The sequence below is a fragment of the Kribbella sp. NPDC058245 genome (assembly GCF_042882005.1).
In the GTDB taxonomy this organism is placed as follows: domain Bacteria; phylum Actinomycetota; class Actinomycetes; order Propionibacteriales; family Kribbellaceae; genus Kribbella.
In genome coordinates, this window is record NZ_JBHVWY010000010.1 from 113,263 (window position 1) to 314,709 (window position 201,447).

The 201,447-nt window shown below is 67.0% G+C and carries 209 protein-coding genes, 2 tRNA genes, 1 pseudogene and 1 riboswitch (1 of these 213 only partly in view); of the genes and pseudogenes, 142 read left to right on the forward strand and 70 right to left on the reverse strand.

The features are described from left to right. The 7 genes from ACFVWG_RS23495 to manD form a co-directional block, all read left to right on the forward strand. Positions 1–589: the final stretch of a discoidin domain-containing protein gene (locus ACFVWG_RS23495; protein WP_391545514.1), read on the forward strand. The gene continues 1,154 nt to the left of window position 1, outside the view; 589 of the gene's 1,743 nt are visible here — the last part of the coding sequence; its start codon lies beyond the left edge, outside the window; it ends in the stop codon at positions 587–589. Positions 590–602: 13 nt separating this feature from the next. Continuing rightward, a complete protein-coding gene (locus ACFVWG_RS23500; RefSeq protein ID WP_391545515.1) occupies positions 603–1,835 on the forward strand; it encodes a DUF1996 domain-containing protein in 1,233 nt (410 codons plus the stop codon). Further along, positions 1,832–2,386, forward strand: coding sequence for a DUF305 domain-containing protein (locus ACFVWG_RS23505; RefSeq protein WP_391545516.1), 555 nt, complete (start codon positions 1,832–1,834; stop codon positions 2,384–2,386). Before ACFVWG_RS23500 ends, ACFVWG_RS23505 begins: the two co-directional genes overlap by 4 nt. 237 nt (positions 2,387–2,623) lie before the next feature. Further along, entirely contained in the window at positions 2,624–3,388 is a 765-nt protein-coding gene (locus ACFVWG_RS23510) for a FadR/GntR family transcriptional regulator (RefSeq protein WP_391545517.1), read from the forward strand. A gap of 395 nt (positions 3,389–3,783) precedes the next feature. Further along, on the forward strand, positions 3,784–3,954 hold the full coding sequence (locus ACFVWG_RS23515; protein WP_391545518.1) for a hypothetical protein: 171 nt from the start codon (positions 3,784–3,786) through the stop codon (positions 3,952–3,954). Then, the gene (locus tag ACFVWG_RS23520; RefSeq protein WP_391545519.1) at positions 3,951–4,115 is read left to right on the forward strand and encodes a hypothetical protein; all 165 of its coding nucleotides are present in this window, start codon (positions 3,951–3,953) and stop codon (positions 4,113–4,115) included. Before ACFVWG_RS23515 ends, ACFVWG_RS23520 begins: the two co-directional genes overlap by 4 nt. Positions 4,116–4,119: 4 nt before the next feature. After that, complete coding sequence (manD, locus tag ACFVWG_RS23525; RefSeq protein WP_391545520.1) at positions 4,120–5,325, forward strand: D-mannonate dehydratase ManD; 1,206 nt, start codon at positions 4,120–4,122, stop codon at positions 5,323–5,325. Between the two features lie 4 nt (positions 5,326–5,329). Here manD and ACFVWG_RS23530 read toward each other — a convergent pair whose 3' ends face one another. Further along, positions 5,330–5,638, reverse strand: coding sequence for a DUF6703 family protein (locus ACFVWG_RS23530; RefSeq protein WP_391545521.1), 309 nt, complete (start codon positions 5,636–5,638; stop codon positions 5,330–5,332). A gap of 59 nt (positions 5,639–5,697) precedes the next feature. On the opposite strand from ACFVWG_RS23530, the gene ACFVWG_RS23535 reads away from it, so the two are divergent. The 5 genes from ACFVWG_RS23535 (at position 5,698) to dusB (ending at position 10,137) form a co-directional block, all read left to right on the forward strand. Further along, a complete protein-coding gene (locus ACFVWG_RS23535) occupies positions 5,698–6,537 on the forward strand; it encodes a PhzF family phenazine biosynthesis protein (protein ID WP_391545522.1) in 840 nt (279 codons plus the stop codon). 5 nt (positions 6,538–6,542) lie between these two features. Beyond that, on the forward strand, positions 6,543–6,845 hold the full coding sequence (locus ACFVWG_RS23540; RefSeq protein ID WP_391545523.1) for an antibiotic biosynthesis monooxygenase family protein: 303 nt from the start codon (positions 6,543–6,545) through the stop codon (positions 6,843–6,845). Positions 6,846–6,938: 93 nt separating this feature from the next. Continuing rightward, the gene (locus ACFVWG_RS23545; protein ID WP_391545524.1) at positions 6,939–8,324 is read left to right on the forward strand and encodes a glycine--tRNA ligase; all 1,386 of its coding nucleotides are present in this window, start codon (positions 6,939–6,941) and stop codon (positions 8,322–8,324) included. A gap of 1 nt (position 8,325) precedes the next feature. Next, complete coding sequence (locus ACFVWG_RS23550) at positions 8,326–9,012, forward strand: hypothetical protein (RefSeq protein WP_391545525.1); 687 nt, start codon at positions 8,326–8,328, stop codon at positions 9,010–9,012. A 3-nt stretch (positions 9,013–9,015) separates the two neighbouring features. Beyond that, a complete protein-coding gene (gene dusB, locus ACFVWG_RS23555; protein WP_391545526.1) occupies positions 9,016–10,137 on the forward strand; it encodes a tRNA dihydrouridine synthase DusB in 1,122 nt (373 codons plus the stop codon). On the opposite strand, the gene ACFVWG_RS23560 is transcribed toward dusB, so the two are convergent. The 5 genes from ACFVWG_RS23560 to ACFVWG_RS23580 all read right to left on the reverse strand — a co-directional run bounded on the left by ACFVWG_RS23560 (position 10,134) and on the right by ACFVWG_RS23580 (position 14,579). Continuing rightward, positions 10,134–10,928 carry a phosphotransferase family protein gene (locus ACFVWG_RS23560; protein WP_391545527.1) on the reverse strand — a complete coding sequence of 265 codons (795 nt, stop codon included), beginning with the start codon at positions 10,926–10,928 and terminating at the stop codon, positions 10,134–10,136. The two genes, dusB and ACFVWG_RS23560, sit on opposite strands and share 4 nt — an antisense overlap. 172 nt (positions 10,929–11,100) lie before the next feature. Beyond that, positions 11,101–12,021 (reverse strand): NAD-dependent epimerase/dehydratase family protein, encoded by a 921-nt coding sequence (locus ACFVWG_RS23565; protein ID WP_391545528.1) that lies wholly within the window; start codon positions 12,019–12,021, stop codon positions 11,101–11,103. Then, complete coding sequence (locus tag ACFVWG_RS23570; protein WP_391545529.1) at positions 12,018–12,620, reverse strand: dihydrofolate reductase family protein; 603 nt, start codon at positions 12,618–12,620, stop codon at positions 12,018–12,020. Before ACFVWG_RS23570 ends, ACFVWG_RS23565 begins: the two co-directional genes overlap by 4 nt. A gap of 11 nt (positions 12,621–12,631) precedes the next feature. After that, positions 12,632–13,720, reverse strand: a complete 1,089-nt coding sequence (locus ACFVWG_RS23575; protein ID WP_391545530.1) for an FAD-binding oxidoreductase — start codon at positions 13,718–13,720, stop codon at positions 12,632–12,634. 28 nt (positions 13,721–13,748) lie between these two features. Continuing rightward, positions 13,749–14,579, reverse strand: coding sequence for a helix-turn-helix domain-containing protein (locus ACFVWG_RS23580; RefSeq protein WP_391545531.1), 831 nt, complete (start codon positions 14,577–14,579; stop codon positions 13,749–13,751). Between the two features lie 182 nt (positions 14,580–14,761). Between ACFVWG_RS23580 and ACFVWG_RS23585 the strand changes: the two genes are divergently transcribed. From ACFVWG_RS23585 to ligD, 9 genes are all read left to right on the forward strand, one after another. Then, positions 14,762–16,108, forward strand: a complete 1,347-nt coding sequence (locus ACFVWG_RS23585; RefSeq protein WP_391545532.1) for a hypothetical protein — start codon at positions 14,762–14,764, stop codon at positions 16,106–16,108. Next, a complete protein-coding gene (locus ACFVWG_RS23590) occupies positions 16,081–17,406 on the forward strand; it encodes an extracellular solute-binding protein (protein ID WP_391545533.1) in 1,326 nt (441 codons plus the stop codon). The genes ACFVWG_RS23585 and ACFVWG_RS23590 overlap by 28 nt, the downstream gene beginning before the upstream one ends. Before the next feature lies 1 nt (position 17,407). After that, positions 17,408–18,313 (forward strand): carbohydrate ABC transporter permease, encoded by a 906-nt coding sequence (locus ACFVWG_RS23595; protein WP_391545534.1) that lies wholly within the window; start codon positions 17,408–17,410, stop codon positions 18,311–18,313. After that, positions 18,310–19,203 carry a carbohydrate ABC transporter permease gene (locus ACFVWG_RS23600; RefSeq protein WP_391545535.1) on the forward strand — a complete coding sequence of 298 codons (894 nt, stop codon included), beginning with the start codon at positions 18,310–18,312 and terminating at the stop codon, positions 19,201–19,203. Before ACFVWG_RS23595 ends, ACFVWG_RS23600 begins: the two co-directional genes overlap by 4 nt. A gap of 4 nt (positions 19,204–19,207) precedes the next feature. Next, the gene (locus tag ACFVWG_RS23605) at positions 19,208–20,308 is read left to right on the forward strand and encodes an ABC transporter ATP-binding protein (RefSeq protein ID WP_391545536.1); all 1,101 of its coding nucleotides are present in this window, start codon (positions 19,208–19,210) and stop codon (positions 20,306–20,308) included. Next, the gene (locus ACFVWG_RS23610) at positions 20,305–21,231 is read left to right on the forward strand and encodes an acetylxylan esterase (RefSeq protein ID WP_391545537.1); all 927 of its coding nucleotides are present in this window, start codon (positions 20,305–20,307) and stop codon (positions 21,229–21,231) included. The genes ACFVWG_RS23605 and ACFVWG_RS23610 overlap by 4 nt, the downstream gene beginning before the upstream one ends. Further along, complete coding sequence (locus ACFVWG_RS23615) at positions 21,232–22,077, forward strand: acetylxylan esterase (RefSeq protein WP_391545538.1); 846 nt, start codon at positions 21,232–21,234, stop codon at positions 22,075–22,077. It abuts the gene before it with no gap. Further along, a complete protein-coding gene (locus ACFVWG_RS23620) occupies positions 22,074–23,153 on the forward strand; it encodes a hypothetical protein (protein WP_391545539.1) in 1,080 nt (359 codons plus the stop codon). The genes ACFVWG_RS23615 and ACFVWG_RS23620 overlap by 4 nt, the downstream gene beginning before the upstream one ends. 143 nt (positions 23,154–23,296) lie before the next feature. Further along, positions 23,297–24,277: a non-homologous end-joining DNA ligase gene (ligD, locus tag ACFVWG_RS23625; protein WP_391545540.1), complete on the forward strand. Its 981-nt coding sequence runs from the start codon at positions 23,297–23,299 to the stop codon at positions 24,275–24,277. A 3-nt stretch (positions 24,278–24,280) separates the two neighbouring features. Here the strand turns inward: ligD and ACFVWG_RS23630 are convergent, their stop codons facing one another. From ACFVWG_RS23630 to ACFVWG_RS23650, 5 genes are all read right to left on the reverse strand, one after another. Continuing rightward, a complete protein-coding gene (locus ACFVWG_RS23630) occupies positions 24,281–27,604 on the reverse strand; it encodes a hypothetical protein (protein ID WP_391545541.1) in 3,324 nt (1,107 codons plus the stop codon). 25 nt (positions 27,605–27,629) lie between these two features. Beyond that, the gene (gene mug, locus ACFVWG_RS23635; RefSeq protein WP_391545542.1) at positions 27,630–28,130 is read right to left on the reverse strand and encodes a G/U mismatch-specific DNA glycosylase; all 501 of its coding nucleotides are present in this window, start codon (positions 28,128–28,130) and stop codon (positions 27,630–27,632) included. A gap of 126 nt (positions 28,131–28,256) precedes the next feature. Then, complete coding sequence (locus ACFVWG_RS23640) at positions 28,257–28,931, reverse strand: hypothetical protein (RefSeq protein ID WP_391545543.1); 675 nt, start codon at positions 28,929–28,931, stop codon at positions 28,257–28,259. Beyond that, positions 28,931–29,221, reverse strand: coding sequence for a hypothetical protein (locus ACFVWG_RS23645; RefSeq protein ID WP_391545544.1), 291 nt, complete (start codon positions 29,219–29,221; stop codon positions 28,931–28,933). The genes ACFVWG_RS23640 and ACFVWG_RS23645 overlap by 1 nt, the downstream gene beginning before the upstream one ends. Then, the gene (locus ACFVWG_RS23650) at positions 29,218–29,541 is read right to left on the reverse strand and encodes a hypothetical protein (RefSeq protein ID WP_391545545.1); all 324 of its coding nucleotides are present in this window, start codon (positions 29,539–29,541) and stop codon (positions 29,218–29,220) included. The genes ACFVWG_RS23645 and ACFVWG_RS23650 overlap by 4 nt, the downstream gene beginning before the upstream one ends. An 89-nt stretch (positions 29,542–29,630) precedes the next feature. Here ACFVWG_RS23650 and ACFVWG_RS23655 point away from each other — a divergent pair, with 89 nt between their 5' ends. The 7 genes from ACFVWG_RS23655 (at position 29,631) to ppdK (ending at position 40,502) form a co-directional block, all read left to right on the forward strand. Then, positions 29,631–30,167, forward strand: a complete 537-nt coding sequence (locus ACFVWG_RS23655) for a hypothetical protein (RefSeq protein ID WP_391545546.1) — start codon at positions 29,631–29,633, stop codon at positions 30,165–30,167. A gap of 10 nt (positions 30,168–30,177) precedes the next feature. After that, on the forward strand, positions 30,178–31,338 hold the full coding sequence (locus ACFVWG_RS23660; RefSeq protein ID WP_391545547.1) for a serine/threonine protein kinase: 1,161 nt from the start codon (positions 30,178–30,180) through the stop codon (positions 31,336–31,338). A gap of 49 nt (positions 31,339–31,387) precedes the next feature. Further along, positions 31,388–32,095, forward strand: a complete 708-nt coding sequence (locus ACFVWG_RS23665; protein ID WP_391545548.1) for a Clp protease N-terminal domain-containing protein — start codon at positions 31,388–31,390, stop codon at positions 32,093–32,095. A gap of 10 nt (positions 32,096–32,105) precedes the next feature. Beyond that, positions 32,106–33,377, forward strand: a complete 1,272-nt coding sequence (locus tag ACFVWG_RS23670; RefSeq protein ID WP_391545549.1) for a serine hydrolase domain-containing protein — start codon at positions 32,106–32,108, stop codon at positions 33,375–33,377. A 44-nt stretch (positions 33,378–33,421) separates the two neighbouring features. Then, positions 33,422–34,819, forward strand: a complete 1,398-nt coding sequence (locus ACFVWG_RS23675; protein WP_391545550.1) for an ATP-binding protein — start codon at positions 33,422–33,424, stop codon at positions 34,817–34,819. Beyond that, positions 34,819–36,783 (forward strand): VWA domain-containing protein, encoded by a 1,965-nt coding sequence (locus ACFVWG_RS23680; RefSeq protein WP_391545551.1) that lies wholly within the window; start codon positions 34,819–34,821, stop codon positions 36,781–36,783. The genes ACFVWG_RS23675 and ACFVWG_RS23680 overlap by 1 nt, the downstream gene beginning before the upstream one ends. Before the next feature lie 1,064 nt (positions 36,784–37,847). Further along, positions 37,848–40,502 carry a pyruvate, phosphate dikinase gene (gene ppdK / locus ACFVWG_RS23685; RefSeq protein WP_391545552.1) on the forward strand — a complete coding sequence of 885 codons (2,655 nt, stop codon included), beginning with the start codon at positions 37,848–37,850 and terminating at the stop codon, positions 40,500–40,502. 30 nt (positions 40,503–40,532) lie between these two features. Here the strand turns inward: ppdK and ACFVWG_RS23690 are convergent, their stop codons facing one another. Further along, entirely contained in the window at positions 40,533–41,621 is a 1,089-nt protein-coding gene (locus tag ACFVWG_RS23690) for a lipocalin-like domain-containing protein (RefSeq protein ID WP_391545553.1), read from the reverse strand. 100 nt (positions 41,622–41,721) lie between these two features. Here ACFVWG_RS23690 and ACFVWG_RS23695 point away from each other — a divergent pair, with 100 nt between their 5' ends. The 4 genes from ACFVWG_RS23695 to ACFVWG_RS23710 all read left to right on the forward strand — a co-directional run bounded on the left by ACFVWG_RS23695 (position 41,722) and on the right by ACFVWG_RS23710 (position 44,800). After that, positions 41,722–42,366, forward strand: coding sequence for a TetR/AcrR family transcriptional regulator (locus tag ACFVWG_RS23695; protein WP_391545554.1), 645 nt, complete (start codon positions 41,722–41,724; stop codon positions 42,364–42,366). A gap of 41 nt (positions 42,367–42,407) precedes the next feature. Continuing rightward, positions 42,408–43,562 (forward strand): Fic family protein, encoded by a 1,155-nt coding sequence (locus tag ACFVWG_RS23700; RefSeq protein ID WP_391545555.1) that lies wholly within the window; start codon positions 42,408–42,410, stop codon positions 43,560–43,562. Between the two features lie 9 nt (positions 43,563–43,571). Beyond that, positions 43,572–44,354 (forward strand): class I SAM-dependent methyltransferase, encoded by a 783-nt coding sequence (locus ACFVWG_RS23705; protein ID WP_391545556.1) that lies wholly within the window; start codon positions 43,572–43,574, stop codon positions 44,352–44,354. A gap of 161 nt (positions 44,355–44,515) precedes the next feature. Further along, positions 44,516–44,800, forward strand: coding sequence for a YciI family protein (locus tag ACFVWG_RS23710; protein WP_391545557.1), 285 nt, complete (start codon positions 44,516–44,518; stop codon positions 44,798–44,800). Here the strand turns inward: ACFVWG_RS23710 and ACFVWG_RS23715 are convergent. Further along, entirely contained in the window at positions 44,797–46,014 is a 1,218-nt protein-coding gene (locus tag ACFVWG_RS23715; protein ID WP_391545558.1) for a hypothetical protein, read from the reverse strand. The two genes, ACFVWG_RS23710 and ACFVWG_RS23715, sit on opposite strands and share 4 nt — an antisense overlap. Before the next feature lie 160 nt (positions 46,015–46,174). Here ACFVWG_RS23715 and ACFVWG_RS23720 point away from each other — a divergent pair, with 160 nt between their 5' ends. Further along, positions 46,175–47,701, forward strand: a complete 1,527-nt coding sequence (locus tag ACFVWG_RS23720; RefSeq protein WP_391545559.1) for a helix-turn-helix domain-containing protein — start codon at positions 46,175–46,177, stop codon at positions 47,699–47,701. On the opposite strand, the gene ACFVWG_RS23725 is transcribed toward ACFVWG_RS23720, so the two are convergent. Both ACFVWG_RS23725 and ACFVWG_RS23730 read right to left on the reverse strand, forming a co-directional pair. After that, positions 47,635–48,939 (reverse strand): MFS transporter, encoded by a 1,305-nt coding sequence (locus tag ACFVWG_RS23725; protein WP_391545560.1) that lies wholly within the window; start codon positions 48,937–48,939, stop codon positions 47,635–47,637. The genes ACFVWG_RS23720 and ACFVWG_RS23725 overlap by 67 nt on opposite strands. Before the next feature lie 86 nt (positions 48,940–49,025). Further along, positions 49,026–49,577 (reverse strand): winged helix-turn-helix domain-containing protein, encoded by a 552-nt coding sequence (locus ACFVWG_RS23730; RefSeq protein ID WP_391545561.1) that lies wholly within the window; start codon positions 49,575–49,577, stop codon positions 49,026–49,028. 76 nt (positions 49,578–49,653) lie between these two features. On the opposite strand from ACFVWG_RS23730, the gene ACFVWG_RS23735 reads away from it, so the two are divergent. The 4 genes from ACFVWG_RS23735 to ACFVWG_RS23750 are packed head-to-tail and all read left to right on the forward strand — an operon-like array spanning position 49,654 to position 53,203. Then, complete coding sequence (locus tag ACFVWG_RS23735) at positions 49,654–50,259, forward strand: RibD family protein (protein ID WP_391545562.1); 606 nt, start codon at positions 49,654–49,656, stop codon at positions 50,257–50,259. A 48-nt stretch (positions 50,260–50,307) separates the two neighbouring features. Further along, positions 50,308–50,685, forward strand: coding sequence for a nuclear transport factor 2 family protein (locus ACFVWG_RS23740; RefSeq protein WP_391545563.1), 378 nt, complete (start codon positions 50,308–50,310; stop codon positions 50,683–50,685). Positions 50,686–50,718: 33 nt separating this feature from the next. Further along, positions 50,719–51,948, forward strand: coding sequence for a deoxyguanosinetriphosphate triphosphohydrolase (locus ACFVWG_RS23745; protein ID WP_391545564.1), 1,230 nt, complete (start codon positions 50,719–50,721; stop codon positions 51,946–51,948). A 10-nt stretch (positions 51,949–51,958) separates the two neighbouring features. Beyond that, positions 51,959–53,203, forward strand: coding sequence for an NAD(P)/FAD-dependent oxidoreductase (locus ACFVWG_RS23750; RefSeq protein ID WP_391545565.1), 1,245 nt, complete (start codon positions 51,959–51,961; stop codon positions 53,201–53,203). 1,000 nt (positions 53,204–54,203) lie between these two features. Here ACFVWG_RS23750 and ACFVWG_RS23755 read toward each other — a convergent pair. Continuing rightward, entirely contained in the window at positions 54,204–55,034 is an 831-nt protein-coding gene (locus ACFVWG_RS23755) for a TolB family protein (protein ID WP_391545566.1), read from the reverse strand. 9 nt (positions 55,035–55,043) lie between these two features. Next, positions 55,044–56,627, reverse strand: coding sequence for a glycoside hydrolase family 99-like domain-containing protein (locus tag ACFVWG_RS23760; RefSeq protein ID WP_391545567.1), 1,584 nt, complete (start codon positions 56,625–56,627; stop codon positions 55,044–55,046). Positions 56,628–56,690: 63 nt separating this feature from the next. Between ACFVWG_RS23760 and dnaG the strand changes: the two genes are divergently transcribed. Further along, positions 56,691–58,598, forward strand: a complete 1,908-nt coding sequence (gene dnaG / locus ACFVWG_RS23765; protein WP_391545568.1) for a DNA primase — start codon at positions 56,691–56,693, stop codon at positions 58,596–58,598. On the opposite strand, the gene ACFVWG_RS23770 is transcribed toward dnaG, so the two are convergent. Continuing rightward, complete coding sequence (locus tag ACFVWG_RS23770; RefSeq protein WP_391545569.1) at positions 58,582–59,184, reverse strand: TetR/AcrR family transcriptional regulator; 603 nt, start codon at positions 59,182–59,184, stop codon at positions 58,582–58,584. The genes dnaG and ACFVWG_RS23770 overlap by 17 nt on opposite strands. Positions 59,185–59,256: 72 nt before the next feature. Here ACFVWG_RS23770 and ACFVWG_RS23775 point away from each other — a divergent pair, with 72 nt between their 5' ends. Further along, on the forward strand, positions 59,257–60,366 hold the full coding sequence (locus tag ACFVWG_RS23775; RefSeq protein ID WP_391545570.1) for an FAD-dependent oxidoreductase: 1,110 nt from the start codon (positions 59,257–59,259) through the stop codon (positions 60,364–60,366). Here ACFVWG_RS23775 and ACFVWG_RS23780 read toward each other — a convergent pair. After that, positions 60,359–61,519 (reverse strand): N(5)-(carboxyethyl)ornithine synthase, encoded by a 1,161-nt coding sequence (locus ACFVWG_RS23780; RefSeq protein WP_391545571.1) that lies wholly within the window; start codon positions 61,517–61,519, stop codon positions 60,359–60,361. The genes ACFVWG_RS23775 and ACFVWG_RS23780 overlap by 8 nt on opposite strands. A gap of 105 nt (positions 61,520–61,624) precedes the next feature. Between ACFVWG_RS23780 and ACFVWG_RS23785 the strand changes: the two genes are divergently transcribed. From ACFVWG_RS23785 to ACFVWG_RS23815, 7 genes are all read left to right on the forward strand, one after another. Then, the gene (locus tag ACFVWG_RS23785) at positions 61,625–61,912 is read left to right on the forward strand and encodes a YiaA/YiaB family inner membrane protein (protein ID WP_391545572.1); all 288 of its coding nucleotides are present in this window, start codon (positions 61,625–61,627) and stop codon (positions 61,910–61,912) included. A gap of 34 nt (positions 61,913–61,946) precedes the next feature. Next, positions 61,947–62,330 (forward strand): hypothetical protein, encoded by a 384-nt coding sequence (locus ACFVWG_RS23790; protein WP_391545573.1) that lies wholly within the window; start codon positions 61,947–61,949, stop codon positions 62,328–62,330. Positions 62,331–62,380: 50 nt separating this feature from the next. Further along, a complete protein-coding gene (locus ACFVWG_RS23795; protein ID WP_391545574.1) occupies positions 62,381–63,172 on the forward strand; it encodes a metalloregulator ArsR/SmtB family transcription factor in 792 nt (263 codons plus the stop codon). Continuing rightward, positions 63,169–63,759, forward strand: coding sequence for a dihydrofolate reductase family protein (locus tag ACFVWG_RS23800; RefSeq protein WP_391545575.1), 591 nt, complete (start codon positions 63,169–63,171; stop codon positions 63,757–63,759). Before ACFVWG_RS23795 ends, ACFVWG_RS23800 begins: the two co-directional genes overlap by 4 nt. A 167-nt stretch (positions 63,760–63,926) precedes the next feature. Further along, the gene (locus ACFVWG_RS23805) at positions 63,927–65,663 is read left to right on the forward strand and encodes a hypothetical protein (protein ID WP_391545576.1); all 1,737 of its coding nucleotides are present in this window, start codon (positions 63,927–63,929) and stop codon (positions 65,661–65,663) included. 56 nt (positions 65,664–65,719) lie between these two features. Then, positions 65,720–66,271, forward strand: coding sequence for a dihydrofolate reductase family protein (locus tag ACFVWG_RS23810; protein WP_391545577.1), 552 nt, complete (start codon positions 65,720–65,722; stop codon positions 66,269–66,271). Positions 66,272–66,400: 129 nt separating this feature from the next. After that, positions 66,401–66,835, forward strand: a complete 435-nt coding sequence (locus ACFVWG_RS23815) for a hypothetical protein (protein WP_391545578.1) — start codon at positions 66,401–66,403, stop codon at positions 66,833–66,835. A 49-nt stretch (positions 66,836–66,884) separates the two neighbouring features. Here the strand turns inward: ACFVWG_RS23815 and ACFVWG_RS23820 are convergent, their stop codons facing one another. Both ACFVWG_RS23820 and ACFVWG_RS23825 read right to left on the reverse strand, forming a co-directional pair. Continuing rightward, the gene (locus ACFVWG_RS23820) at positions 66,885–67,016 is read right to left on the reverse strand and encodes a hypothetical protein (protein WP_391545579.1); all 132 of its coding nucleotides are present in this window, start codon (positions 67,014–67,016) and stop codon (positions 66,885–66,887) included. Continuing rightward, positions 67,013–68,017 (reverse strand): alpha/beta hydrolase, encoded by a 1,005-nt coding sequence (locus tag ACFVWG_RS23825; protein ID WP_391545580.1) that lies wholly within the window; start codon positions 68,015–68,017, stop codon positions 67,013–67,015. Before ACFVWG_RS23825 ends, ACFVWG_RS23820 begins: the two co-directional genes overlap by 4 nt. Before the next feature lie 230 nt (positions 68,018–68,247). On the opposite strand from ACFVWG_RS23825, the gene ACFVWG_RS23830 reads away from it, so the two are divergent. The 5 genes from ACFVWG_RS23830 to ACFVWG_RS23850 all read left to right on the forward strand — a co-directional run bounded on the left by ACFVWG_RS23830 (position 68,248) and on the right by ACFVWG_RS23850 (position 72,755). Beyond that, positions 68,248–69,138 carry an alpha/beta fold hydrolase gene (locus tag ACFVWG_RS23830; protein WP_391545581.1) on the forward strand — a complete coding sequence of 297 codons (891 nt, stop codon included), beginning with the start codon at positions 68,248–68,250 and terminating at the stop codon, positions 69,136–69,138. Between the two features lie 50 nt (positions 69,139–69,188). After that, positions 69,189–69,842, forward strand: a complete 654-nt coding sequence (locus tag ACFVWG_RS23835; protein WP_391545582.1) for a TetR/AcrR family transcriptional regulator — start codon at positions 69,189–69,191, stop codon at positions 69,840–69,842. Between the two features lie 3 nt (positions 69,843–69,845). Continuing rightward, a complete protein-coding gene (locus tag ACFVWG_RS23840; RefSeq protein WP_391545583.1) occupies positions 69,846–70,832 on the forward strand; it encodes a Gfo/Idh/MocA family protein in 987 nt (328 codons plus the stop codon). Positions 70,833–71,036: 204 nt separating this feature from the next. Further along, a complete protein-coding gene (locus tag ACFVWG_RS23845; RefSeq protein WP_391545584.1) occupies positions 71,037–71,183 on the forward strand; it encodes a hypothetical protein in 147 nt (48 codons plus the stop codon). Positions 71,184–71,507: 324 nt separating this feature from the next. Then, positions 71,508–72,755, forward strand: coding sequence for a tyrosine-type recombinase/integrase (locus tag ACFVWG_RS23850; RefSeq protein ID WP_391545585.1), 1,248 nt, complete (start codon positions 71,508–71,510; stop codon positions 72,753–72,755). Between the two features lie 275 nt (positions 72,756–73,030). On the opposite strand, the gene ACFVWG_RS23855 is transcribed toward ACFVWG_RS23850, so the two are convergent. From ACFVWG_RS23855 to ACFVWG_RS23875, 5 genes are all read right to left on the reverse strand, one after another. After that, positions 73,031–73,654 carry a hypothetical protein gene (locus ACFVWG_RS23855; RefSeq protein WP_391545586.1) on the reverse strand — a complete coding sequence of 208 codons (624 nt, stop codon included), beginning with the start codon at positions 73,652–73,654 and terminating at the stop codon, positions 73,031–73,033. Then, complete coding sequence (locus ACFVWG_RS23860; RefSeq protein WP_391545587.1) at positions 73,654–74,103, reverse strand: hypothetical protein; 450 nt, start codon at positions 74,101–74,103, stop codon at positions 73,654–73,656. Before ACFVWG_RS23860 ends, ACFVWG_RS23855 begins: the two co-directional genes overlap by 1 nt. 254 nt (positions 74,104–74,357) lie before the next feature. After that, positions 74,358–74,732, reverse strand: coding sequence for a hypothetical protein (locus ACFVWG_RS23865; RefSeq protein WP_391545588.1), 375 nt, complete (start codon positions 74,730–74,732; stop codon positions 74,358–74,360). After that, positions 74,729–75,049 carry a hypothetical protein gene (locus tag ACFVWG_RS23870; RefSeq protein WP_391545589.1) on the reverse strand — a complete coding sequence of 107 codons (321 nt, stop codon included), beginning with the start codon at positions 75,047–75,049 and terminating at the stop codon, positions 74,729–74,731. Before ACFVWG_RS23870 ends, ACFVWG_RS23865 begins: the two co-directional genes overlap by 4 nt. Then, on the reverse strand, positions 75,046–75,276 hold the full coding sequence (locus ACFVWG_RS23875; RefSeq protein WP_391545590.1) for a ribbon-helix-helix protein, CopG family: 231 nt from the start codon (positions 75,274–75,276) through the stop codon (positions 75,046–75,048). The genes ACFVWG_RS23870 and ACFVWG_RS23875 overlap by 4 nt, the downstream gene beginning before the upstream one ends. 378 nt (positions 75,277–75,654) lie before the next feature. Here ACFVWG_RS23875 and ACFVWG_RS23880 point away from each other — a divergent pair, with 378 nt between their 5' ends. From ACFVWG_RS23880 to ACFVWG_RS23905, 6 genes are all read left to right on the forward strand, one after another. Further along, entirely contained in the window at positions 75,655–75,885 is a 231-nt protein-coding gene (locus ACFVWG_RS23880; RefSeq protein WP_391545591.1) for a helix-turn-helix domain-containing protein, read from the forward strand. 516 nt (positions 75,886–76,401) lie between these two features. Next, on the forward strand, positions 76,402–76,749 hold the full coding sequence (locus tag ACFVWG_RS23885; protein ID WP_391545592.1) for a restriction endonuclease: 348 nt from the start codon (positions 76,402–76,404) through the stop codon (positions 76,747–76,749). Next, a complete protein-coding gene (locus ACFVWG_RS23890; RefSeq protein ID WP_391545593.1) occupies positions 76,746–77,042 on the forward strand; it encodes a hypothetical protein in 297 nt (98 codons plus the stop codon). The genes ACFVWG_RS23885 and ACFVWG_RS23890 overlap by 4 nt, the downstream gene beginning before the upstream one ends. Positions 77,043–77,098: 56 nt before the next feature. Next, positions 77,099–78,007, forward strand: a complete 909-nt coding sequence (locus ACFVWG_RS23895) for a hypothetical protein (protein ID WP_391545594.1) — start codon at positions 77,099–77,101, stop codon at positions 78,005–78,007. Then, positions 78,004–78,411, forward strand: coding sequence for a hypothetical protein (locus ACFVWG_RS23900; protein WP_391545595.1), 408 nt, complete (start codon positions 78,004–78,006; stop codon positions 78,409–78,411). Before ACFVWG_RS23895 ends, ACFVWG_RS23900 begins: the two co-directional genes overlap by 4 nt. A gap of 229 nt (positions 78,412–78,640) precedes the next feature. Beyond that, the gene (locus tag ACFVWG_RS23905; protein WP_391545596.1) at positions 78,641–79,498 is read left to right on the forward strand and encodes a hypothetical protein; all 858 of its coding nucleotides are present in this window, start codon (positions 78,641–78,643) and stop codon (positions 79,496–79,498) included. A gap of 119 nt (positions 79,499–79,617) precedes the next feature. On the opposite strand, the gene ACFVWG_RS23910 is transcribed toward ACFVWG_RS23905, so the two are convergent. Then, on the reverse strand, positions 79,618–80,163 hold the full coding sequence (locus ACFVWG_RS23910; RefSeq protein ID WP_391545597.1) for a hypothetical protein: 546 nt from the start codon (positions 80,161–80,163) through the stop codon (positions 79,618–79,620). 413 nt (positions 80,164–80,576) lie between these two features. On the opposite strand from ACFVWG_RS23910, the gene ACFVWG_RS23915 reads away from it, so the two are divergent. From ACFVWG_RS23915 to ACFVWG_RS24065, 31 genes are all read left to right on the forward strand, one after another. Beyond that, a complete protein-coding gene (locus ACFVWG_RS23915; protein ID WP_391545598.1) occupies positions 80,577–81,143 on the forward strand; it encodes a bifunctional DNA primase/polymerase in 567 nt (188 codons plus the stop codon). Then, positions 81,140–82,534: an AAA family ATPase gene (locus tag ACFVWG_RS23920; RefSeq protein WP_391545600.1), complete on the forward strand. Its 1,395-nt coding sequence runs from the start codon at positions 81,140–81,142 to the stop codon at positions 82,532–82,534. Before ACFVWG_RS23915 ends, ACFVWG_RS23920 begins: the two co-directional genes overlap by 4 nt. Positions 82,535–82,875: 341 nt before the next feature. Continuing rightward, positions 82,876–83,637 carry a hypothetical protein gene (locus ACFVWG_RS23925; RefSeq protein ID WP_391545601.1) on the forward strand — a complete coding sequence of 254 codons (762 nt, stop codon included), beginning with the start codon at positions 82,876–82,878 and terminating at the stop codon, positions 83,635–83,637. A gap of 70 nt (positions 83,638–83,707) precedes the next feature. Further along, the gene (locus ACFVWG_RS23930; RefSeq protein WP_391545602.1) at positions 83,708–83,992 is read left to right on the forward strand and encodes an HNH endonuclease; all 285 of its coding nucleotides are present in this window, start codon (positions 83,708–83,710) and stop codon (positions 83,990–83,992) included. Between the two features lie 133 nt (positions 83,993–84,125). Then, a complete protein-coding gene (locus ACFVWG_RS23935; RefSeq protein ID WP_391545603.1) occupies positions 84,126–85,004 on the forward strand; it encodes a hypothetical protein in 879 nt (292 codons plus the stop codon). 28 nt (positions 85,005–85,032) lie between these two features. Next, positions 85,033–85,323, forward strand: coding sequence for a hypothetical protein (locus ACFVWG_RS23940; protein WP_391545604.1), 291 nt, complete (start codon positions 85,033–85,035; stop codon positions 85,321–85,323). After that, on the forward strand, positions 85,320–86,012 hold the full coding sequence (locus tag ACFVWG_RS23945; protein WP_391545605.1) for a ParB/RepB/Spo0J family partition protein: 693 nt from the start codon (positions 85,320–85,322) through the stop codon (positions 86,010–86,012). The genes ACFVWG_RS23940 and ACFVWG_RS23945 overlap by 4 nt, the downstream gene beginning before the upstream one ends. Next, positions 86,009–87,058: a hypothetical protein gene (locus ACFVWG_RS23950; protein WP_391545606.1), complete on the forward strand. Its 1,050-nt coding sequence runs from the start codon at positions 86,009–86,011 to the stop codon at positions 87,056–87,058. Before ACFVWG_RS23945 ends, ACFVWG_RS23950 begins: the two co-directional genes overlap by 4 nt. Beyond that, positions 87,055–87,951 (forward strand): hypothetical protein, encoded by an 897-nt coding sequence (locus tag ACFVWG_RS23955; protein WP_391545607.1) that lies wholly within the window; start codon positions 87,055–87,057, stop codon positions 87,949–87,951. Before ACFVWG_RS23950 ends, ACFVWG_RS23955 begins: the two co-directional genes overlap by 4 nt. Then, complete coding sequence (locus ACFVWG_RS23960; RefSeq protein ID WP_391545608.1) at positions 87,951–89,072, forward strand: aspartyl/asparaginyl beta-hydroxylase domain-containing protein; 1,122 nt, start codon at positions 87,951–87,953, stop codon at positions 89,070–89,072. Before ACFVWG_RS23955 ends, ACFVWG_RS23960 begins: the two co-directional genes overlap by 1 nt. Beyond that, positions 89,060–89,620 (forward strand): P-loop-containing protein, encoded by a 561-nt coding sequence (locus tag ACFVWG_RS23965; protein WP_391545609.1) that lies wholly within the window; start codon positions 89,060–89,062, stop codon positions 89,618–89,620. Before ACFVWG_RS23960 ends, ACFVWG_RS23965 begins: the two co-directional genes overlap by 13 nt. Continuing rightward, on the forward strand, positions 89,617–90,228 hold the full coding sequence (locus tag ACFVWG_RS23970; protein ID WP_391545610.1) for a hypothetical protein: 612 nt from the start codon (positions 89,617–89,619) through the stop codon (positions 90,226–90,228). The genes ACFVWG_RS23965 and ACFVWG_RS23970 overlap by 4 nt, the downstream gene beginning before the upstream one ends. Then, complete coding sequence (locus tag ACFVWG_RS23975; RefSeq protein ID WP_391545611.1) at positions 90,228–91,772, forward strand: terminase large subunit domain-containing protein; 1,545 nt, start codon at positions 90,228–90,230, stop codon at positions 91,770–91,772. Before ACFVWG_RS23970 ends, ACFVWG_RS23975 begins: the two co-directional genes overlap by 1 nt. Beyond that, on the forward strand, positions 91,772–93,703 hold the full coding sequence (locus ACFVWG_RS23980) for a phage portal protein (protein ID WP_391545612.1): 1,932 nt from the start codon (positions 91,772–91,774) through the stop codon (positions 93,701–93,703). Before ACFVWG_RS23975 ends, ACFVWG_RS23980 begins: the two co-directional genes overlap by 1 nt. Positions 93,704–93,836: 133 nt before the next feature. Beyond that, entirely contained in the window at positions 93,837–94,586 is a 750-nt protein-coding gene (locus ACFVWG_RS23985) for an HK97 family phage prohead protease (RefSeq protein ID WP_391545613.1), read from the forward strand. After that, positions 94,586–95,812, forward strand: a complete 1,227-nt coding sequence (locus ACFVWG_RS23990; RefSeq protein WP_391545614.1) for a phage major capsid protein — start codon at positions 94,586–94,588, stop codon at positions 95,810–95,812. The genes ACFVWG_RS23985 and ACFVWG_RS23990 overlap by 1 nt, the downstream gene beginning before the upstream one ends. A gap of 68 nt (positions 95,813–95,880) precedes the next feature. Further along, positions 95,881–96,039, forward strand: coding sequence for a hypothetical protein (locus tag ACFVWG_RS23995; RefSeq protein WP_391545615.1), 159 nt, complete (start codon positions 95,881–95,883; stop codon positions 96,037–96,039). A 3-nt stretch (positions 96,040–96,042) separates the two neighbouring features. Then, positions 96,043–96,525 carry a hypothetical protein gene (locus tag ACFVWG_RS24000; protein ID WP_391545616.1) on the forward strand — a complete coding sequence of 161 codons (483 nt, stop codon included), beginning with the start codon at positions 96,043–96,045 and terminating at the stop codon, positions 96,523–96,525. Then, positions 96,525–96,854 (forward strand): hypothetical protein, encoded by a 330-nt coding sequence (locus ACFVWG_RS24005; RefSeq protein ID WP_391545617.1) that lies wholly within the window; start codon positions 96,525–96,527, stop codon positions 96,852–96,854. Before ACFVWG_RS24000 ends, ACFVWG_RS24005 begins: the two co-directional genes overlap by 1 nt. Continuing rightward, entirely contained in the window at positions 96,851–97,072 is a 222-nt protein-coding gene (locus ACFVWG_RS24010) for a hypothetical protein (protein WP_391545618.1), read from the forward strand. Before ACFVWG_RS24005 ends, ACFVWG_RS24010 begins: the two co-directional genes overlap by 4 nt. A 2-nt stretch (positions 97,073–97,074) precedes the next feature. After that, on the forward strand, positions 97,075–97,368 hold the full coding sequence (locus ACFVWG_RS24015) for a hypothetical protein (protein WP_391545619.1): 294 nt from the start codon (positions 97,075–97,077) through the stop codon (positions 97,366–97,368). Continuing rightward, on the forward strand, positions 97,368–97,760 hold the full coding sequence (locus tag ACFVWG_RS24020; protein ID WP_391545620.1) for a hypothetical protein: 393 nt from the start codon (positions 97,368–97,370) through the stop codon (positions 97,758–97,760). Before ACFVWG_RS24015 ends, ACFVWG_RS24020 begins: the two co-directional genes overlap by 1 nt. Positions 97,761–97,786: 26 nt before the next feature. Continuing rightward, a complete protein-coding gene (locus tag ACFVWG_RS24025; protein ID WP_391545621.1) occupies positions 97,787–98,347 on the forward strand; it encodes a hypothetical protein in 561 nt (186 codons plus the stop codon). Positions 98,348–98,358: 11 nt separating this feature from the next. Beyond that, positions 98,359–98,697 (forward strand): hypothetical protein, encoded by a 339-nt coding sequence (locus ACFVWG_RS24030; RefSeq protein WP_391545622.1) that lies wholly within the window; start codon positions 98,359–98,361, stop codon positions 98,695–98,697. 32 nt (positions 98,698–98,729) lie between these two features. Then, positions 98,730–99,095, forward strand: coding sequence for a hypothetical protein (locus tag ACFVWG_RS24035; RefSeq protein WP_391545623.1), 366 nt, complete (start codon positions 98,730–98,732; stop codon positions 99,093–99,095). Next, positions 99,096–101,678, forward strand: coding sequence for a phage tail tape measure protein (locus tag ACFVWG_RS24040; protein WP_391545624.1), 2,583 nt, complete (start codon positions 99,096–99,098; stop codon positions 101,676–101,678). It abuts the gene before it with no gap. Continuing rightward, positions 101,678–102,457 carry a hypothetical protein gene (locus ACFVWG_RS24045; protein ID WP_391545625.1) on the forward strand — a complete coding sequence of 260 codons (780 nt, stop codon included), beginning with the start codon at positions 101,678–101,680 and terminating at the stop codon, positions 102,455–102,457. The genes ACFVWG_RS24040 and ACFVWG_RS24045 overlap by 1 nt, the downstream gene beginning before the upstream one ends. A 1-nt stretch (position 102,458) precedes the next feature. Continuing rightward, positions 102,459–103,556, forward strand: a complete 1,098-nt coding sequence (locus ACFVWG_RS24050) for a DUF5047 domain-containing protein (RefSeq protein ID WP_391545626.1) — start codon at positions 102,459–102,461, stop codon at positions 103,554–103,556. 2 nt (positions 103,557–103,558) lie between these two features. Beyond that, the gene (locus tag ACFVWG_RS24055; protein WP_391545627.1) at positions 103,559–103,789 is read left to right on the forward strand and encodes a hypothetical protein; all 231 of its coding nucleotides are present in this window, start codon (positions 103,559–103,561) and stop codon (positions 103,787–103,789) included. 87 nt (positions 103,790–103,876) lie between these two features. Further along, positions 103,877–104,590 (forward strand): M15 family metallopeptidase, encoded by a 714-nt coding sequence (locus tag ACFVWG_RS24060; RefSeq protein WP_391545628.1) that lies wholly within the window; start codon positions 103,877–103,879, stop codon positions 104,588–104,590. Positions 104,591–104,597: 7 nt separating this feature from the next. Then, complete coding sequence (locus ACFVWG_RS24065) at positions 104,598–104,804, forward strand: hypothetical protein (protein ID WP_391545629.1); 207 nt, start codon at positions 104,598–104,600, stop codon at positions 104,802–104,804. Positions 104,805–104,876: 72 nt separating this feature from the next. On the opposite strand, the gene ACFVWG_RS24070 is transcribed toward ACFVWG_RS24065, so the two are convergent. Then, on the reverse strand, positions 104,877–105,548 hold the full coding sequence (locus ACFVWG_RS24070) for an RICIN domain-containing protein (RefSeq protein WP_391545630.1): 672 nt from the start codon (positions 105,546–105,548) through the stop codon (positions 104,877–104,879). 146 nt (positions 105,549–105,694) lie between these two features. Between ACFVWG_RS24070 and ACFVWG_RS24075 the strand changes: the two genes are divergently transcribed. The 5 genes from ACFVWG_RS24075 to ACFVWG_RS24095 all read left to right on the forward strand — a co-directional run bounded on the left by ACFVWG_RS24075 (position 105,695) and on the right by ACFVWG_RS24095 (position 108,005). Then, entirely contained in the window at positions 105,695–105,946 is a 252-nt protein-coding gene (locus ACFVWG_RS24075; RefSeq protein WP_391545631.1) for a hypothetical protein, read from the forward strand. Then, entirely contained in the window at positions 105,946–106,095 is a 150-nt protein-coding gene (locus ACFVWG_RS24080) for a hypothetical protein (RefSeq protein ID WP_391545632.1), read from the forward strand. The genes ACFVWG_RS24075 and ACFVWG_RS24080 overlap by 1 nt, the downstream gene beginning before the upstream one ends. Positions 106,096–106,318: 223 nt before the next feature. Then, positions 106,319–107,248, forward strand: a complete 930-nt coding sequence (locus ACFVWG_RS24085) for a hypothetical protein (RefSeq protein WP_391545633.1) — start codon at positions 106,319–106,321, stop codon at positions 107,246–107,248. 198 nt (positions 107,249–107,446) lie between these two features. Then, on the forward strand, positions 107,447–107,587 hold the full coding sequence (locus ACFVWG_RS24090; RefSeq protein WP_391545634.1) for a hypothetical protein: 141 nt from the start codon (positions 107,447–107,449) through the stop codon (positions 107,585–107,587). A 139-nt stretch (positions 107,588–107,726) separates the two neighbouring features. Beyond that, positions 107,727–108,005 carry a hypothetical protein gene (locus ACFVWG_RS24095; RefSeq protein ID WP_391545635.1) on the forward strand — a complete coding sequence of 93 codons (279 nt, stop codon included), beginning with the start codon at positions 107,727–107,729 and terminating at the stop codon, positions 108,003–108,005. Positions 108,006–108,048: 43 nt separating this feature from the next. Here the strand turns inward: ACFVWG_RS24095 and ACFVWG_RS24100 are convergent, their stop codons facing one another. The 5 genes from ACFVWG_RS24100 to ACFVWG_RS24120 form a co-directional block, all read right to left on the reverse strand. Then, positions 108,049–108,444: an Imm1 family immunity protein gene (locus tag ACFVWG_RS24100; protein ID WP_391545636.1), complete on the reverse strand. Its 396-nt coding sequence runs from the start codon at positions 108,442–108,444 to the stop codon at positions 108,049–108,051. Continuing rightward, positions 108,441–109,352 (reverse strand): DddA-like double-stranded DNA deaminase toxin, encoded by a 912-nt coding sequence (locus tag ACFVWG_RS24105; protein WP_391545732.1) that lies wholly within the window; start codon positions 109,350–109,352, stop codon positions 108,441–108,443. Before ACFVWG_RS24105 ends, ACFVWG_RS24100 begins: the two co-directional genes overlap by 4 nt. A 5-nt stretch (positions 109,353–109,357) precedes the next feature. Next, positions 109,358–109,618: a hypothetical protein gene (locus tag ACFVWG_RS24110; protein ID WP_391545637.1), complete on the reverse strand. Its 261-nt coding sequence runs from the start codon at positions 109,616–109,618 to the stop codon at positions 109,358–109,360. Positions 109,619–109,888: 270 nt separating this feature from the next. Next, positions 109,889–110,386 carry an Imm1 family immunity protein gene (locus tag ACFVWG_RS24115; RefSeq protein ID WP_391545638.1) on the reverse strand — a complete coding sequence of 166 codons (498 nt, stop codon included), beginning with the start codon at positions 110,384–110,386 and terminating at the stop codon, positions 109,889–109,891. Positions 110,387–110,389: 3 nt separating this feature from the next. Then, positions 110,390–110,686, reverse strand: coding sequence for a hypothetical protein (locus ACFVWG_RS24120; protein WP_391545639.1), 297 nt, complete (start codon positions 110,684–110,686; stop codon positions 110,390–110,392). A 496-nt stretch (positions 110,687–111,182) separates the two neighbouring features. Between ACFVWG_RS24120 and ACFVWG_RS24125 the strand changes: the two genes are divergently transcribed. Beyond that, positions 111,183–112,568, forward strand: a complete 1,386-nt coding sequence (locus tag ACFVWG_RS24125) for a hypothetical protein (protein WP_391545640.1) — start codon at positions 111,183–111,185, stop codon at positions 112,566–112,568. On the opposite strand, the gene ACFVWG_RS24130 is transcribed toward ACFVWG_RS24125, so the two are convergent. Beyond that, entirely contained in the window at positions 112,565–113,458 is an 894-nt protein-coding gene (locus ACFVWG_RS24130) for a phosphotransferase enzyme family protein (protein WP_391545641.1), read from the reverse strand. The two genes, ACFVWG_RS24125 and ACFVWG_RS24130, sit on opposite strands and share 4 nt — an antisense overlap. A 223-nt stretch (positions 113,459–113,681) precedes the next feature. On the opposite strand from ACFVWG_RS24130, the gene ACFVWG_RS24135 reads away from it, so the two are divergent. Beyond that, positions 113,682–114,326, forward strand: a complete 645-nt coding sequence (locus ACFVWG_RS24135) for a hypothetical protein (protein WP_391545642.1) — start codon at positions 113,682–113,684, stop codon at positions 114,324–114,326. After that, complete coding sequence (locus tag ACFVWG_RS24140) at positions 114,323–114,526, forward strand: hypothetical protein (RefSeq protein WP_391545643.1); 204 nt, start codon at positions 114,323–114,325, stop codon at positions 114,524–114,526. Before ACFVWG_RS24135 ends, ACFVWG_RS24140 begins: the two co-directional genes overlap by 4 nt. A gap of 272 nt (positions 114,527–114,798) precedes the next feature. Here ACFVWG_RS24140 and ACFVWG_RS24145 read toward each other — a convergent pair whose 3' ends face one another. Beyond that, positions 114,799–115,131, reverse strand: coding sequence for a hypothetical protein (locus tag ACFVWG_RS24145; protein ID WP_391545644.1), 333 nt, complete (start codon positions 115,129–115,131; stop codon positions 114,799–114,801). 113 nt (positions 115,132–115,244) lie between these two features. Here ACFVWG_RS24145 and ACFVWG_RS24150 point away from each other — a divergent pair, with 113 nt between their 5' ends. Next, positions 115,245–116,150, forward strand: coding sequence for a MerR family transcriptional regulator (locus ACFVWG_RS24150; RefSeq protein ID WP_391545645.1), 906 nt, complete (start codon positions 115,245–115,247; stop codon positions 116,148–116,150). A gap of 101 nt (positions 116,151–116,251) precedes the next feature. Here the strand turns inward: ACFVWG_RS24150 and ACFVWG_RS24155 are convergent, their stop codons facing one another. Continuing rightward, positions 116,252–117,388, reverse strand: a complete 1,137-nt coding sequence (locus ACFVWG_RS24155) for a hypothetical protein (protein ID WP_391545646.1) — start codon at positions 117,386–117,388, stop codon at positions 116,252–116,254. A gap of 70 nt (positions 117,389–117,458) precedes the next feature. Beyond that, positions 117,459–117,532, reverse strand: a tRNA-Ile gene (locus ACFVWG_RS24160). A gap of 324 nt (positions 117,533–117,856) precedes the next feature. Here ACFVWG_RS24160 and ACFVWG_RS24165 point away from each other — a divergent pair. Next, positions 117,857–117,994, forward strand: coding sequence for a hypothetical protein (locus ACFVWG_RS24165; RefSeq protein ID WP_391545647.1), 138 nt, complete (start codon positions 117,857–117,859; stop codon positions 117,992–117,994). 67 nt (positions 117,995–118,061) lie between these two features. On the opposite strand, the gene ACFVWG_RS24170 is transcribed toward ACFVWG_RS24165, so the two are convergent. The 4 genes from ACFVWG_RS24170 to ACFVWG_RS24185 form a co-directional block, all read right to left on the reverse strand. Continuing rightward, positions 118,062–118,376: a hypothetical protein gene (locus ACFVWG_RS24170; RefSeq protein ID WP_391545648.1), complete on the reverse strand. Its 315-nt coding sequence runs from the start codon at positions 118,374–118,376 to the stop codon at positions 118,062–118,064. A 65-nt stretch (positions 118,377–118,441) separates the two neighbouring features. After that, a tRNA-Asn gene (locus tag ACFVWG_RS24175) sits at positions 118,442–118,514 on the reverse strand. A 125-nt stretch (positions 118,515–118,639) separates the two neighbouring features. Further along, the gene (locus ACFVWG_RS24180; protein ID WP_391545649.1) at positions 118,640–119,197 is read right to left on the reverse strand and encodes a hypothetical protein; all 558 of its coding nucleotides are present in this window, start codon (positions 119,195–119,197) and stop codon (positions 118,640–118,642) included. A gap of 53 nt (positions 119,198–119,250) precedes the next feature. Next, positions 119,251–120,138, reverse strand: a complete 888-nt coding sequence (locus tag ACFVWG_RS24185; protein WP_391545650.1) for an RNA polymerase sigma factor RpoD/SigA — start codon at positions 120,136–120,138, stop codon at positions 119,251–119,253. A 159-nt stretch (positions 120,139–120,297) separates the two neighbouring features. Here ACFVWG_RS24185 and ACFVWG_RS24190 point away from each other — a divergent pair, with 159 nt between their 5' ends. Both ACFVWG_RS24190 and ACFVWG_RS24195 read left to right on the forward strand, forming a co-directional pair. Beyond that, the gene (locus ACFVWG_RS24190) at positions 120,298–121,164 is read left to right on the forward strand and encodes an exodeoxyribonuclease III (RefSeq protein ID WP_391545651.1); all 867 of its coding nucleotides are present in this window, start codon (positions 120,298–120,300) and stop codon (positions 121,162–121,164) included. Further along, positions 121,164–122,297: a hypothetical protein gene (locus ACFVWG_RS24195; RefSeq protein WP_391545652.1), complete on the forward strand. Its 1,134-nt coding sequence runs from the start codon at positions 121,164–121,166 to the stop codon at positions 122,295–122,297. The genes ACFVWG_RS24190 and ACFVWG_RS24195 overlap by 1 nt, the downstream gene beginning before the upstream one ends. On the opposite strand, the gene ACFVWG_RS24200 is transcribed toward ACFVWG_RS24195, so the two are convergent. Genes ACFVWG_RS24200 through ACFVWG_RS24215 form a run of 4 tightly spaced genes read right to left on the reverse strand, consistent with a single transcriptional unit; the run spans position 122,290 to position 124,708 of the window. Next, positions 122,290–122,790, reverse strand: coding sequence for a DinB family protein (locus ACFVWG_RS24200; RefSeq protein ID WP_391545653.1), 501 nt, complete (start codon positions 122,788–122,790; stop codon positions 122,290–122,292). The genes ACFVWG_RS24195 and ACFVWG_RS24200 overlap by 8 nt on opposite strands. 34 nt (positions 122,791–122,824) lie before the next feature. Then, on the reverse strand, positions 122,825–123,529 hold the full coding sequence (locus ACFVWG_RS24205) for a M50 family metallopeptidase (protein WP_391545654.1): 705 nt from the start codon (positions 123,527–123,529) through the stop codon (positions 122,825–122,827). Positions 123,530–123,547: 18 nt separating this feature from the next. Continuing rightward, a complete protein-coding gene (locus tag ACFVWG_RS24210; protein ID WP_391545655.1) occupies positions 123,548–124,180 on the reverse strand; it encodes a hypothetical protein in 633 nt (210 codons plus the stop codon). 12 nt (positions 124,181–124,192) lie between these two features. After that, positions 124,193–124,708, reverse strand: a complete 516-nt coding sequence (locus tag ACFVWG_RS24215; RefSeq protein WP_391545656.1) for a hypothetical protein — start codon at positions 124,706–124,708, stop codon at positions 124,193–124,195. 126 nt (positions 124,709–124,834) lie between these two features. Here ACFVWG_RS24215 and ACFVWG_RS24220 point away from each other — a divergent pair, with 126 nt between their 5' ends. After that, a complete protein-coding gene (locus ACFVWG_RS24220) occupies positions 124,835–125,689 on the forward strand; it encodes a neutral zinc metallopeptidase (protein ID WP_391545657.1) in 855 nt (284 codons plus the stop codon). Positions 125,690–125,731: 42 nt separating this feature from the next. Here ACFVWG_RS24220 and ACFVWG_RS24225 read toward each other — a convergent pair whose 3' ends face one another. After that, positions 125,732–127,918, reverse strand: a complete 2,187-nt coding sequence (locus ACFVWG_RS24225; RefSeq protein WP_391545658.1) for a bifunctional SulP family inorganic anion transporter/carbonic anhydrase — start codon at positions 127,916–127,918, stop codon at positions 125,732–125,734. A gap of 165 nt (positions 127,919–128,083) precedes the next feature. Here ACFVWG_RS24225 and ACFVWG_RS24230 point away from each other — a divergent pair, with 165 nt between their 5' ends. Then, positions 128,084–128,842, forward strand: a complete 759-nt coding sequence (locus tag ACFVWG_RS24230; protein ID WP_391545659.1) for an SDR family NAD(P)-dependent oxidoreductase — start codon at positions 128,084–128,086, stop codon at positions 128,840–128,842. Positions 128,843–128,887: 45 nt separating this feature from the next. Here ACFVWG_RS24230 and ACFVWG_RS24235 read toward each other — a convergent pair whose 3' ends face one another. Beyond that, positions 128,888–129,604 carry a DUF427 domain-containing protein gene (locus tag ACFVWG_RS24235; protein ID WP_391545660.1) on the reverse strand — a complete coding sequence of 239 codons (717 nt, stop codon included), beginning with the start codon at positions 129,602–129,604 and terminating at the stop codon, positions 128,888–128,890. An 18-nt stretch (positions 129,605–129,622) separates the two neighbouring features. After that, on the reverse strand, positions 129,623–131,683 hold the full coding sequence (locus tag ACFVWG_RS24240) for a fibronectin type III domain-containing protein (protein WP_391545661.1): 2,061 nt from the start codon (positions 131,681–131,683) through the stop codon (positions 129,623–129,625). 189 nt (positions 131,684–131,872) lie between these two features. Here ACFVWG_RS24240 and ACFVWG_RS24245 point away from each other — a divergent pair, with 189 nt between their 5' ends. Continuing rightward, a complete protein-coding gene (locus tag ACFVWG_RS24245) occupies positions 131,873–133,363 on the forward strand; it encodes a lysyl oxidase family protein (RefSeq protein ID WP_391545662.1) in 1,491 nt (496 codons plus the stop codon). 53 nt (positions 133,364–133,416) lie between these two features. On the opposite strand, the gene ACFVWG_RS24250 is transcribed toward ACFVWG_RS24245, so the two are convergent. Continuing rightward, the gene (locus ACFVWG_RS24250) at positions 133,417–134,817 is read right to left on the reverse strand and encodes an MFS transporter (RefSeq protein WP_391545663.1); all 1,401 of its coding nucleotides are present in this window, start codon (positions 134,815–134,817) and stop codon (positions 133,417–133,419) included. 242 nt (positions 134,818–135,059) lie between these two features. On the opposite strand from ACFVWG_RS24250, the gene ACFVWG_RS24255 reads away from it, so the two are divergent. Next, positions 135,060–135,932 (forward strand): LysR substrate-binding domain-containing protein, encoded by an 873-nt coding sequence (locus ACFVWG_RS24255; RefSeq protein ID WP_391545664.1) that lies wholly within the window; start codon positions 135,060–135,062, stop codon positions 135,930–135,932. On the opposite strand, the gene ACFVWG_RS24260 is transcribed toward ACFVWG_RS24255, so the two are convergent. Continuing rightward, positions 135,929–136,729: a UbiA family prenyltransferase gene (locus tag ACFVWG_RS24260; protein ID WP_391545665.1), complete on the reverse strand. Its 801-nt coding sequence runs from the start codon at positions 136,727–136,729 to the stop codon at positions 135,929–135,931. The genes ACFVWG_RS24255 and ACFVWG_RS24260 overlap by 4 nt on opposite strands. Before the next feature lie 18 nt (positions 136,730–136,747). Here ACFVWG_RS24260 and ACFVWG_RS24265 point away from each other — a divergent pair, with 18 nt between their 5' ends. The 4 genes from ACFVWG_RS24265 to ACFVWG_RS24280 all read left to right on the forward strand — a co-directional run bounded on the left by ACFVWG_RS24265 (position 136,748) and on the right by ACFVWG_RS24280 (position 140,021). After that, positions 136,748–137,797 (forward strand): type III polyketide synthase, encoded by a 1,050-nt coding sequence (locus ACFVWG_RS24265; protein ID WP_391545666.1) that lies wholly within the window; start codon positions 136,748–136,750, stop codon positions 137,795–137,797. Further along, a complete protein-coding gene (locus tag ACFVWG_RS24270) occupies positions 137,794–138,303 on the forward strand; it encodes an isoprenylcysteine carboxyl methyltransferase family protein (protein WP_391545667.1) in 510 nt (169 codons plus the stop codon). The genes ACFVWG_RS24265 and ACFVWG_RS24270 overlap by 4 nt, the downstream gene beginning before the upstream one ends. Continuing rightward, positions 138,300–139,313 carry an NAD(P)/FAD-dependent oxidoreductase gene (locus ACFVWG_RS24275; RefSeq protein ID WP_391545668.1) on the forward strand — a complete coding sequence of 338 codons (1,014 nt, stop codon included), beginning with the start codon at positions 138,300–138,302 and terminating at the stop codon, positions 139,311–139,313. Before ACFVWG_RS24270 ends, ACFVWG_RS24275 begins: the two co-directional genes overlap by 4 nt. A 93-nt stretch (positions 139,314–139,406) precedes the next feature. Next, positions 139,407–140,021, forward strand: a complete 615-nt coding sequence (locus ACFVWG_RS24280) for a DUF305 domain-containing protein (protein WP_391545669.1) — start codon at positions 139,407–139,409, stop codon at positions 140,019–140,021. A gap of 209 nt (positions 140,022–140,230) precedes the next feature. On the opposite strand, the gene ACFVWG_RS24285 is transcribed toward ACFVWG_RS24280, so the two are convergent. Then, positions 140,231–141,769, reverse strand: coding sequence for a PucR family transcriptional regulator (locus ACFVWG_RS24285; protein WP_391545670.1), 1,539 nt, complete (start codon positions 141,767–141,769; stop codon positions 140,231–140,233). A gap of 90 nt (positions 141,770–141,859) precedes the next feature. Here ACFVWG_RS24285 and ACFVWG_RS24290 point away from each other — a divergent pair, with 90 nt between their 5' ends. After that, positions 141,860–143,125 (forward strand): NAD(P)/FAD-dependent oxidoreductase, encoded by a 1,266-nt coding sequence (locus ACFVWG_RS24290; protein ID WP_391545671.1) that lies wholly within the window; start codon positions 141,860–141,862, stop codon positions 143,123–143,125. A gap of 256 nt (positions 143,126–143,381) precedes the next feature. Here ACFVWG_RS24290 and trxA read toward each other — a convergent pair whose 3' ends face one another. Then, a complete protein-coding gene (gene trxA, locus ACFVWG_RS24295; RefSeq protein WP_391545672.1) occupies positions 143,382–143,771 on the reverse strand; it encodes a thioredoxin in 390 nt (129 codons plus the stop codon). 67 nt (positions 143,772–143,838) lie between these two features. Continuing rightward, positions 143,839–144,714: an aldo/keto reductase gene (locus tag ACFVWG_RS24300; protein WP_391545673.1), complete on the reverse strand. Its 876-nt coding sequence runs from the start codon at positions 144,712–144,714 to the stop codon at positions 143,839–143,841. A 633-nt stretch (positions 144,715–145,347) separates the two neighbouring features. Between ACFVWG_RS24300 and ACFVWG_RS24305 the strand changes: the two genes are divergently transcribed. From ACFVWG_RS24305 to ACFVWG_RS24350, 10 genes are all read left to right on the forward strand, one after another. Further along, positions 145,348–146,436 carry a conjugal transfer protein gene (locus ACFVWG_RS24305; RefSeq protein WP_391545674.1) on the forward strand — a complete coding sequence of 363 codons (1,089 nt, stop codon included), beginning with the start codon at positions 145,348–145,350 and terminating at the stop codon, positions 146,434–146,436. A gap of 49 nt (positions 146,437–146,485) precedes the next feature. Further along, on the forward strand, positions 146,486–146,773 hold the full coding sequence (locus tag ACFVWG_RS24310; RefSeq protein WP_391545675.1) for a hypothetical protein: 288 nt from the start codon (positions 146,486–146,488) through the stop codon (positions 146,771–146,773). After that, a complete protein-coding gene (locus tag ACFVWG_RS24315; RefSeq protein ID WP_391545676.1) occupies positions 146,773–147,339 on the forward strand; it encodes a hypothetical protein in 567 nt (188 codons plus the stop codon). Before ACFVWG_RS24310 ends, ACFVWG_RS24315 begins: the two co-directional genes overlap by 1 nt. Continuing rightward, a complete protein-coding gene (locus ACFVWG_RS24320; protein ID WP_391545677.1) occupies positions 147,336–150,131 on the forward strand; it encodes an ATP-binding protein in 2,796 nt (931 codons plus the stop codon). The genes ACFVWG_RS24315 and ACFVWG_RS24320 overlap by 4 nt, the downstream gene beginning before the upstream one ends. Next, positions 150,128–152,095, forward strand: coding sequence for a hypothetical protein (locus tag ACFVWG_RS24325; RefSeq protein WP_391545678.1), 1,968 nt, complete (start codon positions 150,128–150,130; stop codon positions 152,093–152,095). Before ACFVWG_RS24320 ends, ACFVWG_RS24325 begins: the two co-directional genes overlap by 4 nt. Before the next feature lie 135 nt (positions 152,096–152,230). Further along, positions 152,231–152,917, forward strand: a complete 687-nt coding sequence (locus tag ACFVWG_RS24330; RefSeq protein WP_391545679.1) for a hypothetical protein — start codon at positions 152,231–152,233, stop codon at positions 152,915–152,917. A 78-nt stretch (positions 152,918–152,995) separates the two neighbouring features. Continuing rightward, the gene (locus ACFVWG_RS24335) at positions 152,996–154,084 is read left to right on the forward strand and encodes a hypothetical protein (protein ID WP_391545680.1); all 1,089 of its coding nucleotides are present in this window, start codon (positions 152,996–152,998) and stop codon (positions 154,082–154,084) included. Between the two features lie 269 nt (positions 154,085–154,353). Continuing rightward, positions 154,354–155,229, forward strand: a complete 876-nt coding sequence (locus ACFVWG_RS24340) for a M48 family metalloprotease (RefSeq protein WP_391545681.1) — start codon at positions 154,354–154,356, stop codon at positions 155,227–155,229. Between the two features lie 140 nt (positions 155,230–155,369). Next, positions 155,370–156,875 carry a type IV secretory system conjugative DNA transfer family protein gene (locus tag ACFVWG_RS24345; RefSeq protein WP_391545682.1) on the forward strand — a complete coding sequence of 502 codons (1,506 nt, stop codon included), beginning with the start codon at positions 155,370–155,372 and terminating at the stop codon, positions 156,873–156,875. A gap of 323 nt (positions 156,876–157,198) precedes the next feature. Beyond that, entirely contained in the window at positions 157,199–157,372 is a 174-nt protein-coding gene (locus ACFVWG_RS24350; RefSeq protein ID WP_391545683.1) for a hypothetical protein, read from the forward strand. 49 nt (positions 157,373–157,421) lie between these two features. Here the strand turns inward: ACFVWG_RS24350 and ACFVWG_RS24355 are convergent, their stop codons facing one another. Continuing rightward, entirely contained in the window at positions 157,422–158,513 is a 1,092-nt protein-coding gene (locus ACFVWG_RS24355; RefSeq protein ID WP_391545684.1) for a winged helix DNA-binding domain-containing protein, read from the reverse strand. Between the two features lie 238 nt (positions 158,514–158,751). Here ACFVWG_RS24355 and ACFVWG_RS24360 point away from each other — a divergent pair, with 238 nt between their 5' ends. The 7 genes from ACFVWG_RS24360 (at position 158,752) to ACFVWG_RS24390 (ending at position 167,584) form a co-directional block, all read left to right on the forward strand. Beyond that, a complete protein-coding gene (locus tag ACFVWG_RS24360) occupies positions 158,752–160,212 on the forward strand; it encodes a M36 family metallopeptidase (RefSeq protein WP_391545685.1) in 1,461 nt (486 codons plus the stop codon). Positions 160,213–160,247: 35 nt separating this feature from the next. Beyond that, complete coding sequence (locus tag ACFVWG_RS24365; protein WP_391545686.1) at positions 160,248–161,159, forward strand: oxidoreductase; 912 nt, start codon at positions 160,248–160,250, stop codon at positions 161,157–161,159. Positions 161,160–161,217: 58 nt separating this feature from the next. Next, complete coding sequence (locus ACFVWG_RS24370; RefSeq protein WP_391545687.1) at positions 161,218–162,786, forward strand: CocE/NonD family hydrolase; 1,569 nt, start codon at positions 161,218–161,220, stop codon at positions 162,784–162,786. Next, positions 162,783–163,817 carry a lactonase family protein gene (locus ACFVWG_RS24375; RefSeq protein ID WP_391545688.1) on the forward strand — a complete coding sequence of 345 codons (1,035 nt, stop codon included), beginning with the start codon at positions 162,783–162,785 and terminating at the stop codon, positions 163,815–163,817. The genes ACFVWG_RS24370 and ACFVWG_RS24375 overlap by 4 nt, the downstream gene beginning before the upstream one ends. A 98-nt stretch (positions 163,818–163,915) precedes the next feature. Continuing rightward, positions 163,916–166,372 (forward strand): LamG-like jellyroll fold domain-containing protein, encoded by a 2,457-nt coding sequence (locus tag ACFVWG_RS24380; protein ID WP_391545689.1) that lies wholly within the window; start codon positions 163,916–163,918, stop codon positions 166,370–166,372. Positions 166,373–166,450: 78 nt separating this feature from the next. After that, positions 166,451–167,236: an aldo/keto reductase gene (locus ACFVWG_RS24385; RefSeq protein ID WP_391545690.1), complete on the forward strand. Its 786-nt coding sequence runs from the start codon at positions 166,451–166,453 to the stop codon at positions 167,234–167,236. 4 nt (positions 167,237–167,240) lie between these two features. Further along, positions 167,241–167,308: riboswitch (guanidine-III (ykkC-III) riboswitch) on the forward strand. Between the two features lie 21 nt (positions 167,309–167,329). Continuing rightward, positions 167,330–167,584: a hypothetical protein gene (locus ACFVWG_RS24390; protein ID WP_391545691.1), complete on the forward strand. Its 255-nt coding sequence runs from the start codon at positions 167,330–167,332 to the stop codon at positions 167,582–167,584. On the opposite strand, the gene ACFVWG_RS24395 is transcribed toward ACFVWG_RS24390, so the two are convergent. Further along, positions 167,581–168,423, reverse strand: coding sequence for a hypothetical protein (locus ACFVWG_RS24395; RefSeq protein ID WP_391545692.1), 843 nt, complete (start codon positions 168,421–168,423; stop codon positions 167,581–167,583). The two genes, ACFVWG_RS24390 and ACFVWG_RS24395, sit on opposite strands and share 4 nt — an antisense overlap. Before the next feature lie 188 nt (positions 168,424–168,611). Here ACFVWG_RS24395 and ACFVWG_RS24400 point away from each other — a divergent pair, with 188 nt between their 5' ends. From ACFVWG_RS24400 to ACFVWG_RS24410, 3 genes are read left to right on the forward strand one after another with little or no spacing between them, the layout of a single operon-like run. Then, entirely contained in the window at positions 168,612–169,646 is a 1,035-nt protein-coding gene (locus ACFVWG_RS24400) for an AAA family ATPase (protein ID WP_391545693.1), read from the forward strand. A 29-nt stretch (positions 169,647–169,675) separates the two neighbouring features. After that, positions 169,676–170,638 (forward strand): DUF58 domain-containing protein, encoded by a 963-nt coding sequence (locus tag ACFVWG_RS24405; protein WP_391545694.1) that lies wholly within the window; start codon positions 169,676–169,678, stop codon positions 170,636–170,638. Then, the gene (locus ACFVWG_RS24410) at positions 170,638–171,591 is read left to right on the forward strand and encodes a VWA domain-containing protein (protein WP_391545695.1); all 954 of its coding nucleotides are present in this window, start codon (positions 170,638–170,640) and stop codon (positions 171,589–171,591) included. The genes ACFVWG_RS24405 and ACFVWG_RS24410 overlap by 1 nt, the downstream gene beginning before the upstream one ends. Before the next feature lie 19 nt (positions 171,592–171,610). Here the strand turns inward: ACFVWG_RS24410 and ACFVWG_RS24415 are convergent, their stop codons facing one another. Continuing rightward, positions 171,611–173,815: a glycoside hydrolase family 9 protein gene (locus ACFVWG_RS24415; RefSeq protein WP_391545696.1), complete on the reverse strand. Its 2,205-nt coding sequence runs from the start codon at positions 173,813–173,815 to the stop codon at positions 171,611–171,613. Between the two features lie 199 nt (positions 173,816–174,014). Here ACFVWG_RS24415 and ACFVWG_RS24420 point away from each other — a divergent pair, with 199 nt between their 5' ends. Genes ACFVWG_RS24420 through ACFVWG_RS24435 form a run of 4 tightly spaced genes read left to right on the forward strand, consistent with a single transcriptional unit; the run spans position 174,015 to position 178,132 of the window. Then, on the forward strand, positions 174,015–175,298 hold the full coding sequence (locus ACFVWG_RS24420; RefSeq protein ID WP_391545697.1) for an extracellular solute-binding protein: 1,284 nt from the start codon (positions 174,015–174,017) through the stop codon (positions 175,296–175,298). Then, entirely contained in the window at positions 175,295–176,254 is a 960-nt protein-coding gene (locus ACFVWG_RS24425) for a carbohydrate ABC transporter permease (RefSeq protein ID WP_391545698.1), read from the forward strand. The genes ACFVWG_RS24420 and ACFVWG_RS24425 overlap by 4 nt, the downstream gene beginning before the upstream one ends. Continuing rightward, a complete protein-coding gene (locus ACFVWG_RS24430; RefSeq protein WP_391545699.1) occupies positions 176,251–177,081 on the forward strand; it encodes a carbohydrate ABC transporter permease in 831 nt (276 codons plus the stop codon). The genes ACFVWG_RS24425 and ACFVWG_RS24430 overlap by 4 nt, the downstream gene beginning before the upstream one ends. 40 nt (positions 177,082–177,121) lie before the next feature. Beyond that, positions 177,122–178,132 (forward strand): LacI family DNA-binding transcriptional regulator, encoded by a 1,011-nt coding sequence (locus ACFVWG_RS24435; RefSeq protein WP_391545700.1) that lies wholly within the window; start codon positions 177,122–177,124, stop codon positions 178,130–178,132. A 228-nt stretch (positions 178,133–178,360) separates the two neighbouring features. Here ACFVWG_RS24435 and ACFVWG_RS24440 read toward each other — a convergent pair whose 3' ends face one another. The 6 genes from ACFVWG_RS24440 to ACFVWG_RS24465 all read right to left on the reverse strand — a co-directional run bounded on the left by ACFVWG_RS24440 (position 178,361) and on the right by ACFVWG_RS24465 (position 184,679). Then, a complete protein-coding gene (locus ACFVWG_RS24440; protein WP_391545701.1) occupies positions 178,361–178,858 on the reverse strand; it encodes a DUF3145 domain-containing protein in 498 nt (165 codons plus the stop codon). Between the two features lie 955 nt (positions 178,859–179,813). After that, positions 179,814–181,049, reverse strand: a complete 1,236-nt coding sequence (fabF, locus tag ACFVWG_RS24445; protein ID WP_391545702.1) for a beta-ketoacyl-ACP synthase II — start codon at positions 181,047–181,049, stop codon at positions 179,814–179,816. A 102-nt stretch (positions 181,050–181,151) separates the two neighbouring features. Continuing rightward, complete coding sequence (locus ACFVWG_RS24450) at positions 181,152–181,400, reverse strand: acyl carrier protein (RefSeq protein WP_171670712.1); 249 nt, start codon at positions 181,398–181,400, stop codon at positions 181,152–181,154. An 85-nt stretch (positions 181,401–181,485) separates the two neighbouring features. Beyond that, on the reverse strand, positions 181,486–182,481 hold the full coding sequence (locus tag ACFVWG_RS24455) for a beta-ketoacyl-ACP synthase III (RefSeq protein WP_391545703.1): 996 nt from the start codon (positions 182,479–182,481) through the stop codon (positions 181,486–181,488). Further along, positions 182,478–183,395: an ACP S-malonyltransferase gene (locus ACFVWG_RS24460; RefSeq protein ID WP_391545704.1), complete on the reverse strand. Its 918-nt coding sequence runs from the start codon at positions 183,393–183,395 to the stop codon at positions 182,478–182,480. The genes ACFVWG_RS24455 and ACFVWG_RS24460 overlap by 4 nt, the downstream gene beginning before the upstream one ends. 78 nt (positions 183,396–183,473) lie before the next feature. Then, entirely contained in the window at positions 183,474–184,679 is a 1,206-nt protein-coding gene (locus ACFVWG_RS24465; RefSeq protein ID WP_391545705.1) for a PucR family transcriptional regulator, read from the reverse strand. Positions 184,680–184,823: 144 nt separating this feature from the next. Here ACFVWG_RS24465 and ACFVWG_RS24470 point away from each other — a divergent pair, with 144 nt between their 5' ends. The 4 genes from ACFVWG_RS24470 (at position 184,824) to ACFVWG_RS24485 (ending at position 188,548) form a co-directional block, all read left to right on the forward strand. Further along, complete coding sequence (locus ACFVWG_RS24470; RefSeq protein WP_391545706.1) at positions 184,824–185,864, forward strand: PHP domain-containing protein; 1,041 nt, start codon at positions 184,824–184,826, stop codon at positions 185,862–185,864. Next, positions 185,864–186,871, forward strand: a complete 1,008-nt coding sequence (locus ACFVWG_RS24475; RefSeq protein WP_391545707.1) for a pirin family protein — start codon at positions 185,864–185,866, stop codon at positions 186,869–186,871. The genes ACFVWG_RS24470 and ACFVWG_RS24475 overlap by 1 nt, the downstream gene beginning before the upstream one ends. Before the next feature lie 326 nt (positions 186,872–187,197). Further along, the gene (locus ACFVWG_RS24480; protein ID WP_391545708.1) at positions 187,198–187,512 is read left to right on the forward strand and encodes a hypothetical protein; all 315 of its coding nucleotides are present in this window, start codon (positions 187,198–187,200) and stop codon (positions 187,510–187,512) included. Further along, entirely contained in the window at positions 187,505–188,548 is a 1,044-nt protein-coding gene (locus ACFVWG_RS24485) for a zeta toxin family protein (protein ID WP_391545709.1), read from the forward strand. The genes ACFVWG_RS24480 and ACFVWG_RS24485 overlap by 8 nt, the downstream gene beginning before the upstream one ends. On the opposite strand, the gene ACFVWG_RS24490 is transcribed toward ACFVWG_RS24485, so the two are convergent. Both ACFVWG_RS24490 and ACFVWG_RS24495 read right to left on the reverse strand, forming a co-directional pair. Next, entirely contained in the window at positions 188,521–189,042 is a 522-nt protein-coding gene (locus tag ACFVWG_RS24490) for a hypothetical protein (RefSeq protein ID WP_391545710.1), read from the reverse strand. The two genes, ACFVWG_RS24485 and ACFVWG_RS24490, sit on opposite strands and share 28 nt — an antisense overlap. A 34-nt stretch (positions 189,043–189,076) precedes the next feature. Continuing rightward, complete coding sequence (locus tag ACFVWG_RS24495; protein ID WP_391545711.1) at positions 189,077–189,628, reverse strand: MarR family winged helix-turn-helix transcriptional regulator; 552 nt, start codon at positions 189,626–189,628, stop codon at positions 189,077–189,079. A 62-nt stretch (positions 189,629–189,690) separates the two neighbouring features. Between ACFVWG_RS24495 and ACFVWG_RS24500 the strand changes: the two genes are divergently transcribed. After that, on the forward strand, positions 189,691–190,704 hold the full coding sequence (locus ACFVWG_RS24500; RefSeq protein WP_391545712.1) for an alpha/beta hydrolase: 1,014 nt from the start codon (positions 189,691–189,693) through the stop codon (positions 190,702–190,704). Here the strand turns inward: ACFVWG_RS24500 and ACFVWG_RS24505 are convergent. From ACFVWG_RS24505 to ACFVWG_RS24530, 6 genes are all read right to left on the reverse strand, one after another. Further along, positions 190,701–192,170 carry a peptide MFS transporter gene (locus tag ACFVWG_RS24505; protein ID WP_391545713.1) on the reverse strand — a complete coding sequence of 490 codons (1,470 nt, stop codon included), beginning with the start codon at positions 192,168–192,170 and terminating at the stop codon, positions 190,701–190,703. The genes ACFVWG_RS24500 and ACFVWG_RS24505 overlap by 4 nt on opposite strands. Before the next feature lie 188 nt (positions 192,171–192,358). Then, on the reverse strand, positions 192,359–193,204 hold the full coding sequence (locus ACFVWG_RS24510) for an ABC transporter ATP-binding protein (RefSeq protein WP_391545714.1): 846 nt from the start codon (positions 193,202–193,204) through the stop codon (positions 192,359–192,361). Then, positions 193,194–194,276 carry an ABC transporter ATP-binding protein gene (locus ACFVWG_RS24515; RefSeq protein ID WP_391545715.1) on the reverse strand — a complete coding sequence of 361 codons (1,083 nt, stop codon included), beginning with the start codon at positions 194,274–194,276 and terminating at the stop codon, positions 193,194–193,196. Before ACFVWG_RS24515 ends, ACFVWG_RS24510 begins: the two co-directional genes overlap by 11 nt. A gap of 10 nt (positions 194,277–194,286) precedes the next feature. Beyond that, on the reverse strand, positions 194,287–195,375 hold the full coding sequence (locus tag ACFVWG_RS24520) for an ABC transporter permease (RefSeq protein WP_391545716.1): 1,089 nt from the start codon (positions 195,373–195,375) through the stop codon (positions 194,287–194,289). Continuing rightward, positions 195,372–196,367, reverse strand: coding sequence for an ABC transporter permease (locus ACFVWG_RS24525; RefSeq protein WP_391545717.1), 996 nt, complete (start codon positions 196,365–196,367; stop codon positions 195,372–195,374). The genes ACFVWG_RS24520 and ACFVWG_RS24525 overlap by 4 nt, the downstream gene beginning before the upstream one ends. Positions 196,368–196,386: 19 nt before the next feature. Beyond that, positions 196,387–198,366, reverse strand: a complete 1,980-nt coding sequence (locus ACFVWG_RS24530) for an ABC transporter substrate-binding protein (protein ID WP_391545718.1) — start codon at positions 198,364–198,366, stop codon at positions 196,387–196,389. Between the two features lie 149 nt (positions 198,367–198,515). Here ACFVWG_RS24530 and ACFVWG_RS24535 point away from each other — a divergent pair, with 149 nt between their 5' ends. The 4 genes and pseudogenes from ACFVWG_RS24535 to ACFVWG_RS24550 form a co-directional block, all read left to right on the forward strand. Next, on the forward strand, positions 198,516–199,301 hold the full coding sequence (locus ACFVWG_RS24535) for an IclR family transcriptional regulator (RefSeq protein WP_391545719.1): 786 nt from the start codon (positions 198,516–198,518) through the stop codon (positions 199,299–199,301). Between the two features lie 138 nt (positions 199,302–199,439). Continuing rightward, positions 199,440–200,849, forward strand: a complete 1,410-nt coding sequence (locus ACFVWG_RS24540; RefSeq protein WP_391545720.1) for a hypothetical protein — start codon at positions 199,440–199,442, stop codon at positions 200,847–200,849. Beyond that, the gene (locus ACFVWG_RS24545; RefSeq protein ID WP_391545721.1) at positions 200,849–201,139 is read left to right on the forward strand and encodes a histidinol dehydrogenase; all 291 of its coding nucleotides are present in this window, start codon (positions 200,849–200,851) and stop codon (positions 201,137–201,139) included. Before ACFVWG_RS24540 ends, ACFVWG_RS24545 begins: the two co-directional genes overlap by 1 nt. Then, positions 201,130–201,240 (forward strand): annotated as a pseudogene (locus ACFVWG_RS24550) (hypothetical protein); the annotation flags it as partial. The gene ACFVWG_RS24545 and the pseudogene ACFVWG_RS24550, both read left to right, overlap by 10 nt. Positions 201,241–201,447: the final 207 nt, after the last annotated feature.

Here is a 201,447-nt window from a genome sequence, read left to right on the forward strand (position 1 = left end):
TCAGGAAACCCCCGGTACGGCGTGCCCGATCGACCCCGTCAGCGGTAAGGGGACGTGCCAGTACACGTCGGGCCGGATCAACACCGGCACGAAGTTCGACACGACGTACGGCAAGGTCGAGGCGCGGATCAAGGTGCCGAAGGGCAATGGTCTGTGGCCCGCGTTCTGGATGATGGGGAGCGACTTCCTCACCGGCCGGCCATGGCCGTACAACGGCGAGATCGACATCATGGAGATCCTCGGCCGCGAGACCACCAAGGGCTACTCGACGCTGCACGCCCCGGCCTACAACGGCGCCGGCGGGTACGGCGGTTCGTACGGCCTACCGGGTGGTGCGGACTTCGCCGACGACTTCCACACCTGGACGATGCTCTGGAACTCCACCGGCATCACTTACCAGGTCGACGGCACCACGGTGTTCACGGTCGACAAGGCTCAACTCGAAGCGACACGCGGGCCGTGGATCTATGACCACCCGTTCTACCTGATCCTGAACCTGGCTGTGGGCGGCGACTTCCCCGGTCCGCCGAACGCTGCCACGCCGTTCCCGTCCCGGATGCTCGTCGACTACGTCCGCGTCTACCACTGAGAGGAGTCCGCTGATGAGAAGAGCTCTACTGACTGTGCTCGCCGTACTCGGCGCCTTCCTGGTGACGTCGGGCAACGCACAAGCCGCTGAAACCCTTTTGTCCCAAGGGCGTCCAGCCCTCGCCTCGTCGGTCGAAAACGCCGGTACGCCGGCTGCCGCGGCCGTCGACGGTGACAACGGAACCCGCTGGGCGAGCACCTTCGCCGACAACCAGTGGCTGCGGGTCGACCTCGGGTCCACCCAGTCGTTCAGCCGCGTGCTGCTGCGCTGGGAGGCGGCGTACGCCCGCGGCTTCCAGATCCAGACGTCCGACACCGGCAACGAATGGACCACCGTCCAGACGACCACCAACGGCACCGGTGGTGAGCAGAGCCTCGCAGTGACCGGCTCCGGCCGCTATGTCCGAGTCCTGGTCACCGAGCGCGCAACCCAGTGGGGAGCGTCGCTCTGGGAGTTCCAGGTGTACGGCGGAACCGCTGGTGGGCCGATCGTCCGGGTCGCGGAGTTCCTCGCGGACTGCGCGTATACGCACCGGCTGCCGGACGACCCGATCGTGTTCCCGAACATGCCGGGTGCATCGCACATGCACAGCTTCTTCGGTGCCACGGTGACGAACGCGAACACAACCGTGGACGACCTCGCCACTTCACCAACCAGTTGCAACCCGTCGGTCGACAGGTCGTCGTACTGGGTGCCGACGTTCTACTCGAACAACCAGCCGGTCGAGCCCACGGGTACGACGTTCTACTACCTGGGTGAAGGCGTTCGCGATGATGTCATCGCGCGCACCCAGCCGTTGCCTTACGGGCTGCGGATCGTGGCCGGCAACGCGAAAGCCACCGGGCCGAACGACAACACCATCTCGCGGTGGTCATGTCTGCACGCCGGCGACGCGGGCGCCGGTCATGACTTCATCAACTGTCCGGCCGGGTCGATGCTGGAGTCGTACCTCGACTTCCCGCAATGCTGGAACGGCCGCGACCTCGACTCACCGGATCACAAGAGCCACATGGCTTATCCGGTGAACGGCGACTGCCCGGCGACGCATCCGATCCCGGTACCGAAACTGCGGCAGGTACTGCGCTACCCGGTGAACGGCCCGACCGCGGGCTTCCGGTTGGCGAGTGGTGGTGGGTTCACCATGCACGGCGACTTCTTCAACGCCTGGCCGGTGGACGAGATGGCTCGCCGCGTCAACGACTGCATCCGCCCGATCATCAAGTGCGGGGCGGACGGTCACCCGTGAGGCAGTTCCTTCTACTGGCGTTGGTCGCCGGAGTACTCGGAGGGTGTGGTGCTCAGCCCCAGCCACAACCCCCAGCTCCGGCGGCCTCCGTCGCCCCTGTCGCCTCCGTCGACCCGGCGTTCAACCCCACGGACGCCGCCTGGCTCGGACTGATGATCCCGATGGACGAACAGTTCCTCAAGATCCTCGCCTTCGCGCCAGCGAACTCCGCAGACCCCGCCGTACGGCGATTGGCCGCGAACCTGACCGTCAGCCACCAGGCGGAGCTCAAGCAACTGATCGCCTTACGCGACCGCGCCCACCTACCCACCGAAAACGCCCACTTCGGCCATGACATGCCCGGGATGATGACCGAGGACGAGGTGGCCGCGCTGCAGAAGCTGCGCGGCCCCGCCTTCGACAAGGTCCTCCGCCGCGAGGTCAAAGACCACCTCGACCAGTCCGCCCTCGTCACCCGCAGCGTAAAAGCCGCCGGCCAGGAAGCTGGGGTGAAGCAGCTCGCAACCACCATCGAGAAAACCCGCGCGGCGCAGGCCGCCGGCCTGGGGTAGCTGACCGCCGCACTCGATTGAACGAGCTTGGGGCGGTCCGGCGCCGCACTTGATTGAACGAGCTTGGGGCGGTCCGGCGTGGCGGTTGGTTGGCGTGCTCGGGGTGGTCCGGCGTGGCGGTTGGTTTGAGCGGTTGTTGGGTGCGGCGGAGGGGGGCGAATATCGAGGGTGTTGTTTGGCGGGTTTGGGGTGATCGCGCGCAGCAGCTTGGGAGCGCAGGTGAGGTAGCTTCGTGCTGTGCCAGCTGCCACCTTCGAACCGCCTGCCCACCGGGGTCTGCTCACCGAGAGCATCGCCCGGCGGCTGCAGAACGAGATCCGCTCCGGCGCGATCCCGGTCGGCGCGAAGTTGCCGTCGGAGCGCGAGCTCGCCGTACAGTTCGGCGCGAGTCGCAATGTCCTGCGCGAGGTACTCCGCCGCCTCGAAGCCCAGCACCTGATCGAGGTCGCGCCCGGCCGAGGCTCCTTCGTCATCGACCAGTCGACCGCCGACGCGCGCAGCTACGACGCCCTCTACCGCGCCGGCCGCCCCACCGTCCGCCAACTGATCGAGGCCCGCATCCCGATCGAGGTCGAGATCGTCGGCCTCGCCACCTCACGCGCCACCGACGTACAGATCGAAGCGATGCGAACCGCCAACGCCGCGATGATCGCCGCCACCGACCCAGTCGTGAAGGCCCGCGCCGACCTCGAGTTCCACGACACGATCGCGGCCGCCGCCGGCAACCCGGTCCTCCGCATCATGCTCTCGTCCATCGGCGGCATGATGTTCGAGATGATGCTCCGCTCCAATTCGGACCCCTCCATCGCCGAACCCGGCGTCCCGCACCACCCCGAGATCCTCGAAGCCATCACCGCCCGCGACACCGACCGCGCCCGCCACCACATGCGCGAACACCTGTCGCTGGCCCTCCGCACCTACGGCCCCGACCTAGACCTGAGCCTCGACGTCATGGCCGCCAACCACATAGAAACCCTCCTCCACCGCCGCTCCACCCCCTAACCCCCTCCCGCCCCGGCCACCACTAGTGGCAGGAGACAAGAAGTGGTGGCCCGAGACCTGTGGCCAGAGGTATCCGGCCCCCACAAGCTGTCTCCGGCCCCCGGTTCTCCGCGGTCCCACCAGCCCCCGCGCATTTCAGAGGGTATCCACTGAAGTTGCTGGTTCTCCCCTCAGATTTTGAGGGGAGAAGGGGCAAGTTCAGGGGAGATCCGGTCAAATTGCCCTGGGGTGGTGAGGGCCGGTACGGCGAGGCGGCGGTGAGGTTGACGAGATGGCTGCAGCCCGGGGTGGGAGGTGCTGTTACGGTCCGGCTGGTAGTACCAGTTGGACCGGGAGGTGGTTGGGCGTGGATCGGGTGATCAGTCGGCGGGCGGTCGGGCGGCTAGGGGCGGGGGTTGCGGGCGGGTCGCGTTGCCGCTCGCGGCACCCGGTACGGCGACTGCCGCCGCTCGCGGCACCCGCTACGGCGACTGCCGCCGCTCGCGGCACCCGGTACGGCGACTGCCGCCGTACTGGCGTTCGTCGCGAGCCGGAACAACTTCATGCTCGCGATGAGCACACGATGACCGTGCCGGTCGCGTTGTTCTCGTTCATTTCGTACGCCGGAACGGACTGGGGTGGCCTGATGGCGGCCTCGACCGTGATGACCGTTCCGGTCGTCGTGGTCGCCGTACTGGCGCAGAAACATCTCGTTGCCGGCCTCACCGCCGGCGCCACGAAAGGCTAACCAGATGAAGATCGTCGACGCGTCCGTCGTCGTCACCAGTCCGGGCCGCAACTTCGTCACGTTGCGGATCACCACCGACGACGGCGTGACCGGGCTGGGCGACGCGACGCTCAACGGTCGCGAGCTCGCCGTGGTCAGCTACCTGCGCGATCACGTTGCACCGCTGCTGATCGGCCTCGATCCGCACAAGATCGAGGACACCTGGCAGTCGCTCTACCGCGGGGCGTACTGGCGGCGCGGCCCGATCACGATGGCGGCGATCGCTGCCGTGGACGTGGCGTTGTGGGACATCAAGGCCAAGGTGGCGAACCTGCCGCTCTACCAGTTGCTCGGTGGCGCGAGCCGTGATCGCGTCCGCACGTATGGTCACGCGAACGGTCGTGATCTGCCCGAGCTGTTCGACTCGGTGCGGGAGCGGATGGCGCAGGGATACCAGTCGATCCGGATCCAGACCGGCGTACCGGGGTTGAAACGCGTGTACGGCGTTCATGGCGAACCCGAGGTGAGTCCGGACGGGCACCCGCGGCCGCTCGTCGAGGACTGGGACACGGGCGCATACCTGCGACACATGCCGTCTGTGTTCGAGGCCGTGCGGAACGAGTTCGGTCCCGACCTGCCGCTGCTGCACGACTCGCACCACCGGCTGACACCGCAGCAGGCGGCCCGGCTGGGTAAGGATCTCGAGCCGTACGACCTGTTCTGGCTGGAGGACTGCACGCCGGCCGAGAACCAGGAGGGCCTGCGGCTGGTCCGCAGTCACACCACGACCCCGCTCGCGATCGGCGAGGTCTTCAACACCGTGTTCGATTTCCGCACGCTCGTCAACGAGCAGTTGATCGACTACGTCCGTGCCGCGGTTACACACTTCGGTGGCGTTTCACCCCTGAAGAAGCTGTTCGACTTCGCGGCGCAGCAACAGATCAAGAGCGCGATTCACGGACCGGAAGACATTTCGCCGGTTGGCATGGCGGCCGCGATCCACCTCGACCTGGCGATTCATAACTTCGGTATCCAGGAGTACGCCGGATACACATCCGCGACCGAGGACGTGTTCCGGCACGCGTTCACATTCGTGGACGGGCACCTGCACCCCGGAGACGCGCCGGGCATCGGCGTGGAACTGGACGACGAACTGGCCGCCGCCCACCCCTACGCACCGGCCTACCTACCGGTCAACCGGCTCGCGGACGGCACCGTCCACGACTGGTGAGCGCTTAGGCTCCCGCGATCCGGGAGACGGCGAACAGCAGGATCACCAGGATCGAGAAGATCCGCAGGAACTTCGGGCCGGTCGTGACGGCCGGCCAGGACAGGAACGCCAGCCAGCCGAGCACCATGGCCAGCAGGATCAGGGCCGGTACGGCGACCGGGACCGGAGCGAAGACTCCGACCAGCGCCAGGACACCGGTGATGATCGGCAGGGTCAGCTTCGGCATCCCGTGCAGCCGCGCGACGTACGGGTAACTGATCTTGGTGATCCGCTGCCGGAGCGGGCTCACCGGCTGACTGCTGGGGGAACTCATAGACCCATTGTTCCAGGTCACCGGAGTACTGCGGTCGGGCGGACAGGTTTGATGAGGACATGACACGTGGTGAAGTGCGGTTGCTGCGAGTGTTTCCGGAGCGGCCGGGCGGTGGAAACCCGGCGCCGATCGTCGCCGATGCCGACGGGATGTCCGATGCCGAGATGCAAGCCGTCGCGCGGGCATACGGCCATGAGAGCGGCTTCGTCATCGGTACGCCGGAAGGCTTCGACCTCGGACTGCGGTTCTGGGTGCCGAACCACGAGATGGAGATGTGTGGTCACGCCACAGTCGGTGCCGTCTGGCTGCTCGACCGCCTGGGCCGGTTGCCGCGCGACGAGGTGAAGGTGTGGACCCGCAGCGGCCCGGTCACCGCCAGAGTGAGCGGCCCCACCGAGAGCCGCCTGGTCGAGGTCACGCAGGACGAAGGCGTGGTCGAGCCAGTCTCGGACGACGGAGTGGCCGCCGTACTGGACGTCTTAGGCCTGTCCGCAGAGCAATTGGCGGCTGCTCCGGTGCGGAATGCGCGCACGAGTCGGGTGAAGACGCTGGTACCGCTCAGAAGCATGGAGATCCTCGACGGGCTGCGGCCGGACTTCAGCCGGGTCGAGGAGGTTTGTGAACGGATCGGGTCGACCGGGCTCTACCCGTACGCCGTTGAGTCCGCCGCCGGACAGGTGTTCCGGGCGCGGCAGTTCCCGCGGTCGTCGGGCTACCCCGAAGATGCGGCCACCGGGATCGCGGCGGCAGCGTTGTGTTTCGGGCTGCGGGAGAACGGCTGGGTGGGCGACGGGCCGATCCGGGTCAAGCAGGGGCAGGCGATGGGGAGTCCTTCGGAGATCCTGTTGCGGTTCCGAGTGGGTGGGATCTGGCTGGGCGGGCGCGTGCACGTAGGGTGACGCGGGTGTTCGTCGTGATCAGGTTCCGGGTTCCGGAGACCGAGCAGGTGGAGTTCGCAGTCCGGCTGGACGCGGCCGTTGAGGTGCTGAGCCGGCAGAAGGGGTTCGTGGCGGCCCGGACCGGGCGGAACGTCGACGACCCGGAGCTGCTCGCGCTGAACCTGGAGTTCGTGAACGTCGGGAGTTACCGGCGCGCGCTCTCGCCGTACGAGGTGAAGCTGACCGCCGTACCGCTGCTGTCGCAGGCAATCGACGAGCCCACCGCCTACGAGGACCTGGCCGTGGACCGGACCGGATTGCTGCCGTAGCAGTCAGCATGCGCTGAATGCGACTTTGGCCACCCAGGACCGATAGCCTGGTCCTTTCCGTACCCGACCTGTGCCCGTTTCTGGAGTTCAAAAGTGCCCGTGGAAACCGTCGATGCCGTCGTCAGCCTCAGCAAGCGCAGAGGCTTCGTGTACCCCTGCGGCGAGATCTACGGTGGAACCAAGTCGGCCTGGGACTACGGTCCGCTCGGCGTCGAGCTGAAGAACAACGTCCGGACCCAGTGGTGGCGGTCGATGGTGACGAGCCGCGACGACATCGTCGGGCTGGACTCCTCGGTGATCCTGCCGACCAAGGTCTGGGAGGCGTCGGGTCACCTGCAGGAGTTCGTCGACCCGCTGACCGAGTGCCAGTCGTGCCACAAGCGGTTCCGTGACGACCACCTGCGCGAGGACTACGCCCGGCGCAAGAACAAGGACCCCGAGACCGTCGAGCTGGCCGAGATCGCCTGCCCGAACTGCGGGAACAAGGGCACCTTCACCGCGCCGCGGATGTTCAACGGACTGCTGAAGACCTACCTCGGCCCGGTCGAGTCCGAGGAGGGCCTGCACTACCTGCGCCCGGAGACCGCCCAGGGCATCTTCGTGAACTTCGCCAACGTGATGGGCACCGCGCGGAAGAAGCCGCCGTTCGGGATCGCCCAGATCGGCAAGAGCTTCCGCAACGAGATCACGCCGGGCAACTTCATCTTCCGGACCCGCGAGTTCGAGCAGATGGAGATGGAGTTCTTCGTCGCCCCGGGCGCCGACGAGGAGTGGCACGAGTACTGGCTGAAGGCGCGCTGGGACTGGTACACCGGCCTCGGGCTGAACCCGGACAACATGCGGTTCTACGAGCACCCGAAGGAGAAGCTGAGCCACTACTCGAAGCGCACCGTCGACATCGAGTACCGGTTCAACTTCGGCGGCAAGGAGTTCGACGAGCTCGAGGGCATCGCGAACCGCACCGACTTCGACCTGTCCACGCACTCGAAGCACTCCGGCGCCGACCTGTCGTACTTCGACCAGGAGAAGGGCGAGCGCTGGACGCCGTACGTGATCGAGCCGGCGGCCGGCCTGACCCGCAACGTGCTCGCGTTCCTGCTCGACGCCTACACCGAGGACGAGGCGCCGAACGCGAAGGGCGGCGTCGACAAGCGGACGGTCCTGCGCTTCGACCCGCGGATCGCACCGGTCAAGGCCGCTGTGCTGCCGCTGTCGCGTAACACCGATCTGTCGCCGAAGGCTCGCGATCTGGCCACCGAACTGCGGAAGAACTGGAACGTCGATTTCGACGACGCCGGTGCGATCGGTCGCCGGTACCGCCGCCAGGACGAGATCGGTACGCCGTACTGCATCACCGTCGACTTCGACACGCTCGAGGATCACGCGGTCACGATCCGCGAGCGCGACTCGATGAAGCAGGAGCGGGTCGCCCTGAGCGAGGTCACCGGGTACCTGGCCCAGGCGCTGGTGGGTTGCTGACATGAAGGTAATGGGCGAGCGCCTGCGGTTCGGGCTGGCCGTTTTCGGAGTGTCGGCGCTGGCCGTCTTCCTGCTGGCCGCCTGCTCCGACACCGATCCCAAGGCGGGCTCGAACCCGTCAACGCCGAACAGCTCCGGTCCTTCGGCGCCGTCGTCGGCGCCGATCCCGACCGCGTCGACGCCGACCCTGAAGCCGCTGCCGACGCCCTCCAAGCCGTACCCGGCCCCGGTTGTCACGGGTGCGCCGGCCGACGACGCCCCGCTGGCCAACCGGATCCGCTTCGCGATCGCCAAGCAGACCCAGGTCACCGCGGGCAAGGCGGCGAAGACCACCGTCAACTGCCCGGGCCTCGACGACGCGGACAAGCCCGGGAAGCACACGCTGAAGTGCACCGTCACGTACGCCGGTCAGTCGTTCACCGGCACGTTGACCGTCGACGCCGAGCCGTACAACGCGTCGTACAAGTTCACCTCCGAACAAGTTGCCGTGGTCAAGGAAAAGGTCGTCGACGCTGTCCTGCGCGCGGTGCCGGACGCCTCGAAGATCACCTGCACGATGAATCCGGTCGCCGTCGTACCATCGAGTGGTGACGGCATCCGCTGCGATGTCACCACGACGGCCAACGCGGTCGTACCCCACAACGCCCGAATCTCCGGCGACGGCAAGATCCTCGTCGCAAAGGCCTAACTGATGCTCAAGCTTGGCAATCTGACCATCGATACGCCCGTGGTGCTCGCGCCTATGGCCGGGATCACCAACGCGGCGTACCGGCGGTTGTGCGCTGAGCAGGGTGCCGGGCTGTACGTCTGCGAGATGATCACGTCGCGCGGAATCGTCGAGGGCGACCCGAAGTCGCTGGACATGCTCACGTTCGACGAGCGCGAGACGGTTCGGTCGGTGCAGCTGTACGGCGTCGATCCGGTCTACATCGGCAAGGCCGTCCAACTGCTCTGCGACCAGTACGGCGTCGCCCACATCGACCTGAATTTCGGCTGCCCGGTCCCGAAGGTCACTCGCAAGGGTGGGGGCGGGGCGCTGCCGTGGAAGCGCAATCTGCTCGGCGCGATCCTGAAATCGGCGGTCCAGGCGGCGACGCCGTACGGGATCCCGGTGACGATGAAGACCCGGATCGGGATCGACAGCGACCACCAGACCTATCTCGACGCCGGCCGGATCGCCGAGGAGTCGGGTGCGGCGGCCATCGGGCTGCACGGGCGGACGGTGGCACAGGCGTACTCGGGTCAGGCGGACTGGACGAAGATCGCCGAGCTGGTCGAGCACGTGAACATTCCGGTCCTCGGCAACGGCGACATCTGGGAGGCCGGTGACGCGCTCCGGATGGTCGCCGAGACCGGCTGCGCGGGCGTGATCGTCGGCCGCGGTTGCCTCGGACGGCCGTGGTTGTTCCGCGATCTCGCAGTGGCGTTCGCCGGTGGCGAGACGCTCAACCTGCCGAACCTCGGTGAGGTCGCGACCGTCATGCGCCGGCATGGCGAGCTGCTCGCCGGCCTGATGGGGGAGCAGCGCGGTCTGCGCGACTTCCGCAAGCACGTGCCCTGGTACCTCAAGGGTTTCCCGGCCGGTGGCGAGCTGCGCGCAGCCCTCGGCATGGTCGACACGCTCGCCCGCCTGGACGAGCTGCTCGGTCAGCTCGATCCGACCGTCCCGTTTCCGACCGCGGAGCTGGGTGCTCCGCGTGGCCGCCAGGGCAGCCCGCGCGAGCGCGTCATCCTCCCGCACGGCTGGCTGGACAACACCGACGGCCTCACCGACGACCTGGCCGACGCCGAGATCGGCGTATCCGGCGGCTAAATCCCGCTGAGTTCGGCGTGCAGCCGCGCTGTGAACTCCGCACGCTGGGCGTCGCCGTTGGGGAGTTGGTCGCCTAGCTCCCACCGCCAGGCGATGACGATTGCGAGCATCAGCAGTCGGCACTGCCGCACCAGTTCCCGATCGATTCCGGGGTAGTGGTCGGCGAGCTCTTCCGGCGCATGTGTGACATCGAACTCGACCGGCCCACGGCACATTGTCTCCCAGTCGATGAACAGCGGGCCGTCCGTCGTACTGAGCAGGTTCCCCGGATGCGGTTCGCCGTGCAGCAGTTGCTCCGGGGCACCCGCCGCCAGGACTGCCCGGCTGGCTTTGGTCAGCGTCGTGACCAGAAACTCACGATCGGCCTCAGACGCGTCCGGCGAGAGCGCCGGATTCGCCAGCACATACGTCGCTTCCACCACCCGATCCATGAAATGCGGCACCGGTACGTCGACCTCGCGCAGCCCCTCGTGGAGTCGGTACAACGCGACGGCGAACTCGTCCGGCGGGATCGGCGCCTGCGGTGCGTAGTACCGCCAGAAGCAGACCGAAATACCGTCCTGCTCGTAGACCTTCGGATCAGCCGGCGCGACCGCCGGATACCCAGCATCCGCGAGCCGCCGGCCAAGCTCCAGTTCCCGCTCGAACCCATGCTCATCCGCCAACGCGACCCGCGCGACGACGTCCTGGGGCAGCAATCGCAGAACCACCTTGTTCGATGCGTTGAGCACGATCGCCTCATCCGCCGACAAGATCGCCTTGGCCGCAGCTACCGCCGGTTCGACATCCACCGCCCGACCGTATCCGCCCCTCCACCAGCCGAGCGACCCGTTAAATCCCCAACCGCCGTACCAACCAACGGGTAGTGGTAGACCGATCGACGATCCGCTGAGCCTGCGCAGCGTCCCAAACTCCTGCTAAGCACCACCACTACCCGTTCGTCCGTTCACCCCGCGACCGCGGTTAGCGGGGGTTGGTGGTGCGCCAGGTGACGTAGTCGGCGACTGCGGCGGGCACGTCGTACTCGGGGGTGAAACCGGTTTCGGCGGTGAGGCGGGAGATGTCCAGGTAGGGGTCTTCACCGGGGCCGGACTGGCGGCCGGGGATGAGGTCGAGGTGGAGGGCGGGGGTGATGGCCTGCAGGGCTTCGGCGACCTGGCGGTTGGTGGATCGGCTGCCGCTGGAGACGTTGTAGATGCGGTGGTGCAGGGTCTCGGCGGTGGTCAGGAGCGCGATCGCGCGACCCGCGTCGGCGGCGTAACAGAAGTCGCCGCCATCATCGGCGTACCGGGCCTCGGGTGTCTCGCCGCGCAGGATCGCACTGACGTACGGCGCGATGGTGATGATCGGCGACTCCGGATCCATCAGAGGTCCCCAGATGCTGCCGATCCGGAGCAGGACGGGGTCGATCCCGGTGCCCTGCAGGCTCTGGGTGGTGATCGGTTCGACGGCCTTCTTGAGGGCGATGATCGCCAGCGGCAGGTCCGCGTCGGGAATGGCGAGCTCTTCGTGCCAAGGGATTTCGGGCCGGCCGATGTAGTTCCCGAGGCTGCTCGCAACCGCGAACCGGCGCACTCCCCAGGCGCGCGCCGCATCCAGGGCATTCAGCAGGCCGGCGAGATCGTTGCGGAAGAACGCAACCGGGTCATCGCCTGGAATGCTTCCGGCCAGGTGAACGATTTCGGTGATGTGATGCTGTTTGCCCAGGGCAAGGAATGCGTCCCGGTCGGTGACGTCCAGGGACTCGACCGTGACCCGGCCGGCCAGGAACGACGGGGCTTCGCTGCGACGGTGTGAGGTGACGACCACTTCGTGCCCGAGATCGACGAGAGCGCGGGCGGTCGCGGCGCCGATCATGCCCAGTCCACCGGTGACGAGGATCATCGGATCACCTCGTAGTGCAGATGCGTCACGCCCGGAGCCGGTACGGCGTCGATCAGCCGCAGCGCGATGTGTTCGGGGAGCTCCTGGAAGAACCGGCGACCGCCGCCGAGCAGAATCGGCACCTGGTGCAGCACGAGCTCGTCGACGAGTCCGGCCGCGAGCGCGGACGTCACGGTGCCGCCGCCCATGATCCCGATATCCTTGCCGTCGGCAAGCTTCCGCGCGATCTCGACCGCCTCCTCGATGCTCGAGGCGAGGGTCTGCGTCGGTCCGACCTCAAGAGGTTCGTGACTCAGCACTACCAGCGGTGCAGACGGATGCGGGCTCCCACCACCGAAGTCGCTGGAGTGCGTGTACGTCGTATGCCCGCAGATGACCGCGCCGTCTCGCCCGGCCAGTTCGTCGAAGATGCGAGCACTCGGCGCACTCAGCTTGAACCCGTCGCCGAACACCTGGCTGGGGGTATCGCCGTTGAAGTACCAGTCGAACAACATTCCGGCGTCGCCGAGACCACGCCCGAACTCGTCCGCGCCGTCCGGTGTCCGGCCACTGATGTAGCCGTCCACCGACACGGCAAGCGCAACGATGACCTTGCTCATGAAACGTCCTCTCACACTGCCTGGGGAAAATCGAAGAATCGATCCGGGTCATAGACCTGCTTGACCGCGCGCAGCCGGGCGAGATTCACACCGTGGTACGCCGTCGGCCCGTCGGCCAACGTCAGATCGGGGAAATTCGGATACACATGGCCGGAACCGTTTGCATAGGCGGCAGGCGACTCCAGCAGGAACCGTTCGTTCCGATGGGCGAATGCCGTCGCATCCGTGGCGACTCGGTTGTAGGCGCCGCCCATCGCGGTGAACGCCATCCGGCCGGCAAGCTCGCCGGTGAGCGGCTGGTCGAAGAACTCCGAATGCATCTCCGCGGTCTCGGACGGCGTCGCGTCGGCGAAGCTCGCCTTCACCTCGGACAGCGGCACATCCGCGTGCAGCACGAACGGAACCGCCGTACCGGCCAGGGATGTGAATTCGGCCAGCAGAGCGCGGGTCGGTTCGAGTGGGAGAAGGCTTGCGCCGATCAGAACGGCTTGCGCTCCGTCGACGGTGAGATTCAGCGTGAGGTCGTCGGGCGCGTCCGGTGCCCAGACCTGCCACGCCTGGGCGATCTCCATCGGATTCGGCGCTGCCCAGTCAGCCGCGATGCGCGTCATCATCGGCTCCGCAATGGTCTTGAACCGGAACTCCGTCACCACCCCGAACTGCCCACCACCCGCACCACGCAGCGCCCAGAACAGGTCCGGTTCACGGTCAGCATCGCACTCGACCACACTGCCGTCGGCGAGCACGACCTGCGCGCCGACCAGTCGATCGCACGTCAGCCCGTACTTGCGCCCGACCAGCCCGATCCCACCACCCAACGTCAGCCCCGCGATCCCGACCGTCGGCCCACACCCGGCCGGCAATGCCCGCCCGACGTTGTGCAGTTCGCCATAGACCTGTCCCAGCAAGGCACCGGCACCGATCGTCGCGACTCCGTCGTGAGCGACCGCAATCGTGTGAAGCCCGCTCAGATCCAGCACCACATCCGCGGCGGACGTCCGGTCCACGAAACAGTGCCCACCGCCTCGCGGTACGAGTCGCCGGCCGCTCTTGACCGCGGCAACCACGTCCGCGACCGAACGACAGTGCAGGAGTTCCATGGGCTCGAGGCTACGAGCGCCGTACCGGCTAGGTCTTGAACAAAACGTGCATGCGTCGGGCGAGGAACGGCGTGTACGACGCCGAGTGGTCGTGGCCGCACCCGCACCGATCGAGATCGCCGCCGAGCAGCTGCGACGGTGTGAGCCCGGTCAGCCGGTGGCACTCGCGGCTGAGGTGGGCCTGATCGGCATACCCGGCATCGATCGCGAGCCCCGCCGTACCGTCAAGTCCTCGGCGACCGGACGGCGTCTGCCCAGCCTGCGCCAACGCCAGAAACCCCTGGAACCGCAGCGTCCGCTGCAGCACCTTCGGCGTCGTCCCAACCGCCTGCAAGCACCGTCGACGGAGCTGACTCGCGGAAAGCGACAGATGGGTGGCCAGCTTGTCAATCGATGTCAGCTGCCAAGGCATCAAACCCAGTACAGCCTCCTGAACAAGTTCATCCACCTGGACGGTACGCCGGAACTCGGACAGCAGATGTGCTTGCAGATAAAGCAATGCACGTTCCGGAGTCGTTGCTTCGGCCATGGCCTCGACGAGGCGATCGGCCGTGTGTCCCCAGAGGTCGTTGAGGCTCAGGTGCTGGTCGATCAGTTCATCCAGTACGGCGGGCAGCGGTGGCGCCGTACCGGGATGGAACCGCACCCCGACGAGCGTGGTGTGCGCCGGGATCACTTCGATCGCCGGACCGGTCAACGGGCCGAGCAATTGCGGGCGTCCGCCGAGCGGGAAGTGGATCTCCACACCGCCCGTGGGGAGGTGGCGATGGACGTGTTCGATCGCGCCGGTGCGTTGGATCCAGACCGTCCGAACCACACCTGCCAGGCCGGGCACCGGCAGCTGCTCGACGTACTCCACCCGAGCACTGAAGCGGTCGGCCTAGACCGGTGTCAAGGAGTGTTTCCGGGAAATTTCATTCCGGCGATCCCTTGACCCGGACCCCGAAACCAAGGGAGCTTAGGCGGCATCGGATTTACGAGTGACTTCCGAACATGGTTCGGAAATGACGCTGTCGCACCTGCTTCGTCCAAGGGAGTTCTGTGGCCATCGTGATCGGGGTTGTGACCCACGCGACGCACGGGGTGCTGTTCCGCGAGGCGGCCAGCACGTTGCGCGGCGTCGACCTGGAATGGGTCAGCTACGACCACGAGGAGAACGTCCGCGAGAAGGTCGCGGAGTTCCTGAGCACGACGCGGCTCGACGGGTTTCTGGCCGGTCCGGTGCCGTATACGGCCAGCCGGGAGCTGCTTCCGCCCGGGCTGCCGGTCGGCGTGATCCGGCCGTCGGCGCTTGACCTGACGCTCGCGCTCTACCGGGCGCAGCAGCAAGGTTGGGGCCGGACGCCGGTCAGCATCGACACCTTCCCGGCCGAGGCGGTCGAGGCGGTGGCGAGCGCGCTCGAGCTCGATCAGAACGAGATCGCCTCCCTGCCGTATTCGCCGACGCAATCGGTCGAGCAGATCCTCGACTTCCACCGGACGGCGTTCCACCGGTTCGGCGATCGCGGCTACGTGATCAGCGTGCGCGCCGCCGTACGGGAGCAGTTGGCCGGCGACCCGATCGGGATCATGAGCGGAATGCCGGTACCGACCACGATCCGTACCGAGCTGCATGAGCTCGCGCTGCGGATCGAGTCGGACCGGGCGAGTGCACAGCGGTTCGCGGCCGGGGTCTTCCTGATCTCGCAGGCGGCCGACGAGGAGCGCGCCCGGGTCGGCCTGATGAACCTGTTGCTGAACACCCCCGAGTTCGCCGGGGCCTGGATCGAGGACCGTGGTCGCCGTGGCGTCGTCGTCTTCGCCCACAAAGCCCTGTTCGAACGCGTGACCCGCAACTGGGTCGCCGTACCGGCTCTAGCCGAAGCCGGTACGGCGCTTGGTGCGCAGGTGTCGGCCGGATTCGGGGTCGGCGTCTCCGCGCGCAACTGCGTGCTGCTCGCCGAGCAGGCCGCGGCCCGGGCGGAGCAGGAGAACGAGCCGTGCGCCTACCTGATCGAGGACAGCGGGGTGATCATCGGGCCGATGGGTCCGCTGACGACCACTGACCGCGAGGCGCTCAGCTTCTCCTACCGCGAGCACGGCGAACACGTCGAACAGCTCGCGAAGACCGTCGGTCTCAGCGCGGCCACCGTGTCGCGGCTGGCGGCACTCGACCACGAGCTGGAAGGCCGCGCGATCTCGCCTGGAGAGCTCGCCGACCGGCTCGGTATCACGGACCAGTCCGGACGCCGGCTGATCCGCACCCTCGACGCCGGCGGCCTGGTCAGCGACGAAGGAACCGCGCAGCACCACCCCAAAGGACGTCCCACACGTCTTTATCGGCTTCGCATCGCCCACGCATTAGCGAAGGGAACCACATCATGGAGTTCAATCGCCGCCAGGTCCTGAAGCTTGCGGGCCTCGGCCTGACCGCAACCGCCACGCCCGGCCTGCTCGCCGCCTGTTCGAGCGACAAGCCTGCAGCCGGAAACGGCAGTGTGAAGTTCGAGGGCTGGGACTACGAGGCGACTCTGGTCCAGCAGAACCTCGACCGCTTCACCCAGGCCAGCAACATCAAGGTGAACTACACGCCGATCACCAGCGCGCAGTACGTGCAGAAGGTCGTTGCCGAGTTCACCGGTGGCGGTGGGCCGGACGCCCTTTACGTCTATGACGACTCGCTCGCCGCTTGGGTCGAAGGCGAGTATCTGCAACCGATCGACGGGCTGCCCGGTGTCGACGAGGTGTACGCCTCGATCTTCCCCGGCAATGCGGAGGCGATGACGTACCAGGGCAAGCGCTACGGCCTGCCGTACTACACCGACTCGAACTGCCTGATCTACAACGCGGAGATCCTCTCCAAGGCCGGCTTCAGCAAGCCGCCGGCCAGCCTGGAGGAGCTCGAGGCGCAGGCGGCCAAGATCAAGAGCCAGGGTCTGCTGGAGCACCCGATCGGGTTGCCGGCTCAGCTGTCCGACACCTGGTGGGCTTGGGTGTGGGGGCTGGTCTTCGCCAGCGGCGGCAACCTGTTCGACGACCAGCAGGCGCCCATCATGAACACCACCGACGCGGTGACCAAGGACGTCCTGACCTGGCTGCAGAACGCGGCGAACAAGTCGAAGGTGCTCGACCCGGCGTCGCTGCAGTTGCTGCCGGTGCCGGTCGACAACGCGATGAAGGCGAACCGGTACGCGTTCACGATCGGTGCGCGCTACGCGCTGCGCGACTACAACGACGCCTCGAAGTCCAAGGCGGCCGGCAAGATGAAGATGGCGCTGGTGCCGAGCCTGGACGGCAAGGTGCACGGGACCATCAGCAACACCCGGATGTACGGACTGGCCAAGGACACCGAGGTCAAGGACGACGCGTTCAAACTGCTCACCTACCTCGGCGGGCTGGACGCGAACAAGCAGCCGAACACGGCCAAGTTCTGGTTCCAGGAACGTGGACTGGGGTTCGCCTACAAGGACATGGCCAAGGATGCGGAAGTCAACGCCTCCTTGAAGAAGTTCGCCGATCCGGCGATCTACGCCCACCTGGCCGAGATCGCCCGGCCGCGCAACGTTCTCGGCGTTGCCTGGTACACCGAGTTCGAGACCGAGATGCACAAGGTGGTTCAGGGCGTGCTGAGCAACCAGGTTCAGCCCGCTGCCGCGGTGGCGACCCTGGCGCAGAGCGCCGAGACCCTCAAGAAGAAGTACTCCTGACGTGAGTGTCCTGACCGAACGACGGCCGCTCGGCGACACCGGGAAGGCCTGGGCACTGAACGCCCCGGCCATCACGGTGATCGCCCTGCTGGTCGCGTACCCGATCGGCTACTCGTTCTACGTCAGCCTGCAGCGTAACAACCTCAAACGCCCGCGGGCGAAACGGTTCATCGGCCTGGACAACTACAAGGCGCTGTTCAGCGACGACGCCTTCCTGTCGGCGCTGAAGGTGTCCGCGTTGTTCGTGCTGGTCGTCCTCGGCCTGACCGTCATCCTGGCGCTCATCCTGGCCCTGGTCCTGAACGAACGGTTCCGCGGTCGTGGCCTGCTGCTCAGCCTCGCCTTGTTGCCCTGGGCAATGCCCGGCGTCGTGAACGGCCTGATGTGGCGAACGATCTTCGATGCCAAGACCGGCGCCCTCAACGGCCTCATGATGCAACTAGGCCTGATCGACAGCTATCAGGCCTGGCTCACCTCCGGCACCGGTGCCTTCCTCTTCACCGCCCTCGCGCAGGTCTGGAACACCCTGCCCTTCTCAGTGATCATCCTGCTCGCCGGCCTGTCCACGATCCCTTCGGAGCTGTACGACGCTGCCACCGTCGACCGCGCCGGCGCCTTCCGAAGGTTCACCCAGGTCACCGTTCCGTGGCTCCTGCACCCGCTCCTCATCGTGTTGATCCTCGAGACCATGAACGCCTTTCGCGCCTTCGACACGATTTACGTCCTCACCGGCGGCGGCCCGGGCGACGCGACCACCACGATCGCGCTCCTCGACGTCCAGACCGTCTTGACCTTCACCGACTTCGGCCTCGGCAGCGCCTACGCCTGGGTCATCACCGGTATCACCCTGATCATCTCGGTCGGCTATATCGGACTGCTCTACCGGAAGGGGAACTTCGAAGTATGAGTACCGTCGTTCAAGTTCCGCTGAGGTATCGCATTCCGTGGAAGAAGATCGCTCTGTATGTACTGGCGATCGCGTTCGGGTTGTATCTGGTGCTGCCGTTCTACTGGATCGTGGCGATGAGCTTCATGCACGAGGCCGACGCGATCGCCGTACCGCCGCATTGGGTGCCGGTGCATCCGACGCTGGAGAACTATCTGGGGTTCGTGAATCCGGATGCCGCGCAGCAGTTGGTGGGTGGGCGCGCGGTGTCGGAGACGCCGTACTCGTTGCGGAACAGCCTGATCGTGGCGTCGGCGACCGCCGTACTGAACCTGGTGCTGGCGACGTTTGCGGCGTACTCGTTCAGCCGGCTGAAGTTCAAGGGCAGTCAGGTGTTGCTGGTGCTGTATCTGCTGACGCGGATGGTGCCCGGCATCGCGATCATCATCCCGTTCTATCTGCTGATGCGGCAGTTCGGGCTGCTGGACACGTATCTGGCGCTGATCCTGTCGTACACGACGTTCGCGTTGCCGATCACGATCTGGATCCTGAAGGACTTCTTCCGGTCGGTACCGCGGGAGCTGGAGGAAGCGGCCCGGGTCGATCGGTGTGGCTGGTTCCGGACGATGTGGTCGGTGTTCCTGCCGGTCGCGGCGCCGGGGCTGGTGGCGGCGGCGGTGTTCGCGTTCATGACGGCGTGGAACGAGTTCATGTTCGCGCTGTTCCTGACCAGTACCAAGGCCGCGAAGACGATCCCGGTGGTGGCGGCGAACTTCGCCACCGACTTCAACACCCAGTTCACGGTGATGGCCGCAGCCGGTGTGCTGGCGGTCGTCCCACCACTCGTACTGGCCCTGCTCTTCCAGCGCAAGCTGGTTCAGGGGATGGCCGCCGGATCTGTGAAGGGCTGAGACGATGGCAGAGGTACGACTCGAAGGCATCACCAAGTCGTTCGGCAGCAAGCTGGTCGTCGACGATCTGAACCTGACCATCGAGGACCAGGAGTTCCTGACGCTCGTCGGTCCGTCCGGCTGTGGGAAGTCCACCACCCTGCGGATGATCTGCGGGCTGGAGCGTGCCACGAGTGGGAACGTGTTCTTCGATGGGAAACCGGTCAGCTGGCTGCCGGCGAACAAGCGGGACGTCGCGATGGTGTTCCAGAGCTACGCGCTCTATCCACACAAGACGGTCCGGCAGAACATCGGGTTCGCGCTGAAGATGATGCGGGTGCCCAAGGCAAGGATCGACGAGCAGGTCCTGCAGGCCGCGCGCACTCTCGACATCGAGGACCTGCTGGAACGCAAGCCGCGTGAGCTGTCCGGCGGGCAGCGGCAGCGGGTCGCGCTCGGTCGGGCGATCGTTCGCGATGCTGGCGCCTATCTACTGGATGAACCGCTTTCCAACCTGGACGCGCAACTGCGGGTGCTGATGCGTGCAGAGATCAAGCGGCTGCATGTGGATGTGGCGCGGACGTTCATCTACGTGACGCACGACCAGGTCGAGGCGATGACGATGTCGGACCGGATCGCGGTGATGCGCGACGGCATCATCCAGCAGTGCGCGACACCGGAGGAGATCTACGAGCGGCCGGCCAACCGGTTCGTCGCGTCGTTCATGGGCTCACCGCCGATGAACTTCATCAGCGGCTCACTGGCCGATGTCGACGGGGTCCGGATGTTCCGCAGCGAGGCGCTGACACAAGAGATCACTCTGTACGGCGATCAGCCGGCTGACCCCGCCGTCGTACTCGGGATCCGTCCCGAGGATGTGTCGTTGTCGCCGACTCCGGTCGCCGGGTACCGCCAGGGCCGGGTGTTCGTGTCCGAGCCGCTCGGTCCCGACGTACTGGTCACGGTGCGGATCGAGGGCGAGTTGCTGAAGGCGCGCGTTCCTACCCCGTTCCGGCTCGGCCATGACGCGCCGGTCTACGTGGGATTCAATCCACAGCGTCTGCACCTGTTCACATCCTCGGACGGATCCGCCCTGCAGGCACCGAGACAGGAGGCTGCATCTTGAGAGACCTGGAGAACACACTCGTCCCGGTCGAACGGCCGGCCGACTTCGACGAGTTCTGGGCGGCCGGGCTGGCCGAGTGCGCGTCGTACCCGCTGGATCCGGTGCTCGTCGAGATGCCGACGCTGTCCACCGAGCGTGTGGTCGTGTACGACGTTTCCTATGTGAGCTTCGGCGGGCTGCGGGTCAGCGGCTGGTACGCCGTCCCGCGGGCTGGCGCGGCCCCGTACCCGGGACTGATCACCATCCCCGGGTATATCTCCGAGCCGACGATCCCGAAGGAATGGGCCGAGCTCGGGTACGCCGCGCTCGCGGTCGCGCCGCGCGGGAAGCTGCGGTCGAACGCGGTCTTCAACCCGGGATACCCAGGGCTGCTGACGAACAACATCGTGGATCACAACACGTATGGGTATCGCGGCTTCTATCTGGACGTCGTCCGCGCGGTTGACGTCCTGCTCGGCCGGGCTGAGGTCGACGGCGAACGGATCGGGCTGGCGGGGTCGAGCCAGGGCGGCGGGCTCGGAATCAGTACGGCGGCACTGCGGCCCGACGTGATCAAGGCGGTCGCGTGTGGAGCGCCGTACCTGTGCGGGATCATGACGGCGCCGACGCTGACGCATTCGTATCCGTATGAGGAGATCAACGAGTACCTGCGGATGCATCCCAAGGATGTGAATCGCGTGCGGGAAACGGTCGCCTACTACGACGGGCTGAACTTCGCCCCAGCTGTGCAGGCGCCCACGATGATCTACCTCGGACTGGAGGACGACGTCTGTCCGCCGGAGACCGGGTTTGCGCTGCATCGCGTGCTGAGCTGTGAGAAGACGCTGCACACGTATCCGAACTGCGCGCATCACGCGGGACTACCTGGGGTGATGCGGGTTGTGGAGAACTTCTTGGCCGACCACTTGAAGCCGGTGATCTGAATGGACTTCTCCTCCTATTGGAAAGCCGTCGACGACGAGCTGGCCGCGATCCCGGCTCGGCCGGTACTCGACCTGGTTCCGCAGCGGACCAATGACGAGGCGACGACGTACGCGGTGCGGTTGACCAGCGTCGGGCCTTACCGCGTGTTCGGTTCGCTGAGCATCCCGGTGGGGGAGGGGCCGTTCCCGGCCCTGCTGCAGGTACCGCGGTACGGGAGTGTCAACAACATGGCGCATCCCAACGACCGCAGCCGGTACGTCGTACTGACGCTGATGCACCGTGGTCAGCGGTTGGCCGACGAGTTCTTCCAAGCGGCGTATCCCGGGCTGTTGACGTTGGGGATCGATGATCCGGCGACGTACATCTACCGGGGGATCGCGGCGGACTGCCTGCGGGCGGCCGAGTTCCTGCTCGGCTTGTCCGAGGTCGATCCGGCCCGGGTCGCGGTGGTCGGGAACGAGCTAGCGATCCTGACCGCGGCGCGGCGACCGGCGATCAGCGCGGTACGGGTCTCAGACATGGTTCTGTATCGGGCGATGGAGACCCGGCGGGCTTCCAGCCGCTATCCGCTGGAGGAACTGAACGATCACCTGCGGGCGGGGTCGTCGGCTGAGGTCGTGGGGCGGACGCTGTCCTACTTCGACCCGATCCTGCACGCGCCCTCGGTGACTGCGCGGACGTTGGTGGCGGTCGAGGATGCGGACTGGTATGCGCCGCTGGTCGATGCGCTCCCGTTCGGTGAGCCGTATGCGGTGACGCATCTCGACGGGACCGACGCCGACTTCTACGACGCGTGGCTCGCGGGGTTGTCGGGCGTACCAGCGATGTCGAAGTTCATCCGATGAAGATCCGTCCGGTCATCAACGCGAACGCCACGGTCACGGTGCTCGGCGGTTCGGTCATGCCGCCGCCCGTCGTACAGGCGATGGTCGAGGCGGCGGCGCACTTCGTCGACTTGCCCGAGCTCTACGAGCAGGTCGGCAACCGCCTGGCCGAGTTGACCCGCAACGAAGCCGCTTGCGTGACGGCGGGTGCTGCCGCTGCGATCACTCTCGTCGTCGCGTCCTGCATCGGTGAGCCTGCGCAGGCGTTCCCGGTCGACGCCGAGGTGGTCATGTTCGCCTCCCAACGCAACGGCTACGACTACTCGGCCCGCCTCACCGGTGCACGCGTGATCGAGGTTGGCCCGGACGCGGAGCAGTTGGAGGCCGCCTTGGCGGGTCGGCCCGTGGGAGGGCCCGGCTCCGCGCTGGTACGGCGTCCTGCGTGTGTGCTGTGGTTCGCGGGTGCGCACTACGCGGCCGGTGCGCCCCCGATCGAGGACGTAGTGCGGATCGGGCGGGCGGCCGGTGTGCCGGTGATCGTGGACGCGGCCGCGCAGATTCCGCCGGTCGCCTCGCTGTGGCACTTCACCACCGAGGTCGGTGCTGATGCGGTGATCGTGAGTGGTGGAAAGGGACTGCGCGGCCCGCAGACGACCGGCCTGGTCCTGGGGAAACGGTGGTTGGTAGATCGTTGCCGACAGCATGCATCGCCGTACCAGGAGATCGGTCGCGGGATGAAGGTGGGCAAGGAAGAACTCGCCGGCCTCCTGGCCGCCGTTGAATGGACACTGGAGCAAGATGAGGACGCGGTCATCGCCGGCTACGAACGGTCGGTGGACCTCTGGCTCAACGGGCTCCGGGGCGTGCCCGGCATCACGGCGTACCGGGGTTACCCGAGCGAGGCCGGCCAACCCCACGGCCGCTGCGTGATCCGGCTGGCCGATCGCCAGCGAGTGATCGACGCGTTGTGGGACGGCGACCCGCGGATCGCCGTCGGCACCTTCCGCCTCCGCGACGACGAGATCGCCCTCAACCCCCAAACCCTGGAACCAGAAGAGGACCAACTAGTTCTCGACGCTTTGCTGCGATTGCTCTGATCTGCGGACCGCCCCCACTCATCAACCCATCCCCGGCACCCGACCCCACGCTCAGCAGGGAGTCCGCAGGCCCGCTGCGACAGACTTGGTGAGTGGCGCAGGTCCGGCCAGTCGATACACCTCGGGCCGCGTAAGGTCGGGGGATGGCGAGCAAGCCGGACGAGACGCGTGACGGAGTACCGCTGACCAATCTGGATCAGCCGTTGTTCGATGGCGCGGAGGCGACCAAGCGGGATCTGGTCGACTACCTGGACGCGGTGCGGGAGTGGATGCTGCCCGAGTTGCGGGAGCGGCCGCTGTCGGTGATGCGGATTCGGCCGGGGCAGCCGGCCTTCATGCAGAAGAACGTGCCCAAGTACACGCCGGAGTGGGTGAAGACGACCACGGTGTGGGCGGAGGCTTCGAAGCGCGAGGTTTCGTACGCGTTGTGCGACGACCGCCGCACACTCCTGTGGTTCGCCAACCAGCGAGCGGTCGAGTACCACCCGACCCTGATGCGCATCGACCGCCCCGACCACGTCACGCACCTTGTGCTGGACCTGGATCCGCCGGAGGGCGACGACACGTTCGCCAAGGCGGTGCAGGCGGCCTTTCTGGTGCGGCAGGCGCTGGCCGATGCCGGGTTGACCGGCGCGGTGAAGACAAGCGGGGCTAAGGGTGTGCACGTGATCGTCCCGATCGACGACTCGGTGTCGATCGAGGACGCGGCCGCGGCGACTCGAGCGATCGCCGCGCGGGCTGAGCGGATCGACCCCGAGGTCGCGACGACCGCATACATCAAAGAGGACCGGCACGGGAAGGTGTTCGTGGACTCGACGCGGGCCGGCGGCGCGACCGTGGTCGCTGCCTACAGCCCGCGGATCAGACCCGGTACGACGGTGTCGTTCCTGGTCGGCTGGGACGACCTCGACCGGGTGACGCCCCGCGACTTCACCGTCAAGACCGCGGTCGACCAGCTGGCCGGAGCCGATCGATGGGCCAGCCAACTCCCTGCACCGCAGTCCCTACCCGAGGACGTACTGGAGGAAGGCCGCGCGATCCCGATCGCCCGCGTCGTCGCCATGCATGAAGGCAAGCGCCGCAAGCGCGCCGCTGAGCAGGAAGCTGCAAAGAAGGAGGACTGACCATCAGGTCTCCGTCGCGGTAACCGTCTCCAGCGCTGCCTGCCGTACGTCGGCCACCGGGTGGTTGCGCAGGGCAACCAGAAGTTCACGCCACACCGGCGCCCACCCGGTCCGCCGCCCGGCCTCCGCGATGATCGTCCAGGCAAGCAGGCCGGCCATCAGCTCCGGCAACTGCGCCAGTGAACGAGCGGTCGGCTCGAGCTGCTCCGGCGTCCACTGAGCGTCGTACCGGTTGAGCCGGGCGCCGAGTCTGGTTGCGGTGTTGTAGGCAACGATCGGCCGCTCGGCGACCGCCTCGACCAGTTCGGGGAGCTCGATCGCGAGCTGGTCCCAACCGATCCCCTGGACCAGTAAATCCAGTCGGAGGTCGAGCAGTTCCGGACTGTCCAGCTCGGCCGCGATGACCTTGAGCGTTTGCCGGACGTCGGTCGGCTTGCCATGCAAGGCTCGGATCAGCCGCGCACCGAGCGCGGTCAGACGCTGGCGCGCTGGATGATCGCGGTGCGGCAGCGCGTTCGGCAGGCCGGGATCGCTCTCCGCCCGAACCAGCAGCCGGACGGCTGCCTGCAGTTCGTCGAGCCCAAGGCTCGGGTCGGCGGCGACGACCGCGATCAGCGCGGTGGTCGCCTCACTCCAGACCTTGGAGTTCAGGTCGGAGATGAAGCCGGCGCAGACGGGTGCCACCGAAGGACTCCACGATGCCCAGCGCGGTAGCGCGAGCAAGGCACTCCGGACCACCTCAGGCTCGGGCCGGTTGGTAACCGCCACCACCAGCTCGGCGTACCGAGACCGGTACTTCGTGGCCAGCCCGTACGCCGGTCGATGCGTCAGCGCGATCGCGGTGGCGTCACTGTCGTGGACCGCGTCCTGCAGCAACGCCCAGCTCGCGGGCTCGTGCAGCAGGTAGAGCGACGCGGAACTGGTGATCGCGGCTCGGACATCCCGATGCGCACCGGCCCAAGCATCAGCCAGTACGGCGCTCGCCCCCGGCGCGCGTAGTGAGCCAAGCAGCCGCGCGGCCTCCTTGCGGGAGGTCACCTTCGCGCCCTCACTGCTCAGGATCGGATGCAAGACGCCGGGCAACACACTCGGTCGAACGAACCGAGTCGCCCGGCTGACGGTGTACATCGCCACCCGCGCGCGATCGTCACCGGCATGGGCGAGCAGGATGGGCAAGGCGTCCTGCGGCGAGTCGGTCCAGGCCAGGCCGGCCAGTGCGGCCTCCTGGAGCAGGACATTCTCGTGCTCAAGGAACGGTTCGAGCGCGGCGCGACCGGCGTCGGGGATGCGGCCGAGAGTGGACACGGCCTTCACGCGCAGCCACTCGGGCATGCGCTGATCGGCGGCCGCTTGGGCGACAAGTTCGGCGTACCGGGCGCGCTGGCGGGGGAGCCAGGCCTGGAGCGCGCGACCGGGAACTTCCCAGTCGGGGTCGTTGCGGTCGAAGCGGTGGATGCGCTGCGGGTTGGCGAGGACGACGTCGAGGAGGTCGGTGCGTAGTTCGGTGACGGCGCCCCAGACGTGCGGCCACTGGGCCATGCCGACGTCCCGGCTGATGATCTGCTCAACGCGCTCGGCGCGGGTGTCGCGGCGCCACAGCCAGAGTTCACACGCCTCGCCGACGGTGTACTCCTGGTTCGACCAGACGCCCTTCTCGAGTGCGTCCTGCAGGTGCTCGATCGTCCAGCCGCGCTTGTCGAAGGCGCGGGCGATCGCGAACGGCAGCCGGAACTCGTTGCGGGCCACGGCATCGTCGACATACTTGCGCAGTACGTCGTACACCGGGAGTTCCTGGCCGCGGGGGAGGCCGTCGATCACGCCGTAGAGCATGAACGTGCCTTGGTTCTCGGTGATCCGGGCGTGCGCCTGCAGACCCCATTCGAGCAGGCCCGTTCGGTTGCGCGCAGCCCCTTGTTTGATCGCGGTCAAGGCGATCTGGGCGAACTCGTGGCGGGTCCCGTACGACGTGTCGCGGGCTTCCATGACAGCGGTCAACAGAGTTTGGAGCGGCTCGACGGCTTGGTCGGTCAAGGTCGACGGCGGCAGTTGACCAGCTGCCCACACGACCGCCTCGCGCACCGGATCGCGGTCGTTGCGAACCCTGGTTGCCCACGACAAGGCGGAGACGACGGCGTCGGGCTGACGCGAGTAACCTGCGGCGGCGAGCACGGCGCGGTACACCTCGGCCCGGTCCTTGGCCTCGGGGCGACGGATGTCAGGTTCGAGCAGGGCGAAGGCTTCGTCGTATGGGAGAAACGCGATCATCTCCCAGCGCCTGCGGTCGTCGTCAGCGATTGGACGGAGGGTGAGCATTCGGCGAGCCTGCTCGAACCGCACCTGGTGCGGGAGGAAATGAAGAAGCCAGGAGGGGAGGATGACCTGGCTCAGGTCGACGGACTTGGTGATGCCCGTGAAGACGGTCGTGCGGCGGCTCGGTGGCAGGTCTTTGAGAAGGTGAGTGGGGTCCGGCCACATCAGCTCACCGAGAGCGATCAGGTCGTCGTCGGGGTAGCGGTTGAGCCTGCGGCGGACGGCCGGGGTCAGCGCGCGCTGGAGGATGGGCGCGCGCTCGGGCTCGAGGAGGAGTTCGAGGACGAGCGGATCGATGTCGATCAGCCGGCCGAGGACGCTGGTGATTGCCGTCGGCAACTGACCGTCGGGGAGTGCGCGGATCAGCAGGTTGGTGGCTCGCTGCGGGTCCTCGTCGAGCATGCCGGTGACACCGAAGGCGGGGCCTTGCCACCACTCGTTTCGGTCCGGGCTGGTCGGGAGGGTGGCCAGCGCGTGGTCGTAGACGGGCTTCGGGCGCCTTGTGCCCAGGCGACGCCACTCGCCGCTGCTGAGGCAGTACGCCAGGTCAGGGAGGAGGCGCGCGACCGTCTCGTCATCGGTGGCGATGAGGAGGGACGCGGCGGCCTGGTCACCCCAGCGTTCGCGGTGCTCGTCGATCAGGCGGGTGGCGAGCAGAGTGCGGCCGGTCTTGCGGACCACCTGCAGGAGCTGACCGCGGAGGGAAGCGGGAGCGTCGTCGTACAGGATGCGTAGCTCGTCGTCTGAGACCGGTACGCCGTTGCCGACCGCGGCGAGGGCGCGGGACTGGACGGACGGGATCGGGTCGTTGAGGAGCCGTGTCACATAAGCGACGTCGCGAGTCGCTTGCGCGATGGTCAGACCGAGGGTGCGTTCGAACGGCGTGCCGGTGGCGAGTTCACCGAGGAGGGACTGCAGGTCAGCGGGGCTCAGGCCGCGGGACTCGGTGACGACTCGGCGCTGGCGCTCGCCGTACGGGAGGTTGTCGATCGACCGGAGCAGGTCCTGGGCACGCATGGGTCCATCCTGCCTAATCACGGAGTCAACTGACGTGCTCGAGCTCGGCGAACGCGGCGGCGAGCTTCGGCAGGGTGTAGTGCGCGTTGAGTCCGCTCGGGTTGGGCAGGATCCAGACCCGGGTGGACCCGATGCGTCGCTCTTGAAGTCCCATCTTCGCGTCTCGCTCGGCGAAGGCATCCCGGTAGGCCGTCACTCCGACGACGGCTAGCCACTCGGGCGCGTACTCCAGCACCTTCTCGGTCAACCGCTCGCCGCCGGCCACCAACTCCGCCCGGCTCAGCTCCCCAGCCTTGGCCGAAGGCCGCTCGGCCACATTGGTGATCCCCAGCCGCCAACTGAGTAGTTCGTCCTGTTCCTCCGGCTTCAGCTGCCGAGGCGTGAATCCACTCTGATGGAGCGCCGGCCAGAACCGGTTGCCCGGCCGCGCGAAGTGATGGCCGGTCTGGGCCGACATCAAGCCCGGATTGATCCCGCAGAACAACACCCGTAGGCCGGGCGCGATCACATCTGGGAGAGGTTGCATGGGGGGAACCGTAGCCAAGCCTGCGCAAGGACAGGACGTATAGGTCTGATACGGCCGCGGGAGCTCGGGGCGGAGGCTCCCGGCGGCGGGTAGGAGACGTATACGTCCTGTCCGTCGGCAGATGGTTCAGTCGTTGTCGTTGTTGAGACCGGCGGGGAGCTGGGAGGCGATGCAGGATCGGGCCACGAAGAGCCAGATGGTTTCGCCGAGGGCGTCGACGCGGATCATCGAGGCGCCGAGGTCGTTGGTGGAGTAGCGGTAACCGCCAGTGGTGGGGAGGGCGAAGCCCACCGCATCGTGGAGACGGCCGGAGCTGTAGTTGCTGTCGATGAAGTAGTTGTAGTAGCCGGTGCAGGCCGACGGGTTGATGCGGACGATGATCGCGCCGTTGCCGGTGTGAGGTGCGGCGTCGAAGTCGCGGCCGAAAGAACGGCGGTGCGACAGGCGGTCGCTGGTGTCGGCGCTGCAGCTGGCGGCGACGGAGGTGGAGCTGGAGGTGTCCAAGGCGCCGGGGACGAGGAAGGCGCAGAAGTTCGAGCCGTCACTGGCGCGCCAGCGGCCGAAGTGGAAGTTGTTTGCCGTCGTCGTATGGACGTCGAAACGGGTACCGGCGATCGCCGTCCCCATGACGTATCCGCACGACTTGTTGGCCAGCCAGCCGCCGGCGGGCATGACCCCGCTGTTGTTGCAGGCGGCGGGCTTGGTGACGTTCCCCTTGGTGACGTACTGGTTGACGGCGTACGCCGGCGACGCCAGAACACACAAGGCGGCGACGATAAGAGCGGCAAGGAGACGCCTCATCAACAGAACCAGCCGTCCTGGACCCAACCGTCGTGGTTGATGTCGCCGTAGGCGAAGCCGAAGACCCATTCGCCGCTGATCTCCTTGACCAGGAAGGTCTGCGGCTTGTGCAGCGTGCCCATCCGGGCGCCGCCGGGCTTCACACGCAGTTCGAGGTCGACGGCGCAGACGGTTTCGCGGACGCCGACGTGACCGTTGGCCGCGTTCGCCGGTACGGCGGTCAGTACTGCACCGGCGACGAGCAGTGCACCGGCCAGCGCGGTCCCGCGGACTACCTGCCGGGCGTTCACCAGCTACCCCATCCGCCGAGGCACTCATAGCGGACGTAGCCCCAGTCGTTCGGGCCGAAGTCCTGGATCGAGGCCCAGCCGTTGTAGACCGGGTGCTTGCCACGGGTGTGGCCGACCTTGTTGCCGTACTCCAGGGTGCGCAGGACGTGCACCGGACCCGGGATCGAGAAGTCGTAGTTCTCGTACATCGTCGCGGACTGGCAGATGATCACCGCGTGGTCGGGCACGTCGACGGCGACCGCGGCCTGGGTGCCGGCGAGCAGTACGGCGCCGGTCACCGCCGCTGCGGTCACCAGGAAGGGGGCGGACTTCCTTGTCATCAGAACCTCCAGAAGGTTGTTATCTGAGATGACGGTAAAACGTGTCACCCAAGATGGCAATACCTGTCATCAGTGGATACAGTGAGCCGATGGGCGCCCGGGCGGAACGCAAGGCTTTCTACGGCATCGCCGAGATCGCGGACGCGCTCGGCCTGAACCGTCAGCTCGTCACGGCCTGGCGCCGCCGCCGCAGTCACGGCATCCCTGAACCCGACGGCGAGCTGTCGTCCGGACCGATCTGGCGCGGTACGACGATCGAGCCGTGGATCGATGTGGTCCGCTCGCAGCGGGACTCCCCGGCTGAGCCGATCAGTCCTGAGCTGGCGTTGAAGGCGGGCCGGAGGATGTTGCGCGTCGCCGCGTTGTTGCTGGAGGAGCCGATTCGGCTCAAGCTGCTCAGCCAGTCGCTGGCCGAGGCGCGCGAACTGCTGCCGGTAGTCGAGGACGCCGCCGACGATTCGCTTGGCCGCGCCGTACGGCAACTGATGTCGCCACTGCGCACAACTGGTGATGATCCGGGCAATCTGCACCGTTTCCGTCGGAAAGTCCTCGCCGAGATGGCCCAGCTGGAGCCCTTGGTGGAACTGGCAGCAGAATCCCTTCCGGAAGCAGACAGTGCGGGTTAGTGTGCGTGCCGTGATCGTCGAAGTACCTGGCTACCGCCTGGCGGAGCCGCTGGGTGCGGGTGCGACAGGGGTGGTGTACGCGGGGGTCCGGCTGGCCGATGGGGGGTCTGTCGCGGTCAAAGTCGTGCATCCGGAGCTGGTCGACCCGCAGTACCGTGACCGGCTGCGCCGTGAGGCCCGGCTGGCTGCTTCCGTTGTGCATCCTGGGGTTGTCCGGGTGCGCGAGGTGGGTGGTGAGCGCGACCAGGCCTGGCTGGTGATGGACCGGCTCAGTGGGCCGGATCTCCAGCAATTACTGGACTCTGAGGGTCCGTTAACGGTTGAGCGCGCGGTCGAACTGCTGGCTGAGGTGGCCGATGCGGTCGACGCTGTTCATCGCGCCGGGGTGATCCATCGCGATCTGAAGCCGGCGAACATCATCCTGGATGAGGGTCGGCCGATGGTTGCCGACTTCGGGGTTGCGCGGCAGTTGGCGAGTCTCGAGTCGACTACTGGACTGGACCTGAGTGGCGATGCGTGGTTGCACAGCGGTACGCCGTCCGGTCCGTCGCTCGGGTCGATGGCTGGAACCGTTGCCTACATGGCGCCTGAGCAATGGCGCGGCGAGCCGGTCTCACCTGGCACTGACGTCTACGCCCTCGGCGGCACGCTCTACGCCTTGCTCACCGGTCGCCGCCCGTACGAAGGTCGCACGCTCCCTGAACTCGCGTACGCCGTCGCGATGCTCCCGCCGCCAACCACCTCCACGCCGTACGACGAGGTGATCGCTCGAGCGATGGCCAAGTCACCTGCCGATCGCTACCCAACCGCAGCCGCCTTCGCCGCCGCCCTCCGTGCAGCAGGAGATGGGGGCGATGTGAAGGTTTCGAGTTCTCGATGGGGCCGGCGGCGGGTTGTGGGGGTGGCGGCTGCTGGTGTTGCGGTGCTGGGGGTAGCGGTTGCTGGGGTGTTGCTGCACGGGCGGCCGGGGGCTACTGAGCAGCTGACGGTTTGTGCTCAGGATGCGACGGTGCGGGATGCGCCGCGGAGCAAGACGGTGGTGGCGACTGTCTATCGCGGCGATCGGTTGACGCCGATTGCGGAGCGGGACGGGGAGCGGTGGGTGCATGTGCGGCTGCCGGACGGGCGGACCGGGTGGTCGTTGACGGACTACGTGCGGCACAACTGCTGATCGTCAACCCGGGGTTGACGCGGCGAGGTTGTCAACCTACGGTTGACGCATGACTCCTGGACCGGACCTTCAGCAACTCATCAACACCATCAAGGACGACGCCGGCAGTGATGACGAGCTCGTTCAGCTCGGTACGGCGGCGTCCACCATCAGCGAATTGACCAGCACCGGCGATGCGGCGCTCGGGTTCTTCGTGGACCGCGCTCGCGGAGCCGGCAAATCGTGGGTCGAGATCAGCTCGGTGCTCGGCGTGAGCAAGCAGGCGGCGCACAAGCGGTTCGCGGACTCGTGGAGTACGACACCGCAGTTCGACCGCTTTACCCAGCGCGCGGCGCACGTCGTACAGGCGGCGACCGAGGTTGCTCGCGGGCGTCACCACAACTTCGTCGGTACCGAGCACCTCCTGCTCGGGCTCTTCGCCGAGCCGGAGTCGATCGCGACCAAGGTCCTCATCGGACATGGCATCACCGAGGAGACCGTGCGCGCAGCCGTCGACGAACTGAGCCCGGCCGCCGAGCCAACTGACGGTTCGGGGCCGGTCGAGGCGCCGTACACGCGCCGGGCTGCCCACGTCCTGCACGGTGCTGTGGCGGAAGCGCTGACACTCGGCCACAACTACGTCGGCACCGAGCACCTGCTGCTCGCCTTCTATCGCGACGCCGGGACGGTCGCGGCGAAGGTGCTGCTCGGGCAAGGTTTGGATGAGCAGAGTGCATGGAAAGACGTGCGAGTCCTCCTGGACCAGTACTCGAAGTAAGTTGGGCCGCATGCCTGACTGGTCTGCGCGATTGAGTGAGTTGGCGGCCGCGGCCCAGGTACCGGGCGCGGTGCTCGGGATCTGGATCGACGGCGAGATGACGATCGCGCCGTACGGCGTGCTGAACGCCGCGACCGGTGTCGAGACCACCGCCGACTCGCTGTTCCACCTCGGTTCGATCAGCAAAGCGTGGACCGCGACGATGATCGTCCAGCTGGCCGAAGAGGGCCGGCTGGACCTCGACGACGCCGCCGTCAAGTTGTTGCCGGAGGCACCGATCGACCGGCGGATCACCGTCCGTCACCTGCTCACCCACACCAGCGGGATCGACGGTGACGTCTTCACCGACACCGGCCGCGGCGACGACTGCGTCGAGCGGTACGTCGCTCTCCTCGCCGATGTGGAGCTCCTCTTCGAGCCCGGTACGGCGTATTCGTACTGCAATGCTGGTTTCGTCGTACTCGGCCGCATCATCGAGGTGCTCGACAACCGCACCTGGGACGCATCGCTGCGAGCCCGCATCATCGACCCGCTCGGTCTGACCCAGACGGTCACGCTCCCCGAAGAAGCGATCCTGCATCGCGCCGCGGTCGGTCACCTCGACACCGACAGCTCTCGGGTGAAGCACTGGCAGCTCCCACGCAGCCTCGGTCCGGCCGGGCTCATCGCCGCCTCGGCTGCCGACGTACTGACGTTCGCTGTCGAGCATCTGACCAATTACCCCCAGATGCGGGAGCCGCAGCATCTCGTCGTCGGCGGATCGGGTGGGTTCGCTGACCTCGGTCTCGCCTGGCGGTTCTACGACTGGGACGGCCGCAGCCTGTTCGGTCACGATGGCTCGACCGTCTCCCAACTCGCCTACCTCCGCGTCGCCCCCGAGGCCCGGCTGGCCGTCTGCTTGTTGACCAACTCCGGCAACGGCGACTCGCTCTTCGCAACCGTCGCGACCGAGGTCTTCACCCACTACCTCGGCGTCGCGCCCCCGCCGCCGGCCGAACCCGTCGATGGTCCGATCGACGATCGCCACGTCGGGCGGTACGAACGCGCCGGCGTCCGCTTCGATGTCACGCGGGCCGACGACCACCTCGTGGTGGCGTATCAGGCCACGGGCGATCGGCTGGCCGTGGCCGAACAACCGACCGTCACCTATCGCGCCTACCCGGCGAATCCGGCCGACGGCAACCATTTCGTCACCCGCAGTACGCCGGCTCATCCGTGGACGCCGCTGGTCTTCACCGGAACGCACCTGATCGGCTCGGGGCGGGTGACACCCAAGCGGTGAGATACCGCTCTCGACTTTTGGGTGATGCGAGCTAACGTCGTGACGTGACCAGTGCACCTGCTGAACTTCCTCGTACGGCTGGTGACCTTCGGGCCGCCGGCTATCTGCCTCGGTCAGTCAAGACCGAGCTTCGTGACAACCTGCTGAAAGAGCTCCGGGCGGGACGTGATCCCTGGCCCGGCATCGTCGGATTCACCCGGACGGTGATTCCGCAATTGGAGCGTGCCCTGATCGCGGGGCACGACGTCGTACTGCTGGGTGAGCGCGGCCAGGGCAAGACCCGGCTGCTGCGCACCATGGTGGGACTGCTGGACGAGTGGAGCCCGGTGATCGAGGGGGCCGAGCTGCCCGAGCATCCGCTCGAGCCGATCACGCCTGCCTCGATCCGGCGCGCGGCCGAGCTCGGTGACGAGCTGCCGGTGGCGTGGCTGCACCGCAGCCTCCGGTACGCCGAGAAGCTGGCGACCCCCGACACTTCGGTGGGCGACCTGATCGGTGACGTGGACCCGGTGAAGGTTGCCGAGGGCCGCAGTCTCGGTGACCCGGAGACCATTCACTTCGGCCTGGTACCGCGGGCGCACCGCGGGATCGTGGCGATCAACGAGTTGCCGGACCTTGCCGAGCGCATCCAGGTCGCGTTGCTGAACGTGATGGAGGAGCGCGACATCCAGGTCCGCGGGTACACGCTGCGGCTGCCGCTGGACGTGTTGCTGGTGGCAACGGCCAACCCGGAGGACTACACCAACCGCGGCCGGATCATCACGCCGCTGAAGGACCGGTTCGGCGCGGAGGTGCGGACGCACTACCCGCTCGACATCGAGGCCGAGGTCGACGTGATCCGGCAGGAGGCCGAGCTCACGGCTGAGGTCGGGGAGCCGCTGCTCGAGGTGCTGGCGCGGTTCGTCCGGCACCTGCGCGAGTCGCCGGCGATCGACCAGCGGTCGGGTGTTTCGGCCAGGTTCGCGGTGGCGGCGGCGGAGACGATCGCCGCGGCGGCGCTGCGTCGTTCGGCGATTACGGGTGAGGAGCCGGCAGTGGCGCGTCCGGTCGACCTCGACGCGGTTCCCGCCGTACTGCGGGGCAAGCTGGAGTTCGAGCCGGGGGAGGAGGGGCGTGAGATCGAGCTGCTCGAGTACCTGATGCGTCGCTCGGTCGCCGACACGGCTCGGGAGCGGTTCGCCGGTCTCGACCTGGCCCCGCTGGCCGATGCTGTTGCCAACGGCAACCTTGTCACCACGGGTGAACGAGTGCCTGGCAAGGACGTGCTGGCTGCGTTGCCAGAGCTTCCGGTGCTGCACGATGTCGCAGCCCGGGCCGGGGTGCACGCGGACGAGTCGCCAGGGCGGATCGCGGCTGCGGTCGAGCTCGCGCTGGAGGCGCTGTACCTGTCCAAGCGGGTGGCCAAGGACGCCGACGACGACACCACCATCTACGGGGCCTGATGACTGCTTCGATCCCGGAAGGCTGGTCCTACGGGCCGTGGCACGACGGGCCGGATCCGCTGGCGGCGCCGGTGGACCTGCGTGACGCGCTCGACGAGATCGGCCGCGATGTGATGAACGGGTCCTCGCCGCGGTCCGCGCTGGAGGAGTTGCTCCGGCGCGGCACGCAGCGGACGCAGGGCCTTGATGATCTGACCCGCCGGTTGTGGGAGCGCCGGCGGGAGATCCAGCGGCGGCACAACCTGGACGGCACGCTGCGCGATGTGCAGCGATTGCTGGATGAAGCGTTGGAGGCGGAGCGGCGCGAGCTGTTCCCCAACCCTTCCGACGATGCGCGGTTCCGCGAGGCACAGTTGGACGCACTTCCTTCGGGTACGGCGGCCGCCGTACGGGAGCTGTCGTCGTATGACTGGCAGTCGTCGGAGGGGCGCGCGAAGTACGAAGAGATCCGCGAACTGCTCGGGCGGGAGTTGCTCGGGTCGCGGTTCGAGGGCCTGAAGGACGCCTTGCAGCAGACGACGCCGGAGGACGTCGAGCGGATCAACGAGATGCTCGGCGATCTGAACGCGCTGCTGGCTGCGCACGCGCAAGGTCGGCCTGATGTGCCTCAGTTGTTCGAACAGTTCATGGCCAAGCACGGGGAGTTCTTTCCGGAGAACCCGCGCACGGTCGAGGAGCTGATCGACGTACTGGCTGCCCGGGCGGCCGCGGCGCAGCGGATGATGAATTCGATGACGCCTGAGCAGCGGGCCGAGTTGGCCGAGTTGTCGCAGCAGGCATTCGGGAGTCCGCAGCTGGCTCAACAGTTGGCGCAGCTGGACTCTCAGTTGCAGTCGTTGCGGCCGGGTGAGGACTGGTCCGGGTCGGCCCAGATGAGTGGTGATGATCCGCTCGGTCTCGCGGAGGGTGCGCGGGCGATGTCGGATCTGGCTGAGCTGGATGCCTTGGCCGAGCAGTTGTCCCAGTCCTATCCGGGGGCTCGGCTGGAGGACATCGACCTGGATGCTTTGACCCGGCAGTTGGGTGATGAGGCGACGGTTGATGCTCGGCGGTTGAGTGAGCTCGAACGGCAGCTTCGGGACCAGGGGCTGCTGGAGCGGGCGCCGGATGGGTCGCTGCAGTTGTCGCCGAAGGCGCTGCGGCAGCTGGGTCAGACGGCGTTGGCCGACGTACTGCGTTCGGCGCGTGGAAACGGTGAGCGGGACGCGGCGAATGCCGGAGCTGCTGGTGAGCTGAGCGGATCGACGCGACCGTGGCAGTTCGGCGACACCCAGTCGTGGGACGTGTCGCGGACGGTGCGGAACGCCGTACTGCGGACTGCCGGTAGCTCTAGGCGCGGTTCGGTGCGGCTCGACGTGGCGGATGTGGAGATCGCCGAGACCGAACACCGGGCGCGTGCTGCTGTCGCGTTGCTGGTCGACACGTCGTGGTCGATGGTGCAGGAGAACCGCTGGCTGCCGATGAAGCGGACAGCGCTCGCGTTGCATCAGCTGATCTCGACGCGGTATCGCAATGATGCGCTGCAGCTGATCACGTTCGGCCGGTACGCCGGGGTGATCGAGTTGCCACAGCTGATCGGCATGGAGGGCACGTGGGAGCAGGGCACCAACGCTCACCACGCGCTGCTGTTGGCCGGTCGGCATCTCCGTCGGCATCCCGACGCGCAACCGGTCGTCCTGATGGTCACCGACGGCGAGCCGACCGCTCACCTGGAGCCGGACGGTACGGCGGAGTTCTCCTACCCGCCCGAACCGGCCACCCTCCGGAAGACGATCTTCGAGGTGGACCGGCTCGCGAAGCTCGGCGCCACCGTGAGCATCTTCCGCCTCGGCGACGACCCTCGGCTGAACGCCTTCGTCGACCTGCTCGCCCGCCGCAGCGGCGGCCGAGTCCTGGCACCCGACGTGGACGGCCTGGGTGCGGCCGTCGTCGGCGACTACCTCCGAACCCGCCGCAAGTTCTGATCCGGACCGCCACGTGACTGCGCCCGCCACGTGACTGCGCCCGCCACGTGACTGCGCCCGCCGCAACCCGGGCGGGCGCAGTTCGTCGTCTTGCCCAGCGATCCGGACCGCCACCACTCATCAACCCCGCCATTGCCATCCCCCAAGCCCCACCCCAAGCGTGCGCCCGCCATCACCCCTCCCCTTAGTGAGTGCCAGCGGTCCGCCCCACCCGCTAGTGAGTGCCAGCGGTCCGCCCCACCCGCCACCATCCCCGCACCCGAGCCCGACCCCACCGTCCCCCGGCGACTGACGCCCCTGTGCCCCGTGACTGAACCCACCGTGCCGCTGCGAGTGGTGCGACCGTGCTCCGTGAGTGGATCCACCGTGCCGCTGCGAGTGGTGCGACCGTGCTCCGCGAGTGGATCCACTGTGTTGTGCTCACTTGAGTGGAAGCAGTGTGTCGTTGGAATCCGATGTCCGGCGGCACGGTTCGCACACTCGGGGTTCGTAGAGCGTGCGTTGAGTGGGTTCAGTGTGCGGGGAGGGGTAAGGGGGAGGGGACGCGGCGGGCCTGCCGGTGCGGTGGGTTGCCCCTTGAGCCAGAGGGTTGCCCCCTGAGATTTTCAATGTGCAACCCCCCAACCGGAGGGATAACCACTGAGATGGAGGGTTCGCCGAGGGCCGCCAAGCGGGGATGCGGACACTCGGTGGTGGGCTTGAACAGGTACTGCCTTGTCCCGGGCCACCAGTTCTTGTTCACGCCCCCGGGTAGGCGCCCACCTTGCGGGCGGGCTCGCTGGGTCGAGGGGGACGAAACCCGGCCGGCACCCCGCGGAAACGTCATCGATACCTGTGGGCTGCGATTCATCGTTGAACAGGCCGATTGTCCTGCGTTGTCAAGCAGGTAAGGGCTTTCCGTCCGGTCGCCTGTGGGCAGCGTCACGTCAGCATTGTGAGACCAGTGTTCAACTGGACTGGTTTTCTGGCTTACTCTGAAGGAACGCCCACGCCAGTGAAGTCGAGGGGCCAGCGGGCCACCGCACCGCGTCTCAGCAGCATCACCCGCACCCCAGGGAGTGAACGTGCCGAAACTCGTCTACGACTTCGCCGAAGGCAACAAGACCATGAAGGAGCTCCTCGGCGGCAAGGGTGCGAACCTCGCCGAGATGACGAACCTCGGTCTGCCGGTGCCGCCCGGATTCACGATCAGCACCGAGGCCTGCAAGGCGTACCTGAGCACCGGCTCGGTCCCGCCGGAGCTGGCCGACGAGATCGACCACCATGTCGACGTACTGCAGCAGAAGATGGGCAAGAAGCTCGGTCAGGCCGACGACCCGTTGCTGGTCTCGGTTCGCTCCGGTGCCGCGGTCTCGATGCCCGGCATGATGGAGACGGTCCTGAATGTCGGCCTGAACGATGACTCGGTCAACGGTCTCGCGCACCAGTCGGGCAACCCCCGCTTCGCGTGGGACGCGTACCGCCGGCTGATCCAGATGTTCGGCAAGACGGTGCTCGGCATGGAGGGTGATGTCTTCGAGGACGCGATCGAGGCGGCCAAGCAGGCCAAGGGCACCCGCAACGACCTGGACCTCGACGCCGGCGACCTGAAGGCGATCGTCGAGACGTTCAAGCAGGCGGTGCTGGACCACACCGGCCGCGAGTTCCCGCAGGACCCGCGAACCCAGATGGACCTCGCGATCGAGGCCGTCTTCGGCTCCTGGAACTCGGAGCGCGCGATCCTCTACCGGCGGCAGGAGCGGATCGCCACCGACCTCGGTACGGCGGTCAACATCTGCTCGATGGTCTTCGGCAACCTCGGCATGGATTCGGGAACCGGTGTCTGCTTCACCCGCGACCCTTCCACCGGCCAGCCCGGTGTGTACGGCGACTACCTGCAGAACGCGCAGGGCGAGGATGTCGTGGCCGGCATCCGCAACACGGTCCCGCTGGCTGATCTCGAGCAGATCGACAAGACGTCGTACGACGAACTGCTGGCGATCATGGCCAAGCTCGAGGGGCACTACCGCGACCTGTGTGACATCGAGTTCACGGTCGAGCGCGGCAAGCTGTGGATGCTGCAGACGCGAGTCGGCAAGCGGACCGCGGCGGCGGCGTTCCGGATCGCGACCAGCCTGATCGACGAAGGTGTGATCGACACCGACGAGGCGCTGAAGCGGGTCAAGGGTGCGCAGCTGGCGCAGTTGATGTTCCCGCGGTTCGACGCGGACGCGGACACGGAGCTGCTCACCAAGGCGATCGGTGCGTCGCCGGGTGCGGCCTCGGGCAAGGTCGTGCTGACCTCGGCCGCCGCGGTGGCGGCAGCGGAGAAGGGCGAGAAGGTCATCCTGGTCCGCCGTGAGACCAACCCGGACGACCTGCACGGCATGATCGCGGCGCAGGGCATCCTGACCAGCCGCGGCGGCAAGACTTCACACGCGGCGGTGGTCGCGCGCGGGATGGGCAAGACCTGTGTCTGCGGTGCCGAGGAGCTCGAGGTGAACGTTGCCGAGGGCACCATTTCGGTCAACGGCAAGGTACTCGACGCCGACGCGACGATCTCGATCGACGGCACCACCGGTGAGGTCTTCGCCGGTGAGGTGCCGGTGGTCGCGTCGCCGGTCGTCCAGTACTTCGAGGGTTCGCTGGACGCCGAGGCCGGTGACGAACTGGTCGCCTCGGTACACCGGCTGATGACACATGCAGATGAGGTACGGCGTCTTGGCGTCCGCACCAACGCGGACACGGCCGACGACGCGGCCCGGGCCCGGCGGTTCGGTGCTGAGGGGATCGGGCTGTGCCGGACCGAGCACATGTTCCTCGGTGAGCGCCGCGAGGCGGTCGAGCGGCTGATCCTGGCCGACGACGACGCCGAGCGCGAAGCTGCCCTGGCTGAGCTGGAGCCGCTGCAGCGCGGCGACTTCCTCGAGCTGCTGAGCGCGATGGACGGCCTGCCGGTGACGATCCGGCTGATCGACCCGCCGCTGCACGAGTTCCTGCCGTCGATGGAGGACCTCGCGGTCAAGGTCGCCCTCGCGAACGAGCGCGGTCAGGACCCAGGCCGCGACGCGACGCTGCTCGCCGCGGTCCAGCGGTTGCATGAACAGAACCCGATGCTCGGCCTGCGCGGCGTACGGCTCGGTCTGGTCATCCCAGGCCTGTTCGCGATGCAGGTGCGAGCGATCGCAAGTGCCGCGGTCGAGCTGAAGCACCAGGGCAAGGACCCGCAGCCCGAGATCATGATCCCGCTGGTCGGCGCCGTACAGGAGCTGCACCTGGCGCGCGACGAGGTGACCAAGGTACTGGCCGACGTCGGCGTCGAGTGGAGCATCCCGATCGGCACGATGATCGAGCTGCCGCGCGCCGCGGTGATCGCGGACCAGATCGCCGAGGCGGCCGACTTCTTCTCGTTCGGTACCAACGATCTGACCCAGACCACCTGGGGCTTCAGCCGTGACGACGTCGAGGGCTCGTTCTTCTCGCGCTACCTGGAGAAGGGCATCTTCGCGGTCTCGCCGTTCGAGTCGATCGACGTCGAGGGTGTCGGCGCCCTCGTCCGGACGGGTGTCGATCGCGGACGGGCCACCAAGCCCGACCTCAAGCTCGGCATCTGCGGCGAGCACGGCGGCGACCCCGACAGCGTCCACTTCTTCCACGAGGCCGGGCTCGACTACGTCTCCTGCTCGCCCTTCCGGATCCCTATCGCCCGTCTCGAAGCAGGCCGCGCCGCCCTCGACTGAAGCTGCTCGCAAGCGCGTCCCCGACGACAGTCAGGGGCGCGCCTTGCCGAAGTACATGAGCTCCCACAGGGCGTCGTCGACGTGGCTCTCGACGAGGTTGTCGCCCTCGTAGTGCTCGATCCGGACCTCGCCGACGAAACGCAGGTAGGCGCCGTCGAAGCCGGCGAGCTTGGCGGCGAACCGCTTCGGAGGCGTCAGGTTGTCCGCGAACTTCACCGTGGACAGGTCGGAGTGGCGCGTGTAGGTGACGACGTACCGCTCGTCGCCATCGGTGTAGGTGTAGCGGGTGACGTTCGCGACCGGTTTGCCGGTCTCGGTGTCGGTGTAGCTGCCGAGCTCCTCGAAGGTCACCTTGCTCTTGTCGTCGGCGATCAGCTTCCCGTCCCGGGCGAGCATGAAGACCGGCAGGGTCGAGTAGCCGTACTGCTTCTCGGCGGTGATGTACGACGCGATCACGGAGTACGGGCCGGCCGAGCCGCGAGCCCAGTACCAGTGGTGCATGAGCTTGAGCATGAGGGTGTTGCCCCAGTTGTGGTCGTGGTAGCCCACGCCCGTCGTGGTGCTGCTGCGGCCGGCCAGGCTGTACGTCGCCTCGACCCGGCCCTCGGGCACCGAGGGCAGCCAGGCGAAGATCTGCTCGCCGTCCTCGCCGAACAACCAGTGCCCGGACTCGGGGCGCCAGGCCGGCACCGTTCCGGTCAGGGTGACGTCGACCTCCACGTCCTCGGCCTTGGCGCGGATCGTGTACGTGTGCAGGTCGCCGGCGAAGACGTTCTCGCCGATCCGGACGTCGCAGGTGTCCGTCGAGGCCGAGAAGGTGCTCGCGTCGAACTCGGCCAGCTTCTCCACGGTGGTGCCGTCGGGAAGGGTGAGGTCGATCCGGATCATCGGTGCGAGCGGTTTGCCGATCGCGGTGAACTCCTTGGTGAAGAAGACCACGACCAGCTTGGCGCCGTCGTCCAGGTGGGCGTCGAAGTACCACCACTCGTAGCTGCCCGGACCGCCGTCGGTCCGCAGGCCGTCCTCGTGCGGCTTGATCGCGCCGGGCTCGATCCCGAATCGCGCGTAGTCCTGCGGGGTGCTGCCCATCCTGGCCGGGCTGATCTGGTCGCGTGTCATGGCGCTGCTCCAAGGGTGTGTTTTAATATCCAACCGTCTATTAATCTGCCACAATCAGCATGCGCCGACCGCCCACGACTCGGCAAGTAGGAGAACTGTGATGGTGCAGACACGCGGCCGTGGCCGGCCCCGGTCAGGTGAGGGGCTCGAGGTCGGCCCGCTGCTGCAGGGTGCGCTGGAGGCCTTCGCGGAACAGGGGTACGACGGGATGTCCGTCCGCGAGTTGAGTCGGCGGCTCGGGGTGAGCCACGCCCTGCTGACCGCGCGCTTCGGCTCCAAGGAGGGGCTGTGGTTCGCGGCGATGGAGCACGCCCTGGCCGTCAGTGAGCGGTCCTGGCGGCAGCTGGCCGTCGACTCCGCGCTGGATGACCTCGAGGCGCTTCGGCAGGCGGTGGTCGCGCAGCTGATGTTCGCGGCGGCGCATCCGGAGGTGCTCAGGATCATGAGCCACGAGGGCGCCATCGACAGTCCCCGGATCCGCTATGTCGTCGACCACTTCGTCAACCCGCTGCGCCCGCTGGTCGAGCAGCGGATGCGGCGCCTGGTCGCGGCCGGCCGGATCCGCGAGGTGCCGTACGCGACTCTCCATTACCTGGTCGTCCAGGGTGGCGGCGCTCCGTACGCCAGCCCGGTCGAGACCGTACTTCTCGGTGGTCCCGTGCAACCGAGCGAGGAGGAGGTCCGCCGTCATGCCGAGACGGTCGCCGACCTCATCGTCGCCGGCCTCACTCCTCACCCCGCCTAGCCGTACTGACGTAATGATTACGTCATTCTATTATTGCCTTCATGTTGTACCCCACTCCTGCGCTCACGTCTGAGGACCAGCGCGTGCTCGATGACATCGAGCGCATGCGTGAGGCCCTTCGGCACCAGGTGCACGCGAGCCCTGCGAAGTGGACCGCCGGCCTGCGAAAGTTCCTCACCGCGGACGCTGTGGCCGCGTCGAACTCGATCGAGGGTTTCAAGGTCGCCACGGTCGACGTCGAGGACCTCATAGCGGGTGAGCGGGATGTGGAGGTCTCGGAGGAGAACCGTGCGGAGACCCTCGCCTACCAGCGAACGATGTCGTATATCCAGGCCGTCCCCGATGTCGCGGACTTCAGCTACAGCAAAGGCCTGCTCAACGCCTTGCACTGGATGCTTCAGGGGCACCGCCATGGTCCGCGCAAACCGGCCGGACAGTGGCGCCGGGGCCCGGTCTACGTGACTGATGCCCGTGACCCGAGCATCGCCGCCTACACCGCGCCCGAGGCCGAGCAGGTCCCGGGGCTGATCCAGGAATTCGTTGACTGGCTCAACGTCGAGGACGGCACCCATCCGTTGGTGCGGGCAGCGATGGCGCACCTGCACCTGGTGTCCATCCATCCTTGGGCCGACGGCAACGGCCGGATGTCTCGCTCGCTGCAGACGCTCCTGATTGCACGGGAAGGTGTCCTTGCTCCTGAGTTCTCCTCGATCGAGAGTTGGCTGGGACGGCCGGGCAATACCTGGGACTACTACCGCGAGCTGAACAGTCGAGGCAGCGAGTACCTACCGGATCAGGACGTCTCGAGCTGGCTGCGCTTCAACCTCACGGCCTATCACCAGCAAGCGCAGACGGTCCAGAACCGACTGGACCGGTCTGCTCGGGTCTGGGAGGCCCTCGCCGTCCACGCGAGAAGCAGCGGACTGGACGAGCGGATGGTGACTGCCCTGCATGACGTGGCCATGGCCGGCCGCGTCCGGCGCTCCCGCTATGAACATGCCGAGGGCCTCAATCTGCAACAGGCTCAACGTGATCTCCGCGATCTTGTCGCTGCCCAAGTCCTTCAGCCCGTTGGGCGTACGCGAGCCCGCTACTACATCCCGGGCTCCCGCTTCCCTCAGTCGGTCTTGGACGTCGCCAGCGAGCCCGCGACTCTTACCACTCCATATCTCGGTCGGCAGGGTTCGTCGGCGTAGCGTGGAACGGTGAGCCGGGAGACGCTGCGCCAGACCTTCACTGAAGATGCCGAGCTGTACGACCGTGTGCGGCCGGACTACCCGCCGAGCCTGTACGACGATCTCGGTGGACTGTTGAGGGTCGCCAAGCCGAGTGTGCTGGAGATCGGGCCTGGGACCGGTCAGGCGACTCGGCCGATGGTCGAGCGTGGGTGGTCGGTGAGTGCGGTGGAGTTGGGGGCCGAGCTCGCGGCAGTTGCTCGGCGCAATCTGCCGACGGTGGATGTCACGGTGGCCGACTTCGACACCTGGGAGTTGCCGGAGCCTACGTTCGACCTCGTCCTGTCGGCGACTGCGTTCCACTGGCTCGACCCGGAGACGCGGGTACGGCGGTGTGCTCAGGTACTGCGGCCGGGTGGCGTGCTGGCGGTTGTGTCGACGCATCACGTGGCTGGTGGGAGTGAGCGGTTCTTCGTCGATGTGCAGGAGTGCTACGACCGGTTCACCGACGATCCGGAGAAAGGCGGATTGCCGGCGGCGAGCGCCGTACCGGAGGACTCGAGTGAGATCGACGCCTCGGGCTTGTTCGGGCCGGTGACGTTCCGGCGGTACGAGTGGGAAGTGGTCTACTCGGCCGACGAGTACCTCGAACTTCTTTCGTCGTACTCGGGTCACCGGGCCTTGACAGCGGAGCGGCGTGACGGACTGTACGACTGTGTCCGCGCTCTCATCAGGGCGAACGGCGGCGCGATCACGAAGCGTTACCTCACTCAACTTTCTGCTGCAGTTTCTCTTAACCAACCCCTTGCGTAGTGGGTCTCCAGGTGGTGAAAATAGCCGGGCGGGAAGGGAGTGCACCGTCGACTTTCGGGTCTGACTCGAACCAGCCGCTGTGGCGGCTCGTGGCTCCCTCTCCCGCACCAAATCTTCTTGTGGACAAGGCCGTACCGCACCCTCGTTGTAGGGTTTGGGGTATGGCCTTTTTCGTGGTGCAGCTGCAGTTCGACCTCGCCGAGACCGATGAGCGGCTGGCGGTTCGTCCGGCCCATCGGGAGTACCTGGACGAGCTCAAACAAGCCGGCAAGTTGGTAGCCGCCGGACCCTTCACCGACCAGACCGGCGCACTCCTCGTGTACAACGTCGCCGACGAGGCAGAGCTGCGCGACATCCTCGCCAAGGACCCCTACACCCCCGCCGAGGTCTACCAGCTGGCACTCCTGACCGAGTGGCAGCCGGTGCACGGATTCGGTGACGCTTAGACCTCAGCGCCTTCCAGGTTCAGGTGGTCGACGTAGGCCCAGAGCCAGACCAGCGGGGCGAGGACGAGCTCCGGATCGCCGTCCTCGTCACCGATGAAGATCATCGAGGCGTCGCCGTTCGAGATGTCCTGGACGACCGCCTCGCAGGCCGCGATCGCGGCTTCGAAGATCAGCACCTCGGGCCCGTTCTCCCAGCGCGGCTGGGGGAGCGGGAGCACGGGCGCCTCGTCGGTGCCGTCGAGCTCGACCGAGACCTGCTGCAGCTCCTCGTACAGGTCGAAGGTGATCAGGCCGGCCAGCGGGCGTCCGTCGTACCCGATCAGGTAGGGGTCCTCGACGCCGCTGCGGAAGTTGTCGCGCAGCTCCGGTAGCGCAGCCGCCAGATCGGGTGCTTCCAGGTACGGCGCCTCGTCCAGCTCGTCGTCTTCCTCGACCTCGGCCTGGCCGCTGCGCATCTCGTCGAACTGGTGCAGCAGTCCGTTCAGCTCGTCGTACGCGTCGCTGCCGGGTGACTTCTGCGCCATCCCCTCCAGGGTGCGGAGGTGGTCGATCAGGTCGTCCTCGAAGTGCAGTTCGTACCGCGGCAGGCCGGGCTCGCGGCCGGCGTTGATCTGCGCGACGAGCTGGGTCGAGATCGGGCCGAGGCGCTCGGCCAGCACCTCGAGCGGGGTGGTCGGCTTCTCCTCGTCGTCGTGCGCGCAGGAGTCGTCCTCGACCGTGGTGCCGCCGTCCATCGCGAGCAGCACCTGGAACGCCGGGAACGCGAGCAGCGCCGCGGTCGCCATCATCCCGTCGCCGATCAGCATCAACGGGTTCCCGCCGGCCTCGGTACGGCGCAGGTGGTCCGGCATCAGGACCGCGGCCTGCTCGACGTTGACCTGGCTGGCCAGCGACGACAGGCCGTGGTCGGAGTCGACGCCGAGCAGCTCGATCAGCCGCTCCGAGCTCATGTCGAAGTTCGAGCGCAGGTAGTAGCGCAGCCAGCCCGCGTCGACCGGGTTGCCGAGCAGGTCGGCGATCCGGGAGCGGAAGTCGGCGAGGTCGGCGATCGCGAGCACGACCAGCACCGGCTGGTCGCCGTCACCGATCACCAGCGGCCGGGTGTCGCCGTCCTGAAAACCGTCGATGACCTGGTGCAGACTGTCGGCCGCTGCATCCAGCGGCCAGGCCTCCGCCTCGAATTCGTTCACCACCGCGGAGGTGTCGTCATGCATGTGCTGGTCCTCTCCAGTGGCGGCGGGAGTTGGGCAAGTGTAGGCGGCTTCCGGTCCTCGCCCGTCCGGGGGGCGGCGTCCACCCTCGAAGTGACATTGGCTACCCTGACAACGGCGGGTCGGTGAAGGGGTATCTCACATGTGAGATATGGTCCGGCGCATGACTGACGACTACCTGAGCCGGATCGGCAATCTCATCCGGGACGCCCGTAAGCACCGCGGCTGGACCCAGTCGCAGCTCGCGGAAGTACTGAACACCAGCCAGAGCGCGGTGAACAGGATCGAAAAGGGTCATCAGAACCTCACCCTCGAGATGCTCGCCCGGATCGGCGAGGCCCTCGACTCCGAAATTGTCTCTCTCGGTGGCGGTCCGGTCCACCTCCGTGTCGTCGGTGGCCGCAGATTGTCGGGATCGATCGACGTCAAGTCGTCCAAGAACGCCGGGGTCGCACTTTTGTGCGCGAGTCTGCTCAATAAGGGACGCACCACGCTGCGCAAGGTGGCCCGGATCGAGGAGGTCAACCGGCTCCTCGAGGTACTCAACTCGATCGGCGTGAAGACCACCTGGCTGAACGACGCCGGTGACCTGGAGATCGTGCCGCCGGCCCATCTCGACCTCGGTGCGATGGATGCGGAAGCGGCACGTCGTACCCGCTCGATCATCATGTTCCTCGGCCCGCTGCTGCACCGTGAGGACACCTTCCAGCTCCCGTACGCCGGTGGTTGCGACCTCGGCACGCGGACCGTCGAGCCGCACATGACCGCGCTGCGGCCGTTCGGCCTCGAGGTCAAGGCGACCGCCGGCGAGTACCACGCGATCGTGAACCGGGCGGTCACGCCGGCCAAGCCGATCGTGCTGACCGAACGCGGCGACACCGTCACCGAGAACGCGCTGATGGCGGCGTCCCGGATCGACGGCGTCACCGTGATCCGGAACGCGAGCTCGAACTACATGGTCCAGGACCTCTGCTTCTACCTCGAGCTGCTCGGCGTTCAGGTCGACGGCGTCGGCTCCACCACGCTGACCGTGCACGGCAAGGCCAACATCGACGTGGACGTCGACTACGCGCCGTCCGAGGACCCGATCGAGGCGATGAGCCTGCTCACCGCGGCGATCGTGACCGGCTCAGAGGTCACGATCCGGCGGGCGCCGATCGAGTTCCTCGAGATCGAGCTCGCGCTGCTCGAGGAGATGGGGCTGGACTACAGCCGCACCGACGAGTACCTGGCCGAGAACGGCCGGACCCGGCTGGTCGACCTGACCACCCGCCCGTCGCAGCTGCACGCGCCGATCGACAAGATCCACCCGATGCCGTTCCCGGGCCTGAACATCGACAACCTGCCGTTCTTCGCGGTGATCGCGGCGACGGCGACCGGTCAGACGCTGATCCACGACTGGGTCTACGAGAACCGCGCGATCTACCTGACCGACCTGAACAAGCTCGGTGGCCGGGTCAAGCTGCTCGACCCGCACCGCGTGATGGTCGAGGGCCCGACGCACTTCTCCGGCGCCGAGATCATGTGCCCGCCGGCGCTGCGGCCGGCGGTCGTCACGCTGATCGCGATGATGGCGGCCAAGGGTACGTCGGTGATGCGCAGCGTCTACGTGATCAACCGCGGCTACGAGGAGCTCGCGACCCGGCTCAACTCCTTGGGCGCGCAGATCGAGACGTTCCGCGACATCTGATCGGTCGGTAGGTCCCGCCGGCGCCGGATCGGTGAGAAGTAGAGCACCGATGCGGCCAGCGGGACCCCAGCCGTGGTGATCCAGAGCGCTGCCTCGATGCCGAGCCAGGAGGCGAGGCTGCCGCCGAGGAGTGCGCCGAGCGGGATCGTTCCGTAGTTCACGAATGACGCCGTCGCGCTCAGCCGGCCGCGCAGGTCGGGCGGGCAGTAGGACTGCAGGAAGGTCGACTTGACCACGTTGCCGCCGACGACGCCCGCACCGACGCCGAAGCCGCCGATCACGTAGAGCGCGGGGCTGAGCTGGGCCAGCGGGATGAGCAGGGCGAGTGTCGGTAGGCCCAGTTCGCAGAGCAGCAGTGCCCGCGCGTTGCCGAAGCGGGCGGCCAGGCGGCGGCCGACGAACGCGCCGACGACTCCGCCGCTCGCCGCGGCCGCGACCAGTACGCCAACCGTGCCCGGGGTTAGGCCGACCGTGCGGACCAGGAAGACCACGACGATCGCCTGATAGCCCATCAAGGCCAGGTTCGAGATCGCGCCGAAGAGGGTGAGGGTCCGCAGCCAGACGTCGTGCGCGACCAGCCGGATCCCCTCGCGAATCGCACCGGGCTGGCGAGCGGTCGTCGGGTGGCGCTCGCGGAATCGGATCGCGGTCAGGCAGAGAGCGGCGAGTGCGAAGGTCGCCGCATCGACGTACAGGGCGTTGGTCGCGCCAGCGAACTGGACGATCAGACCGCCGCATCCCAGGCCGACGATCTGCGCGCCGGACGCGCTGCCCTGCAGCTTGGCGTTGCCCTCCGCATGATCAGCGGGGTCGAGCAGCGTCGGGAGGTAAGCCCCGTAGGCGGTCTGGAAGACGACGCTAGAGGCGCCGGTCAGCAGTGCGACCGCGAGCAGCAACTGCACCGACAGTAGGCCGGCTGATGCAGCGACCGGTACGGCGGCCAACAGCAGCAGCGAGATGACCGACGTACCGATCATGAGCGGGCGGCGGTGGCGCCGGTCGATCCAGGCGCCGACCGGCAACCCGATCAGCAGCCACGGTGCCCAGGCCGCTGCAGTCAGTACGCCGACCTCGAACGTGCTCGCATCCAGCTCCGAGATCGCGATCAACGGAATCGCTACGCCGGAGATCGCCGTACCGAAGCGGTTGATCGTCTCGCCGGTCCAGAACAGGCGGAAGTCCCGATCTCGCCACAACAAACTCCGCCGATCGCCAGCGTCCGAAAACTCGCCGACCACGCACTTCGTTCCTTCGGACGTTCCGGGTTGGTTGTTGCCAGCGTCCGAAAACTCGCCGACGACGCTTGCGGGTTCTTCGGACGTTGTCATTTTTCCTCCGGGCGTTGGGGGAAGGACTGGAACTGGACCAGGACGCGTTCGGCGTCGGGAGCCGGCTCCAGCTCCCGGTAGCGGTTGACGACTTCGCTGAGCTCGTCGTTGAGGTTCTGGAGCTGCGCCGGCGTAAGGCGCAGGTTGCGCCAGGCGGAGAGCGACGCGGCGGTCTGCCACTCGGTGGGCCAGTCCTCGTCGAGGTACTTGCGGACGTGGCGGTGGTAGGTCTCGGCGAGGTGGCTCAAGTAGACGCGGAGCGCGCCTTTGGTCTCGGGGTCGGCGCTGAACTCGGCCGGATCGAGGGTTGTTGTGCCCTTGGGGACGCGCCACCAGCGCTCGCGCTTGTTGCCGCGCTCGGTGTCCTCCTCGAGGTAGCCGTGCTCGGCGAGCAGACGCAGATGCCAGCTGATCGTGCCGGTGTTCTCGCCCAGCCGGGCGGCGAGCGTGGTCGACGTGGCGGGGCCGTCCACCTCGATCGCGTCGAGGATGTCCATCCGCAAGGGGTGGGCGAGTCCGCGCAGGCTCTTGGCGTCGATGCGTCGCATGATTGCAGAGTAGCCTCTGCAGAGAGTTCTCTGCAATCCCCCGGAACTGTCGGTGGTGAGTTCTAGCGTTCGGGGTATGCGGCCTCATGTGGTGGCTCAGGTGGCGGTCTCGCTGGACGGGCGGACGGCCGGATTCGACGCGGACTTTGCCCGGTACTACGCGATGGCGACGCTCTGGCAGGAGGACGTGACGCTCGTCGGTGCGGACACCGTGCTGGCGCAGGAGAGCGTCGTACGGGCTGTTGAGCGTGTTGGCCCACGGGAGGCTGGGCCGCTGCTGGCGGTGGTGGACAGCCGGGCGCGCGTGCGCGAGTGGGATGCGTTGCGGGCGCTCGGCCATTGGTCTGACGTGCTTGCCCTGTACGCCGATCAGACGCCGGCTCGACCACCTGACGCGACCACCCGGGAGCTCGTCACCGGGTATGAGCAGGTGGACTTCGAGGAGGTGCTCGATGAGCTGGGGAAGCGCGGTGCGCGGGTGGTTCGGGTCGAGTCCGGTGGCGCGCTGATCGCCGTACTGCTGGAGCTTGGGCTCGTCGACGAGCTGGCGCTGCTCGTGCATCCCGTGATCGTGGGTGAGGGCGCTCCCTGGTGCGGTACGACGGGGGTCCGGCTGGAGCACGCGGGGACCGAGGTGTTCAAGGGCGGGGTGGTCTGGTCGCGGTACTGCGTTACCTCTTGACTTAACTGGGTACACTGTACGAAGTTTCTTCGAGAGGGGAGTTCCGGCTTGTCCGAGGCGAGTGTGCGGGAGTGGTTCGAGCGGTACGACGCGTTGGCGGCGGCGCGTGATTACGAGGGGATGGCGGACCTGGCGCTGTTCCCGCTGAACGAGGTGACCGACGACGGCAAGGGCAACGGGAGCGCGACCCAACTCGATCGGGCGGCGTACCTGGCGCAGATGGAACAGGTCATGGGCGGCGGTGGTGACGTCACCTTCGAGACGACGCGCACGCCGCACTTCCTGTCCGACGACCTGGTCTTCGTGATCACCGACGGCACGATGACGTACGACGGCAACACCCAACCGGTCCGGTACGGCGACCTGCTCGTGAAGGTGGCCGGGGACTGGAAGTTCCAGTCGATGGTGCAAGGCGGTTGGGGCTAAAACTGTCGGTTGCGGCCGTTACTGTGAGCGGTGATGAGGAAGCAGCACGAGTGGTATGACGAGCACGACGCCGAGCGGTGGGTCGCGGAACCGGTGAAGCGGCCGGGCCGGACGGCGTTCGCGCGCGACCGTGCCCGGGTGCTGCACAGTGCCGCGCTGCGGCGGTTGGCGGCCAAGACCCAGGTCGCCACCGCCGGCAGTGACGACTTCGTCCGCAACCGGCTGACGCACAGCCTCGAGGTCGCGCAGATCGGCCGCGAGCTGGCGTCGACGCTGGGCTGCGATCCCGACATCGTGGACGCGGCCTGCCTGGCGCACGACCTCGGTCACCCGCCGTTCGGGCACAACGGTGAGCGGGCGCTGGACACGCTGGCCGCTGACATCGGCGGCTTCGAGGGGAACGCCCAGACGCTGCGATTGCTGACCCGGCTGGAGTCGAAGACGTTCTCCGCGGGCCGCAGCGTCGGACTCAACCTGAGTCGCGCAACGCTCGACGCGTCCACCAAGTACCCGTGGCCCCGCCGCGCGGGCGTGCGCAAGTTCGGTGTGTACGACGACGATCTCGCCGTCTTCGAGTGGTTGCGGCAGGGCGTCGGCGAGCGGCAGTGTCTCGAGGCGCAGGTGATGGACTTCGCCGACGACGTCGCCTACTCGGTGCACGACGTCGAGGACGGGATCGTCGCGCACCACATCGACCTGGCCGCGGTCGACGCGGACCGAGCGCCGTACTGGGAGACCGTCCGGCAGATGTACTTGCCGGAGGCAACTGACGCCGAGCTGGACGAGGGCTGGCGGCGACTGACCGGGCTGCACTACTGGCCGGGTGGCGCGTTCGACGACAGTCGGCGCGCGCTCGGCGGGTTGAAGGATCTGACCAGCCAGCTGATCGGCCGGTTCGTGACGTCGGCCGAGCAGGCGACGCACGCGGTCTTCGGGCGGTCGCGGCTGATTCGGTACGAGGCGGATCTCGTCGTACCGGATGGGGTTCGGGTGGAGATCGGGCTGCTCAAAGGCGTCGGCATGTTCCACGTGCTGAACTCACCCGAGCGGCAGGCCCGCCGGGCCATCCAGCGCGAGCTGCTCACCGAGCTCGCCGACGCGTTGTGGAAGACCGGGCCTACCCATCTCGACGCTGCTCTGCGCGCGGATTGGCACGAAGCGCCGGACGACAACGCACGTCTGCGCGTGATCGTCGACCAGGTCGCCTCGCTCACTGACCCGTCGGCCCTGACCTGGCACGCGGAGATCGTTACGCAGGGCTAAGGTCAGTGACATGACTGCTGCAGAGCCCATCGTCATCGTTGGTGCGAGCCTCGCGGGAGCGACCGCGGCCAAGACCCTGCGAGAGGAGGGCTGGACCGGCGGGATCGTGCTGATCGGCAGCGAGACCGAGCTGCCGTACGAGCGGCCTCCGTTGTCCAAGGACGTCCTGCTCGCCAAGAAGGGGCCGGAGTCCGCGCAGTTGCACGACCAGCAGTGGTACGACGACAACACCGTCGAGCTCCGCCTCGGGACGACCGTGACCGCGATCGACAGCGCGGCGCACACGATCACACTGGACGACGGATCGACGCAGTCCTACGCGAAGCTGCTGATCGCGACCGGAAGCAGGGTCCGGCGCCTCGACGTACCGGGTGGGGACCTGCCTGGGGTCCACTACCTGCGGACCGCGGCCGAGTCGCAGGCGCTGACCGATGCGTACGCCGCCAAGCCGCGCGTCGTCGTGGTCGGCGCCGGGTGGATCGGACTGGAGGCCGCTTCGGCCGCCAAGGAACGCGGGTGCGAGGTGACTGTGGTTGAGCCGCAGTCGACCGCGCTGGCCTCGGTGATGGGTGCGCAGGTCGGTGAGCTGTACGCCGGGTTCCACCGTCAGCACGGGGTGGTGTTCCGCTTCGACACGACCGTCGAGGGCTTCGAGGGCACCGACAAGGTGACCGGCGTTCGGATCTCCGGCGACGAGGTGCTTCCGGCTGACCTCGTGGTGGTCGGCGTCGGCGTCCAGCCGAACACGGAGCTCGCTTCGGAGGCCGGGATCGAGGTCGCCACCCGCGAGGCCGGCTCGGGCATCGTCACCGGCGCCGACCTGAAGACATCCGCCGACGACGTGTACGCCGCCGGCGACGTCGTACGGTGGGATCACCCGCTCTTCGGTCGTCCGGTCCGCGTCGAGCACTGGCAGAACGCGAAGGACACCGGCGCCGACGCCGCCAAGGCGATGCTCGGCCAGGACGTTTCCCACGACGCGATCCCGTACTTCTTCACCGACCAGTTCGACCTCGGCATGGAGTACGTCGGCGACATCCCGCACGGCACGTCGTACCAGGTAGTCCTCCGCGGCGACCCGGCCTCCGGCGCCTACTTCGCGTTCTGGCTCGACGACGACCACCACATCCTGGCCGGCATGCACGTGAACATGTGGGACGACGGCGTCGGCGCCATCCGCGACCTGATCAAGTCCGGCAAACCGGTCGACCCGGCCAAGCTGGCCGACTCGTCAGTCGCGCTGACCGACGTCTAATCACCTCCAGTACGACGTCACGTGGTTGAGGGGCGCTCAAAGTGCCCCGGCCGCCCGACCTTGAGCGCGGCCCAGCCACTTCTCCGGGTGCGCTACACCTTTGTGGATGCTCAGTGCCACCCAACGCCCACCAGACTCCACAAAGGCGGCATCACGTGGTCGACGGGTGCTCAAGGTGACCCGGCCGCCCGACCTTGAGCGCGGTTCAACCACCCCGACGGGCGTCACGTGGATGCTCAAGGTGCTCAAGGTGATGCGTCCACCCGACCTTGGGCACGGCCCAACCATGCCGACGGGCGTCACGTGGTTGAGAGGTGCTCAAGGTGCCTCGCCTTGGGCGGTCGGCCGCGTTGTGGGTGAGTTTTTCGTCGCCTGGACCCGAAAACTCACCGCTAGCGCAAGGTCCGGGCATCACGTACCTCAGCCACAGCCCGTCAGCCCCAGGCAACGTGCACCTCGATCGCCGACCTGGCCATCCCCCTCAGCCATCTAGTTGGCGCGCGCGAAGCTTTCAGTCGACCGCCGGAGGCGGTCGAGGTGGCGCGGCGGGCCAGGTGAGCGGCTCGGCCGGCCACGTCGCGCTGTGGGCGAGATTGGATGCGGCCGATTAAAGACAGGGTGGCTGGGCAATGCGGTGGCTGAGGGGATGGTCCGGTCGGCGACCGCGCTCCCCGTCGCCTATGGCTGACGGGCTGTGGTTGCGGTGCGGGGAAGACGCTGGACGGGATCGTGGTTGCTTGGGGCCGACGGGCTTTGGTAGCGGCGCAAAGTGAGGGGATATCTGCTCATGTTGTCCCTTCTCCCCTGAAGTTTTGAGGGGAGAAGGGACAATTCCAAGGGATAACCCACCAGATGACGAGGGTCGGCAAAGGGTCTGATCCGGCGGGCGGCAACGGCGTCGGCGGGCGCGGGTGCATCCGGTACGGCGGCGTCGTGAGACGCGCTCGAACCCCGCTAACGTCCGAAGACACGCTGACCGTGTGGGCGGATGCTTCGGACGTCAGGGGAGGGGGTAGGCGACGTAGGCGAAGGCGGTGCTGTCGGGGGACCAACTGGGGACGTTCATGGTGCCTTGGCCGCCGAAGAGGGTGGCGAGGTCGCGGATGCCTTCGTTGGTGAGGAGGCGGATGCGGACGTCGTCGATGTCGGCTGGGTGGCCTTCGGTGCCGGGTGGGAAGCTGACGTAGGCGATCGACGAGCCGTCGGGGGCAGGGTGCGGGAACCAGTTCACGCGCTCGTCGAACGTGAGCTGCTCGATCTCGTCACCGGCGATCCGGAAGAGTTGGGCATGACCAGCTCGCTCGGAGTTGAAGTAGATCCACTGCCCGTCCGGCCCGTACTCCGAGCCGTCGTCGGCGTACTCGTCGTTCGTCACCTGTACGTCGGTTCCACCGGCTACCGGGATCGTCCACACGTTGGTGATCCCGGGCTCCAGGCCGATGTACGCCAGCGTCGTACCGTCCGGTGAAACGCCGTGCAGGTAGTGGTGGAAGGCGGGGCCGCGATCGTTCGTGACTCGACGACCAGGTCCGCCGGCGAGCGGTACGGCGTACAGGTGTCCGTCATCCGCCGACACGTAGACGATCCGACCGTCGGGGCTGACGACGTGATCGTTGTTGATGTCCGGTACGCCGCCGAGTTCGATCTCGATCAGTCCATCAGCGACGCGGAACAGCTTGCCGTTGCCGTTGACGATCAGGTCGCCGGCGGGTGTCCAGTTGGGTGCTTCGAAGAGCACTTCGTCCGAGGTGAACACCAGGCGGTGCTCACCGGTGCGGACGTCGACGACGCACAGCTCGGAACGTTGGCCGGGGCGCAGGGTTCGGGGCACGCAGCCAACTTAGCTGGTGCAGCCCGGGCCCTGGAGGGCTAGTTCAGCCTGCAGGATGTCGAGGTAGCGGCAGCCGTCGCGCTCGTTGGGTTCGATGATGCCGCCCTCGTGCCACTCGTTCCACGCGTACAGGAAGAGGTAGTTGTCGACCGTGGACGGGCGAGTGGATGCGGCCATGTCGGCGGTCGCGTTGCGGACTGCCTGGCGGAAGCCGCAGAAGGACTGGTCGGGCATCCAGCGGATCTTGCTCACGTCGGTGTTCTCGATCGGGTAGCGCGGCCGCTCGTCGAAGTCCGACAGCACGCAGCGGCCGTACGCACCGGTCGGCGCCTGGTTGTAGAACTTGCGCTGGTCACGCAGGTACGTCGCGTAGGAGCGCGCCTCGATACTCGGTCCGTCGGTTGTGCAGTACGGCGAGTTGGCGCCGGCGTTCGTGACCTGCTGGGGATCGAATCCGGCCTGGTTGATCATCACGTACAGGTCCTGACCGGACTTCGCGCGGACCGCGTCGATGAACTGCTTGACCTGTGCGTTGCTGCCGTCGCCGAGTCCGCGGGCGTCGCAGATGTTCAGGATCTTCCGGCCGTCGTTGGTGCGCAGGGTGTTGTCCTGCTGCAGGTAGTGAGCCAGGTTGGTCGCGACCGCGTCGTACTGGGCGACTGGGATGTTGAGCGGTGCGTACGGGTGGGCGCAGACGCCGACGGTGAAGTCGATGCTGTCCTTGTTGCTGGCCTGCAGGAACGCATCGAGCGCTTTGTCCGTGAGGTCCTGGCGCTGCTTGGTGTTGTCCCAGTAGTAGTAGAAGTTGAAGAAGCTCAGCCCGGCCGAGGTCGCCTGGGTGATCTGCTTCTCCAGCGTCGCCGGCTGCGAGTCGTCGTAGTACCCAATGGAAGGCTTGAGGTTCGACCAGTCCTCGCCGGGCCAGTTGTCGGTCGCGTAGTGCGTGCCGTCGTGGAAGTCGCGGACGCCGCCCCACCAGTCGTTGTCGCGACCGTAGATCTCCTTGGTGCGTTGGATGATCGTCGGGTGGCCCCCGCTGTGGAACATGCCGAAGTAGACCGCTCCGGCACGGACGTAGTTCTGGCGGACATAACCGACCGGGCCGTCGAGGGTGTAGCCCGCGTTCAGCAGTTCGGTCGTGCGTGGCTCGAGCGCGAGTCGCCACTCGGATCCGTTCGTGAAGCGGCGCAGCTGAACCAGGCCGGCGCCGGGCCGAGTCGCGACGTACCCGGCCGTGCCTTCGCTGACCCAGCCCTGCGTGATGAGGGCGTCGCGCTCCTGGGTGGACGCGGTGAAGAGCCACTTCGAGGCGGTCGCGGACGGCTTCAGGCGGAACAACGGCGTCGAGCCGGTGGTCGCCGTACGGTCGACGAAGCCCGTCGTACCGGGCTGGCGGCGGTAGCCCGCGGCCGTCGCGGCGTCGAGTTCGCGGGGGTCGGCGGTGTAGAGGCGGCCGACGCCGCTGGGGGAGACGAGCTCGACGAAGGGCACCGGTGGCACTGGCTTCTCGGCGGCCTGACTGGCGCCTGCGGTCAGCAGAGCCGCGACGGTGGCTGCGCTCAGAGCGAGCAGCCCGATGATTCTTCTTCGCACGAGTTATCCCCAGATCGTCGTCCCGCGGGCCGAAGCACTTGCCGGAGATCGTAGACTCGCGGGGTGGCAGGCAGGATCAAGGACGAGGACATCGCGCTGGTGCGCGAGCGCGCGCGGATCGACGAGATCGTCGGCTCCTACGTGACCTTGAAGAACGCCGGGGGCGGCTCGCTGAAGGGGCTGTGCCCGTTCCACGACGAGAAGTCGCCGTCGTTCAACGTCACCCCGGCCCGCGGCTTCTTCTACTGCTTCGGCTGCCAAGAGGGCGGCGACGTGATCGACTTCATCCAGAAGATCGATCAGATCAGCTTCCACGAGGCCGTCGAGACGCTGGCCTCGAAGGTCGGCATCCAGCTCCGGTACGACGAGTCCGGTGCCCCGATCCAGCGTGGTCCCGGCAATCAGCGGCCGCGGCTGGTCGAGGTGCACAAGGTCGCTGCTGAGTACTACGTCGAGCAGCTGTTCGGTGCGCCGGAGGCGGCGCCGGGCCGGCAGTTCCTGGACAAGCGAGGGTTCGACCGCGACGCCGCGGTGATGTTCGGGGTCGGATTCTCGCCGCGCGGTGGTGAGGCGCTGACCAATCACCTGCGCCAACGCGGCTTCACCAACGCCGAGCTGGTCGCGGCCGGCGTCTCCGCCGAGGGCCAGCGCGGGCTGTACGACCGCTTCCGCGGCCGCCTGATGTGGCCGATCCGGGACGCGTCCTCGGACGTCATCGGCTTCGGCGCCCGGCGGCTCTTCGACGACGACAAGATCGAAGCGAAGTACCTGAACACCCCCGAGACGCCGATCTACAAGAAGTCCAAGGTCCTGTACGGCGTGGATCTCGCTCGCCGTGAGATCGCCAAGGGCCACCAGGCGGTGGTCGTCGAGGGCTATACCGACGTGATGGCCTGTCACCTGGCCGGTGTGCAGACTGCGGTCGCGACCTGTGGGACGTCGTTCGGCGAGGACCACTCCCGGGTGCTGCGGCAGCTGCTGCTCGACCACGACCAGTTCCGCGGCGAGGTGATCTTCACCTTCGATGGTGACGAGGCCGGTCAGCGGGCGGCGCTCAAGGCCTTCGCTGGGGACCAGGCGTTCGCCGCGCAGACCTACGTCGCGGTCGAGCCGGATGGGCTGGACCCGTGTGACGTGCGGCTGCAGAAGGGCGACGCTGCGGTCCGTGAGCTGATCGGCCGCCGGGTCCCGCTGTACCGCTTCGTCCTTGGGAACGTGCTGTCGAAGTACGACCTGGATCGCGCCGACACCCGGATCGACGCGTTGCGCGACGCGGCGAAGCTGGTGGTCAGCATCCGCGACCGCTCGAAGGTGGACGCGTTCACCCGCGAGCTGGCCGGGCTGCTCGGCATGGAGGTCGACCAGGTTCGGCCCGAGGTGCACCGCGCCGCGTCCCGGCCGGCGACGCCGCCGCAAACGCCGCAGGGACGGACGCCGGTCACCACGACGACCGAGGCTCCCGCGCCACCACCGCGCCAGGACCTGCCGTCGCCGCGCGATCAGCGGTTCGTGATCGAGTGGGACGTGCTGAAGATCGCGATGCAGCACCCGAATCTCGTCGGGGCCGCCTTCGACGAGCTGGACGACCAGGACTTCACGCATCCGTGGCTTGCTGCGGTTCGCGCCGGGATGGCGAAGATCGGTGGACCGGCCGCTGCGGCACCAGGTGAGGCCTGGGTGGTCGGCGTACGCGATGCCATCGGCAACGATCCGGCCGCCGCCGTGGTCGGTGCGCTCGCGGTCGATCCGCTGCGGCTGGGCCGGGAGCCCGACGAGCCGTATGCGCTGGCCCTGGTGGCGCGGGTGCAGGAGCTGACCTGCGCGCGGCGGATCATGGACCTGAAGTCCAAGCTGCAGCGGACCAACCCGATCGACAAGGCCGACGACTACAACCGGATGTTCGGTGAGCTGATCGCGCTCGAGGCCTACCGCGCCGACCTGCGCAAGAAGGCCATCACGGGCGCGATCTGAGTTCGGACACCAGTACGGCGGCCTGATCGGCGTACTGGCTGGGGAAGTCGGGGCTGTCCGGGTCGAGGCCGAGGGCGCGGGCGATCTGCGGGAAGACGACCGGCGCCGCGGAGATGCCGAACAGGGCGAGGGCGGCGTACGCCGGGTCGACGTTATCGGGGAGTTCGCCTTCGGACTTCCGGCGGGCGAAGTCGGCGAGCATGCCCTGGAAGCGCTGGTACTGCGCCTCTTCGTCACCGCCGCCGTCGCGGTCGATACCTTCGCGCACCAGGAGGCGGAGCAGATCGGGCTGCTCCATCGTGGCGCGTGCGTAGGCGCCAACGACCTCGCCGAGTGTGCCCGCGTTCTCGGTGAGGGTGGGTTCGCCGGCTCGCCACCGGTCAGCGACGGCTTGGTAGAGGCCTTCCTTGCCGCCGAAGTAGTACGAGATCAGCTGCTTGTTGACCCCGGCCCGGTCGGCGATCGCGCTGACTCGCGCACCGCTGAACCCGTGCGCGCCGAACTCGGTCACGGCCGCGTCCAGCAGTTGCTGCTTGGTCCGCTCGGCGTCGCGCTGCCGCTCGTCAGGCCCCGGTGATCTCCGCATGGCGTCGAGTCTACCCGTGTGCTACTTTAGTCATCCAGATGGATGATTAAAGTCTACGGAAGGGTGATTGTGATGAAGGTGGCGATTGTCGGGGCCGGGGTCGGCGGGCTGGCGCTGGCCCAGGGACTACTCAAGGCTGGGGTCGAGGTGCGGGTGTACGAGCGCGATCCGTCGCCGGCGTTCCGGCGGCAGGGGTACCGGATCCACATCAGCCCGGCGGGGGAGCAGGCGCTCGCGGCGGTCCTTCCGGATCGGGTACGGCGGCGCGTGATCGAGACGGCAACCCGGCCGGGTGATCTGCTCGCGGGGTTCGACACCCAGCTGAACAAGCAGTTCGAGCAGACCTTCCCGATCAGCGGCCCGGACAGTGTCACCTCGATCGATCGGTACGCGTTCCGGCGCGCGATGATGACCGGGCTCGAGGAGGTGATTGCCTTCAGCAAGGAATTCATCGCGTACGACGTTGTCGGTGACGGCGTGGAGATCCGGTTCGCCGACGGTACGACGGAGCAGGCCGACGTACTGGTGGCTGCGGATGGGGCCGGGTCCCGCGTGCGGGCGCAGTTGCTGCCGGAGTTCGAGGTGCACGACAGTGGGATTCGGTGCATCTACGGGAAGATTCCGCTGACCGAAGGGCTCTCGGTCCCGCCGGAGTTCCTGCGTGGATTCTGCTTCCTGAACGACGGCGTCGGGGTGGGCGCGGCCTTCGCACCGGTGTTGTTCCGGACGCCGCCCGAGGAGTACGGCGACTACCTGATGGCGGTCATGACCGGGACCTCGGACCAGCTGGGGCGGACCGACGACGAGCTGTTCACCATGCCGGCCGAGGAGCTGTGGGCCCTTGTGGGCAAGCAGGTTGCCAACTGGAACCCGGTGGTCCGCTCGCTGGTGGATGCCGCGGCCGCTTCGGCCGCATTCCCGATCACCTTGCGCACGTGTACCTCGGTGATGCCGTGGCCCGAGGGTCCGGTCGTGCTGCTGGGTGACGCCATCCATCCGATGCTGCCGTCGGCCGGCGCTGGTGCGAACACCGCCCTGTGGGACGCGGCGCGGCTGACCGATGCGCTCACGGGCGGGAGCTCGCTGGCGTCGTACCAGGCTGAAATGCTCGCGCACGGCATGGCGGCGGTGACCGAGTCGCTCGAGAACGCCAAGCGGATGTTCGATCTGCGGCTTACATGAGGGGGTAGGGGTAGTCCTCCGCGCGGTTCTGGAAGGCCAGGATCGCCGGGTTCTGGATCACTCCGTCACCGATCTCGATCGCCTTCCGCAGCGTCTCGTTCTCCTGCCAGGCGTCCGGTCCGGCGAGCACCGCGGGCAGATAGGGCAGTAGGGCTTCGCTGATCTCCCAGGTCGCCGAGTCCCACAGGTACGACGGGCTGTGGTCGACGCCGTAGTACAGGATGTTGTCGCCGACGATGAACGACGGGTCGTTGAAGGTCGTCGGCTTCGCCCAGCTGAACCCCATGCCTTCGTCGCAGGAGACGTCGATGATCACGCTGCCCGGGCTGAACAGGGCGAGGTCGTCGTCGATCAGGAAGGTCAGCGGCGCGGCGGTGTCCTGGAGCACGCAGTTCACGATGATGTCGTGCTCGGCGAGGAAACCGGCGAGCGGAACCCGGCCGTTCTCGGTGGACGCGTAGCTGCGGCGGGGATCGGAGTCGTCGGACTCGTCCGGGACATCGTGGTCGAACTGCACGATCTGCGCGGAGTGGATCGGTGAGGCGACCGCGGCGACATCGCGGTTCGTGAGGATGTCCACGTCGTGTACGCCGAGCGCGCTCAGCGCGGTGACCGCACCTCGGGCGGATGCCCCGAAACCGATCACGGCGGCGGTCATCCGGCGGCCGTAGTCGCCAGTCACCCCGGCGAGCGACAGTGCGTGCAGCACCGAGGCGTATCCGGCGAGCTCGTTGTTCTTGTGGAAGACGTGCAGGCTGAACCAGCCCTCAGTGGTCCAGTGGTTCATCGCCTCGAAGGCGATCAGGGTCAGCTTCTTGTCGATCGCCAGCTGCGTGACCGCCGTGTCCTGCACGCAGTGCGGCCAGCCCCACAGCACCTGACCAGTGCGCAGCTCGGCGAGATCCTGCGCGAGCGGCTTGGTCAGCAGGATGACGTCACACTGCTCGATCAGCTCCGCGCGGGAGCGCAGTCCGCCGACCAGCGGAGCCAGCTCCGCATCCGGTACGCCGAAGTGTTCGCCGTACCCGTGTTCGAGGAAGATGCTCGGTCTGAGCTCCGGATCGATGCGCGAGAAATGCCGTGGATGAATCGGGAGACGGTGCTCGTTCTCCTTGTTCGTGTGCGCGATGATGCCGAGATTGAGCTGGTCCACAGGGCCCCTTTGGTTGACCCCTGTTTAGCACAATGTCATCTGAGCAGTCCTCGGTTGAGTAGTTCAGCGGATGCCGGAACGGTCCGGAATCGCGACGATCTCGGTATGACGAAACCGATCCAGCCCTCGCAGACCACCGCCTACTACGTCCAGGCCGTCGTGTCGTTCGGCATCGCGCTGACCGCCATGACGGTCGCGGTCATCTACCTCCCCGCCGCCGGCTGGGTCCGCGCCTTTCTCGCCCTCGGCGTGATCTACCTGGTGACCTCGACCGTCACCCTCTCGAAGGTCGTCCGCGACCGGCAGGAGATGTCCGAGGTCAGTACCCGGGTCGACCAGGCCCGCCTCGACAAGCTCCTGTCCGAACACGACCCCTTCCGCATCGACAGCTGAGCCCTGTCAAGGCATCTCGTCGGCAGTCGTCTAGGTGGACGATGTGGTGGCGCAGACCGGTGGGCGGCAGGTCGCGCTGAACCAGGTCGCATGGAAGGGGGGAGTGACGACGCTGGTCCTCCCCGGGGAGACGCGGGCCCGGCGGCTGGACCAGTCGCCGGCGCAGGTCGCGGCCTGGCCGTACGGGTGCAGCTACCTGTACTTCTGCACGTACGCCAACCGCGACTACAGCGGCGCCCAGACGTTCCTCTACGACTGCGTGAGTACGGCGGTCCTGCCGTTCCGCTCGTATGTGAACAACCAGACGAGGGGCACCATCGCGCATTGGGGCGGCCACGTCATCGGCCAGAGCAAGCCGGCGCCGTCAGGTTCGCCGTTCGACACGATCACGGACTACATCACGGTCAAGCCCTGCTGATTCGACATATTCCTTGACAAGAATATTCTCCGTGGAGAATACTTCGGGTCATGGAGCAGATCGCAGCGGTGCTGGGGGACGGGGCGCGGTGGCGGATCGTCGAGTTGCTGGCGGCGCGACCGCGCTCGGTCGGTGAACTGGCCGAGCTGACCGGAGTGCGGCAGCCGCAGGCGTCGAAGCATCTGCAGACGCTGGCCAAGGCTGGTCTGGTGACGGTGTTTCCGCTGGGACAGCGGCGGGTGTACGCACTCGAGGTTGGTCCGCTGGTCGCGTTCGAGGGTCGGCTGCGTGGACTGATCGAGACCGCCGAGGCGCATGCGGGGGAGCGGGACGTGCTTGCCCGCTACCGCGACGCTGTGGTGAGCGAGACCGCGCTTGCCGACCGAGATCGGTGGGCCGACGGGCGGACGTTCTCGTTCGAGCGGTTGCTGCCGGCAGCGACTGAGGTCGTCTGGCGGCATTGGGTCGAACCGGCCTTGCTCGCCTCGTGGTGGGTGCCGCCGTCGATGAGTATCAGTGAGGCACTGCTCGAGCCGCGGCCGGGTGGTCGGGCGGTGCTCGAATACCGCTCGCCCGATGGCCGGTACCGGTCCGAAGGGACGGTTCGCGAGGCAACGCCGTACGGGCGCTTGGTCTTTGACCTGGCGGTGGTCGGCGAGTCCTTCCGCGCGACCTATGAACTCACGCTGAAAGCCGTTGCCGAAGGCACCCAACTTCTGCTCCGGATGCGGATCGACGACACCACCGTCGCTGCCGCACCGTCCATTGCCGGCATCGAGCTCGGCTGGAACCAGGTACTCGACAATCTCACCCACGCGATCGACAAGGACTCCCCGAAATGACCAACCGTTTGGTGACCGCCAACCTTGCCCTCAGCCTCGACGGGCACTACCACGGCGCAGGTGGCCAACAGGACTTCGCGCCGTTCATTCCCTTTGTCACAACGGATGTCGCCCGCGACCAGATGACCCGCGCCTGGGAGAACGCCACCACGGCACTCCTCGGTCGCAACAGCGCCGAAGGCTTCATCGGCTTCTGGTCCACCGTCGTCGACAACGAAGAAGCCGACCCCCGCGACCGCGGCTACGCCAAGTGGCTCGTCGACGTCGAGAAGGTAGTCCTCTCCAGCACTTTGAAGGACGCGCCGTGGGACCACGCGCGGATCGTGAACGCCTCCGTGGCCTCCGTCGTCGCCGACCTCAAGGCCACCGGTGAAGGCGAGATCCTCGTCAACAGCGCCCCCACCGTCATCAAAGCCCTCCTCGCCGAAGACCTCATCGACCGCCTCTACCTCACGGTCGTCCCCGTCGTCACCGGCGGCGGCTCCCGCCTCTTCGAGACCGGAATCCCCAGCACCAACTGGACCCTCACCCACCAACAAGCAGGCCCCGCCGGCGAGATGGCCGTCACCTACACCCGAGCCCGCTGAGCCCTCATCGGTGCTCCGGCCGCCACTGCTGTCCGGAGACAGGAAATGGTGGCCAGAGATCCCGCACCACAGGTCTCCGGCCGCCACTTGTTGTCTCATGCCCGGGCGAACCGCCTTGTCCGCAAGGGGATTTGGCTTGTTATCGTTTTGTGACTACAATAGAACGCATGTTCGAAGATGTGTTGTCTGGGCTCTCGACGCCCGACTTGCTGGAGTCGGCCGCCGAGGAGCGCGTGGCCGAGTCCCGGTCGGCGGCGCGGACGCTCCTCTGCGCCGTGGTGTTTGCCGACCGCAACCATCCGGACGTCTGCGCAGACCGATCCGGCCGTCGCTCGGCCGGTGGGGGCGAGCGCGCGATCGTTCTAGGTGGCGATGGGTGCCCGCCGATCATGGAGTTCTGCATCTCGGAGTTCGGCGCGGTGTTGGGTGTCTCGCCGGGGGTGGCGCGGGACTACTTTGCGACCTCGTTGGGATTGCGGCATCGGTTCCCCCGCCTCTGGGCCCTCGTCCTCGGCGGCCAGGCGACCCCGTGGAAGGCTCGCAACCTGGCTCGCGACTGCGAGAAGCTGTCGCTAGAAGCCGCGCTGTACGTCGACGAACGGGTCGCGCACTTGATGGACGCGATCTCGCCCACTCGGCTGGCCAAGATCATCAGGGCCGCCAAGATGTATGCCGACCCTGGGCGGGCCAAGGCCGAGGCTGATGAGAAGACTGGCGAGCGTGGTGTCTGGGTGGGTCAGGCCGACGAGCACGGCACGAAGACGTGCGTGATCAAGGCGTCGTCGGCGGCGGTCCGGCGGCACAAGGCCAAGATCGACGAGATCGCCGACGCCTTGCAGGCCCAGGGGGACAAGCGCAGCATCCAGGCCCGCCGTGCCGAAGCGGTCGGCATCATGCCTGACTCCGCCTACACCGACGAACTCATCGCCCAGGCCCGCGAATACCGCGCCACCGATCCCGCGTCTGGTGCTGACCCCACCCCCGCATCCGACTCCACTCCTGCGCCGACTGCCGCGTCCGCATCTGACGGCACCCCTGCGCATGCTGCCGCTCTCGCGTTGAGTCCCAGCCCCGCGGCGGATCCCGGTAGCGCGGCTGCTGCCGCTCCCACCTCCGCGTCCGCTCCCGCTCACGCGGCCCCCGCGCCTGGCCGTGCCGCCGCCTGCGCGTCTGCCGTCACTCCCGGCCTCGGGGGTGCACCCGGTGATCCCAGTGTGGGTGGGCTCCCCGATCGCCTCGACCAATCAGACACGCCGTCGATAGAGCCGTTCGACGTCAGTAGCTCACCGGCAGCGGCAGGTGAGCCGATGAGTGCTGACGAGATGCGTGCGCTCGCGGCGCGGCTTGCCCAGGTCAAACGGGATGCTTACGCCCGCTTACGTGGTGAGCGGTCTGCCTCGCCGCGCCCGGGAAAGATCGAGGTGTATGTGCATCTCACCGATCACACCCTGGCTACCGGCTCCGGAGTCGTGCGTGCCGAAGGGATTGGGCCGCTGCTCCTTGACCAGTTCACCGAGCTCGTCGGATACGGGCCCTATGTGGTGAAGCCTGTCATCGATCTGAACAAGGCTGTCAGCTCCGATGCCTACGAGATCACCACCCAGATCCGCGAACACGTCAAGCTCATCCACCCGGTGGAACTGTTCCCCTACGGCAATCGAGAAACCACCAACAGCATCGACCTCGATCACATCGAGCCGTATGACCCGCTCGGTCCACCGGGTCAGACCAACACACAGAACCTCGCCCCGCTCGGACGCTTCAGTCACCGGGTGAAGACTCACGGTCGCGGCTGGAAGGTCCGCCGAACCGACGCAAACACGATCGAGTGGACGACACCCCATGGGTTCGTGTTCCGCGTCGACCCCACCGGCACCCATCGAGTCCCCAAGGGCGGGCCCTGATCGTCCGACGGCTGTGAGTCTTGTTCACTCCGCCTGCCTCGGTGCAACATGCCGGGATGGGTCTGACGACGTACTACATCTTCGCGAGCCTGGACGGGTTCGTCGCCGCTGAGGACAACGGGCTGGACTGGCTGTACGAGCTGGATCCGGGCGACCGCGACTTCAGTACGTACATGGAGGGCGTCGGCGCCTTCGCGATGGGATCGTCGACCTATGAGTCTGTACTACGGGACTCGGGTCTGCTCGAGCATCCGGAGCGCTGGATCGAGGGGCACCGCGGGCGGCCGGCTTGGGTCTTCAGTGGCCGCGAGTTGCCGGCCGTGCCGGGGGCGGAGATCACCTTCGTGTACGGCGATGTCCGGCCGGTGCATGCGGCAATGGTCGCGGCGGCGGGGGACAAGGGAGTGTTCATCGCCGGCGGAGGTGGCCTGGCGGCCGAGTTCTTCGCGGCCGGCCTGCTGGATCGGATCGTCGTCGGCGTGGTCCCGGCGATTCTCACGGCAGGTAAGCCGTTGTTCCCCCAACCGGTCACCTCGGCGCAGCTCAAGCTGGAACATGTCGAGCACGTCAGGCAGGTCGCGTACCTCACCTATGCCTGTCTCCGCTGAACTGAGAATCTGTTCTACCAGTAAGTAGGAAAACTTACTGTGACCTGTTGACTACCTGCGGTGAGGGCTTTAGCGTCGGTGGCGGCAGCCGCTGCGACTCTTAACCGCCCCCCTCCCATGGAGGTCGCCATGCGCTTCCGTAACTCCGTTCTGTCCGCTCTCCTGGTGGCGTCGACCGTCGGCCTGGCCGCGGGTCCGGCGTACGCCCGGCCTGATGCGACTGGCTCCGGCACGATCACGTTCCAGGGCACGTCGTGCGCGTTCGCGTTCACCTACGCCGGTGGTCCGCCGCCGGCCGCCGTACAGATCCAGTCGATCGACATCGCTGACAGTTGCTCCGCCGACGGTACGGCGTCCGGCACGCTCACCTTCGGTCCCGGCAACGCAGCAAGCCTCACGCTGAACGTCTCCGTCACCAAGCCGATCGGCTGCGGCTACTCAGGCACACTGACCGGAACGTACTCGGGTAACGCCGGCACGTTCCCCGAGCAGAGTGTGCCCAAGAAGAGCGGTAGCTTCCTCTGTCCGAACCCGGCCAAGATCGCGATCACCGCAACCCTCTGATCGCAGTTCGGGGGACACCTCATCGTGTCCCCCGAACGTCGTCGGCGGCTCAGAAGCTGGTGAGGAGAAGAAGGAGGTACACGCCGACGGCCACGACAACGACGGCCACGATGAGACCTGCGTAGCGGAGCACCCGCCACGTGGTCCAGCGCCGGCCGCCGGTTTCCTCGGGCACGCTCACGACGTCACCTCCGTACGAGAATGTTCGTCGAGAAATCCGAGCGTCGTCTGGAAGAACGCCACGGCCTGCGGGTGGGAGAAGTCGAACTGGTACTCATGGGTGAGACCGTCTCCGCTGTAGAAGGTGCTCGTCACCGGCACCCCCTTGCCCTGCAGGGCGGCGACGAACCCGCGACCCATGGCGTCGAACGGATCCTTGTCGCCCACCGTGAGCAACGTCGGCGGGTAGGCGGCCGTGGCCTGGTCGATGGTCGACAGCTGGTTGATCCGCTCGTAGTTCAGCCAGTCACGGCGACCGAGATAGGACCACATGAACGTCCGGACGAAAGGGAACCCGCTGGCTGCGAAGGCCGGCATGTCGTAGATCCCGCAGAACAGCAACGCGCCGCGCAGAGCCGATGCCGGTACGGCGGGCTGCAGCGGCATGTCGTTGGCAAGTGCGGGGTTTGTCACCAGAGCAGCGAGCTGGCTCGCGAGTTGACCGCCCGCGGAGTCGCCACCCACGAAAAGCCGGGTTGCGTCACCGCCGAATGTGTCCGCGTGGTTCGCAAGGTAGCCGAGCGCCTCGTTCGCCTGGCGGATCGGCGTCGGGTACTGAGCTTGGGGAGCGAGCGTGTAGTCGAGGCTGGCCACGACGTAGCCCCGTGCCGCGAGCATCATCGTGTAGTCCCCGACGGACTCTTTGCTCCCCGAGATGAATCCGCCGCCGTGGATCCACAGGATGACGGGCAGTCTGCCGCCCTTCGGCGCCTTGGGCGCGTAGACGTCGAGCGCCGCGGGCGGAGCATCGGCAACCGTGACCGCGATGTCGCGGGTCGCGGTGACGCTCTGCCGCACCGCGTCGAAGTCCGGCGGTGCTGTCACCGGGGGACCCGCTTCGAAGAGCGTCTTGACCAGCGCAGCCCCGGGCTGCACCGATAGCCGAGCGACGGCGAACGGTGAACCGACCGCCACGACCGCCGCAATCAGGCCGATCAGTAGGCGACGCCTGCCTTTTCCCATCTTCACTCCGTGGTTCGGGCCGGGGAGATCAGATCCCGGCCGTTGTCGATGATCTTCTCGGCGAAGGAGCCGATCGCGGCGCAGAAGTCGCTGCGGTCCATAGAGCACCTCCGACGCAATCGACCTAGAACCATGTTTCGATTATTGCCACCGGACAAGCTTGTTCACAACACCATGCACTGAACCTGACACCTGATTGCAAGAATCACGTTCTGTCGTAGGCTCGAGACATGAATAACCTGCCCGGGCTGCCGCTGCGCGATCTGGCGGGCTTCGCCCATCGTTGGGCCGACGCGGACGGCATCCAGTTGCACGCAGTGGAAGGTGGTCGGCCGGGTGGCCCCACCGTTGTCCTGCTCGCCGGATTCCCGCAGACCTGGTGGGCCTGGCACCAGGTGATGCCGCGCCTTGCCGAGCGCTTCCGCGTGATCGCGATCGACCTGCCGGGCCAGGGTCACTCCGATCGTCCCCACGGGAGCTACAACACCCACCTCCTCGCCGAGCGCGTACAGACCGCACTGACCGCGCTCGACGTGCCGAAGTACTGGCTCGTCGCCCACGACATCGGTGCCTGTGTCGCCTTCTCGCTCGCGCTGAAGTACCAGGACGACTTGTACGGCGTCGCTCTGCTCGACGCCGGCATCCCCGGAATCACCGTCCCCGACCCTTGGAAGGCCTGGCACCTGGCATTCCACCTGGTGCCCGAACTACCCGAGACGCTGATCACCGGCCGCGAACGTGACTATGTGGGCTGGTTCCTGCGGCACAAGACACTGTCCCCGAGCACGTTCCACGACGCCGACATCGACCTCTATGCGGCGTCCATCGCAGCCGAGGGCGGGCTCCGGGCGGCGCTCGCCTACTTCCGCGATGCCCCGGAATCAGGACGCCTGAACCGTGCAGCTCTCGCCGCGAACGGCCACCTGACGATCCCGGTCCTGGGAATCTCCAGCTCCCATGGCTCGATCCCCGATATGGCCGCCGCCCTCAGCTCCTGGGCGGACAACGTGACCGGCATCGTCATCCCGGAGGCGGGGCACTTCATTCCCGAGGAGCAGCCCGACGCTACCGTGGACGCGCTGACCACATTCATCGATCGTCGTGGTTCAAGTGCTACTTGATGAAACGACGTTCTGTGGGTGATCGATTGGTGCGTGGTATAACTGCTGCCGTGGCGGACGCCGATTCGCAGGGCCCCTTGCCTGTCGAGCTGATGACGAGTCGCCAGCTCGCCCGCAGAGCCCGGCTGATCGAGACCGTGATCGAGCTGGTCGCCGAATCCGGCGCGACCGCGATCCAGATGCGTGACGTGACCGATCGGTCCGGCGTCGCGCTGGGCACGGTTTACCGGTACTTCCGCTCCAAGGACCATCTGCTGGCTGCCGCGCTGACCGAATGGCAGGGGAAAGTCACCCGCCGGATCCTGTCGGTGAAGCGTGACGAGAGCGCGGCTGCGCTGCCGCTGGTGCAGGACTTTCTGCGCCGCGTCCTGCAGGCGTTCGATCGTGCCCCGGGCATGGCCGCGCTCTTGATGCAGATGGCGGTCTCGACCGACCCGGACGTGCGCAAACTCCTCGACCAGAGCGGCACGTCCTACACCGCCGCGTTCGATCACCTGCTCGCGGCCGAAGAAGGTGACGACGTCTACTACATCGGGCTTGCGATCGGGTGTGTTCTGGTCGATGCGATCAACCGCATGTCCAACGGCCAGATCACGCTGAAGCAGGCGCTGACGCAGGTCCAGGGTGTCGCCAAGATCCTGGTGAGCGCGCGGGGCAGGGGCTCCGGATCGTCACCGCTGAAACCGAGTTCTCGGAAGGTCTGAGTCATGAGCAACCTGCTACGCATCGGTGTCCTCGGCGCGGCCCGGATCTCGAAGAACGCCCTCCTCGCTCCGGCCTCGACCAACCGTGACATCGCGGTGACGACGATCGCCGCGCGCGATCCGCAACGCGCCAAGGAGTACGCGGCCAAGCACGGCATCCCGAGGGTCGCCGGGAGCTACGAGGAGCTGGTCGCCGACCCGGAGATCGACGCGGTCTACAACCCGCTGCCCAACGGCCTGCACGGGCGGTGGACTCTCGCGGCGCTCGCGGCGGGCAAGCACGTCCTGTGCGAGAAGCCGTTCGCCGCGAACGCCGACGAGGCCCGCACCGTCGCCGATGCCGCCGCAAAGTCCGGACTGGTCGTGATGGAGGCCTTCCACAACCGCTACCACCCGCTGGCGCAGCGAATGCAGGCGATCGTCGAGTCCGGCGAGCTGGGCAAGCTTCGGCTGGTCGAGGCGAGCTTCTGCTTCCCGTTGCCCAGGTTCAGCGACATCCGCTACAACTTCGACCTTGCCGGTGGCGCGCTGATGGACGCCGGATGCTACGCGGTGCACATCGTCCGTCGGCTGGGCGGCGGCGAGCCGCAGGTCGTCAGCGCCGAGGCGAAAGTGCGCGGCGCGAACATCGACCGGGCCATGAGCGCCGAGTTGCGATTCCCGGCCGGCCACACCGGACGCGTTCAGTGCTCGATGTGGTCGTCCGCGGTGTTCAAGATCAAGGCGCGCGCTGTCGGTGAGCACGGCGAGCTGTCGGTCTTCAATCCCCTCACCGGTCACCGGCTCTCGGTGACCACCAAGGAAGGAAAGCGGGTCGAGCACCTCAGCAAACGGCCCACCTACGCGTATCAGCTGGATGCGTTCGCCGCGGCGGTGTTGCGCGGCGAACCCGTCCTCACACCGCCCGCCGACTCGGTCGCCAACATGACCGTCATCGACTCGATCTACACCGCGGCCGGCCTACCGATCCGTGAACCGTCCGTGAGCTGAAGCGCGGCGTGTCCCCGGACCCTGAGAGCAATCGCAGGTTAATCCGTCCCTGCGTCAACGGCGGTACGACGGCACCCCGGTTGCGCTCGTGAACAATCAGGCCGCGCTCCACCAGCAGCCGGATCGCCGCCCGCACCGCGGCCCGGCGACGAGCCGTAACGCCGGGCCCGCCCATTGCGATACCTCAAGGGGGAGGGGAATCAGGTGGACATCGTTGTAGCAATCATCAGCGGCACGGTGAAACTGACCATCGCGATGATGCAGATCATGGTGAAGCTCGCCATGTTCTGCATCCGCGAAACGCAGCGAGCTATCGGCCAGGCGCAACGCAACAAGGCGCGCAAGCGGTAAGCCAGGGGCAGTGGCTACCACCAGACATAGAGCCGTCCGACTTGACCGGCTCTGTGCGGGATCTGTCCCCGCGTGTTGCTTGGTGGGGCGGGTGGGGCTCGAACCCACGACCCAAGGATTATGAGTCCCCTATGACCCACCGAGATTGAGGTGATGGCCTGGTGCTCAGCGGGGCCAGTTTCGCCAAGCCAGCTTGGCGTTTCCCACCGAGAAGTGTCCCGCTGAGCCCGTGGATTGCCGTGCGTCCGGGGTTATAAATGGGGACAAATCTGGGGATAGGATTGGGGCTATAGGCAACCACCTATCACCAGAGGAGCGAACCTCATGACCAACAAGAACACTGCACGTCGGCGCAAGGGGGAGGGCAGCATTGGCCGCCTTCACGACCATGCCACGTGCCCGCCGGTCGGGCCGGATCGCAAGCGTCCGGAGCACCGGTGCCAGGGGCGGTACCGAGCCCGCATCTGGGTCGAGACCATCACTGGTCAGCGGACCCGGCCGACTGCGTACGGCAAGACCGAGGCCGAGGCGGTGACCAAACTTAAGCAGCTCATCGCCCAGGACGTCACGAAGACAGTCACCGAGGGGCGTATGACCGTCGGTCAGTGGCTACAACCGGACCCCGAGGATGGCGTGGAGAACTATTGGACGCTTGCGGTCGGCGGGTGGAAGGTCAATACCCGCAAGGGAGTGCGGTCGAAGACGAACACCTACATCATTCCGGCGCTGGGGCGTGTCCGGCTGGACAAGGTGACGCCGGTGCACGTGCAGAAGCTGTACGACTCAATGCGTCAGCGCGGCCTGGCTGAGGCGACCGTTCGTGGGGTGCACATGATCCTGTTGCGGGCGTTCAAGATCGCGGTACGGCTTGGTCTGATGGTGCGGAACGTCTGTGAGCTCCTGGACGCTCCTGGGACCGTGACCAACAAGCGGCCGCCGCTGTCGGTGGCCCAGGCATGGGCCGTGCTTCGGCTCTGTGGATCCAATCCAAGGTTCTGGCTGGCCCTGCTCAACGGCATCCGCCAAGGCGAGGCGCTGGGCATGCGCTGGATGGACCTGAACCTGGAAGTCGACCCAGAGGTGGGCGTGCCGCACCTGGTCATCAGGCAGGCATTGTCGTGGGACGAGAGCCACAAGCCTGTCTTCGATACCCCCAAGTCAGCGGAGTCCACGGATCGGATCGTGCCGTTGCTGGCCCCGGTCGTCGAACGGCTGCGGCTGCACCATGCCGCTGAGGTTGCGGCGGGGCGGGGCAAGCCGGAGGACCTGGTGTTCCCCAACCCGAAGACCGGCCGTCCGATGGACAACAGGCTCGATTGGACGATGTGGTCGGCTCTGCTGGTGCTGGCTGGAGTCGATCACGTCGCGCTGCACGCAGCTCGTAACACCACGGCCGCTCTGCTCGAGAACGCCGGGGTGCCCGACCGGGTGGTGGCCGCGATTCTCGGGCACGCGACGGTACAGCAGACCCATCGCTACCAGGCCGACAATACGGCGGCGCTCGTTGACGCTACGGAGAGGCTGGGACTGTACATGGACAATCAGCAGATGAGCTTCCCGGTGGCTTCGTAGCCGGCACTCGACGGCAGTCTCCGTCAACGAGTAAGGCCCGGCCTGGGGTAACCCCAGGCCGGGCCCTTTGCTTGTCCGGAGCGTGGACTATCCGGTCATGAGGAAGCCCCCACAGGGGCCCAGAGGAGCGAACCACTAGACAAACCCCGTGGGGGCTTCGTGACTCACTGTAGACCCTGCCTTCGGGGGCGGTCAGTACCGGGTCAGTCCTCGGACGCGGCCTCGCCCCCGCTGACCGTCGCCGCTGCTGTCCTCCTGCACGATCACGCAGCGCCTCACGACGGGGACTCCACGATGTTCTGCCCGGCCGCGCGCCGTTCGCGGTACACGCCGTGAGGGTCGCCGTTGTCGCGCGCCCACATGAACCCATCCGTCACCGAGGCGAAGTGGTCGTGATCTTTGAGGACGTGGACCGATAGAACGGGGTACGGACCCTGTCCGCAGGCAGGGCAGGTGGTACCCAAGGCATCGCGCAAGCTGTTGAAGCCGTGCTTCTTGACGTGTGGGGCGAAGCCAGACTTCGTGTAGTCCATGGGGCACCACAGGCAGTCCATGTCCCTCTCGGCGTTGGCTGGCCTTCCTTGCCTCACCCCGAAGAGCTGGTCCGCAGTTGTCTGCTTAGCTCTGCCGACCTTGGCCGAGCCCCGCTTGTGGTTCTTGCCGGCCTCGAACGGCGTCCCGAACTCCCTGACCACGACGCGCATTTCGTCCCTGTTCAAGCAGTCCGGCCCTGTGTCACATGCGTCGCAGAGATCTGCCGTCATGAGCTTCGGTTCGTCCCCGGCCACAATGCGTGGGGTGCCTGGCACTGGCGGATCGTGGCGCGGCATGAAGTCATCGAGTTCCGCGCCGAGCTTCACACCGTCGCACAGCCTGCGCTGGATGATCTGGAGCGCCATCAGGCGGCCTCCTCGTCGGCGACATAGATGACCCGGCCGGGGTTCGCGTAGAACTCATCGGCGTACAGCTCGTCGACGAGGTCTTCCCAGATCGCCTGGCTGCCCTTCTCCAGCAGGTAAGGGATGCCGTTCACATCGCGGTACTCGATCACCCAGTGATCGTCCAGTCGCCGCAGGCCACGACTCCGCTTCCCGAGCGAGATGACTTGGTGGTCGGCAGAACGCCGGTTCGTGCAGTCAGGGCACCGCTCGACGATCTTGACGCGGGTGCCTGGTCGGTTGATGTCTTTGCCGTAGGCGATGCTGTGAAACCTCTTCCAGTGGTGACGCTTCCGCCGTCGGCAAAGCTTCTGTCCTGCGCTCCACTTCTTGGCGCGCTCCCGAGTCTTGTCGGGGTCACCGGGTAGGTCCTCCACTGCGACGGGCTTCAACAGTTGTGGTTTTGCCATGTCGTTGCACTCCTCTGGTGCAGATGCTGTTGCTGTGGCCGGTCCCCGGGGGTGCCCGGAGACCGGCCTTGGTGCTGGTGGTTATCGCCAGTGGCCGAGGCCGGTGCGGCAGCGGGAGCAGACCGTGGCGCCGTTGCAGCGCTTGTCGGGGTCATGTCCGGCTATCCGGCAGATCACCGCTGCTGCTCGGTCGGCCCATCGCTCACGATCGGTTGTCCGCACTCCAGGCAGGCGGTGCCGTGGGGGCGGTCGCTTCATGACGACATCTCCGTCAGCCTTCCGGCGATCCGGTCGGCCACGACCAGCAATGCGTCGCCGTCGCGCTTGATCGCTAGGACATCGGAGCCGCGGAAGATCTCACCGCTGGTTCGGCAGTAGTCCATGATCACCATCGCGGCGGCCTGAGTCGTTTCAACGAGATACGTCGTGCCTCGTCCGAGTTTGCGTACCTCGGCCGCACGTAGCGCTTCGCTGGCTTGCCTGGTCGCGAGGTTGCTCCGGTCGTAGGTGTCAGGATCTTCGTACAGCGAAGAGCCTTCGATGACGGCCATGGCCTGCCCGCCGATGTTGAACTTCACGGAAACCGGCGAGTTGGTCCGGACGTTCACGGCATCAGCAGGCGCGCTCATCGCTCGACCCGGCGCGGCTCGCCGGTCATGTGCTCGCTGAGGGCTGCCCCCAATCGCCGTACCGCCTGCGCGGCTTCGGCGAAGTCAGATTCCCCACGTGGCCACAGCTTGGTGGCGCGCGGCGCAAGTGAGCCCCACTTGCCTGCGTGGATGAGCTCTCCGCAAGAGCCACAGGCAACCCAGTCACCAGGCGACATGTTGGCTGGTGCAACCTCAAAGGGTGCGGCGGGGATGATCCACTCGATGGTGGACGAGATGCAGAAGTCGCAGGGCCTTTCTGGAGTGTTGAGGGGTTCGGGATTCTCTGTTTCAGTCACTTCGGTTCGCTCCTCTGTGATGGTGCTGCGGGGGATCCTCCCCGCTTGGGCACCGCGCCAGAACGTCGCCGTACTTGGCGTTCCGTCTCTTCCACGTACTGCCGCAGTGCAACGCGGATGATATGGGACACGCTTGGATCACCGCGCTTCAAGACGGCTCTCTGTGCGGCCTGCCACAGGTCGTCCGCCACCCGTATGTTTCGCACCGGTTCGCGGTTGTCACCCACGACACCTCCTTATCTGCAAGGGTTTCTTGACCATATGGTGACTCTGACCCTCCAGCTCCTTATAAGGACTTAAGGTCGTTGCCGTTGGCCCCGACTGCTTGAGGAACGACAGTAACTCGCAGCGTGCCTCACTGGTACTTACCTTGTATAGCTGGGTAATTACCGGGTCTTGGGATCGCTGGTGAACGCCGACTAACGTGCGTGATGTCCCCACCGGCCAATCGGGGGAGGGCCGAGACGTAACCCCCACTACCCCCTCAGTGGTCTCGGCCTTCCGGCCGGTGGGGACCACAAAGCAACAGATCCAGCCACTGCCTCAGCAACTGCATCTGCCCGAGCTTGGACCGAAACTCCTTCGAGCTAAGGCTTGTGATGCCCATGCCCTCGGCAACGACCCTGCCCAAGAACGAGAAGTCACCCGAACAGGGCGACCCGATCTTCGTGTCGACCAAGGAGACGGCCCGCATCTTGGGTCTGTCTCGCAATCACGTCTACGAAATGCTCGATGAGGGCCTCATTGAGTCCCGGTACATCGGCCGTCGTCGTTTAGTGGTGATGGTCTCGCTGCGCGAGTTCATTGCCGGCCTGCCGACGGAGCGTGGCCGATGATTGGCCACAACTTGCCTCGCGGGGGCGGCGAGAGACGAGTAGGTCAAGCCGAACCGGCAGGCCCGCTTGAACCTGCCGTACGTCGAACGTTCCAAAGAGCCCGCCGTGCCTGCCATCACCCCCGTCTCATGAGCAGTCCATCTTGGTCGCTGGTCAGGTGCCAATCAAGACTTTCCGCCTGTAAAAACATGCAAACGGCTATTTTGTTGAAGCGGTTCCATCGCGCTCCGATGCGTATCGACGCGTTCGAAAACAGAGAGTTTGCGGGCTACGACCGTCCGTGCTGGCGGTGGGCTCCATGAGCGCGACGCTGGTGGCAACGTCTGACCCGCTGCGCTGTACCTGCCGGTTCATGACGACGCGGACGCGACGCGGACACGAGTGGGTGTTCCGGCGTGACCCGCGCTGCCCGGTGCATCAGCCGAAGTAGCTGCTCCGCATCCGTCCCCAGGTTCCTGCCGGCCTCGAATGTGCCGGTCGGGGATCCCTTCGCTCATGCCTTCTCGGAGGTTTCCTATGGCCCAGTACCACCGTGGCCGAGCGTTCGAGCACACCGTGCGTGCTCAGCTCGTTGCCGACGGCTACGACGTGATCCGGTCCGCTGGCAGCAAGACCAAGATCGACCTTGTCGCCTTCAAGACCGCCCAAGTCCTTCTCATCCAGTGCAAGCTCGACGGCCGTTGTTCTCCGGCCGAACGCGTGGCCCTACTGCGTGTCTCGGCCCTGCTGCCGAACTACGCCGTACCGCTGGTCGCCTGGAAGCGGCCCGGAGTGTCGGGCTGCCACTTCTGGCGGCTGACCGGGGCCGAGCATCAGCAGCGTGAGCCGTGGTCGCCGGATGCGCTGGCGGAGATGGGGTCGTGACTGATCCCGCGCAGTCCTTCGCCCGCGCCACCTACGACGTGCTGATGGTGATGCATGACCGCCAGCTCCCGGCCCCGCTGTCGCTGCACTGGTCGCCGTACCTGAACCACCTCAGCCTTCAGGTCCAGCCGGGTGACTTCCTGCGCTGGCTCGACGCCCTGACCGAGTCCTACCGGACCGCCCACGTGAGGGAAGGTCAGACGCATCACCGCGCAAGCGGCAAGCTCCGCGGTGCACCCGAGGTGGCCATTGACCTGACCACGGTCACCAAGCCCAGGCGGGCGGTCGCGTGAGCGCGCCGTGCCCTCCTGGGGCGGAAATCGGCCGGGACCGTTGGGGCCGCCCGCTCGTGACTCCGGTCGGTGGCGGCAAGGCCGTCGCCTACACCCGGTGCACGACGTTCGTCGGGTCGATCGAAGACACCTACAACCTGAGCAAGTGGCAGCAGCGCATGGTTGCCCTTGGCCTGTCGGACCGCAGTGACCTTCAGCTCGCGGTTGCCGCGCACCGCGAGGACAAGTCCAAGCTCAACGCGATCTGTGAAGACGCGATCGAGGCGGCCCGGGGCCACGCGGCAGCCACCACCGGTACGGCGCTGCACGCGATCACCGAGACCCACGACCGGGGCAACCCGGTAGGGACGCTGCCCGCCGACGCTCAGGCCGATCTGGACGCGTACGTCATGGCCACGAAGGCGCTCAAGCCGCTGCACATTGAGCAGTTCATGGTCCAGGATCCGCTCAAGGTCGGCGGCACGCCTGACCGGATTAGCCGCTACGTCGACGGCAAGCGCTACGTGACCGACCTCAAGACCGGGTCGCTGGACTTCGGCTTCCTCAAGATCGCCGCCCAGCTGGCCGTGTACGCCCGGTCGCTGCCGTATGACGTGGAGACCGGCAAGCGGCTGGAGCCGCACGGGGCGGAGGTCGACAAGGGAATCGTCATCCACCTTCCTGCCGGCTCGGCGACCTGCACCCTCTATTGGGTCGACCTGCTGGCCGGGTGGGAGGTCGTGCGGCTGTGCAAGCAGGTCCGTGAGAAGCGGTCGCTGCCAGCCAAGTCGGTGTTCTCGCCGATCGGCGGACCCAATGCCGTACCGCTCCCGGCCGCCGCTCCGACTCTGCCGGAGCTGGTCACCGCAGCCAAGACCCCCGATGACGTGCGCGCGCTGTGGCGTGCCCACGCAACCGACTGGACCGACGAGCTGACCGAGCTCGCCAGAACCCGAATCACCCAACTCGAAGGAGCCACCGCATGAGCAACTACTGCCCGCCCGCAGAGCCGTCAGGCATCTCCTACAACGACCTGATGGGAGCCCTGCTCCTGATCAAGGTCCACAGCGTCGAGGTCGACGTACCGACCGCGTTCTCCGTGCCCGGCCAGCGCAACCCGGCAATCCGTGGAGACCTGACCGTGCTCGACGGGGCGCAGGCCGGGGAGAAGTACGAAGACGCCCTGATCTTCCCGAAGGTCCTGCAAGGCCAGCTCAAGTCCCGCGTCGGCCAGCTCGTACTGGGCCGCCTCGGGCAAGGCGTCGCCAAGCGGGGGCAGTCTGCACCGTGGCGGCTCGACCCCGCGACGACCGCTGACGAGGCCATCGCCGATGCCCACCTCCGCCAGGTGTCTCCTCCGGCCGGCACCGGCGCGGAGCCCCCGTTCTGATGAGCGCCGAGACAGGAACGTGCAGCTGCGAATGGGAGACCGACGAGCGGGGCGAAACGGGAGATCGCCCGCTGTTCGTTGACCCGAGCTGCCCCATCCACGGCGAACCGTCGTAGCCCGAACTCCGGCAGTGGGGCGGTGGGGAACACCACCGCCCCGCACTGCTCGACCGCCCGGCAACCGGCCTTCATCGCCGTACCGGGCAACTACCTGCAACGGAAGGATATCCATGCTCGCAACCCACACCCCCCAGCCCACGAAGGTCTTCCCGCCGGTTACGGTGGTCAGCTCCGATGAGCTGACGGCCGAGGTCCGCACGATCAGCCCATCGGAGGCTGCACTGATGCTGAAGCGCCACGTCAACAACCGGCCCCTCAAGGACCGGATCGTGGCCGCCTATGCCCGGGACATGAAGAAGGGCCGCTGGCAGCTCACCGGCGAGGCGATCAAGTTCAACACCAGGGGCGAGCTCGACGACGGGCGGCACCGGCTAAAGGCGCTCATCCGCGCCGATGTTCCCGTCAAGCTGCTGGTCGTCTGTGGAGTGCCACCGCAGGCGCAAGCGGTGATGGACTCCGGCGTCAAGCGATCCGCCAATGACCAAGTGGCGATGGCCGGGATCAAGAACGCCTCGATCCTCACCGCAGCCGCGCGCCTAGCGCTGTCCGAGCCGGGCGCGGGCTACGTCACCGACGAGCAGCGCCTCACCACCCCGACGAACAGCGAGATTGTCAGCTTCCTCGAAGGGCAGCCCACGATCCACCGTGCGGCCGAGGTCGCCCGCAGCTATTATCCGGCCATCGACGGTCAGCCGTCCGTGCTGTGTATCGCCTGGCTGCGCATGTCGCAGATCGACGCCGAGGACTGCGCCCTGTTCTTCCACTCGGTGGCGAACATGACTACCGACGGCCCCGGAGATCCACGCCTGGCACTCGCACGCCGGTTGCAGAATCTGCGCCGCGAGGGCACCCGCCGCAACGGCCCAATGCTGCTCGGGCTCGTGTACCGGGCGTGGAACGCGTGGCGTAAGGGCAAGCAGCTCTCGACGCTTCCGGTTGCGGCGAGCATCCCTGACAAGCTGGTGTGAGCGGTGAGGCATACGCCGCGCTCGACGCCAGCGCCACCGACAAGGGACCGTTCAGCAACTCCCTCGAAGGCCACGCGTGGATTGGGCGGTGGTGACACCTGCACCAATGACTCTGCTCGTCACGATCCCACTCGAGCATCCGTTCGATCACGAGGGTCAAGTCTGGCGATGGTGCGGCGCAGTAGGGCGAAGCGAGCACGTCTGCGGCGCAATGCAAAGCGTGGCAACGCAAGCTCGCTACGCATTGCATCGACCAAGTCGTCCATAGCGACTCCGAACTTCTTCCGCATGACCTTCGAACTCAGCTTCTCGGAGGTCCGGAGCATGTCTAGCGCCTCATCGAAGAACGGCACCATGGAATTGAGAGCTTTAACGACCTTGGGACCGGCATACAGCTGCACGCCTGTCGCGGCCACGCCGAATCGTTCGACGATCCGGTCCTCAACTTCGTCGCTCAGGGCGACAAAATCCTCGTCGTCGCGACCTCGGAGGTGGAACCTGATGTCGATCATCAAGCTGGTTAGGCCTTCAAATATGCCTTCTAGGCGCGCGTGCTGTCGAGCCTCACGGGAAGCGTTGCGACCGCCGAGGAACGTCCCCACGATGCCAGCCACACCAACGACCGCAGCCGCCGTTCCGTTGGCGAGGTCTGTCCAGTCACTCATTTGCTCTCCCGACATTCGGCGTAGCGAGTACGACGATCATGCCGGGATCGCGGTTCCACCGGCACCCCTTGCGGCGAGCGTTGCGCCAAGCCAGCTTCAGCCTCTCGAAGACTCAATGGGCGAAACCGACCGGGGCCCACCTGAGGACGGCTGCCTGATCCTGCTGGTCGGACTGTCCGGGGAAGACCCCAGCCGAGTGGCTGCCGGGGGACTGGCTGCAGCTCGGGTGGCAGTACCGCTGCACCGAGTACCGCAAGGACCGGCAACCCCCGCGCCCGTCCCCAGCAAACCCCTGGTCAGCTGCCACCGTTCCGCGAAGACTGAACCGCCACTCCTGCACCTGAAACAGCACCTGCACCAGCTCTAGCACCAGCGCGCCCCCAAGGACGCCGACCGCTGGAGGAACAGTGCAAGTGAACGACACGTCGATACTCGAGGCCCTTCAGCGGGGCGACACCGCTACCGCGCTCGGGATCGCTGACGAGCTGGACCGGATGCCCCCGGCTCCGCGCGCCAGCATCCTGGGCGCGGCCCTGTGGTACGGCGAACGCGGCCTCCGCGTCTTCCCGATCAGCCCACGCTCGAAGAAGCCCTACCTCGACACCCACGGTCTGCACGATGCGACCTCCGATGCCGGCCGCATCCGCGCAGCCTTCGAAACCAAGCCGAACGCCAACATCGCGATCGCGACCGGGCACCGCGTGGATGTCATCGACTTCGACGGCCTCGAAGCCCACCTCGCGTGGGGACGCACCTACCCGACCTGGGCCGAGGCCGGCATCGAACCGCTCGCGATCGTGTCCACGCCCCGGCCCGGAGGAATGCACGTCTACGTCACTGCCACCGGCGAAGGCAACTACGCCGGAATGCTGCCCGGCGTGGATTATCGCGGCCTCGGCGGCTACGTCGTCGTACCGCCGTCCATCACCGCGGCCGGTACCTACGACTTCCTCCAGCCCCTGCCCGAGGTGCTTTCGTGACGGCCGACAACCGGCCCGTGTTCCTCCAGCAGCTCCGACCGCGCCACGAGCCCAGGCAAGCCGCCACTGTAACCGCCGCACCCGGTACGGCGTCGGCCTACGCGAACCGGGCCTTCACTGACGAGCTGGAGAAGCTGGCCAGCGCCACGCCCGGCACCCGCAACCACACCCTCAACACCTGCGCGTTCAACCTCGCCCAGCTCGTCCACGCCGGTCACCTTGACCAGCTCGCCACCTACGGTGCGCTCTACCAAATGGCGACCGCGATCGGACTCACTCCGCACGAGACCACCGCCACCCTCGCCTCAGCGTTCCGGTCCGCCCCGCCTCGTGCCGTCGCCGAACTCAACACCGACACCCCCGACGCGTCCGTCTACACGCCACCGGAAACCGACGACGACACCGGCCAGGACCCGCAGCCGCCGACGCTGTTCGAGCAGTTCCCGCCGCTGGACTGGCACGCACTGTGGGAAGACGACAGCGAAGAAGAGTGGATCATCCAGCCGATCCTGCCCGCGCGCCGACTCGTCGCGCTGTTCTCGGCACCGAAGGTCGGCAAGAGCCTGCTGCTGCTTGAACTCGCCGTCGCGATCTCACGGGGCGAACCCGTGCTCGGTACGACGATCGACCGGCCCCGGCGCGTGCTCTATGTGGACTTCGAGAACGACCCGCGCGGAGACGTCCGGACCCGGCTCATCGCCATGCACCGCAAACCCGACGACCTCGACAACCTGATCTATCTGAGCTTCCCGATCCTGCCCGGCCTCGACACCAAAACCGGCGCGCTGTACCTGCTCGGGCTGTGCCAGCTGCACGAGGCCGAAGTGGTCGTCATCGACACCATCTCCCGCGCGGTCCAAGGCGAGGAGAACGAGAACGACACCTGGCTCGGGTTCTACCGCCACACCGGCCTTGCCCTCAAGCAGGCCGGGATAGCGAGCATCCGTCTCGACCACACCGGCAAGGACCCGGCCAAGGGCATGCGCGGCGGGAGCGCGAAGTACGGCGACGTTGACGCCGTTTGGTCCATGACCGCGATCTCCGACACCACCTTGAAGTTGGAGTGCACCGCCAACCGGATGCCGATCACGGAGAAGGTGCTGGTCCTGGAGCGCCACGCCGACCCGCTACGCCACGAGGTCAGAGCGCACGTCGGCCAGGCGATCGTTGCGGCCCGGCACGGCCAGGTCATAGCCCACGTCGACGAGCTGTTCGGACCCGCAACCCGGGTCGGTAAAGGCACCGACATCAGCTTCAACGCCGTCGACAAAGCCCTACGCGCCGAGGGCAAAGGCGTCAGCCGCAACACCCTCGCCGATGCCCTGATCGAGCGCGATCTGCGCTTCGGCATCACGACCTTCCACTACGCCGACGAGGAGGACGACAGGTGATATCGCGACCATGCTCCGGATACCACCCTCGATACCACCTAGGTGATATCGAAGCCGATACCAGTATCCGGCCTTTGCGCAGGTCAGAGGTGATATCCGCCCCCGGATACCAGTTTGATACCGGTGCCTCCGTAGGTGGTATCGGAGTTCCGCCGCCCTATAGGGCGAAACCCGATACCGGGCACTGCCGGCGTGGCGATACCGGCCGCGTCGTACCGCGACGCCACCTCGACCAGTGCACCGACAACGACGGCTGCCCGGGATGCCTTCCATGCCCGGAAACGCATTGCCAGATCTGCCACCGGACCCACGCCCCGGCCACGTGCCCGGAGTGCGTAGCCATGGCTCGGAGCAACCTCGCCGCTATCCGCCAGCTCACGGCCCGGCTACCTGAGGAAGCGCACGGAGGGCAGCACGCCTACAAGATCCACGAGGGCATCCCGGGCGGTGACGCGCTCGTGCTCAACTCCCCGGCTGCTGCCCTGCGTGGCCGCGTTGGACCCGTGCCCCAGCCCGCTCCGGAGCTGCCGAACGACCCGACTCCTGTGCTGGACGTACTCGTGTACTGGGAGGAGAGCTGGCGCGAACACAGCGACCAGCCCACCGGACTGCAACCGACAGTGGATCGCGTCGCGGACTACCTCGACCGCGAGTTGCACCGGATGGCTGAGACTCCGGCGTTCGCTGAGCTGTCCGCAGATCTGGCGCGGACTGTGCGGCAGCTTGAGAACGTGCTGCACGACGGTGTCCGTCCGGACGTGTCACGCGTTCCGTGCTGGGACTGCGGGGCACGGCTGGTGAAGGTCTTCGCCGCTCAGGCCCGTCACGATCGCTGGGTCTGTCCACGCTGCCGCGAGGTGTACGACCAGGGTCGCTACGAGCGAGCCAAGTACGACCACCTCGCCAGCCAAGGCGCAGCGCGGTACGTCGCGGTATCGGATGCGATCGCGGCGACGGGTCGGCCAGAGCAGACGGTGCGGGGCTGGATGCGAACCGGTGCGGTGGCCAGCCAGCGGGACCCGGCGTCTGGCCGGTTGCAGGTGTGGTGGCCGGACGTACGCGCCCAGCACCTTGCCGCAGGCAACAGAACAAGGGGTTCGTGATGAGCCGCGAAGTGTGCTTACATAGGAGCTGCGCGGTTCCGCGTACCCAAAAACCCTTGTGGATAAGGGAATGACGGGATCAGCGGGACGCGCGGGGCGCAGGTGGCTGAGGCTCGCAGCTGAGGTGCGAGCCCGCCGCAGACCCTGCTGCCGGTGCGGGCAGCGCATTGATTACCGGCTTGAGTGGCCAGATCCTCACAGCTTCTCGGTAGATCACTATCCCTACCCTCTGTCCACGCACCCGCACCTTGCCGAAGACCCGGCCAACCTCGCTGCCGCTCACCTGCGCTGCAACCAAGCCGCAGGCAACAAGGCACCGCTGCCAGGAATCGGCACGACCTCAGAGCACTGGTGACACCTCCGCGCGCCGTGGCCTAGGGGCGTCGGGATCGCAGAAGCGTCGAGCTGGCGGGTGACTCCCCGGTGAGTCAACCATCCCCCCCTCGCACCCCACCCCCCGATCACGAGCGCGCGGAGGAGGTCGACGCATGCCCAGTACGCCGTACCAGGGATTCCCCTACCCGGCACTGTCCGACGCAGCCAACGGCCCGGTCGCGTTCCAGAATCTGGCCCAGGCCATTGAGAAGCGCGTCGTACAGATCTACGTCGACGCCGCCGAACGTGCCGCGAAGGTCACCACGCCCGCTGCGGGCATGGTCTGCTACCTCACCGTCCTGGGCGTCTTCGAGTACTACGATGGGTCCGCGTGGGTCGCACTGCGACCGCTCACGAACGCGACCTTCACCCAATCCGTCGCTGGCGTCGGCAACTTCATCAAGCCGACCAGCCCGTTCGCCCGGCTCCACATCGTGGAGCTGTGGGGACCGGGCGGCGCAGGCGGAGGCGGCCAAGGAGCCGGGGTCGGAACGTCCGAAGGCGGAGGCGGCGGGGCTGGCGCGTACGTGCGACGGATCTACGCCGACAGCGAGCTCGCCGCCTCCGAGCCGTTCCTCATCGGCGCTGGCGGTACGCCCGTGGCCGGTGGCGACGGCAACCCCGGCAGCGCGGCCAGCACCTTCAAGGCGCTCAGTGCCGGGGCCGGGCAAGGCGGCCGACTGATGATCTCGTCCAACGTCGACACCGGCTCAAACCACGGCGCGGGAGGCATCGCCTCCGGAGGCCACATCAACGCCAACGGCGGTGACGGCGGCAAGGGCCGCCGCATTGGCGGCACCTGCTGCTTCACCGGCCGTGGAGGCGCAGCCCCCAACGGCGGCGGCGAAGTCGCCTTCCCGAACTTCGGTGCCGGACCGGGTGCCCCAGGCAACAGCCCCGGAGGCGGCGGCACGGGCGGATTCGCCTCCAGCACCAACCACCCCGGAGGCGCTGGCGCTGCCGGAAAGCTCCTCGTCACCTCCATCTACTGACCCCCGCCCGAGCACAGGAGGTTCGCCCATGACGCTGCTGGACCAGGGCCAGCTAGCCCATCTGCAAGGCTTCCGGGATCGCGTCCTCGTCGCCGCGATGCAGGCCGCCGTTGCAGTGGCTTCCGAGCCGTCGAGCGGAGACAGCCGCAAGGACAACCTGCGCGCCACGCTCGCCACGAACGTGCTCAACGACCCGTTGGGCCACGTCGACCGGTTCGCGTGGGCTGTCGTCCAGAACACCGCCGTCAACTTCATCAGCGCTGACGGCGACATCCAGTACACCGTGAACTCGCTGTGGGACGGGATGGCAGGCGTATGACCAACATCCCCGAATCCCTCGCCGCCCTCGCGGTCCCGATCAAGGACCTGATGCCGTACGGACGCAACCCGCGCCGGGGCAACGTCGCGGTCATCCAAGAGAGCCTGGCCGAGCACGGCCAGTACCGGCCGGTCGTGGTCCGGCGCGGAACCAACGAGGTCCTGGCCGGAAACCACACGCTGTTCGCCGCGCGTGAGCTCGGCTGGGACCAGCTGGCCGCGACCTACGTCGACGTGGACGACGAGCAGGCCGCGCGGATCGTGCTGGTCGACAACCGCGCCGCCGACATGGGCAGCTACGACGACGCCGACTTGCTCGAGATTCTGAAGGAACTGGACGCCACCGACGCTGGGCTCGGCGCCACCGGCTACGCCGATGACGACCTGGACGACCTGGTCGCGCTGCTGTCGGAGAAGGAGCCGACCGTTCCGGCCGGCACCGAGTCTCCGGACAAGGACAACGCGTGGGAGTCCACGGACCTGAAGGAGTACGCCGAGCGCTACGAGGAGCAGGGCCGCCGCCTGATCGTCCTCGACTACGACCGCTCGACGTATGCCCGGGTAACCGCTGGCATGGACCAGCTGCGCACGAAGTACGGCGAGGAATCCAACTCCGCAGCCGTCGCCGCACACCTGGCCGCGCTGTTCCCGCAGGCAACCGCCGACGCGACGGAGCCCATCAGCGCATGACCGAGGTCGAGCGCATCCCGGTCACACGGGTGATGACGCCGGAGCAGGCCAGCGAGCTCGTCGGCACGAAGGTCCCTAACGTCGAGCCCACATTCCGCGGTGCCGCGCTGTTCTACGACAGCGAGACCGGCCAACCGATCATGGGGCACCTGGCCATGCCCGACCTGGCCCGGTTCCGCCGCGTCATCCAGGCCATCGGCTGGGGCAGCTCGAACGACAACTACCGCGCCGCCTCCGGCAACCGGAACAAGTCGTGGACCTTCGGCTACCGGCCGCGCAAGCCGATGATGCGCAACGAAGGCTGCGTGCTGACCAGCTTCGGCCGCGACAACCCCGAAGCCCACGCCTACCTCGCGCGGTACGCCGACGTTCTTGCCGGCCAGCTCGGCAAGGCGTTCCCCGAGATCGAGGTGATGGGCCGCGACGTCATCCAGCAGGTACTGCCGGACTGGCGTCTGACCGAAGCCAGCCTCTGGACGTCCGGCGTGATCAACAAGGAATCGTCGCTGCCGTACCACCGCGACGGCAACAACTTCGATGCCTGGTCGGTGATGCCCGTGGTCCGGCGCGGTGTCCGGGGCGGGCACCTGCACGTGCCCGAGTACGACATGGTCGTGCCGTGCCGCGACGGATACACGGTGATGTTCTTCGGGAAGCGGATCGTCCACGGAGTCACGCCGATGACCAAGCTCACCGCGGACGGCTACCGGGTCTCGGTCGTGTACTACGCGCTACGTGGCCTGAAGGACTGCCACAGCTTCGCCGAGGAGACCGCCTACGCGGCCCGCCGCCGTACCGAACGCGAAACCGAGCTCGGCCGCAAGGCCGGTGATCCGGACGAGCCGGACCCGGTGCGCGTCTTGAACGAGTCCTCACGTCCCGCGCCGGGTGGAGCCGCCCGGTTCAGCACCGGCAAGCACGGTGACCGGGGCCGCGTCATGACCTACGAGGTCTACGACCCCCGGCCGGGCGATCGCGACGACAGCAAGCCGCGCGGCGGTGGAGAACCGAAGATGGTCAGGCCTGGCCGCTGGCGGCAGATGTGAGAGACGAAGCGACCCTTGCCGACCTGGCCGAGTTCGCCCGGCTGGAGTGGGCCTCGCGCGACGTGGAGCCGTGGGCCGACCTGATCGCGCACCTGCACCTGTCCGGCACGCTGGACGAGGAACAAGCGCTGTGGGTGCTGTACCTGTACAACGCCTACGACGACTTCGGATCGGCCTGGACCGCGTTCAGCCGCTGGCCGTCGCCGCACGCGTGGGCGACCGCGCGGGACCGTGACGACGCTGCGGATCTGCCGATCATGACCGAGCGCCGCAACCTGTACGCCGGGAAGATGTTGCTCCGCCACACCTCCTACACCGGATTCGTTGCCGGAGGCACGCAAGCCGAGTGGCTGCGCAGCGCCCTCGACGGGCCGGACCGCGAACGCAACTGGAACCGCATGCTCACCTTCACCCGCCAGGTCTGGGGCGTGGGACGGCAAGCAAGCTTCGAATGGACCGAATTCGTGGCGAAGGTGACCGGCTGGCCGCTCGATGCGCCGGACGGCTGCCTGTGGGAGTCCAGCGGACCCCGCGAATCCCTGCAACGCCTGTACGGCAACCTCAAACCGAACCGGGCCTGGCTGGAGCGGGCCGCCGAGCTGTCCCGCGCAGAACTGCACGCAGCCGGGGTGCCACTCAAGTGGGTCGACTACGAGACCGTCATCTGCGACTTCAACGTCATGCGCAAAGGCCGCTACTACGTCGGCCAGCACCTGGCCGCGCTGCGCGCCGAGATCGACTCCGCGCCAGCCGCCGACCGGCCGGTGCTGCTGGACGCCTGGCACGCCGTCATCCCCGAGCCGTGGAGCGCGATTGCGCCCGGCGTGGACAAGACGCTACGCGGCGTCTACCGGCGCACCGGAACCATCCTCGACGCAGCGGGAGACGCCTGATGACCGTGACCCTGGACCAGCGCACCGAGACCGCTCGGGAGGCCGCTCGGTTCCTCCAGCAGTACTCAAAGCGGTACGCCGCCGGAGCCTTCGCGACCCCGACCGCCAAGGAACTGGCTGCCTCGCCGCAGATGGTGCGCGACTGGCGAGCAGGCGAGCACCGCACCCTCGGTGTCGTGAAGGTGCTGGGCCGCGACAGCAAGCGCAAGGACTTCACCGGCCGTGAGTTCTTGCTGCCCAAGGGCGCGTCCGTCATCACCCATCTCGCCAGAACTCCCGGCGCGCCGGTGCCCGACTTCGACCGCTTCGACTACGTCATGGGCTACGTCGAAGACACTGAGCTCGCTGCCGGCCTCGCGAGCCAGGGCCGACCCTTGAAGACGTGGCGGATCACGTCCGCCTCGGAAGTCATCGGCGTGTGGTCGCGCCCAGGTGATATCGACGGGCTGGCTGCGGCCGACCTGATGACGGTGACCAGCCTGCCCGGCTTCACGGTCGCGCCGTCCGACCAGCAGGCGATCTTGGCCGAGCTGGACTCGGTGAACCAGTGGCACGACGACTTCCCCTACTACAGCGACGGCTCCTGGTCGGCGGTCAGCCTGCGCGGTTTCAAGACCGATGACCCCCGCTGGGGCATCAAGCCCTCGGAGATGCCACGGAGCTGGCAGAACGAGCACCCCGAGTCAGCCGCCTACCGCTGTGACTGGACGGTGTTGGCCGACCAGACCCCGTGCATCCGCGAGCTGGTGGAGTCGGTGGACTGGTGGGACCGGCTCGAACGGGTCCGGCTGCTGCGCATGGCCGGGCGTGGAGGCAAGGGCGGAAAGCTCGGCCGCCACACCGACATTACCGACCGCAACGCAGGCACCCGCGACGGGCAGATCGTCCGGTTCCACATCCCGTTGATCACTAACCCGGCGATCAAGATGCACTCCTGGAACCTGTCCGGTCGCGAGATCGCGACGCACCTTCAGCCGTGGCGCTGCTACTACCTCGACGCCCGCAAGCCGCACGCCGTGGTGAACCCGACCGGCGTGGACCGCGTGCACCTGGTGGTCGACGTGGTCTCCAGCCCGAAGGTCCGGGCGGCTATTGCCGGGTCGACGCCGTGCGACGCCTGATCTACCTGGTCGGTCCGCCCGGCTCGGGCAAGTCCACGCTGATGGGCGCTTTGATCCCTCCGGTGTGGCTGCGGGTGTTCCGCGACGACCAGCGGATGCCCCGCGACGAGCTGTTCCACGCCGACCGGCTGATCGGGGCCGAACTCGGCCGTCACCGTGCCAGCTTCTCCGGCACCGACGCCCTGGCCATGAACATCCATCCGCACGCGCTGCGCTGGATCGCCACCTCCCATCACCCCCTGGTGCTCGGCGAAGGGCAGCGGCTGGGCACTCGGAGGTTTCTCGAGGCCGCTCGGGATTCCGGTCGGATGGTCGATCTGGTGTGGCTCGACGTTCCGGACCAGATCTGCCGGCTGCGACGCCAAGCGCGGGGTTCACGTCAGAACCCGCAGTGGGTGAAGGCCGCCACCACCCGCGCCGCTCGACTGGCTGAAGCGGCTGCCGACATGCCCGGGGTGCGGTTGCACCGCATCCGCGACCACGGCGCGACCCACGACATCGCGGTACGGCTGGCCGCTGATCTGAGGCTGACGGAGGTGAACTGGTGAAGAAGGTGACCGGTGACCCGGAGCTCGCGACGAAGGTGCTCAACCTGCGCCGGGGCGGGGTTCAGTTCGACCTGATCGCCGATCAGCTCGGCCTGACTCCGCAGGCCGCGAAGGCACTGTTCGATCAGGCCCTGTCGGCCCAAGACCCGGAGTTCCAGCGTGCGCTGGAGGCTGACCGGCTGGACCGGCTGCACGCCGCGTTGTGGCCGCGCGCGGTCAAGGGCGAGCTGGACGCGGTTGACCGGGTGCTGCGGATCAGCGAGCGCCGCGAGAAGGTCGCAGCCGTCCCCAAGACCAACGAGCACGCCATGCGTGACGCGTTCGACCAGTCCGCCAAGACCAGCGCGGAAGTGAACCCTGGCTGGGATGCCGGTCTGGTCGAAGCGGGCCGCAAGATCGCTGACCGGGTGGACGAAGCGGTAGCTACCGGCGAAGGCCAGGAGCTGACCAAGGCGCTGTATCTCGTGCCGCACATGCTGAACGTGCTGCGGGAGATGCTGGCGACCCCGGCCAGCCGCGCCAGCGCCCACGGCCCGGCACCGGCCGCGCCCAAAGACGGCAAGCTCGCCCAGCTGCGCGCGATCCAGGGCGCGAAGCGCTCCAGCTGATGCTGCTGGGGTGCGAGGAGCCTCGCATCTACACGCCGCCGCTGCGGCCCCTCACGCGGGAGACCTCGCTCGGTTTCAGCGTGATCGAGTTCGCCGAAGGCGTGCTGGAGATCGAGCTGCTGCCGTGGCAGCGGTGGCTGCTGATTCACATGCTGGAGCTGCGCACTGACGGCACGCTCCGGTTCCGCACTGTCGTGGTGCTGATCGCTCGGCAGAACGGCAAGTCGACGCTCAGCCAGATCATCGCGCTGTGGTTCATGTACGTGTACGGCGTCCCGCTGGTCATCGGCACCGCGCAAGACCTCGACGTTGCTGAGGAGATCTGGCAGGGCGCGGTCGACCTCGTTGAGGAGACCCCGGAACTCGACGCGCTGAAACAGCACGTTATCCGGGTCAACGGCAAGAAGTCGCTGGTTCTCACAACCGGTGAGCGGTACAAGGTCAAGGCCGCGAACCGGCGTGCCGGGCGGGGCCTGACCGGTGACCTCGTGCTCCTCGACGAGCTACGCGAGCACCAGTCCTGGGACGCGTGGGGTGCGATCACCAAGACCACCATGGCCCGCGCCATGGCGCTCATCCTCGCGATGAGCAACGCCGGAGACTCCACCTCGATCGTGCTGCGGTACCTGCGGAAGATGGCGCATCTCGCGCTCGGTGACCCGGACGGCATCAACCGCGAAGACGAAGATCTCCGGCCGGCAGAAGAAGAAGCCACCCTCGCGGACGATGACGACTCCCTCGCGATCTTCGAATGGTCTGCCGCGCCCGGTTCGGAGCTGCGCGACCGGACAGCCTGGGCCCAGGCAAACCCGTCACTGGGCCACACGATCACCGAACGCACCATCACCTCGGCGGCCCGGACCGACCCGGAGTGGATCTTCCGCACCGAGGTTCTGTGCCAATGGTCGGACGGAACCCTGGAAGGACCGTTCCCTCCAGGTGCGTGGGAGGCCAGCGCCGACCCGGACAGCTCCCGCGCCACGAACGCCACCGTTGCACTGGGCGTCGATGTCTCGTGGGACCGGGCCTATGCCTATGTCGCGCTGGCAACGGTGCGCCCGGACGGGCTGTACCACGTCGAGCTGATCGCGCGGCGTGCCGGGACCGAGTGGCTGGCGGACTGGCTGACGTCCCCGGAGCGGTCAGCCGACGTCCGCGGAGCACCCGTCGCGTTGCAGGCCCGGGGCGCTCCTGTGTCTGGACTGGCTGCCGCGCTGACCGAAGCCGGAGTTCAAGTCGTCCCGTGGGGCGGCGGAGACCTCGGCGGTGCGGCCGGTGCCTTCTACGACCGGGTCCGCGCCGCCGTAGGCGAAGGCGACATCTCCATCGGTTTACGGCATCGCGATCAGCCGGCACTGAACCTCGCCGCCGCAACCGCCTCCACCCGCCCTGTCGGTGACGCGTGGGTGTGGGACCGGCGCGGATCACCTACCGACGTATCCCCGCTGGTCGCGGTGACAGCCGCGCTGTGGTGCCTGACCGACGGCATGCCCGAACCGCCCCCGGTGAGTGCCTACGAGGCCGCGAGATTGGAGGTCTTCTGATGGGTCTGTTCGACCGGTTCCGGAAGACCCAAGCCGTCGCGACCTGGCCCGGCACACCCGGTGACTGGTACGGCGCATGGCGCCTGTCGGCCGACGAGTACCAGCGAATCTTGGGCTTGTCGCCAGCGGAGATGTGGCGCACGCAGCCCTACCTGCGCACAGTCGTGACGTTCCTGGCCCGCAACATCGCCCAACTCGGCCTGCACGCCTTCCAGCGCGTTGACGACGTCGACCGCCGCCGCATCCGCGACGGCGTAGGCCAGGTGCTTGCCCGCCCGAACCGGGGCACCACCAGCTACGAGCTGATCTACGGACTCGTGGCCGACCTGGCGCTGTACGACAAGGCGTACTGGCTGACCAGCTCCGACCCGGAACAGCCGCTGTCGCGGCTACCGGTCGGCTGGGTGACGTCGTGGGGCGGGGATGCGCTCGGCCCGGAGCTGTACCGGGTGCGGGTCAACGACAAGGGCGAGACCGTCGACGTCCCCGCCGCGAACATTCTCGAATTCCATGGCTGGTCCCCGCTCGCGCTGGCGGTCGGCTCCTCGCCGGTCGCGGCGCTGCGCGAAATCCTGGCCGAGCAGGTCCAGGCCGCGCGGTACCGCGAATCGGTGTGGCAGCGCGGCGGCAAGGTCGGCTCGGTCCTGTCCCGTCCGGCCGGTGCGCCGCTGTGGTCCGACGAGGCTCGCAAACAGTTCAAGCTCGACTGGGAAGCCCGCTACAGCGGGCAAGGCCCTGGTGTTGGCGGGACGCCGCTACTTGAAGACGGCATGACCTTGAACCGGGTGGACTTCTCGGCTCACGAGATGCAGTTCATCGAAGGGGCCCGGCTGGCACTGAACACCGTGGCATCCGTCTACCACATCAACCCGACCATGATCGGGCTGCTCGACAACGCCAACTACAGCAACGTGCGCGAGTTCCGCCGGATGCTCTACGGCGACACCCTCGGCCCGATCCTGGCCCAGATCGAAGACCGCCTCAACGCGTTCCTCGTCCCGCGCTTCGACTCCCGGCCGGACGTGTATTTGGAGTTCAACATCGAAGAGAAGCTGCAAGGCAGCTTCGAGGAGCAGACCCAAGCACTGCAATCCAGCGTCGGCCGTCCGTGGATGAGCGCCAACGAGGCCAGGGCGCTGCGCAATATGCCGGCCGTCGACGACGGAGACGGACTCGTCGTTCCGCTCAACGTTCTTGTGGGAGGGCAAGCGTCCCCGCGCGACTCCGCACCCGACCAACCGGCCGCAGCGTCCGCAAAGCCCACCCCCGCCAAGAGAAACCTGATCCTGCTGAAGGCCGCGGTGACGGATCGCCAAGCCGACCAAGTGGCCGCCGTACTGCGCCGGTTCTTCGAGCGGCAGCGCTCCGCGGACCAGTACGGGCGCGGCGGCGACTGGGACACCGACCGCTGGAACCGTGAGCTCGCAGACGACCTGCACCGGGTGGCGCTGTCGGTGTCGGGGACGCTCGGCAAGGCCGAAGCCCAAGCGCTCGGGTACAGCGAAGACGACTACAACCCCGAAGCCACCGTGAACTTCCTCGCGGCGGTCATGGCCCAGCGCGCCGAGAACATCAACACCACCACCCGCGACCAGATCGAGGCCGCAATCCTCGACCCCGAAGGCGACCCCGCGAACGTCTACGCCACTGCGGTGGACAGCCGGGCGGCCGGGATCGCGGTCGGGTTGGCGACCTGGCTGGCCGGATTCGCCAGCCAGGAAGCAGCCGGGCAGATCGCCCGCGTCAACGATGTCGAGCCGTCCAAGACCTGGGTGACCGGGTCGAACGCCCGGCCCGAGCATGCCCGCCTCGACGGCGAGACCGTCGCGCTGGACGGCAGGTTCTCCAACGGCCTGAAGTGGCCCGGCGACGCGGACGGCGACGCCGACGACGTTGCCGGCTGCAACTGCTTGCTGCAAATCAACCTCTGACACCCCTCGCCCGGGGAGCTGCGGCACGCGTCCGCGACCCCCTCCAGCCCTCGGGCTGGCGCGCCGTGCCGCGTGGCCCCCCGGGCGAGGGGCTTCCACCTGCCTGACCGCCCGCAAGGAGGGCTGCTCTGCCATGCCTGAACTCAAGACCCTGCCTGCCCGCGCCAAGGCCGCGAACGCCACCGACGACGGAATCGTTGAGGCACTGGTTGCCACCTACGACGTGGACAGCTCCGGTGACCGGATCCTGCCCGGCGCGTTCGCGAAATCCCTTCAGGAGTGGGCCGACAGCGGTACCACGATCCCGTTCATCTGGTCCCACCTTCACGACGATCTCGACGCCTACCTCGGTGAGGTGATGGAGGCCAAGGAGACCGACGACGGGCTGTGGGTGAAAGCCCAGATCGACATGGACGACGAGAAGGCCCGCAAGGCGTTTCGCCTCATCAAGGGCGGCCGGGTCCGCCAGTACTCGTTCGCCTACGACGTCCCCGAAGGCGGAGCCAAGGAAGACACCGACGGCCCCGGCGAGACCGCCTTGAGTGAGCTGAGGCTCTACGAGGTCGGCCCGACGCTGATCGGGATGAACCAGAACACCCGGACCTTGGTTGCCAAAAGCAACGACGAGACCGGAGCCAAGGCGGGCCGCGTGCTGTCCGCCAAGAACGAAGGCGACCTGCGCCAAGCGGCAGACCTCATTCGAGGTGTCCTCGCGCAGCTCGCCGAGAACAGCGACACCACCAGTCAGGCGAAGACCAGCGACGCCGGTCCGGCCACGGCCCAGGAGCCCTCAGAGGCCACGGCCAAGGAGCCCAGCCGCGCTACGTCCGTCACGACCCTGGCAGCCGAATTCGACCTGATCGAACTTGAAAGGAACCTGTGATGACTGCCCTGAAGGAGCAGCGCGCCGCGACCATCAAGGCTGCCCGTGACCTCATCGAGGCGGCCAAGACCGAGAACCGGGAACTCACCGGTGACGAACTCAAGACCATCGAAGGCCACAAGGCCAAGGTCACCGAGCTCGATGTGCAGATCAAGGGCAAGGCCCTCGTGGACTCCGTCATGCAGCTCGGCGCGACCGAAGGCGAGCGCAAGCCCGTCGTGGAAGCCACCACCGCCAAGAGCCTCGGCGAGCACTTCGCCAAGCACGTCAACCCCGACCTCATGGCCCGGCTCAAGTCCAACAGCGGGTTCAGCGTCTCGACCCCGGAGTTCGTGCCGGGCAAGGCCGCGACCGACCCGCAGATCTCGACCGGCGCGGCGTGGGTGCCGCTGCTCACCGAGTACGACCGCACCGTCGTGCGCCCGTACCGGCCGGGACCGGTCGTGGCCGACCTGCTCGGGTCGGGAACCATCAGCGGCAACGCGATCAGCTACTTCATCGAAGGCGCTGTCGAAGGCGGGTTCGCCACCGTCGGCGAGACCGGCCAGAAGCCGCAGATGCACTTCACCGACCCGACCAGCCGGGTCGACACGCTGAAGAAGATCGCGGCGTGGTGGGACATGTCGGACGAGATGACCGACGATCTCGACTTCTTCGTCTCCGAGATCAACAACCGTGGCCTCTACCTGCTGTCGATGTTCGAAGAGGCGCAGCTCCTCAACGGGACCGGCACCGGGACCAACGTTCTCGGGCTGCTCAACCGCTCCGGCATCCAGACCCAGGTCAGCGCGGCCGGAGGCGGCGACGACGCCGACTCGCTGTTCCGCGCCATGACCAAGGTCCAGACCGCCACCGGCCTGTCCGCTGACGGCATCGTCATCAACCCCGTGGACTACCAGCGGCTGCGGCTGTCGCGGGACGCGAACCAGCAGTACTTCGGCGGTGGCTACTTCACCGGTCAGTACGCCAACGGCGGCATCCTCCAGCAGCCTCCGCTGTGGGGCCTGCGCACCGTCGTGTCGAGCGCCGTCGCAGCCGGCACTGCCGTGGTCGGTGCGTTCCAGCAGGCCGCGACCGTCTACCGCAAGGGCGGTGTCCGGGTCGAGTCCACGAACTCCGACCAGGGCAAGTTCACCACCAACATCATCACGACCCGGATCGAGGAGCGCATCGCGCTGGCCGTCCGCGTCCCGTCTGCGGTCGTGAAGGTCACCTTCACCCCGTAACGCCTCCGGGCCCGGGGCCGACCTGTTGCCCCGGGCCCCTTCATCCCCACTTCTGAAGGAGCCGAGTCATGCCTGATCTGACCGAGTACACCGTGACCATCAACGGCATCGAGCACACGATGCTCCTGTCGGACGAAGACGCCACCCGGTACGGCGAGCTGGCTGTGAAGGCCGACAAGCCCGCAACCAAGCGCGCGCCGTCTCCGGCGAACAAGACCGCGAGCTGACCCGTGCCGCTGACCCCGGCTGAGGCGACCGCGCGGGCCGAAGCAGACGTCCGGGCCTACTGCGGGTGGCACATCGCCCCGGCCAAGACCGAGACCCTCACCCTTGACGGCCCAGGCGGGGCGCTGCTGGTGCTGCCGTCGCTGCGGGTCAGCTCGGTTGCCTCCGTCACCGACAACGCCACACAGCTGGACCCTGCTGGGTTCGCCTGGTCGGCGGCCGGAGTCGTGCGCCTTACCGGCAGGGCCTGGACCGAGGCGCTGCGCGGCGTCACGGTCACCCTGACGCACGGATATGCGGAGATGCCGCTCGACGTGACCGCAGTCATTGAGCGGCTGGCCGCCCGCGCCGTGGACGGCTCGTCGCTGTACAGCCAGGTCGGCGCGGTCGCCTACGCGTCCGGTGAAGACGGACTCCCGGCCTCGGGATCGCTGACGACGCTGGACCGGATGGTGCTCGACCGGTACCGGCTACCCCCGAGGCCCTGATGCTCGGGCCGCACACCATCACCGTTGTCCGGCCCGGCACCAAGCCCGCCGAGTACGGCAACACCACACAACCCGACTGGGCCAACCCCACCGCCACGACCGTGGCCGGTTGTTCCGTTCAGCCCATCCCCGCACCGGCCTACACGGTCGACCAGGACAGCTCCCAGACGCGCTGGTCGGTCTGGGCCCCTGGCGGAACAGACGTGCAAGCGACAGACCGCGTGCTGTGGAACGGCGACACCTACGACGTGGACGGTGCCCCGCAGCGCTGGCACTTCGGGCGCTTAAGCCACGTCGTCATCAACTTGCGAAGGAGCACCGACGCATGAAGCTGTACGACGTCCCCGGCCACTCCCGGCCCCTGCTGCTGAGCGACGAGCACGCCGAGCTGATCGGCGCCACCGAACACCAGCCGGTGCCATCCCTGCCGGGCAAGACCGCCAGCAAGGCCGCCTGGATCGCCTACGCGATCGGCCACGGTGCTGATGCCGCCACCGCCGAGGCCGCGACCCGCGCCGAACTCATCGCGACCTACGGCGGCGACTGACCGTGGCCCCGTCCATCCGCATTGAACTGAACCGGGCGGGCGTGGGGGAGCTGCTGAAGTCCGAGGCGGTGCAGCAGATGCTGAACCGCAAAGCCGAAGCCGTCGCGGCAGCCGCCCGCAGCCGCGCCCCAATGGTCGACGGCGACCCCGGCAAGATCCCGTTGCCGATCGAGACCCGCGCCGACCCGACCCCCACCCGTGCCAGGGCGATCGTCGAAGCCGACCACCCGGCCGCCCTCGCGATCGAAGCAAAACACCGCCTGCTCGGCGGGGCCCTCGACGCCGCGAGGCATTGATGCGGCCGGTCGCACCGTACGCCGACGCCGAAGCCGCAGCGGTGAACTTCCTGGCCCCGCTTCTTGCCGGCTACGACCCGACCATTCAGATCGGCGTCCGCGGAGCAGGTCCCCGCTTCGTCCGGGTCCGCCGCGTCGGCGGCATCGACACCACCCCGAACCATGACCGGCCCGTGCTCGACGTCTTGGTCTGGCACGACACCGACAAGACCCGCATGCACCTCGCGAACCAGCTCTGGGCCTGGTTGCGCGCAGCAAACAACGACCCCGCCGGAGACGCAGTCGTGCTCTACGCCGCGACCGTCCTCGGCCCCCGCCAGATGCCCGATCCAGCCGACGAGACCAAGGCGATCTGCCTTTTCACGGTCGAGCTGATCGTCCGGCCCGCCTAATCCCCAACCCTCCAAGGAGAAACCCCATGAGCCTCGTATCTGGGCAGGTGCGGGTCGCCGGAACCGGTGAGCTGTTCCTTGCCCCGGTCGGTACTGCGCTGCCCACCGCCGCGAACGGCCCACTGAACGCAGCCTTCTCCGGCTACGGCTACACCACCGATGACGGCGTGGTGCTGTCCAAGTCGGTGGACCGCAACGGAGTCCCGGCGTGGCAGTCGGCTACCCCGGTACGCAACATCATCACCGGCCAGGAATTCAGCGTCGCGTGCACGTTCCTCCAATCCAACAAGGACATTCTCAAGCTCTGGCTGAACTCCGGCGACTTCGCCAGCGACGGCGGCACCGGCTTCCGTGCCGATGTGCCGATCGACCCGAACGGCCAGCAGTTCGCGATGGTCCTGGAATGGAAAGACGCAGCGATCGTGAGCCGTCTCGTGGCCGCGAAGGTCGAAGTGACGGACACCGGAGACGTGACCCTTGCCCGTGAGGCGCAGTCGTTTCCGGTCACGCTGGCGGCGGTGCCGCCCGACACCGGCAACGTGCTCGCGTCCTGGCTGACCACCGACGCAGCGTTCGCTGCCGTCTGAGGGCCCCGCCGATGACTGACGAGACGCAGTACAGCGAGTTCCAAGACGTGCCCGTGGTCACCCGGCCGCAGGACCACAAGCCTGCGGCTGCGGTCGCGAACCGGCAGCAGCAAGAGGCCCGGAACCGGCCACTCACCTTCGAATGGGACGGCGAGGACTGGACGCTGATCCCGTCCGACGCCACGAGCCTGGAGTTCCTGGCCGCGCTGGAAGACGAGCAAATCATTGCCGCGCTGCGGTTCCTGCTCGGCAAGGACCAGGCCGCCCGGCTCATCAAGGGCCGCAAGGTCGAGCACCTGGAGAAGTTCTTCGACGCTGCCGGTGAGGCAGCTGGTTCGGGAAACCGCTAGCGCTGCTGGCCACGCTTCGCATCCACGGAGACGTGATCGAAGCGGACCTGCAGCGTCACTACGGCGTTGCCCTGACCGGGGTGTGGACCGGGCAGCTCAGCCTGCGGAGGCTGCGCGTCCTGCTGGAACATCTCCCGGCCGACAGCGCCACCGCCGCCGCACTGGCGGGCATCGACGGCGGGCCGCTCGCGGGCTGGACGCTCAACGACGCCCTGCTCGGGCGGCTGGTCGACGAGCTGTCGCAGTACCGGTGGCAGTGGGAAATGGCCCACCAGTCCAAGGGAGACCGCCGCCCCGCACCGGAATCGGTGCTGCCGCAACCCACTCACGTCCCGGTGTCTGCGCCGGTCGTCTCGCCTCACCAACTCGGCGGATTCATCAACTTCGAGGAGGCGTAGATGAGCATCGAAGTTGGCTCCGCCTACGTCTCGCTGATCCCCACCGCTCGTGGCTTCGCCGCCAAGATGCAGTCCGAGCTGGCGGGCGACATCGGAAAGGCCGGCAAGAACCTCGGAGCCCAGCTCGGCCAGGGAATCGGCGACGAAGCCGGTACGGCAGCCGGTGACGGCACGCGCAAGGGTCTGCTGGGCCGCCTCGGTGCCGGTAAGGCGCTGATCGGCGGGGCCGGTCTCGCGATCGGTGCCGTCCTGGTCAAGGGCATGACCGATGCCCTCAGCGCTGACGCGCTGAACGCGAAGCTGTCCGCCCAGCTGGGTCTCACCGAGAAGCAGTCCGCGACCGTCGGCAAGTCGGCCGGGAAGCTGTTCGGAGCTGGCTACGGCACCGGAATTGACCAGATCAACGAAGGCATCGCCTCGGTGATCAGCAACGTCGACGGGATGCGCGGTGCCTCCGAAGACACCCTGACGCGCATCTCGGGCAAGGTCGTCTCGACTGCCAACATCTTCGACCAGGACATGGGCGGGGTGACCCGCGCGGTCTCGCAGCTGATGCGTACCGGTCTCGCGCCCAGTGCTGACGCGGCACTCGACATCATCACCCGTGGCTTCCAGACCGGAGCCGACAAGAGCCAGGACTTCCTGGACACCCTCAACGAATATTCGGTCCAGTTCCAGAAGCTCGGCCTGGACGGGGCGACCGCGACCGGCCTGCTATCCCAAGGGTTGCAGAACGGCGCTCGAGACGCCGACGTTGTCGCGGACGCGCTGAAGGAATTCAGCATCCGGGCCATCGACGGCTCAACGACCACCGCTGCCGGCTTCAAACAGCTCGGGCTCGACGCGGCCCAGATGTCCGCGCAGATCGCCAAGGGCGGCAAGCCTGCCTCCGCAGGGCTCCAGCTGGTCCTGGACCGGCTCCGCGCCATCAAGGACCCCGTCAAGCAGAGCCAGGCCGCCGTAGCCCTGTTCGGCACCCAGGCAGAAGACCTCGGCAAGAGCCTGTACGCGCTCGATCCGTCCAAGGCCGCTGCCGGTCTCGGCGAGGTCGCTGGTGCAGCGGACAAGGCGAACGCGGCATTCAACAACACCCCGACCGCTGTCGTGAAGTCCTTCGTTCGCCAGCTCCAGCAAGGCTTGGTGACGGTCCTGGCCAAGGGCGTCATCCCCGCGATCCGTGGCGTGATGCCCCTGTTCGGGAAGCTCGGCGAACTGATCGGCCGCTTGAGCCCGGTGCTGTCGCGGCTGGGCTCTGGAGCGGCGTCCGCCCTTGCTCCGCTGGCGTCGACCGTGACGAACCGGCTCTTGCCGGCCGTGCAGTCCCTGGTTCAGTATTTCGCCGGGAAGCTCGGCCCGATCTACGCCCAGGTCGCTCAGATCGTGCGGTCGACGCTGCTGCCGATCCTGGCGTCGCTGGCACGGTTCGTGGGTGGCTCGCTGGTCCCGGCCGTCGTCAAGATCTACGCCGCGATCGGCAAGCAGCTCCGCCCGGTCCTTGACGCCTTCTACGGCGTGATCCAATCGCGGGTCTTGCCAGCGGTCCAGCTACTGACCGCCAAGTTCGCGCAGTACCAGCCGGTCGTCCAGAAGGTGACCGGCGTGGTCGTCCTGGTGATCGGCAAGATCCTCGAATTCGCGGCTGCGATCGCCGGGCGCGTGCTGCCGGTAGCGATCCGGTTCGCGGGCTGGCTGATCAGCGTCCTGGTCAAGAACCTGATCACCACGATCGCCACGGTCGCGAAGGTCATCAAGGCAACCGTCGATTTCGGCGTCGGGCTCTACCGCACGGGCGCAGCCGTGGTCACCTTCGCGAAGGGCGTCATCAAGTGGGTCGGCTCGGTCGGCCAGACCTGGACCCGGATCTGGAACCAGGCCAGGACGCTGGTGTCCTCGGTGATCAACTCGGCCAAGACCACCGCGAACAACGGGATCGCGGCCGTCGTGAAGTACTTCGCAGGTATCCCGGCGCGGATCGTTGCCCAGGCCAGGAACATGGCCTCGGCAGGGAAACGGCTGGCCGATTCCGCGGTTGCTGGCATCCGGTCCAACATCGGTTCGGCTGCCTCGGTGGTGACATCTGCGATCGCCTCGATCCCCGGCAAGATCGCGGGCCACGCGCGTGGGTTCGCTTCTGCCGGCCGGAGCCTGATCTCCAGTTTCGTGGCCGGGATGCGCGGGGCCAAAGGTCTTGTGTCGGACATCGCGGGCAACGTCTGGTCGGCGGTACGGCAGTTGCTGAACTCCGCGATCGGCCGGATCAACGCCGCGCTGCAATTCACCATCAAGTTGCCCGCTGGCGCGTCGATCAACATCAACCCGCCCGACATCCCGCGCCTGGCCAGCGGTGGCCGGGCCACAGCGGGCACTCTCGCCGTGATCGGTGAGGGGCGTGAGCCAGAGACCGTCCTGCCTGACTCGATGCTGCGCGGGCTGCTGGAGCGCACCGCAGCCGCAGCAACCGCTGCTGTGCCCACCGTGCGCGTGTTCATCGGTACGACGGAGCTGACCGACATTGTGCGAGTCCAGGTCGACCAGGCCCAGAGCGCGCAAGTTCGCCAGCTCGCTGGCGGACGGAGGATCTAGTGGCCGACACACTGACCGCGAACCTCTTCCCAGCCACCACCCGCGTCAGCGTCTCGCTGTCGTGGACCAGCGACCCCGTACCCGCAACGGCCACCGTCGAGCGGGTCAACGCGGACGGCACCGTGATTCCAGTCCGCGGTGCCGATCCCGCCACGCTCGTGGCTGGAGCGTGGATCGGTGACGACTACGAAGCACCGCTCGACCTGTCCTTCTACTACCAGGCCACGTCCACCGACCGGCCCGGGGTCGTGGTCACGTCCGAGACCTACGAGATGGACTCGGCCGGGCGGACCTGGCTGAAGCATCCCGGCCGCCCGTTCCTGAACACCGTGGTCGAGGTGGCCGGGCCACCGGACCTGACCCGGCCTGTCGCCCAAGGAGTGTTCGAGGTGCTGGGCCGGTCCCGTCCGGTCGCGGTCACCATGCGCCGCAACAGCGAACGCGGCGAACTCGTCCTCAACACCCGCACCGACACCGAACGCGTGGCGCTCGTGGGGCTGCTGGACGACGGCGGACCGCTGTTCCTGGCCGCCCCGGGCGGCTACGGGCTCGGGTCGGTGTACATCGCGGTCGGTGAGGTCACCGAACGACGCCTGACCGGGCTGGGCGCGACCCAGGACCGGCAGTTCGTGCTGCCGTTCACGGTCGTCGACCGTCCGATCGGTACCGCGCTCGCCCTCGGCAACTCCTGGTCCGACGTGTACGGCGCGTACGCCAGCTGGTCCCAGCTCCTGGCCACCGAAGGCACCTGGACCGGCGTCCTCGAAGGCGTGAGCTGACGTGTACCCCGTCACCGCGGCGTTCCTCAGCGCCCTGCGGCGAAGTCACGTCGTCACGCTCCAAGTCGACGCCTACCGGGGCTCGACGCTGCTGAAAGCCGACCTGCCGGTCAGCGGGGGAGCGGTCACCGTCGACGGCGGCTCCCAGATCCGGCGCACCCTCGCCCTCACGGTCGCCGACCCGAGCCTTGACCCCAAGCTGGACCCGGCCGCGACGCTGGCGCCCTTCGGGTCCGAGCTCGTCGTACGGCGCGGCATCCGCTACCCAAACGGCCAAACCGAGTGGGTGCCGCTGGGCCGGTTCCGGATCGAGACCGTCCAAGCAGCCGTCGCCCAGAACGCCATCGAGGTCACCGGCGCGGACCGGGCCGCCACCGTCAAGGACGCCCGCTTCACCGCGATCACCCAAGCCAACACCGCCAACAGCGTCGTGCAGGAGATCCGCCGCCTCATCCAAGAAGCCCTGCCCGGCGTGCCGGTCACCGACCTCACCGGGGCAACCGCCTCGACCCCGGCCGTGTTCTGGGAACGGGAACGCTGGGACGCGATCGAGCAACTCGGCCAGGCGATCGGGGCCGACGTCTACTTCGATTCGGCCGGCAACGGAGTCATCGCGCCAGCTCCGACCGTCTCCACCGAACCGGCCTGGATGATCGACGCCGGTGAGCTCGGCGTCATGGTCGACGGCAGCCGGGAGACCAGCCGCGAACTCACCTACAACGGAGTCGTCGCAGCAGGCGAAGGCGACGGCGACACCCCGCCTGTCACCGCGACCGTCTGGGACACCAACCCCGCATCCCCGACCTACTACCTGGGCCCGTTCGGCCAGAAGCCGTACTTCTACGTCAGCCCGCTCCTCACCACCGTTGCCCAATGCGCCAGCGCAGCACGAGCGCTACTCGGACGGGTGACCGGCCTGGTCCGCCAGCTCGACCTGTCCTGTGTCCCCAACCCCGCGCTGGAGTCCGGCGACGTTGTCCGGGTCCGGTTCCCGGACGGCACCGCGGAAACCCACCTGCTGGACAGCTTCACCGTGCCCCTCGACCCGTCCACGGCCATGAGCCTCCAGACCCGTTCCCCCGAGCCAGCGACGGAGTGACCATGCGATCCCTCGACGCCCTCTACGAGCTCGTCAAACCCGTCCCCAACGCCGTCCGGTTGCGCGTGGCAACGATCGAAGGCTTCACCGCCAGCTCGGCCACGATCAACCTCGCCGGTGGATCGGTGTCCGGCGTGCAGTACCTGGCCGGATTTGAGCCCGGCGTCGGGCAGACCGTCCTGGTCCTGCAAACCAACGCCGGAGTGCTGCTGATCCTCGGCCGAACCGCCTAACCACCTCTCGCCAATCCGTCGGCTTCGCCCAGCTCTGCCAGGGCGCGGCCCGCTTTGGCATGCCCGAGACCACCAGGAGGCAAAGCCATGCCCAACTACCCGCGTTCGGCCTACGGGCCCAACCCGCACGCCGGGGCCGACCGCAACAACGCAGCCGAACGAGGCTGGGGCCCAGGGTGGCCGAACGCCCAGGAATCCAAGCAGACCATCGTTGCCGGCGGCGGAGTCAGGCTCCGCGTACGGCGAGAACTCGGCCCACTCGTGGCCACGCTCCTCAACGTCACCGTGCAGCGCGGATACCCACTCAAGGTCGGTGAGTGCTGGGGGTTCGCGAACCGCCCCATCCGTGGCACGCGAACCGCCTCGAACCACTCGTGGGGCCTGGCGTGCGACATCAACTCCCTGTCCAACCCGATGGGCTCCAAGCTCATCACCAACATTCCCCCGGGCGTGGTCCACGCCTGGGAAGCGTGCGGCTTCTACTGGGGCGGCCGGTATCTGAACCGGCCCGACGCCATGCACTTCGAGTACATCCGCCGACCAGCCGACGTGTCGGCCGATCTGGCACGTGCGAAGAAGTTGCTGAAGCCCACGCCCCCCAACGATCCAGAGGAGGACGACGACATGAAGCTTGCTGAGTACGAGGAGTACAACAGCCGCCTGTTCAGCGACAAGGGCACCTATGGCGTGTGGCGCAAGCAGGACAAGCAGTGGGAAGCGGCCATGCTCAACGCCGCCAACGCGCAGACCAAGGCACTCCAGGACATCGCGGCCGTGCTCAAGGCCCAGGCACCGAAGTGAGCCGCCCATGATCTGGAAGCGTGAACCCGCCCTGATCATGGGCGTCGTACAAGCAGCCATCGCCCTAGCCATCAGCTTTGGCTTCGGGCTCTCGACCGAGCAGACCGGCGCGATCCTCGCGATCACCGCCGCAGTCCTCGCGTTAATCACCCGCAGCCAGGTCACGCCGGTCGGAAACGCCACCGAGCCAGAAGTGCGGGCAGAAACGGAGTGAGGCGAACACGGCCCCGGGGCCTCGCTTAGTGCAGTGAGCCCGGGGCCGCGGTTCATCTAAGCCAAGCTCTGATCACTTGTACCGGTTGCTGTAAAAGATCTGCTGGAGGTCGCCGTTGTGGTCCCAGAGTTGCAGCTTCGTGCCGTTGCGATCCATTGTGTGCAGATCGGCATCCAAGACCGCGAACCTATTGGCGGCCAGGTTCTGCAGTACGATCGCCCGGTCGTCCGTACTGACTACGTACACTCGCCACCTCTGCTGCAATGATCCATTGCATTTCCAAAGCTGCACTCTGGCGCCGTTTGTATTGATCGCGTTCAGGTCGGCATCCAGACACCTGTTGCTACCCAGGCCGCTGGAGATCTGAATGTCAGTGTCGTTGTAGTATGTGGCGCGCCACACTTGCTGCTGACTGTTGTTGCAGTCCCAGAGCTGAGCTATTTGTCCATCTCCGATCGTATGGATGTCAGCGTCCATGCATCGCCGGGAGTCAGCGCTCTCGAAGGCAAGGTCTTTCCCCGGTTCCGGGGCACCAGGCTCCCTGGAAAGTAACTTCAGATTCTTGGGGATTGCTATCGGATTCGGAGCGTATGCCATGGAGTCGACGGTCGGATTCGGCCTCGTCGAAGAGGGGCTCGCGGAACTGGTCGCCGGCGCAACAAACATTCCCGTCATAGCTAGAACAGTTATTCCAACAACCTTTGTCAACGATCGTCGCATGAACAACTCCCTCACAGTCCTCATGAATTCGAATCTGGCTCAAGCAAGCGTAGTTAGCCCGGCTCGGCGTGACGGCGTGATGGCAGCTTCCGGCCATTGCCGAAAATCCCGTTCTCTCGCGAGGCAAGGCTGCCGTCCGGAGGAGGGGAGAAATTCCAATGAGGAGCGCGATGGACACGACCCCGATCCTGGCGCAGTACGGCGCACTCGGGGTCATGGTCGTCTTCGCCGGGCTCATCATCCGCGTGCTGTTCCAGCGGACCACCGAAGCCTACGAGCGTGAGCGCGACCGAGCCGACCGGATGGAGCAGGAGGTTCAGAGGTTGAACGAGCTCATCCAAGAGAAGATGCTCCCGATCCTGCACGACGCCACCCGGGCAATCTCCGAAGCCCTGCATGAGCAGCGACGGAAGGAGTTCTGATGGCCCACCACACCGGCGAGCCAGACGTTGCCGAGGTCAAAGACCTTCTCGACAGCAGCCAAAAACTGCGGGAGGACTTGCTCGGCGCGGTAGGCAAGCTGGACAGCTACATCGAACAGCTACGACAGGTGGTCGAACGCAGCGACTGAACGGCAACCGTCAAAGGTGTGAGCGGTCCCCAGACTTGAGTCTGGGGACCGCTCATTTCTCGTTGTCCACAACGAAAAACGTAACGCGGGTAACACTCCACCACGATCGTGGTGGGCGGCCGCCATCCGGAAGCGAACGCCGGTAGACGGAGCAAGACCCCTTGCCTATCGTCGATTTCGAGCGGGACCGAGGGGGTCACGCCGAACAAGAGGAGCGAACCACATGAACACCAAGGTCACCGGTCTCACCGCACTGAACGTCAAGGCGATCGAAGCCCATGCCGAGTTCCTGAAGGTCACCGTCAGCAAGACAACCGCCACCTTCGAGGGCACCGCAGACGAGGCAGCGAGCCGGGTCCGCCAGGCCCAGGAGAAGGAAGCCGAGAAAGGCGGCCGCAAGGGCGGCCACTACGCCTCACTGCACGCCGTGGCTCGCAAGCTGGAGAATCAGAAGCCGACAGCAGCTCGACTGCAACTGGTTGCTGACAGCACCGACCCGGCGAGCCTCGCGAACATTCCCGGCCTGAACCGCGAGGTCCCGAAGGTGCTCGCGGGCAAGGTCATCACCAACAGCGAAACCGTCCAGAACGCCGCCGAAGCGGCGGACGCGATCCTGCAGAACAGCGGCTACGCCAAGACCGGCCAGAACGCGGAGACCGAGGCAGGGCCGGTCTGGGGTACCGCAGAGGTACACGGACTGGTCGACGGGGAAAACTTCGACTACTACGGCAAGGACAAGGCCAAGCCGAAGGCCGAACCGCACCTGCGCAAGTACAACGCGGAGCGCATGGGCGGCAAGGACGTGTGGTTCTGGGCCGCCAAGTCCGGCACCAAGACCAAGAAGGCTGCTCCGGCGAAGAAGGAGACCGCCAAGGAGCCGACCGCGACCCGCCGCACCGTCCCGGACCAAGCCGTCAACCGCAAGCGGCAGGACTGGATCGACGAGAACGGCATCGAGAACTACCGCAAGCAGTACAACAGCGGATGGGACAACGCCACCTACAACACCGGCGACAAGAAGGCTAAGTCCGGCGAAGCTTCCCCGGCCTGGATGGACGGCTACACCGACCGCAAGACCAACCCCGGCAAGCCGGGCATCGCCGCCAAGTGGTCCGCGCTGAAGTCCACGAAGGCACCCGTCGCGAAGGTGTGACGGGGAGGCGGCGCTTCGGCCAGGGGGTCACGGGGTCCCTGGCCGGAACGCTGCAACTCCGCAGCACCCACAGAGGAGCGAACCCCATGAATGACGAACCCCAGGACACGAGTCCTGAAGAACCGATCTGCCTGGAGAGCGGCGACCAGCAAGGATGTGAAGGGCTGGTCAGCTACCGCATGCCGCTGTCTGGCACCGGTGACTCCTTTCCGCGGTGCACCAAGCACTGGAACGCGCCGGCTGGCCACCGAAGACCGGCTACACGCGCGCTACCCGGAGACCGCCCCCGCCGACTTCGACCCGTCGTACGCCGGTGAACGCTGGAGCGAGGACGACTGATGATCCGAGGCTTCAGCATCATGCCCGGCGTGCCCGCCCTCGGCCACATCACCCGGGGCGGCTTCTGGCACCCCGGCCCCAAGGACACGTGTCCAAGGTGCGACGTTGCGACTAGGTCCACCGAGGCAGGGGGATCCTGATGGAATTCTGGGAGGCGATCGCAGTGCAGCTACGGCAGGCGCGCACGGCGCAGTCAGCCGACGACGTTGTTCGGATCTTCCAGCCGCCCTCTTCGGCGGACGCGTTCTTCGCCGGATCAGGCGGAAACGACTCCCTAGAGAGCGCGCTGGACGACGCCGGTTGGACCCACATCTGGCGTGTAGCCCACTACTACTGGGCAATGCGGGCTCCTGACGGCTCCGAGATCACCTACATAGAAGGCGACATCTACCGAGGTAACAGGCCACCAATCGGGTGACCGACTGAAGACCTGACCCCGGCGTAGCCCTGGCTCGCCGGGGTCAGTCTGTCGCTTCAACCCATTGGATCGACTTGGGCCGCTCGCCAGTCCGCAGGAACTCAGCCGCCGCAGCGTGAGCATCTTCGACGGCGATGCCGCCAGCGCCTGACATCGTGGTCGGTACGCCGCCATAGTCGAACTCGGTGTCGTCCGGCGCGTCGACCGTCCCGGCGGAGTGAAATGTCCCCCCACCTTCTCTCCAGTCGTAGAAGGTGATCGTGCTGAACGCTGGTCGGCCGAGGCCAATGTGCATGATGAGCTGCTCGTCAGGAGATACCAACTCCAGCCACGTCGGCCGCGCAAGGGCTTCCACCTCGCCAATCAGCTTGGACAGCTCGGACTGCGAGACCAGCTGGGCCTTGTCATCGCCGTAGTTCGCAGTGAAGTACTCGGTCATTCCACGCCTCTTCCGTTTCCCACAAAGATCTTAGATCCGCCCGGCCAGTACACGCTCAGCTTGGACCCCGCCGGTAGCTGTGCCGGAAGGGTAGCGAAGCAGCCCATAGCACCGGCGCACGGCTTGTTGTTCAAGTACAGCGTCATCTCCTTCGCGGCTCCCGGGCGTCTCATGAGCGCGGCCGCGTGACCCTCGACGTGCTCACGTGCGACCCTCATCTGCTTGTAGTTGCCCACGAGGCCCGGCCCACCTGCTCCCGGTCCCTTAGTGCCGCTGACTAGACGGATGGGTTTGGATCCGTCGATGTTGGTCAAGAAGCCTGATGTTGGTCCAAGTCCATCCGGACGTTCGGGCAACCGCTCGAAGAAGCGGCCAATGAACGGCGCAATCGGCGGTTCGTCCGGCCCACCCTCAGCCGGACCAGGTCCGTCAGGCGGTGAGCCTCCTCCCTCCGGTCCTCGAGCGGGATCGGAGGCATCAGGGACATCATCCCTATCCGGACGCTCGTCCGCGCGTGTCCCGTTGCCTCCGCGGCCAACTCCCGGCCGCGAGTCCTCACGGCCGGCAGGATGCCCGTCGTCGGTCGGCTGCGCGGCTCCTCCGGTCAGCGGATTCCGTTCCGCAGAACCTGGTCCGGGATGCTGCCCGCCCTCGATGCTGCCGCCGATCGCTCGCGCCGCCCACGCCCTGCCCATCGGTGCGGCCCGAGACAGGTAGTGCGCAGCCTCCTCACATCTGCGGGCCGCGTGATCCAGTTGCTGGGCGGGAACTGTCGCACCGCTTTGGGCCGCCAGCGCGGCATTCTCGCGGCACCGCCCTGCCAAACCTTCCAGGTAGCGCAAGATCTGCGGTACCCCGTTCAGGCACTCAACCAGCCCTGTTGCGACCCGCTGCAAGTCGGACGGCATCAGGATCAGATCTGGTCGGCGTAGCTCTTGCACCCGGCCGAGGCGATCTCCAGAGCCTCCGCAGCCTGCTCGACGGCTTTGCCGGCTGCATCAAGGATCTCCGAGATGTCCCGGTCGACGCCGGTCGCGGTACCGGAGATCAGACTCTCGACCTGCTGGCTGTGCTGGGTAAACCGCAGCTTGAACCCGGCCAGTCCGCCCGCCGCCTGCTTGGCCTCCATCGAGACCTGAAACAACTGCTCCTTCAACCGCTGCACATCCGACATCCTGATCTCCTCACTGGTCGATGTATCTAAGTTGAGGCTGGAGGTCCCGGGCGTGCGAATGCACTGAGGGCTCTCCGCTGGTTGTGTCCGAGACAGGGGGACCTCGACATAAACACCGACTGGGGTTTGGAAACGACGGAGCGGGCGCGGTTCTCCTTCCCCAAGGTGAGGTGCGGGATGGTCACGCCGCGCACCGCTCCGTCGACGCCAGGATGATCGGGCGACAGCGACGCCGCCCCCGCGCTATCGCGCACCAACCAACCTGGCGGGTCAATCACGGCCGCGATGCCCCTGCCTGTTTGACATGTGAGGGTTAACGACTGCGGGCCTGGACGGCGGATCCAGCACGATCAGCCAACTGAAACCAGATGGGCGCCGTGCCGTCCTTCTGAACTCTTCGACTGCTTCGACGATCTCGCCCAGATCCAAGAGCGCGTTCTGAGGGAAGCGCTCCTCGTGCAGGCCGGGCGAGTGGTATGCCAGCCGGTCCCGAGCCTCGCGGCCGATAGCAAACGAGGTTCCCAGCGCCTGCGAGTGGTACCGCATGGATCCTTCCATGTGGATTCCATCTAGGCCGACGAGCAGGCCGTCGCGGCCCCAATCCCGTTGTTGTTCGTCGTGTGTGCCGTGCTGGACAAACATCGTTGACGAGAGTGGCGGAGTAAGGCTGGACCGAAGGACCTCCAACGTCAAGAGCGCGACGTCTCGGCTGCCGCGAAGAACGTAACTGCTGTCTTCGTGGTAGGCGTTGAGGTGGTGGCGGGTCAAGACTCAACCCTCGCTCTCGTGCTGCGGAGCCGCGTGCCGAGCGGATAGGACCGTGATGCCTCGGCTCTCCAGGTCGCGACGTACCTCAAGTGGATTGTTGAATCCGGCGAAGTGGAAGAGGCTCGGCACGATCAGGTACGACTCGTCCGCGTCGAGTAGCGTGTCAATGCACCCGATGAGTTCAACAGATCGCCGATCTACCTCCTCTTCGAATATCTGCACCTCGTCTACGTCGATGCCGTTAGCGGTCGCGCAATTGATGATCTCGTCACGAAGCCTTGCGACTTCGGTGGCCGTCATCAAGAACCCTTTTCTGATGTAGCCGGCAACGGCGCGTGTTCCCATTTCTTCCCCGTCTGGATCGTTAGAGCGTCTTGCCCAGGGAGCCCAGGGGCTCCCTGCGTTGGAAAGGCTGGCGCGGGACGGACTCGCCTCTCACGGCCCGCACCAGCCTGCTTGCGGGGATCTGTGGCCGAGCCCTCCACAGGGGAGGGGAAGGCTCGGCCACAGACCAGTGAGACGGGTTTCGGTGGGCGCGCAGGTGATCCGCTGCGCTTGAGAGGCTGAGGACGACTCCCCACCGGGCCCGCCAGATCATGGGCCGTGGTCGTATCGTTCGCGCCTGTAGTCGGCGCGTGGGTGGCTGTCGCAAGCACGCCCGCCGGTAACTCGCGGTACCGTAGTGATTGCTCGTCGCCACTCTTCATGCCAGAAGCTTGAAGGCCGAAAACGTGGAGTGGGAGGGCGCAAATGGGGGCGCAAGTGTGTACGCGCCCGCGCACAGGGGAGGAAAGACGTGCCGAATGAGCGACTGGCCGAGGTGATGCGCCTCGCGGGTCTCTCCAACAAAGCACTTGCGAGGCGAGTGCAGGAGTTGGCGACCTATCGAGGCCGCTCGGTCCGGTGCGACCACACGTCAGTTAGCCGCTGGCTCGCTGAAACGAGTCCGCGTGACGCGACCGCGAGATTGATCGCTGAAGTTCTCTCGCAGGCGATAGGGCGGACGCTCACGCTGAGTGATATCGGTCTCTCGGCCCCTGAACCGGTCGATCGGCGCCTGGGGCTCGATTACGACTCGCCAGCGGCCACGCGATTCGGTGATCTGACCTCACTCTGGGACGCCGACCTAAGGGATGCACAAATCATTGTCGATGCAGCGCCTGATCCTGGCGCATGGTCGGACTCGACGCTTCGCTGGTTACTCAGAGATGAGAGCGGCGACACTCGCCACGAACCCTCCCCAGGTGCCGGCCAAATGGTCGGAGTGGGTGACGTTGCGTCTGTTCGGGCGACGGTTGACGCGTTTGCGAGCTTGGACGATTCGTTCGGTGGTGGCCGCGCGCGGCGTGCCCTGATCCAGTACTTGCAGACGGACTTAAACGCAATGCTGCACGGGCGGTTCAGCGACAGCGTCCGTCCTGAGCTGTTCAGGGCGGCCGCAGAGGGAACCTTGCTTGCTGCCTGGATGTCCTACGACGCCGGTGTCCACGGACTAGCCCAGCGGTATTTCATCCAGGCACTAAAACTCGCTGATTTCGCGGATGATCAACTGCTCGGTGGGAGCATTCTTGACGCCATGAGTCATCAGGCCACATATCTCGGCAGAGGCGGCGATGCCGTGAACCTCGCGAGAGCCGCGCGGTCCGGAACCCGAGGCATCGCCACGCCAGGTCTCATCGCCCATTTCCACGCGATGGAGGCCCGGGCTCTTGCCGTCAGTGGCGACGCAAGTGGAGCTGGTAAGGCTCTCAACTCGGCCGTTCGGGTCTACGAGAAACGGCAGCCCGGCGTCGAACCGGACTGGATCAGCTATTTCGACGACGCCGAGCTGAGTGCTGAGTTCAGTCATTGCTTCCGGGATCTCGGACGCGATAGCGACGCCTTGACGTACTCCGCACGGGCGATCTCAGGGACGTCTCCGCGGAGCGACTTCTTCGTGAAAATGGTTGGCGCTGCAAGTCAGATCGGGACGCGCGGAACACGGGGCATGGACCTCGAAGCTGCATGCGCCGCTGCGGCCGAGGCTATTACCTCGGGCGCTCAACTCAAATCGGCAAGATGCGTTCGCTATGTTGCGGACTTCCGCCGCGAGTTGGCACCGCACGGCAACCCCGCTGCGGTGCGCGAACTCGATGAGTCTTTAGAGGGCAATCCTCTGTGGGAAGCTGCTGGCCTGTATTAGAACGGCTGCCAGTCCCTCCGACTGCCATCAGTACGCAACGTCTGTATGCGCTTAGCAATCTCGATGCGACCACGCTCGCCCGTGATGCTCTCCGCGAGCCACGCAACCATCAGCAGTTCTCGCAGGTCACGCATGACCTCATACCCACTCCAGGTCATCACATCAAAGCCGTACCCCTCGGCGAATGCCCTGTACTCGGAATCCGTGTGCCAACCGAATCGCTCGTAGTACAGCGCCGTGAGGATGAGGTCCCACTCCCGCGGACCAACCGAGACTGAGTCGAGATCCGCGAGGACCGCCATACCTCGCCGGTCTCGGATGACGTTTCCGACGTTCGCGTCACCGTGAATGATCCCGGTCGGAAGATCGAATCGAAGTTCTTTATAGCTATTGGCCAGCTCTCCGAGACGCGATCGCAGAAAGTCAAGATCGGGAGTCGATACAGAGTTGATTGCTGCGAGGCGCTGATGACCTGTACCGACTGGATCGTGTGCGGGCAGCTCGAAGGGTGCGACCTGGCCGTGGAGCTGGCGCAACAACTGTGCCAGCTCGGCGGTTGACCCGTAATCAGCTTCGTCGGCCTCAGAGTGCCAGAACGTCACCACCCGGTCTTGGGCGATGACTGGCTGGTCTACGTGGAGCCCACGGATTGCCGGAATCCCTTGAGCCTCAAGCCACCAAGAGACCTCAAGCTCCCGTGACGCGGACTCGAACTGTCTGAGACTGCGTGCCACGCGACCGATGACCCGGACGCTTTTGAAGCGAAACACGGCGTTGGATCCAATGCGGATCAACTCAGCGCCCGTCGCATCAAGGTCGACTTCCCCGGCAGCGACTGTCAAAGCTGCGAGGGCCTCTTGCACATCGAGTGGCTCATCGGTCCGAGGCACATATACCCCTTCGCGCAGGCGGACGAGTTCGAATAGTCGTGCGCTTGCTGATCCTACGCGGAACGGCGCCCTACCCGGCGACGGGCTGCCCACCCGTCAAGATCGGCTCGTACGCGGTCGGACCTGAAAGCCTAGTCATCGCGCGTAGACGGAGGTGCATCGGCTGCCTATCGTCGAGCGCTGGCGGGGCGCGGTGCCCGGCCAATACAGAGGAGCGAACCTCATGAACAACAAGATCATCGAAGGCGGCCCGCCTGTCGTTGAAACGGCCCCTGGGGACTGCGAGTACGAGTACGTCGTACCGGACGTCAACGACAGTTCGGTTGAGATCGCGTGCGGGGAACCGGCAACCCGTTGGCCGGTGCTCGACGATTCTCGCAACGCGCACCTACGTGCAGCGGGGAAGACCGGCGATGAATTCCAACCCTCCAAGCTGGCCTTGTGCGACGAGCACTACAAGCAGTTACTCGTAGACATTGCTGAGCAGGACGGCAGTGACCCGTACCGCGTCTGGATTGCAGCTGAGCCCAAGGTCGTGGAGATCGGCTGGACATTGAGCGACCGAGAGAACGGCTATGTCAGCTACATGGACGGCTGGCGCGCCGGGGCGGCGCAGCACGCGGTCTCGATCGAGGTGGACCTGCCACCGGATCTGCCGCCGTACAAGGTTGCAGATCTGGTGTTCCTCGCTACCAACGCGCCAGACCTGGAGGGGCACCCGGACGCCGCGAAGATCCTGGCCGCTGTACAGGCCACCGGCTACCGGGGTGTCGAAGGCGGGCACTTTTCACTGTCGGTGGGCGACACGGTGACAGTTGATGGGATGCGGCTGGCCTGCGAGGACGTCCGCTGGAAGGACGTCTCATGATCCCCGTCGAGGTGGCGCGCGCCAGGGACATGCTTGAGAGGTCCGAGAAAAAGCTGCTCAGGTTGCAGCAGATCCAAGAGGCCGACCCTGAAGACCCCCAGGCGTGGTTCAGCGTCGTCTTGGAGCAGGCTCGAAACCGGACGCTTCGGGTAGTCCTGGGCCACCCGGATGAACCGAAGTGCATGGGAATTGATAGCTAGCCGCTAAAGGGACTGTCGGAGGCGCCAACCGGCAGGTCCAACCCAACACCCACCCCAAGGGCCCCTCTCTGCGGAGAGGGGCCCTCCTGCGTGCCTCCGCAGAGGGCAGATGGACCTGTGGATAACTTCTGCGGTGAAGTGGTCATTTCTGCCAGGCTTAGGACTACGGCAGGGGCGAGGCCAACAGGCCGAGCAGCACCCGTCACGTGATCGAGAGTTCCATGACCGACTCCGGGGTGCCACTCACCGTCTGCAAGGTCACCCCTGCCCGCCTAACCCTCCGCCACGTGGCGATCGTCCAGCCGCAGCTCAGACGCGCGGACCCACTCAACCCGGCCTGACTCATCGGTGACTCGCCCGAGCCACTCTCGATCGCCGTACGAAAACTGGTGGCGAATCCACACATCGACCTTGCCCGCTGGCCTCCAAGTGGCCCCGCGGACAGGTGTGGGGCCGACCCAGCGCACCGCGTCGATGCCGGCTCCACGAGCATTCAGTTCCGCGGCAAGCTCTGTCGCTCTCGCCTCATCCAGATCGGCCGGTGAGCACCAGTCGGCCGTCAGGCCGACGACGCCGTACCCGCCGCCGTCCGTGCGCTGTGCCATGAACCGGTCCACAAGATGAGTATCGAACGGAGGTTCGCTTCCTGGCAAGTCGCCTGCTGTAGTAGGCGTTGCGGCGGCTGTCCACGGAGCGGCCTGACCGGTAGTGTCGCTGCGTGACGACCAACGACCCGAATGACACCGACATCGCTCAGCGATTGGTGACTTCGTCCAAGCTCAGCAAGTCGAAGGTCGGTGCGTGTTGGGTCCTCGGAATCCTCTTAACCGCCTCAGGAATCACCGCGACCTTCACGGGACACGATGGGGCCGGTGCGGCGACGATGATCGTTTTTGGGGGTTTGCTGCTGGCCTTGGCTCTGATGGAGCGTGTACCGCTCAAGTTCGAGGTAGCTGGGGCGAAGCTCGACGCCACTTACGAGCGTGATCGCGCCTTCGAGGCGGGCCGTGAAGGCGGAGTGGCCAAGGGGCTCGACACCGCGATCGGTGAAGTCGAGGCCGCCATCGAGGCCGGAGAAGCATCGCCCGACGCCCTCCTGGAACGGCTTCGGGATGAACGTGAAGTACACGGAGGCTGGGCGTCGGCGAGAGGCATGCTGTTCGATGAAGGAGCGAGCCTCGATGCAATCGAGGCGAACCGCGTCGGCTACCGTGGCCCGGCTGCTTGCGCGGCGGTCGCAATCACATACAAACAGCTCGACTATTGGTACCGCACGGGCGTGGTCCTGCCGAGCGCTCAGGCATTGAATGACCCGAAGCAACGCCTCTATACCTTCAAGGACGTCGTCCTGCTCAAGGTGACGAAGCGCCTACTCGATGCCGGCTTCCCGCTTTCTCAGGTTCGGTTTGCGATTGCCCACCTGCGCGAGCAGAAGCTCGACGAGATCGCGGCTTGTACGATCATGGGTGATGGTGAGGCCATCTACTTCTCAATATCTGCGGACGAGACTCGCGACTTAGTGGCCACAGGCAAAGCCGCCTTCGGTATTGCATTGGGCCGTCTGGTTGACGAAGTCGAAGCCGCTCTCAGGGAGCTCCCTGCGCAGCCGACGGCGGGCTCGTAGGACGTCCCCGGGTGCGCCTTTTAGGTCGACCGTCAGTCCGCCCGTAGATTCGGTGTTGCAAGTGTGGAAATGAGGGGGAGAGCCGCCCCACGCCACAGCGATTACGAGCTTCCCCCGCCTCGCTCGATCAGCCGATCGGTGAGTTCGATAGTCGCCAAGAACAACCAGAAGGTCCAGTCGCGGAAGACTGGATCGTAGTCAGGCTGCTGCGCCGCGTTTTGGTGCCGGATGGCGAAACCGTTGGCGATGTGGAAGAGCGCGCCTTCGTCCTTGCTGAGCAAGTTCTCCTTGAGCAGCTTTCGGCGCTCCTCAAGCACAAGCGCCAGAGTGATGGCAGCGGACCTCTTCGCCTCCTCGGTAGCTCCACGGGACCTGAAAAGTGCGATGGCGTGGCGAACCTGATCGGAGACTGGGCCTACAGGCTTCTCGGTCATGCTGGAAATCAGATCGCCCCGTGCTTCGTCGGTGATCTCAACGAGACGTCCGATGTCCTCGCCGCTCTCTGCTAACCGAAGACCCATTTGACTGCGATCGAGCAGGTTGTTGACCCTCCAGCGGTAGAGGGTCTGCCCGCTATCACGAGAAAAGTCCTTGTGGTGCCAGCCGCAGCCGGAGTAGGAGTGGAAAGTCCTGAACTGCGGTCGGGCGACGAGGTCGTGCAGTACTTCGATCAGGTCACAGAAGGCGTTGCGATCCTCGGCAAGCTCAGTCGGGTCCATCACCCAGAGGTCGGCGCGGCCCGTCATCTCTTCGATTACGCCGGCAGGTTCGGTATCTGATGGATCGTCGACGCAGTCCTTCTCAAACGCCTTCTCGAAGTATCCGCGCTCCAAGAGGTTGCGCACGATCCGTTTGAACTCTCTGGCAGTCGCGGTACTGCTCAATGAGTTCACGGACGCGCCTGTCTGGCGTTCGGACCAGTAAGGTACTCGTTGCCTCGGGAGAGGCAGACTGTCTGCGCGGCGCAGCAGGCTCACGAGAAACTTCTGACGGCTGGAGGGCGTGGCCGTGGGCTTCGGGCGGTCCCATGAGTCCGGTCCACCAGCAAAAGGGTTTGGCGTGGGTGGAAGCGCCTTGAAGTCCTCGCCTGGGACGCTGGTTGAGAAAGCGTCTTCGAGAAGCAGCTCAACGCGCTCGTCCCATTCGGGGGTCTTCGGGGCGTTGATCAGCTTGGTTAGCTCTACCCGGAACAGATCCGGTGGCCAGGTCAACTCGTAGTCTGGGCTTGGCGGCGTCACGTCGGAAAGTCTGCCACTGTCGACGGACAGATCTGTCCGTCGCTCGCAATGCTGTACGGGTGACTTCAGGTAGGGCGGACGGGACTCGAACCCGTGACCAAGCGATTATGAGTCGCTAGCTCTAACCAGCTGAGCTACCGCCCCCGAAGGGTGTTGCCTCGGTGATCCTAGCCCCTGTCCGGTGCCCGGGTGCGCGTGGGATAGGGGCTACTTTTGGGTCTAGTTGCCGACCTGCCGTGGGTGTTTGGGCAGGTCAGGGGTGGTTTCCGTCTGGTCGTAGCGTGGGTTTATGAGTCCTCTGCTCTGACCGGCTGAGCTACCGCCCCGTGCCGGGTGATCGTACCGGGTGTGGGGGTGGGGTGGGGGAAACCAGGGGTGGGTCAGGGGTTTGACGGAGTGGTTGCTGGGGTGGAGCGGGCATGATGGAGGTCAGGTCCGGAGAAGGCGGACCCGACGAAGGGAACGGCGATGGGCTGGTTCATTTTCCTGGTGCTCGTGGTCGGGGCGGTGGCGGCGTACAAGTACCGGGTGCCGCTGATCGCCAAGCTGACCGGACAGCCGCAGCAGCGGATTCAGCGGGCGATCGACAAGCGCAAGCAGAAGTAGCGGCGGCGGCAGTGATGAGGAGGCGGGCCTCGGGTGAGGTCCGCCTTCGGTGTCAGTCGGCGATGCGTCAGTCGGCGATGTGGCGGCCGGACTGGCGGGCGAGTTCGGTGAAGAAGGCTCGGTAGAGCGGTTCGTCGGCGGTCTGGATCTCGAGCCGCCAGGGCAGTTTGACGGGGGCGGTGGCGTAGAGCGGCTCGTCCGATTGCTTGACGTAGCCGAGGTAGAGCAGGCTCGGGCCCTTCTTCTGCGGCGCGAACCGGATCTTTGCCCACTTCACGGGTGTCCGGTAGCCGCCGATCCACGGGGTCTGCTTGAAGACTTCGAGGATCCCGCTGTCGACGTGGATGTAGACGTCGTCGTGCTCGAAGACCATCGGCTCCATGGGCGGAGACCTCTCTGGGTACGACGAAGGCCGGCTCCTGACGGAACCGGCCTCTGGTGGTGAAGCTCCCGCAACTGGACTCGAACCAGTAACCTGCCGATTAACAGTCGGCTGCTCTGCCAATTGAGCTATGCGGGATCGTATTTTTCTGTCCTCGATCCCCTGAGGACTTGAGTAGGTTAGCAGGCCTGAGGCGTCCTGCAAAAACGGGATTCCACCGGTGGGATTCCCCCTTCTGAGTCAGCTTTGGGCCGGCTGTGGGGTCAGAGGCCGAACTCTTCGCGGACCGCTGCCAGGGCAGCCTCGGCGGCGTCGACGATGCCGGGCTGGGTGGGCTCGAGGCCTTTGTCCAGCACGAAGTTCCAGGTGATCGGCGCCTCGGTGCTGGACGGGTTCCGGCGGCCGACGATCCGGACACCGCGCTTGCCGGCCAGGGGAACGTGCCGCTGGATGACGATGCTCGCGTCGACGCGCTCGCGCAGGAGTTGCCCGAAACGGCCTGGGTCCTCCAGCTTCAGGTCGGTCGCGCGCAACGGCGTACCGAAGGCGGTGGTCTCGTAGACGTGCAGGACCGACGCCTCCGAATCCCATCCGGCGCGCTCGATCTGCTCCCACCCAACGCGTCGTACCGACTCTGCTGTGGGCTTGCCAGGGGTTTCGGTCGGGACGTCCGCCGGGAGGTAGACGGCGGCTCGCGTGCCCGCGACCCAGTTCCCGTCGGCGAGCTGTGCTGCGGCCAGGATCGACTCCTTCCGCCCAGGGGTGGATCCACCCACGGCATCGGAAAGCTCACGGGGCCAGCTACTGCGCCTGAATCTCACCTCTCCATCATCCCAGCCCCACCAACCCGCCCCTGCTCCGCACCCCCGCGCGGTCAGGCGGCGTAGTCACGGAGCTGGTGGGTGGCTCGACGGCGGAGGTGGCGGAGGGCTTCGCGTTCGAGACTGCGGATGCGGTCGGGGCTGAGGCCTAGGGAGGCAGCGGTCTCGTCGATGGTGGCGGGGGAGTGGCCATGCAGGCCGTAGCGGTGGCGGATGACTTGTTCGTGGAGCTCGTCGAGGAACTGGAGCTGGTGGGCGATGTCACGGCGGAGGGCTGCTTGGAGGACGACAGCCTCATCGTCGACCAGGGGTTCGGAGTCGCCGAACTCGAGGGCCTCGGGATGGACCTGCCAAGCCTGGGCGCGCTCCAGCCGGGCGATGGTGAGGGTGGTGTCGGCGGCGAGCTCGGTCTGGGTGGGCTCGCGGCCCAGGCGTTGGGTGAGCTCGTGCCGGGCGGCGGCGACCCGGCAGGCGTCGGCGTACGCCTGGGCGGGCATCCGGATCAGCCGGGACCGGTCGGAGATCGCGCGCCCGAGCGACTGGCGGATCCACCAGATCGCGTACGTCGAGAAGCGGTGCCCGAGGCGGTGGTCGAACCGCTCGATCGCGCGGATCAGACCGATGTTGCCCTCCTGGATGAGGTCCAGCAGCGAGATGCCCTTGCCCGTGTAACGGCGCGCGATCGTCACCACGAGCCGCAGGTTGCTCTCGATCATCCGCCGCCACGAAAGCCGGCCGAGCCGGACGAGCTCATGCAGCTCGCTCGCGTCGGGCGGCGGCGGATCCGCGGTCAGCCGGTCGGCGGCCAGCACGCCGGCCTCGATCCAGTGTGAGTGTTCGTTGACCTCCTCCAGTGTGAGTAGTTCGTGCCGCCCGATCTCGCGCAGGTACGCCACCAGCGCGGTCACGTCGGCAGGTTCGCAGTCCAGGTGCTCAGCCATCTGCTCCCTCTCTCCTGACAAGAGGATGCAGTCAAAGTCACCCCGTGTGACCGGCCAATTTCAAATCGGTGGATAACTCGCTGACGCCGCAGGTAGTTCACCGGAAAGCGGGCGCCGAAGAGGCGGGACGGATGAGCTGGCGGCGGGTACCTTTGGGCGGTGCGAGTCGCTACGTGGAACGTGAATTCGGTGAAGCAGCGGATGCCTCGGCTTCTGGAGTGGCTGGACGAGCGGCAGCCGGACGTCGTGTGTCTGCAGGAGACCAAACTGGCCGACGACGCGTTCACCGCGTTGCTCGGTGGTGAGTTGACCGGCCGCGGCTACGAGACCGCCTTGTACGGCGAGGTGCAGTGGAACGGCGTCGCCATCCTGAGCAAGGTCGGGCTCGAGGACGTGGTGACCGGGGTGGCCGGTGCGCCAGGGTTCCCGCATCCGGAGGCGAGGGCGGTGGCGGCGACCTGTGGTGGGATTCGGATCCACGGGCTCTACGTGCCGAACGGGCGTACTCCCGACTCGGATCACTACCAGTACAAGCTCGCCTGGTTGAAGGCCCTCACCGACGTTGTCGCCGACGGCCCGGCGGATCAGATCGTCTGCGGTGACATGAACATCGCGCCGACCGACGCGGACGTCTTCGACCCCGCCGCGTACGTCGGTTCCACGCACGTGACACCGCCTGAGCGCGAGGCGCTCGCTGAGTTGATGGCGGCGAAGGGCCTGCACGATGTGGTCCGCGAACGCTGGCCGGACGACCAGGTGTTCAGCTACTGGGACTACCGCGCCGGCATGTTCCATCAGAACCTGGGGATGCGGATCGACCTGATGCTCGCGACGGACGCCGTCGCCACCAGGGTGAAGGCGACCTGGATCGATCGGAAGGCCCGCAAGGGGACCGGTCCGAGTGACCACGCGCCGGTGATCGTCGACCTCGATGTGGCACCGGACGGCGACATCGGGCCGATGGTTCCGCCGCCCTCTGCTCCGCGGGGCAAGAAGCGGCCGACAACCCTCCCGCAGAACCGCTGATGCGGCGAGTCGTCGCGGCCGTTGTGGTGGCCGCCTCCGCCCTGACCGCCTGCAGCAGCAAGAGCGACGACCAGCCAGCGCAGCAGCAGACCGTCAACTGGGAGAAGGTCGACGTCGGCGCCGAGCCGGTCGCCCTGGCCGAGCACGACGGTCAGATCCTGGTCGGCGTCAAGCAGAAGGGGAAGGTCGTCCCCGGACTCGTGCTGCTGAACGGCTCCGACCGTAAGACCGTCATCGTCAAGCCCTCCGCCTCGAGCCCGTACTCCTTCGAGGCGATCTGGCACTCGATCGCCTGGGACGGCAAACGGGTGCTCGGCCTCGGCGGTGCTTCCGGCGGCGCGCACGGCAATGTGCGATGGACTGTGTGGACCGGCTCAACAGAGGCTGGTCTGCAGGAACACCCGCAGTCCTTCGACACCTTCAACGGCTTGTCTGCAGGTGAGATGAGCTCGGCCGTGCTGACCCCGGCCGGCGAGGCGCTCACCGGTTCGTGGGAAGGCGTCGTGACCGGGCTCGACGCTGCAGTCTGGCTGCCGCAGCCCAACAACAAGTGGCTCAGACAGGACTCGGCCAAGACCCCGCTGCAGAACACGAAGAACCTGCTGGTCGGCACCGGCTACGCGACCGCGTACGGCGATGGTCTGCTGCTGGCCGGCTCGCAGGTCCGCCTCGAACCCAACGTCGTCCAGCAGGGCGCCGCCGTGTGGCGGTCGCAGAAGCTCGCCCAGGGCTGGACCCGCGTCGAACTTCCGGACCCCGGCAGCCGCAGCCAGGCGAACACCGCAACCTGTACGACGACCTGCGTGATCTCCGGGTTCGTGGAGAACAAGCTCGCGATCTGGCGGTACGACGGCACCAAGACGCAACGGCTGAGCGGCGTACCGGCGATCCCGGTCGGTGACAAGGACGTGCTGCCGCCGCCGCTCTCCGATGGTACCCCGGACGGCACGGTCACCCAGGTGATTGCCCAAGACAACAAAGTCAAGGTCGTCAACGGCCGGGACGGCAACTGGCAGGTGTCCGAGTCGACCGGCGGACTCCAGGGACCGGTGACCGCCCTGGTCCGGACTGCGGACCAGGAGGCCTACCTGATCGCCGGCGGCGCACTGTGGAAGGCAAAGCTCCCTAGCTGAGCAAGCCCTTCACGTACGCCGCCTGGCCGATGTGCTGGGCGTCGTCGTCGGCCACGCTGATCAGCCGCACGCCCAGGGTGACCGGCGGGTCCCAGCGCTTGTCGACGATGCGGTCGAAGTCCGCGTCGTCGAGCGTCTGCAGGAACTTGACCGTCTGCTCGTGGACAGCGTCGTGGTACCCGATCAGCAACTCCGCGGAGACCTGCACCTGGCCGACCTGCTCGGCGGTGTGTGCGTAGCCGGTGTCGGCCGCGTCGAACGGCAGCCCGAGTCGCTCGTGCCAGCCGTCCGCGGTGTGGGTCTGCTCGTGCCCGGCGACCTCCGAGACGTGGTCGTCCTGGACGCGCGTCAGATGCCAGACCAGCCAAGCTATCGAGTTGGCCGTGTCGGACGGTCGCGCGGTGAGGACCTTGTCGTCCAGCCCCTCCAGCACTGCGTGCACCTGCTCCTGCACCCGGCTGAAGCCATCAATGAGAATCTCGTTGGCCTTCATGAGAATCACCATAAACCCGGCCGCCGACAGAAAATCAGCTCGGCAGGACGCCCGACCAGATCACGCCGACCGCGAGACAAGCCAGCGCGACCAAACCGAACACGCCCACCCACATCACGGCCGGTACGCCGGTCAGCCGGCGCAGCTGATCCGCGTCCGAACTCCGGCCCTGCCCACCCCGCCGCGAGTGCTGCAGCTCGATCACCGCGCGTGGTGCGGCGAGCAGCAGGAACCAGGTCAGCAGATGCGCGAAGGAAGACTGCACCGACGGTGAGCCCCACCAGGTGACCCCGAAGACCAGCGCACCGAAGACGAGCACCGACCACAGCCCGTACAGATTCCGGATCTGCAGCAGCAGGATCACCAACGCAACCAACAGTCCCCAGAGCAACGCAACGGCGTACCCGCGACTGAGGACGAAGGCCGCGGCGAGCCCGAAGAGCGCCGGACCGGGATAGCCGGCCAGCAGTACGGCGATCATCCCCGCACCGGTCGGTTTACCGCGGGACACGGTCACCCCGGAGGTGTCGGAGTGCAGGCGGATCCCAGCCAGCTGACGACCTACCAGCAATGCGATCAGACCATGCGCACCTTCATGCGCGATCGTCACCACATTCCGGGTGAGCTTCCAGAGTGGTCGCCACGCGATCAGGAGCAGCGCGACCACGCCGGTCCCGATGACTACACGGATCGACGGCTCAGGTTGTGCTGACGTGATGCTGTCCCAGAACTCACTCACCCGCCCATCCTTGCAGTACTACGGAAATGGGATGTGCACGGTCACTCGTTCGCGCAGCTGCTCGTTCATCAGCCAGAGCTCGTTGGTCGCCGGCCAGTAGGACAGGTTCTCGGTGTTCTTAGGTGCTTTCGTCCAAAGTGACGTGGAGACGCCACCAGTACCGCGGTGCAGACAGCTGGGGTAGTCGACACCGTCACCGATATTGTCGGCGTACTCGGGACAGACTCCGGTGATCACAAAGCTGTTGTTGTAGGACACCGCTCCCTGCATGCCCCACACCGGCGAGTTGAACGCCTCCACCGCACGCACCACGCCGTCGGTACCAGCAGCAGGCAGACCGGTCGTCTTGTCGAGCGGCCAGCGCACGATCCGGCCGCCACCCTTCGTGGTGTGCTCAGCCGCGACAAACGAGCCAGTACCGGCGTGATCGAGCGCAAGGCTGGCAAAGCACGGCCGTACGCCGGTAGTCGACGCGCACCCGCCTCCGGCGTACCAATAGGCCCCGACCTGCGGCAGCGCGAAGGAGTGCCAGAGCGCGTGGTACTTGCCGTCAGTACCGAGCCCGACCTCGCCAGTGCTCGTGTCGGTCCGCCAGATGTGTCGCAGGTCGAACACCCGCAGTACGGCACCGCCCGTCGCGACCACGAGCATATTGCCGGACCACTACAGCCCGTGGCCGTGCCCGGCGATCGCCTGGAAGTTTCCGTCCGCAGTCGGCTCCACCAGCAGCACGTGCCGGTACTTGTTGGTCGCAACGTCCAGGAACGACACCCGGATCGCAGTGTCGCCACTGTTGTGCCAGCTCGCGACCACGACCCGCCGCGCACCACCTGCCGGCTGAGCGTCGCCAGAGCCCGACAGGCCCTGCGGGATCCAGACGTTCTCGTCGTCGTCCTCACCGTCCTGCCAGCAGAACCCCTGCGGGTTCAGAGAGGCAGTCAGGTACGTCGAATGGCACAGCGCGCGCCCGGTCCGATTGGACGCGGCGAGGACCTCGGTGACCCCAACCGGCGCGAGAGCCGGCTTGGTCTCCAGCTGAGCCACGCGAGCGCCGTACGTGGCGAAGGTGTCGCCCGAGACGAGCTGGAACCCGCTCGCGTCGATGCGTGGGAAGGTGGCAGCGGCCTGCGCCTGCGGGGCGGTGAGCGTGGTGATCAGCAGGGCGGCGGTAAATAACATTCGACGGATCCGCATGGGATAGATAATCCTTGACGTGCGCCGCCTCTGCACTCCGAACGTGGCGCGTCGTGGCAGCTTCAGGGCAGATCACCGTCCAGGGAGCTGCTCACCTCTACAGTCGTGCGCGTGAAGATCGTCGCTGCGGTGTGCGCAGTCCTGCTGCTGACGGGTTGTACGGCGAAGCCGGTCGCCGACCCGGCGGCCGCCGCTGCGTCGGAAGCGGCCAAAGCGCGAGAGGCCGTGCCGACAACCACGCCGTCTGCGGCCCCGCCGGGCAAGGTCACCGCACCGCCGCAGCCCGCCGAGCTGACCAAGAACCCGATCTACCGCGTCGGCAAGCTGACCGCGCACTGTCCGGAACCAAAGATCAAGCCAACCTCGGTGGCGAACGTCCGGGCGTACTACACGCACCTGACGGCCTGCCTGAATGCGGCCTGGGCGCCGGTGATCCGCAAGGCGGGCTTCACCTTCACGCCGCCGAAGCTGGATGTCGTCGCCGGCAAGTCGGCGGACCTGCCCTGCGACCAGGACGCCTACGGCATTTACTGCGGTGACACGATCTACATCAACGCGCAGATCGACCTGGACTACTTCCGCGAGGATCCCGAGCTGGCGGTGGGGACGATGGCCTTCGTGATCGGTCACGAGTACGGGCATCACGTGCAGGCGCTCGCCGGGATCTCGGAGGCGGCCTACCAGCGCGGGGTCAAGCTCAACGGCGTGGATCTGGCCCTCGAGGAGACCCGCCGCCACGAGCTGCAGGCGTCCTGCTTCGGTGGTGTGTACTTCGGTGCGGCCCGTGACTTCCGCAAGGGCTCGGACTGGCCCAAGACCTTCGGTGAGATCGTCGCATCGACCTCCGACCCGCAATACGACCATGGAAGCGCCAAGAACCACGCTCGCTGGTCCATGGCCGGATTCGCGGCCGCGGACCCGGTCGCCTGTAACACCTACTCAGCCCCGTCGGCGCAGGTTGGCTGATGCGGCCCGGTGCCACCTGAGATGGCGGCACCGGGCCGGGAGTCAGCGGAGCGAACGACGGCCCGCGGTGGCGAGCTCCTCGTCGGCTCGCACCAGGTAAGGCTCGCGATCGAGCACCAACCGGGCCGCGGCCGCACCGATGTCGAACCACAGCCCGATCAGCTCGAGACGACCTTCCTCCTCGGCCTTGCGAACGCACGGGAAGCTGCGCAGGTTCGACAGCTGTACGCCGACATTCGCGACCGACAGTTTGTCCGCCGGAGACAGTTTCATCCCGGTGGCCGGATCAACGATGTCGGGTAGCCCGACAGCCCGTCGTACCGATGGCTCGAAGTGACGCAGCCAGTTCTGCAGGCCGGTGCCGGCAGGGGCGTTCGCCTCCAGCGTGGCCGCGGCCGCGCCGCAGTGCGAGTGACCGCAGACGACGATCGACCGGACGCCGAGCACCTCGACCGCGTACTCGATCGCGGCGTCGACCGAGTTGCTGCCGGAGCCGTTGGGCGGGACGAGGTTGCCGACGTTCCGCACGCAGAACTGGTCACCCGGACCGGTGGTGGTGATCATGTTCGGCACGATGCGCGAGTCGGCACAGGTGATGAACAGCTGCGTCGGCTTCTGGCCGTCGGCCGCGAGTTTGGCGAGGATCGGCCGGATCTGATCGGCCGACTCCTCGAAGGCGCGGATGCCGTCGAGCACCCGCTCGTCCGGCGCGGCGACTGCCTGGGGTTGCCAGGGCAGCAGTCGTCGGGTCGGAGTGGACTGCAGGGCAGCCCGGAAGGCCAACCGGTTCAGCTCGACCGAGCCACCGCGCGCGATGTGACCGCGCCGCCAGTCCTCGATCGCCTCGTACGCCGCGTGGTCGAGATGATCGACCGACAGGTCCACCCGGACCCGGGCACCGGTCGGAATCGACCGCAGGGTCCGGATCAGTGAGGAGACCCCCAGGAAGACGAGCGTGCCGCGGATCTGCACGGTCCACAGCCCATCCTCCTCGGTCGCGGTGACCGTTGCCCTCGACAACCGGTAGAGCACTCGCACGAGCGCGAGCACCAGACCGATCAGTACACCTTCGGCCAGTCCCAGTACGGCGACGCCCGCCGCGGTGACGACGTACACGAGTAGTTCGTCGTGCCGCCGTAACGTGCGGATGTGTGCGAGCTGCACGAGACGCAGCCCGGTGACCAGCAGGACACCGGCCAGCGCGGCCATCGGGATCAGCTCGAGCATCGAGCCGGCCGCGAGGACGAACGCCGCGATCCAGAGCCCGTGCATGATCGCCGAGGCCCGGGACTTGGCGCCCGCGGCAACGTTTGTCGAGCTGCGCACGATCACACCGGTCACCGGCATCCCACCGAGAGCGCCGGAGATCGCATTGGCCGCGCCTTGCCCGATCAGCTCACGATCGAGGTTGCTGCGCTTGCCGTTGTGAAGCTTGTCAACGGCAACAGCCGAGAGCAACGACTCGACGCTCGCGACCAAGGCAACGGTCAGCACGGCCGCGATGATCTGCCCCGGCGTGCCCTCAGGGATCGCCGGCAGGATGAGCTCCTGCAGCGGCTGGTCGGGCAGGTTCACCCGGGTCACGTCAGGCATCCAGACCGCGGCCAGCGCCGTCGCGAAGACGACCGCGACCAGCGGCGCCGGAACCACTTTGACCTTGGGCAGCCGCGGCCAGGCCAGCAGGATCGCAACAGTCAGCACACCAACGAGCACCGAGTGCGGATGATGAGCGACCAGACGGCCGGGAAGCGCTGCCACGTTGGCGATCATCGAACTCTGCGCCTGACCACCGAGCACTACATGAAGTTGCTGGACGGCGATGGTGACGCCGATCCCCGCGAGCATGCCGTGCACGACAGCGGGGGAGAGCGAGAGCGCGAGCCGCCCGATCCGGGTGACTCCCAACAGGATTTGGACCACACCGGCAGCGCAGGTGATGCCGGCCGTGGCGGCCCACCCGAACTGGCCGACAAGGCCAGCGACAACAACGGTCAGGCCCGCGGCGGGGCCGCTGACCTGAAGCGGTGAACCGCCGAGTGCACCGGCGACCACACCGCCGACGACCGCGGCCACGAGGCCCGCGATCAAGGGGGCGCCCGATGCTGCGGCGATCCCCAGGGAGAGTGGTATTGCGATCAGGAAGACCACCAGCGAGGCCGGTAGGTCATGGTGAAGGATGGACCTCAGAGACGTTCGCTGTGAGGTCGGTGGTGAATGAGAGGTTGACATGGTCGGCACGGGTCCCTCCGGCGTCTGGTGCTCACGGCATCTGGCGTCGAAACAAAGAGTGTCGATCTAGTCACTTACTGTACGGGGCCGTTCAAGCCCACCAAAGCGATCTGTGAAATTTTCTGAGGGCAATTCGTTGCCAGAAGCACCGAGAGAGGAAGCACAGTGGATCTGCAACTGTCCGGAAAAGTTGCCGTCGTCACCGGAGCGAGCAAGGGAATCGGGCTCGCCTGCGTCGACGCGCTCGCCGCGGAGGGCGCGACGGTCTTCGGGATCTCGCGCAGCGCGGACAACCTCGCCGAGGCCCGGCGACGGGTCGAGTTCACCCCGGTGGCGGTCGACCTGACCGATGCGGACGCGACCGCCGAGGTATTCGCGAAGATCGGCGTACCGGACATCCTGATCAACTGCGCGGGCGCCGCGCGGCAGATCCCGGTCGACGAACTCAGCAGTACGACGTTGCATGCGGCAATGGAAGCGAAGTACTTCACCTACATGCACGCGACCGAGGCGGTCATCCGCGGGATGGCCGAGCGCGGCAGCGGCTCAGTGGTGAACGTCGTCGGCTCGGGCGGCAAGGCAGCGAACCCGCTGCACATCGGCGGCGGGGCTGCGAATGCGGCGTTGATGCTCGCGTCGGTCGGCTACGCCAAGGCGTACGCCGGGCAGGGCGTCCGGGTGAACGTGATCAACCCGGGGCTGACGCTGACCGGTCGGGTGGATGACCGGCTCGACGCCGCGACGCGGGCCAGTGGCCGGCCGCGGTACGAACTGCTGTCCGAGATGGTGGCCGACATCCCGCTGGGCCGCCCGGCCGATCCGGCCGAGGTCGCCAACGTCGCTGTCTTCCTCGCGTCGGCGAAGGCAAGTTATGTGACGGGTGCAGTCATCACGATGGATGGCGGCACCGCGTCGATCATCTGAACCACTACTTGAGGGCCCGGGCCCGCCGGCGGCGATCTTCCAGGGTCAGGCCGAGAAGGGCGTGACGGGTCTCTCGGCCGGTACGCCGTCGATGGTGAGGTCGACGTGTTCGTTGAGGAAGGCAACTAGTCCGGCGATCGGGAGGAGTGGCGCGGTCGGGAAGTCGTAGGACCAGGCCAGGTCGCGGCTGTCGATCGACCAGTAGCCGGTGGTGCGGCCCTTGTAGGGGCAGGCGGTGCGGGTGTCACTCGGGGTGAGGTGCTCGAAGTTCACCGCGAGCCGTGGGAAGTAGTAGCGCGGCGGCAGCCCGGTCTCGAACACGATGACGGTCGAGGACGACTCGGCCAGCACCACGCCGTCCCGCGACACCTGGACGTGCCGGTCCGAGCGGATCGCGTCACACCGTGAGTACGGGTTGCGGGGATGGACGAAGACCTCCTCGTCCTCCTCGAACCAGCTGTCGACCGCATCCCATTGGAAGCGGGCTCGACCGAGCTCGTCGTACACCCAGGCCTTGCCGCGACCGGCGGTGTGCACCCGGGCGACGCCGTGCTCGAAGACCTTGGTCTCCCCGGTGTCGACCAGTACGCCGTCGGTCACGTCCCCGAGCGGGATGTAGTACTGCGGGTACGGCGGGAACTCCCACAGATAAATGGCGTTCTGGGTGTCGACGACGACCTGGCCGTCGAGCAGCGCGCGGATCCGGCGAGGGACCGGCGCGCTGCCGCCAGGTGGAACGAAGGGCAGGGGGTAGTCGGTCATGCCCCCAGTAAAGCTTGGTCAGACGGTGATCCAGTCGATGTCCGCGATATAGCCGGACGGATTGCTGATCTTGAGGGCATTGGCACCGGCGGTGAGCTTCACCGGCAGGTAGACCACCTGCGGCGTACCCCAATCGTTGTCGCCGAGGCCGTGGTAGTTCACCCAGTAGCTGTCACCGCCGTTCACGGTGAGCATGCTCTGCCGGCTGGTGTCCCCGTCGGTGTAGGCGATCTTCACCAGGTAGGTCCCGGTCGTCGGCACGGTGATGCCGTTCAGGGTGACCGAGGCGTCGTACCCGATGTTGCCGATCTTCTTCCCACCCGAGCAGAGGGTGCAGTCGTTCGCGCTCGCGTTGCCGGTGAGTGTGCTGGTTGCGGCCTCGGCTTCGTACCGCACCGGCCCGCCGTTCTTCACGGTCAACATGGTGATCGGTGCGCTGGCGTCCGACGTACGGGCGCCGTTGACGCCCTTCACCGTGAACGTGTACTGCGTCTGCGGCAGCAGCCCGGTGACCACAGCACTCGTTGCCGTGCTGGTTGCCACCTGCTTGCCGTTGGCAAAGATCTTGTACGACGCCGCGCCGGTGCTCGGCCTCCACGTGAGTGACGTGGTCGTGCGGTTGACGTCCGTCGCGGTCAGGTCGGCCGGGATGCCCACCGACGGGCGGTCGTTCGGAGTGATCTTGTACAGCTTCGAACCGTGCGCCGGCAGTGCCGCGCTGACCGAGCCGGCGACGTCGCGGATGTTCTGGTTCGCCCAGATGTCGCGGACGGTCGCCTTGCCGTTGATACCGAGCTGACCGAAGTCACCGATGACAGTGGCCGGAGTCTCGGCGAGGTTGAACAGACCGACCGTGACGCTGCCGTCGGCGTTCTTCGCGTACCAGGTCTGCTGCAACTGGTCCTGGTTCAGCGGGCGGGCCGGGTTGCCGGACTGGTTGATCGCGATGACCTCGCGGTTGGTCAGCAGCTTCAGGCCGTAGGCGTCCAGCTTGGTCAGGTCGTCACCGGCGAACAGCGGCGCGGAGTTGATCGCCCAGAACGTCATGTAGCTCTGCCGCTCGGCCTCATTGAGACCGTCCATCGCTCCAACGCCGACGTTGATCGCGTCGAGGTTGTTCCAGTGCCCGGGGCCGGCGTCGTCGATCCACTGCGGCAGGTCCCACCAGCGCTGCTTCACCGAGCCGTCCCAGCGGACGATCGTGTCGCAGTAGCACTCGACGTCGGTGTCGATCCGCCAGCCGTTCGAATTCTGCTTCCACACATCGGCGTACCGATGACTGAGTGACCACGACAGCGTGTACTGCATCGGGCGGCCGGCGTTCTGCACCGAACGCCACCAAGTCTCGACGTCCTCGGTGTTGTTGTGGTTCGGGTCGTCCGGAGCACCCTTCCAGGAGCCGGGGCCGACGCCGTCCATCTTGATGAAGTCGACTCCCCAGCTCGCGAAGAGCTTGGTGATCGAGTCGGCGTACTTCTGTGCGCAGGGGCTCGCGTAGTTGATCTTGTACGCCGCGTCCCAGCCGTTCGTCTTGCGCAGGTCCGAGTAGACGATGTCGCGGGTGAAGCAGCCGGGCGCGTTGTAGATCGGCGTGTTGCCGTCGCGGTAGACGTCCAGGCCGAGGCCGACCACGGTGTAGATGCCGAACTTCAGGCCGAGCTTGTGGATGTCGTCGCCGACCGCCTTCATCCCGCGCGGGAACCGCTTCGCGCTCGCGACCGGCCGGCCGTACTCGTCACCGCCGTCCTGCCAGCCGGCGTCCACGTTGATGTACTCGTAGCCGTACGGCTTGAGCTTAGTGGCCATCGCGTTGGCCTGGGCGAGGATGTTCTTCTCACTGATGAAGCTGCCGGGACCATCCGGGTTCACACCCGGGTAGTTGGTCGACTGCAGGCTCCAGGAGCTCCAACCCATGTACGGCGTGGCTGCGACCTGCCGGTACTTCGGGGGGACGGGGCGGGGGTGGGCTGCGACAGGGTGGACGGTGAGGGGCTGGACGGCGTCGGCGGGGGCGTTCACGGCTGTCGTCGTCACCAGAGCGACGGCAGCCAGGACAGTGGTGACACGGCGTCTGTTCACGTTGCCGAGCGTAGGGTTGCTTAATTTACATCGTCAAGTATCAAGGCGTGATGACCGTCTGTGACGTGACTGGGACGTTACTGTCATCAACCTTCTCCGGGGGCTGGGAGTCCTTAGACGTAGAGGCCGGTTCGTGAGGACCCGGCCCGATGTGGAGGGGGTTCCATCATCATTACGCCGAACAAAGCCGTGCGAACGGCGATCGCAGCGGCTGGTGCCGCTGGCCTGGTCGTCTCGATGGCAGCGGTGAGCGCGTCAGCAGGAACGGCGGCGCCCGCCAGGCCCGCGCTGGCCCTGGTCTCGCCGGTCACCGATGTGACGGTGACGTCTGACGAGGACCGCGGTACCGATCTGAACCTCGGTGCCTACGTGGTCGCGGGTAACGCGCCGATCGAGGTGCGCGCGACGCGGGCGAACTACAACTCGCCGGTGGTCGCCAAGCAGATCGTGAACGGCAAGGCAGTCGCACTGCCCAAGGGTCTGGTCACGGACTTCTCCGGCCTGGGGAAGTTCCTGCACGTGACCCTGACCGACGCGAGTGGCAAGAAGGCGCTCGACATCGACCAGTCCCTCTGCCTGAACGGCGAGGGGTCACGCACTCGGCCGGACGCGCCGGCCACGTCGCCGTACCCGGACGGCTGCAATGCCAACCCGTTCACCCAGGGTGCGGTCTGGGGGCTGCAGACCGGCTGGTCGGCCAGCACCTACTCCTACGACCAGAAGCCGATCAAGCAGGTCGCCGAAGGTAAGTACAAGGCCATGGTCACGGTGAACAAGGCCTACCGCGACTTCTTCAAGATCCCGGCCGCGCAGTCGACGCTCTCGCTGAACGTCACGGTCGTGAAGGGTGACAGTTGCGACCCGGGGCACGGCATCCGGGGCTGCTTCGCAGGTCAGGGGGCCAAGAAGCAGGCTGCTCCGAAGGGTAAGGCGCTGGTGCCGCACGCCGCGCGGCCGACCGGCAGGGCGACGACGCCGAAGGGCCCGAAGCCGGACCTGGTCTCGGTGCCCGCGTGGGGGATCCAGGTCGCCCCGGGCGAGGAAGGCACCCCGGACGCCGGCAAGGACTTCCTGGCGTTCTCCGCGACCGTGTGGAACGCCGGCCCGTCGCCGCTGGTACTGGACGGTTTCCGCCGTCAGGGCAAGGACCTGATGGACGCGTACCAGTACTTCTACGACGACAAGGGCAAGGAGATCGGGTACCAGAACACCGGCACGATGGAGTGGGACCCGCGCGAAGGCCACACCCACTGGCACTTCACCGACTTCGCCCGCTACAGCCTGCTGAACGCCAAGCAGTCCGAGGTCGTCCGCAGCCAGAAGGAAGCCTTCTGCCTGGCCGCGACCGACTCGATCGACTACACGGTGAAGAACGCCAACTGGCACCCGTTCAACACCGACCTGCACACCGCCTGCGGCGACCACACGTCGCTGTCGGTGCGTGAGGTTCTGGATGTCGGATCCGGCGACACCTACGAGCAGTTCCGGCCGGGCCAGTCGTTCGACATCACCAACCTGCCGAACGGCGAGTACTTCGTCGAGGTGAAGGCGAACCCGGAGGGCAAGCTGTTCGAGGGCAACACCAAGAACAACGTTGCCCTGCGCAAGGTGATCCTCGGCGGCGTCAAGGGCGCCCGGACCGTCAAGGTTCCGGCCGTCGGCGTGATCAACGTTCCGTAACAGCGTTACGGGCCCCGAAGACCGCTCTCGCCGGCTGCCTTCGGGGCCTTTCGCTATCTCCGGGTCGGGCGCAACCGCGACCGCCGCGGCCTGGCGCCCGTCGTACAGCGTGGTGGACCTTGTGCACCGCTCGACCACTTTTCGTGCGTTGTCACTGTTGATGGGTGCTCAACGTGGCTCGGTGCCGACAGCTGAATGGTCTGCTGCTGGAGGGTGAGGCGGATCGGGACCTGATGCCAGGGGGAGCGAGTGCGCACCAGTACGACGCGGAAGCGTCCGTCGCGGCGCAGGCGGAGCCCGATCGCGATGGTGGCGATCGCCGGGACCAGACCGGCCAGGGAGAGGCTGACCCGGGCACCGAAGTGTTGCGCGATCAATCCGACCAGCGGACCACCGATCGCGCCACCGCCGATGAAGACCAGGTTGTACAGCCCGGACACGCGGCCGCGCAGGCCGTCCGGAGTGGTCAGTTGCACCATCGACTGGCACGCGGTCAGGAACATCAGCGTGGCCATACCCATCGCGGCCAGCACGGGGATGAAGGTCCACAGCGAGGGCTGAATCGCCGCGAGTACCTCAGTGATCGTCAGCAGACTCGCGATGCCCACCAGGTTCCGCAGCCGAGTCGGCCGAACCCTGCGCGCCGACAGCAACGCACCGGCCAGCGCCCCGACCGCGACCACCGAGTTCAGTACGCCGTACCCGGTGGCGCCGGTGTGGAAGACGCGGTCAGCAAACGCCGTGAGCGTCACGGGCAGGCTGATCGCGAACATGCCGTAGATGCCGACCAGCGCGATCGCCCAGCGGACAGCCGGCTCGTGGAACGCGTACTGCAGGCCGTCGCGGAGTCCGTCGCGGAGGCGCAGACCGGCTTGCCGCGCGGCTTTCCGGGCGGGCATCTCGCTCTCACGCATTCTGAGGAGTGCGGTGATCGAGGCGAAGAACGTGCAGGCGTTGATCGCGAACGCCCAGCCGGCGCCGAGCGTGCCGAGCAGCACGCCGCCGAGCGCCGGACCGATCATGCTGCCGAGCTGGAACGTCGACGAGACCATGCTGATCGCGTTCCGGACGCGGTCGCGGCCGACGAGTTCGGTGACGAACGATTGGCGCGTCGGGTTGTCGACGGCGGTGGCCAGCCCGAGGAACAGGGCCATCGCGTAGACCTGCCAGACCTGCACCTGGCCGGTGAAGGCGAGCAGTGCGAGTACGCCGGCGGCCGCGCCCATCGTGAGCTGCGTGACCAGCAGGATCTTCCGCTTCGGGAAACGGTCGGCGATCACGCCGCCGTACAGGCCGAGGAGGAGGGTGGGGAGGAACTGCAGGGCGGTGGTGATGCCGACCGCGGTGGCGCTGCCGGTGATCGTCAGCACCAGCCAGTCCTGGGCGATGCGCTGGATCCAGCCGCCGGTCGAACTGACCAGCAGACCGCTGACCAGGAGGCGGAAGTTGCGCACCTGCAGGGCGCTGAAAGTTTCGCGGAACCCTGGGCGGCGGAGGGGTTCGCTGTGTTTTGTTGGGGTGTTGTGACGGTGGTAGTCGGCTTCTCGGACAGGACCGCTGGTCCGGGTGGTCAAAGGAGATCCCTACACGAGTGGGTTGTCAGGGGAGGACAGGTCCATCCTTGTCTTTGGCCCTGAATTCCGACAGCGAATTACTCCTATTACTCTTATTGCGTCCCGTGATAGGAGGTCCATCGATGTACGACCCGGACCAGCTCCGGACGTTCCTCGCGGTCGCGCAGTCGCTGAGCTTCACCCAGGCGGCCGAGCGGCTCGGCATCCGGCAGCCGACGGTCAGCCAGCACGTCCGCAAACTCGAGGCCGCGGTGGGGCGGCCTTTGTTTTTGCGCGACACCCGCACGGTGACTTTGACCGCCGACGGTGACGCCATGGCCGGCTTCGCGCGAACCATCCTGGCGGCGCACGAAGAGGCCGCCGGGTACTTCACCGGCTCCGAGCTCCGCGGCCGTCTGCGCTTTGGCGTCACCGACGACCTCGCGCTGACTCCGCTGCCTCGGATCCTCCGCGACTTCCGTCAGCTCTACCCGCGGATCGACCTGGAGTTGACCGTCGCCCAGAGCCCCAACCTGCTCCGCCGCGTCGAGTCCGGCCACCTGGACCTCGCCTATGTCAAACACTCAGTAGGCACCAGCTACGAACCTGACGGCCGGCTGGTCCGCCGGGACCCGCTGGTCTGGGCGGGCATCGCAGGCACCCGCATCGCCCCGGACGGGCCTGTCCCGCTGGTCGCCTACCAAGCCCCCAGCCTCAGCCGCTCGCTCGGTGTGCAGACTCTGGAGCAGGCGGGTCGCTCCTGCCGGATCACCTGCATCGTCCGCGGCGTCAACGGCGTACTGGCTGCGGTCCGGGCCGGCCTCGGCATAGCCATCTTCGCGCGATCCCTGATGCCCGTGGACCTCGTAGAGCCACCACCGAGCGCAGGCCTCCCAGAACTGCCCGCCATCGACCTGGTCCTCATCACCAACCCGCGTGCCGCCAAGGAGCCTGCCGAAGCCCTGACCGCCGCAATCCTCGGCAGCAACGCCCCACTCAAGCCAGACGCTGCTTAGAGCGCATCTCCTCGGAAGATGAGTGCCACCACGCTCACGCCGGCTATGGCGATCGTGACGAGGAACGGCGCCTCTTTCCACGCCACGATCACTACGAGCAGTCCGGCGACGATGGCGAGGGTGATCCACCCGATGAGGCCTAGCGGTCCAGCCGGTGCGATCACCAGGAGTGCTGTGGCTGCGGCCAGGGGGAGTGGAGCTAGCAGACGGGCACTGGCGCCCAGCCGTTGCGGCCAGCCGCGTACACCCGTCTCCAGGTCGTCTTTCAGGTCCGGTACGACGTTTGCCAGGTGAGCGCCGACTCCGAGGAGCGCGGTCGCTGTGGTGGCCCACCACGGCGCCCACGTGTGGGTGGTCCCGAGTGTCACGAATGAGGGCAGTCCGCCGAAGGCAACGGCGTACGGGAGCCAGGAGATGACGGTCGACTTCAGTCCGAGGTTGTAGCCCCAGGCGCAGGCCACGAAGAGCAGGTGAACCAGTCCGGCCGCGAATCCGTTGGCCAGTGAGACGGGGATGGTGATCACCAGCATGAGCCCGGCTGCGACCGCCAGCGTGCGGCGACTCACCAGTCCGCGCACCACAGGTTTGTCTTTCCGGTTCACAATGGTGTCCCGGGCGGCATCTATCGCGTCATTGCTCCAGCCGATCGAGAGGTGGCCGGTGAGGATCGTTGCTGCGACCAGGAGACACCCAGCCGGACTACGCCCTGCCGACCACGCCACGGCAGTCACCAGCGCCGTGACCGCGACAGTCGGTCCGAGATGGCAGGCGAGTACCAGTCCCTTCAGCGCTCTCACCGAGCCCACGATGCCACGATGACGCGGATTGCAGCGGTCCGGCCCGCGTTGCCGCCGTACCGGTATCAGCAGGAGGAGCTCACCGACGCCTTCGCTGCGATCTGTCTGCCGGACGGCCGCGGCAACGCGCTGCTGCGGAGACTGCACGCCAACGCGGGTGTCTCGTCACGCCATCTGGCGCTTCCGCTGGAGCAGTACGCCGAGCTGAAGGACTTCGGCGCTGCCAACGACGCGTGGATCGCCGCTGCGGTCGATCTGGGCGCAGAGGCTGTGGCCGGTGCAGTAGCGGACGCAGGACTCGAGTTGTCGGACGTCGACGTACTCATGTTCACCACGGTGACCGGAGTGGCCGCCCCGTCGATCGATGCCCGCGTGGCGATGCGGCTGGGCCTACGGGAAGACGTGAAGCGGCTACCGCTGTTCGGACTCGGCTGTGTGGGTGGTGCGGCCGGCGTAGCCCGTCTGCACGACTACCTGCTGGCCTGGCCGAAGCAGGTCGCCGTACTGCTGTCTGTTGAGCTCTGCTCGCTCACTCTGCAGCGAGACGACTCCTCCCTGCCCAATCTGGTTGGGGGAGCGCTCTTCGGCGACGGCGCAGCCGCAGTGGTCCTGACCGGGTCTGAACATCCCGCCGCCGCCGGTCCGTCAGTGCTGGCGACCCGGAGCCGCCTCTACCCGGACTCCGAGCGCGTCATGGGCTGGGATATCGGCTCGGGTGGTTTCCGGATCGTGCTGGGTGCGGATGTGCCGGAGGTGGTGCGGAAGTACCTCGGCGGCGACGTACGGGGCTTCCTGGCCGACCATGGCCTGACTGTGCCCGAGATCGGTACATGGGTGAGTCATCCCGGCGGACCGAAGGTTCTGGAGGCAGTGGCCGAAACACTCGAGCTGCGGCCCGGTGCACTCGACCTGACCTGGAAATCGCTCGATGCGGTCGGCAACTTGTCCTCCTCATCGGTGCTGCACGTGCTCGGTGACACGCTCGCCCTGCATCCTTCGGGGATGGGCCTGCTCCTCGCCATGGGCCCGGGATTCTGTTCCGAGCTCGTCCTCCTGGAGTGGCAATGAACTGGTATGTAGTCCTCGTGGTGCTCGTCGGACTCGAACGCGTGGCCGAACTGGTGGTCTCGCTGCGCAACGCCAAGTGGAGCTTCGCCCAGGGCGGAGTGGAGTCCGGCAAGGGGCACTACCCGTTCATGGTGGTCCTGCACACCGGACTGCTCTTCGGGTGTCTGGCCGAGTCGTTCCACCGCTCGTTCATCCCAGCACTCGGCTGGCCCATGCTCGCGTTGGTGATCCTGTCGCAGGGACTGCGCTGGTGGTGCATCAGCGTGCTGGGACAACAGTGGAACACCCGAGTGATCGTCGTACCGGGTCTGCACCTGGTGGCGCGTGGACCGTACAAGTTCATCAAGCACCCGAACTACGTGGCCGTGGTGGTTGAGGGGATCGCACTGCCGCTCGTCCACACCGGCTGGATCACCGCTGTCGTGTTCACGCTGCTGAACATCCCGCTGCTCGCCGTACGCATCCGCTCCGAGGAAGCCGCGCTGAACGCAGCCCTGGTCAAGTGATCGACCTCCTGGTGGCCGGCTGCGGCCCCGCTGGTGCAGCGACCGCCATCCGGGCCACTCTGGCCGGTCTGTCCGTTGTGGTGCTCGAGCCTCGCCAGGGCCCGATCGACAAGGCCTGTGGGGAGGGGATCGCCCACAGTGCTGTCGACTACCTGGAACGCCTCGGCGTCTCATTGCACGGCCGTCCCTTCCACGGCATCCGTTACCTCGACGCGGACCATTGTGTCGACGCCCGCTTCACCGCCGGTCCCGGCCTAGGCGTCCGCCGGACAACCCTCCACCAAGCCCTGCTCGACCGCCTGGCGGATCTGAACGTCCCCGTCGACCACACCCGCGTCGGCCCCATCACCCAGAACGACACCTCCGTCAGCGCCGCCGGCCACACCGCGCGCTACCTGGCCGCCGCCGACGGCCTCCACTCACCCATCCGCCGCCAGTTGGGCCTGGGAGGTACGACGGGGGCTGCGCGTCGGGGACTCCGGCAGCACTTCCAGGTGTCTCCCTGGACGGAACTGGTGGAGGTGTACTGGTCGGAACTGGGGGAGGCATATGTGACGCCGGTGGACGAGGACCTCGTCGGCGTAGCTATCCTCACCACTGCCCGCGGCACGTTCGACTCGCACCTTGACGCGTTCCCCGCACTCAAGCGCCGCCTGTCCGGTGCCACACCTGCATCGGCCGTCATGGGAGCCGGACCGCTCCGGCAACGCGTCCACCAGCGGGTGTCCGGCCGAGTGCTCCTCGTCGGCGACGCAGCGGGCTACATCGATGCGCTCACCGGCGAAGGCATCGCCGTAGCGCTCCGCACCTCAGCTGAACTGGTCGACTGCCTCATCGACGACAGACCGGCCGACTACGAGGACGCCTGGCGCCGGGTGTCGCGTGAGTGCCGTCTGCTGACCGCATCGTTGCTCTGGGCCCGCAATCGCCGCCTGCTCGCGCCGCGCATCGTCCCGGCCGCAGCGCGCCTTCCGGGCGTCTACGCGCAGATCGTCAATCGGCTGGCCTGAGCTGTCGGCTTTCCGCCACCTTCTGTACCTCATCGACCACGCTCGGTACCCTCGCGGCAACCGCCCCCTCCTTCGCTTTCGAGGAGTCCGCCCATGAAAGCTTTAGCCGCCCTTGTCCTGCTGGCTGCCCTCACCGGGTGCGGTTCCTCGGTCGCGGCCTCGCCTCCCGGGCCGCCCGCGACCGCGCCCAGTGCGACTGCGCCCAGCGCGACCGCTCCCAGCGCGACCGCTCCCAGCGCGTCGGCGACCGAGTGGAAGATCGACCCGTCGTTCAACTCCGACGACCTGGCCTGGATCGAGCTGATGATCCCGATGGACGACCAGCTCCTGCGGGTGCTCGGGATGGCGGAGAAGCAGGCCGCCGACCCGGCCGTACGGGCGTTCGCGACCGCGGTGGCCAACGGGCACCGGACCGAGGTGGAGCAGTTCAAGGCGACCCGGACCCGCTCGGGCCTGCCGGTCCGCAACCCGCACGAGGGCCACGACATGCCCGGCATGATGACCGAACCCGAGATCGTTGCCCTCGGCAAGACCTCCGGACCGGCCTTCGACCAGCTCTTCGTGACGAACCTGAAGGAGCATCTGGACGAGTCGATCCTGCTGGCCGAGAACATCACCAAGATCGGCAAGGACGCCGCGACGAAGAAACTGGCCGCTTCGATCATCAGCAGCCGGGCGGCACAGCTCAAAGAGCTCGCAGCACTCTAGAAACATGTGTGGGCCCGGCGGTCGCTCAGACAACCGCCGGGCCCAGTGGGTTTGAGCTCCCTGGTGAAGAGCTCAACCCCGGTCACTCCTCGAGCTCCCTGGTGAAGAGCTCGATCAGCGACAAGGAAGACTCTGTCAGCCGGATGTTGCTCAACCATTGCCGATAAATGAAGCCTTGTTACATGAGCCTGTGGCATAGATCTCAGTGCTCAATGCTCCGTCCGGACCGCCGCGATCTGCAATTGCAATGCCAGTCGTGCCACTGGATCACTCAGATCGAGCGCGGTGATCTCCCCGATCCGCTTCATCCGGTGCCGCAAGGTGTTGGTGTGCAGGTGCAGCTCCCGGGCCGCGCGCTGCGGCTGTCCCGGAAACTCCAGCCACGCTTGCAAGGTTTCGACGAACCCGGTGTCGTGCTGGATGTCGTGCCGCAGCAGTGTGGCGAGCGGACCATCCATCTTGTTCACGTCCAACGACATGACCGCGCGGTGCACTGTCAGCACGTGCCACGCCTCCTCCACCCGCAATACCGGTCCGGGTGCGACCCCACGCCGTACAAGGCCTAGCAGTTCAACCGCCTCGGCCCGTGAGCTCGGCAGATCGGCCGGACCGCGTGCAGGGCCGCCAGCTGCAGCTATAGAGCCCTTCGCGTGGTCAGCCACCAGCTTGGCCAGCCAGGTCCACGAACCGGGGCCCTCTCCGTCCGTGACGACCGCTAGGACAGTCCCGTCCAGATCGGCGAGGTGCGGGTCGCTCCAGCCGTGCCGCCGCCCGGTCGACTCCCACAGGTCGAGCTGCTGCGGTACGTCGTACCCCTCCGGCGACGCGAGCGCGACAACTCGCCAGGGCTGAGGTGGCAGCCGTACGTCGACCGGGTTGTCCGGAGAGAACTGGCGGAGCAGCGTCCGCAGCCGATCGATCGCACTGCGCCGCGCCACGTCGGCCTGCGCTCGCAGCCGCAGCATGTGCAACGCCAGCACCGACGCAGCGTTGCTGAGCTCGGTCATGACCTCAGTACTCACCGGACCGTCCACCACAGCCCAGATGGACCCCAGCCACTCACCACCAGCCCGCACCGGTACGACGAGGCGCGGGCGGATGCCGTTGGGTCCGGCCGGGACCAGGAACGGCTCACTCGACCGGGCCAGCCGCCGGAAGATGCCTCTGGCTCGGAAGTGTGCGATCACCTCGGGCGGTACGCGGCGACCGACGATGGTCGAGACGCGGGCTGGGTCGGTGAAGTCCTGACCAGAGGAGTAAGCCAGAACCCGGGACTGGTTGTCTTCGATCGTCACCGGCGCATCTACGATCGCCCGGGCTGCATCAGCCAGTGCGAAGAGCTCCTGGTGCACACCGGCGTCACCAGCGACGGGGGAGTCCGGAGCGGCCGCTCTGTCGATCACACCGCGCAGCAGCCAGACCACGTGGGCCCAGGTCACGCTCGGCTGCAGTGCGACCAGCGTGAGCAGCCACCGCTCGGCTGCTGCGACCACGGCCGGTTCGCGGGCGAGCGTCGTACGGAGAACGACGCCAGAGGCGTTGCCGGCCGCACAGCGCTCCACGAGCTCCACTGCGTCCTCAGCGTCGCGTAGGCCCAGGCCGAGGACCAGATCGCCCGGGTGGCCGGTCGCAGGCTCCTGTGGGTCGGCCAGGAAGACGTCCCGCACCTCACTGTCGCCTTTGCCCGGCACCACCACCTCGAACAGGGCAGGACCGACGGCGGCGACCAGGTCAGGCGCGGTGATCATGAGGTTATTGTGCGCTGAGCACAGTCATTTGTCCCGCGAATGGTGTGATCGCACCATGACAGCTGTCTCAAGCGGACGCACCATCAATACATGGTCGCTGCAGACTCCACTCACATCGTTCCCGATCGCGTCGCCGTCGTCGGCGCGGGCATGGTTGGTCTGGCCACCGCCTGGTTCCTCCAGGAGGCCGGCGTCGAGGTCACCGTGCTCGACCGCGAGGGTGTCGCCGCAGGTGCGTCCTGGGGCAACGCCGGCTGGCTGACACCCGGCCTGGCCACCCCGCTGCCGGAGCCTGCCGTCCTCAAGTACGGCGTCCGTGCGGTGCTGAGTCCGTCCTCCCCGGTGTATGTCCCGCCGACCGCGAGCCCGCGGCTCCTCAATTTCCTCACCCGCTTCGCTCGCAACAGCACCGCCGGACGCTGGAAGACCGCGATGCAGTCGCTGGTCGGCATCAACCGGCAGGCCCTGCCGGCCTTCGACTTCCTGGCCAAGGCCGGGGTCGAGGCGCAGACCTACGAGGCCAAGTCCTTCCTGGCCGCCTACCGGACCGAGGCCGAGCGCAGCGTGCTGCTCGAGGAGATCGAGCAGATCCACGCCGCCGGCCAGGGCATCGAGTTCGAGGCGATCACCGGTGATGACGCCCGCGAGATCGAGCCGTCGCTGTCCGACGAGATCGGTGCCGCGATCCGGCTGCACGGTCAGCGCTTCATCAACCCCGGTGATTACGTCCAACTGCTGGCCGACTCGGTCGTCGCCCGCGGCGGCCAGATCATCACCGGCGTCGTGGTGAAGGACATCGTGGACGAGATCCGCGGCGTTCGCCTGGTCACCGGTGACGGTGAGACCGACCCGTTCGACGCGGTCGTGATGGCGACTGGCGCCTGGCTGACCGATCTGGCCAAGCGGTTCGGCGTACGGACCGTCGTACAGGCTGGTCGTGGCTACAGCTTCAGTGTGCCGATCGCGCATGTGCCTGCCGGTCCGGTCTACTTCCCGGCCCAGCGCGTCGCCTGTACGCCGCTCGGCGACCGGCTGCGCGTCGCCGGGATGATGGAGTTCCGCAAGCCGGAGGCGAAGCTAGACCCGCGCCGGATCGACGCCATCGTGGAGGCGGCCCGGCCGCTGCTGCGCGACGCCGACCTGGACGCCCGCACCTTCGAGTGGGTCGGCCCGCGACCCTGTACTCCGGACGGCCTGCCGATCATCGGTGCCACCGCGTCGCCGCGGGTGTTCGCCGCCGGCGGTCACGGCATGTGGGGCATCACGCTCGGCCCGATCACCGGCCAACTGCTGGCCGAGACCATCACCACCGGCCGTACCCCGGCCGAGCTCGCCCCGTTCGACCCCTTGCGCTGAATTCTTTCCAAGGAGGAACTGGCGTCGACCGGTCCCTCCGCCCGGTACTGACCAGCAGTCGAGTGAACCACCTCCGGACGGCAGCCTCACCCGCCCGGCAACCACCAGGTTTCACTCCACCACGGTCAGCACCCGGAGCGGGCCCTGGCGATGATCTCCTGCCCAGGGCCCGCTCCCATCAACGAACGCTGTGACATATACGAAAGGCCCCGGACTCCTGTCGGAGTGAGTCCGGGGCCTTCGTTCGTGTCTGGGATCAGTGCGTGTGCGGCTCGGTGCCGTGCTCGGCCTCGTGCGCCGCGATCTGCGCCCGGACCTCTTCCATGTCCACGGCGCGCAGCTGCGTGATCAGGTCCTCGAGAGCAGCGCTCGGCAGGGCGCCCGGCTGCGAGTACAGGACGACGCCGTCGCGGACGGCCATCAGGGTCGGGATCGAGCGGATCTCGAACGCCTGGGCCAGCTCGACCTGGGCCTCCGTGTCCACCTTCGCGAACTTGATGTCCGTGTGCTCCTCGGACGACTTCTCGAACACGGGCCCGAACATCTTGCACGGACCACACCACTCCGCCCAGAAGTCGACCAGGACGAGGCCTTCGCCCCCGACGACCGTGTCGAAGTTCTCCTGGGACAGCTCGACCGTTGCCACTACGACCTCCGAAGTTAGACGACTACACGCGCTTCAACACCGAACCACCCGTGAGTGTTCCCAACGCTCAGATCGGCATGTCGATGAACGGGGAAGCGTAGTCCTGGACCTCTTGGAGGATCGACGCAGCGTCCTCGACGGACAGCTCGGCCCGCTCTTGTTCGGCGATGATCATCTGTTTGAGCAACCGCGTCTCACCGGCCGTGGCCAGACCGGTGATCTCCGGATGCCCGTTCAGCAGCCAGGCTGTGGCCGCCGTCACATAGCGCTGTTCGTCGAACGGCCGGTACCACGTGTCGTACGTCTTCTCCTCGCCGTCCCGCCAGCCCCGCCGGGCGATCATCTTGATCGTCATCAGCGCGGCATCCGAAGCCTGTACGGCGTCAACCAGCTCGGCGTAGTCCGCGGCGTACTGGGGATCGGTGGAGAGGTGGTAGTTCAGCGGGGTGAGCACACTGTCGAAGTCGAACCGGCGCAGACCCTCACGGTGTACGGCGGGCGCCTGCGCGGTGTGACCGGTGATCCCGATGGCCGACGCGAGGCCCTCCTCCTTGGCCCGGATCGCGGCCTCGAGCGAGCCGCCCTTGCCGGTGACGAGGTCGAGGTTCTCCAGATCACAGACCGCATGCATCTGGATCAGATCGACGTGGTCGGTCTGCAGCCGCTCCAGCGAACGGTTGATCTCGCTCCACGCCTCTTCGAAGGTGCGGCGGCCGGTCTTCGTGGCGAGGAAGATCCGGTCCCGGATCTCCGGCATCCGCGGGCCGAGCCGCAGCTCCGCGTCGCCGTAGTCGGCCGCGACGTCGAAATGGTTGATCCCGGCGTCCAGCGCCTCCTGGATCGAGGCGTCGGCCCGGTCCTGGTCGACACCGCCGAGTGAGGCGGCGCCGAAGATCAGTACCGAGCTCTGGTGGCCGAGCCGGCCGAGTCGGCGAGTTTCCATCCTGGTCCTCCAGGGGTAGCAGGGGGTACTGCGACCCTATGCCCGGTGCGGAGGGTTTTGACCCCTCGCCACGGGAGAGTTTTCCACAGGGGAGCTCGCGGATCGGTTACTATGCGTGATCAGTTGGTGTGGTCTTTTACCATGTTGTTCGCACGGGTTTTCGAATCTGTCTGCGGCGTGTGGCATGGTGTGCGCTGCCTGATCGACGACGCGGGAATGAGAGAGGAGCTATGGCGACGGTACCGAAGGTGTCACTCTTGCCGTTTGAGGGTGATACTGCCCGCCAGTGGGGTAACAGTAAGGCTGCGGGGAGCGATGGAGCATCCGGATCCTGGTCTCAGGTCTCCCGATGGACAGTTGCTTGCCGTATTCTCCCGGCTACTGTCCGCGTAACTGCTGTCTGAGGGGCGGGTAGCGATGAGTTGGTGGCGAACGGTTCTGAATCTGCCGCCAAAAGGTGAACACTGGTCGGACCAGCGGCGGCCGAAGAAGGCCGCCCGGGGACGCCCACAGAACACCGCACCGGAGTGGTGGGCCCACCCCGATGGTCCGGTGTCACCCACCCCTCGCCAGGCACAGGGTGTAGCCGCGCAGTACGCGGCACCTCAGACTCCTCCGCCACCTGGCGGAGTGATGGCTCCGCCTCGTCGTCCTGGTGCGCGTCCGCCCGAGCAGCCCGGTCCGCCGGTGCAAGGTCACCCGCAACCGGGACAGCCGGTTCCGGGGGAGCAGGTCGGTCCTGGTCCCGGTCAGCGCCAGCCGGAGCGGTTGCGGCAGCGGTCGCCGCATGGCGCCCACGCAGCCCCTGGCCCGGCTCGGCAGGTGCTGGAGCCTGGTCAGACCCCGTGGGCAACTGAGCCCGAGTCGTCGTTCTCGACCTGGGCCCGACGCTTCTTCCGCGGCCTGGTGGTCGCGGTTCTGCTGCTCGCGGCGATCAGTGGTATCCGGTCCTGGATCAGCCCGAATCGGACTCCCGAGACCGTCGTCGGCGGCCAGACCAGCTTCCCGCTCGACGAAGCGCGCGCCGTCGCAACGCGGTACTCGATCTCGTACTTGACCTGGGACGAGGCGAACCCGGATGCCCGCCCGGCACAGGTCGGCCTCGACCTGGCCGCCGGTCTGGACGGTCGCGCCGGCTGGAACGGGCGCGGCAAGCAGGTCGCCTTGATCGCCTATCCGGGTGAGGTCAAGGTCGACCCCGGTGGCGTGGCCGCTGTGGTCGACGTCCGGGTGCGCGTCCAGCAGTACTACCTCAAGGGCCGCGTCATGACCCCCGGGGCGATGGCCTGGCAGCGGGTGTCCGTGCCGGTCGCGCGGACCGCGGCTCGGGTGGTGGCCAGTGGGCCGCCGACGTTCGTACCGGACGGCCGTGCACCGCTGCCGGACAACATGCCGGGAGCCGGCGTGCCGGACGATGATCTGGCCGCCGCAACGATCAAGGACGCCGAAGCGTTCTTCAGCGCGTATGCGGAGTCCGACGACAAGGTGTCGGCGGTGGCTTCGCCCGGCTCGAGCATCCGCAGCCTGAACGGCGCCGTGAAGTTCGGCGAACTGAAGGACTGGCAGGTCTACACCGGTAACGACAACGAGCGGCGGGCGACCGCTGCCGTCACCTGGAAGGGCGTGGGAGACACCACGCTCGACCAGACGTACACGCTCACGTTGCGGCGTACTGTCGCCACGGACGGAGCACAGCGATGGCAAGTGGCTGCCGTCGGATGACCACAGCAACCCGCCGTCGGATGACCGATGCACCAAGGGAGACACCGCAATGACGACGCACGAACTGGCTGCGAGCGTGGTTCAGCTCGTCGCGCCACTGGCCGACCCCAATGTCCCGACCGGCGCGGATTTCAAGGACTGGGTCCTGGTCATCGCGGGCAACATCTTCATCGCGATCCTGGTGCTGCGCGCGATCGGCCACTACTTCAAGCGCGAGTGGGGCGAACTGTTCGGCCACATCGCCGCCGGTGTCCTGGTCGGGGGGCTGATCTATGCGAACAACCAGACCATCAATGTCCTGAAGGGCTTCTGGGGACTGCTCTCCGGGGGTAATTGATGCGCGTCGGTCGTACCCTTACCCACCACTTCGAGATCGAGACCCGGCAGTACGACCTGCTCGGGATCGACCTCGGTGAAGGCGCGCGCCGCCGGATGATCATCTTCGGTGCGGTGATCATCCTGGCCTGGATCGCGCTGCTGTTCCCGTTCGTCGGGGTGCCCCAGAAGGGCACCGTCAGCCTGTACGTCGTTCCGCCGTTCGTGATCACCGCGTTCGGCTGGCGACCGGGCAAGTTCCACGAACGCCGCCGCCGCGTGACCGAGTGGGCGCTGGCCGTCCGCTACGCGTTGCGCGCCCACCGCCCGATCATCGGACTCGGCGCGCGGGCCGCCGACAAGACGGAGTACCTGCCGTGGCGTGAGCGCGTCGCGACCCAGAAGGTGGCCAACCTGGCGAAGGCCCGGGTGACGCCGGAATGGGAACGCGAGGCCGTGGTGGAGCTGGATCCGATGGTCCGCGCGGGTGCGGACATCACCGTGAACCAGCGCGCCCGCCTGCTCGGGGCGGACCACGTGCAGAGGGTCAGCCGCAGGAATTCGTCAGGGAAGACGAGGCACGAATGAAGATCGCTGACAAGCTCCTGAACCTGGTCGGTGTCGGCCGCGAGCGTGGCCTGCCGCCGCCCCGGCTGGTGGCCATCGCCGACGGTCTGCTCGTCACCGAACGCAGCGCCGAGGCGTGGTTCCTGATCTCGGTGGCGAACACCGACCTGGCCACCGAGGCCGAGCAGGACGCTGCTCTGGACGCCGCGGTCAGCGCCGCCGCGACCATCCTCGGCGACCGGCTCAGCCACCTGAAGGTGGTCTGGGGCCGCTCGACCGGCCAGGACTACCTCGACTCCGTGGCGGGCCACTACCGGCTCGGCGACCACGAGGCCTGGGCGCAGACCCGGGCCGACCGGATCGACGAGATGCGGATGCCCGAGCGGTACGTCGCTCTCGGCGTCCACCTGAGCGACCGCGACCCCCGTGCGACCGCCCAGGTCCGTGGGTCGATCAGCGACGCCCTCGGCACCACCTCCTGGCGCGTGAGCGCGCGCGAGCTCGCGCACCTGGACGAGCGGGTCCGCAAACTCGGCCGGCAGCTCGGTTCGACCGTCTGGCGTGCCCACACCGCCCCGGCCGAGGTCATCTCCTGGCTGATCAGCCGCGAGATGCACCGGGGCGCCGTGGCCGCACCGCGCCGTGGCCTGATCACCGGCGCCTCGCTGGCCCGGCTCACCTCCGGTCGCGTCGTGCCCTACACCGATCACCTGCGCATCTATGACTCGCGCGGCCAGATCGCGGCGTACACGACCGTCCTCGCGATGACCGACTTCCCCGAAGAGCTCGAGACCCCGGGCCCGGGGGAGTGGCTGCGGACGCTGTCGGAGATCAAGGCGATCGACGACGACGGCGACGAGATCGACGTGACCGTCGAGGCCTCGGTCCGCTTCCGCGTCCTCACCAAGAAGACCGCGCGGCACCTCGTCGACGAGACCCGCAAGAGTGCCAAGGAACAGCGCCGCTCGGCGGCCAAGGGCACCGCGGAGGAGACCGCCGACGAGATCGTCGAGACCGAGCGCGTGATGCGCGAGGTCAAGCGCGACATCAACCGCAGCGGCCTCACCCTGGTCGAGGACCACCCCCGCCTGCTGGTCAGCGCGGACACCCGCGAAGACCTCGAGGCGTACGTCGACGCCGTCATCGCGCACTACGCCGACCGCGGCATCACCGTCGCCCCCGGCGCGGACGAGCAGCGCGACCTGTGGCTCGAGTCCCTGCCCGGCGACCAGCTCCGCGTCCCGGACCTCGGTCACGTCCGCGAGTCGACCGCGTTCTTCGGTTCCTGGTTCTGGGGCGGCGCGTCGATCGGTGACGCGACCGGTCCCGCGATCGGCTACCTGACCGGCTCGACCCCTGGCCTCGTCCGTTTCGACGCGGCCGCCGGTTCGGCCCTCGGCGACGCGACCACGACCCTCTTCCTCGGCCGTTCCGGTCGAGGCAAGACGACCGCCGCCATGCTCGGCGGCCTCGACTCCGCCTTCGCCGGCGCCTGGGTCCCACTCCTCGACCTCAAGGGTGACGCCGCGGGCGTCTCCGCAGTCGCCGCGGAGTACGGCGTACCGACCGCTGTCATCGAGATCACCGCCCAGTTCTCCGGTGCCGCGGACCTGCTCCGCGTCCTCCCGGTCGACGACGCGCTCCTGCAGGCACCGTCCCAGCTGATGCTCCTCCTCCCGCCGCACCTCCGCGGCGCGGCCGAGGCCCCGGTGATGGCCGCCACCCGCGCCGAGATCCAGTCACCCGACCCCTCGTCGTGGGGCGTCATCCAGCGCCTCTGCAACTCCGAGTCCGAAACCATCCGTACCGTCGGCTTCGCCCTCCGCGACCTCGTCGAAACCGGCCTCGGGTCCGTCGTCGCCGGCCCACCCTCCGGCCTCTCCTCCCTCACCACCAACCCGGGCCTCTGGGTCGTCCAGATGCCAGGCCTCACCCTGCCGTCCCCCGAGTCGGCCCCTGAGTCCTGGTCCCCGATCGAGCGCGTCGGCATGGCCTGCCTCCGCGGCTGCCTCGCCTGGATGGTCCGCACCACCGGCCGCCGCGAGTTCCGCGGCCGCTCAAAGGTCGTCATCGTCCCCGAGGTCCACCTGCTGACGAAGACCCCGGACGGGGCCTCCTTCCTCGACTACATCGCCCGCGTCGGCCGCGCCCTCGGCGCCTCCCTGGTCCTCGACACCCAGGACCCCGCCTCGATCCTCAAGCTCCCCGGCCTCGTCGAGCAGATCACCACCCTCTTCGCCTTCAGCCTCCGCTCCCGCGAACAGGTCGACTCACTCCTCGAACTCCTGGGCCGCCCCCAGACCCCGCCGTACCAAACCCTCGTCCGCGGCATCAACACCGCAGCCAACGGCAAATCAATCCGCCACGGCCACTGCATCATGCGCGACCGCTGGGACGAAGTAGCCACCGTCCAGATCGACATCCCCAGCCAGCGCGTAGCCGCCCTCCTCCGCACCACCCCCGAATCCGAACACGCCAACACCCCGGCCCCCGCCCTCCCCGCCGACCCCACCCCGGCCGACCCCTTCGCCGACGACGAAGACCCCCAAGACCTCATCGAACCCGCCGCCACCGCCACCGCCCAATCCGAAGCCCACACCACCCACCCCCCAGTCGACGCCCCCATCCCCACCACCACCGCTCCAGCCACCCCGCCCCCCACCAACGGCCACCAAGCAACCCGCCACGAGGCCCCCATCGGCCCCGACGACGTCTACGACCAAGAAGCCGACGCCCCCGACTACAACGAAGCCATGTACCAACCCGCCTCCCCACCCGACGACCGCCCCACCAAAAAGGAGCACGTCGCATGAGGTGGCAGCGCCGAGCCCGCACAGCGCTCACAATGCTCGTGATCTCGCTGATCGTCACCACGCAGGTCGCGCTTGCGGCTGATCCGAAGGGGCCGACGAGCCCAACCGGGTTCGGCGATCTCCTGCCAACCCCGGATCTCACGCATGGTGACACCCGTACGCTGTTCGAGCAGTACAGCCCGATGGCTTACTCCCTCGACTTCGAGGGGAGCTTCAGCGATCCCTTCCGTCCGGTATTCAACTCATTCGCCCAGATGTTGATGCTTTACATCGTGGCGGCGACGCGGGCTGCGATCGCAATCGGCTGGTGGCTGTTCTCTTTCACGGACATCAAGCCCTTGACAGATGCGACCTCACAGGCGATCGGCGGTGTGAGCACTCAACTCGTGGGTTGGCTGTTGCCGTCGGCCCTTGCCCTGGGGGCGATCGCTGCCTACGTACAGCGCCGGTCAAGCGGTTCCTCGTTGGGACAGATCGTATGGCTGTTCGCGGCGGGAGTACTCGCTGTCAGCCTTGCGTTGGGGCCTGCGACGTGGCTTAAGGGTGTCGATGGTGCACGGCAGGTTGGGGCAGAGACCGTGATGGGTGCCTCGGGGGAGATCGTCGGCGGCACGCTGAAGACGCCGTTCGAGATGCCAGAGCCGGCATTTCCCGGAACGACACGCGACAATATGCTACGCAAGTCCGGTGATGCAGCCTGGCGAGGTTTTGCAGTTACGCCGTGGTGCATTGCGGAGTTCGGGTCCTTGGACGCGTGCAATCGCTACGGTAAGGGAATGCTGGACACCGGTATCGATGCGAGCCAGCGGATGGACTACATCAAGGGTGATGTGGCAACGGCCGAAGGTGGCGGCGATGCGCCGACGGTCAAGTGGTCCAAGGGCGAGAACCCCTTCGGACGCATAGGTGTTTTGATCATTGCTGCCGTCGCGGCGACGTTGTTTGCCGTCCTGAACATCGGACTCGCGGCGACGGCGCTGATGGCCTTTGTCGGCTGTTTGGTGATGCTCGTCGTAGGTGTGGTCTTCGCTTGTTTGTTCATCATTCCGGGCCGTGCGCGCCAATGGGGTATGAATTGGCTGGAGGCTCTGCTCGGCCTCGTTTTGCAGTCCGTCGCAGCGATGCTGATCTTCGGCGTCGCCCTGTCGCTGCTAACAGCAGTCTTCAGCCTGAGTCAGACGCTCGGCTGGCTACCGGTGACGGGGCTGGCCCTAGTCGTCCTCATTGCGGCCTTCCGCCTCCGGAAGTTGCTCGAGTCGTTGACTTCGATGATGCGGCCTGGGGTCGGGAGCATGATGATGGGCTCCTTCGCTAGGCGAGGCGCCGTGCAGGCGGTACGCCGGGTCATGACGGCTGTCCGCAGCCGTAGCGCGGCACCCACGGTGGCGGAGCGCCAGAAGGATCGGCAAACCGGAACCTCTAGACCCGATGAATCCGGCAGTGAGCGGGTGGAGAAGAGTCGCGTCTTTCGTACTGCCCCGCTGCCCGGCGGTGGCCGCGCGCAGGGCCAGGCCGCAGGCCAGACCGACATGGACAGTCGAGGTCAGGTTGGTACGCAACTACCTGACGCGAACACGCCCGGGACGATTGGAGCAGGCGGCAAGAAGTCTGGCGGACGCCGTGTCATAGCCTCGTCGGCGCCAACGGGTGTTGCCGTTGTGGGTGGCCGATCGCGTGATGTCTACCAAGGCGGCACCTTTGACAGCAAGCCCGGACCCGGGTCGCCGCGGAACTCGACGGACCGGAGCTCGGGACGACACGCGAAGCCGACGACCGCCGCCACCCAGTTGCGGCAGGGGCATTACGAGCCGCGAAGGCTCGCCCATTCAGCGGCCCTTCGAGAAGGGCCGTCGAAGACGATCCAGAAGCGTGCGGCCGCGGCAGCGCAACCACGGGCCTACCGGGAATACTCAGCCGCCCGCAGTAGCGGTCCGACTGGCAACCGACCTTCAGGCGGGCGGTGATTCGCGGTGAGTCCGCGTTCAGGCCGAGGGGAGGGGCGAGCGCGCGCAGAACGCGGCGATGACAGTCCCTGGGCGTCGGACGGCCCAGAAGAAGAGACGGAGCCGCTCTCGCGTCGAGAGCGGCGGCGCGAAGACATGGCACGTCAGCGCGCATATCTGCGCGATCAGCGGCGGAACGAGCCGGCCAGCCCGATCGGTGTCATCGCCGTGATCGTGCTTCTGGCGATTCTCGTGCTGGGCATCGGCGGTGGACTGCCGAGGCTTCTCAACGGCGGATCGAAGGAGCGGGAACCTGTGGGCCTCCTGACGCCGAACGGAGCCGGTACCCAGCTCCCTCTTGAGCCGTCACAGACGTCCGCGACGTCACAGGGCACGACGAGCTCTGCCTTGACGACGCCACCTCCGGTGACGGAGCGACCAGGTGCACAACAGACCGCGGCCGCTGACGAAGTGTCACGTAGCTGGGCGAACGTCTTCTATGCTCGAACACCGGTAACCGAGACCTATGGACAGTTGGTCGATCGAGCCGAGCAGTACACGACGTCGGAGCTGGCGGCTACATTCTCCAGCGCGGGTGACGCGACCTACGATGCCTTGAAGGCTGATGGGGGAGTCTCGCGAGTTGTCTCGGTGAATGTGGCGGCGCCGCGCCCCGACACCGCGCCGGTAGACACACCAAATCGCATCACCAGACTCGTTACCGTCAAGGTCGCCACGACCGGGAAGCGTGCCGCACAGTTCGATATCCCGCTGCTGGTCACGGTCGTTCCCGAGGGGAACCGATGGTTGGTCAGTGCCGTCGATGGCGGGACAGGGCCATGAGTACTCGCCAGGTAGCTACCGATGTATAGCGCGCGAGATCTGGCTCAGGCATCCGGTCTCGGCGGCGCCGGAAGCATCGTGACCAAGGCGATCGCTATCGGTGGATTTCTGGTTCTGATGGCGGTTGTCATGATTGCGCCGTTCGGCGCTCGCAGCGACCAGGTCAGCGCGGCTTGCCCCCCGGGTGCTCCAGGGCTCGCGTACGAGCCTGGTCCGCGAGGGCAGTTCAAGGCCACGCAGATCGCGAACGCGAAGATCATCGACTCCGTGGCGGTAGCACGAGGTCTTCCCGGGCAGGCGACGCTTGTCGCCCTGATGACTGCTCTGCAGGAGTCCCAGCTGCAAAACCTGGAATATGGAGATCGCGACTCGCTGGGCCTTTTCCAGCAGCGACCGTCGGCGGGTTGGGGTGACCACGACCAACTCATGGATCCGGTCTATGCGGCCAACGCCTTCTTCGGAGGGGACGGTGCACCAGCCCCGCCGGGCCTCGTCGACATCAACAACTGGGACTCGATGCCCTACACAGTCGCGGCGCAGGCGGTTCAGGTTTCCGCCTTCCCGAACGCCTACGCGCGACACGAGGACAGGGCCCGCGAGATCGCCGAGGAAGGCGACATCGATCTGAACAGGGCGGGTGATCCTTACGCTGGCCGCTCGGGCGCTCATCCAGTTCCTGTCGTAGCGTCACCGGGCGCAGGAACCGACGCGCGATGCGGAGGCGGTCTGATCAACGGTCAGCCGATTGCGGGTCATTGGCCACCGGAGCAGCAGTCCGTACCGGACCCGACCGGGACTGGAGGAATGCTAACTCCAAGAACGGCGGCGTGGGTGGCGAAAGCCAAAGCGTCCCTGGGCGACCTGAGCATGTCCTGCTGGGACGCGCACCTGTGGAATCCTACGAGTGATCACCCTAAAGGCAAGGCATGCGATGTCATGGTCGGCGGTGATGCCCGCAAGGCGCCGGCCAAGCGTGCGAGAGGCGATGCGATCGCGAACTGGACCATCCAGACGGCGGCGACGACAGGTGTTCGTTACGTCATCTGGTATGGCCGAATCTGGAGTGCGCGCACCGGTGCATGGCGTCCCTACAACGGAGGCGGCATCTACAATCCGACAGATGCGACGGGTGGTCACTACGATCACGTACATGTCTCGATGTACTGAGGCATGGAGGCGAGTCCGAGTAGAAGTTGCGGAAGAACGAAGGGACCACGACGAGTGCAGCCAGCCGAAGGATCGAGGCGGATCCGATGAGCGGACCTGGCGGACCCGACGACCGCCCGGGGTCATTCTCGTCAGACGAGTGGGAGACGCCGCGGACCAATCCTGGTCGAGGCGAGGCACCTGACGCGCCAGGATTCGCGCCGGGGTCCTTCTCTTCAGCTGATCCCGTCAGCCACTCGCCACAATCTCCCCGTGGGCCAGGGATCTCAGTGTCATCGGTTGCGGAGCTCGTCCTCGCGATCCCGTGGGCGATTTGGAGTTTTGGAGTCGTCTGTTCGTTCTCGGCGTTGATCCTCGACGGGTTCTGGGCGGTCGCGCTCGTCGCCCTCTGGATCCTGTCGGGCCTCATCATCTTCTGGTCGCCGCTGGAGGACTATCTCGCGCGCTTCCTGTTCAGGCTCCGACGGCCGACCGCCTTCGAACAGCAGAAATTGGAGGCGTCTTGGGCTGTCGTGTGCGGGGTGGTGAATCTCAATCCGGCCTATCACAAGCTGTGGGTGGAGGAAGCAGACAGCATTAACGGCATGGCGATGGCGGGTCGTTCGATTGCTGTGACTCGATGGGCGATCAATACGCTGACCCCCCGGCAGTTGCAGGCAACCCTTGCCCATGAGCTGGGTCATCACCAGGGTGGTCATCCGTGGGCTGGAATGGTCGCGTTCTGGTACGGCCTGCCCGGCCGCGGTGTGGTGGCCGCCGTGCGATGGGCGTTCCAAAAGGCGGTTCAAGTGCCTGCCTTGGGGTGCTTGTTCGTAGGGTTCTTCGTCTGCGCCTACGCTGGCTTGTTCATGTACTCACTGGTCTACCACGCTGGTTGGGGGTGGGCGGTCTATTCAATCCTGCCGATCTTCGTCCCGATCCCGCTCGCATGGTTCAGCCGGCGTGCCGAACTGTTGGCCGACCACGTTGCAGCGGATCTGGGTTACGCGCGTGACACCATCGCGATGCTGTATGACCTGCAAGCACAAGGACAGGATGTTGCGAGGCGTGCCGCGGGCTGGCGGGGTGCGCTCTACACCCACCACCCGTCTCTCGCTAATCGCATCACGGCGCTCGAGCGCTATCTGCAGAACACTGGCTCATGACAAAACCATTCGACTCCTTGCGCAAGAAGTTGGCTGCCCTCGCTCAGGCGACTGCCTACCCGATGTCTGCGCCCGACGAAGCCCCCGCAAGTCGTTCAACGACGCAACCGTGGGACGCTCTCAGGCCATCAGCACCGGAGTTGGCGGCCACGCTCGACGAATTGGCGGCATCGCCTGAGTTCGGTGATGTTGACCGTGCGCGGATCGCTCATGTAATCAGCCGGTCGGCAACCGCTCCGGCAGAGCTCGAGAGGCTATCGGAGGCGTTGCGCCGCGACCACGCCGCGGCGCTGGTTCACCCTTCGCAGCAACGCAACCTTCCTGGCGGCAGGTTTGCTCGGCACAACCTCCTCGCTGGGCAAGTCAGACTTGGTCGCGTCGTTCCGGACCACCGCAGTGACTTCGAGGTCAGCGGCGACTTCGGGATCGATCTCGATGTTTTGCGAACCTCGCTGCTGGTGATCGGGCCGCCCGGGTCGGGCAAGACGCGTGGTATCGCGACCCCGATCGTCGAACACCTCTCGCTGTCGGCTTTGGCAGGCAAGGCGAGCATGGTGGTAGTCGATCCGAAGTCCACCGACTTCGCCTACGACGGCTGGTTCGATGTGACGATCGATCCGCTGAATCCTGTCTGTGGGTTTAGTTTGTTCGGTGGTTCTCGGACCGCTGACGTCGCGGCTGACCGACTTGCCTCGGCGTTGCTGCCACCTCAAGTGAGCGACGACAAGGCGTACTTCATCGACGCTTCGAAGAACGCGCTCTATGCGTGCCTGGCACCGTTCCATGAGGCGTATGAGCGCTGGCCTACCGTGCCTGAACTGCTGGGGCTGCTCCGGGCGGAGCAATCGTCGATTGATCGAGTCAAGGAACGGCTCAAGGGCCCGGGGTCCAAAGAGATGAAGGCCTTGCTCGACACTCGGAAGGCGCAGACTCAGCGTAGAGCCGATCCGGCGGCCAGTCTGGTGGAACGATTCGCTTTGCTCGATCGGCCTGCCTTGCGCAGGCTGTTCGATCATCCTGGACCCACGTTCCAGATGCGCGACCTCAATCGACCTGTGCGAGTCCGCGTCGCGCTGCCCGAGGCGGAGTATCCCGACGCATCACGAATCTTGGCTCGACTCGTGGTTTCGCAGTTCGTCCAGATCACGTCTTCGTCGGAGACCGATCGATCGATCTTCAAGGCGTTGGTGATCGACGAGGCAGGTCGCTTCGTCGACGACTACGTGGCGCGCGGCGTACAGAAACTTCGATCGAACAACGCGGGTCTGGTGCTGCTCTCCCAGACGATGTCGGACTTCCCGATCGAGGTCCGGGCGACGGTCTTTGGATCGACAGGGTGCAAGGCTGTCTTCGGCGGCATCGATCCGATGGATGCGGACGTGTTCTCGAAGTGGTTCGGTGACCAGTACATCAACGAGACCACTATCAATCGCAGCGCGTCTCAGGGCGTGCAGTACAACCAGTTCGGTCAGCCAGGCGGGTCTTCGCAGAGCGAGACCACCGGCTACAGCGTCAGACGAGTCGAACGTGCGCGATGGACCGTCTCCGACATCATCACCGGTGTCCCAGCCGGCCACGCCCTGATCTCGCTCGCACGATCGAACGGGACGAGGGTGGGTCCAGTCCTCGTCAACCTTCGCGCATAAGCAGACCGCGACGCACGGAGCTCGATCCGTTGATGCGCCGCGGTCTCATCAGCTTCAACGGTGTTCGCGCACCTCGGCCGACTATCCAAGGCTACCGGATGCCGAAGGCGATGCCGCCACGCTCGCAGCGAAGCACCGCCGTTGCTAACCTAGTTGGCAAAACAGAAGTACCAAATGGTGCTTTCGTTCACTTGTGATCGATTCGCCATTTGGTTGTTCGCGCAACTACTGGCGTTCGTTCACCTGTCATCAGGAGCTCGATCCTCATGGTTGCTGCTAACACCCGTCGTACACGCACAACCTTCCAAAGGAAGGTAGAGCGTTTGAATGCCAATCTGGTTGCGTTGACCGAGTTGATGGGGACCCTGTTCGGTCTGCTTCGGCAGACAGCTCAGGTCATCCTGATTCTCGTCACCGTGGTCACGGTGTTCTATCCGGGGCTTTTGCCGCTCGTGGCTGCGACCTCGGCCCTGCTGTTGCAGATCCGGCGTTCGTAAGCGCGAGACACAGCAGCCCGACCCTCTAGGGGGTCGGGCTGTTTGTGTTTCACGGGGTCAAGAAGTGGACCTCGTGGGTGGTGGTGGGGTTGGTGAAGGTTAGGAGGGCTTGGGCTTCGGGTTCCAGGAGGGACTGGGTTCTCTTGGGGAGTCTGGTGATGGGGGTTATCTCGAGGGTGGCTTGGTGTTTGGTGGGTTTGGGGAGGCGCCAGGTGGCGGTGGGTTCGCCGTTCTGGAGGACGGTGCCTTGGGTGTAGAGGGACTGGAGCTGTTTGGGGGTGGCGGACCAGCGGGAGCGGTCGGCGTGGGAGAGGTAGAGGTTGTCGTATTCGGGGAGGAAGCGGATGGGGGGTTCGGTGTCTGGGTCGGTGAGGGTGAGGGTGGGGAGGTCGTAGAGGGTGCGACCGGAGTTGGCGTCGGTGTAGGTGCGGAGGGAGAGGCGGTCGAAGATTTCGGTGAGGTGGGTCAGGCCGGACCAGGATTGGGCGTCTTGGACTGAGGCGGGGCCGTAGGCGGCTAGGTAGCGGAGGACCAGAGCCTCGGGGTTGGGGTGGGGGTGCAGGTCGGCGTTGAGCCAGAGGTGGGGGAGGGACATGGCGGGGTTGCCGCCTTTGCCCCAGATGCCTCGGGGTGGGGTTTGGATGGTGGGGAGGAGGCAGCGGACGGCGTGGGCGAGGGCGGCGGGGTCGCGGTCGGGCCAGAGCGGGGCCAGGTGTTCGCGGAGTTGTACGGCGGTGGCGGGGGATTGGGTGAGGCGGTCGGTACCGGCTTGGAGGACGGCGGGCATGTCGAGGCCTTCGAGACGGTGGCGGCCGTAGGTCATGTTCTGGAAGACCTCGCGGTCGAGGCGGGGCTGGATGAGGGGGCGGAAGGCGAGGAAGTCGCGGCTCGACATGAGGTGGATGGTGGCGCGCATCATGGAGCCACGGACCGCTTCGCGGCCTTCGATGAGTTGGACGAGGTCGGCGGGCTGGAAGGTGGTGAGGCGGGTCCAGAGGCCGACGTACGGGGCGAGGGGTTGCTGGGCTTGCATGCCGACCAGGTGCTCGATGGCTTCGAGGGCGGTGGCGTCGTTGCGTTCGAGCAGCCATTGGCGCTGGAGGGTGGCGCGGTTCTGGGCTTGCAGGCTCAACTTCGACATGCCAGATCTTCTCCCGGCAGGCAGTTCGTTCGCCAGGAGCCAGGAGCCAGGAGCCAGGAGCCGGGAGCCGGGAGCCAGCAGTCAGGAGGCTGGTGGCCGTTGACAAGGATTTCCCTTGCCGCCGCAGATTGACGCGAAGTTCTGCTTCCCTCGGGGTACCCAAGGCAACTAAGGTCTCGACGGATCGTAGTGGTTGCGTCACGCAACCTGAACGGATCGCCATCGTGGGAGGGAATGTATGTCGAACCGCCGTAAGGCGATTGTGGCCGTCACCGCCGGGCTGGCCACCATCTCGCTCGGTCTGTCCTTCACGAGCGCTGCGGGGGCCGCGCCGGAGGCCACCACTCTGGGCAGCTTGAAGCTCGTCAAGACCAAGACTTCACTGCTCGGCAAGCACTACTGGTACCAGCAGACCTTCAAGGGCCTGCCGGTCATCAACGGGTACTACGCGAAGCACGAGACCAAGTCCGGCGGTGTGCAGATCGCCGACGGGCGGGACGCCATCCCGGCGAACCTGGACGTCTCGGCGAAGCTGCCGGCCGCGAGCGCCACCACCAAGGCGACCGAGGCGATCAACGCCAAGGCCGTCCGGGCGCGCATCGCCGGTGCGGACAAGGAAGCCGAGAAGGTGCCGGCCGCCGGCAAGGGGACGGCGCAGCTGGCCGTCATCGGTGGTCCGAACGCCCGCCTGGTGTGGTCGGTCACCAGCCGGTCCAGCGAAGGCGCGAGCCGGAGCCTGGTCGACGCGGACAGCGGCGCGGTCGTCGAGTCCAAGGTGATCAGCGACAACGCCACCGGTCACGGCTCGGTCTTCGACCCGAACCCGGTGGTCAGCGAGCAGAACGAGAAGCTCGTCGACAACAACGACAAGAACAGCGACGAACTGTTCCTGGCGCAGAAGAACGTGATCCTGCGCAACCTGGACGGCTCCGGCAAGCTCAACGGCAGCTACGTGAACATCGCGGAGGCCAAGGGCGGGGTCGCGCAGAACAAGAACAACAACTTCGTCTACCAGCGCGCGAACGACAAGTTCGAGCAGGTGGAGGCGTACTACCAGGTCAACCAGACCCAGGAGTACATCCACAAGCTGGGCTTCACCGAGGTGAACAACGAGTCCCAGGACTTCTCCATCAACACCTATGACGGGGACAACTCGTTCTACGACCCGTCGACCGACGTCATCACCATGGGTGAGGGCGGTGTCGACGACGCCGAGGACGCCGAGGTGATCTGGCACGAGTACGGTCACGCGATCCAGGACGACGTCGTACCGGGCTTCGGTGAGTCGCTGGAAGCCGGCTCGATCGGTGAGGGCTTCGGCGACTACTGGGCCGTCACCAACTCGATCCCGGTCAGCAAGGGCTTCAACCTGCCGTGCGTGATGGACTGGGACGCGACGTCGTACACGTCGACCGAGCCGCACTGCCTGCGTCGTACCGACACCGGCAAGACCACCGACGACATCGTCGGCGAGGTGCACGACGACGGTGAGATCTGGTCGAACGCGCTGTGGGACATCAGCCTGGCGCTCGGCCGCGAGAAGGCCAACAAGGCGATCCTCGAGGGCACGTTCTTCTACGCCCCCGACACGTCCTTCGCCGACGCCGCCCGCGTCACGGTGCAGGCCACCCGCCTGCTCTACGGCAAGGCCGACGCCCAGAAGGTCACCGACGCCTTCAAGGCCCGCAAGATCCTGTAACGCCCTCAAGGTCATGCGCCCGCTACGGTGGGCGCATGACCTGGAGTACGGCGGACATCCCGGACCTGACCGGACGACGGGCACTCGTCACCGGTGCCACCAGCGGACTCGGCTACGAGACCGCCAAAGAGCTCCTCAGGCATGGCGCCGAGGTGCTGATCGCAGCACGCAACCCACAGAAGACCTCCCAGGCGGCTCGTGACCTCACAGAGGCGACGGGCAGGGAGCCGGTACAGATAGAGCTTGACCTCGCCGACCTGTCGAGTGTTCAGCGAGCTGCCGCCCAGGTGAGCGAGAGCTACGACCGCCTCGACATCCTGGTCAACAACGCCGGCGTGATGGCGACGCCGTACCGGCTGACCATCGACGGCTTCGAGCTGCAGATCGGCACCAACCACCTCGGTCACTTCGCGCTCACCGGCCGCTTGATGCCGCTGCTGCGCGAAGGACGCGTGGTGACCGTCAGCTCGTTCATGCACAAGTCGGCGAGCAGCGTCCAGGAGGCCGACCTGCGGCAGTCGGCGAGCAACTACTCGAAGTGGCCGCAGTACAGCAAGTCCAAGCTCGCCAACCTGCTCTTCATGTTCGAGCTCGGCCGTCGCGTCCCCAGTGTGCTGAGCGTGGGAGCACATCCGGGTTACGCCTCGACGCACCTCCAGGCGGCCGGGCCGGAGCTGGCCGGCGCCAAGCTCACAGCCAAGCTCTGGGCTGGGTTCAACCTGTTCGCCCAGTCCGCGGCGGCCGGTGCCCAGCCAAGCCTGTACGCCGCCACGCAGGCCGATCTGCCGACAGGCACGTACGTCGGTCCGAGCTTCTTCGAGTATCGAGGCGCGCCCAAGGTGGTGCAGGCGACCCGGGCCGCGCAGGATCCCGAGCGAGCGCAGCAGCTGTGGGACTGGTCGGTCGAGGCGACCGGCGTCGACCCAGCACTCACCGTGCCCAGCTAGTGACAGAGCGGCAATCTTGTGGTTACCTTCCGGTAATTTCCCAGCCGGAGGTCGTCCCGTGCGCAGAATTGCCGCCGCCCTTGCCCTAGCCCTCCTGGCCGCGCTCGCCGTCGGCCCACCGGTGCAAGCGGCCCAGCCCGGCTTCGCCACGAAGTACGAACGCATCCAAGGCGCCGGCGGTATCCAGATCGGTGCCGTCGTCCTCACGCCGACCGGTCAGGGCAGCGGCCCGTTCCCGCTCGTGGTGATGCCGTCCAGTTGGGGCGTCCCCAACCTCGAGTATGTCGGTCAGGGCGCCAAGCTGGCGAAGTCCGGCTTCCAGGTCATCTCCTACTCCAGTCGCGGCTTCTGGGACTCCGGCGGCGGCATCGACATCGCCGGACCGCCCACGGTCGCCGACGTCTCCAAGGTGATCGACTGGGCCGCCCTCAACACCCCGGCCGACACCAACAAGGTCGCCGCGGTAGGCATCTCGTACGGCGCCGGTACGTCGCTCCTCGCCAGTGCCGAGGACCCGCGGATCAAGGTGGTCGGCGCCCTCAGCGGCTGGGCCGACCTGGTCCGCTCGATCGACCCGAACGACACCGTCTCCCTCCAGGCCGTCGCCGGACTGCTTGCTCTCGGCAACATCACCGGCCACCCCGGACCGGAGATGCAGTCCCTGCAGACCAAGTTCCTCACCGGCCGGTACGACGATGCTGTCGCGGACGCCAAACTCCTCAGTCCCGTGAGGTCCGCGCAGACCGTGGTCGGCAAGATCAACGCCAACAAGCCCGCGGTGTTCCTCGCGAACGCCTTCGAGGACTCGATCTTCCCGCCGACCCAGTACACCGACTTCTTCACCGCACTGACCGTCCCGAAGCGGCTCCAGTTCGCACACGGCGACCACGCCACCCCGGAGGTACCCGGCGCGATCGGACTGCCCAACGAGACCTGGGACGAGCTCGTCGCCTGGATGCGCCACTACCTGAGCGGCGCGGACAACGGCGCCGACACCGAAGAGCCCGTTCAGCTGAAGTCCCAGGCCGGCACGTGGCGTGGATACGACAGTTGGGCCGCAGTCGGTCAACCGCGGACGTCGTACCTCAGCAAAACCGGACTCCAGAGCAGCCAGGCAACAGGTTGGCAGCGCGGCATCGCAGCCGGCCTCCCGACCGTCGCGGACAGCGGGATCGCGCTGGTGTCCGGCGCTCTCCAGGGACTGCTCTCCATCCCAACAGGCGTGGCGACACCCCTGATCGATCGATCATTCGCCGGCGTGTGGACCGGAGAGGTCTACCCGGATCGCACGCTGATCAACGGATCCCCGCGACTGTCCTTTACGGCGACACCCTCCGTAAAGGACACTTCACTCTTCGCGTACCTCTACGACGTCAACGCGCTAGGAGTCGGATCCTTGATCTCGCATAAGCCGCTCACCTTGCGAGGGGCAACCCCCGGCAAAGCCGTCCCGATCGATCTGCGCCTGGAAGCCACCAGCTGGGAGGTCCCGGCCGGTCACCACCTCACTCTCGTCGTCGACACTGTCGATCCGCGCTACCTCGGCCGCAGCTCGGTCGGAAGCTCGGTCACCTTCAGTTCGCCGGCCAATAGCCCGGCGTACCTGAGTGTCCCGGTGGCCTCGTGACCACCACGCGCCGGGGATTCCTCGGCCTCACCGCTGCCGCCATCGCCGCCGCGCCGCTCAAGGCCAACGCCGCCGCCACGAAGTACCTCTACCACGGCAAGTACGGCGACGGTGTCGGCATTGCCTCGTACGACGCTGCCGGCAAGATCACGTCAACCGGCGTACTGACAGGTGTCGCCGACCCGTCCTTCGTCATCCGCTCGGGCAACTTCCTGTACGCCGTCAACGAGCAGGAGGCCGGCGCGGTCACCGCGATCGCGATCGATGCCCCCGGCAAACTTCGGCGCATCAACAGCAAGCCCAACAAGGGTTCTGGCCCTTGTCACCTGGCGGTTGCCGGGAGCTACCTACTGAGCGCGAACTACGGATCTGGTGACATCGCCGTCCACAAGCTGAATGCCGACGGCGGCATCGGCACTCAGACCGATCTGGTCAAACACGCCGGTACCGCTCCGCACGCGCATCAGATCGTCGTCAAGGGCAACTACATCCTGGCTGTTGACCTGGGCACCGACTCGGTCTACACATACACGCTGGCGAACGGAAAGCTCGCTCTCAAGCAGCAGCTCATACTCACCACCGGTTCCGGTCCGCGGCACCTCGCGTTCCACCCGTCCGGCAACATCGCCTACGTGGCGAACGAGCTGAATAGCACGATCACCGTCTGCAGCTACGTCGACGGCAAGCTCACCGCGCTGAACAGCCAGACCACCGTCCCGGCCGGTTCGCCGACGAACTACCCGGGCGAGGTTGTCGTCTCCGCGGACGGCCGCTACGTCTACCTGACCAATCGCGGCCACAACAGTGTGGCGGTCTTCGAGACATCCGGCAGCACCCTCACGCTCAAGGCGACGCCGAACGCCGGCGGGGTCTGGCCGCGGCACGCGATCATCGATCCGACCGGCACGCTGCTGTTCGTCTCCAATCAGAATTCGGGCAACATCGTCACCTTCGCGGTCGACCTCGCGTCCGGGAGCCTGACCCAGAAGAGCTCGTTCGCCACCACGACCCCAGTGTGCGTCAGTGTTTGATTCTGATCGAGGTCTTGCGTTCTCACGTTGAAATCTTGTGCTTTTGAGAAAACAACGCTGTCATTGAGGCGCCTTTCACCGCCCCGAAGGGAGCTTCCATGCTCAAGCTTGTCGGCGCGGGCGCCCTCGCGGCCGCGGCAACCCTCGTGCCGACGGCGCACGCCGCCCCGGCTGAGTGGCACCGCGGCACCCCGCCGCTCAGCACTCCGTGGACGGACGACGTCACGCCGTCCAACGCGCTCCCGGACTACCCGCGTCCGCAGCTCACCCGCCCGGAGTGGCGCAACCTCAACGGCCTGTGGGAGTTCGCCGCCGCAGCGCCGGGGGAGCAGCCGCCCGTCGGTCGCACGCTCGCCGAGAAGGTCCTGGTGCCCTACCCGATCGAGTCTGCGTTGTCCGGCATCCAGCGGCACGAGGACCGGATGTTCTACCGCCGGACCTTCACCGTCCCTCCGCAGTGGAAGGGCCAGCGCCTCGTCCTGCACTTCGGTGCGGTCGACTACGACGCCAAGGTCTGGGTCAACGGCCGCCTGGCGGCCACGCACCGCGGCGGGTACGACGGTTTCGACGTCGACGTCACCAACTACCTCCACCGCAGCGGTCCGCAGGAGCTGATCGTCGGCGCCGAGGACCTCACCGACGAGACCTTCCAGCCGATCGGCAAGCAGCGTGAGGTTCCCGATCACGGGATCTTCTACCAAGGCAGTTCCGGCATCTGGCGCACGGTCTGGATGGAGCCGGTCAACACCGCATCCATCGACCGCCTGCAGCTCACACCGGACCTCCCCGGCAAGGCGCTCAAGGTCACGGCGGACACCACCGGTCCGGCGAACCTGGACGTCGAGGTCACCGCGTACGACGGTCGTCGTCAGGTGAGCCGGGTTCGCGGCAAGGCCGACACCGAGCTCCGGGTCCCGATCCCGAACCCGAAGACGTGGTCGCCCGACAAGCCCTTCCTGTACGACCTCAAGGTCCGCCTGATCGATCGCGGTAAGACCGTAGATCAAGTCGGTTCGTACGCCGGAATGCGGTCGGTCGGCCTGGTCAAGGGGGCCGATGGCAAGCTTCGGATGGGCCTGAACGGCAAGGTCCTGTTCAACCTCTCCACGCTGGATCAGGGCTTCTGGCCGGACGGCCTGAACACGGCCCCGACCGACGCCGCGCTGCGCTTCGACCTCGAGCAGCACAAGCGCCTCGGATTCAACACCGTCCGTAAGCACATCAAGGTCGAGCCCGATCGCTGGTACTACTGGGCCGACAAGCTCGGCCTGATGGTCTGGCAGGACATGCCCGCGACCAAGACCGCGGAGATCCCGGAGCCGTGGCGCGCGCAGTTCAAGTCCGAGCTGCACGAGATGGTCGACGAGCACAAGAGCTTCACCTCGATCACGGTCTGGGTGCCGTTCAACGAGGGCTGGGGTGAGTGGGACAAGACCGAGACCGGCCAGATCGCCGACTCGGTGAAGGCACAGGACCCGTCCCGGCTCGTCAACGCCCACAGCGGGATGAACTGCTGCGCCTCGAAGGGTGACTCGGGTCGTGGCGACCTGATCGACCATCACGCGTATCTCGGCCCGGGGACGCCGTCACCGGCAGGCGAACGGGCCGCGGTCGACGGTGAGCACGGCGGATTCGGCCTGAAAACCCAGGACCACATGTGGTTCGGCGACGGGTTCGCGTACGAGATGACGCCGGACAAGGCCACGCTGACCAGACGGTACGTCGAGAACCAGCGCGACGTCCTGAAATCGGCCAACCAATGTGGCATCAGCGGTTCGGTCTACACCCAGATCACCGATGTCGAGGGTGAGCTGAACGGCTTCTTCACCTACGACCGGCAGGTCCCGAAAATGGACTTCGCCCAGGTCCGCACGGTCAATCAGCAGATCATCGCGGGCGCGGACGGAACCGGAACCGGCGGACCGCAACCCGGTCCCGGCACACCAGGTGCCGACGGCATCCATTTCTACCCACTCGACGGCAACGGTGAAGATGCCGTCGGCAACAACGACGCCACGCTCGTCAACGGCGCGACGTTTGCTCCCGGCAAGAATGGTCAAGGCGTTGCAGTCAACGGATCCAACCAGTACGTCGACACTGGTGCCGCGCTGCTCGACACCAGCGGCAACTACACGGCCAGCGCCTGGGTGAAGCTCAACAAGGTCGACGGCTTCCAGACCGTGGTCAGTCAGGACGGCGATCGCGACAGCGCGTTCTTCCTGCAGTACTCCGGTGCGGATCAGCGGTTCGCGATGAGCTTCCCGGGCGTCCGGGCACTCGCGCCGACCAAGCCGAACCCGGACCAGTGGTACCACCTCACCGGCGTCCGGGACGCGACCAAGGGCGAGCTACGCCTGTACGTCGATGGCCAGCTGGCCGGCGCGAAATCCGCCTGCAGCCTGGACTCGACCTCGACCGGCAACACCGTGATCGGCCGGGCGAAGTTCGGCGGGAACCAGGTCGACTTCCTCGACGGCACGGTCGACCAGGTGCACGTCTTCGACCGCGCGCTGACCGATCAGGAGGTCAAGGCCTTGTACGACTCTGGTCGCTGACACTCAGGCTGAAGATGCGAGGCCGTCGCACACCACCGATCCTGGACAGTACATAGCGATCAGGAGGAGGTGGGTGCGATGGCCGCGCCAAGTCACGTGCTCGCGCCTCATCCGGTGCACAAGTTCCGCCCACCTCGCTTCGGCCTCGGCGGTTCGCGGCTCGGCGATCCCGCCGGGGAAGCGACGATCGACGCGGCGTACCAGGCCGGCATCCGCTTCTTCGACACCTCACCGGCCTACGGCGACTCAGAATCCACACTCGGTACGGCGCTCAGCCGTCGCCCGCGCGGTGAGTTCCTGGTCTCGACGAAGGTGGTCGGCGCGGACACCGAGGAATCGGTCCGGGGGAGTATCCAGCGACTCGGCCTCGGGGCCGATCTCGTGCTGGTCGAGGACGCAATCGCAACGGCGTACCCGATCCTTGACGGTCTTAAGCGCCAAGGGGTGATCAAGGCGATCGGCGCCGCCTCGACCGACTGGCAAGTGCTTGATCACCTCGTCCGCGACCACGAGCTGGACTGTGTCTTGCTGGCCGGGCAGTTCTCGCTGCTCGACCAAAGCGCGCGACCACTGCTGGATCGCTGCCTCGCCCGCGGCGTCTCGGTGATCGTGTCCGGCGTCCTCTCGCCGGAGGTGCTGCACAGCGACAGCGTGCAGGCGCGGCGGATCTCCGCGGTCTGCGAGCGGTACGGCGTCTCGCTGCCGCAGGCCGCGCTCGCCTTCCCGTCCCGGCACCCAGCCGTCACCTCGGTGCTGATCTCGGCCGCCAGCCCGGCGGAGATCCGGGCCGACGCAGCCCTGGTCCGGCAACCCGTACCGGCAACGCTCTGGCGGGACCCCGAGTTGCTGCGTTTGCTAACGTAGACGGCAGGTCCTGCGCTACTGCAGGCCCCGGACGAGTGGCGTCGTACCCGGTCGGTGACAAGACGACGCCCGCCCCCTGGAGGGGCTTCTCCGATGCATGCTGTCGATGTTTTCGAGATCGTCGGTGCACTGATCATTCTGATCGCCTTCGCGGCCGCCCAGGCCGGACGGCTGCGCCAGCGCACCCTGACCTACCAACTGCTGAACTTCCTTGGCTCCGGCCTGCTGGCCGCGATCGCCCTCCAGGAGTCGTCATGGGGCTTCCTGCTGCTCGAAGGCAGCTGGGCGGTGATCAGCCTGATCGGCCTGCTCACGCTACGAACCGAACGTGAGCCGCAGCAGGTCTAGAACTTGTCGCCTGGGTTTGTCGAGGTCGGGCTCGACGAGCCGCCCGGGGTCAGCGGAATGGTGCCGGTCGGATTCGGCGTCACCGGCGTACTGGGCTGTTCGGTCATCGGTGGCGGAGTGGTCGGCGTGATCGTCGTCGTGACCGTGTTCGTCGGCGTCGGGATGACCGGCGGCGGATCGAGCGGCGGCGAGTCCTTGAACAGCTGCCAGGCCAGGAACACGGCCAGCGCCATGATCAGCAGCATCGTCGCCAGCGCGTACCAGATCGCGTTCCACGACGGCGGCCGCAGCGCGGTCGGCCACGGCAGCGGCCAGATCCGGAACAGACCAGGACGCCGCCGGTTCTCCCAGTAGTGCCGGAACTCGGGTCCACGCCGCCGCCCCTGCTGCGGGATCCGGTCCATCAGTACGGCGGACAGCACGTCCTCGCCGCGTCGTTCGGCCAGCAACCGCTCGTCCGACGCGGCGCTGGACCCGTCGTCCTCCCGGATCGGCCCGAAGGCCGCCCAGAGCGCGAGATCGTCGTCGTCCTCGTCGTTGTGCGCCAGTACGACGTCCTCGGGCAGCGAGTCGACCGCGAACACGAACCGGTCGCGGGCCGCCGCGTCGTCGGCCGAACCCTCGGTCATCATCGCGACCACGGCGTTGCGCCCGTGCTCGTCACTGGCCGTGTACAGATAACCGGCGGCATTCGCGCCCAGCCGGCCGCGCAGCCAGAACTCACCGACCCGCGGCGGGTCCTCCGGCTGCAGCGGGAGCGCGGCAGGAATCAGCGACACTGGCGCCTCCACCGGCGGCTCGGCCGGTTGCACCTCTGTCTGTGATTCGGTCGCAGTCATCACCCCAATCCCACCACATCCCTGGTAGCACTGTCGCAACTCCCCAGGAACTCCGGAGGATTTGAGTCGCCGGGGATGATGGGCGCGGTGGGCCGTGGAGCGGCGGACCCGCGGATCTGATGGAATGGCCGGTGTCGAACGCATCGGGGAGTGACAAGGTCCGCACTGTGGACCCCGGAAGGACAGGCATGACCGAAACCACTGTGCCGGCTGGATCGGTGGCGCAGCAGTCCCGGCTGATCAGCGAGGCACTCAGCGAGGTCAAGCGGGTGATCGTCGGCCAGGAGCACATGGTCGAGACGCTGATGGTCTCGCTGCTCGCCAAGGGTCACTGCCTGCTCGAGGGCGTGCCGGGTGTCGCCAAGACGCTCGCGGTGCGGACCTTCGCCTCCGTGGTCGGCGGGTCGTTCGCCCGGATCCAGTTCACCCCCGACCTGGTGCCGTCGGACATCGTCGGGACCCGGATCTACCGGCAGACCCGCGAGGCCTTCGACATCGAGCTCGGGCCGACCTTCGTGAACTTCGTGCTGGCCGACGAGGTGAACCGGGCCCCGGCCAAGGTGCAGTCGGCGATGCTCGAGCTGATGGCCGAGCGGCAGGTGTCGATCGGCGGCCAGACCTTCCCGATGCCGAAGCCGTTCATCGTGATCGCCACCCAGAACCCGATCGAGTCCGAGGGCGTCTACCCGCTGCCGGAGGCGCAGCGGGACCGGTTCCTGGTCAAGATCGACGTCCCGCACCCGCGCGGGCACGAGGAGTTCGAGATCCTCCGCCGGATGAGCGTCGACCCGCCCGAGGCGCGGCCGGTGCTGCAGCCGGAGACGATCATGGAGCTGCAGCGGACCGCCGAGCAGGTCTTCGTGCACAACCTCGTCGCCGAGTACGCCGTCCGCCTGGTGATGGCGACCCGGACGCCGACCGACTTCCACCTGCCCGACCTGGAGCCGATCATCGAGCTCGGCGTCAGCCCGCGGGCGACGCTCGGCCTGATCGCCGCCGGTCGCGCGCTGGCCCTGATCCACGGCCGCGACTACCTGCTGCCGAGTGACATCCAGACCGTCGCGCTCGACGTGATGGGTCACCGCCTCGGCCTCACCTTCGACGCGGTCGCCGACAACATCGACCCCCGCGCGGTCATCGAGCGCATCCTGGCCACCGTCCCGCCGCCCCAGCCGGTCTGGCGCGACGGCTCCGACGGCCAGGGCCGCCCGGAGTTTGTCTAGTGGCCAACCGTCCCGACCCGCGAGCTGCGATGACGATCTCGCAGCTTGCGCCCGAGCGTGCGTTGCGACGGTTGGAGCTGACCGTCGTACGGCGTCTTGAGGGGTATCTGCACGGTGAGCACATGGGGCTGCTGCCTGGTCCCGGCACCGAGCTGGCCGAAGCACGGGAGTACCAGGTCGGCGACGACGTCCGGCGGATGGACTGGGCGGTGACCGCCCGGACGACGATCCCGCACGTGCGGGACCTGATCGCGGACCGTGAGCTGGAGACCTGGGCCCTGGTGGACCTGTCCGGCTCGATGAACTTCGGGACGTCGACGATGGAGAAGCGCGAGCTCGCCGTCGCCGCGGTGGCCACGGTCGGGTTCCTGACCCACCGGCTCGGCGACCGCTTCGGCGGGCTGATGCTGCGGGACTCCGCATTGCGGCGCTGGCCTGCGCGTTCCGGTCGCCTCGCCTTGTACGGTCTGCTCCGCGCACTCCTGGCCGAGCAGTTCACGGCCGAGGCGTCAGCGCACCGCAGTGACCTGTCCGCGGCCCTGGAGTCGATGGCCCGGACGCAACGCAAGCGCGGCCTGCGCGTGGTCGTGTCCGACTTCCTCACCCCCGAGGACGGCGAGATCGACGCGCGGCTCGAGCCGTCCTGGGAGCGGGCGATGCGCAAGCTGACCGCCCAGCACCAGGTGCTCGCCGTGGAGATCGTCGACCCGCGCGAGCTGGAGCTGCCGAACATGGGCGTCGTGATGATCGGCGACCCGGAGACCGGCCAGGTCCGTGAGCTCGACACCCGCCGGCGCAAGGTCCGCGAGGCCTTCGCGACCGCGGCGCTGGCACAGCGGGAACGAACCCGGATCGCCCTGCGTAGGGTAGGTGCGGGCCACCTGGTCCTGCGGACCGATCGTGACTGGGTCGCCGACACCGTGCGGTTCGTGCTCGCCTACCGGCGGATGGCACCCCGCCTGCACCAACCGCCGAAGGGAGTGGCTCGCTGATGGAGTTCCTGTCTCCCAGCAGGTTGTGGTTCCTGCTGCTCATCCCGGCGGTCGTCGCGGTCTACATCTACCTGCAGCACCGCCGCGCGCAGTACGCGCTGCGCTTCACCAACATCGCCCTGCTTGACCGGGTCGCACCTCGGCGCCCGCAGTGGCGCCGGCACCTCGCGGTCACCTTCGCGCTGCTGTCGGCGCTGTCGTGCATCGTGGCGTTCGCGCAGCCCAAGGCCAAGGTCAAGGTGCCGCGCGAGCGGGCCACGATCGTGGTCGCGATCGACGTCTCGCTCTCGATGATGGCCACCGACATCGACCCGAACCGGCTCGAGGCGGCGAAGAAGTCGGCGAAGAACTTCGTCAACCAGCTGCCGGCCAAGTTCAACGTCGCGCTGGTCAACTTCGCCGGATCGGCCTCCATCATCGTGCCGCCGACCACCGACCGGGCGACCGTGCTGCGGTCGATCGACGGACTGGACCTGGCCGAGTCGACGGCGACCGGTGAAGGCATCTTCACCTCGCTGCAGGCGCTCACCCAGGTCCCGCCGGACCCCGACCACCCCAACGACCCGGCGCCGGCACGCATCGTGCTGCTGTCGGACGGCAAGCGGACGGTCGGGCGCACCGCGCAGGAAGGCGCGCAGGCGGCCAAGGCGAAGAAGACCCCGGTCTATTCGATCTGCTTCGGCACCGACTCGGGCTTCATCGAGATGGACGGGATCCGGCAGCGGGTGCCACCGGACCGGGCCGAGCTCCGCAGTGTCGCCGAGATCAGTGGCGGCAAGGCCTACACTGCGGAGTCGGCCGGTGAGCTGGAGGACGTCTACAAGGACATCGGCTCCTCGGTCGGGTACGACGAGGTGGACAAGGAAGTCACCTCCCGGTTCGCCGGTATCGCGATGCTCTTCGCGCTGATGGCCGCCGGTGCTTGTGTCGCCATGGCTTCCCGCTTCCCTTAAACAACGCAGTCCGTAAGCACTAAGCCTCGTCGGCGTACGTCGTCAGCCAGGCCAGTGCCGAGTTCCAGTTGATCGCCACCTCGTTGGTGGAGTACGACCCGATCTCGTCGATGTAGCACTTCGCCGGAGCACACCCGACGAGGTTGCGCTGGGCAACGGGATCCTGCAGGCCGGAGTTCGGGCCACCGGCCAGGGATCCCGGGTACGGCGACGGCAGGGCCGGGTTCAGCGAGTGGGCCCAGAACCGGTGGTGCTGGTTGTGGCTGTTGCGCTCGCCGTACCCGGTCACGTAGGACTGGTTGATCGCGTTCCGCCCCAACAGGTAGTCCAGCGATTCCAGCGCCGCCGACTTGTACGACGGTCGCCCGGTGAGATCGGCCGCGATCGCGAGGATCATCGCGTTGTTCGCCGTACCGGAGTTGGATCCCCACACGTACTGACCGTCGGTCGGCTTGTAGGGGTTGGCGTAGCCCTGGGACCGCAGGTCGGCAAGGTAGCTGTCGGCAACGGTCGAGATCCGGTGGATCAGCTTGAGCCGCTCGATGATCGACAACCTGTACGGCGCTCGCGCGAGCGCGAGATCCGCCAGCCCGCCGGTCTCCTGCCAGGAGAAGCCGTCACTCGCCTTCAAAACCGTGGTGATCTGTTTCTTGTACGACGCTTTGCCCGTGGCAGCGAACAGTTCGGCCGCGGCCCAGGAGAACTCGTCGGTCACCTTGACGTCGTCGTACGCCCCGCCGCCGACACCACCGTCCGGCGCATAGATTGCCGGATGGGCGGCAGCAGCCTTCCACGCCGTCTGCGCGGCCGACAGGCAGCGAGACGCGAGCGCGTGATCCCAGCGGGCGTAGACGCGGGCACAGCGCGCCCCGATGGCAGCAACGTTGAGGGTCGCGGCAGTCGACGGCGGGTAGAGGTACCGCTGCTGCGGGTCGGCGGCCGGGGCGAGTGCCAGCCCGGTCCAGGCGACATCGTGAATCTTGTGATGCACCATGCCGGCCAACGGCTGACCCGCCGGGACCTGCATGCTGAGCAGGAAGTCGATCTGCCACTTGGCCTCATCCAGCACGTCCGGCACCCGGTTCGTGTTCTCAGGAATCTTCAAGGTGGCGTTGTCGTCCGACTCCTCGTACAGGTCGAGCAGTTGCCAGGCCGCGAGCGCGCCGTTCACGACGTACTTGCCGTGGTCGCCGGCGTCGTACCAGCCGCCGCGGACGTCGAGGCTGTAGTCGCAGGAGCCGGGGTAGCAAGGTACCGAGGTGTCACCTTTGTTCGGCGCGACGCCGAGGTGACCGGCTGCGCGCGCCCACGCGTCACCGACGTACTTGGCCTCGATCGGGATCCCGCTGCGGTTGTTGTAGAAGTACTCGAGCGAGTCCTGTCGCAGGGCGGAGTACAGGTTCTTCTCGATGTCGAACGGCTCACTGACGTCGTCGCCGACCACCAGTGTGAAGCCAGTGCCTGAGCGCTTGTAGCTGCCGAAGTCAATCAGCTGCACGCTGTCGCCCGACATCGCATCCGGCCCGTACGGCGAAGTTTTGCCCGCGGCAACGATCTCGTTGCCGGAGTCAAGGAGCTTCCAGTCCAGGGGAGTGGTCGCCGTCGTCACGTACGTCGCGCGGTGCGGACCGCTCGGCACGTAACCGAGCTGGTTGACCCGGACCGGCGAGCCGAAGTCGCGTACCCCACCAGGTGGCACGACTCCGCCGGTGACCGAGATGTTGTCCAGGCACAGCGTGTACGCCTCGTGCGGTCCACCGGCCTGGAACGACATCTGACCGTGCGTATCGGTGACGGGTGAGTTGCCCGTGAAGCTGAAGCTCTGCATCGTCGTACCTGCCATGACGGTCTTGTTCAACACTGTGCCGTGCGGTGGACCCTGCTGCTGCAGGACCGCCTGGAACTTGATCGGCTTGCTGGCCGACGCGTCGAACTTCAGCGTGTACGGCTGCCCCTGCTCCAGCGGTACGTCGTCCTGGCCGATCATCGAGTCCCAGGGATTGACCGTGCCGGCCGGGACCTGGGCGCACAGCTGCCCGCCGGAGACCGTCGACGGCGTGGTCGAGCTGGTCCACCACGGCTCCTTCTCGGTGTCGAAGGTCCCGTTCAGGATGCGCTCGTACGGCGGATCGGCCGCGGTGGCCGCGGTCGGGACAAGGGTGGCGGCCAGGACGGTGAGCGCGGCTGAGCCGGCGATCACCACGGATCGTCGTCGTACGGGCATCGGGGTGCCTCCGGGAGAAGCTGGGAGCGCTTGCAGAATGTCGGGCGGGTCTGCAAGCAAGGTGGCGCCATGCTGCCCACGCCCCCTGGCCGTGTCAAGACTGAAACAAGCGTGAAATGGGGACTTCACAAATGCCGGGCAATCGCTTACCGTCTGCTGGAAGCGCTCCCAGTTTCGACCAGTTTCCCTGGAGGATCAGATGTCGGCAAGGTGGTTCATTCCCGCGCTCGGAGCGGCCGTAGCTCTGGTGGCGGTGGCCGGGTGTGGGGGCTCGGGCACCGACGAGGCGGCCGACGGCACGATCACGTTGACCGTGAAGACGTTCAGCCAGTTCGGCTACGAGGACCTCTACACGCAGTACGAGGCCTCGCACCCGGGCATCAAGATCAAGGCCGACAACATCGCCAAACTCGCCGACTACACGCCGAAGCTGCAGCAGTGGCTGACCGCGGGCAGCGGCGCCGGCGACGTGGTCGCGCTCGAGGAGGGCATCCTGGTCAAGCTGATGGCCAAGCCCGACCAGTTCGCGAACCTGCTCGACTACGGCGCCGCGAGTCTGAAGCCCAACTTCCTGGAGTGGAAGTGGAACCAGGCGCTGACCACCGACGGGTCGAAGCTCGTCGGTCTCGGCACCGATGTCGGTGCCCAGGGCATGTGTTACCGCACCGACCTGTTCGCCAAGGCCGGGCTGCCGACCGACCGCGAGAAGGTCGGCGCGCTGTGGCCGACCTGGGACCAGTACCTTGCCACCGGCAAGAAGTTCGCCGCCGCGAACACCGGCGCCAGCTACTTCGACAGCTCCGGCGCGATCTACCAGAACATGCTGATGCAGCAGGGCGACACGACGTACTTCGATCGCAGCAACAAGCTGATCGTGGACAGCAACCCCGGCGTCCGCAAGTCCTGGGACCAGACCGTGGCGATGGTCGACGCCGGGCTCTCCGGCAAGCTGCAGATGTGGAGCCCGGCGTGGAACGCGGGCTTCAAGAAGGGGACCTTCGCGACGATCCCGTGCCCGGCGTGGATGCTCGGCATCATCAAGGACCAGGCCGGTCCCGAGAACGCCGGCAAGTGGGACGTTGCCCGGGTGCCGGGGCAGGGCGCGGTCCGCGGTGGCTCGTTCCTCGCCGTACCGGCACAGAGCAAGCACCCGAAGGAGGCCGCCGAACTGGCCAAGTTCCTGACCAGCCCTGAGGGTCAGACCGCGGCCTTCAAGGCGAAGAACAACTTCCCGTCGGCGCCGAAGGCCATCGACGACCCGGCGGTCTCCGGTGCCAAGAACGAGTACTTCAACAACGCGCCGGTCGGTCAGATCTTCGGCAAGTCCGCCAAGGAGCTGAAGCCGGTCTACCTCGGCCCGGACAACCAGCAGGTCGGTGACGCGATCGGCGACGCGCTGACCGCCGTCGAGCAGGGCAAGCTCAAGCCGGATGAAGCCTGGACCAAGGCACTGGCCGACTCCCAGCGAGCCGTCGGCAAGTGACGACTGAAACCCCTGTCCGTCCGGCGCGCGGGACCACCCGCGCGCCGGACGGCTATCGCCCCAGCCGGTGGAGCCGGTTCGATCTGCACGGTTCGCCGTACGTGTTCATCGCGCCGTTCTTCCTGCTGTTCACCGCGTTCGGTCTCTTCCCGCTGATCTACACCGCGTGGGTGTCGCTGCGGTCCTGGGACCTGACCGGTGACGCCGGGTTCGTCGGGCTGGACAACTACAGCCGCCTGCTCGGCGACCCGGACTTCTGGAACGCGCTCGTCAACACGCTCGGCCTGCTCGTCCTCGCGACCGTCCCGCAGTTGCTGCTCGCATTGATCGTCGCGGCCCTGCTCAACCGGCCGCTGCGAGCACTGCTCTTGTTTCGGCTCGGTGTTCTCGCGCCGATCGTCACGTCGGTCGCCGCGGTGGCGATCGTCTTCGGTCAGCTCTACGGCCGCGACACCGGGCTGGTGAACGGGCTGCTCGGACTGGTCGGCGTCAGCCCCGTCGACTGGCAGGCGAGCAAGCTGACGTCCTGGATCGCGGTCTCGAGCATGGTCAACTGGCGCTGGACGGGGTACAACGCCTTGATCTACCTGGCCGCGATGCAGGCGATCCCGCGGGATCTCTACGAGGCCGCGCAGATCGACGGCGCCGGCGCGGTCCGGCAGTTCCGCAACATCACCGTGCCGCTGATCCGGCCCGCACTGATCTTCACCGTGGTGATGTCGATCATCGGTGGGATGCAGTTGTTCACCGAGCCGCTGCTGTTCGGGCAGGGCGATGTGTCCGGTGGAAGTCTGCGGCAGTTCCAGACCATCGCGATGTACATGTTCGAGCAGAGCTTCCAGAACTTCGACTACGGGTACGGATCCGCGGTCGCCTGGATGATCTTCCTGCTCACCGTGCTCGTCGGCGTCGTCAACCTGCTGATCGGCCGGCGGTTGCGGGGAGGCACCCAGTGAAGCAACAACGCAATCCGCTCGTTTACCTGACCCTGCTGGTCAGCCTGGTGTTGTCGATCTTCCCGCTCTACTGGCTGTTCGTCGTGGCGACCCGTTCCAATGATGTGGTCGGTCAGTTTCCGCCGCCACTGGTCCCGGGCGGCAATCTCGGCGCGAACATCCAGCGGCTGTTCGGCTCCGAGGCCGAGGAGGCGCACTTCGCCCGCGGCCTGCTCAACTCCGCGATCGCGTCGGTCTGCGTCACGATCTCGGTCGTGTTCTTCTCCTCGTTGGCCGGGTTCGCGTTCGCCAAGCTGCGGTTCCGCGGCCGCAACGCGCTGCTCATCTCGGTGCTCGCGACGATGATGGTGCCGGTGCAGATGGGCATCGTCCCGCTCTACATGGTGATGGTGAAGCTCGGCTGGCAGAACCACCTGCAGGCGGTCATCGTCCCGTTCCTGGTGTCGGCCTTCGGCGTCTTCCTGATGCGCCAGTACGCCGAACGCGCGATCCCGGACGAGTTGATCGAAGCAGCCCGCCTGGACGGCTGTACGACGTTCGGTCTGTTCGTGCGAGTGGTGTCACCGGCCCTGCGGCCGGGCGCCGCCGTACTGGGGCTGTTCACGTTCATGGGCACCTGGAACGAGTTCCTCTGGCCGCTGGCGGTGATGGAGGCGGACAACCCGACCGTCCAGTTCTCGCTCAGCCAGCTCGCCACGCAGTACTACACCGACTACACACTGATGTTCACCGGGACGCTGATCGCGACCGTGCCGCTGCTGCTCGTCTTCATCCTCTTCGGGCGGCAACTCATCAGCGGCATCATGGACGGCGCAGTCCGGTCCTGATGCCATACCCTCTATCCACTCCACCAACGAAGGATCGCCCGTGACCCAGCAGGCCAGACGGCAAGTGACACTCGACGAGGTCGCCGAGCGCGCCGGTGTGTCCCGGTCGGCGGCGTCCCGGGTGATCAACAACGCGCCGCATGTCAGCAGGGCGAAGCGGGAGGCCGTGCAGCGCGCGGTCACCGACCTCGGCTACGTGCCGAACGCAACGGCTCGCGCGCTGGCCACGCAGCAGGTGGGCGCCGTCGTACTGGCGATCTCCAGCGACAATCCGCAGGTGTTCGCCGACCCGTTCTTCGCCGAGGTCGCGGTCGGGGTGAACTCGGTGCTCGAAGAGACCGAGCTGGAGCTGGTGCTGCAGTTGGCGACGTCGACGCGCGGCCAGACCCGGCTCGAGCAGGTGTTGCGCACTCGGCAGGCCGACGGCGTGATGCTGATGTCGATGCACGGCGACGATCCGATCGCGCGCCTCGCCGAGGAGTCCGACATACCGGTCGTCTTCGGTGGTTCGCCGGTGAACTTCGAGCCCAAGTACTACGTGGATGCGGACAACCGCGGAGGTGCGCGGCTGGCCACTGAGCACCTGGTCGCGACTGGCCGGACCCGGATCGCCACCATCACCGGCCGGATGGACGAGGGCGCGGGCACGGCGCGGTACAAGGGTTATCAGGAGGCGCTCGCGATGGCCGGGCTGGATGCGAGCCGCGTTGTGTACGGCGACTTCAGCGAAGAGAGCGGTGGGCGCGCGATGGAGCAGTTGCTCGCCGAGCACCCGGATCTCGACGCCGTCTTCATCGCCTCGGATCAGATGGCGATCGGCGCGATGCGGGTGCTGAAGGATGCCGGTCAGGCGATTCCGGGTGATGTCGCGGTGGTCGGCTTCAACGACGTCGTACTGGCGCGGCACACCGATCCGCCGTTGAGCACGGTCAGCCAGCCGATCCAGTCGCTCGGCCGGGAGATGGCGCGGATGCTGCTCGCGCTGATCGCGGGGGAGTCGCCGACCCCGCTGATCCTGCCGACAAAGCTCGTCCACCGGGCGACCAGCTGACACACGCACGAAGGGCGCGGATCCTGTCCCGAGGATCCGCGCCCTTCACGTGGTGCGGCCGCTGTTTGTGATAACCGGGGGTGTCCCGACACCCGGTGACCCAGCGGCCACGGCCCCTCCACCCTTGTGGAATGTCTGATGCTCACTCTGCCCGAAAAGTTCGGGGTTTGTCTGTGCCCTTCAAAGCTTTCTTCTCAAGTTCTCAGGCAGTGCTCAGATAACGTGGCTTTAGACGACCTGGTGCAGCCAGCGCACCGGAGCGCCGTCTCCGGCGTACCGGAAGGGTTCGAGCTCGTCGTCCCACGGCCGGCCGAGCAAACGCTCGACCTCCGCGGTCAGATCCGCTTCGCCGGTCGCGGCCTTCAGCATCGCTGCCTTCAGCCGCTCCTCGGGCACCATGATGTCGCCGTGCACCCCGGTGGTCGCGTGGAAGATTCCGAGCGTCGGCGTGAACGAGTAGCGCTCGCCCTCGACGCCGTTCGTCGGCTCCTCGGTCACCTCGAAGCGCAGCTTCTGCCAACCGCGCAGAGCTGATGCGAGCTTGCTGGCCGTGCCGGCCTCGGCCTGCCAGGACAGTTCGGCCCGGTACGTGCCTTGTGCCGCGGGCTGCGGCGTCCAGTCGAGTTTCACAGGCACACCAAGTACGCCGCCAGCGGCCCACTCGACATGCGGACACAACGCTGACGGCACCGTGTGGACGTACAAAACGCCACGAGTCGTCGCCACCGGGACCTCCTGTGTTCGAGGGGCGCCTTCCCCAGCGATCTCGAGCACAACTCTGGCCATCCCAGCAGAGCAACTGGGTCCATCTTGCACCACGACCCCCTCCAACACCAGTAACCTCGCCATGTCAACCACATCACTGCTGTGTCGCAGCCTTCGTGCAGGCTCAAAACGGTGGCGGGGTTCCGGGCTCTTCGTCAGGGTGCGAGGCACGAGACGTGCACAACGGGAAGAGCGAACCGACCGCGTCCGTGTCGTCGGTCGCCCGCTTCGCCCCAACCCCAACGACCACAACACCTACCGCCTCCAACTAGCCGAACTAACCACCGGCTAGCAGCACGAACGACTGCAGGTAGTCGCCCGCGGTCTGGCGGCTGGGCCGCGAGGGAGCCTCATCCAGGTCCGCGCGGGTGCCGCGGGGATGACCACGTGCAGTCGTTCGTGCCGCGAAGGTGCCGCCGCCTCCCGGGCGGCAGCAGCACGAAGGACTGCAGGTAGTCCCCCGCAGCCTGGCGGCTGGGCCGCGAGGGAGCCTCATCCAGGTCCGCGCGGGTGCCGCGGGGATGACCACCTGCAGTCGTTCGTGCCGCGAAGGTGCCGCCGCACCCCGGGCGGCCAGCAGCACGTAGGACTGCAGGTAGTCGCCCGCGGTCTGGCGGCTGGGCCGCGAGGGAGCCTCATCCAGGTCCGCGCGGGTGCCGCGGTCGTGACCACCTGCAGTCGTTAGTGCCGCCAAGGCCCCGCCGAACCATGGGCAGCCAGCAGCACGTAGGACTGCAGGTAGTCGCCCGCGGTCTGGCGGCTGGGCCGCGAGGGAGTCTCGTCCAGGTCCGCGCGGGTGCCGCGGTCGTGACCACCTGCAGTCGTTCGTGCCGCTAGGGGCGGCGGCTGGGAGGAGCGGACGTGACAACGCCCGCTCCCCCCGAGGCGGGTGGAGCGGGCGTTTGGTGGTGCTGGATCAGATGGTTTTGAAGGCGATGGCGGCGTTGTGGCCGCCGAAGCCGAAGGAGTTGTTGAGGGCCGCGAGGTCGCCGTCGCCGAGCTTGCGGGGCTCGGTGGCGATGTCGAGGTCGATCTGGTCGTCGAGCTTGTCGAGGTTGATCGTCGGCGGGACGATGCGGTGGTGCAGGGCGAGCACGGTCGCGATCGACTCGACTGCGCCGGCGGCGCCGAGCAGGTGGCCGATCATCGACTTGGGGGCGGTGGCGACCGCGTGGTCGGCCTCCTTGCCGAGGGCGAGCCGGATGGCCAGGGACTCGGCGATGTCACCCTGCGGGGTGGAGGTGGCGTGGGCGTTGATGTGCATGACATCGGCCGGGGTCAGGTCGCCCTCGATCAGCGCCCGCTCCATCGCGCGGCGTGCGCCGGAACCGGTCGGGTCGGGCTGCGCGATGTCGTGGCCGTCGGCGGAGATGCCGGCGCCGGCGAGCTCGGCGTAGATCTTCGCGCCGCGGGCGACGGCGTGCTCGTAGGACTCCAGCACCAGGATGCCGGCGCCCTCACCAAGCAGGAAGCCGTCACGGTCCGCGTCCCACGGCCGGGAGGCGCGCTCGGGCTCGTCGTTGCGCTTGCTGAGCGCCATCATCTGGCTGAAGGCGGCCAGCGGCAGCGGCATGATCGTGCCCTCGGTGCCACCAGCCAGTACGACGTCGGCGCGGCCGAGCCGGATCTGGTCCAGGCCGAGCGCGATCGCCTCGTTGCCGGAGGCGCAGGCCGAGACCGGGGTGTGCACACCGGACTTGGCTCCGAACTCGAGGCCGACGTACGCGGCCGACGAGTTCGGCATCAGCATCGGGATCGCCAGCGGCGAGACGCGGCGCGGGTTCTTCAGCAGCGCGTCGTAGTTGCTCAGGGTGGTGTGCAGGCCACCGATGCCGGTGGCAACGGCGACTCCGAGCCGCTCCTTGTCCAGCCCGGCGTCCTCGAGGCCGGCGTCGGCCCAGGCTTCGCGGGCCGCGACCACGGCGAGCTGTGCGTTGCGGTCGAGGCGGCGGGCCTTCACGCGCTCGATGATCTCGGTCGGCTCGACCGCCACCGGGGCTGCGATCTGGACGGGCAGGTTCTGCACCCAGTCATCAGTCAGCAGGCGGGCGCCGGAGCGACCGGCCAGCAGGCCTTCCCAGGAGCTGGCCACATCGCCGCCGAGCGGGGTGGTGGCTCCGAGCCCGGTGATCACGACTCGGGTCTTCGACATCTGTACCTCATCCTTCACGAGATCGGGGAACGGGAGGGCCGGCCGGTGGTGCTCATCGGTTCTGAGCCCGATGAGCACCGGCCAGCACAGTGACGGCTTGAATCAGCCGTTCTGGGCGCGCTCGATGAACGCGACGGCGTCGCCGACGGTCTTCAGGTTCTTGACCTCGTCGTCGGGGATCTTCACGTCGAACTTCTCCTCGGCGGCCACGACGACCTCCACCATGGAGAGCGAGTCGACGTCGAGGTCGTCGGTGAAGGACTTGTCCAGCTGGACGTCCTCGACCGGGATACCGGCGATCTCGTTCACGATCTCGGCGAGGTCGGAACGGATCTCTTCGGTGCTGGCCATTGCGGTTGTTCCCTTCGAAAGATCTTGCTTGCTTGAATCAGCCGGAGCAGCCACCTGAGCTACCCCGGACAACTATGTCCGACTGCTAGGGCAGCCGGATCACTTGGGCGGCGAACACGAGGCCGGCGCCGAAACCGATGACGAGCGCGAGATCGCCGCTCTTGGCTTCGCCGGACTCGCGCATCGCGGTGATCGCGAGCGGGATCGAGGCGGCGGACGTGTTGCCCTGCCGTTCGATGTCGCGGGCAACCTTCACGTGCTCGGGCAGTTTCAGGGCGCGGCGCATCGCGTCGGTGATCCGCATGTTCGCCTGGTGCGGCACGAACAGGTCGAGCTCGTCGGCCGGTACGCCGGCCACGTCGAGCGCCTGCTGCGCGGTCTTGGCCATCTCGTACGACGCCCAGCGGAAGACCGGGTTGCCCTCCATCGTGAGGTGCGGCCAGTTCTGGCTGCCGGCTGCCTCCTGCCAGGACTCCTTCTGGCTGATCACCGCGTGCTGCGTGCCGTCGGAGCCCCAGACGACGGGGCCGATCCCCGGCTCGTCGGTCGGGCCCACGACGGCGGCACCAGCGCCGTCGGCGAAGATGAACGCCGTACCGCGGTCGTTGCGGTCGGTCAGGTCGCTGAGTCGCTCGACCCCGATCGCCAGCACGTACTTCGCGCTGCCGCCGCGGACCATGTCACTGGCCAGCGCGAGGCCGTAGCAGAACCCGGCGCACGCCGCGGAGACGTCGAACGCGGCCGCGGTCGGGGCGCCCACCTCGACGGCGATCCGGGTCGCGATCGCGGGGGTCTGGTAGAGGTGCGTGACGGTGGAGACGACGACACAGCCGATCTGGGCCGGGTCGATCCCCGACTCCTTCAGCGCGTCCTTGGCCGCCGCGACCGACATCATCAGCACGGTCTCGTCGTCGGAGGCCCAGCGGCGCTCCTTGATCCCGGACCGGGTCTGGATCCACTCGTCACTGGAGTCGATCTGCTCGACGATCTCCGAGTTCGGTACGACGCGCCGCGGCCGGTATGACCCGATCCCGAGGACTCCGGCGTACTGCGCACCCTGCGGTGCCGCGATGCCCGTCATGAGGCGTGCTTCGTGACGAAGGCGCGGGCGTCGTCGAGCTGGTCCGGGGTCTTCAGGGCGAAGGTCTCGACGCCCTTCAGGTTGCGCTTGGCGATCCCGACCAGCGTGCCTGCCGGCGGCAGTTCGAGGATGCCGGTCACACCCAGCTCGGTGAAGGTCTGCATGCACAGGTCCCAGCGGACGGGGGAGTTCACCTGGGCGACGATCCGCTCCAGCGCGTCGTGACCGTCGGCCACGACCTGGCCGTCGCGGTTCGAGAGCAGCTTGGTCGTCGGCTCACCGGTGCTGATGGCGGTCGCGTACTTCGCCAGGGTCTGTACGGCGGGCTCCATGTGCTTGGTGTGGAACGCACCGGCCACCGACAGCGCGATCAGGCGAGCCTTGGCGGGCGGATCCTCGGCGAACGCGGCCAGCTCCTCGACCGTGCCGGCCGCGACGATCTGGCCGGGGCCGTTGTCGTTGGCGGGGGTGAGCCCGTACTCCGCGAGCTTCGCGAGAACCTCGTCGCGGTCGCCACCGAGCACCGCGGTCATCGAGGTCGGGGTCAGCGCCGCGGCGTCGGCCATCGCGTTGCCGCGTTCGCGGACCAGCACCATCGCCTGCTCGACGGTCAACGCACCGGACAGGGCAGCGGCGGCGAGCTCACCGACGCTGTGCCCGGCGAGTGCACCAACCTGAGCCGGGTCTGTGAACAGCGCGGGCGCGGCGGCCAAGCCGGCCGCGACCAGCAGCGGCTGCGCGATCGCGGTGTCGCGGATCGTGTCGGCATCCGCCTGGGTGCCGTAGTGGGCGAGGTCGAGACCGGCGACCGCGGAGAGCCAGTTCAGCCGGCTCTCGAACGCGGGATCGGCGAGCCACGGCTCGAGGAAACCTGGGGTCTGGGCACCCTGACCGGGCGCGACGATGACGAGCACGTGACCACTCTCCCTGTTCCGAGCCGTTCGCGGACCGGAATGCAGCACGAATTCTGACCGGCCCTGTTTGTAGAGATCCTACAAAACGGTGTTTCCCGGCTCCGGATTGAGCAGGCGGCCGAGGGCGAGTGCGACACGCAAGGTGAAAGCGTCGCGGGGATTCAGCGGCTGGTACCCCGTGAGTTCGGCCACACGCTTCAGCCGGTACCGGACGGTATTGGCGTGGATGAACATCGTCCGGGCCGTCGCCTCGATCGAACCGCCGGAGTCCAGATACGCCGAAACGGTGTCGAGCAGCACGCCTTCGCCCACAGTGAGCGGGCCGTAGACCTCGGTAGCGAGCTGCCGGCGGGCATGACCGTCTCCGGAGAGTGATCGCTCCGGAAGCAGTTCGTCGGCCTGCACCGGCCGCGGAGCCCCGGGCCAGGCCGGTACGGCGCGGAGCCCGGCGACCGCCGCCCGCGCGGACGTCACGGCCGCCATCAGGTCTTTCACCACCGGTCCGACCACGATCGGACCGGGACCGAACCAATGAGCCAGCCTTTGTACGATCTCCACAGGTTTGCCGGTACCGCCCAGAACCACCACCAGCCGGTCACCCTGGATCGCACACAGAGCGTCAGCACCCGCTTCACGTGCGGCATGCCGTACGGCGTCCGCCACGTTCGCGTTGCCCTCCGCCACCGGCGCGCGCCCGACGACCACGGCCACCTCGGCAGATCCCGTCGTACCGGCTGCTCCGGTCCAGCCCAGGGCGGAGGCGCGGGAGCGGACCGAGTCGTCGGCCTCGCCGCGGATCACGGAGTCGACCACGAGCGCCTCGAGCCGGGCATCCCACGCACCGCGCATTTCGGCAGCCTGCGCGTAGACCGTCGCGGCCGCGAACGCGACCTCCCGGGCATACCGCTGCATCGCCCTCTGCACAGCCGGTACGTCGTCCGGCGGCAACAGGTCGTCGATCGCGTTCTCCATCATCTCGATGGTCGTGCGCACCAGGTCGACGGTCTGGTGCAGCGAGATCACCCGGGTGAACTCCCGCGGCGCGGACCCGAAGATCCGCGTCGGCATCGACGAGTGCTCCTCCGGATCGCGGAACCAGTCGACGAACGCGGTGATCCCCGACTGCGCCACCAGCCCGATCCACGACCGGTCCTGCGCCGACAACCCCCGGAACCACGGCAGCTTCTCCTCCATCGCCGCAGTAGCCGCAGTGGCCAGCGCCCCCGTCTGCCCCTGCAGCCGATCCGCCCGCGCCAGATGCGCCCTGGTCTCCGCCTTACCCACCCCCCGACCCTAGCCCCACGACCCCGCACCCGCCGCGAACCAGCTGATGGGTTGACCCACGAGCTGGTGGGTTCCGCACCCGCATGCGGGTACATAACCCACCACCTGATGGGTTAACCCACGAGATGGCGCGATGATGGGGGGATGACGGACAAGGCGGGTGTGGATGCCGCGGTGGAGGCGTTGCGCGCGATCGGGTACTACCTGGAGCGCGACCGGCAGCCGACCCATCGGGTGAAGGCGTACCGGCGGGCGGCCGACACCATCGAGGCGCTGCCGGCGGCGGAGGTCCGGGCGCGGCGCCGGGCCGGGACGCTGACCGAGCTGCCGGGGATCGGGCCGAAGACCGAGGCCGTGATCCTGGAGGCGATGGACGGCGCGACCCCGACGTACCTGACCAAGCTGGAGGGGTCGGCCGGTGAGCTGACCGACGAGGGTACGGCGATGCGCGCAGCGCTGCAGGCCGACCTGCATCTGCACTCGGAGTGGTCCGACGGCGGCAGCCCGATCGAGGAGATGGCCCGCACGGCGCACCGGCTCGGCCACAAGTACATGGCCCTGACCGATCACTCGCCACGGCTCACGGTCGCCAACGGCCTGTCGCGGGAACGCCGGTTGCAGCAGATCGAGGTCGTTGCCGAGCTCAACAAAAAGCTGTCCAAGGAGCTCGACGGGTTCACGATCCTGAACGGGATCGAGGTCGACATCCTCGACGACGGTTCACTCGACTGCGACTCCGAGATCCTGGCGCGGCTCGACCTCGTGGTCGCCAGTGTGCACTCCAAGCTCCGGATGGCCTCCGAGTCGATGACCGAGCGGATGGTCAAAGCCATCGCCAACCCGCACGTCGACGTACTGGGGCATTGCACCGGCCGCCTGATCACCGGCAACCGCGGGACGCGCCCGGAGTCCGAGTTCGACGCCGAGGTGGTCTTCGAGGCGTGCCGTCAGTTCAACACGGCGGTCGAGATCAACTCCCGCCCCGAGCGCCTCGACCCGCCCAAACGCCTGCTCGCCCTGGCCGCCGAGATGGACTGCGTCTTCAGCATCGACACCGACGCGCACGCGCCCGGCCAGCTCGACTGGCAGGTCTACGGCTGTGAGCGCGCCGAAGGCGCCGACATCGCCCCCGACCGCGTCATCAACACCTGGGACCGCGACGAACTCCTCGAATGGACGGCGTGATGAGCGACTTGGAGAAGGACCCGGCCGAGGTCGTCTGCACCGGATCTGAGCAGGGGCCCGTGTTCGAGCTGCTGGAGCCGCGCGAGGTGGTGCTCGGACGGTCGACGAAGGTACGGCGGTTGCTGCCGAACAAGGACCGCCGGATGGTCGGAGCGTGGTGCTTCGTCGATCACTACGGGCCCGATGATCTGACCCAGCGGGTCGACTCGTACGACGCGCCGGGGGAGCGCGGCATGCTCGTTCCGCCGCATCCGCACACGAGTCTGCAGACGGTGAGCTGGTTGTTCGAGGGCGAGATCGAGCACCGCGACAGCGTCGGTTCACACGCCTTCGTCCGTCCTGGCGAGCTCAACATCATGACCGCCGGCAACGGCATCGCCCACTCCGAGGTCTCCACACCGGACGCGCCACCGCGCCTGCACGGCGCCCAACTCTGGGTCGCCCTGCCCGACTCCGTCCGTACGACGACCCCGCCCGCCTTCAACGCGTACGCCGATCTACCGGAGCTCGACCTGGACGGCGCGCGCGTCGTCGTGATGATCGGCACGGTGGCTGGCGTGACCTCCCCGGCTCCCGCCTACACCCCGCTGGTCGGCGCCGACCTCACCATCCAGCCCGGACGATCGCTCACGCTCCCACTCACACCTTCCAACGAGTACGCCGTACTGGTCGTCGACGGCTCGTTGTCCGTGGGGGACCTGACGCCGGCGTTCGGCGAACTCGCCTACCTCGGCGCCGGCCGCGAGTCGATCGACTTGGTTGCCTCCGACAACGGAGTTCGTTGCCTCCTGCTCGGTGGCGAACCCTTCACCGAAGAACTCGTGATGTGGTGGAACTTCATCGGCCGCAGCCACGAAGACATCGTCGAGGCCCGCGACTCCTGGCAGTCCGCCATCGCCGCCGCCGGCAACGACCGCTTCCCCCTGGTCCCCGGCTACGAAGGCGAGCCCCTCCCCGCCCCGCCCCTCCCCGGTACCACCCTCAAACCCCGCCCCCGCTCCCGCTAACGAGGTGTCCGACCAGTCGCCGATCCGCGGTCACAGCCCGGGGGCGTGAACAAGAACCGGTGGGCGTGAACAAGTTATGACGTGTTCACGGCCCCTGCCGGGTGTACGGGCCCCCAAGTCCTGGCCGGCCAACTGGCGGTTCGCTCGGCGTCGTACCGGCTTGCGCCCTGGGCTTCACCAACTGGCTTGGGTTCGCCCATGAGGTGGCGGGTACGCCGGGGCGCCGGCCGTGCTGCGTGAAGCTGCGCAGGGTATGGAGGGTTGGTTATCCACAGGGGCGGAGGTGGTGGTTGCGGTGGGTGTGAGGGAGCGGCGAGAGTTGCTGCATGACCGACGACGACGGCAATGAATCGATCCTTGGCCAGGTCCAGCCGTACGAGTGGGACGACCAGCAGGCGATCAGTTTCGAGGTCGCCCAGGACACCATCAGCCTCTTCATCGCTCACTGCACCGACCGTATCTGGATCGAACGCCGCAAGGACGCACCCGATGAGTCGGTGATCGAGCACTGGCTCGGAGAGCGCCGTGCAGCGGTCAAGGACAGCGAGGCCCTGCGCTCGGACGATCCCGGGGCGATCCGTGGGTCGTTGGAGACCTACGGCCGCCGGGTCCGTGAGCGCAACGGTGACGCCGATGGCTGAGGTCGATCTCGAGCGCTATCGACTCCGGAAGTCAGTACATCACCAGATCTTCGAGTCCGAAATCGTGCCGGAGCGACTCGAACCTGTCACACCACAGCCGCATCCAGTCGTGGTGTTCATCGGTGGGCAGCCGGGGGCGGGGAAGACTGCGACCACGGACATGATCAAGCACACGATGGGTCTGCGCGGGCCGGTCGCCCACGTGTGCGGCGACTTCTACAAGCCCTACCACCCGGACTACTCGCGACTCATGGACGAGGACGAGCGGACGGCCGGGGCCTTCACGCGGCTGGACACACGTCTGTGGCACAGCGCGGCTGAGGACTGGGCGCGATCTCGTGGCTGTCACACGATCGTCGAGACCGCTCTGGCGGATCCCGAGGAGTTTCGCCGGGTGGCGGCGGACTTCCGGGCTGCCGGTTTCAGGGTCGAGGTCGCCGTGATGGCCGTTCCGGAGGCCCTGAGCCGGCTGGGCATCGTGGCGCGTTATCTGGAGCAGGCGGCCGTGCACGGTCGTGGCCGTTTCGTCGCGAAGTCCAACCACGATGCCTGTTATCGCGGAGTGCCGGAGACAACGGCGGCCATTGAGGCGCGTTATCTGGCAGACAACGTCATGGTATTCCGGCGGGGAGCCGTGGTCGTCGCTGCGGCAGAGCGCGATGCTGAGGGCAATTGGGCCGGAACGCCGCAGTTCGCCGAGGCGGTGAAGACCGAGCGTTCTCGGGCGTGGGGAACGACCGCCTCGCTGAAGTTCTGTATGAGCCTGAACCGGATTGCCCAGCAGGGCGGTCCGACCTGGCACCCGGAGCTGCGCGAGATCGCCCGACTCGCAGCCCCGCTGGCGGTCGGAGGAACGCCACTCGAAGCAGCGGCCGAGGGGCGGGCTGATGCCAGCTTTCGAGCAGTCGCAGGCTTGAGTCGCGCCCGATCGGCAGGTCTGCTCCCGACGGACGCGAGCGGCCCTGCTCCGCCGATCACCTCATCCCGCCCCAGACACTCTCGGCCGCGTCAGGTGAGGGCGTTGACGCGGGGCTGAAGAGTACGGCGGCGGTAGTAGGACCAGGTGAGGAGTAGGAGGGCGGGTCCCCAGAGGTGGAGGAGGCTGTAGCTGCCGACCATGAGGTACTGCCAGAAGTCGTTGGTGAAGTAGAGGAAGCCGTCGGTGTAGGCGTTGCGCATCGCGAAGGTCCAGAGGGCGATCAGCGACAGACCGCCGAGGGTGGCGGGGATGATGGCGGCGTTCGGCGCGACCCGGCGACCGCCGATCAGGGGGATCCAGCGGGGGACGACCTCGCCCCAGCGGTGGACCAGGCCGAGGCTGGTCAGGGCCAGGGCTTCGGAGACGAGCGACAGGCCGACGACGTACAGCTTGAGGCCGAAGCCCTGTATGTACGTCGGTTGGCCGGTCGCGTCGAGCATGCCCATCGACGAGCCGAAGACCAGGCCGAGCCGCCACAGGCTTGAGGGCAGGACGAAGAACGGGATCGCGTGGGCGAGGAGGTAGGCCCAGCGCGGGGCGGTTGACTGCATGGTTCGAGCATCCGACGAGATGGCCGTCGATACCTCACCCGCGTGGGGGACGCGGCTCCATCTCAGGGGCGAGGGGGCTCAGCATCAGGTCGGGGCCGTCGGCTTCGGCTGCGAGGACGACTTTGCGGAGAAGCTTGGTCAGGGACTGGCGTTCGCGCTCCGAGAGCGGCGCGAGGAGCTCTTGCTCGGCATCGCCTTGGGAGCCGATGGCGGATTCCCAAGCGCGGTGGCCCTCGTCGGTGAGGACGACGACCACGCTGCGGCGGTCGGTGGCGGCACGGCTGCGGGCGACGAGGCCGGCCTGGGTGAGTCGGTCCAGGCGGTTGGTGAGGGTGGCCGGATGGGTGTCGAGGGCAACGGCCAGCAGGGTCGGCGTCACGCTGTACGGCGGCCCCGCGGCGCGCAGCCGCCAGAGGATGTCGTACTCCCAGCTGCGCAGCCCGAGCTCGTGCAAGGCCGCGGCCCGGCGCGTCTGCAGGTGCCGCACGAGCATCTGCATCCGGGTGACGACGCCTTCGACCTCGGCATCCAGGTCAGGCACCTCGTCCTGCCAGTAGTCGATGTGCCGATCGATCGAGTCGCGCATGACCCCGATGGTACTACGATTCAATATATTATGATTTCGTAGTACCAATGTGAGGAGCGCCCATGCTCGACCTGATCGGCCGGCTCGACGAACACACCCTGGACAGCCGCCTGCTGCGCGGCAACCCACTCGGCGATCCGTCCAGCCGTCCGCTGTGGGTCTACACACCACCCGGGTACGACGAGGGCGCCCGCCGCTACCCAACCGTCTATCTGCTGCTCGGTTTCGGCGGCACGCTGCCGCTGTGGCGCAACCGGATCCCGTACCGCCGCCCGGTCCCGGAACTGATCGACGGCCTGTTCGCACGCGGTGAAGCGCCGGGCATGATCGTCGTCTACGTCGACGCCTTCACCAAATACGGCGGCAGCCAGTACGTCGATTCGCCCGGCACCGGCTCGTATCACTCCTACCTGTGTGATGAGGTGGTCCCATGGGTTGATGCCCACTACCGGACCATCTCCGATCGCGACCATCGGGCGATCGCCGGGAAGTCCAGTGGGGGTCTCGGCGCGATGATCACGCCGATGCTGCGGCCGGACCTGTTCGGCGCGTTCGCCACGCACTCCGGGGACGTGTTGTCGGAGGCGCAGTACATCCCGCACTTCCTCTGGGCGGCACGTCACCTCCGCCAGTACGACGGCGACATCTTCGCGTGGTGGGCGGACTTCACCACCCGAACCGCGTTCACCAAACCCGAAGACGAGCGCTTACTCGAACTGCTCGGGGTCTCGGCCTGCTTCTCACCGGATGCCGATGGCCGCCCTGAGCTTCCGTTCGACCCGGTCACGGGGGCCCTCAGGCCGGCTGTCTGGGAACGCTGGCTCCGCTGGGACCCGGTGCGGATGGCACCGGATCATGCCGAGGCGCTGCGATCCCAGCGAGCAATCTGGATCGACGCCGGGACCAGTGACGAGTGGTTCCTCGACCTCGGTGCGCAGGCGTTCCGCCGCAGCCTCACCGAGGTCGGCGTACCGGATGATGTCGTACGGTTCGAACTGTTCGACGGCGGTCACCGCGCCGTCGAGTACCGCCAGCCACTGGCGATTGCGTGGCTGGCGGAACGCCTTGCCGCTTAGGACTCCTGCGTGGTGTGGCGCTTGATCCAGGGGGCCAGCGTGTAGAGCACGAGCGCGAACACGATCGTGACGATGGCCAGGCCGCCGAAGTACGCCGTGTCGGAGGCGCCTTCGGTGGCTTGGACGAGCTGAGCGGTGATCGCCTGCCCGGCCGACGGTGCGAGGAACCAGAGCGCCATCATCTGGCTCAGGAAGGCGCGCGGCGCCAGCAGCGTGGTGGCGGCCAGGCCGACGGGGGAGAGGAACAGCTCGCCCAGGGTCTGGATGACATAGACGACGACCAGCCAGAACGGCGAGGCGAGCTTCTCGCCGGCCACATGGGAGGCGAGGGCCATCACGGCGAAGGAGATGCCGGCCAGCAGCAGGCCGGTCGCGAACTTCTGGCCGATACTCGGCCCACGCTCACCGAGCTTGATCCAGATCAGCGCGAAGATCGGCGCCAGGATGATGATCGAGAACGGGTTCACCGACGCGAAGAACTCCGGTGAGATCGTGATGCCGAACAGGTGCAGCTCGGTCCGGTCGGCGGCGAACGTGGTGAGCGTGGTCGCGGCCTGCTCGAACACCATGAAGAACAGCATCGCCGCGATGAACAACGGGATGTAGGCGCGCACCCGCTGCCGCTCCGCCGGGGTGACCAGCGGGCTGCGCAGCAGCATCGTGAAGTAGGCGATCGGGGCCAGGAAACACAGGTACGAGATCGCGTCGACGACCGGCTTCGGCCCGAACCCGCCGGACAGCGCGGCGGAGATGAAGAAGACCGCCGCGAGCACCACCAGTACGGCGGCGCTGACCTTGATCATGGTCGGCCGGTCCTCGGCGGTGAGCGGGTTCGGCGGGGTGTCGCCGCGACCGTGCAGGGTGCGCCGGCCGAGCACGTAGGCGATCAGGGCCAGGGTCATGCCGACCGCGGCGGCCGCGAACGCGACGTGGAAGCCGAACTCGCGGCGCAGGAACCCGACCACGAACGGCGCCGAGAAGGAGCCGATGTTGATCCCCATGTAGAAGATCGAGAACGCCGAGTCGCGCCGCGTGTCGCCCTTCTCGTAGAGCGTCCCGACCATCGTCGACACGTTCGGCTTCAGCAGACCGGTGCCGAGGGCAACGAGCGCGATGCCGAAGTACGCCGGGCCGGTCGACGGGAGCGCGAGCAGCAGGTGACCGGCGACGATCACGATGCCGCCGTACAGAACGGTCCGGCGGGCGCCGAAGACGCGGTCGGCGAACCAGCCGCCGAGCACCGAGAGCAGGTAGACCGACGCGCCGTAGATCGAGACCACGGCCTGGCCGAGGGACTCGCCCAGGCCGAGACCGTGCGCCTTGTCGGTCAGGTAGAGCAGCAGGATGGCGCGCATCCCGTAGTAGCTGAACCGTTCCCACAGTTCGGTCGTGAACAGCGTCATCAACCCACGCGGATGCCCGAAGAAGGTCTTCTCCGGGCTCTCGGCCGACTGCGATAACGACACGGTCCACTACTCCCTGTAGATCTGGTTGAGAAACGCACCGACCGTAACGCGTCAGTACGACCCCTCGCCAGCCGGAGCGCTGTCGGGTGCGACCGAAGTCACTGGAAGGCGGCGAGATTGCGCTCGGTCCAGTCAGCAAAGGAACGGGGCGCACGTTCGACCGAATCACCAACCATCTCCCCGCAGAATCAAACCAACCCGCTAGCCCGCCTGGCTTTCCGTAGGGGGGGGTCGGGGATGGGGACCGAGGCGAGCAGGGTTTGGGTGTAGGTGTGTTGCGGTTGCTCGAAGAGGTCTTCGGTGGTGGCTTCCTCGACGAGCTTGCCGCGGTACATCACCGCCACTCGGTCGCACAGGTGCTGGACGACTGACAGGTCGTGCGAGATGAAGACGTAAGTCAGTTCGAACTCGTCCTGCAGGTCCTCGAGCAGGTTCAGGATCTGACTGCGCACGGAGACGTCGAGCGCGCTCACCGCCTCGTCCGCCACCACCAGCCGCGGTTGTGTGACGAGCGCCCGCGCGATCCCGATCCGCTGCCGCTCTCCACCGGAGAACGCATGCGGATACCGCCGCATCAGCTCCGGCCGCAGCCCACAGCGGCTGAGCGCGTCGGCGACCCGATCGACCAGCGCGCTGCCGCTCGCGAGCTTGTTCACGATCAAAGGCTCGGCGACGATCTGCTGCACCGTCATCCGCGGATTGAGGGACGAGTTCGGGTCCTGGAACACGGTCCGGATCTCTGTCCGCAACGGCCGCAGCTCCGCCCGCGACAGGACGGCGAGATCGACCTCCGATCCGTCGGTACGGCGATAGCGCAGCTGCCCGCTCGTCGGCTGATACGCGCGCAGGATGCACCGACCGAGTGTCGTCTTCCCTGAACCGGACTCACCAACGAGCCCGAGCGTCTCACCCCGCCGTACGGCGAGAGTCACGTCGTCGACCGCCTGCACCGACGTTCGCCGGCCGAACAACCCCGACCCGCTGGAGAACCGCATCGACAGGTTCTCCACCCGCAGAATCTCCTCACTCGGCATAGGTCGGCTCCGGAAGTTCATGCCCGTCACGGATGCTCTCGGCGGTCGGGTAGTGCACGCACCGCACTTCGCGCTCCCCAGCTCTGACCGTCGGCGGCCACACGCCAGCGTCCGAAGGTTCGTAGTACAGGGTCGGCGTGTTTTCGGACGTTGCGGCACAGATATCCGGTACGACGTGGTCGCAGCGGGTGCGGTAGGCGCATCCGCTGGGGCGTTGTTGCGGATGCGGGACCTGACCGCGGATGGTCGGCAGCCGCCGTCGTACCCGGCGCTCGATCCGCGGCACCGACCGCAGCAACGCTCGCGTGTACGGATGCCGGGGATCGTGGAACAGCGAATCGACGTCGCACTCCTCGACGACCGTCCCGAGGTACATCACCGCGACCCGATCAGCCAGTTCGGCCACGACCCCGAGATCGTGGGTGATGAAGAGCATCGCCATCCCGCGGTCCTCCTGCAGCGAACGCAGCAGGTCGAGGATCTGGGCCTGCGTGGTCACGTCGAGCGCGGTCGTCGGTTCGTCGGCAATCAGTAGTTGCGGTCGGCAAGCAAGCGCCATCGCGATCATCGCGCGCTGCCGCATCCCGCCCGAGAGCTGGAACGAGTACGCGTCGATCCGCTGCTCAGGTTGCGGAATGCCAACACTGCGCAGTTCGTCGATCGCGCGTTCCCGAGCCTCTCGCTTGTTCAGCCGCTCGTGCAGCAGCAACGTCTCCGTCAACTGCCGCCCGATCGTGTGGACCGGGCTGAGCGCGGCCATCGGTTCCTGGAACACCATGCCGATCTCCTTGCCCCGGATCGCGCGCATCGCGGCCCCACCCGGATCGAGGGCGGCAAGATCGACCGAGGTGTCTCCCGCTCGATAATGGATGCTCCCGGCAACAATCCGTCCCGGCGGATCGACCAGGCGCAGAATCGACCGCGCGGTGACACTCTTCCCGCAGCCGGACTCACCGACCACGCACACCGTCTGCCCCGGCTCGACGCGCAGGCTGACGTCGTCGACCGCGCGAACCAGGCCATCGGCGGTAGCGAAATGGGTGCTCAACCGGGAGATCTCGAGCAGGCTCATCGGTGCGCCCTCACGACTCGTAGGGATCGGCGGCGTCGCGCAGCCCGTCGCCGACGAAGTTGAGCGCCATCACCGCGATCACCACCGCGACTCCGGCCGACAGCAGCCACGGCGCCGCGGACAGGACCCGGATGCTCTGCGCGCCGCCGAGCAGGACGCCCCAGCTGACCACCGGTGCCTGCAGACCGAGGCCGAGAAACGAGAGAGCGGTCTCTCCGAGGATCATCCCCGGTACGGCGAGCGTCAGCGACGCGATGATGTGGCTGGTGAACGCCGGCAACATGTGCCGACCGATCACCCGATGCCAGCGCGCGCCGTCCAGCTCGGCGGCCAGCACGAAGTCCTCGCCCCGGATCTGCAGGAACCGGCTCCGAATCACCCTCGCCAGCCCCGTCCAGCCGATCAGCGACAGGATCAGCGTGATCGCGAAGTACGTCTTCAACGGACTCCACCCCGGCGGTACGGCGGCGGCCAGGCCGAGCCAGAGCGGGAGCGTCGGTATCGACATGAAGAACTCGATCACCCGCTGCACGATCCCGTCGGTCAGCCCACCGAAGTACCCCGAGATCCCGCCGAGCAGCAGCCCGAGCACCAGCGCGGCAGCGACGCCGATCAAGCCGACCGACATCGAGATCCGCGTCCCGTAGATCAACCGGGAGAACTGGTCCCGGCCCTGTTCGTCTGTCCCGAGCAGTTGGAACGGCGCGTCCGCACGGCTCGTGCTGATCAGATGCCGGTCGGAGGGGATCAGCCCCCACAGTTTGTACGTATCACCCTTCGCGAACAGGCGAACGCCGTACCGCTGGGTCTTGTCGACGGTGTAGTCGCGCAGCAGTGTCTCCGGGTTCGGGGTGCCTTGGTAGCCGTTGACGTACAGATGGGGACTCGAGGTGAGCGAGATCTTCAATAGTTGTGGCGGGGCGTAGGCGCGGTCGGCGGCGTAGGTGTCTTGCCCATGCGGTGCGAGGAACTCGCAGAACACCGCGACGAAGTAGATGAAGCCGACGATCCACAGCGACACCACGGCGAGCTTGTTGCGCTTGAAGCGCCGCCAGACCAGGGTGCGCTGCGAGGCCAACGCGAGAGTGGGCTCGCTCATCCGGCGTACCCGACCCGGACGCGCGGATCGACGGCGGCGAGCAGGAGATCGGAGAGGAGCGTGCCGATCACGGTCAGGATGCAGGCGATCAGGATGATGCCGCCGGCCAGGTACATGTCCTGGCTCTTCAACGCGTTGAGCAGCAGCGGACCGGTGGTCTCGAGACCGAGCACGGTCGCGACCAGCACCTCGCCGTCGAAGAGCGCCGGGATCGTCCAGCCGATGGTCGCGATGAACGGATTCAGCGCAACGCGCGTCGGGTAGCGCAGCAGCAGTTTGCGTTCGGTGAGACCGCGAGCGCGGGCGGCTGTCACGTACGGCTTGTGCAGTTCGTCGAGCAGATTCGCGCGCAGGACTCGGACCGTCCCCGCGACACCGCCCGACGCCAGCACGAGCACGGGCAGCCAGAGGTGGCTGAACAGGTCTAGCAGCTTGCCGAGGTTCCAGGCCGCGCCTTCGAAGTCCGGGGAGAAGAGGCCGGAGACCGTTCGCCCGAACAGCTTGAACTGCAGATAGACCGCGGTCAGCGCGATCAGGAAGCCGGGGATCGCGAGGCCGAGGAAGCTCAGCGTGGTGATGACGTAGTCGAGCTTCGAGTACCGCCGAGCCGCTGAGTAGACCCCGGCGACCAGCGCGATACTCCACCCGATGATCCAGGTGACCAGGCCGAGCCCCAACGTCAGCGGCAGCCGTTCCCCGAGCAGGGTCGACACCGGCTTGTTGTACTCGAACGACGTACCGAAGTCGCCGTGCAGCACGATGTTGGTGATCCACCGCCAGTACTGCTCCAGGGGTGAAGCGTCCAACGCGTACTGCTGTCGCAACGCCACCAACTGCTCAGGCGGCAGCGACTGCCCTTGGGCCTGCAGCTTGGCGACCACCGTGGTCAGGTAGTCGCCAGGCGGCAGTTGGATGATCAGAAACGACACCAACGAGATCAGTACGACGGTGGGCAGCATCGCCAACAGTCGGCGCACCAAGTAGCCACCCATCTAATGCCTCCTCAAGGGATCAGACGTGCTTGTCCGGGTTGTCGAAGTACATCTGTTCCGGTGCGGAGGCGTTCTCGTAGTGGGTGCGGAAGCTCGCGATCGCATCCGGCCGGACGTTGCGGAGGTCGCCGGCTGAGATCAACGGCTGGAACGGCGTCGCGACCGTGCCGATGATCCAGACGTTCTGATCGTGCAGCCGCAGGATCTGCCGGCCGAGGTCGAGGCGTTCGGCGTCGTCGGCGGTGATCAGCAGTTCGTCGTACGTCGTCTGCAGCTTGCGGATGTCGCCGGTCGGTTCGAGCGCGAACTTGTCCTTCGGGTTGCCGTACCAGTTGCCGTACTTCGGCGCCCAGTAGGTCAGCCCACTCGTCGGGATGTACCAGAGCGAGTCGATGTCCCAGAGGATCGTGGCCGGGGGATAGGCGACCAGGTCGTAGTCGCCGTGCGGGATCTCCTCGTACCAGAGGTCCAGTGACATCGGCTTCGCGACCAGGTCGATCCCGACCGCCTTCCAGTACCGGCGGGCGTACTCGAGCACGGTGATGGCCGCGATCCCGACACCGACCTCGAAGCAGCGGCCAACCAACTGGAGCTTCTTCCCGTCCGGCCGCAGCCGCATGCCGTCGGCACCGCGTCGGGTCAGACCGGCCGCGTCCAGGCGTTTGTTGGCCTCGGCAACGTCGTACTCGATGAAGCGCTGGCCCATGCCGTCTTCCCAGTACTCGTCCTCGGGCTGCGCACACGGATGCCGGACGAATCCCTGCCCGGCCAGCAGCGCGTCGTTCATCTCCTTGCGGTTGATCGCGTGCGAGAGACCAGCGCGGAAATCGACCTTCTGGAACAGTTCGCGCAGGACCGGATCGGGGTGACTCTGGTTGAAGTTGAGCGACGTGTTCGGCTCGGCGACCCAGCGGTTGACCTTGTAGCCCTTGGCCTCCTGGTTGCGGATCAGGAGTGGGAGTTGCTCGGCCTGGATGTCGGTTACCTGCAGGTCGAGCTGGCCGTTCGCGGCGCGCAGCCCGAGCGTTTCGGGCGGCATCACCGTGTACTGCTGGCTGTCGATGTACGGCAGCTGACGGCCTTGTTCGTCGACCTTCCAGTAGTACGGATTGCGCTCCAGCCGCGCGGTCACGCCCGACCCCTTCAAGGGGGCGACGAGCTTCCACGGGCCGAGGACCGGGATGTCGGCGTTCTTCCAGATGTTGCGCCGGGCGGTGAAGAACTCGGCCCAGGACGGAGCCGGATCCTTCTTCATCGCGGCCTGGATCTGGGCCGGCGTCGCGAAGTCCTTGTGGAACTGCTTGAGGTAGTGGGCCGGCAGCAACAACGCCGAACTGGAGCCGAAACCGGTCAGCCCGATGAAACACAGGTAGCGCAACAACAGACCGTGCGGTACGGCGAACTCCATCCGCAGCGTGTGGTCGTCGACCTTCACGAACTTGCCGGGCTTGCCCCCTGGACTCAGCCAGCCGGGGAAGATCGGGTTCAGCTCCTTGTTCAGGAACGACTTCTCGTACGCGAACATCAGGTCGTCGGTGGTGAACGGCTGGCCGTCGGACCACTTCAGGCCTTCGCGGAGGTGGAAGACGTAGACCTTGCCGCCGTCCAGGACCTCCCACTTCTCGGCCAGCCCCGGAGCCACCTTGGCCGGGGTCGTCGGGGTCCACTCGACCAGCCCGGCGAACTCGACGTACCCGTTCTGGGCCGCGTTGCGGTCGATCGACCCGCGCTGCAGGACGCCGCCGTACTTGCCGGGGGACTGGATCGGTTTGAGCACCATCGGGTTCTTCGGCAGCCGCTGCTCGAGTGGTGGCAGCTTGCCGTTCTTGACCAGGCCGGACAGGGCCGGTGACTCCTTGGCGCCCGCGTCGGCGGTCGCGCCGGAGGCCGTGGTCTTCTTCGCGTCGGTGGAGAAGAACGAGCAGCCCGCGACGGCCGCGACGGACAGGGAGAGGCCGGACACCCGGAGGAAGGTCCGGCGGTTCAGGGGTTCGGACATCGATTTCCTCCTCTCGTGGGAAGGTGACACGATTCGTCGCGAACTTCAAGATGTGAGATGAATTTCCGCGATTCCGTATATACCAATTGGCGCAGATGGCTTCCGGACGCCGGGTTAGACTGCGAGCCAGTTTTCAGATGGAGGTTGGTATGGACAGCACTGAGGAGCGGTCGCCTTCACCTGCGGTGGCGCGGGCGCTGACTGTGCTCGAAACGCTCGTGACCTCTGACGAGGAGCTGACCCTGACCGCGCTGGCCAAGAAGGCGAAGATCCCGCTCGCCACCTGCGCCTCGATCGTCTACACGCTCGAGCAGCGCGACTACGCGAGCCGCCGAGTGGTCGGGCGCAGTCACTTCTGGCGGCCGACCCTGCGCCTGTACGGCCTGGCCACGCAGTTGATCCGCAAGGTCGACCTGTCCTCGGTGGCGAACCGCGAACTGCGCGAGGTCGCAGACCGGCTCGGTATGCCGGTGCATATCGGCGTTCTGACCGGCACCTCGATCGTGTACGTCGCCAAGGCCGCGCTGCCGGGGTTCATCCAGTTCGACACCTACCCGGGCAAGGTCTCGCACTTCAACCTGACCGCTCTCGGCAAGGCGATCGCGGCGTACCTGCCGGACGACGAACTGACCCCGCTGCTCGGTCATCTCGAACAGGGCTACGGGCCGAAGGCCAAGCCGGTCAACGAGGAGACCTTCCGCGCCGAGTTGGCGAAGGTGCACAAGCAGGGCTTCGCGATCGAGGACCAGGAGGAGCAGGCCGATATCGCCTGCGTCGCCGCACCGTTCTTCGCCGCGGGCGAGCACGTCGCCGGCGCGGTCGGCGTGACCTCGTTCGCTCGCGATCTGACCCGCGACAAGCGCAAGCAGGCGCAGACCGCGCTGGTCCAGCTCGCCGCCACGATCTCGCAGCGCCTCGGCGCCGAAGTGGTCTAACCGGATTCCACCGGCCTGCCTCAAGGGTTGCCCGCCGTCTTCGACCGTGCCTACGCTTCGGGAATCTGAAATCGATTTCCCCTGGTGAGAAGAACAACCGAGTGGAAGAACAACCGAGCCCGAAGATGGTGGTCCTCGATGGGTGCGTATCCCGTCCCGGCCGGTGGTATCAAGGCGACCCTCACCGGCGGTAACACCGTCGGTGCGGCCCTCCGCGAACGCGCACCGCGCGCCGACGGGTACCGGCACCTCGACACACCGGCGCTGATCAGCCGCCTGCTGCAGCTGCGCGTGAACACGTACCTGTTCTGCATCTGGGACTGTGCGACCGACTTCGACGATCTGCGCGACGAGTTCCTGCCGGCCGCCGCGGTCGCCGGGATCGACGTGATCCCGTACATCGTCCCGCCGAGCGAGACCTCGTCGTACGGGCGGGCCTCGCGTCCTTATCGGCTCGACTATGTCGGCTGGGCGAAGGCGTTCGCGGAGCTGGCGATGAAGTACCCCAACCTGACGGCGTGGGCGATCGACGACTTCGAGGTCGGCGAGAACGCCGAGTTGTTCACGCCGACGTACATGCGTGAGTTTCTGGACGTCGCGGCCGCGATCAGGCCGGAGCTGCGGTTCTACACCTGCGCCTACTTCGGCAAGGCGACAGATCCGGAGTTCCTCGACAAGTACGCGCCGTACGTCGACGGGATCATCTACCCGTTCCTCGACGGCCGCAACGAGAACACCACGGTCGCGGACTCGCTCGGCGCTTGCCTGGACGAGATCCTCGAGCTCACCGAACCGCGCGGACTCGAACTCATCCCGCTGATCTACACCGGCCGCTTCCTCGACGCACCGCTGCACGCGACGCCTGCCTATTGCACGGCGACGCTCACCACGACAGCCCGGTACGTCGCCGCCGGCCGCATCCCCGGCGTGATCGCGTACGGCACCCAGCTCGACGACGGACCGGCGCCGTCGGCAGACAACAAGGCCCTGTACGGCGTTGGGCGGCTCGCGCTGATCAACAACCGGGCGCAGACCCCGGCCAGGTCGTCGGCGTCCGCCTCGCAGCGCGTCCGGGTGGACCCGCGGCTGAACCGGTATGAGGTGTCGTTCTGGTACCACCGCTGGTTCCTTGCGCCAGGCATCGATCCGGGCGTCTATCAGCTCGAACTGCTGATCGACGGAGCCGTCGTGTGGACGATGGATCTGCATGAACAACGGTGGCCTGTGTGGACCAATGGGGACGGGATGGAAGGCCCGGTCGACGTCACCAAATACGTTGCTGACCGCAACGATGTCGAGCTCACCTTCCGGCTGCGGGTGCTGCAAGCCACGGCAGGGAGCTATATCGACGTCGGCGTCGACCACGTCGAAGCGCTCGGTTTGGACATCCGGAACGGCGGATTCGAGGAGAGCGGCGACTGGACGCTCCGGACCAGTGGTCCACTCGTGTCCGTCATCGACCATTACCTCGCCGACCGTCCGGCGCGTATCTTCGCGGCGATCGCCCGCTGTTTCGACCTGCCTGCTGTTGGACCTGGAGGAGAATGATGGCCGAGCACCTCAAGACCGGTTGGCCGCAGAAGGTCGAGCGGCAGCAGGAGGTGATCGACACCGTCAGCCGGATCCTGCGCGAGGTCGAGCGCGAGGGTGAGCCCGCGATCCGCCGGTGGTCGGCGCGGCTCGACGGTTGGGAGCCGCCCGCGTTCGTCGTACCGGCGGAGCGGATCAAGGCTGCGGCCGAGACGGTCGATGACGAGCTTGCCGAGCACGCGCCGCGCGCTACACCGGCGGACTCTGGGTCGGCAAGTTCCTCAAGACCGTCACCTACCAGCGCCTAACCCCAGGAGGCGCACGCATAGTCGCGCCCTCGACGGCTGCCATCGCCGACGCCGAACTCATGCACGGCCACGCCCTCACCGCCCGCCTCCGGATGGAGTAACCGCCCGCCTCCACCGCCCGCGCCACCAGAGGTGGCAGGAGACAGCACCTGACGGCCGGAGACCTGTGGCATCAGGTCTCCCGCCACAACTTCTTGTCTCGCGCCACCAATGGTGGCGCGAGACGGCGGTGCTGGGGTCAACAAGTTGGTCACCCAAGGCGGGGGAGGAAGTCCACGAACCCAGCTAAGGCACCGTTAACCCCGCTG

Bases quoted from the DNA above. Each gene is read 5' to 3' on its own strand.
- ACFVWG_RS23500 (WP_391545515.1), top strand. From the start codon at position 603: ATGAGAAGAGCTCTACTGACTGTGCTCGCCGTACTCGGCGCCTTCCTG.
- ACFVWG_RS23520 (WP_391545519.1), top strand. From the start codon at position 3,951: ATGACCGTGCCGGTCGCGTTGTTCTCGTTCATTTCGTACGCCGGAACG.
- manD (WP_391545520.1), top strand. From the start codon at position 4,120: ATGAAGATCGTCGACGCGTCCGTCGTCGTCACCAGTCCGGGCCGCAAC.
- ACFVWG_RS23530 (WP_391545521.1), bottom strand. From the start codon at position 5,638: ATGAGTTCCCCCAGCAGTCAGCCGGTGAGCCCGCTCCGGCAGCGGATC.
- ACFVWG_RS23535 (WP_391545522.1), top strand. From the start codon at position 5,698: ATGACACGTGGTGAAGTGCGGTTGCTGCGAGTGTTTCCGGAGCGGCCG.
- ACFVWG_RS23550 (WP_391545525.1), top strand. From the start codon at position 8,326: ATGAAGGTAATGGGCGAGCGCCTGCGGTTCGGGCTGGCCGTTTTCGGA.
- dusB (WP_391545526.1), top strand. From the start codon at position 9,016: ATGCTCAAGCTTGGCAATCTGACCATCGATACGCCCGTGGTGCTCGCG.
- ACFVWG_RS23565 (WP_391545528.1), bottom strand. From the start codon at position 12,021: ATGATCCTCGTCACCGGTGGACTGGGCATGATCGGCGCCGCGACCGCC.
- ACFVWG_RS23570 (WP_391545529.1), bottom strand. From the start codon at position 12,620: ATGAGCAAGGTCATCGTTGCGCTTGCCGTGTCGGTGGACGGCTACATC.
- ACFVWG_RS23575 (WP_391545530.1), bottom strand. From the start codon at position 13,720: ATGGAACTCCTGCACTGTCGTTCGGTCGCGGACGTGGTTGCCGCGGTC.
- ACFVWG_RS23590 (WP_391545533.1), top strand. From the start codon at position 16,081: ATGGAGTTCAATCGCCGCCAGGTCCTGAAGCTTGCGGGCCTCGGCCTG.
- ACFVWG_RS23600 (WP_391545535.1), top strand. From the start codon at position 18,310: ATGAGTACCGTCGTTCAAGTTCCGCTGAGGTATCGCATTCCGTGGAAG.
- ACFVWG_RS23605 (WP_391545536.1), top strand. From the start codon at position 19,208: ATGGCAGAGGTACGACTCGAAGGCATCACCAAGTCGTTCGGCAGCAAG.
- ACFVWG_RS23615 (WP_391545538.1), top strand. From the start codon at position 21,232: ATGGACTTCTCCTCCTATTGGAAAGCCGTCGACGACGAGCTGGCCGCG.
- ACFVWG_RS23620 (WP_391545539.1), top strand. From the start codon at position 22,074: ATGAAGATCCGTCCGGTCATCAACGCGAACGCCACGGTCACGGTGCTC.
- ligD (WP_391545540.1), top strand. From the start codon at position 23,297: ATGGCGAGCAAGCCGGACGAGACGCGTGACGGAGTACCGCTGACCAAT.
- ACFVWG_RS23630 (WP_391545541.1), bottom strand. From the start codon at position 27,604: ATGCGTGCCCAGGACCTGCTCCGGTCGATCGACAACCTCCCGTACGGC.
- mug (WP_391545542.1), bottom strand. From the start codon at position 28,130: ATGCAACCTCTCCCAGATGTGATCGCGCCCGGCCTACGGGTGTTGTTC.
- ACFVWG_RS23640 (WP_391545543.1), bottom strand. From the start codon at position 28,931: ATGAGGCGTCTCCTTGCCGCTCTTATCGTCGCCGCCTTGTGTGTTCTG.
- ACFVWG_RS23650 (WP_391545545.1), bottom strand. From the start codon at position 29,541: ATGACAAGGAAGTCCGCCCCCTTCCTGGTGACCGCAGCGGCGGTGACC.
- ACFVWG_RS23655 (WP_391545546.1), top strand. From the start codon at position 29,631: ATGGGCGCCCGGGCGGAACGCAAGGCTTTCTACGGCATCGCCGAGATC.
- ACFVWG_RS23665 (WP_391545548.1), top strand. From the start codon at position 31,388: ATGACTCCTGGACCGGACCTTCAGCAACTCATCAACACCATCAAGGAC.
- ACFVWG_RS23670 (WP_391545549.1), top strand. From the start codon at position 32,106: ATGCCTGACTGGTCTGCGCGATTGAGTGAGTTGGCGGCCGCGGCCCAG.
- ACFVWG_RS23680 (WP_391545551.1), top strand. From the start codon at position 34,819: ATGACTGCTTCGATCCCGGAAGGCTGGTCCTACGGGCCGTGGCACGAC.
- ACFVWG_RS23690 (WP_391545553.1), bottom strand. From the start codon at position 41,621: ATGACACGCGACCAGATCAGCCCGGCCAGGATGGGCAGCACCCCGCAG.
- ACFVWG_RS23695 (WP_391545554.1), top strand. From the start codon at position 41,722: ATGGTGCAGACACGCGGCCGTGGCCGGCCCCGGTCAGGTGAGGGGCTC.
- ACFVWG_RS23700 (WP_391545555.1), top strand. From the start codon at position 42,408: ATGTTGTACCCCACTCCTGCGCTCACGTCTGAGGACCAGCGCGTGCTC.
- ACFVWG_RS23710 (WP_391545557.1), top strand. From the start codon at position 44,516: ATGGCCTTTTTCGTGGTGCAGCTGCAGTTCGACCTCGCCGAGACCGAT.
- ACFVWG_RS23715 (WP_391545558.1), bottom strand. From the start codon at position 46,014: ATGCATGACGACACCTCCGCGGTGGTGAACGAATTCGAGGCGGAGGCC.
- ACFVWG_RS23720 (WP_391545559.1), top strand. From the start codon at position 46,175: ATGACTGACGACTACCTGAGCCGGATCGGCAATCTCATCCGGGACGCC.
- ACFVWG_RS23730 (WP_391545561.1), bottom strand. From the start codon at position 49,577: ATGCGACGCATCGACGCCAAGAGCCTGCGCGGACTCGCCCACCCCTTG.
- ACFVWG_RS23735 (WP_391545562.1), top strand. From the start codon at position 49,654: ATGCGGCCTCATGTGGTGGCTCAGGTGGCGGTCTCGCTGGACGGGCGG.
- ACFVWG_RS23745 (WP_391545564.1), top strand. From the start codon at position 50,719: ATGAGGAAGCAGCACGAGTGGTATGACGAGCACGACGCCGAGCGGTGG.
- ACFVWG_RS23750 (WP_391545565.1), top strand. From the start codon at position 51,959: ATGACTGCTGCAGAGCCCATCGTCATCGTTGGTGCGAGCCTCGCGGGA.
- ACFVWG_RS23770 (WP_391545569.1), bottom strand. From the start codon at position 59,184: ATGCGGAGATCACCGGGGCCTGACGAGCGGCAGCGCGACGCCGAGCGG.
- ACFVWG_RS23775 (WP_391545570.1), top strand. From the start codon at position 59,257: ATGAAGGTGGCGATTGTCGGGGCCGGGGTCGGCGGGCTGGCGCTGGCC.
- ACFVWG_RS23785 (WP_391545572.1), top strand. From the start codon at position 61,625: ATGACGAAACCGATCCAGCCCTCGCAGACCACCGCCTACTACGTCCAG.
- ACFVWG_RS23795 (WP_391545574.1), top strand. From the start codon at position 62,381: ATGGAGCAGATCGCAGCGGTGCTGGGGGACGGGGCGCGGTGGCGGATC.
- ACFVWG_RS23800 (WP_391545575.1), top strand. From the start codon at position 63,169: ATGACCAACCGTTTGGTGACCGCCAACCTTGCCCTCAGCCTCGACGGG.
- ACFVWG_RS23805 (WP_391545576.1), top strand. From the start codon at position 63,927: ATGTTCGAAGATGTGTTGTCTGGGCTCTCGACGCCCGACTTGCTGGAG.
- ACFVWG_RS23810 (WP_391545577.1), top strand. From the start codon at position 65,720: ATGGGTCTGACGACGTACTACATCTTCGCGAGCCTGGACGGGTTCGTC.
- ACFVWG_RS23815 (WP_391545578.1), top strand. From the start codon at position 66,401: ATGCGCTTCCGTAACTCCGTTCTGTCCGCTCTCCTGGTGGCGTCGACC.
- ACFVWG_RS23825 (WP_391545580.1), bottom strand. From the start codon at position 68,017: ATGGGAAAAGGCAGGCGTCGCCTACTGATCGGCCTGATTGCGGCGGTC.
- ACFVWG_RS23830 (WP_391545581.1), top strand. From the start codon at position 68,248: ATGAATAACCTGCCCGGGCTGCCGCTGCGCGATCTGGCGGGCTTCGCC.
- ACFVWG_RS23840 (WP_391545583.1), top strand. From the start codon at position 69,846: ATGAGCAACCTGCTACGCATCGGTGTCCTCGGCGCGGCCCGGATCTCG.
- ACFVWG_RS23850 (WP_391545585.1), top strand. From the start codon at position 71,508: ATGACCAACAAGAACACTGCACGTCGGCGCAAGGGGGAGGGCAGCATT.
- ACFVWG_RS23855 (WP_391545586.1), bottom strand. From the start codon at position 73,654: ATGGCGCTCCAGATCATCCAGCGCAGGCTGTGCGACGGTGTGAAGCTC.
- ACFVWG_RS23860 (WP_391545587.1), bottom strand. From the start codon at position 74,103: ATGGCAAAACCACAACTGTTGAAGCCCGTCGCAGTGGAGGACCTACCC.
- ACFVWG_RS23865 (WP_391545588.1), bottom strand. From the start codon at position 74,732: ATGAGCGCGCCTGCTGATGCCGTGAACGTCCGGACCAACTCGCCGGTT.
- ACFVWG_RS23880 (WP_391545591.1), top strand. From the start codon at position 75,655: ATGCCCTCGGCAACGACCCTGCCCAAGAACGAGAAGTCACCCGAACAG.
- ACFVWG_RS23885 (WP_391545592.1), top strand. From the start codon at position 76,402: ATGGCCCAGTACCACCGTGGCCGAGCGTTCGAGCACACCGTGCGTGCT.
- ACFVWG_RS23900 (WP_391545595.1), top strand. From the start codon at position 78,004: ATGAGCAACTACTGCCCGCCCGCAGAGCCGTCAGGCATCTCCTACAAC.
- ACFVWG_RS23905 (WP_391545596.1), top strand. From the start codon at position 78,641: ATGCTCGCAACCCACACCCCCCAGCCCACGAAGGTCTTCCCGCCGGTT.
- ACFVWG_RS23910 (WP_391545597.1), bottom strand. From the start codon at position 80,163: ATGAGTGACTGGACAGACCTCGCCAACGGAACGGCGGCTGCGGTCGTT.
- ACFVWG_RS23925 (WP_391545601.1), top strand. From the start codon at position 82,876: ATGGCTCGGAGCAACCTCGCCGCTATCCGCCAGCTCACGGCCCGGCTA.
- ACFVWG_RS23930 (WP_391545602.1), top strand. From the start codon at position 83,708: ATGACGGGATCAGCGGGACGCGCGGGGCGCAGGTGGCTGAGGCTCGCA.
- ACFVWG_RS23935 (WP_391545603.1), top strand. From the start codon at position 84,126: ATGCCCAGTACGCCGTACCAGGGATTCCCCTACCCGGCACTGTCCGAC.
- ACFVWG_RS23940 (WP_391545604.1), top strand. From the start codon at position 85,033: ATGACGCTGCTGGACCAGGGCCAGCTAGCCCATCTGCAAGGCTTCCGG.
- ACFVWG_RS23945 (WP_391545605.1), top strand. From the start codon at position 85,320: ATGACCAACATCCCCGAATCCCTCGCCGCCCTCGCGGTCCCGATCAAG.
- ACFVWG_RS23950 (WP_391545606.1), top strand. From the start codon at position 86,009: ATGACCGAGGTCGAGCGCATCCCGGTCACACGGGTGATGACGCCGGAG.
- ACFVWG_RS23960 (WP_391545608.1), top strand. From the start codon at position 87,951: ATGACCGTGACCCTGGACCAGCGCACCGAGACCGCTCGGGAGGCCGCT.
- ACFVWG_RS23975 (WP_391545611.1), top strand. From the start codon at position 90,228: ATGCTGCTGGGGTGCGAGGAGCCTCGCATCTACACGCCGCCGCTGCGG.
- ACFVWG_RS23980 (WP_391545612.1), top strand. From the start codon at position 91,772: ATGGGTCTGTTCGACCGGTTCCGGAAGACCCAAGCCGTCGCGACCTGG.
- ACFVWG_RS23985 (WP_391545613.1), top strand. From the start codon at position 93,837: ATGCCTGAACTCAAGACCCTGCCTGCCCGCGCCAAGGCCGCGAACGCC.
- ACFVWG_RS23990 (WP_391545614.1), top strand. From the start codon at position 94,586: ATGACTGCCCTGAAGGAGCAGCGCGCCGCGACCATCAAGGCTGCCCGT.
- ACFVWG_RS23995 (WP_391545615.1), top strand. From the start codon at position 95,881: ATGCCTGATCTGACCGAGTACACCGTGACCATCAACGGCATCGAGCAC.
- ACFVWG_RS24005 (WP_391545617.1), top strand. From the start codon at position 96,525: ATGCTCGGGCCGCACACCATCACCGTTGTCCGGCCCGGCACCAAGCCC.
- ACFVWG_RS24010 (WP_391545618.1), top strand. From the start codon at position 96,851: ATGAAGCTGTACGACGTCCCCGGCCACTCCCGGCCCCTGCTGCTGAGC.
- ACFVWG_RS24020 (WP_391545620.1), top strand. From the start codon at position 97,368: ATGCGGCCGGTCGCACCGTACGCCGACGCCGAAGCCGCAGCGGTGAAC.
- ACFVWG_RS24025 (WP_391545621.1), top strand. From the start codon at position 97,787: ATGAGCCTCGTATCTGGGCAGGTGCGGGTCGCCGGAACCGGTGAGCTG.
- ACFVWG_RS24030 (WP_391545622.1), top strand. From the start codon at position 98,359: ATGACTGACGAGACGCAGTACAGCGAGTTCCAAGACGTGCCCGTGGTC.
- ACFVWG_RS24040 (WP_391545624.1), top strand. From the start codon at position 99,096: ATGAGCATCGAAGTTGGCTCCGCCTACGTCTCGCTGATCCCCACCGCT.
- ACFVWG_RS24055 (WP_391545627.1), top strand. From the start codon at position 103,559: ATGCGATCCCTCGACGCCCTCTACGAGCTCGTCAAACCCGTCCCCAAC.
- ACFVWG_RS24060 (WP_391545628.1), top strand. From the start codon at position 103,877: ATGCCCAACTACCCGCGTTCGGCCTACGGGCCCAACCCGCACGCCGGG.
- ACFVWG_RS24065 (WP_391545629.1), top strand. From the start codon at position 104,598: ATGATCTGGAAGCGTGAACCCGCCCTGATCATGGGCGTCGTACAAGCA.
- ACFVWG_RS24070 (WP_391545630.1), bottom strand. From the start codon at position 105,548: ATGAGGACTGTGAGGGAGTTGTTCATGCGACGATCGTTGACAAAGGTT.
- ACFVWG_RS24075 (WP_391545631.1), top strand. From the start codon at position 105,695: ATGGACACGACCCCGATCCTGGCGCAGTACGGCGCACTCGGGGTCATG.
- ACFVWG_RS24080 (WP_391545632.1), top strand. From the start codon at position 105,946: ATGGCCCACCACACCGGCGAGCCAGACGTTGCCGAGGTCAAAGACCTT.
- ACFVWG_RS24085 (WP_391545633.1), top strand. From the start codon at position 106,319: ATGAACACCAAGGTCACCGGTCTCACCGCACTGAACGTCAAGGCGATC.
- ACFVWG_RS24095 (WP_391545635.1), top strand. From the start codon at position 107,727: ATGGAATTCTGGGAGGCGATCGCAGTGCAGCTACGGCAGGCGCGCACG.
- ACFVWG_RS24100 (WP_391545636.1), bottom strand. From the start codon at position 108,444: ATGACCGAGTACTTCACTGCGAACTACGGCGATGACAAGGCCCAGCTG.
- ACFVWG_RS24105 (WP_391545732.1), bottom strand. From the start codon at position 109,352: ATGCCGTCCGACTTGCAGCGGGTCGCAACAGGGCTGGTTGAGTGCCTG.
- ACFVWG_RS24110 (WP_391545637.1), bottom strand. From the start codon at position 109,618: ATGTCGGATGTGCAGCGGTTGAAGGAGCAGTTGTTTCAGGTCTCGATG.
- ACFVWG_RS24120 (WP_391545639.1), bottom strand. From the start codon at position 110,686: ATGACGGCCACCGAAGTCGCAAGGCTTCGTGACGAGATCATCAATTGC.
- ACFVWG_RS24135 (WP_391545642.1), top strand. From the start codon at position 113,682: ATGAACAACAAGATCATCGAAGGCGGCCCGCCTGTCGTTGAAACGGCC.
- ACFVWG_RS24140 (WP_391545643.1), top strand. From the start codon at position 114,323: ATGATCCCCGTCGAGGTGGCGCGCGCCAGGGACATGCTTGAGAGGTCC.
- ACFVWG_RS24145 (WP_391545644.1), bottom strand. From the start codon at position 115,131: ATGGCACAGCGCACGGACGGCGGCGGGTACGGCGTCGTCGGCCTGACG.
- ACFVWG_RS24165 (WP_391545647.1), top strand. From the start codon at position 117,857: ATGGGCTGGTTCATTTTCCTGGTGCTCGTGGTCGGGGCGGTGGCGGCG.
- ACFVWG_RS24170 (WP_391545648.1), bottom strand. From the start codon at position 118,376: ATGGAGCCGATGGTCTTCGAGCACGACGACGTCTACATCCACGTCGAC.
- ACFVWG_RS24185 (WP_391545650.1), bottom strand. From the start codon at position 120,138: ATGGCTGAGCACCTGGACTGCGAACCTGCCGACGTGACCGCGCTGGTG.
- ACFVWG_RS24195 (WP_391545652.1), top strand. From the start codon at position 121,164: ATGCGGCGAGTCGTCGCGGCCGTTGTGGTGGCCGCCTCCGCCCTGACC.
- ACFVWG_RS24200 (WP_391545653.1), bottom strand. From the start codon at position 122,790: ATGAAGGCCAACGAGATTCTCATTGATGGCTTCAGCCGGGTGCAGGAG.
- ACFVWG_RS24210 (WP_391545655.1), bottom strand. From the start codon at position 124,180: ATGCTCGTGGTCGCGACGGGCGGTGCCGTACTGCGGGTGTTCGACCTG.
- ACFVWG_RS24215 (WP_391545656.1), bottom strand. From the start codon at position 124,708: ATGTTATTTACCGCCGCCCTGCTGATCACCACGCTCACCGCCCCGCAG.
- ACFVWG_RS24225 (WP_391545658.1), bottom strand. From the start codon at position 127,918: ATGTCAACCTCTCATTCACCACCGACCTCACAGCGAACGTCTCTGAGG.
- ACFVWG_RS24235 (WP_391545660.1), bottom strand. From the start codon at position 129,604: ATGACCGACTACCCCCTGCCCTTCGTTCCACCTGGCGGCAGCGCGCCG.
- ACFVWG_RS24255 (WP_391545664.1), top strand. From the start codon at position 135,060: ATGTACGACCCGGACCAGCTCCGGACGTTCCTCGCGGTCGCGCAGTCG.
- ACFVWG_RS24265 (WP_391545666.1), top strand. From the start codon at position 136,748: ATGACGCGGATTGCAGCGGTCCGGCCCGCGTTGCCGCCGTACCGGTAT.
- ACFVWG_RS24270 (WP_391545667.1), top strand. From the start codon at position 137,794: ATGAACTGGTATGTAGTCCTCGTGGTGCTCGTCGGACTCGAACGCGTG.
- ACFVWG_RS24280 (WP_391545669.1), top strand. From the start codon at position 139,407: ATGAAAGCTTTAGCCGCCCTTGTCCTGCTGGCTGCCCTCACCGGGTGC.
- ACFVWG_RS24285 (WP_391545670.1), bottom strand. From the start codon at position 141,769: ATGATCACCGCGCCTGACCTGGTCGCCGCCGTCGGTCCTGCCCTGTTC.
- ACFVWG_RS24290 (WP_391545671.1), top strand. From the start codon at position 141,860: ATGGTCGCTGCAGACTCCACTCACATCGTTCCCGATCGCGTCGCCGTC.
- ACFVWG_RS24300 (WP_391545673.1), bottom strand. From the start codon at position 144,714: ATGGAAACTCGCCGACTCGGCCGGCTCGGCCACCAGAGCTCGGTACTG.
- ACFVWG_RS24305 (WP_391545674.1), top strand. From the start codon at position 145,348: ATGGCTCCGCCTCGTCGTCCTGGTGCGCGTCCGCCCGAGCAGCCCGGT.
- ACFVWG_RS24310 (WP_391545675.1), top strand. From the start codon at position 146,486: ATGACGACGCACGAACTGGCTGCGAGCGTGGTTCAGCTCGTCGCGCCA.
- ACFVWG_RS24315 (WP_391545676.1), top strand. From the start codon at position 146,773: ATGCGCGTCGGTCGTACCCTTACCCACCACTTCGAGATCGAGACCCGG.
- ACFVWG_RS24320 (WP_391545677.1), top strand. From the start codon at position 147,336: ATGAAGATCGCTGACAAGCTCCTGAACCTGGTCGGTGTCGGCCGCGAG.
- ACFVWG_RS24325 (WP_391545678.1), top strand. From the start codon at position 150,128: ATGAGGTGGCAGCGCCGAGCCCGCACAGCGCTCACAATGCTCGTGATC.
- ACFVWG_RS24330 (WP_391545679.1), top strand. From the start codon at position 152,231: ATGGCACGTCAGCGCGCATATCTGCGCGATCAGCGGCGGAACGAGCCG.
- ACFVWG_RS24355 (WP_391545684.1), bottom strand. From the start codon at position 158,513: ATGTCGAAGTTGAGCCTGCAAGCCCAGAACCGCGCCACCCTCCAGCGC.
- ACFVWG_RS24360 (WP_391545685.1), top strand. From the start codon at position 158,752: ATGTCGAACCGCCGTAAGGCGATTGTGGCCGTCACCGCCGGGCTGGCC.
- ACFVWG_RS24365 (WP_391545686.1), top strand. From the start codon at position 160,248: ATGACCTGGAGTACGGCGGACATCCCGGACCTGACCGGACGACGGGCA.
- ACFVWG_RS24380 (WP_391545689.1), top strand. From the start codon at position 163,916: ATGCTCAAGCTTGTCGGCGCGGGCGCCCTCGCGGCCGCGGCAACCCTC.
- ACFVWG_RS24385 (WP_391545690.1), top strand. From the start codon at position 166,451: ATGGCCGCGCCAAGTCACGTGCTCGCGCCTCATCCGGTGCACAAGTTC.
- ACFVWG_RS24390 (WP_391545691.1), top strand. From the start codon at position 167,330: ATGCATGCTGTCGATGTTTTCGAGATCGTCGGTGCACTGATCATTCTG.
- ACFVWG_RS24395 (WP_391545692.1), bottom strand. From the start codon at position 168,423: ATGACTGCGACCGAATCACAGACAGAGGTGCAACCGGCCGAGCCGCCG.
- ACFVWG_RS24400 (WP_391545693.1), top strand. From the start codon at position 168,612: ATGACCGAAACCACTGTGCCGGCTGGATCGGTGGCGCAGCAGTCCCGG.
- ACFVWG_RS24405 (WP_391545694.1), top strand. From the start codon at position 169,676: ATGACGATCTCGCAGCTTGCGCCCGAGCGTGCGTTGCGACGGTTGGAG.
- ACFVWG_RS24410 (WP_391545695.1), top strand. From the start codon at position 170,638: ATGGAGTTCCTGTCTCCCAGCAGGTTGTGGTTCCTGCTGCTCATCCCG.
- ACFVWG_RS24415 (WP_391545696.1), bottom strand. From the start codon at position 173,815: ATGCCCGTACGACGACGATCCGTGGTGATCGCCGGCTCAGCCGCGCTC.
- ACFVWG_RS24420 (WP_391545697.1), top strand. From the start codon at position 174,015: ATGTCGGCAAGGTGGTTCATTCCCGCGCTCGGAGCGGCCGTAGCTCTG.
- fabF (WP_391545702.1), bottom strand. From the start codon at position 181,049: ATGTCGAAGACCCGAGTCGTGATCACCGGGCTCGGAGCCACCACCCCG.
- ACFVWG_RS24450 (WP_171670712.1), bottom strand. From the start codon at position 181,400: ATGGCCAGCACCGAAGAGATCCGTTCCGACCTCGCCGAGATCGTGAAC.
- ACFVWG_RS24455 (WP_391545703.1), bottom strand. From the start codon at position 182,481: ATGACGGGCATCGCGGCACCGCAGGGTGCGCAGTACGCCGGAGTCCTC.
- ACFVWG_RS24470 (WP_391545706.1), top strand. From the start codon at position 184,824: ATGACGGACAAGGCGGGTGTGGATGCCGCGGTGGAGGCGTTGCGCGCG.
- ACFVWG_RS24475 (WP_391545707.1), top strand. From the start codon at position 185,864: ATGAGCGACTTGGAGAAGGACCCGGCCGAGGTCGTCTGCACCGGATCT.
- ACFVWG_RS24480 (WP_391545708.1), top strand. From the start codon at position 187,198: ATGACCGACGACGACGGCAATGAATCGATCCTTGGCCAGGTCCAGCCG.
- ACFVWG_RS24485 (WP_391545709.1), top strand. From the start codon at position 187,505: ATGGCTGAGGTCGATCTCGAGCGCTATCGACTCCGGAAGTCAGTACAT.
- ACFVWG_RS24490 (WP_391545710.1), bottom strand. From the start codon at position 189,042: ATGCAGTCAACCGCCCCGCGCTGGGCCTACCTCCTCGCCCACGCGATC.
- ACFVWG_RS24495 (WP_391545711.1), bottom strand. From the start codon at position 189,628: ATGCGCGACTCGATCGATCGGCACATCGACTACTGGCAGGACGAGGTG.
- ACFVWG_RS24500 (WP_391545712.1), top strand. From the start codon at position 189,691: ATGCTCGACCTGATCGGCCGGCTCGACGAACACACCCTGGACAGCCGC.
- ACFVWG_RS24510 (WP_391545714.1), bottom strand. From the start codon at position 193,204: ATGCCGAGTGAGGAGATTCTGCGGGTGGAGAACCTGTCGATGCGGTTC.
- ACFVWG_RS24515 (WP_391545715.1), bottom strand. From the start codon at position 194,276: ATGAGCCTGCTCGAGATCTCCCGGTTGAGCACCCATTTCGCTACCGCC.
- ACFVWG_RS24520 (WP_391545716.1), bottom strand. From the start codon at position 195,375: ATGAGCGAGCCCACTCTCGCGTTGGCCTCGCAGCGCACCCTGGTCTGG.
- ACFVWG_RS24525 (WP_391545717.1), bottom strand. From the start codon at position 196,367: ATGGGTGGCTACTTGGTGCGCCGACTGTTGGCGATGCTGCCCACCGTC.
- ACFVWG_RS24530 (WP_391545718.1), bottom strand. From the start codon at position 198,366: ATGTCCGAACCCCTGAACCGCCGGACCTTCCTCCGGGTGTCCGGCCTC.
- ACFVWG_RS24535 (WP_391545719.1), top strand. From the start codon at position 198,516: ATGGACAGCACTGAGGAGCGGTCGCCTTCACCTGCGGTGGCGCGGGCG.
- ACFVWG_RS24540 (WP_391545720.1), top strand. From the start codon at position 199,440: ATGGGTGCGTATCCCGTCCCGGCCGGTGGTATCAAGGCGACCCTCACC.
- ACFVWG_RS24545 (WP_391545721.1), top strand. From the start codon at position 200,849: ATGGCCGAGCACCTCAAGACCGGTTGGCCGCAGAAGGTCGAGCGGCAG.